Source organism: Streptomyces sp. NPDC003077 (assembly GCF_040611095.1).
GTDB lineage: Bacteria > Actinomycetota > Actinomycetes > Streptomycetales > Streptomycetaceae > Streptomyces.
Window position 1 is genome coordinate 1 of record NZ_JBEXNM010000001.1, and the last position, 211381, is coordinate 211381.

172 protein-coding genes, 3 tRNA genes and 5 pseudogenes are annotated in these 211381 nt (G+C 70.3%); 91 read left to right on the forward strand and 89 right to left on the reverse strand.

The genetic code is table 11. The annotated features are described in order from the left end of the window. Positions 1–966 precede the first annotated feature (966 nt). From ABZX96_RS00005 to ABZX96_RS00020, 4 genes are all read left to right on the forward strand, one after another. Positions 967–1947, forward strand: a complete 981-nt coding sequence (locus ABZX96_RS00005) for an ABC transporter permease (protein ID WP_355535123.1) — start codon at positions 967–969, stop codon at positions 1945–1947. A 57-nt stretch (positions 1948–2004) separates the two neighbouring features. Next, the gene (locus ABZX96_RS00010) at positions 2005–3072 is read left to right on the forward strand and encodes an ABC transporter permease (protein ID WP_355535126.1); all 1068 of its coding nucleotides are present in this window, start codon (positions 2005–2007) and stop codon (positions 3070–3072) included. Between the two features lie 71 nt (positions 3073–3143). Next, positions 3144–5237 carry an ABC transporter ATP-binding protein gene (locus ABZX96_RS00015; protein ID WP_355535839.1) on the forward strand — a complete coding sequence of 698 codons (2094 nt, stop codon included), beginning with the start codon at positions 3144–3146 and terminating at the stop codon, positions 5235–5237. 77 nt (positions 5238–5314) lie between these two features. Beyond that, a complete protein-coding gene (locus tag ABZX96_RS00020) occupies positions 5315–7015 on the forward strand; it encodes an ABC transporter family substrate-binding protein (protein WP_355535129.1) in 1701 nt (566 codons plus the stop codon). Between the two features lie 78 nt (positions 7016–7093). Here the strand turns inward: ABZX96_RS00020 and ABZX96_RS00025 are convergent, their stop codons facing one another. From ABZX96_RS00025 to ABZX96_RS00040, 4 genes are all read right to left on the reverse strand, one after another. After that, positions 7094–8305 carry a PLP-dependent aminotransferase family protein gene (locus ABZX96_RS00025; RefSeq protein ID WP_355535132.1) on the reverse strand — a complete coding sequence of 404 codons (1212 nt, stop codon included), beginning with the start codon at positions 8303–8305 and terminating at the stop codon, positions 7094–7096. Between the two features lie 610 nt (positions 8306–8915). Further along, complete coding sequence (locus ABZX96_RS00030) at positions 8916–9125, reverse strand: DUF397 domain-containing protein (RefSeq protein ID WP_355535135.1); 210 nt, start codon at positions 9123–9125, stop codon at positions 8916–8918. Between the two features lie 492 nt (positions 9126–9617). Continuing rightward, positions 9618–10490 (reverse strand): helix-turn-helix transcriptional regulator, encoded by an 873-nt coding sequence (locus ABZX96_RS00035; RefSeq protein WP_355535138.1) that lies wholly within the window; start codon positions 10488–10490, stop codon positions 9618–9620. A 412-nt stretch (positions 10491–10902) separates the two neighbouring features. Beyond that, positions 10903–11658 carry a GPP34 family phosphoprotein gene (locus ABZX96_RS00040; protein ID WP_355535141.1) on the reverse strand — a complete coding sequence of 252 codons (756 nt, stop codon included), beginning with the start codon at positions 11656–11658 and terminating at the stop codon, positions 10903–10905. Positions 11659–11909: 251 nt separating this feature from the next. Here ABZX96_RS00040 and ABZX96_RS00045 point away from each other — a divergent pair, with 251 nt between their 5' ends. Continuing rightward, positions 11910–14837, forward strand: a complete 2928-nt coding sequence (locus ABZX96_RS00045; protein WP_355535144.1) for a serine hydrolase — start codon at positions 11910–11912, stop codon at positions 14835–14837. 366 nt (positions 14838–15203) lie between these two features. Next, positions 15204–17267 carry an MFS transporter gene (locus tag ABZX96_RS00050; protein ID WP_355535147.1) on the forward strand — a complete coding sequence of 688 codons (2064 nt, stop codon included), beginning with the start codon at positions 15204–15206 and terminating at the stop codon, positions 17265–17267. Positions 17268–17618: 351 nt separating this feature from the next. Here ABZX96_RS00050 and recQ read toward each other — a convergent pair whose 3' ends face one another. The 6 genes from recQ to ABZX96_RS00080 form a co-directional block, all read right to left on the reverse strand. After that, the gene (gene recQ / locus ABZX96_RS00055; protein WP_355535150.1) at positions 17619–19709 is read right to left on the reverse strand and encodes a DNA helicase RecQ; all 2091 of its coding nucleotides are present in this window, start codon (positions 19707–19709) and stop codon (positions 17619–17621) included. 424 nt (positions 19710–20133) lie between these two features. Further along, positions 20134–20206: transfer RNA gene (locus tag ABZX96_RS00060), tRNA-Arg, on the reverse strand. Positions 20207–20664: 458 nt separating this feature from the next. After that, positions 20665–20737 (reverse strand) — tRNA-Arg (locus ABZX96_RS00065). 245 nt (positions 20738–20982) lie between these two features. Further along, positions 20983–22503 (reverse strand): hypothetical protein, encoded by a 1521-nt coding sequence (locus ABZX96_RS00070; protein WP_355535153.1) that lies wholly within the window; start codon positions 22501–22503, stop codon positions 20983–20985. Next, positions 22500–23426: a hypothetical protein gene (locus tag ABZX96_RS00075; protein ID WP_355535156.1), complete on the reverse strand. Its 927-nt coding sequence runs from the start codon at positions 23424–23426 to the stop codon at positions 22500–22502. The genes ABZX96_RS00070 and ABZX96_RS00075 overlap by 4 nt, the downstream gene beginning before the upstream one ends. 226 nt (positions 23427–23652) lie before the next feature. Further along, a complete protein-coding gene (locus ABZX96_RS00080; protein ID WP_355535159.1) occupies positions 23653–24087 on the reverse strand; it encodes a hypothetical protein in 435 nt (144 codons plus the stop codon). Between the two features lie 503 nt (positions 24088–24590). Here ABZX96_RS00080 and ABZX96_RS00085 point away from each other — a divergent pair. Continuing rightward, the gene (locus tag ABZX96_RS00085; RefSeq protein WP_355535162.1) at positions 24591–24992 is read left to right on the forward strand and encodes a helix-turn-helix transcriptional regulator; all 402 of its coding nucleotides are present in this window, start codon (positions 24591–24593) and stop codon (positions 24990–24992) included. Between the two features lie 222 nt (positions 24993–25214). Here ABZX96_RS00085 and ABZX96_RS00090 read toward each other — a convergent pair whose 3' ends face one another. From ABZX96_RS00090 to ABZX96_RS00110, 5 genes are all read right to left on the reverse strand, one after another. After that, on the reverse strand, positions 25215–25820 hold the full coding sequence (locus ABZX96_RS00090) for a hypothetical protein (RefSeq protein WP_355535165.1): 606 nt from the start codon (positions 25818–25820) through the stop codon (positions 25215–25217). Between the two features lie 284 nt (positions 25821–26104). Continuing rightward, the gene (locus ABZX96_RS00095) at positions 26105–28513 is read right to left on the reverse strand and encodes a Mu transposase C-terminal domain-containing protein (RefSeq protein ID WP_355535168.1); all 2409 of its coding nucleotides are present in this window, start codon (positions 28511–28513) and stop codon (positions 26105–26107) included. 1010 nt (positions 28514–29523) lie between these two features. Then, positions 29524–30708, reverse strand: coding sequence for an amidohydrolase family protein (locus ABZX96_RS00100; RefSeq protein ID WP_355535171.1), 1185 nt, complete (start codon positions 30706–30708; stop codon positions 29524–29526). Next, positions 30705–31835 carry an MAB_1171c family putative transporter gene (locus tag ABZX96_RS00105; protein WP_355535174.1) on the reverse strand — a complete coding sequence of 377 codons (1131 nt, stop codon included), beginning with the start codon at positions 31833–31835 and terminating at the stop codon, positions 30705–30707. The genes ABZX96_RS00100 and ABZX96_RS00105 overlap by 4 nt, the downstream gene beginning before the upstream one ends. Before the next feature lie 8 nt (positions 31836–31843). Then, positions 31844–32026, reverse strand: a complete 183-nt coding sequence (locus ABZX96_RS00110) for a hypothetical protein (RefSeq protein WP_355535177.1) — start codon at positions 32024–32026, stop codon at positions 31844–31846. A 3-nt stretch (positions 32027–32029) separates the two neighbouring features. On the opposite strand from ABZX96_RS00110, the gene ABZX96_RS00115 reads away from it, so the two are divergent. Continuing rightward, a complete protein-coding gene (locus ABZX96_RS00115; protein WP_355535180.1) occupies positions 32030–32254 on the forward strand; it encodes a hypothetical protein in 225 nt (74 codons plus the stop codon). A gap of 122 nt (positions 32255–32376) precedes the next feature. Here ABZX96_RS00115 and ABZX96_RS00120 read toward each other — a convergent pair whose 3' ends face one another. Next, the gene (locus ABZX96_RS00120) at positions 32377–32847 is read right to left on the reverse strand and encodes a hypothetical protein (RefSeq protein WP_355535183.1); all 471 of its coding nucleotides are present in this window, start codon (positions 32845–32847) and stop codon (positions 32377–32379) included. A 447-nt stretch (positions 32848–33294) separates the two neighbouring features. Between ABZX96_RS00120 and ABZX96_RS00125 the strand changes: the two genes are divergently transcribed. Next, positions 33295–34320, forward strand: coding sequence for a GNAT family N-acetyltransferase (locus tag ABZX96_RS00125; protein WP_355535186.1), 1026 nt, complete (start codon positions 33295–33297; stop codon positions 34318–34320). Between the two features lie 35 nt (positions 34321–34355). On the opposite strand, the gene ABZX96_RS00130 is transcribed toward ABZX96_RS00125, so the two are convergent. After that, positions 34356–35102: a Clp protease N-terminal domain-containing protein gene (locus ABZX96_RS00130; RefSeq protein ID WP_355535189.1), complete on the reverse strand. Its 747-nt coding sequence runs from the start codon at positions 35100–35102 to the stop codon at positions 34356–34358. A 206-nt stretch (positions 35103–35308) separates the two neighbouring features. Here ABZX96_RS00130 and ABZX96_RS00135 point away from each other — a divergent pair, with 206 nt between their 5' ends. Both ABZX96_RS00135 and ABZX96_RS00140 read left to right on the forward strand, forming a co-directional pair. Next, positions 35309–35959, forward strand: coding sequence for a 2OG-Fe dioxygenase family protein (locus ABZX96_RS00135; RefSeq protein ID WP_355535192.1), 651 nt, complete (start codon positions 35309–35311; stop codon positions 35957–35959). Further along, positions 35956–37032: a pyridoxal phosphate-dependent aminotransferase gene (locus ABZX96_RS00140; protein ID WP_355535195.1), complete on the forward strand. Its 1077-nt coding sequence runs from the start codon at positions 35956–35958 to the stop codon at positions 37030–37032. Before ABZX96_RS00135 ends, ABZX96_RS00140 begins: the two co-directional genes overlap by 4 nt. 254 nt (positions 37033–37286) lie before the next feature. Here ABZX96_RS00140 and ABZX96_RS00145 read toward each other — a convergent pair whose 3' ends face one another. The 5 genes and pseudogenes from ABZX96_RS00145 to ABZX96_RS00165 all read right to left on the reverse strand — a co-directional run bounded on the left by ABZX96_RS00145 (position 37287) and on the right by ABZX96_RS00165 (position 43996). Beyond that, positions 37287–38306: a polyprenyl synthetase family protein gene (locus ABZX96_RS00145; RefSeq protein ID WP_355535198.1), complete on the reverse strand. Its 1020-nt coding sequence runs from the start codon at positions 38304–38306 to the stop codon at positions 37287–37289. Beyond that, positions 38303–39101: pseudogene (locus ABZX96_RS00150) on the reverse strand (terpene synthase family protein). The gene ABZX96_RS00145 and the pseudogene ABZX96_RS00150 overlap by 4 nt, the downstream one beginning before the upstream one ends. 226 nt (positions 39102–39327) lie before the next feature. After that, positions 39328–40698 (reverse strand): cytochrome P450, encoded by a 1371-nt coding sequence (locus ABZX96_RS00155; RefSeq protein ID WP_355535201.1) that lies wholly within the window; start codon positions 40696–40698, stop codon positions 39328–39330. 132 nt (positions 40699–40830) lie between these two features. After that, complete coding sequence (locus ABZX96_RS00160) at positions 40831–42255, reverse strand: cation:proton antiporter (protein WP_355535204.1); 1425 nt, start codon at positions 42253–42255, stop codon at positions 40831–40833. A gap of 307 nt (positions 42256–42562) precedes the next feature. After that, entirely contained in the window at positions 42563–43996 is a 1434-nt protein-coding gene (locus ABZX96_RS00165) for a DHA2 family efflux MFS transporter permease subunit (RefSeq protein WP_355535207.1), read from the reverse strand. 397 nt (positions 43997–44393) lie between these two features. Between ABZX96_RS00165 and ABZX96_RS00170 the strand changes: the two genes are divergently transcribed. From ABZX96_RS00170 to ABZX96_RS00235, 14 genes are all read left to right on the forward strand, one after another. After that, entirely contained in the window at positions 44394–44873 is a 480-nt protein-coding gene (locus ABZX96_RS00170) for a flavin reductase family protein (RefSeq protein ID WP_355535842.1), read from the forward strand. After that, complete coding sequence (locus ABZX96_RS00175) at positions 44870–46009, forward strand: 50S ribosomal protein L11 methyltransferase (RefSeq protein ID WP_355535210.1); 1140 nt, start codon at positions 44870–44872, stop codon at positions 46007–46009. The genes ABZX96_RS00170 and ABZX96_RS00175 overlap by 4 nt, the downstream gene beginning before the upstream one ends. Before the next feature lie 41 nt (positions 46010–46050). After that, a complete protein-coding gene (locus ABZX96_RS00180; protein ID WP_355535213.1) occupies positions 46051–46671 on the forward strand; it encodes an LmbU family transcriptional regulator in 621 nt (206 codons plus the stop codon). A gap of 83 nt (positions 46672–46754) precedes the next feature. Next, positions 46755–46967: an MbtH family NRPS accessory protein gene (locus ABZX96_RS00185; protein ID WP_355535216.1), complete on the forward strand. Its 213-nt coding sequence runs from the start codon at positions 46755–46757 to the stop codon at positions 46965–46967. Between the two features lie 6 nt (positions 46968–46973). Further along, positions 46974–54887, forward strand: coding sequence for an amino acid adenylation domain-containing protein (locus ABZX96_RS00190; protein ID WP_355535219.1), 7914 nt, complete (start codon positions 46974–46976; stop codon positions 54885–54887). Between the two features lie 32 nt (positions 54888–54919). Further along, positions 54920–56224 (forward strand): cupin-like domain-containing protein, encoded by a 1305-nt coding sequence (locus tag ABZX96_RS00195; protein WP_355535222.1) that lies wholly within the window; start codon positions 54920–54922, stop codon positions 56222–56224. Then, positions 56224–56571: a hypothetical protein gene (locus ABZX96_RS00200; protein WP_355535225.1), complete on the forward strand. Its 348-nt coding sequence runs from the start codon at positions 56224–56226 to the stop codon at positions 56569–56571. The genes ABZX96_RS00195 and ABZX96_RS00200 overlap by 1 nt, the downstream gene beginning before the upstream one ends. Next, on the forward strand, positions 56568–58535 hold the full coding sequence (locus ABZX96_RS00205) for an ABC transporter ATP-binding protein (protein ID WP_355535228.1): 1968 nt from the start codon (positions 56568–56570) through the stop codon (positions 58533–58535). Before ABZX96_RS00200 ends, ABZX96_RS00205 begins: the two co-directional genes overlap by 4 nt. Further along, the gene (locus ABZX96_RS00210) at positions 58532–60379 is read left to right on the forward strand and encodes an ABC transporter ATP-binding protein (RefSeq protein ID WP_355535231.1); all 1848 of its coding nucleotides are present in this window, start codon (positions 58532–58534) and stop codon (positions 60377–60379) included. Before ABZX96_RS00205 ends, ABZX96_RS00210 begins: the two co-directional genes overlap by 4 nt. After that, entirely contained in the window at positions 60354–61025 is a 672-nt protein-coding gene (locus ABZX96_RS00215; protein WP_355535234.1) for a tryptophan 2,3-dioxygenase family protein, read from the forward strand. Before ABZX96_RS00210 ends, ABZX96_RS00215 begins: the two co-directional genes overlap by 26 nt. A gap of 17 nt (positions 61026–61042) precedes the next feature. Continuing rightward, positions 61043–62359 (forward strand): condensation domain-containing protein, encoded by a 1317-nt coding sequence (locus tag ABZX96_RS00220; RefSeq protein WP_355535237.1) that lies wholly within the window; start codon positions 61043–61045, stop codon positions 62357–62359. Next, complete coding sequence (locus ABZX96_RS00225) at positions 62343–63113, forward strand: hypothetical protein (protein ID WP_355535240.1); 771 nt, start codon at positions 62343–62345, stop codon at positions 63111–63113. The genes ABZX96_RS00220 and ABZX96_RS00225 overlap by 17 nt, the downstream gene beginning before the upstream one ends. A 2-nt stretch (positions 63114–63115) precedes the next feature. After that, on the forward strand, positions 63116–64801 hold the full coding sequence (locus ABZX96_RS00230) for an AMP-binding protein (protein WP_355535243.1): 1686 nt from the start codon (positions 63116–63118) through the stop codon (positions 64799–64801). After that, positions 64798–65763, forward strand: a complete 966-nt coding sequence (locus tag ABZX96_RS00235; RefSeq protein WP_355535246.1) for a ribonucleotide-diphosphate reductase subunit beta — start codon at positions 64798–64800, stop codon at positions 65761–65763. Before ABZX96_RS00230 ends, ABZX96_RS00235 begins: the two co-directional genes overlap by 4 nt. A 280-nt stretch (positions 65764–66043) precedes the next feature. Here ABZX96_RS00235 and ABZX96_RS00240 read toward each other — a convergent pair whose 3' ends face one another. The 7 genes from ABZX96_RS00240 to ABZX96_RS00270 all read right to left on the reverse strand — a co-directional run bounded on the left by ABZX96_RS00240 (position 66044) and on the right by ABZX96_RS00270 (position 75336). Next, a complete protein-coding gene (locus ABZX96_RS00240; protein ID WP_355535249.1) occupies positions 66044–66961 on the reverse strand; it encodes a TIGR03621 family F420-dependent LLM class oxidoreductase in 918 nt (305 codons plus the stop codon). Next, positions 66958–68163: an amidohydrolase family protein gene (locus ABZX96_RS00245; RefSeq protein WP_355535252.1), complete on the reverse strand. Its 1206-nt coding sequence runs from the start codon at positions 68161–68163 to the stop codon at positions 66958–66960. Before ABZX96_RS00245 ends, ABZX96_RS00240 begins: the two co-directional genes overlap by 4 nt. A gap of 9 nt (positions 68164–68172) precedes the next feature. Next, a complete protein-coding gene (locus tag ABZX96_RS00250) occupies positions 68173–69945 on the reverse strand; it encodes a non-ribosomal peptide synthetase (RefSeq protein WP_355535255.1) in 1773 nt (590 codons plus the stop codon). After that, positions 69942–71555 carry a tryptophan halogenase family protein gene (locus ABZX96_RS00255; RefSeq protein ID WP_355535258.1) on the reverse strand — a complete coding sequence of 538 codons (1614 nt, stop codon included), beginning with the start codon at positions 71553–71555 and terminating at the stop codon, positions 69942–69944. Before ABZX96_RS00255 ends, ABZX96_RS00250 begins: the two co-directional genes overlap by 4 nt. Before the next feature lie 5 nt (positions 71556–71560). Beyond that, the gene (locus ABZX96_RS00260) at positions 71561–72322 is read right to left on the reverse strand and encodes an alpha/beta fold hydrolase (RefSeq protein WP_355535261.1); all 762 of its coding nucleotides are present in this window, start codon (positions 72320–72322) and stop codon (positions 71561–71563) included. After that, positions 72315–74375 carry an MMPL family transporter gene (locus tag ABZX96_RS00265; RefSeq protein ID WP_355535264.1) on the reverse strand — a complete coding sequence of 687 codons (2061 nt, stop codon included), beginning with the start codon at positions 74373–74375 and terminating at the stop codon, positions 72315–72317. Before ABZX96_RS00265 ends, ABZX96_RS00260 begins: the two co-directional genes overlap by 8 nt. A 226-nt stretch (positions 74376–74601) precedes the next feature. Beyond that, complete coding sequence (locus ABZX96_RS00270; RefSeq protein ID WP_355535266.1) at positions 74602–75336, reverse strand: alpha/beta fold hydrolase; 735 nt, start codon at positions 75334–75336, stop codon at positions 74602–74604. Positions 75337–75712: 376 nt separating this feature from the next. Between ABZX96_RS00270 and ABZX96_RS00275 the strand changes: the two genes are divergently transcribed. After that, positions 75713–76786 (forward strand): cytochrome P450, encoded by a 1074-nt coding sequence (locus ABZX96_RS00275; RefSeq protein ID WP_355535269.1) that lies wholly within the window; start codon positions 75713–75715, stop codon positions 76784–76786. Here ABZX96_RS00275 and ABZX96_RS00280 read toward each other — a convergent pair whose 3' ends face one another. The 4 genes from ABZX96_RS00280 to ABZX96_RS00295 form a co-directional block, all read right to left on the reverse strand. Continuing rightward, the gene (locus tag ABZX96_RS00280) at positions 76787–77767 is read right to left on the reverse strand and encodes a heme o synthase (RefSeq protein WP_355535272.1); all 981 of its coding nucleotides are present in this window, start codon (positions 77765–77767) and stop codon (positions 76787–76789) included. It abuts the gene before it with no gap. A gap of 563 nt (positions 77768–78330) precedes the next feature. Beyond that, a complete protein-coding gene (locus ABZX96_RS00285) occupies positions 78331–79098 on the reverse strand; it encodes a hypothetical protein (RefSeq protein ID WP_355535275.1) in 768 nt (255 codons plus the stop codon). A gap of 3 nt (positions 79099–79101) precedes the next feature. Continuing rightward, complete coding sequence (locus ABZX96_RS00290) at positions 79102–81087, reverse strand: hypothetical protein (RefSeq protein WP_355535278.1); 1986 nt, start codon at positions 81085–81087, stop codon at positions 79102–79104. Positions 81088–81170: 83 nt separating this feature from the next. Beyond that, entirely contained in the window at positions 81171–81620 is a 450-nt protein-coding gene (locus ABZX96_RS00295; RefSeq protein ID WP_355535281.1) for a hypothetical protein, read from the reverse strand. Between the two features lie 361 nt (positions 81621–81981). On the opposite strand from ABZX96_RS00295, the gene ABZX96_RS00300 reads away from it, so the two are divergent. Beyond that, positions 81982–82488, forward strand: coding sequence for a hypothetical protein (locus tag ABZX96_RS00300; protein WP_355535284.1), 507 nt, complete (start codon positions 81982–81984; stop codon positions 82486–82488). Positions 82489–82650: 162 nt separating this feature from the next. Here ABZX96_RS00300 and ABZX96_RS00305 read toward each other — a convergent pair whose 3' ends face one another. The 4 genes from ABZX96_RS00305 to ABZX96_RS00320 form a co-directional block, all read right to left on the reverse strand. Further along, complete coding sequence (locus tag ABZX96_RS00305; protein ID WP_355535287.1) at positions 82651–86349, reverse strand: P-loop NTPase fold protein; 3699 nt, start codon at positions 86347–86349, stop codon at positions 82651–82653. A 258-nt stretch (positions 86350–86607) separates the two neighbouring features. Further along, complete coding sequence (locus tag ABZX96_RS00310; RefSeq protein WP_355535290.1) at positions 86608–87156, reverse strand: SLOG family protein; 549 nt, start codon at positions 87154–87156, stop codon at positions 86608–86610. Continuing rightward, positions 87143–87625 (reverse strand): hypothetical protein, encoded by a 483-nt coding sequence (locus tag ABZX96_RS00315; RefSeq protein ID WP_355535293.1) that lies wholly within the window; start codon positions 87623–87625, stop codon positions 87143–87145. The genes ABZX96_RS00310 and ABZX96_RS00315 overlap by 14 nt, the downstream gene beginning before the upstream one ends. A gap of 252 nt (positions 87626–87877) precedes the next feature. Next, positions 87878–88345, reverse strand: coding sequence for a hypothetical protein (locus ABZX96_RS00320; RefSeq protein ID WP_355535296.1), 468 nt, complete (start codon positions 88343–88345; stop codon positions 87878–87880). A gap of 540 nt (positions 88346–88885) precedes the next feature. On the opposite strand from ABZX96_RS00320, the gene ABZX96_RS00325 reads away from it, so the two are divergent. Continuing rightward, entirely contained in the window at positions 88886–89911 is a 1026-nt protein-coding gene (locus tag ABZX96_RS00325) for an alpha/beta hydrolase fold domain-containing protein (protein WP_355535299.1), read from the forward strand. Here the strand turns inward: ABZX96_RS00325 and ABZX96_RS00330 are convergent. After that, on the reverse strand, positions 89895–90296 hold the full coding sequence (locus ABZX96_RS00330) for a hypothetical protein (RefSeq protein ID WP_355535302.1): 402 nt from the start codon (positions 90294–90296) through the stop codon (positions 89895–89897). The two genes, ABZX96_RS00325 and ABZX96_RS00330, sit on opposite strands and share 17 nt — an antisense overlap. Before the next feature lie 260 nt (positions 90297–90556). Between ABZX96_RS00330 and ABZX96_RS00335 the strand changes: the two genes are divergently transcribed. The 3 genes from ABZX96_RS00335 to ABZX96_RS00345 all read left to right on the forward strand — a co-directional run bounded on the left by ABZX96_RS00335 (position 90557) and on the right by ABZX96_RS00345 (position 95006). Continuing rightward, positions 90557–91399: an ABC transporter ATP-binding protein gene (locus ABZX96_RS00335; protein WP_355535305.1), complete on the forward strand. Its 843-nt coding sequence runs from the start codon at positions 90557–90559 to the stop codon at positions 91397–91399. 13 nt (positions 91400–91412) lie between these two features. Beyond that, positions 91413–94214, forward strand: coding sequence for an ABC transporter permease (locus tag ABZX96_RS00340; RefSeq protein WP_355535308.1), 2802 nt, complete (start codon positions 91413–91415; stop codon positions 94212–94214). A gap of 525 nt (positions 94215–94739) precedes the next feature. Beyond that, positions 94740–95006, forward strand: a complete 267-nt coding sequence (locus ABZX96_RS00345) for an MbtH family protein (RefSeq protein ID WP_355535311.1) — start codon at positions 94740–94742, stop codon at positions 95004–95006. A gap of 71 nt (positions 95007–95077) precedes the next feature. Here the strand turns inward: ABZX96_RS00345 and ABZX96_RS00350 are convergent, their stop codons facing one another. Next, entirely contained in the window at positions 95078–95365 is a 288-nt protein-coding gene (locus ABZX96_RS00350; RefSeq protein WP_355535314.1) for a hypothetical protein, read from the reverse strand. A gap of 9 nt (positions 95366–95374) precedes the next feature. After that, complete coding sequence (locus ABZX96_RS00355; RefSeq protein WP_355535317.1) at positions 95375–96793, reverse strand: M6 family metalloprotease domain-containing protein; 1419 nt, start codon at positions 96791–96793, stop codon at positions 95375–95377. Between the two features lie 499 nt (positions 96794–97292). Between ABZX96_RS00355 and ABZX96_RS00360 the strand changes: the two genes are divergently transcribed. Then, on the forward strand, positions 97293–97943 hold the full coding sequence (locus ABZX96_RS00360; RefSeq protein WP_355535320.1) for a TetR/AcrR family transcriptional regulator: 651 nt from the start codon (positions 97293–97295) through the stop codon (positions 97941–97943). A 595-nt stretch (positions 97944–98538) separates the two neighbouring features. After that, positions 98539–100056 (forward strand): MFS transporter, encoded by a 1518-nt coding sequence (locus ABZX96_RS00365; protein ID WP_355535323.1) that lies wholly within the window; start codon positions 98539–98541, stop codon positions 100054–100056. A 401-nt stretch (positions 100057–100457) separates the two neighbouring features. On the opposite strand, the gene ABZX96_RS00370 is transcribed toward ABZX96_RS00365, so the two are convergent. Together ABZX96_RS00370 and ABZX96_RS00375 are read right to left on the reverse strand one after the other, a co-directional pair. After that, positions 100458–100973, reverse strand: coding sequence for a MarR family transcriptional regulator (locus tag ABZX96_RS00370; RefSeq protein ID WP_355535326.1), 516 nt, complete (start codon positions 100971–100973; stop codon positions 100458–100460). 287 nt (positions 100974–101260) lie between these two features. Then, positions 101261–102310, reverse strand: coding sequence for a questin oxidase family protein (locus tag ABZX96_RS00375; RefSeq protein WP_355535329.1), 1050 nt, complete (start codon positions 102308–102310; stop codon positions 101261–101263). A gap of 440 nt (positions 102311–102750) precedes the next feature. On the opposite strand from ABZX96_RS00375, the gene ABZX96_RS00380 reads away from it, so the two are divergent. The 3 genes from ABZX96_RS00380 to ABZX96_RS00390 all read left to right on the forward strand — a co-directional run bounded on the left by ABZX96_RS00380 (position 102751) and on the right by ABZX96_RS00390 (position 105783). After that, positions 102751–103194, forward strand: a complete 444-nt coding sequence (locus ABZX96_RS00380) for a pyridoxamine 5'-phosphate oxidase family protein (protein ID WP_355535845.1) — start codon at positions 102751–102753, stop codon at positions 103192–103194. Positions 103195–103489: 295 nt separating this feature from the next. Next, positions 103490–104077 (forward strand): TetR/AcrR family transcriptional regulator, encoded by a 588-nt coding sequence (locus tag ABZX96_RS00385; RefSeq protein ID WP_355535332.1) that lies wholly within the window; start codon positions 103490–103492, stop codon positions 104075–104077. Positions 104078–104349: 272 nt separating this feature from the next. Next, positions 104350–105783, forward strand: coding sequence for an MFS transporter (locus tag ABZX96_RS00390; protein WP_355535848.1), 1434 nt, complete (start codon positions 104350–104352; stop codon positions 105781–105783). A 180-nt stretch (positions 105784–105963) separates the two neighbouring features. On the opposite strand, the gene ABZX96_RS00395 is transcribed toward ABZX96_RS00390, so the two are convergent. Further along, entirely contained in the window at positions 105964–106467 is a 504-nt protein-coding gene (locus tag ABZX96_RS00395; RefSeq protein ID WP_355535335.1) for a hypothetical protein, read from the reverse strand. 1113 nt (positions 106468–107580) lie between these two features. Between ABZX96_RS00395 and ABZX96_RS00400 the strand changes: the two genes are divergently transcribed. The 5 genes from ABZX96_RS00400 to ABZX96_RS00420 all read left to right on the forward strand — a co-directional run bounded on the left by ABZX96_RS00400 (position 107581) and on the right by ABZX96_RS00420 (position 115227). Next, positions 107581–108582 carry a sigma-70 family RNA polymerase sigma factor gene (locus ABZX96_RS00400; RefSeq protein ID WP_355535338.1) on the forward strand — a complete coding sequence of 334 codons (1002 nt, stop codon included), beginning with the start codon at positions 107581–107583 and terminating at the stop codon, positions 108580–108582. 459 nt (positions 108583–109041) lie between these two features. After that, positions 109042–110556 (forward strand): oligopeptide:H+ symporter, encoded by a 1515-nt coding sequence (locus tag ABZX96_RS00405; RefSeq protein ID WP_355535341.1) that lies wholly within the window; start codon positions 109042–109044, stop codon positions 110554–110556. 527 nt (positions 110557–111083) lie between these two features. Then, a complete protein-coding gene (locus tag ABZX96_RS00410; RefSeq protein WP_355535344.1) occupies positions 111084–111854 on the forward strand; it encodes a DeoR/GlpR family DNA-binding transcription regulator in 771 nt (256 codons plus the stop codon). After that, complete coding sequence (pfkB, locus tag ABZX96_RS00415) at positions 111851–112798, forward strand: 1-phosphofructokinase (protein WP_355535347.1); 948 nt, start codon at positions 111851–111853, stop codon at positions 112796–112798. The genes ABZX96_RS00410 and pfkB overlap by 4 nt, the downstream gene beginning before the upstream one ends. A gap of 263 nt (positions 112799–113061) precedes the next feature. Continuing rightward, positions 113062–115227, forward strand: a complete 2166-nt coding sequence (locus ABZX96_RS00420; RefSeq protein ID WP_355535350.1) for a fructose-specific PTS transporter subunit EIIC — start codon at positions 113062–113064, stop codon at positions 115225–115227. A gap of 364 nt (positions 115228–115591) precedes the next feature. Here ABZX96_RS00420 and ABZX96_RS00425 read toward each other — a convergent pair whose 3' ends face one another. From ABZX96_RS00425 to ABZX96_RS00435, 3 genes are read right to left on the reverse strand one after another with little or no spacing between them, the layout of a single operon-like run. After that, positions 115592–115720, reverse strand: a complete 129-nt coding sequence (locus ABZX96_RS00425) for a hypothetical protein (protein WP_355535353.1) — start codon at positions 115718–115720, stop codon at positions 115592–115594. Between the two features lie 44 nt (positions 115721–115764). Next, positions 115765–115995 (reverse strand): hypothetical protein, encoded by a 231-nt coding sequence (locus ABZX96_RS00430; RefSeq protein WP_355535357.1) that lies wholly within the window; start codon positions 115993–115995, stop codon positions 115765–115767. Continuing rightward, entirely contained in the window at positions 115976–116281 is a 306-nt protein-coding gene (locus ABZX96_RS00435) for a hypothetical protein (RefSeq protein WP_355535360.1), read from the reverse strand. The genes ABZX96_RS00430 and ABZX96_RS00435 overlap by 20 nt, the downstream gene beginning before the upstream one ends. Before the next feature lie 307 nt (positions 116282–116588). On the opposite strand from ABZX96_RS00435, the pseudogene ABZX96_RS00440 reads away from it, so the two are divergent. From ABZX96_RS00440 to ABZX96_RS00450, 3 genes and pseudogenes are all read left to right on the forward strand, one after another. Continuing rightward, a pseudogene (locus tag ABZX96_RS00440) lies at positions 116589–116696 on the forward strand (transcriptional regulator); the annotation flags it as partial. Between the two features lie 111 nt (positions 116697–116807). Continuing rightward, positions 116808–117356 carry a DUF5753 domain-containing protein gene (locus ABZX96_RS00445; RefSeq protein ID WP_355535851.1) on the forward strand — a complete coding sequence of 183 codons (549 nt, stop codon included), beginning with the start codon at positions 116808–116810 and terminating at the stop codon, positions 117354–117356. Then, entirely contained in the window at positions 117353–117568 is a 216-nt protein-coding gene (locus ABZX96_RS00450) for a DUF397 domain-containing protein (RefSeq protein ID WP_355535363.1), read from the forward strand. Before ABZX96_RS00445 ends, ABZX96_RS00450 begins: the two co-directional genes overlap by 4 nt. Positions 117569–117652: 84 nt before the next feature. Here the strand turns inward: ABZX96_RS00450 and ABZX96_RS00455 are convergent, their stop codons facing one another. After that, positions 117653–118048, reverse strand: coding sequence for a cupin domain-containing protein (locus tag ABZX96_RS00455; RefSeq protein ID WP_355535366.1), 396 nt, complete (start codon positions 118046–118048; stop codon positions 117653–117655). A 53-nt stretch (positions 118049–118101) separates the two neighbouring features. Between ABZX96_RS00455 and ABZX96_RS00460 the strand changes: the two genes are divergently transcribed. Then, positions 118102–119214, forward strand: coding sequence for a helix-turn-helix domain-containing protein (locus ABZX96_RS00460; protein WP_355535369.1), 1113 nt, complete (start codon positions 118102–118104; stop codon positions 119212–119214). Between the two features lie 276 nt (positions 119215–119490). Here ABZX96_RS00460 and ABZX96_RS00465 read toward each other — a convergent pair whose 3' ends face one another. Together ABZX96_RS00465 and ABZX96_RS00470 are read right to left on the reverse strand one after the other, a co-directional pair. Continuing rightward, positions 119491–120750: an Ig-like domain-containing protein gene (locus tag ABZX96_RS00465; protein WP_355535854.1), complete on the reverse strand. Its 1260-nt coding sequence runs from the start codon at positions 120748–120750 to the stop codon at positions 119491–119493. A 100-nt stretch (positions 120751–120850) separates the two neighbouring features. Continuing rightward, a complete protein-coding gene (locus ABZX96_RS00470) occupies positions 120851–121981 on the reverse strand; it encodes a CaiB/BaiF CoA-transferase family protein (protein WP_355535857.1) in 1131 nt (376 codons plus the stop codon). A 521-nt stretch (positions 121982–122502) separates the two neighbouring features. On the opposite strand from ABZX96_RS00470, the gene ABZX96_RS00475 reads away from it, so the two are divergent. Both ABZX96_RS00475 and ABZX96_RS00480 read left to right on the forward strand, forming a co-directional pair. Next, on the forward strand, positions 122503–122928 hold the full coding sequence (locus ABZX96_RS00475) for an Hsp20/alpha crystallin family protein (protein WP_355535372.1): 426 nt from the start codon (positions 122503–122505) through the stop codon (positions 122926–122928). Positions 122929–123239: 311 nt separating this feature from the next. Beyond that, positions 123240–123500 (forward strand): hypothetical protein, encoded by a 261-nt coding sequence (locus ABZX96_RS00480; protein WP_355535375.1) that lies wholly within the window; start codon positions 123240–123242, stop codon positions 123498–123500. Between the two features lie 353 nt (positions 123501–123853). Here the strand turns inward: ABZX96_RS00480 and ABZX96_RS00485 are convergent, their stop codons facing one another. The 6 genes and pseudogenes from ABZX96_RS00485 to ABZX96_RS00510 all read right to left on the reverse strand — a co-directional run. Next, complete coding sequence (locus ABZX96_RS00485; RefSeq protein WP_355535378.1) at positions 123854–124492, reverse strand: Yip1 family protein; 639 nt, start codon at positions 124490–124492, stop codon at positions 123854–123856. Between the two features lie 215 nt (positions 124493–124707). Continuing rightward, the gene (locus ABZX96_RS00490; protein WP_355535381.1) at positions 124708–125943 is read right to left on the reverse strand and encodes a P1 family peptidase; all 1236 of its coding nucleotides are present in this window, start codon (positions 125941–125943) and stop codon (positions 124708–124710) included. 122 nt (positions 125944–126065) lie between these two features. Beyond that, positions 126066–126878, reverse strand: a complete 813-nt coding sequence (locus ABZX96_RS00495; protein WP_355535384.1) for a L,D-transpeptidase family protein — start codon at positions 126876–126878, stop codon at positions 126066–126068. A gap of 698 nt (positions 126879–127576) precedes the next feature. Continuing rightward, a complete protein-coding gene (locus ABZX96_RS00500; protein WP_355535387.1) occupies positions 127577–128128 on the reverse strand; it encodes a DUF1697 domain-containing protein in 552 nt (183 codons plus the stop codon). A gap of 289 nt (positions 128129–128417) precedes the next feature. Further along, on the reverse strand, positions 128418–129476 hold the full coding sequence (locus tag ABZX96_RS00505; RefSeq protein WP_355535390.1) for a methyltransferase: 1059 nt from the start codon (positions 129474–129476) through the stop codon (positions 128418–128420). A 380-nt stretch (positions 129477–129856) separates the two neighbouring features. After that, positions 129857–130291: pseudogene (locus tag ABZX96_RS00510) on the reverse strand (MarR family winged helix-turn-helix transcriptional regulator); the annotation flags it as partial. Positions 130292–130641: 350 nt separating this feature from the next. Here ABZX96_RS00510 and ABZX96_RS00515 point away from each other — a divergent pair. Then, the gene (locus ABZX96_RS00515) at positions 130642–131199 is read left to right on the forward strand and encodes a quercetin 2,3-dioxygenase (protein WP_355535393.1); all 558 of its coding nucleotides are present in this window, start codon (positions 130642–130644) and stop codon (positions 131197–131199) included. Next, positions 131196–132131: an alpha/beta hydrolase gene (locus ABZX96_RS00520; RefSeq protein WP_355535396.1), complete on the forward strand. Its 936-nt coding sequence runs from the start codon at positions 131196–131198 to the stop codon at positions 132129–132131. Before ABZX96_RS00515 ends, ABZX96_RS00520 begins: the two co-directional genes overlap by 4 nt. Before the next feature lie 27 nt (positions 132132–132158). Here ABZX96_RS00520 and ABZX96_RS00525 read toward each other — a convergent pair whose 3' ends face one another. Continuing rightward, the gene (locus tag ABZX96_RS00525) at positions 132159–133553 is read right to left on the reverse strand and encodes a hypothetical protein (protein WP_355535399.1); all 1395 of its coding nucleotides are present in this window, start codon (positions 133551–133553) and stop codon (positions 132159–132161) included. A 690-nt stretch (positions 133554–134243) separates the two neighbouring features. Here ABZX96_RS00525 and ABZX96_RS00530 point away from each other — a divergent pair. From ABZX96_RS00530 to ABZX96_RS00565, 8 genes and pseudogenes are all read left to right on the forward strand, one after another. Next, complete coding sequence (locus ABZX96_RS00530; protein WP_355535402.1) at positions 134244–134819, forward strand: AMP-binding protein; 576 nt, start codon at positions 134244–134246, stop codon at positions 134817–134819. Between the two features lie 430 nt (positions 134820–135249). Continuing rightward, the gene (locus ABZX96_RS00535; protein ID WP_355535405.1) at positions 135250–136278 is read left to right on the forward strand and encodes an MFS transporter; all 1029 of its coding nucleotides are present in this window, start codon (positions 135250–135252) and stop codon (positions 136276–136278) included. A 163-nt stretch (positions 136279–136441) separates the two neighbouring features. After that, a complete protein-coding gene (locus ABZX96_RS00540; protein WP_355535408.1) occupies positions 136442–138691 on the forward strand; it encodes a molybdopterin oxidoreductase family protein in 2250 nt (749 codons plus the stop codon). Positions 138692–138849: 158 nt separating this feature from the next. After that, positions 138850–139434 (forward strand): annotated as a pseudogene (locus ABZX96_RS00545) (4Fe-4S dicluster domain-containing protein); the annotation flags it as partial. A 122-nt stretch (positions 139435–139556) separates the two neighbouring features. After that, on the forward strand, positions 139557–140342 hold the full coding sequence (locus ABZX96_RS00550; protein WP_355535411.1) for a Rieske (2Fe-2S) protein: 786 nt from the start codon (positions 139557–139559) through the stop codon (positions 140340–140342). A 166-nt stretch (positions 140343–140508) separates the two neighbouring features. Continuing rightward, positions 140509–140931, forward strand: a complete 423-nt coding sequence (locus tag ABZX96_RS00555; RefSeq protein WP_355535860.1) for a hypothetical protein — start codon at positions 140509–140511, stop codon at positions 140929–140931. A 121-nt stretch (positions 140932–141052) separates the two neighbouring features. Beyond that, a complete protein-coding gene (locus tag ABZX96_RS00560) occupies positions 141053–141580 on the forward strand; it encodes a DinB family protein (protein WP_355535414.1) in 528 nt (175 codons plus the stop codon). A gap of 400 nt (positions 141581–141980) precedes the next feature. Next, positions 141981–142187 carry a hypothetical protein gene (locus tag ABZX96_RS00565; RefSeq protein WP_355535417.1) on the forward strand — a complete coding sequence of 69 codons (207 nt, stop codon included), beginning with the start codon at positions 141981–141983 and terminating at the stop codon, positions 142185–142187. Between the two features lie 129 nt (positions 142188–142316). Here ABZX96_RS00565 and mscL read toward each other — a convergent pair whose 3' ends face one another. The 6 genes from mscL to ABZX96_RS00595 all read right to left on the reverse strand — a co-directional run bounded on the left by mscL (position 142317) and on the right by ABZX96_RS00595 (position 148897). Beyond that, a complete protein-coding gene (gene mscL, locus ABZX96_RS00570; protein ID WP_355535420.1) occupies positions 142317–142832 on the reverse strand; it encodes a large conductance mechanosensitive channel protein MscL in 516 nt (171 codons plus the stop codon). Between the two features lie 249 nt (positions 142833–143081). Then, positions 143082–143408, reverse strand: a complete 327-nt coding sequence (locus ABZX96_RS00575) for a hypothetical protein (protein WP_355535423.1) — start codon at positions 143406–143408, stop codon at positions 143082–143084. 328 nt (positions 143409–143736) lie between these two features. Beyond that, the gene (locus ABZX96_RS00580; RefSeq protein WP_355535425.1) at positions 143737–144591 is read right to left on the reverse strand and encodes an S-methyl-5'-thioadenosine phosphorylase; all 855 of its coding nucleotides are present in this window, start codon (positions 144589–144591) and stop codon (positions 143737–143739) included. A gap of 219 nt (positions 144592–144810) precedes the next feature. Further along, positions 144811–145131 (reverse strand): FmdB family zinc ribbon protein, encoded by a 321-nt coding sequence (locus ABZX96_RS00585; protein ID WP_355535428.1) that lies wholly within the window; start codon positions 145129–145131, stop codon positions 144811–144813. Between the two features lie 67 nt (positions 145132–145198). Continuing rightward, positions 145199–146488, reverse strand: coding sequence for an MFS transporter (locus tag ABZX96_RS00590; RefSeq protein ID WP_355535431.1), 1290 nt, complete (start codon positions 146486–146488; stop codon positions 145199–145201). Positions 146489–147013: 525 nt separating this feature from the next. Continuing rightward, positions 147014–148897 (reverse strand): potassium/proton antiporter, encoded by a 1884-nt coding sequence (locus ABZX96_RS00595; protein WP_355535434.1) that lies wholly within the window; start codon positions 148895–148897, stop codon positions 147014–147016. Positions 148898–149135: 238 nt separating this feature from the next. Between ABZX96_RS00595 and ABZX96_RS00600 the strand changes: the two genes are divergently transcribed. Continuing rightward, positions 149136–152126 carry a penicillin acylase family protein gene (locus ABZX96_RS00600; protein WP_355535437.1) on the forward strand — a complete coding sequence of 997 codons (2991 nt, stop codon included), beginning with the start codon at positions 149136–149138 and terminating at the stop codon, positions 152124–152126. A 324-nt stretch (positions 152127–152450) separates the two neighbouring features. Here the strand turns inward: ABZX96_RS00600 and ABZX96_RS00605 are convergent, their stop codons facing one another. Further along, positions 152451–153077: a 5-formyltetrahydrofolate cyclo-ligase gene (locus tag ABZX96_RS00605; RefSeq protein WP_355535863.1), complete on the reverse strand. Its 627-nt coding sequence runs from the start codon at positions 153075–153077 to the stop codon at positions 152451–152453. Between the two features lie 120 nt (positions 153078–153197). Here ABZX96_RS00605 and galU point away from each other — a divergent pair, with 120 nt between their 5' ends. The 8 genes from galU (at position 153198) to ABZX96_RS00645 (ending at position 160357) form a co-directional block, all read left to right on the forward strand. Further along, positions 153198–154100: a UTP--glucose-1-phosphate uridylyltransferase GalU gene (gene galU / locus ABZX96_RS00610; RefSeq protein ID WP_355535440.1), complete on the forward strand. Its 903-nt coding sequence runs from the start codon at positions 153198–153200 to the stop codon at positions 154098–154100. A 4-nt stretch (positions 154101–154104) separates the two neighbouring features. Next, positions 154105–155421 carry a gephyrin-like molybdotransferase Glp gene (gene glp / locus ABZX96_RS00615; protein ID WP_355535443.1) on the forward strand — a complete coding sequence of 439 codons (1317 nt, stop codon included), beginning with the start codon at positions 154105–154107 and terminating at the stop codon, positions 155419–155421. 194 nt (positions 155422–155615) lie between these two features. Continuing rightward, a complete protein-coding gene (gene moaC / locus ABZX96_RS00620) occupies positions 155616–156098 on the forward strand; it encodes a cyclic pyranopterin monophosphate synthase MoaC (protein ID WP_355535446.1) in 483 nt (160 codons plus the stop codon). Positions 156099–156172: 74 nt separating this feature from the next. Then, positions 156173–156811 carry a MogA/MoaB family molybdenum cofactor biosynthesis protein gene (locus ABZX96_RS00625; RefSeq protein ID WP_355535866.1) on the forward strand — a complete coding sequence of 213 codons (639 nt, stop codon included), beginning with the start codon at positions 156173–156175 and terminating at the stop codon, positions 156809–156811. Continuing rightward, entirely contained in the window at positions 156808–157431 is a 624-nt protein-coding gene (locus ABZX96_RS00630; protein ID WP_355535869.1) for a GNAT family protein, read from the forward strand. The genes ABZX96_RS00625 and ABZX96_RS00630 overlap by 4 nt, the downstream gene beginning before the upstream one ends. 162 nt (positions 157432–157593) lie before the next feature. Further along, positions 157594–158823 carry a gephyrin-like molybdotransferase receptor GlpR gene (glpR, locus tag ABZX96_RS00635; RefSeq protein WP_355535449.1) on the forward strand — a complete coding sequence of 410 codons (1230 nt, stop codon included), beginning with the start codon at positions 157594–157596 and terminating at the stop codon, positions 158821–158823. A 76-nt stretch (positions 158824–158899) separates the two neighbouring features. Continuing rightward, positions 158900–158972, forward strand: a tRNA-Ala gene (locus tag ABZX96_RS00640). Between the two features lie 689 nt (positions 158973–159661). After that, on the forward strand, positions 159662–160357 hold the full coding sequence (locus ABZX96_RS00645) for a response regulator transcription factor (protein WP_355535452.1): 696 nt from the start codon (positions 159662–159664) through the stop codon (positions 160355–160357). Between the two features lie 97 nt (positions 160358–160454). Here the strand turns inward: ABZX96_RS00645 and ABZX96_RS00650 are convergent, their stop codons facing one another. Beyond that, on the reverse strand, positions 160455–162083 hold the full coding sequence (locus ABZX96_RS00650) for an ATP-binding protein (RefSeq protein WP_355535455.1): 1629 nt from the start codon (positions 162081–162083) through the stop codon (positions 160455–160457). A gap of 342 nt (positions 162084–162425) precedes the next feature. Here ABZX96_RS00650 and ABZX96_RS00655 point away from each other — a divergent pair, with 342 nt between their 5' ends. Next, positions 162426–162779, forward strand: a complete 354-nt coding sequence (locus tag ABZX96_RS00655) for an SH3 domain-containing protein (RefSeq protein ID WP_355535458.1) — start codon at positions 162426–162428, stop codon at positions 162777–162779. A gap of 142 nt (positions 162780–162921) precedes the next feature. Here the strand turns inward: ABZX96_RS00655 and ABZX96_RS00660 are convergent, their stop codons facing one another. The 6 genes from ABZX96_RS00660 to ABZX96_RS00685 form a co-directional block, all read right to left on the reverse strand. Further along, positions 162922–164103 (reverse strand): ABC transporter permease, encoded by a 1182-nt coding sequence (locus tag ABZX96_RS00660; RefSeq protein WP_355535872.1) that lies wholly within the window; start codon positions 164101–164103, stop codon positions 162922–162924. Positions 164104–164231: 128 nt separating this feature from the next. After that, complete coding sequence (locus ABZX96_RS00665) at positions 164232–164939, reverse strand: ABC transporter ATP-binding protein (RefSeq protein ID WP_355535461.1); 708 nt, start codon at positions 164937–164939, stop codon at positions 164232–164234. After that, complete coding sequence (locus ABZX96_RS00670; protein ID WP_355535464.1) at positions 164936–166216, reverse strand: peptidoglycan-binding domain-containing protein; 1281 nt, start codon at positions 166214–166216, stop codon at positions 164936–164938. Before ABZX96_RS00670 ends, ABZX96_RS00665 begins: the two co-directional genes overlap by 4 nt. A gap of 2 nt (positions 166217–166218) precedes the next feature. Beyond that, positions 166219–166809: a hypothetical protein gene (locus tag ABZX96_RS00675; RefSeq protein WP_355535466.1), complete on the reverse strand. Its 591-nt coding sequence runs from the start codon at positions 166807–166809 to the stop codon at positions 166219–166221. A gap of 469 nt (positions 166810–167278) precedes the next feature. After that, positions 167279–167638: a hypothetical protein gene (locus ABZX96_RS00680; protein WP_355535469.1), complete on the reverse strand. Its 360-nt coding sequence runs from the start codon at positions 167636–167638 to the stop codon at positions 167279–167281. A gap of 148 nt (positions 167639–167786) precedes the next feature. Next, complete coding sequence (locus ABZX96_RS00685) at positions 167787–167948, reverse strand: hypothetical protein (RefSeq protein WP_355535472.1); 162 nt, start codon at positions 167946–167948, stop codon at positions 167787–167789. A 159-nt stretch (positions 167949–168107) separates the two neighbouring features. On the opposite strand from ABZX96_RS00685, the gene ABZX96_RS00690 reads away from it, so the two are divergent. The 5 genes from ABZX96_RS00690 to ABZX96_RS00710 all read left to right on the forward strand — a co-directional run bounded on the left by ABZX96_RS00690 (position 168108) and on the right by ABZX96_RS00710 (position 172501). Next, complete coding sequence (locus ABZX96_RS00690; RefSeq protein ID WP_355535475.1) at positions 168108–168608, forward strand: hypothetical protein; 501 nt, start codon at positions 168108–168110, stop codon at positions 168606–168608. Between the two features lie 279 nt (positions 168609–168887). Then, positions 168888–169250 carry a YciI family protein gene (locus ABZX96_RS00695; protein WP_355535478.1) on the forward strand — a complete coding sequence of 121 codons (363 nt, stop codon included), beginning with the start codon at positions 168888–168890 and terminating at the stop codon, positions 169248–169250. Between the two features lie 11 nt (positions 169251–169261). Continuing rightward, positions 169262–170632 carry a sigma-70 family RNA polymerase sigma factor gene (locus ABZX96_RS00700; protein WP_355535481.1) on the forward strand — a complete coding sequence of 457 codons (1371 nt, stop codon included), beginning with the start codon at positions 169262–169264 and terminating at the stop codon, positions 170630–170632. A 165-nt stretch (positions 170633–170797) separates the two neighbouring features. Then, positions 170798–171358, forward strand: a complete 561-nt coding sequence (locus ABZX96_RS00705) for a GNAT family protein (protein WP_355535484.1) — start codon at positions 170798–170800, stop codon at positions 171356–171358. A 267-nt stretch (positions 171359–171625) separates the two neighbouring features. Continuing rightward, on the forward strand, positions 171626–172501 hold the full coding sequence (locus tag ABZX96_RS00710) for a putative RNA methyltransferase (protein WP_355535487.1): 876 nt from the start codon (positions 171626–171628) through the stop codon (positions 172499–172501). Between the two features lie 91 nt (positions 172502–172592). Here ABZX96_RS00710 and ABZX96_RS00715 read toward each other — a convergent pair whose 3' ends face one another. After that, a complete protein-coding gene (locus ABZX96_RS00715) occupies positions 172593–172817 on the reverse strand; it encodes a DUF397 domain-containing protein (RefSeq protein WP_355535490.1) in 225 nt (74 codons plus the stop codon). Continuing rightward, positions 172814–173605, reverse strand: a complete 792-nt coding sequence (locus ABZX96_RS00720) for a helix-turn-helix transcriptional regulator (protein ID WP_355535493.1) — start codon at positions 173603–173605, stop codon at positions 172814–172816. The genes ABZX96_RS00715 and ABZX96_RS00720 overlap by 4 nt, the downstream gene beginning before the upstream one ends. Positions 173606–173823: 218 nt before the next feature. Here ABZX96_RS00720 and ABZX96_RS00725 point away from each other — a divergent pair, with 218 nt between their 5' ends. Together ABZX96_RS00725 and ABZX96_RS00730 are read left to right on the forward strand one after the other, a co-directional pair. Further along, positions 173824–174117 carry a hypothetical protein gene (locus tag ABZX96_RS00725; protein WP_355535496.1) on the forward strand — a complete coding sequence of 98 codons (294 nt, stop codon included), beginning with the start codon at positions 173824–173826 and terminating at the stop codon, positions 174115–174117. Then, complete coding sequence (locus ABZX96_RS00730) at positions 174114–174455, forward strand: hypothetical protein (protein WP_355535499.1); 342 nt, start codon at positions 174114–174116, stop codon at positions 174453–174455. Before ABZX96_RS00725 ends, ABZX96_RS00730 begins: the two co-directional genes overlap by 4 nt. An 18-nt stretch (positions 174456–174473) precedes the next feature. Here ABZX96_RS00730 and ABZX96_RS00735 read toward each other — a convergent pair whose 3' ends face one another. From ABZX96_RS00735 to ABZX96_RS00745, 3 genes are all read right to left on the reverse strand, one after another. Beyond that, positions 174474–174668, reverse strand: a complete 195-nt coding sequence (locus ABZX96_RS00735) for a hypothetical protein (RefSeq protein WP_355535502.1) — start codon at positions 174666–174668, stop codon at positions 174474–174476. A 107-nt stretch (positions 174669–174775) separates the two neighbouring features. After that, the gene (locus ABZX96_RS00740) at positions 174776–175573 is read right to left on the reverse strand and encodes an SDR family NAD(P)-dependent oxidoreductase (RefSeq protein ID WP_355535505.1); all 798 of its coding nucleotides are present in this window, start codon (positions 175571–175573) and stop codon (positions 174776–174778) included. A gap of 43 nt (positions 175574–175616) precedes the next feature. Then, a complete protein-coding gene (locus tag ABZX96_RS00745) occupies positions 175617–177077 on the reverse strand; it encodes an MFS transporter (protein WP_355535508.1) in 1461 nt (486 codons plus the stop codon). A gap of 240 nt (positions 177078–177317) precedes the next feature. Between ABZX96_RS00745 and ABZX96_RS00750 the strand changes: the two genes are divergently transcribed. Beyond that, positions 177318–177812, forward strand: a complete 495-nt coding sequence (locus ABZX96_RS00750) for a MarR family transcriptional regulator (protein ID WP_355535511.1) — start codon at positions 177318–177320, stop codon at positions 177810–177812. A gap of 165 nt (positions 177813–177977) precedes the next feature. On the opposite strand, the gene ABZX96_RS00755 is transcribed toward ABZX96_RS00750, so the two are convergent. After that, the gene (locus tag ABZX96_RS00755) at positions 177978–179120 is read right to left on the reverse strand and encodes a LacI family DNA-binding transcriptional regulator (protein WP_355535875.1); all 1143 of its coding nucleotides are present in this window, start codon (positions 179118–179120) and stop codon (positions 177978–177980) included. Between the two features lie 678 nt (positions 179121–179798). Here ABZX96_RS00755 and ABZX96_RS00760 point away from each other — a divergent pair. The 6 genes from ABZX96_RS00760 (at position 179799) to ABZX96_RS00785 (ending at position 190854) form a co-directional block, all read left to right on the forward strand. Beyond that, a complete protein-coding gene (locus ABZX96_RS00760; protein ID WP_355535514.1) occupies positions 179799–181145 on the forward strand; it encodes a sugar ABC transporter substrate-binding protein in 1347 nt (448 codons plus the stop codon). A 100-nt stretch (positions 181146–181245) separates the two neighbouring features. After that, complete coding sequence (locus tag ABZX96_RS00765) at positions 181246–182172, forward strand: sugar ABC transporter permease (RefSeq protein ID WP_355535878.1); 927 nt, start codon at positions 181246–181248, stop codon at positions 182170–182172. A gap of 77 nt (positions 182173–182249) precedes the next feature. Further along, the gene (locus ABZX96_RS00770; protein ID WP_355535517.1) at positions 182250–183062 is read left to right on the forward strand and encodes a carbohydrate ABC transporter permease; all 813 of its coding nucleotides are present in this window, start codon (positions 182250–182252) and stop codon (positions 183060–183062) included. Between the two features lie 209 nt (positions 183063–183271). Next, positions 183272–184627: a glycosyl hydrolase gene (locus ABZX96_RS00775; RefSeq protein ID WP_355535520.1), complete on the forward strand. Its 1356-nt coding sequence runs from the start codon at positions 183272–183274 to the stop codon at positions 184625–184627. A 253-nt stretch (positions 184628–184880) separates the two neighbouring features. Continuing rightward, on the forward strand, positions 184881–187073 hold the full coding sequence (locus tag ABZX96_RS00780; protein WP_355535523.1) for an endo-beta-N-acetylglucosaminidase: 2193 nt from the start codon (positions 184881–184883) through the stop codon (positions 187071–187073). 475 nt (positions 187074–187548) lie between these two features. After that, positions 187549–190854, forward strand: a complete 3306-nt coding sequence (locus ABZX96_RS00785; protein WP_355535526.1) for a glycoside hydrolase family 38 C-terminal domain-containing protein — start codon at positions 187549–187551, stop codon at positions 190852–190854. 188 nt (positions 190855–191042) lie between these two features. Here ABZX96_RS00785 and ABZX96_RS00790 read toward each other — a convergent pair whose 3' ends face one another. From ABZX96_RS00790 to ABZX96_RS00815, 6 genes are all read right to left on the reverse strand, one after another. After that, complete coding sequence (locus ABZX96_RS00790) at positions 191043–192407, reverse strand: glycosyltransferase (RefSeq protein ID WP_355535529.1); 1365 nt, start codon at positions 192405–192407, stop codon at positions 191043–191045. A gap of 5 nt (positions 192408–192412) precedes the next feature. After that, positions 192413–193249, reverse strand: coding sequence for a MerR family transcriptional regulator (locus tag ABZX96_RS00795; protein WP_355535532.1), 837 nt, complete (start codon positions 193247–193249; stop codon positions 192413–192415). A gap of 228 nt (positions 193250–193477) precedes the next feature. Beyond that, the gene (locus ABZX96_RS00800; RefSeq protein ID WP_355535535.1) at positions 193478–193885 is read right to left on the reverse strand and encodes a GntR family transcriptional regulator; all 408 of its coding nucleotides are present in this window, start codon (positions 193883–193885) and stop codon (positions 193478–193480) included. Between the two features lie 172 nt (positions 193886–194057). Further along, the gene (locus ABZX96_RS00805; protein WP_355535538.1) at positions 194058–195065 is read right to left on the reverse strand and encodes an ABC transporter permease subunit; all 1008 of its coding nucleotides are present in this window, start codon (positions 195063–195065) and stop codon (positions 194058–194060) included. Then, complete coding sequence (locus ABZX96_RS00810; protein ID WP_355535541.1) at positions 195062–196006, reverse strand: ABC transporter ATP-binding protein; 945 nt, start codon at positions 196004–196006, stop codon at positions 195062–195064. The genes ABZX96_RS00805 and ABZX96_RS00810 overlap by 4 nt, the downstream gene beginning before the upstream one ends. Positions 196007–196215: 209 nt before the next feature. After that, complete coding sequence (locus ABZX96_RS00815) at positions 196216–196689, reverse strand: GNAT family N-acetyltransferase (RefSeq protein WP_355535544.1); 474 nt, start codon at positions 196687–196689, stop codon at positions 196216–196218. A 397-nt stretch (positions 196690–197086) separates the two neighbouring features. Between ABZX96_RS00815 and ABZX96_RS00820 the strand changes: the two genes are divergently transcribed. Together ABZX96_RS00820 and ABZX96_RS00825 are read left to right on the forward strand one after the other, a co-directional pair. Continuing rightward, entirely contained in the window at positions 197087–197437 is a 351-nt protein-coding gene (locus ABZX96_RS00820) for a peptidase inhibitor family I36 protein (RefSeq protein ID WP_355535547.1), read from the forward strand. Positions 197438–197610: 173 nt separating this feature from the next. Next, on the forward strand, positions 197611–198408 hold the full coding sequence (locus ABZX96_RS00825) for an exodeoxyribonuclease III (RefSeq protein ID WP_355535550.1): 798 nt from the start codon (positions 197611–197613) through the stop codon (positions 198406–198408). Positions 198409–198448: 40 nt separating this feature from the next. On the opposite strand, the gene ABZX96_RS00830 is transcribed toward ABZX96_RS00825, so the two are convergent. Continuing rightward, positions 198449–199180 (reverse strand): hypothetical protein, encoded by a 732-nt coding sequence (locus ABZX96_RS00830; protein ID WP_355535553.1) that lies wholly within the window; start codon positions 199178–199180, stop codon positions 198449–198451. A gap of 333 nt (positions 199181–199513) precedes the next feature. Here ABZX96_RS00830 and ABZX96_RS00835 point away from each other — a divergent pair, with 333 nt between their 5' ends. The 3 genes from ABZX96_RS00835 (at position 199514) to ABZX96_RS00845 (ending at position 201957) form a co-directional block, all read left to right on the forward strand. After that, positions 199514–200860: an ATP-binding protein gene (locus ABZX96_RS00835; RefSeq protein ID WP_355535556.1), complete on the forward strand. Its 1347-nt coding sequence runs from the start codon at positions 199514–199516 to the stop codon at positions 200858–200860. Next, a complete protein-coding gene (locus ABZX96_RS00840) occupies positions 200857–201477 on the forward strand; it encodes an RloB family protein (RefSeq protein WP_355535559.1) in 621 nt (206 codons plus the stop codon). The genes ABZX96_RS00835 and ABZX96_RS00840 overlap by 4 nt, the downstream gene beginning before the upstream one ends. 276 nt (positions 201478–201753) lie before the next feature. Continuing rightward, positions 201754–201957 carry a DUF397 domain-containing protein gene (locus tag ABZX96_RS00845; RefSeq protein ID WP_355535562.1) on the forward strand — a complete coding sequence of 68 codons (204 nt, stop codon included), beginning with the start codon at positions 201754–201756 and terminating at the stop codon, positions 201955–201957. 278 nt (positions 201958–202235) lie between these two features. Here ABZX96_RS00845 and ABZX96_RS00850 read toward each other — a convergent pair whose 3' ends face one another. Beyond that, entirely contained in the window at positions 202236–202433 is a 198-nt protein-coding gene (locus ABZX96_RS00850; RefSeq protein ID WP_355535565.1) for a hypothetical protein, read from the reverse strand. Beyond that, positions 202423–202857 carry an ATP-binding protein gene (locus ABZX96_RS00855; protein ID WP_355535568.1) on the reverse strand — a complete coding sequence of 145 codons (435 nt, stop codon included), beginning with the start codon at positions 202855–202857 and terminating at the stop codon, positions 202423–202425. Before ABZX96_RS00855 ends, ABZX96_RS00850 begins: the two co-directional genes overlap by 11 nt. Positions 202858–203343: 486 nt before the next feature. Here ABZX96_RS00855 and ABZX96_RS00860 point away from each other — a divergent pair, with 486 nt between their 5' ends. The 3 genes and pseudogenes from ABZX96_RS00860 (at position 203344) to ABZX96_RS00870 (ending at position 204798) form a co-directional block, all read left to right on the forward strand. Continuing rightward, a complete protein-coding gene (locus tag ABZX96_RS00860; protein WP_355535571.1) occupies positions 203344–204195 on the forward strand; it encodes a helix-turn-helix transcriptional regulator in 852 nt (283 codons plus the stop codon). A 22-nt stretch (positions 204196–204217) separates the two neighbouring features. Continuing rightward, positions 204218–204418 (forward strand): DUF397 domain-containing protein, encoded by a 201-nt coding sequence (locus tag ABZX96_RS00865; RefSeq protein WP_355535574.1) that lies wholly within the window; start codon positions 204218–204220, stop codon positions 204416–204418. A 177-nt stretch (positions 204419–204595) separates the two neighbouring features. Next, positions 204596–204798, forward strand: a pseudogene (locus ABZX96_RS00870) (DUF397 domain-containing protein). Between the two features lie 126 nt (positions 204799–204924). On the opposite strand, the gene tgmC reads toward ABZX96_RS00870, so the two are convergent. The 4 genes from tgmC to ABZX96_RS00890 form a co-directional block, all read right to left on the reverse strand. Beyond that, positions 204925–206124: an ATP-grasp peptide maturase system methyltransferase gene (gene tgmC / locus ABZX96_RS00875; protein ID WP_355535577.1), complete on the reverse strand. Its 1200-nt coding sequence runs from the start codon at positions 206122–206124 to the stop codon at positions 204925–204927. Next, positions 206102–207100, reverse strand: a complete 999-nt coding sequence (gene tgmB, locus ABZX96_RS00880) for an ATP-grasp ribosomal peptide maturase (RefSeq protein ID WP_355535580.1) — start codon at positions 207098–207100, stop codon at positions 206102–206104. The genes tgmC and tgmB overlap by 23 nt, the downstream gene beginning before the upstream one ends. Before the next feature lie 3 nt (positions 207101–207103). Beyond that, on the reverse strand, positions 207104–207337 hold the full coding sequence (locus ABZX96_RS00885; protein ID WP_355535583.1) for a putative ATP-grasp-modified RiPP: 234 nt from the start codon (positions 207335–207337) through the stop codon (positions 207104–207106). Positions 207338–207638: 301 nt separating this feature from the next. Then, a complete protein-coding gene (locus ABZX96_RS00890) occupies positions 207639–208385 on the reverse strand; it encodes a MerR family transcriptional regulator (protein WP_355535881.1) in 747 nt (248 codons plus the stop codon). Positions 208386–208616: 231 nt separating this feature from the next. Between ABZX96_RS00890 and ABZX96_RS00895 the strand changes: the two genes are divergently transcribed. Then, a complete protein-coding gene (locus ABZX96_RS00895; protein WP_355535884.1) occupies positions 208617–210194 on the forward strand; it encodes an NAD(P)/FAD-dependent oxidoreductase in 1578 nt (525 codons plus the stop codon). Between the two features lie 17 nt (positions 210195–210211). After that, positions 210212–211381 (forward strand): alpha/beta hydrolase (locus tag ABZX96_RS00900; protein WP_355535887.1); only part of this gene is annotated, 1170 nt, incomplete at its 3' end.

The following is a 211381-nucleotide window of genomic DNA, read 5'->3' on the forward strand; positions in this document are numbered from 1 at the left end:
GGCGCGCTCCAGCGGCGCCTCCCCGGGAGGCCGCGTGCCTGCCGGGCATCACACCCGGCCTTCGAACGCCGCGAACGGAAGGCACCTCAGAGGCGGCCTGATCGCGCGTACACCCCCAAGGCGCCCCGGCCGCGTCTCCGTCCCCCGAAGGCGCCCCGCCCCCGCTCGCGCCCCAAGGCGCCCCGGCCGCGTCTCCGTCCCCCGAAGGCGCCCCGCCCCCGCTCGCGCCCCAAGGCGCCCCGGCCGCGTCTCCGTCCTCAAGGCACCCCGGCCGCGTGTCCGCGCCCCAAAGGCGCTCCGGCCCCGCTCGTCCCCCTCAAGGCGCCCCGGCCGCGTTCCTGCCCCCTGAGGCGACGGGCCTCGCTCGCGCCCCCAGACGCCTCAGCCGCGCTTGCGCACCTGAAGGCGCTCGACCCCCGCTTACGCACCCGAAGGCGCCCCGCCCCCACCCCCGCACCCCCAAAACACCCCACCCACCTCCCCACACCCCGACCAACATCAACAATTCCGGCCACTTCCCTCCCCAGTTCCCGCCCCCACCCGTGACCTCCGTCACGTCCGGTTTCCTTCCCGACCTGTCCGCATAGCGGACACTTGGCGCCGCTTCCGCGCCGCGCCTGCAAATCCTTCGCCGAACCCTACTCGGCGGCCGGATATCGATCGCAGGCGTCCGAAATGCCCTTCAAAGAGGGTGCATTCACTTGCTGGTCTCTTGACGATCACATGGTCGACAAAGATGACACCCCCATGCAAGATGTGCCGCAAGCCGTACATCACCGGCCGAAACACATGCCGACTGTCCGCATTCCGAGACGCTGACGCGCGCTCCCGCCCCGGGTGCCGCTCTCCCGACCGCAACGCCGCGACCGAGAACAGCACTTCCAACGGAAGCGGCCCGCCTGCCGGTTCGTCGTCCGACGGAGCACACCGGTGCGGCGGACGAGGGGAGCGAGGGGAACACGCACCATGGGCCGCTACTTGCTGCGCCGACTGGTCAACTACCTGATCCTGGTGATCGTCGCGGCGTCCCTCACGTACTTCCTCGCCGGGTCGAGCCTGAACCCGCGGGCCAAGTTCGAGGGCCGCAACCCCCCGGTCCCCGCGGCCACCATCACCAAGACGCTCGACGACTACAACATGAACCCGGACACCCCCGTGGTGACCCGGTTCGTGCACTGGGCCGACGGCGTGGTGCACGGCGACCTCGGCAAGACGATCGACGGCGACTCCGTGAACGACGACTTCGGCCGCCGGGTCGGCGTCAGCGCCCGTCTGCTGCTGCTCGCCACGATCGTCGGCTCCGCCATCGGCGTGGCCGTCGGCACCTTCGGGGCGATCCGGCAGTACCGGCTCTTCGACCGGTTCTCCACGCTCGCGTCGTTCTTCGTCCTGGCGATGCCCGCCTTCGTCATCGGTGTCGCGCTGAAGATCGGCGCGACGGCGATCAACGGCGGCTCCCAGACGCTGAAGGTGCTCGGCGAGTACGACGCCCAGTTCGAGGGCCAATGGGGATGGGACGCGCTGGTCAACCGCGCCCAGCACATGCTGCTGCCCGCCCTGACGCTGATCCTCATGCAGGTCGCCCTCTACAGCCGCTACCAGCGCAGCGCCATGCTCGACGTCCTGGGCTCCGACTTCCTGCGCACCGCCCGCGCCAAGGGGCTGCCCCGCCGGACCGCCCTGGTCAAGCACGGGTTGCGGACCGCGATCCTGCCGGTCGTCCCGCTGCTGGTCTACAACATCGTGCTGCTGTTCACCGGCGCCACCTTCACCGAGAAGACCTTCGGCTGGCACGGCATGGGTGAGCTGCTGGTCGACTCGATCACCAAGCAGGACATCAACTCGGTCGCCACCGTCGGCCTGTTCACCGCCGTCCTGGTCCTGATCGCCGGCCTGCTCTCCGACCTGCTGTACGCGGCGCTGGATCCGCGCGTACGAGTGCGCTGACGCACCCGTACGCCCCAGCCCGCCACCCCACCCGTCGTTTCCTCTGGAGAACGCGCGATGAGCGTCCAGCAACCCTCCGTGGCCGACCCGGCCCCCGCCCCCGCCGAGCCCGGCACCCCCGAGCGGCCCGCCGCCCGCCGCGGCTCACGGGCGCGCCTGACCGTGCGCCGGTTCGCGCGCAACCGGCTCGCGCTGTTCGGCCTGGCCCTGCTGATCCTGCTCTTCCTCGCCGCCTATGTGGGCCCGCTGCTGACCAAGTGGGACTACAAGACGCACGACTTCCTGAACTTCCTGGCCGGCCCGAGCGCCGACCACTGGTGGGGCACCACCCAAGGCGGCCTCGACCTGTACGCGCTCACCATGCGCGGCCTCCAGAAGTCCCTGGTCATCGGCCTGCTGGTGGGCATCATCTCGACCCTGCTGTCCGCCACGGTGGGCGCCTTCTCCGCCTACTTCGGCGGCTGGGTGGACCGGGTCCTGATGTGGATCGTGGACCTGCTCCTGGTCATGCCCGCGTTCCTGATCATCGCGGTGATGTCCCCGCTGTTCCGCGGGTCGAGCTGGCTGGTGTTCGTCGCGCTGCTCTCCGCCTTCAGCTGGATGATCACCGGGCGGGTGGTGCGGAGCATGACGTTCACGCTCAAGGACCGGGAGTTCGTCAAGGCCGCCAAGTACATGGGCGTCCCGGCCCCCGTGATCATTTTCCGGCACATCCTGCCCAACATGGCGTCGATGCTGATCATCGACGCCGTCATCCAGACCGGTGCGGCCGTCATCGGGGAGAGCGGCCTGTCCTACTTCGGCTTCGGTGTCCAGCCGCCGGACGTCTCCCTGGGCACGGTCATCGCGGACAACACCAACATGGCCTCCACCTACCCCTGGCTGTTCTTCTTCCCGGCCGCCTGCCTCGTCCTGATCGGCCTGTCCATCGCCTTCATCGGCGACGGCCTGCGGGACGCCCTGGACCCGAACGCGGCCGGCGCCAAGGCCCGCGGGAAGCGCCGCAAGCGCTCCCGCCCGGAGTCGGCGGGCCCGGCGCGCACGGTCGCGCCCCAGCCCCGCAACGAGCCCTCCACGGGCGCCCTCGCGCCCGGCACGACCCTGAAGGAAGGCGTCACCCCGTGAGCGAGCGACACGACAACGGACGGCGCCCCGCGGCGACCGGGGACGACACGGCGGCCCGGCCCGTCCTCGAAGTGACCGACCTGCACGTCTCCTTCCCCAGCGAGGCCGGACCCGTCCACGCGGTGCGCGGCGTGAGCTACGCCGTGCGGCCCGGCGAGGTGCTGGGCATCGTGGGCGAGTCGGGCTCGGGCAAGTCGGTGTCCTCGATGGCCGTCCTCGGACTGCTGCCCGACACCGCCGAGGTCAAGGGCTCCGTCAAGCTCGGCGGACGCGAACTGCTCGGACTGCGCGACGCCGAGATGTCCAAGATCCGCGGCAAGGGCATCGGCATGGTCTTCCAGGACCCGCTGTCCGCCCTCACCCCCGTCTACAGCGTCGGCAACCAGATCGTCGAGGCGCTCCGCGTCCACCAGGACCTCGACAAGAAGGCGGCGCGCGCCCGCGCGATCGAGCTGCTCGACGTGGTCGGCATCCCCGACCCGCGGCGGCGCGTGGACGCCTTCCCGCACGAGTTCTCCGGCGGCATGCGGCAGCGCGCGGTGATCGCGATGGCGATCGCCAACGACCCGCAGGTCATCATCGCGGACGAGCCGACCACGGCCCTGGACGTCACCATCCAGGCCCAGGTGCTGGACGTCCTGAAGACCGCCCAGGAGGTCACCGGCGCCGCCATCGTCATGATCACGCACGACCTCGGCGTGATCGCCGGGTTCGCCGACCGCGTGCAGGTGATGTACGCGGGCCGCCCGGTCGAGTCCGGCACCGTAGACGATGTCTACTACGGCCCCCGGATGCCGTACACCATCGGCCTGCTGGGCTCCATCCCCCGCCTGGACGAAACCGAGCGCACGGCGCTGACCCCCGTCCACGGCAACCCGCCGTCCATGTCCGACCTCGCCCCCGGCTGCCCCTTCGCCCCGCGCTGCCCGATCGCGGTGGACCGGTGCCGGGAGAGCGAACCGGAGCTGCTGACGGTGGGCGGGCCGGACGACGAGGGCGGTGCAAAGGCCCGTAAGGAAGCCCCCGGCACGACCGCTCACCCCGTCGCCTGCCACCGCGCCCACGAGATCGGCACCGCCGCCCTGCCCCGGGACGCCGTCTTCCCCGTCCCCGACCTCCCCGCCCCCAGCGCCACCGAACGGCTGCCACGCGCCGAACGCCCCACCGTCCTGGAACTGGACGGCCTGGTGAAGCACTTCCCGCTCACCAAGGGGGCGCTCGTCAAGCGCACCGTCGGCACCGTCCGCGCCGTGGACGGCATCAGCCTGGAGATCCGCGAGGGCGAGACGCTGGGCCTGGTCGGCGAGTCCGGCTGCGGCAAGACCACCACCCTCCTGGAGATCCTGGACCTGCCCAGCGGCCAGGCGGGCACCGTCACCGTCTTCGGCAAGGACATCCGGGGGCTGAGCCGCGCCGACCGCAAGGGCCTGCGGCGCGACATGCAGATCGTCTTCCAGGACCCGATGGCCGCCCTCGACGCCCGTATGCCGGTCGGTGACATCCTGGCCGAGCCCCTGAAGACGCACGGCTGGGCGAAGGACCGGATAGCGGCCCGGGTGCCCGAACTGCTGGAGATGGTCGGCCTCCAGCCGGAGCACGCCGACCGCTACCCGCAGGAGTTCTCCGGCGGCCAGCGCCAGCGCATCTCCATCGCCCGCGCCCTCGCCCTGGAACCGAAGCTCGTCATCCTGGACGAACCGGTCTCCGCCCTCGACGTCTCCATCCAGGCCGGCGTGCTCAACCTCCTGGACGAGCTCAAGACGAAGATGGGCCTGAGCTACCTCTTCGTCGCCCACGACCTGTCCGTGGTCCGGCACATCGCCGACCGCATCGCCGTGATGTACCTCGGCCGGATCGTGGAGTCCGGCGACGCGGACGAGGTCTTCGACGCGCCCTCGCACCCGTACACCCAGGCGCTGCTGTCCGCCGTCCCGCTGCCCGACCCGCGCAAGGAGCGGGCCCGCACCCGCGTCCTGCTCAGCGGCGACCTCCCGAGTCCGGCGGACGTGCCGTCCGGCTGCCGCTTCCACGGCCGCTGCCCCAAGTTCGCCGCCCTGGGGGAGGACGAGCGCACGCGCTGCCGCACGGAGGACCCGGCCGCCCGCGCGCTCGCGGCGGACCACGAGGCCGCCTGCCACTTCCCCGAGGCCGTCCGCGTCATCTGACGCCCCCGGCCCGCCCCACGAACAGCACCCGGCACCACCCACCGCACCCGCCCCACACCGGAAAGGAAGGGACCCCGATGAAGCTCACCAGAGTCCCCCTCGCCCTGATCGCCACCACCGCGGTCGCCTCGCTCACCCTGACCGCCTGCGGCGGCGGCTCGAACGACGACAACGCGGACGCGGCCCCGAAGAACGCGCCCAAGAGCAACGCCCTGGACATCAACAAGACCGACCCGGCGAAGCTCACCCAGGGGGGGACGCTGAACTGGGCGATCGACCAGTTCTCCACCCAGTGGAACGCCCTGGAGATCGACGGCGCCCAGCTCGCGACGGGCTACGTCATGGAATCGCTGATGCCGTCCCTGTGGCACTCGACCGTGACCGGTGAGCAGGTCCCCAACAAGGCGTTCCTCCTCGACGCCGCCAGCAAGACGGACGGCGGCAAGCAGGTCGTCACCTACCACCTCAACCCGAAGGCCAAGTGGTCGGACGGCACCCCGATCACGTACAAGGACCTCGCGGCCAACGTGAAGGCCATGAGCGGCAAGGACAAGGCGTACAAGGTCGGTTCGCCCGCCGGTTACGACCAGGTCGCGTCCGTGGAGAAGGGCAAGGACGACTACGAAGCCGTCATCACCTTCGCCACGCCCTACGCGGACTGGCGCGCCCTCTTCAGCGCCCCCAACAACACGCCGCTGTACCCGGCGAAGTACATGAACGACGCCGAGCAGTTCAACACGGCGTACATCAACAAGGTCCCGGTCACCGCCAACGCCTTCAAGCTCGGCGGCATCGACAAGACCGCGCAGACCATCACCGTGGTCGCCGACCCCAAGTGGTGGGGTGACAAGCCCAAGCTCGACAAGATCGTCTTCCATGCCATGGACGACGCCTCGATGCCCGCCGCGTACGCCAACGGCGAGATCGACTACTTCGAGATCGGCGGTGACGCGTCGGCCTTCAAGCAGGCGTCCGCCGTCAAGACCGGCGAAGTCCGCGAGGCCGGCGGCCCCAACTACCGCCAGCTCACCTTCAACGGCGAGAGCGAGAAGCTCAAGGACGTCAAGGTCCGCCAGGCGCTGTTCAAGGCCACCGACCGCGAGACGCTGGCCAAGTCCGTCCTCAAGGGCCTCAACTGGCCCGCCAAGACGCTCAACAGCCACTTCCTGGTCAACAACCAGAAGGGCTACCAGGACAACTCCGGTGGCCTGGGCACCTTCGACCCGAAGGCCGCGGCCAAGCTGCTGGACGAGGCGGGCTGGAAGCTGGACGGCGCGGTCCGCAAGAAGGACGGCAAGGAGCTGTCCCTGCGCTTCGTGATCCCCTCCGGCGTCCCGGGCTCCAAGACCGAGGGCACCATCCTGACCCAGCTCTACGGCGAGGTGGGCGTCAAGCTCAACGTCGAGACCGTTCCGACGAACGAGTTCTTCGACAAGTACATCACCCCGGGTGACTTCGACATCACCCCGTACAGCCTCATCGGCACGCCGTTCGCGGCCAGCGGCTCGACCAACATCTACGCCAGCAACGGCGGCAACAACACCGCCAACGTCGGCAGCAAGAAGCTGGACGACCTGCTCATGAAGGCGAGCCGGAGCACCGACGAGGCCGAAGCCCTCAAGATCGTGAACGAGGCCGACGCGGAAGCCTGGAAGCTCGCCGGCGTCCTGCCGATCTACCAGCGCCCGGACATCACCGGCGCGAAGAAGACCGTCGCCAACCTGGGCGCCCAGGGCATGTCCGATGTCGTCTACGAGCACATCGGCTTCACCAAGTAACCCACGACGGAACGGATGAGGGCCGGGGCCGCCTCCCTACAGGCGCCCCGGCCCTCACGTGCCCATAAGGTCAGCAGATCAGCCCGCCTGCAGCGCGCCCCCCAGCCTCCGCAGCCCCTCCGCGATCTCCGCGGGCGCGTGCGTGACGAAGGACAGCCGCAGCGCCCCGCGATCGGCCGGCCCGATGAAGAACGGTGCCCCGGGGACGTATGCGACATCGTGCCGCACCGCCTCCGGCAGCAGTGCCGCCGCGTCGTACCCGGGCGGCAGCGCGGCCCAGACGAACATGCCGCCGTCGGGCCGGTTCCACCGCGAGCCCTCGGGGAGCGTCGCGGCGAGCCCGTCCACCAGGGCGTCCCGCCGCTCGCGGTAGGCACCACGCACCAGGTTCAGGTGCGCCTCCAGGTCCGCGACTTCCAGGTAACGGGCGGCGGCGGCTTGGTCGACGGTGGAGGTGTGCAGGTCGGCGGCCTGCTTGGCGATGACGCAGGCGCGTCGCAGCGCGGCCGGGGCGCGCAGCCAGCCGAGCCGCATCCCCGGTGCCATGATCTTGGAGAACGAGCCGAGCAGCACGGTCCGGTCCTCGGCACCCGGGTACGTCGCCACCCACGGCACCGTTTCACCCGCGAATCGCAACTCCCCGTACGGGTCGTCCTCCACGATCCACAGCCCGCGCCGGGCCGCCACCCGCGCGACCTCGGCCCGGCGGTCGGCGGGGAGCGTCCGCCCGGTGGGGTTCTGGAAGGTCGGCACCAGATAGAGCAGCTTGGGCCGCTCCCGCGCGACGATCTCGTCCAGCGCGTCCGGCAGCAGCCCCGCCCCGTCGGTCGGCACCGGCACCACCCGCGCCCCGGCGAACGAGAAGATCTGCAACGCCGCCAGGTAGCAGGGGTCCTCGACCAGGACCACGTCCCCCGGCTCCAGGAGCGCGGTCGCCAGCAGGGACAGCGCCTGCTGCGACCCGGTGGTGACGAGCAGGTCGTCCGGGCCGGTGACGAGCCCGCGCGCGCTCACCCGGGCCGCGACGGCCGCGCGCAGCGCCGGGTCGCCCTCGGTGGGGGAGTACTGGAGGGACCGGCGCGGATCCGCGGTCAGGACGTGTTGATAGGCAGCGGCTATGCCGGGGGCGTCGAACAGCTCCGCGGCGGGCAGGCCACCGGCGAAGGAGATGACCTCCGGCCGCGCGGTCAGCGCCAGGATCTCCCGCACGGGCGAGCCGGCGGTCTGCGCGGCGCGCGCGGCGAGCGCGGGGGTGGGGGCGGTGACGGGCGCCAGAGTGGCGTCCAGCATGGCGGCTCCAATCGCTTGTACGGCCGTGAGGGGCCCGGAAGAGGACAGGGTCGGGGCAACGGTGGGCCCGGAGGGGAACGAGTGCCGGGTCCGGCGGCCCGGAGAGGGACCGGAGCCGGAGGCCCAGAGGGCGGACGACGGGCGGATGGCCGGGGCGTCCGATGGCGGGGCCTGTGGGGCCCGGCGGGGACTGGGCCGCGCGCCAGGTGTGCGGCGCACGCGGACGGTTAACAGCCGTTAGCTGCAAGGGCCACTCAGCCTAGTCGCCACTCCCGCGACGCGCAGAGCTGCCCACATGGTGGGCTACGGGCGGGGCGCTCACGACCGCGTACGGGTGGCCGTCCGGGCTTCCGGGCCGGAGTGGGGCGGGCCGCGCGCGGACGATCGTCCGAGGGCAAGGGGGCCGTGTACGGACCCTCGTCCGAGGGCAGGGCGGGCCCGTACGGATCCTCGTCCGAGGGCAAGGCGGACCGCGTACGGACGACCGTCTGTCGCCTTCCGGATCAGGGCAAGGCCGAGCCCCCTCGGCCGGGACGGCGATCCAGTCGAGAGGGCTCTTGGGTGGTGCTGTTCTTGCTGGTCTTGCGTGAGTCGCGGATTGCGTCCGGCGTCAGTCCAGGTCGTACTCCCCGCCGCTGACGTCCGCCACGAAGGTGCTCCAGGAGGAGCTGTCGAACGTCAGGCGCGGTCCGTTCGGGTCCTTGGAGTCACGAACGGCGACGGCGCTGGTCATCGGGACGGCGATCTCGACGCAAGCGCCGTTGCCACCGGAGTACGAGGACTTCGTCCAGGAAAGCTCGGAATTGGGCTGAATGGCCATGTTCACTCCGACTCGCTCTGAGTTGCCGCGGATTCGGCACCAATGACGCTACGCGCCAACATCACGGAGGAAAGAGTGAGTTCACCCATCCGAATGGCATATTCCTTGATCTCTTCTCAAGGGCGGTAGAGCGGGTGTACGGTGCGGACCCGCTTTCGGAAGCCGGGATTCAGCTCCGTGACCGGGATTCAGTTCCATAAGCCGTGATTCGCGGGATCCAGCTCCATAAGCCGGTATTCAGCCTCACGCACCCGCGGCGCCGCCCGGCGCGCGCACTCGCGCCCCGTCATCCTCACCCGTAATCGCCGCTGACGCACCCGCGTTCGCGCCCGAGTCTCGTTCGGACCCGCCAACTCCTCGGGGCGCAGGGGAACCGCCTATTGGCACGCTCTCCCGACCGGCCCGGTCCCACCCACCCGGCAGACCCGAAACATGCTGCCCCCGGCGGTGGTTGCCGACTGCTCCCCGGCCCGAGTCGTCTCATTCCTCCGCCTACGAACGGTCCCCGCTCCCCGCGTGCCGCTTCGCCGCGGCGGCGATGAACTCCCGGCTCTGCTCGGCACTCAGCGCCTGCGCCCGCAAATGCTCGTACATGATCGTGTACTTGTGCACATCGTTCGTCTTCTCCAGATACAGATCACTGGTGACGCCCTCGATGTAGACCACGCTCGAATCGGCCGCGTCGTCGAACTCCAGGATGGAGAACGGGCCGGACATCCCGGCGTGCGCCCCGGCGTCGTACGGCAGCACCTGCACCGTCACATGCGGCAGTTTGCTCACCTCGACCAAGTGGTCCAACTGCTCCCGCATGATCAAGTGGCTGCCCACCACGCGGCGCAGCGCGCTCTCATCGATCACCACCCACAGCCGCAGCGGGGACTCGGTGCTGTTCACCCGGTCCTGGCGCCGCATCCGCACCTGGATGCGCTTCTCCAACTGGTCCCGGGTGAGCTCCGGGACCGTTCCGGGGATGACCGCCTCCGCGTAGCCCGGGGTCTGGAGCAGGCCCGGCACGAGCAGCGACTCGTACACCCGCAGCGACGCCGCCTCGGTCTCCAGACCGATGTAGACGCTGTACGGGATGTCGCCGAAGGCGTGCCACCAGCCTTGCTGCCGCGAATCCTTGGCCATCTGCATCAGCGACTCGACCACCCGGTGGTCGTCGACCTCGTAGACGCCGCACAGATCGCGGACGTCCCGCTGGCTGATGCTGCGGCGGCCGTTCTCCAGTCGGCTGATCTTCGATTGCGAAACGAGCAGGCGCTCGGCGACCTCTTCGGCCGTCATGCCTTTCTGCTCGCGGAGCTTGCGCAGCTCCTGACCCAGACGGCGACGCCTGACGGTCGGGTTGACATTGGACGCCACGGGACGTGCACCTCCGGTCCGCACTGCTGCTTTCTCCTTTTCAGCAGACTGCCACCGGTGGTCGGGCCCGCGCTGGGAAACGGCCACAGTGGGCGAGCGAGCATGTGCGCGGGGTGGCGGGCCGGCCGTCGTCCGGTACGGCCTGCCCGCCACCCCGCGCTTGAAGCGGCTCCCGAGGGTTCTCGAAGGGTCCCGGGGGTTCTCGAAGGGGCCCGATGGTTTCTCGAAGGTCCCGAGGGGCCTCGACGGTTCCCGAACGGGACGATGGGGACTGTGGTGCGGTGGGTGCGGTGAATCGTCGGAAAGGGTTGCTGTGCGAGGTCGTGCCGTGTGACGCGGTGGACGCGCCGTGGAGGGACGCACGGGCCGGGGATGCTGCGTGGGGTGTCCCGGCCCCGTCGCTCTCGCCGGTTTACCTGGCGCCGACGCGCGCCATGGTGCCGTGCCGCGCCTGAGCCGGTACGCCGGTCGCTTCGGACGCGACCCGGCCCGCCGGTTGGCGGCCCGTGGGGGGCCCGCCGGCCGCCGCGCGCCTGGGCTGCGCCGCGACACCGTTCTGCACGTCCATGACGGCATGCGCGACCAGGCCGCCCATGGGGTCGTGCCGGATCAGATCCCGGAGGCGGGAGCGCGATGAGCGCCCTTCGTTCCCCGGGTAGAGGTGCTTGCCGAGACCGACCGCGTGGGCCAGTGCGGCGAGCGCCGCGGTCCGCGGGTCCGGCGGTACGCCGGTGCGGATCGCGCAGTCCAGCCGGGCCCTGATCTCCCGGCTGATGGCCGTGTCCGTCGCCTGGTAGCGAGTCGTCGGCAGTACCCCGCACATCTGGCCCGCCACGGCATGGACCATGCCGCACCGCTCCAGATGGGTGAGGTACGTCTGGCGCAGCCCCAGACGGGGCCCGCCGATCCAGTGGACGGCGCGCACCGGGCTGCCGCGGCGTCGCAGCAGCTCAAGCGCTGTGTCCAGCGTCGGATCTCCAGTCGGCCGCGGCAGTACCACGGCGATACGATCCCCGTCAGGGGCTATCCGTCCTGCCAGAGCCAGCTCCACTAGCTGGGCCCCGGCCAGACCGAGGTCGAGCGACTGCGGCTGCGCTGTGGTTCCCGTTGCCGGGTCCAAAGCGAGCAGCAGAAGCTCCTCCGGAATTGTTCTGCGGCTCCTGCCCATCCATGCCTCCCCGCGTGGATGAATGACAGGGTGACCCCTCTCACATTCATCTGTCGAGACCGCCTGGCGGGTTTGGCAGGGAACCTACAGGTATGTCGTTCTCGTCTAGCACGTGAGCGGCGCCCTCTGTGGGACGGAGGCGGGTCGCGTCACGCGTGGCGGTGCGGGCGCGCCCCGGGAACACAGGACACTTGGAAGCACTGAGCAAGGCGGCAGCACGACGGATGCCGCGACGTACGAAGGAGACACCGGTGGCGGGCGAGTCCCCCGACAAGTCGGAGCAGAAGCAGTCGTCGGGGGAGACGGCGGAGAACACACGCGATCCGCGGCTCACGGTCTTGCGCGACGGGTCGCGGAAGCCGGAGAAGGCGCGGGAGCCGGAGAAGGCGACGGCGTCGTCCGTGCCGGCGTCCGTGTCGTCGTCGGGCGCCACGGCGTCGTCAGGCGCGTCGGCGTCCGCGTCGGCACCCGGGGCCAAGGCGTCGTCCGGGGCCGGTGCCACGTCCGTTTCCGCGCCGATGAGCGCGCCGGTGAGCGCGTCGGGCCGGGAGCTTGCGGGGAAGCCCGCGACGGCGGATGCCGTGGGCGGGCCGGAGATGGCGGATCAGGCGGGCGAGAAGGACAAGGGGAGCGAGTCCGCCAAGCCTGGTAAGGCGGATATAGGGGACAAGGCCGTGGGCGCGGGCAAGAAGGACGGGGAGCACGTCGCTTCCGGGTCGGCGTCCGCCGGGAGTGCGTCGCGGAAGGCCGCAGCGGGCTCGGACTCCGGGACGAAGAGGGCTTCGGTGCCGAAGCCGGCGTCCGGCGAGTCCGAGGCGTCCGGAGAGCCCGTCACCGCTGGTGAGAAGGGGCGTACGGCTGTCACGGGCGGGACCAAGGCGGACGAGGCCAGGGGCGGGTACGCTCCGGGGAAGACCGCGGACGAGGGCAAGTCCGGGGACGAGGGCAGGGGCAGGGACGAGGACAAGTCCGGGGACCAGGCCGGCAGCGCCGCGACCTCCGACGAGGCCCCCGCGACCGGGGAGCCGAAGGGCGACAAGGCGGGGAAGGCCAAGCCGAAGGCCGTGGACCAGCCGACCGCGGTGTTCGCGGCTCCGGCCGCCGCGCGTGACGGGCGGGCGCCGGTCGATGACGCCACCCGGGCGTTTGCCATTGCCAAGCCGAAATCCGCTGCGTCTGGCACCGCCGCGTCCGCGTCCACGGAGTCGGAGGCCGGGGAGGGACGAGGCTCGGAGCCGAAGGCGGGCGCCTCCAAGGACATTGCTCCGAAGGGAGGCGCTTCGAAGGGGGACGCGCCGAAGGCGGCCGGACAGCCGAAGAAGGACGCCGAGCCCGCTTCCAAGGGCGCTGCTTCCTCCAAGAAGGCCGCTGCGGCCGGCGAGTCCGCGTCCGGCAGCAAGCCCGTATCCGACGACAAGCCCGCGTCGGCGGACGAGACGGCTGGGAACTCGTCCGGCAAGGCCACCAGCGACGCGTCCGGCAAGTCGGCCGGTGCCACCGCGGACAAGACGGCTGGTGGCGGCACCGGCAAGGCGACCGGCACACCCGGGGACAAGTCCCGGGAGGTCGAGTCGGACTCCGAGCGGACCAGCCGGTTCGTCGCGTTGAAGTCCGCCGACGCCCCGCCGATCAAGCCTCCGAAGCCCGTGACCGGCAAGCCGGGCGACACGGCGGCCGGCAAGCCGGGAGCGAAGGGCAAAGCCGACGGGAAGGCCAAGGCCAAGGCCAAGGACGGAGCGAAGGACAGCGCCAAGGACGTCACCAAGGACAGCACCAAGAGCAGGCAGGGGAGCGCCGAGCGGGCGCCGGGGGCGCTGCCCGACGCGCAACCGGCTGCCACCGGCCCGTCCGCTCAGCCCGACGCCGAGCGTACGCAACAGCAACCGTTGCCTCCGCTGGACCTGCTGGCGCAGCTCACCAACACTCCGCCGCCGCCGGAGACCCCGATGCGCACCATCGTGCGCCGGTTCAAGATCTGGACCCCGCTGGTGGTGCTGCTCGGCGTCATCTTCGTCGTCGTCCAGGCGGTCCGTCCGGTGCCCGCTCCGAAGCTGGCACTCGGTGACTCGGCCGCGTACACCTTCAAGGGCAGCAGCTTCACGCCGCCCTTCCCCGACCAGGGTCAGTCCGCGGCGAAGGTCGTGGGCGTGGGCAGCCTGGGCACGTACGGCCCGCAGAAGCCGGTGCCGACCGCCAGCGTCGCCAAGGTGATGACCGCGTATGTGATCCTCAAGGACCACCCCCTCAAGGTCGGCGAGAAGGGCGCGACGATCACCGTCGACGCCCAGGCGGAGGCGGACGCCCAGAAGAAGGACGAGTCGCGGGTGCCCCTGAAGGAGGGGCAGACCTTCACGCAGCAGCAGATGCTCCAGATGCTGATGATTCCCTCCGGGAACAATGCGGCACGGCTGCTGGCCCGGTGGGACGCCAAGTCCGAGGCCGAGTTCGTCAAGAAGATGAACGCCGCGGCCAAGGACCTGGGCATGACGAACACGACGTACACGGACCCCAGCGGTCTGGACGCGGGGACGAAGAGCACCGCGGTCGACCAGCTCAAGCTGGCCGAGGAGGTCATGAAGAACGGGGCCTTCCGCAAGGTCGTCGCGCTGCCGAACCAGGAGATCCCGGGCCTTCCGGAGAAGATCTACAACAACAATGACCTGCTCACGAAGCCGTCGCTGACGGTCCGGGGCATCAAGACCGGTTCGAGCAGCCCCGCGGGCGGCGCGCTGATGTGGGCGTCCTACCGGACCGTGGGCGACAAGGACCAGCTCATCCTGGGCGTCACCATGGACCAGCGCGCCGACAGCACGGACCCCAACGCCCACCTGAAGCTCGCGCTGGAGAACACCGAACCGGTCATCAAGGCCATCCGTGACGAGCTCGTCTCGGACACCGTCCTCAAGAAGGGCCAGGTCGTCGGCTATGTGGACGACGGGCTCGGGGGGCACACGCCCGTGGTCGCCACCAAGGACGTGCGGGCGGTCGGCTGGTCCGGCATGAAGGCGACGATGCGGATGGCCGACGGCGGGAAGGCCGTGCCGCACACGGCGAAGGCCGGCACCGAGGTCGGCGTGCTGACGGTCGGCACCGGGGACGCCGCGGTCAAGGTGCCGGTGGCGCTCCAGAAGGACCTGGCCGAGCCGTCGTTCGGCGCGAAGCTGAAGCGGCTGGGCTGAACCGTCGGCGTCGGCGCGCCCTGGTGGCGCGCCGGTTGCCGGTGGTGCGTTGACGGCCGGTAGCGCGTTGACGGCTGGTGGTGCGTTGGCGGTTTGGGAGACCGGTGGTGCGTCGGCGATTCGTGGTGCGTCGGCGATCGGCGGTGCGTCGGCGGCGGGGAATGACGAGAACGGGGCCGGTTCCTGATCAGGAGATCGGGGGTCGGCCCGTCCCGTTGCCTGGGCGTCTTCTCCCGGACGGGCCGCGCCACGGAGCCGTCCCGTATCCCGCATACGCGTCCGATCCCGGCAGCGCACACGCGTGCTAGCGTCGGCCCACGGTTGGCTGACAGCCATGGGCGGACGGGGAGAAGCACAGTGACCACCGTGGATCCGTCGCGTCCCGACGAACCCGCCGGGCACATACGCGTCCCGGGTCACGACCGGCGCCGCCACCGCCCGTCCGGCGTGTCGAACGCGTCGGACGCGTCGGACGCGACTGGGGCATCGGACGCGCCTGAGGCCTCGGAAGCGTCGGAGGCCAAGGCGTCCGGTTCCGGCCCGGCGAGTCCCGTCCGTCCCTTACAGACGATCAGGCGTGCCGCCACCTGGGCCGTCACCCGGCCGGTTCCCGCCGCGCTGCTCGCGGCGGGTCTCCTGCATCTCCTCTGGGTCCTCTTCCTCTCCCACAGCGGTGGTGATCTGGCTGCGCAGGACGCCTGGGCGGAGTTCGTGGGGCGGCACCCGGATTCCGCCTACAACCTCTCCTGGTACGGCGGGATGCACCCCGTCTCCTACAGCGTCATCGCGCCGTACGTGATGGTCGCCCTCGGCGTGCGGACGACGATGGCGCTCGCCGGTACGGTCTCGGCCGGGCTGCTCGCGCTGATCCTGGTACGCGGTGGGGTGGTGCGGCGGCCCCTGGTGCCGGCGCTGTACGGGGCGGCCGTGCTGACCTGCAACGCGATATCCGGGCGGGTCACCTACGGGCTGGGTCAGATGTTCGCGCTGGCCGCCGTCGCGGTGATCTTCACCTGGCCCGCGCGGTTCCGTACGGCGCGACGCGCGCACCGCCTTCCGAGAGCCGCCGCCGCGGCTGTGTGCGCCGCGCTGGCGACGGCGGCGAGCCCGGTGGCGGGGCTGTTCCTGTGGGTCGTGGCCGGTGCGCTGCTGCTGTCCAAACGGCGGCCCGCCGCGTTCGCGCTGGCCGTGCCGCCGGCGGTGGTGGTCGGGGTGTCCGCCTGGCTGTTCCCCTTCTCGGGGACGCAGCCGATGGGGATCGTCTCCGGGGTGCTGCCGGTGCTCGTCAGCGTCGCGGTGTACGCGCTGTCGCCGCGGGAGTGGCGCACGGTGCGGATCGGCGCCCTCGTGTACGCGGCGGGGGTGCTCCTGACGTGGGCGATCCCGTCGCAGGTGGGGACCAACGTCACGCGGCTCGGCCTGTTCTTCGGCGGCGTCGTGCTGCTCGCCGCCCTGACGCGGGCGCGGCGGTGGTCGGGGCGCTGGGTGGTGACGGCGCTCGCCATGGTGGCGGCGACGATCTGGTCGGGCTACAAGGCCGGCGAGGACATCGTGTACATGCGCCCTGCTGCGGCCTGGGCCCAGGACGTGACGCGGCTGGTCCACGAACTGGGTCGGCAGCGCGACATCGGGCAGGGCCGCGTCGAGGTGGTCCCCGTCCGTAGCCACCGCGAGTCGTCCGCGCTCTCCCCGTACGTCAACCTCGCCCGCGGCTGGAACCGGCAGGCGGACGTGGAGCGCAACCCCCTCTTCTACGACGGGTCGATCACGCCGGACACCTACCGCGCGTGGTTGAACCGGTGGGCGGTGCGCTACGTGGTGCTGCCCTCGGCGGAGGAACCGGATCCGGCGGCCCGCGCCGAGGCGGCGGTGGTGGCCTCCCGCCAGCCGTACCTGACGGAGATCTGGTCGGACGAGAACTGGCGGCTGTACCGGGTCGAGGATCCGGCGCCGCTGGCCGAACCCCCCGCGACCGTCGACCGCACGGACGCGGGCGAGATCACCGTCACGGTGCGGAAACCCGGGCCCGTCCTGATCCGCGTTCCGTACTCGCCCTGGCTGGGCCTCATGGACGCGAAGGGGCACAGCGTCGAACCTCCGCACCCGGGGCCGCACGGCGAGCCCGCGATCAACCGCCACGGCTGCCTGACGAAGGCGGCGCCGGTGGGGGGCGGCGGTACGGGCGGCGCGAGGCCGGGCTCCGGGGGCGGGGGGCCGGCGTCGGCGCGGGACGGGGCGTCGGTGCGGGACGGCGGCCGGGCGCGCCCGGCTGAGTCGCCCGGGTCCCGCCCGAGCGAATACCCGGGCGCCGGGGGACGGGATGCGGTCGACGAGTGGACCGTGCTGCACGCCCCGCGCCCCGGTACGTACCGGCTCGCCTCCCCGTACCGCTTTCCGCGGGGTACCGCGTGCCCCGAGCCCGTGCGCTGACGGTGGCCCCGTGCGTTGACGATGGCCCCGTGCGTTGACGATGGCCCCGTGCGTTGACGGTGACCATGGCCTCGTCACGGGGACACCGCAGGTGCGGTCGGCCTCCTGGCTGGCTCTGCCCGTATGAGGACCGGCTCGTGGTTCCGGGCTCGTGGGTCCGGGCTCGTGGGTCCGGGCTCGTGGGCTCGTGGGCGGGTGGCGGGTGATCTTCGGTACCGGTGAACGCCGGGGGCGTTGTCCTCAATCGCCGGACGGGCTTGATGGGGCCGGCCCGCCGTCCATCAGGCGGCCCGCCGTCCGCCAGGCGGCCCGTACCGGAGCGGGGCGGCCCTCGCCGTCCTCGGGACCGCCTTATCCCTCCTCCTCCGGAGGCCCGTCCACCCCCTCCCAGAAAGGGTCCTCGTCGAAGAAGTCGGCCGGTTCCTCCGGGAACCCGTCCTGTTCCGGCGCCCCCGAAGATTCCCCACCGGAGGCGGAGGAAGCCCCGGAGACGGAGGTGCTGAGGGAACCACCGTCCAACCCTTCCAGCACCCCCAGGATCTGCTGCCCGTACTTCGCCAGCTTGCTCTCGCCGACACCGCCGACAGCGCCGAGTTCGGTGACGTTCGACGGGAGCGCCGTCGCGATCTCCCGCAGTGTCGCGTCGTGGAAGATCACATAAGCGGGAACGCCCTGTTCCTTGGCGGTCCGGCCCCGCCAGGCCCGCAGCGCCTCGAACACCGGCATCGCCTCGGCGGGCAGGTCCACCGGCGCCGCCGCCCGACGTGTCTTCGCCACCTTGGCGGCGGCCCGGGCCGGCTTCTCGGGCTCGCGGCGCATCGGGACCTGACGCCCGCCGCGCAGCACGTCACCACTCGCCTCGGTGAGCACCAGCGTGCCGTAGTCCCCCTCCACGGCCAGCAGCCCCTGCGCGAGCAACTGCCGTACGACTCCGCGCCACTCGGCCTCGCGCAGATCCGCCCCGATGCCGAAGACGCTCAGCTGGTCGTGATCGAACTGGATGACCTTCGCGGTCTTGCGTCCCATCAGGATGTCGATGATCTGCCCGGCCCCGAACTTCTGCTTCCGCTCGCGGTGCAGCCGCACCACCGTCGACAGCAGCTTCTGCGCCGCGACGGTGCCGTCCCAGGTCTGCGGCGGGGACAAGCAGGTGTCGCAGTTCCCGCACGGGCCGCTTTCCTGGCCGAAGTAGGCCAGCAGCCGGACGCGGCGGCACTCCACCGTCTCGCACAGCGCGAGCATCGCGTCCAGGTGCGCCGACAGGCGGCGGCGGTGCGCGTCGTCGCCCTCCGAGCCGTCGATCATCTTCCGCTGCTGCACGACGTCCTGCAGCCCGTACGCCAGCCAGGCCGTCGACGGCAGCCCGTCGCGTCCCGCGCGCCCGGTCTCCTGGTAGTACCCCTCCACCGATTTCGGCAGGTCGAGGTGGGCGACGAAGCGCACGTCGGGCTTGTCGATGCCCATGCCGAACGCGATGGTGGCGACCATGACCAGGCCGTCCTCGCGCAGGAACCGGGCCTGGTGCTCTGCGCGCGTGCGGGCGTCGAGGCCGGCGTGGTACGGCAGGGCGTTGATGCCGTTCCGGACCAGGAACTCCGCGGTCTTCTCCACGGACGCGCGCGAGAGGCAGTACACGATGCCGGCGTCCCCGGCGTGCTCGGTGCGCAGCAGTTCCAGCAACTGCTTCTTCGGGTCGCTCTTCGCCTCGATGCGGTACTGGATGTTCGGCCGGTCGAAGCTGGCCACGAAGTGGCGGGCGTCCGCCATCCGCAACCGGGAGGTGATCTCCTGGTGGGTGGCGTGGGTGGCGGTCGCGGTCAGGGCGATCCGCGGCACCTGGGGCCACCGTTCGTGCAGCATTGACAGCGCCAGGTAATCCGGCCGGAAGTCGTGGCCCCACTGGGCGACGCAGTGCGCTTCGTCGATCGCGAAGAGCGACACCTTGCCGCGGTCCAGCAGGCTCAGCGTCTGCTCCACCCGCAACCGCTCCGGAGCCAGGTACAGCAGATCGAGCTCGCCGGCGAGGAATTCGGCCTCCACCAGCCGCCGCTCTTCGTAATCCTGCGTGGAATTGAGGAACCCGGCCCGCACGCCCAGCGCCCGCAGGGCGTCCACCTGGTCCTGCATCAGGGCGATCAACGGCGAGATCACCACGCCGACACCGGGCCTGACCAGCGCCGGAATCTGGTAGCACAGGGACTTGCCGCCACCGGTCGGCATCAGCACGACCGCGTCCCCGCCGCCGATGACGTGCTCGATGATCTCCTGCTGGCTCCCCCGGAACGCGTCGTAACCGAAGACCCGCCGCAGCACCGGCAGCGCTTCCCCGTCCCCGCCGACCGCCCTCACGGCCCCACCCGCACCGGACTCCACCGGACCCACATCGGGGCCAGGGCCCACCGGCACGTCCGTGCCCACGCTCACGTCCGCTTCCACGCTCATGTCCACACCCACGCCCACGTCCATACCGCCACCACGTCCCCGTCCGTCGTCCTCACCCATGCAGCGTACGAGCTTCGCCACCCCCGCCGCGGAGCCTGTGGATAACCCGGTGGCGAGCCTCACACGCCCGGCGCCATGGGCTCCGATCCGTGCCCACCCCGGGCAGGGATGGCGCCCGGCAGCGGAGCGCGCCCACGCGCCTGAACCGAACCGGGTGACACGACCCCCGGCTAGTGATCCACGATCACGGCACGGGGATCCGATCACGGGCCTCCGACGCGCCGACCGCCCCGAGCGGCTCGACCCGACCGAATTCCCATTCCGTGCGGCAGGGGACCGACGGCCCACCGGATACCGGTGCACAACGCCGACAGCAAACAGCAAAGCCCCCACCCGAACAATTCGGCGGGGGCTTCACATACGGTGCGCTCGGCAGGATTCGAACCTGCAACCTTCTGATCCGTAGTCAGATGCTCTATCCGTTAAGCTACGAGCGCTCGGCTTCCCGACGGTCCTTCTCGTCGGTCGGCGTTGCGACAGCAAGCTTACATGACCCGCGCATCATTTCGATTCGATGATCCGCGAGGCGGCAACGCGAGCTCCGGGCGGATGCGGGCTCCCGACAGCAAAGACGCCCCCGTGGCCCTCCCCTCAAAGCCTCAACCGGGACCGCGCCACAGGCCCCTTCCCCCAGCAGCCCACCGGAACGGGTCGCACTTCCGTCCTCCCGCTTCCCCCAGCCGGCAGGGCCCGGTTCAGCCGCGGGCCGACGAGCGCTGTCGTGGTCACGGCCACCACCACCATCAGTGAGTACAGCGCGCCGTCCAGCAGACCCGGCACCAGCCCCACGCCGAGCATCACATTTCGCGGCGAGTCGGCACCCCTTGATCGTGCAGCGCGCACGAAGGCCCTTCCGCCCATTGGACGGAAGGGCCTCTGGCCAGGCATTTCTCTGTGCCCCCGGCAGGATTCGAACCTGCGACACCCGCTTTAGGAGAGCGGTGCTCTATCCCCTGAGCTACGGAGGCGGGGATCTGTCTGAAAACGTGTCTGAAATTAGTGCCCAAATGATGCGGGCCTCAGACGCGTTCCCAGCAGTGTTGCGGTGGCAGGGCTGGCCTGCAGCTCTGCCACCGCCCACAGTGTAGCGGCTGGCGCTGCGACGGCTGGAAGGTTGGTCATCTTGGCCGCGGGTGGCAGGTCAGATCGGGCGGATGGCCTCGGTGTGGGAGGCTCGGCTCCGGTACGGGCGTCAGCCCTCGGGGTGGTGGGGTCAGGCAGCGAGGCCGAGCGGCTTCTGGCCCAGGGCCCGGGTGATGGAGTTGTTGACCCAGGCGTAGCCGATGTAGATCAGGAGGCCGGCGTTGGCGCCGTAGGCGGGGACTCGTTCGTGCGGGTAGGCCTGGTCGAAGCGGGAGTGGTTCGACTCACTGTCCTGCCGGAATCCCAGAAGTCGGCGACCAGCTGGTGTGGCGGGCGGGATCTGCCTCAGATGTTCGGCCCGGTTGAAGCGCGGCTTTTTGGTAGACGGGTCGATTTCGCGGTCCTCTTTGGTTTCGTCCACGCGGATGCGGAATTCGTGATCACCGCGCGAGCAGGGGATGACGAGGCGGTGGTAGAAGCGGCTCCTATTCTGCTTTCGGTGCTCCAGCTCTTCGACGGAAAGGGGTGCATAGTATGTCTCGCCGTCCACCGTGAAGTGGCGCTCGCAGACCCGCCCCTCGGCGGCATAGAGATCGTGGCCGCACTTGCCGTTTTTGTAGTTCTTTTCGTAACGCTGTAGGGGATGAGGTTTAAGCCCGCCATGTTGGCGGGTGAAAACGACAATTCCATCAGCGATCAGAGGGGCTCGATGGACGCCACGGAGGGCGGTGTCGTATGTGAATGCGCGGATTCCGGGCGCTTTGCTCAGGAGGTGGCGGACGAGACGGACCACGGCGGTGCCTTCGTCTTCCCGCTCAGGGTCGCGCTTTCTCGATTTGGTGCGGACGGATTCCAGGGCCAAGATGACACGACTGTGCGGAGTGCGGGCTACACGAACGGCTAGGGAGAGGAACTTGTTTCCGTAAACCGGCTTCCCTCCACCCTCGGTGGTGTTGCTGGCGTCTGGGTCTACCCGGTGGCGTCGAATTTCTCCCGTTTCCTTGTCCAAGGTTTCGTGCCGGGTGTGTTTGGAGGGCGGTTTAGCAACTGTTGCGTCGCCGTGGAGGACCTGGTCGCGCTCGGGGCGGATCCAGCTTCCGCGTGCCCCTGATTCCGCCATCATGCCCATGTCGAGGGCTTGGCGGATCCACAGTTCCCGGCTTGCGTCACGCACGGCAGCCATGTGTTTTTTGAGGTGGTTCTTGAAGAAGTAGTTCCACTGGCTCAGGCTGGGACCGGTTGGTTTGAGGGAATCTGCTTCTCCTGACCCCCGGTGCTTGCGTACGGCTTCGCGTACCGGATTCCACCAGAGATCGCGTTGGAGATGTCGTGCTGTGCTTCGGGCCGAGCCGAAGACGGAAATTGCGCAGAGGAAGACGAAGTAGATGTAGGGCGGGTATCCCGGCGGGCGTCCGACGCTGCCGGGTTCCCGGGCGGGCAGTGTCTGCCGGACCGCCTCGAACAGGTCGGGATTGCTCAGGAGGTACTCGAACCGCTCGTCGATCGCAAGTGGGGGCGCTTGGGGGCCTGGCTGAGGCGCGGGGTCTGAGGCGGAACCGAAGACGTCGTCGGGGATCGGGCCCACCAGCCAGTCCCCGCCCTTGGTGCTCTTCCCCTTGGTCCGGCGGGAGCGCTTCTTGGCCGTGGTCACGCCACCTCGCCGCCTTCGTCCTCAGGATTCCACCGGTGGCCGGCGAGCGCGGCGGCGGCGTCGAGGGAGGACAGCCCCAGGCGGCGGGCGACCTCGGATAGCTGGCCGGTTTCGTAGAGGAGGGCCCGGGCGACGTAGCGGGTGACGTCCTTGGGTTCGACCCTGCGCTCACGGGTGGCGAGCCCGCTGCGGCGGGCGATGTCGCCGAATCCGGAGCAGACACTGGCCTGCGAGCGGTATGCCGATGAAGCCGTAGTGACCAGGCGTGGCGGCGGCCCTGCTTCCGTGTCGCGCAGGAGGTGGGTGCGGCGCAGCCACAGCATCCGTACTCCCCACTCGTCGAGGTGGCAGCTGCGGCCGCGGGTTCGGGTGGCGCCGTTCGTCCATACCTCGGCTTCGGTGAGGTCAAGGTCGTCCGTTGTCGCGGCGGCGATCTCCGCGGTGTGCAGTCCGGCCAGGAGCAGGGCCAGGAGGGCTGCGTGGCGCGTGGCCGGCATGCCGCGTTCCGCGTGGAAGCGGAGCAACTGCACGTCCTGGTCGGTCAGTTCGGTTCCCCGCTTGCGGGGGTTCCGGGGAATTGGCGGAAGGTCGACGAGCGGGGCCGCTTTGGTCAGGCCGAGGGCCCGTGCCTCTGCGAAGAGCGATTCAAGGGCTGAACGGCGCTGGCGGCGGGTGCCGCCGGCCGGGTTGAGGATAATGCCCCGGTGACGGTCATGTCCTGGCGCATCGATGAAGTACGAGGCGAGCTGGGCGGAGACGTCGTCCAGGTAGGTCACGCCCTGCGCCTCGGCGAAGCGTAGGAGACGTTCGACGATCTGGGTGTAGAGGATGACGGTCTCGAGGCTGAGTTCGCCGCCGGCGGCGCGTTGCCGCCAGACGCGGGCGACGGACAGGAGAGCGTTCTTGATTTTCGTCCTGGCCACGGGCACCTTCCCGTTTCAGGCCGCGCGGACAGGCGCGCGGTGCAGTGTTGCGGCGAAGGGGCGCGCGCCCGCTACCGTGGGCCTTGCCCCTCGCCCTGTGCGAGGGCATGCCGAAGCCCCTCGAGCGCGCGGCTGTGCCGCGCGTACCAGTGGTTGAGGCGGGGGTCCGGCAGTGCCACCCGGCCAGGGGATGCGGCGCTGCCGGACCTGCTGTTCGCGCGACGGCCTACGTCATCGACGGCCCCCTCAGCTTGGCGAGGATCGTGGCCAGCCCGTGGAGGTGACCGTGCAGGGCGACCACGTCCTCGGCGGACAGGCGGGCCAGGTCGGCGAGCAGGATCGGCGGGCTGAGCAGACGGATCAGGTCCTCGTTCGTGGTGTGGGGAGCCGGCGCGTCGGCGTGCGGGCGTGGTGGCGGAATGGGGCTCTCGGGCTTCGCGTTCTCGTCCGGGGGGTCGAGAGACGTGCCGGCTGCTACTGAGTCGGCGGCTGCCGTTCGGGGCTGGGTGTGCGGCTTCGGGATGGCGGTGTTCTCGTTCCAGCGCAGGTAACCGTCGTCCTCGGGGTGCAGCATGCCGACGGCCACCATGAGGTCGACGAGGATTTCCACCTTGCGGCGTCCTGTCTCTGCGACGTTGGAGAGCGTCATCAGTTTGCTCACGAGGCCGATCCTTAGCGCGGGGCCCTGGGCCAGGCGTCTGCTCGCGCACAGGGCGAACCAGGACGTTTTCCACGCCTCGCGCAGCGCCCGGAGGCCCTTCCCCTCGCCTGTCTCCCAGGCTCCGGCCGCTCTTTTCCCTGCTTCGGTAGGCCGATAGACGCTCCGTCCCGGCGCGCTCTCGACGAGCCCGTAAGCGCGCACGAAGGCCAGGACGAGCCCGCAGCGGCGGGCCGGGACTCCGGTGACGCTCTCGAGATCGCGTGCTGTGAAGGGGCCTTTGGCTGCACATGACGCCCGGGTGATCGCCAGATGCTCATGGGCGAGGACCCGGTCCGTCGGAAGGGGCTTTCCCGGCGGCGCGGGGGCATTCCGGCGGGTGTGCGTCACCGCCTGACTCCTTCCTCGCAACGAACGCGGGTGTTGACACTCACAGGCTCTTGCCACTTGAATAGCATCATCCAGGGTGGGGCGCACCTTGTCGGCCGCTCCGTCACACTGTTCACATGCCTGGAGGAAATCGACGTGCCCAGAAGCCGTGCGAATACGTCGTCGACGGCCTTTGGCCGTACGCCGTGATGGATCACCATCTCGGGGCGCAGGTGGCCCAGGCGGTGGCCCGCGCACTCGCGGAGGCCATGGAGCGCCAGAAGATCAGCGCCAACGCGCTGGCCCAGGCGAGTGACGTCAATCGGCAGGTGATCTCCAACGTGCTGGCCGGCTCCGTGTGGCCCGACCTGCTCACCGTGGCCAATTTGGAGGGTGCTCTCGGGGAACCGCTCTGGCCCAATCACCTGGAGTGGCCGAGGGACGAGAGTGGGCGCAAGGTGCAGCCGCAGGCCGAGGGGATCACCCGGCAGCGGGATGGTGGCACGGCGGAAAGCGACGAACGCCGCTCTAGAACGTAATGGGCATTCGGGCATGGCTGTTCGACCCTTCGCGGTTGAGTTGGCCGAACGCCCGGTGCGCGCTACCGGAAGCGGGTAGCGTCGAGGACGGCGACCTGAGGGCGCTGACCGCCGCCGTGTCCAGGCCAGAGGGCTACCAACCAAGAGGCCAGACGCGGCGGCGGTCATTTGCTGTGAAGTTGTAGCTGCGGTTTCGGACTCTCAGGCCACGTCACCTTGGGGTCAAGCGGCCTGCCAGGGGGCCGCGAGCCGGTAGAAGACGTTCTTGCCGTTGCCCTCACGGTTGGTCCTCTCGCTCTTGGCCAACACGCCGCGCTTGCAGAGATTGTCCAGAACGGAGCGGTTTCGGCGTACGGCATCGGCGGGTTCGCCGAGGGCCTCGGTGACTGCCCGAGCGCTCCACTCCCGCCGGCCGTCGGTCGAGATCACCTTCATGATGATCACGGATCGCGCTCCCCCGAGGATGACCCGATTTCCGGGAGGGAGCTGCGTGGCCTCGGGCGTACCGGTTTCGGAATCGGCGGGAGGCATGGGCGATTTCCTTGAGTCGGGGACAACGCGCAGGTGCGAACTGGGCGACTGGGTTCGAGTGGCACGCAGCTGCTGGCCCTCCCGCACGGCCGCACGCAGGGTTTCCAGAACACGGCTGGCCTCGTCCCGATTGCCGCGGGCGAGCTCGAGCTCCACCTCAAGCTCGGCGATCGACTCGCGCAGCCGGCGCAGTTGCTCTTCGTGGGACTCGATGAGCGCGTCGCACTCGCGGAGCATCTGCTCCAGGTCCTGAGCCACCCAGTCCGCCGAGGGCAGGTGGCCTTCGAGCTGACTCATGGGAGCCACAGTAGAGGTGGGTAAGGCAGGTCGTCTGCCCATATGGCAGAGGAGGGCAGACACGATCAGACCCGGTCGGGGATGGCGGGCACACGATCGGTATTGCGCCCAGACAGACCTGCCGCCTCTCCCCGTCACCGAACACAGAGAGCTAGAGGGACACGGCCACATCCCCGATGGTGCACGAATGCAAGGCTTAAGCGTCATCAGCATCCGGGGTTGCTCATCAAACCTGGTCTCTGACGCTGACTGCCATGTCCTGCGGCGTAGTGATGCCCTGCCTTTCACACGGTGATGGAGTCGAAGCCCCGTTCAGTGATCTCCTCACGCCCGGAGAGGATCGCGTCGATGGAGGCAGAGCGAACGAGGTGGGCCAGGGCTCCTGCCCAGCCGCCAGTCCTATGGTGTAGCGCCGGCGCCAGCCGGAGCAGGGAGCCGGGCTGGTGATGGCGCAGGCGGAGGGCCTTGTCGAGGGTATCGACCAGGTGTCCCCAATCCGGACCGTACGGTACAGGGGCTGCCTGCACATGAGCCAGACGTCCCTGACCTGCCTCGTGCGCTGACGCGAACGGGTTCTCTGCGGTGCCCGAGGCGGCATAGATGAAGAGGGCCGGGACCTGGTCGGCCAGGAAACGCAGCGCATCAACGACGCGTGAGGATGTTGGGACTTCGGGGAGGGCGTCGTCCACCAGAACCAGCCCCGTTTCCGATGAGACCAGGGCTTCCTGTAACGCCTCAGAGACGGCGGCTGTGCTTGTCCTGCTTGGGCAAGGAGGGAGGCCGACGAGCTTCCCCAGTCGGAGGAGTGCCGTCCGGTCACTGTCGGCCGGGTGAAGGCGCAGGTAAGCGGCTGGGCCGGACGGAAGACCGGTGAAGGCCGTCTGAGCGAAGTGCCGCCCCAGTTCCTTCAGGGCAGTGGTCTTTCCGCTGCGGGGCGGCCCAGTGATCAACAGCCCCTGCCTGCCTCCTGCGGGAGTCTGGTTCAGCATGGCGAGCCGGGCGCCAAGCAGGAGCACCTCCTGGAGAAACGGTGTGCGAAGGACAGGGAGTTGAGCGTGATAGGACAGCCGCTTCTGGACCGAGGCCAGCTCAAGCGACGACTCGCGAGCGGGGACATACCGCAGAGAACGGTGCGTGATGCCGGTGCTCCCCCAGGCCCGCATGGAGGGCGGTGGCCCCAAGCCGTTCGTGGCCAGGGGCACCTGCAACCAGGCATCCGCACTCGTACGCACCCACACCTGATTCGTGTCGTACGGGTCAAATCGGACTTCAACGCGGCCAGTTGACCGCAAGGAGGCGAGGTTGGCGTGGAAGTAACGGCGCCCTTTGACGAGCACACCCCTCTCCGTCACGTGACGGGTCACGCTGGGCAGAAGGCGCTCCACCGCGTGCCTGCCCAGTGGCAGATGCACCCATCCGAGCCTGGCGACACAGGCCTCGTACGCCGAAGAGGGCGTCGCATGTCGGCGGCGGCCGCCTGTCGCCTGCAGCCCCCACTGGGGCTGGTGTTGCCAGACCGACTCCACCCACTGCTCGGCCCGATCCTGCAACCAGCTGATGAGAGAGACGTCGTCATGGGAGGGGTCCCCTGTGAGAGTCTTCAGCTCCGTGCTGAAGAGGGTGACGAGTCTGCGGGTGATGCGCTCTCCGGCTACCTTGTCCACCGGGCGGCGCCTCTCGATCCGGATGCCTGTGGCGTGGCACTCGTCCAGGAACTCGTGTCCCCGGCGCATCCGCAACCTGTCGAAGACCAGTGACTCAGGCAGGATCAGCGGCACGGCCACGCGCTCATCACCACTCCGATGCGCTCCACGCTGAGCAGGTGGACTGCACAGACGGGCCAGCAGGGTCGGTCCGTCCGCCTCCTCTTGGGACGTGTGCACCATCAAGGTGCAGATCATCCGCGTGAGTTCGTCGACCGCGACCGTCATCCGCACTGATTGAAGAGAACGGCGGGCGAGGTGCGTGGGGAGTGCCAGTTCGAACGTGTCAACGTATACGCGCTCGCCAGGCCGGGAGAGCCTGATTCCGTTCTCGTCGACCACGGTGATCCCGTCTGCACCGCCGTGCTGGTCACGCACCGCTTTCACCAGCCGCTGGAACGTAGACCGTGAGGGCAACGGTACCGCGCCAGTGCCGTATTGCGTGTCCAGCATGCGACCCACGGACCGTCGGTATTCCTCGGCCGACGCGGTATGCCCCCACCGGGCGTCGTCCGTCATGAGCGTCAGCAGCATCTCCAGAACACGTGGGTCCTGGCGTGCGCCCGGAGCCGGCTCGCGCACAGTTCGCCCGTCGACCAGTCCGTCGATCCCTTCCGCCTGGTATCGCTGACGACGGCGCCGCACGGTGCGCGCGGAGACACCGGATACCCCCGCTGCCGTGAGTTCGGCGGCCTTGGCTGCTTCCCTTTCGCTCAGCGAGCGGACTGCGGGATCGTACTCAGCGCGGGGCACGGCATCAGGGGCGGATCCGAGGGGCAGACCGCTGATGACTTCCGTGATGTGCCGTTCCCACCAACGGGCTTGGGCGAAGACTGCCTCGGTCGCTGGCGGGACTGGGACCGAAGGAATACGAGGGCCTCGTGTCAGAACCTCGAAGTCCGTGGACAGGACGAGCTCCGCAACCCTGGGACTGACCATGTTGCCCAGCGGATCTGTCAGTTGGACGAAACCGTGTTCGAAACCGGCCACCACCCAAGCTCGACCCTCGAACCGCACCTGGTCGCCCAGGCCCAGGCGCGGGGGCCACGACCCATCCATAGGCCTTCCTCATGCGTGTCGTACGGTGACGGCAGGCCCACCGCCATGTGCCAACCTTGCCCATAAAACTAAAGAGGATTAAGCAATACGGCGAAAGACTGCCGAGAGAGCTGGATCAAGACGGATGCACAGCGCGCTCGCGAATTCGATGCCTGAGGTGAGGTTGAGGCGACGGGGTACATGCCGAAGGCAGGGCAGAGACTCGTCGGGCACAATCGAGAGGGCTCCCCCAGGTGGGCATACGCTTTCTCTGGCAGCGCGAGCGGTCGGCGACCGCCTGATCGGTGGTGACCGCGCCGAGCACCTTGAGTACGTGGTCCGAGCTCTGGGTCAGCAGGTGGTTGCTGAGCTTGACGCCTTGCCCGGCGCGGCCGTTCCAGACGGTCTCGAAGACGCCGCGCATCCAATCGGGAAGGCGCGCGGGCACACCGTGGCATCCCAGCAGGCGTCGTTGATGCCCTGCCCGGCGATGGGGTGGTTGGTGACGACGGTGTCGAAGGGCCTGTCCCGGCACTGTCTCGACTTGAAGTACCTCGCATGGTGTTGGGCCGTGCCTGAAGTAAAGCGCGAGGCTCGGGACGATGTTGAGGCGACAGGACACGGCGGCGCGTGATCACTTCGCCTCCGCATCCCGACAGCTCCAGCATCTTCAGCCGCTGGTCGACCGACTGGGACCGCCTTTGTCACCGAGTCAGTCCACGGTTGGGCTGCTGCGCGGTTGAGCACGGTGAAGCCGGTCATCCGCCTCTTGGGCTCCCATGTCCACAGCTCGAGTCCTCCTCCAGGCCAGGGCCTACGCGAACATCACCCGTGTCGACATCATCCTCCGGTGGGGGCGGCGTCCGGGACGCGGTCGGAGACCACCGTCATGGTGTGTCATTCGCCGTCCATGAGGGGCTGGGCCTGAACACTGCCCGGTGACAGGCCCCGTCGAGCACCCTTCACTTGGTGACCGAGCGGCCCGCCGTGAAGACATGTTGGATCCGGCGGAGGGCGGCCAATTCGGTCAAGGGGTTGCCATCGATGATGATGAGGTCGGCGCGCATGCCGGGCGCCAAGGCGCCGGTATCGGACAATCCGAGGGCATGGGCGGGGTTGACAGTGGCCATATCGAGGATCTCGGCGTGTTTGAAGCCGAGCGAGGCGAAGAACTCGAGCATGCCGACGTAGTCGTCGAACCGTGCCCCCGGCACGCCGGCGTCTGTGCCGGCGATGAACCGGACACCGGCCTCGCGCATCTCCTGAATGACCTCGATCATCGCCTTTGAGCGTTCGGGCCCCATCTGCTCAAGGAATAGTTTCCAGTCCCCGGAGACGCAGCGGCAGATGGAGATGTCGTTGTCGACGATACGCTGCGTGATCGCTGGGTCGTAGACGATGCCCTCCGCGGTGCGCCAGGAACAGTGCTCAATAGTCTGGACGCCAGCAGCCACACAATGACCAATGGTCTCAGTGCCGTGAGCGTGAGCGGCCACTCGGAGGCCATGGCGTGTCGCTTCCTCGACAATCAGGTGCAGTTGGCGGGGTGTGAACTGCGCCTCCCACATGCGTGGACCGTTCGGGGTGAGCGCGCCGCCAGAGGCCATCACCTTGATCAGGTCGGCTCCGGCTGCCGCGTTGCGGGCAATCTGTGTTCGGATGTCTTCATCCGTGGTCACTTCGCCGCCGAGGAAGCCGCAGTGACCGCCGCGTGATGTCAATGGTGCGGTTGCCGCGACGATACGGGGTCCAACTGTGATCCCGGAGTCGATGGAGGCACGCAACGCCACGGTGAGCCCGTCACGGTCGCCGAGATCGCGTACGGTCGTCACCCCTGCTGCCAGCATCTGCCGGGCACGGTCCGCCATAGCGGTGGACAGCTCATACGGGTTGGCGTCGGCCACTGCGCTGATCAAGTTCGGACCCGCATCGAAGGCGAGGTGGACATGACAGTCCATCATTCCGGGCATCACTGTCGCTCCGGGACACCGCAACCGAGGCACTTGCGTATCCGCTAACGCGTCCAACTGGGTGGCAGGACCGACCGCGGCGATGACGCCGGACTCGACGAGCACGGCGCCGTCGACGATCACCTGGTCCGCAGGCCCGGCGATGACACGATGCGCAGTGATCAGTACCTTGTTCACGATTTCCTCTCGCGTAGGGCGTGGGATACGGCGATGAGTTCACGGGCGTCGGCGCCCAGGTCATTGCTGGCCGGTAACGCGATCCGAGCGGCGGACAACTCGGTATGCGGAGACTCGCTAGTCTGCTTCAGCGCCAGTGCCTTGGTGATGTGCCGAGCGATTTGATCGGCCGGGCCATGGGCGAGATCGGCATCAGGCGCGACACGCGTCACGTAGGGACTAAGGCGCACCAGTCCATCTCGGCATTCGATGAGCCGACGATAGAACCGCTGCTCGTGGGTACGGGGCTGACGGAGACGATCCCAGTTGGAACCGGCTGGTGTCCGGTTGAGCACGAGTTCTGGGTAGGCGGTGGTCAGGGCCGTCCACAGAGGAGTGAGCTCGTGGTACATGCGGCGGTGGTGCACGATCGACCGCAGGCGTGTGATCAACTGAACGCAGGCCGAGTAACAGATTCCAATGAGAACGATTCCCATGGCCCAGTCGGTTATGGACCAGTTCACCGTATTGAACGCCTCGTGCGACCCGGGCTTGTCGATGCGCAGAATCACCAGAATCATCCGGTTGACTGCGGTGATGGTCAGTCCGAGGAGTCCCAGGGCCATGGTGCACAAGCCGAGTCCGAGGTGCCGGGACGCTTTGCGCCCGTAGCGCAGAGCCCAGACCGCGGAGGCTAGGTAGGCGTAGACGAAGTAGGCGTTCCCGATGATGTAGAACGAGGCGATGGTCGGCTCCGCCATGTATGGGGTGCCCAATGAGTGGCCTCGCATCGTCGCAGGTGTGGCGGCCATGGAGATCGCTAGGGCGATCAGGGCACCGGCGAGGAGGCTGGCGTTGGTCCGTACCTGCCGACGATATGAGCCGTTCTTGCCGCGCGCAGAGGAGGTGAAGAACAGGATGAGGGAGAACAGGCCCGACATGTAGATTCCGTTGAACGCCACCTTGCCGACGCCGACGGCCGTGGCGGCGTCGATCGCCCCGTTGACCTCGGGAAGGCTGAGTACTTCTCCGCACAGCAGCATGAGCAAGGAGGCGGCGAGAAAGCGCAGCACCCTGTCGTGGGGCGCGCGTGCCAGGTCGATGCCCTTCCAGAGCACCCCGATGCTCAGCAAGGCGATCAGAGGCACTTGGAACATTACATCCACCCCCACTGGGGGCTCAGTGCGGAGCGCAGCGGACCGAGAGCTGGGTCCTCGGGTGCACGGGGAGTGATGTAGTCGATGATCACCGCCCACTCCTGGATGATCGTCGCTATCAGTTCGGCCTCGCGCTCGTAGTCCTCGGAGTAGCAGGTACGACGAAAGCCTCGTGTGGTCAAGTCGTGAGGGAATTCCGGGCCAAGATCAGGGAGATCGTCGCCTATGTCACCGTCATCCTGGTGATCGGCGAGGATATGGCCTACCTCATGCAGGATGATGTGATCCTGGTGAACGCGGGTGGTTTCCTTCTGATAGAAGATCACCTCTTCGTCCGTACGGGACATCCAGAGTCCGAAAGGGCCTGGGACTGGAAGCGCCCAGGGAATCAGCCGGATGGGTTTGCCTAGATGTTCACCGAGCCTGCGGCACAACTCATCGACGCGCAGGGGAGGTTGGATGTCGAGTTTCCGCAGCAGATGTCTGCAGTGGCGGCGGAGCTCACGTTCGCGTACGACCACGGTTTCCTTTCTCATTCTCCAGGGTCGGGATCGAGGGCGCCGTCCTGGTCGAAGATCTCAATCATCTTCAGTAGTTGCTTGCGCATGGCCGGGGTCATCTCACCCGCTCTCATCGCGATCGCTCGTACCTGATGATCGGCAAGTCGCTGCCGCAGGAACTCGTCCTCGGGATCCTCTTGCGCGACCAGCCACTGCACCGTGATCGGTGGTGTCCCCGACGAGCGGTGGTCGTCGAAGAACTTGGCAAGACCCTCCAGCACGCTCAACGTCGGGTTGGTGTGCGACCCGTTGCGCAACATCGCCAGATAACTCCGGGACAAGGTCGTCGGATGCGACGGGTCAGTGGTGACTGCCTTGGCCACCTCGGCGGTGGAGTACTCGCGTTGCCGGCCGTGCGCGTCGGTCCACCGCACCAACGCGAACAGCGAGTTCAAACGCTCAGCCAATGAGCGCTGCTGTTCCTGGTCCCCCTCTGACTTCATGACCATGCTCCTTGCGCCAGTTCGGCCTGTTGCGCCTTCAGGATGGTACAGCCGTCATTCTGCGGCACTTGTTGGACCACACCTCACTCTGGTTGACCTCGACTGAGGCTAGGTGCCAATATCTTGGACGCTTCGCCAAGAACTCGGCCATGCTTGGTCCGGAGCGTACGCGGTGATCAAGGGCGCGGCTGGGGTCGCCGCGCGTATCTACGCCGTACGCCCAGGTGAGGAGGCGCTTCACATTCGCATGTGCAACTCCATGCTGCCGAGGGCGAAGCCGTAGGCGGGTTCATCCCGCTCCCGGCGCCATTCACCCGTCACACCAGAGGTGCCTGTCCACTGCGAAGCCCCGCTGCGGTGATGGCGCCAGTCAGAAGCCGGACCCTTCACGATTCGTGCCCCCTCGTACGGCCAACCTCCCACGTACAGAACGGCAAGAGGACGACCATGAGTCACGCCCTACGCATGTACACCGGTTCGCAGGCCATGGACTTCCTCGGCGGTCCTTGGCGCGAGCTGTACGCCAGGGATACGGCCGCCACGCCGTTCCAATCGCCGGCCTGGCTCATCGCCTGGGTGCAGCATCTCGCCCCGACGATGACACCCGTCATCCTTGTCGCGACGTCCCCGACGGGAAGACCGCTCGCCGCTCTGGCTCTCGCCCGTCACGAGGATGGAGCCGACACGCGCATCGTCCCGCTCTCGGCGCCGTACGCCGAATGCATCCGGCCCGTGGGCCCGCACGCGGATGACCCCGCTGTCGCGGCGTCGTTCGTGTTCCATCTGATGCTGCTGACCGAGGAGGAGGGCGAGAGCGTCAGCATGACGGACGTCCTCGCCACCAGCGGCTTGGGGCGGTCCCTGAAGCAGATATCCCAGAGTGCCGGGTGGAACCGCGTCGACACCAAGTACGCCCGCGTGCGCCTGCCCTTCGTCTATGCCGCTCTGTCCCGCTCCACCCGGCGGGAGCACCAGCGGAGGCAGCGTGCCTGGGATCGTGCCGCCGCGCAGCAGCGGGTGACGTACGCCCGCACGCACCACCCCCAGGCCCTGTTGGACGCCCATGCCGTCATGGCGGCCCTGCGTGCGCCGCGCTGGTACGACCCCCTGTTCTCCGGGTCGAGACCGGTGTCTGACCTGGATCATTGGAGATCTGTCCTGCGCCGGCTCGACGCGACGAAGACGTTCATCGCGACCCTGGCGGTCGATGACACGGTGGTCGCGGCGCGGCTGTGCCTGACGCGCGGCCGCCACTGCTACTCCCTGGTGCCAGTGACGGATGCCGGGCACCGGCACCTCGCCCCGGACCACGCCCTGCTGCGGTACCTCATTGCGGACCTCGGCCGCAAGGGGTTCACCACGCTGCACCTGGGGCGCACGCCGGGCCCCGAACAGGGCGGAGCGGGGCAGTATCAGCCCGAGTGGGCCTCCACCCTGTCGGTCCTCACCACGCCGCACCTCGTGCCGGCCTGACCGCCCCTGTGCCGGGTCGGCATGAGGTTGCGGCCTCAGCTGCCCTGGGGGGAGACGACGGCCGACCTGCCCTGTACGACGGCCTCTTCGAGGACCTCCAGGGTGATGCCGACCTCGCTCAGTACTGTCGCGGCCAAGCCCCGGCCGATCTGAGCGAGCCCGAGCAGCAGGTGATCGCAGTCGATCAGCGCCGAGGACCCCCCTTGTGTCGCCCGTTCCTCCGCGATGGCGATGGCCTTGCGGGAGAAGGGAGTCCACGCGATGCGTTCCGCCGCCTGAGAGGCCCCCCAGCTGAGCCGGGACTCCACCGCCCGATGGATCTTCTCTGGCGAGGCGCCCACCGCGCGCAGGAGGTGGATTGCCGTGTTCTCAGGGACGTCGTCCTCCTCCGCGGTCAGGCCGTACAACAGGTGCTCTGTTCCGAGGTAGTTGTTGCGGTGCTGCACGGCGGCGCGCTTCATGTGTGTCATGGCCTGTCGCAGGCCCTCGGTCAGCATCTCCGGGGTGTACCGCTTGTGCGGCGCGTGGAAGCGCTGCTGAACCGCCTGCCGGGTGACGCCGAGGGCCGCGCCGATGTCCGCCCAGGAGACGCCGTGCATGCGACAGTGCTCGACGTAGTCCTCCACCAAGTCGTCGGCGAGCGCCTGCAGTTGGCCGGAGATGCCGGCGGCCACCGTCAGTAGCGCAAGCCAGTCGGGCTGGTCCTGCCCGCCGGGGCGGTGGGCTGAGTCACACGTCCGGTCCACTTCGGCGATGAGGTCGTCGAGGTCGGGAAGAGTCATGAGGCAAGTACTCCTTGACAGTTGGAAGTTTGTCAAGCTTGGCTTGCCTCTAACGGGAGCGGGGCTGCGGTTTCCGGCCATGGCGGGAGAGGTGCCGTAGGGGCGGCCGGTGGTCGGCGCGCTCAAATCTTGACCCCTCGGATCGCACTGTGTTCGACTCGGCGAACATCGTCGTTCGGATTCGTCGGGGAATGCGGAGCACATGCATGCGTCTGGCTCTCTTCAATGTGTGCGGAAAGATATCGGACGAGCTTGTCCTGAGCTTCAACAGCCTGCCTCCGGACGAGTATGTGAAGTCACAGACTCCGTTTCGTTTCCGGGCGTTCGGAACCGCTCGGATCGAGAGCGACGAGATTCTCTGGCAGGAGGATTCGACCTTCCTGCAGAGCGAGGATCTGAACGGCTATGCGGGAGGGATCGAACGGCGCTTCGGTCCACTGGGAAAGCCGGTGCGTGAGTTCGCCGAGGAACTGGTCCGCGACCCTGGTGTGCGGAAGCTCATCGGGAGTGACGACTTCGTCATCGGTTGTCACCAGATCCGCATCGTCGCTGGTGACGGGCTGGTTGGTCTGCCCGCTCCGGAAGGTTTCCACCGGGACGGATTCGACGGCATCGCCGTGACCGTGGTCGCCGCCGAGAACGTGAGCGGCGGTATCTCGCTCGTCCGTGAAGGGGATGGAGAGGGTGATGTGCTACTGGACCGGGTGATGGCTCCGGGAGAAACGCTCTACCTCGATGACCGCAGGGTCGTGCACTATGTCAGCCCTATCACCCCGAAATTCCCCGGCGCCACTGCCCACCGGGACGTGGTCGTGGTCACCTTTGACTTGACGAGAGAGAGGGAGTCGAGCGCGTGAGCATATCCGAGTACGCCATCCAGCACTGGCTTTTCGACGAGGCGCAGGGAAGGTACGACATCGACCTTGCGGAAAGCGGCGTGCAGTTCCAGCTCCTTGGCGATCTGGAAATTCAGCCGGAATGGGAGCTCGACTACAGCCTCGACCGCGGCCGGCCGCAGCTGCGGCGCGCGATCGCGGACATGTACGGCGGCGTGGCCGTCTCCGCCGATCACGTCGCCGTGACGCACGGCGCCCAGGAGGCGCTCTACCTGCTGTACCGCACGCTGCTCCGGGCCGGTGACCACGTGGTCACCACCAGCCCCGGCTGGCAGCAGGCCTGGGAGGTGCCCCGGCACATCGGATGCGACGTCACCGTGCTGCCCTGGCCGCCCGGCACCCGCTTCGACATCCAGGCGCTGAAGCGGGCCCTGGGAACGCACACCCGGATGATCATCCTCAACAGCCCGGGGAATCCCTCCGGTTGCGTGCTCGGCCCCGACGACTTCACGGCCGTCATGGAGGTGGCGGCCGAGCGGGGCATCTGGGTGGTCAACGACGAGGAGTACCTGCTGGACTTCGGTGAGTCGGTGGTCCACCGCCACCCCCGGGCCATCTCGGTCTCGGGCCTGTCCAAGGTGTTCGGGATGCCCGCCCTGAGGCTGGGATGGGTGTGCGCCGCCGCCGACGTCGTCGAAGGAGTCGTCAACTACAAGCGCTACACCACGGTCTCGAACTCCCTGGTCTGGGAGCGTACGGCCGAGCTCGTGCTGCGGCGCCGCGCGGAGCACGTCGATCGCTACCGGCGCCTGGTGGAACCCGGTCTGCGGACCCTGCGGGAGTTCGCGAATCGGCACAGCGACACCGTGCGGCTGGTCCCGCCGCAGGGCACCCCCTTCGCCTGGGTGAACACCTTGGCCGCGTCCTCCTCCCGGGACATCGCCGAGCGGCTGCTGGAGCACCACCGGACGCTGGTGATGCCGGCCGAGGTCTTCGGCGCTGAAAAGGCACTCCGCGTCAGCTTCGCACGACCGGCGGAGGTCCTGGAGGAGGGCCTGGAACGACTCGGCAAGGTCCTCGCCGACATCGACTGACTCGTTGGCAGCGCAGGCCGGTGGCCGGGCCGACGCGCGCTTCCCCGTGGTGCCCGACGACCGGGCGTGTCCTGTGAACGGGACCGGAGCGGCGTGACGCTGCCCGGAATCGCGGCCCGGCCGGGCGGTGGCGCGGATGGGCGCTGGAGGCCAGGGAGCCGCCGAGGTGCCCCTTGCTGGTGACCGAGGCCAACGCCTTCGCCCGCGCCGACAGCGTCACGTTTGACGCCGCCGGGAGATGCCGTCGGTCCGACTCACCAGTGGCGTTGAGTGATCACCTCGGCGAGTGACGTGAGCGTCCGGACGCCCTCGGGTTCCGGATCGGCCGCCGCCAGTGCCGCCAGGGCCCTGTCCCGCTGCCGTTGTGCCTCCTGTTCCGCCCAGGCGCGCCCGCCCGCCTGGTCGACCAGACGGGCGGCCTCGCGGATCTCGGTCTCACCGAGCGGCCCGGTCCCCGACAGGTACACCTCGGCAAGCCGCCAGGCCTCGGGCACGTCTGCGCGCAGCGCCGCAACGACCGGCAACGTCTTCTTGCGCCGCCTGAGGTCCGCCCCGACCGGCTTGCCCGAGACCGAGCTGCGGCCCCAGATGCCCAGCAGGTCGTCGACGAGCTGGAAGGCCAGCCCCATGTGGTGTCCGAACCGGCGCAGGGCGTTCGTCTGCCGCGGTGTCGCCCGCGCCGCCAGCCCACCGAGCGCACATGCACTCGACAGCAGCGCTGCCGTCTTCCCGGCGGCCATGGCCAGGCACTCGTCGAGATCGACATCCGTGCGCTGCTCGAAGGCCAGGTCCGCGCTCTGTCCGGCCACCAGGGCCAGCAGCGCGTCGCACAGCTCCCCGAGCATCGTGCGGTCCTCGGCCAGCACCTCCATCGCCACGACCAGCAGTGCGTCTCCCGTCAACACGGCCTGCGCGTCGCCGAACAGGGACCACACCGCCGGGCGTTTGCGGCGCAGCGCGTCCCGGTCCATGAGGTCGTCGTGCACGAGCGAGAAGTTGTGGACCAGCTCGACACCCGCGGCCGCCGGTACCGCCTGTTCCGGATCGGCGCCCATGGCCCGCGCGGAGGCGACGACCAGCGCTCCGCGTATCCCCTTGCCCCAGTCTCCGGTGGCCGGGTTGCCCTCCTGGTCCCGCCAGCCGAAGTGGTACTCCGCCACGGCACGCGTCGGCTCGGGCAGCCGTCGTACGGCCTTGCGCAGGGCCGGTTCCGTCAGCTGCCGGACCTGGGACAGCAGACCCCACACGTCCTGCTCGGCGCTGACGGCGGTCACGGTCGCACGTCCATCAGGTCGGCCTCCAGGTAGCTGCCAGGGTCGCCCTCCGCCGGACCGGGCGCGTAGCGCTGCGTGCGCCGCGACCAGTCGAGGTTGCCGCGCATCCACGACCGCATCCCCGCCAGAGCCGGACGCAGCCACGGCACGTCGTCGGGGTGCTCTCGCAGCAGGCGCTCCTCGGCGGCCAGGAAGACCTCCGTGCGCTGCGCGATCGCGGCGCCCACCGCCTCCAGCGCCTGGCGCTCATCGAGCCGGCGGTGGTGCTCCACGACGTAGACGAGGTTGTGGACCTCGCCCAGGGAACGCTCCTTGGACAGCGAGTGCACGTCGTTGACCCAGCACACGACGTCGCAGGCGGCGTCCAGCGCGGTGCGGAACGTGGGCGCGGTGTAGTCCTCGGCCGGGACCTCCACCCGCTCCACGATCTCGATGAGGTCCATGCACACGTAGATGGCGCCGGTGTGCCGCCGGTTGGCGATGTAGGAGTCCTCGGACGGTACGGCCCCGCATCCGGTTCCCGGCCTCCCAGACGGTGGCCGCGGTCAGGCACTGCTCCAGATGGTCCGCGAACCTCCCGTGCCACGCCGGCGACGCCCGGCTCGCCGTACGGTGCCACAGGTCCGCGAGCGCGTCGGCGGCCGGGGGCAGGGGCGTGCCACGCTCTGCGGACGGATCGTCGAGTATCCGCCGCATCAGGCGGACCGCCTGCGCCATGCGTTCCGGGGAGCGGCCGAAGTCCCCGTCGTCCAGCTGGTCGTCCACCAGGAAGAGCCACGCGAACCACTCGGCCATCAGCTTCAGCGTCTCCGCATCGGCCGTCGGATAGACCAGCGCCGCGAACCAGCCGAAGTCCGCGCGTTCGAAGCGTTCCCGGGCGCGGGTACCGCGCAGGAGGCCGGTGTCCCGCGTCCAGATCGACAGGTGCTTACGGGCTTGTGGGGCGTGCGGGCTGACCGCGAAGGGGAACGGGCAGGCTACGTCGATCACAGCAGCTCCAGTGGAGAGGGGGTGGGGGGCTTCAGCGGCGTACGAGGCGGAGGTGGACCCCGCCGCGCGGGTGCAGCGTGATCAGCGGCTCCGGTTCCACGACGGGCGCACCGTCCGGCAGCAGCAGCCGGTGTCCGCGCGCCACCGTGGCGAGCGCCAGCGTCAGTTCGGTCAGGGCGAAGTGCTTGCCGATGCACACGCGTCGGCCGCTGCCGAAGGGGATGTACGCGTGCTTCGGTCGCGCGGCCACGCGCTCCGGCGCGAAGTTCTCTGGGTCGAACCGATCGGGGTCCGGCCAGAACTCCGGGTGCCGATGCAGCAGATAGCTGTTGAGGAGCACGTTGCTGCCGGACGGAATGCGGTAGCCGGCGATGACGTCCTCTTCGCGCGCGTGCCGCATGGTCTGGTAGGCGGGGGAGTAGATACGCAGCGTCTCGTCGATAACCCTGCGGGTGTAGGTGAGCTGCGGCAGGTCCTCGAACCGCGGGACGCGTCCCGCGAGCACCTGGTCGACCTCGGCGTGCAGGCGCTGCTCTGCCTGCGGATGCCGTGCCAACAGGTAGAACGCCCAGGAGAGGGTGTTGGTCGTGGTTTCGAAGGCGCCGATGCAGAGGTTGAGCACCTCGTGGTGGAGCTGTTCCAGGTCCATTGCGGTGCCGTCGTCGTCCACGCTGTGCAGGAGCAGCGTCAGCAGGTCCGGCCGCTGCGGGTCCGTCTGCCCGGCGCCCTCGCCGCTCAGTCGCTCGCGGATCACGCCGGAGACGAAGTGGTCCATGTCGTCGATGGCGCTGCGCAGCCGACGGCGGCGCGCGGTGGGCCAGCTCAGCGGCGGGAAGGGGAACCGGAAGAACGAGCCGAGCACATTGTTGGCGGCGGCGAAGGCGCGCTCGAAGGCCTGGGCGGCCCGGCTCACGTCGGCGCTGAACAGCGATCGGTTGACGATCCGCAGCGCCAGCTGGCCTATCTCGTCGGTGACGTCCAGGACGTCACCAGCGGAACGCGGGCGGCGCTCCCAGCGCTCCAGCATGTGCACGGTCTCACTCGTCATGTTCTCGGCGAACCCGGCGACCGTGCGCGGGGTGAAATGGGGCGCCATCATGCGCCGCTGGCGGCTCCACTGCTCCTTGTCGGCTATGGAGATCAGGCCGTTGCGGAGCACGGGTCTGACGACCTTGAAGATGGTCGCGTCCTTGTCGTAGCGCTCCTCCCCGTCCACGAGGATGTGCTGGATGTGGTCGGGGTGGTTGGCCAGGACCATGGGGACACCGAGGGGACTGAACCGGAACAGGTCGCCGTGGCGGCGGATGTTCTCGGCCAGGAAGCCCAACTGGTCGCGTTTGAAGGCGAGCGCGCCGCCGAACAGGTTGCGGGCTCCGGCGACGGGAAGTTCTCGCGGTGTCATGAGGCAGCGGCTCCGTGGGGGAAGAGGAGGCGGACGGTGGTCGCGGTGTGCGGGTGGGCGGCGCGGGGATGAACGGTGCGAGGGTGGGCGGCGCGGCGATTCCGCGTCCGCTCGCCGGCCGCTCGTGGCCGGTTATGGCGTCGGCTCCCGTCCCGGTCCGCGCAGTCCGGCCAAGAGCCGTACCCCCGGGCCCGTCATCAGCGTGGTTACCAGGGCGACCAGGGTGAGCATGGCGAACATCTCGCCGTCGATGAGCCGGGCCTCGTGGCCGATGCCCAGCACCACCAGTTCGGTGAGTCCTCGTGCGTTCATCAACAGGCCGAGGGTCGCCGCCTCCCTGCGGCCCATCCCGCACAAGTGGGCGGCCAGGGCGACACCGCCGACCTTGGTGACGATCGCCACGGCCGTCAGCAGACAGGCGACGGCCAGCGTCTCGGTGGTGAGCGGCAGGTCGCCCAGATCCACGGACAGACCGAAGCCCAGGAAGAAGAACGGCAGGAGCAGGTGCGCCATGGTGCCGAGCGAGGGGACGACGGAGGTCTCGGGAGGCAGCGCCGCCGGCCAGGCCAGCCCGAAGAGGAAGGCCCCGATGAGCTGGTGGATTCCGAGCAGGGCCGTGATCCCCGCCGAGCCCGCGATACCGACGACGGCGATCACCAGCACGAACGCGGCCTTCGGTTGCCGGTCGCCGTGGACCAGGTAACGGGCCAGTCCGGCACGGACCGGACCGAGCAGGACGACGGCCGTCAGCAGCGTCAGGAGCACGGGCCGCCACAGCGAGGACAGGTCACCGCCCTGCGCCAGGAGCAGGGTCGCCGTCAGCAGCAGCCAGCAGATGCCGTCACCGATGGCGGCGGAGAAGAGACTGAGGCGTCCCGTGCGCGTTCGGATCAGGTCCAGGTCGGTGAGGATGCGCGCGAGGACCGGGAAGGCGGTGATGCTGAGCGCGCAGCCGACGAAGAGGGCGAACGTGAGACTGTCACCGGCGGCGCCCGCGAACCGCGACGCCAGCGGCAGGGCGATGGCGGTGCCCGCCGCGAACGGCAGCACGAGGGAGGTCAGGGCGATCAGGCCGCCGTCGCGACCGGACCGGTCACGGCTGTTGCGTACGACCTCCTGGCCGACGCCGAACATGAACAGCACGAGGCCGAGTTGGGCCAGCGCGTCGATGCCGGTGACGGCGGCCTGGGGGAAGAGCCAGGCCCGGACGGACGGGGCGAGGCGGTCCAGCACCGTCGGGCCGAGGGTGATGCCCGCCAGGAGTTCGCCGATGACCTGGGGCTGCCCGAGGCGTGCCGCGAGCAGGCCGGCCAGCCGGGCCGCGCCCACCACCACCGCGATGGCGAAGAACAGCGCCGCGGCCGCGTGGTTCTCGGGACTCCCGGCAGCCGCGCGGGCCGGGCGGTCGCCGTGGGAGACCAGGAGCACGGTGGCGGCAAGCAGGGGCAGGACGACCAGCAGTCCGTAACCGAGGGCACGACGGCGGGCAGGGGAAGAACCCCCGCCGTCGCGGGCGGACGACTGGGAGGTGTTCTTCTCGACAGCACGTTGCGTCACATTCACCTCGTCCATGGGAGTCGGAGGGCCAGGAGCGCGCAGCGCTGCAACCAGCCTGGGCAGCCGCGTAGTTGGGAAAGCCGAGCGGGCTCCGCGGCCTTGCCGGACGAAGCGTGAAGGTAGCGAACGGTCCGCTTCCGGGTCCAGGAATGTGCCGTCGGACAGGGCCGTCCGCACATGACGACGCCCACGTCGTCCGATGTGCCGGCGACGTGGGCGTCGATGCGGGAACACCCGCGGGCGAGGGGGGCCGCACGCGGGAACGCGGCAGGCCAGGGGCCTGTGATTCGGTTCCCTCGGGGGTCGGCTAGGCGTTCTCCGGTACGGCGACGGGTGCGGCCGCGCGGCGTTCGGCCGCCGTGAGCAACAGGGTCGGTGCGGTGGCCAGGACCGCCGTGGCGAGGACCCACCAGAAGGTGGTGCCGAAGGCGGAGGCCTGTGCCGTCGCGCTGCTCGCGGAACCGAGTTCGTTCTGCAGGATCACCGCGAACAGGGCCGTGCCCGTGGAGCCGCCCACGCGCTGCAGGATGCCGATCTGGATCGTGGCGTCGTTGACCTTGGCCGGAGGGATGACCCGGTAGGCGGCGGTGGTCGCGGGGATGGCGCACGCCCCGATCCCGAAGCCGCGGAGGACCATGGCCAGCCCCAGGAACCAGTAGGAGGAGTCCGCGTCGATGACCAGGAAGGGGACGGTGGCGACGGTGCTGACGGCGCCGCCGAGGAGGGCCGCCCGTCCGCTGCCCAGTTTGTCCGTCAGCCGGGCGCTGACCATCATCGCGAAACCGGCCCCGATGCCCTGGGGGATCAGCAGCAGGCCCGTGGCCACGGGGTCCTCGCCGCGCACGATCTGGAAGTAGAGCGGCATCAGGATGACCGATCCGAAGACCGCGGAGCCGAGGCAGACGTTGGTCAGCTGGGCCGCCGAGTAGAGCTTGTTGCGGAACAGACGGATGTCGACGAGGGGTTGGGCGGCCCGCAGCGCGTGGAGGGCGAAGAGGGCGATCAGGACCACGCCGACGGCGAGCGAGACGAGCACCTGCGCGGACATCACGCGCGCGGTCGTACCGATCTCGGCGAGACCGTAGGTGAGGGCCGCGAATCCGAGGGACATCAGGAACAGGCCCGGGACGTCGAGCCGCCCGCCCTGCTGCGCGGTGTCCGCCGGAACCAGCCACTGGGCGAGGACGACGGTCAGCACCCCGATCGGCACGTTGATGTAGAAGATCCAGTGCCAGCCCGCGTGTTCGACCAGGAAGCCGCCCAGCACGGGGCCGAACACCGGGGCGAGCAGGGTCGGGATCCCGCTGATGCTCATGACGCGGGCGAGACGCTCGGGACCCGCGAGCCGCACGATGATCATCGTGGCGATCGGCAGCGCGAGACCGCCGGCGGCGCCCTGGAGGGCGCGGAAGGCGATCAACTGCTCGACGTTCTGGGCGAGTCCGCAGGCCAGTGAGGCGACGGTGAAGCCGGCGATGGACAACACGTACACCCGCTTGGCCCCGAAGGTGGCCGCGGCCCAACCGCTCGCCGGGATCACGGCCGCGAGCCCCAGGAGATAGGCCGTGACCAGCCACTGGATCGTGGCCAGCGACGTGTCGAGGTCGTCGGACAGGGAACGCAGGGCGACGTTGACGATCGTCGCGTCGAGGTACGTCATGACCGAGCCGAGCACGGTCACCAGGACGACCCGGCGTAACACGGGCGGGAAACGCAGGGGGGTGGGGGGAGAGGCGTTCATGCGCGATCCGCTTCCTTGCGTGTCGACGGCAAGCAGGACTCGGCAATGTTTGATTGACAAATCGAGTTTGTCAAGGCAGCCTTGCCACTCGGTGTCGGGCTCTTGTTCGGGGTGGGCGACTCTCTGACGTGTCGTCAGATGGGCTTGTGCGCATGTGAGTAGCCGGAATCCGGTCACTTCCCGACAGGGTCGAGCCATTGGTCGGCCGCCTGTGTTTGACGGGTCGACGCGCGGTGTCGAGGGCCCGAGTCGCGAGCGGGCTGTTTCTTCCCACCCAACATCCAGCGTTGCTCTAATCGATTGCCGGTACGGGTCAATTCGAGGACGTGCTCAAGCAACGTGCACGTCGGGGGAGTTCACGGTGATCCAACGGCCTTCTGACGACTTTCGCGTGGGCATGAGGCGCCTGGCCGGCGGGGTCTGCGTGATCAGCGGAAGCACGAAAAGCGGTGAGCCGTGCGGTCTTACGGCAACCGCCGTCTGCTCCCTCACGGCGGACCCTCCGTCGCTCGTCGCGTGCATCAACAAGGACACCCGGCTCGGGGCGGCCGTCCGGACGGCCCCGGCCTTCGCCGTCAACGTATTGTCCGCCCGGCAGCGGCCCGTCGCCGAGGCGTTCGCCGGACTGATCTCGGGAGTATGGGGCGAAGCCCGCTTCTCCTACGGGGAGTGGCGCGAGGAACGGCCGGGTGTGCCCTTGCTCGCGGATTCCCCGGCGAGTTTCGTCTGCGAACTCGACCAGGTCGTCGACCGCTCGACCCATCTTCTGCTGATCGGCCTCGTCGTGGAGGTGCGTCTGGCCCCGCAGGAATCAGACCCGTTGCTCTATGTGGACCGTCAGTTCGTTCAGTCGACTCACAAGGTGGACTCCCCATGATTCCCTGGATCGATGCGTCGGCGACCAGATCGCCCTCCTTCACCTCCGCCCTGCACGGATTGGGTGAAGAACTGGCGGCGCATGGATTCACCTCCGATTCCGCCGCATCACTTCTCGGAGCGGCGGGCGATACGGACCTGTTGCGCAACTCCGCCCTCTACTCCCTCTGGTCACGAGACCGAGCAAACGAACTCTCCGCCGACCCGGCGGGCGTGCTGACGGAACTCTTCGTCAGGAACGGCGAGATCGCGCTCGACCTCTACGAGCGCCGGATCTCCCGTACCCTGCGCTCCGCGTTCGACGCGCTTCAAATCATGCAGGAAACCGGCGGAAAGATAAGCGCCCGTGTCTCCATCTCGCCGCTCGGGTCAGCGTATTACCTCTCGGATCAGTTGTTCGAGTGCCGGGCGGAATTCGACGGGTACCCGGTCATGGCCAAAAAAGCCGAAGGCGCCTTCGACCCGGTGATGCCCCCGCACGCCAGCACCCTGCTTCTGCTGCAGAACACCGCACCCCGCGGAAAACGACTCCTGGACGTGGGCACCGGGTCCGGTGTCCTGGCGCTGCACCGCTCCGACCGCTACGCGTCCGTGGCGGGTATCGACATCGATCCGCGAGCCGTGGCCTACGCCCGCCTGAACGCGCTTCTCGCCGGACGCGAAGCGGCCTTCGAGGTGGGGGACTTCCGCGCGGGACTGGAGGAGTTCGGTCCCGTCGACCACGTCCTGTTCAACGCGCCAGGCCGCGCCCCCGGCCGGCCGGACCCGTCCGGGGACGCTCCCGTCCTCGACGCGTCAGGCCTGGTCAAAGACGTCGTCGGGTGCCTTCCCAAAGCGCTCGCCGCCCCTGGAGGGCTGGCCGAGATCCTCGTCATCGTTCCTGTGCCGCATCGCCTGCCGGGTGCCGAGGACGTGGTGGCGGAGTGGCTTGGCGGCCCCGCCCCGCTCGCCGGAGTGAAGGTGACCGAGGTGGCCGACCCCGCCCTCAGCGTCCCCGCCGACGCCATCGACAGACTCCGCATCCAGCCCGGCTGCCTGCTCGCCGACGACCGCGCGGAAGCGGAGTCCCTGGTGAGGTCCCTCAAGCGGGGGGGTATCCGCAACGTCGCACCGGCCATCGTCTCGATTTCTTCCTGAGCCGGTCTGTTCCATTTACAGCAATGAACGGGGGAATTCCCATGAACGTACGACGCCCCGGTGTCTCTTCGGTGAAGGTCCAGAAGAAACGCACCAGCCTGACCTTTCCACGGGCCGTTCCCCTGGAGGCCTGGATCTCGATCGGTGTCGAAATATTCTCCATCACGGACGCCTCGTCCTGGTGGCTCGGCGACTGGCTCATCTACGGGCAGAACCGGTACCCGGACCGCTACAAACGAGCAATCGAGGCGAGCTCGCTCCACTACAAGACACTGCGGAACTACGCCTGGGTGGCAAGAAGGTTCGACGTGTCCCGTCGACGGGACACGCTGAGCATGCAACACCACGCCGAAGTCGCGGCCCTGACCGAGGAAGAACAGGAGCTGTGGCTCGACCGTGCCGAGCAGGAGGGATGGTCCGTCACCGAACTGCGCCGGAATATCAAGGAAAGCAAGGCGACCGGCGACAGAATCCAGGACGTCACCGCTGCCACCGTCACGCTCAAAGCGCCGGCCGAACGAATGCGGCGCTGGGAACAAGCCGCGAGCAGAGCCGGAACCTCACTCGACGAGTGGATTCAGCGAGTACTCGACAGGGAAGCGGTGGAGCTTCTTCAGCATGGCGATCTCGTCGGTGTCGGTCAACGGCACCTGCCCCTCTGAACCTTGACGCCCGAGAAGGGCCATAAATAGCATCCGCTGTCGCTGGTCACAGCCTACTCCGGCGTGTGGAATGAGGTATCGGGATGATGGGTGCAGACGAATACTCCGTGGTGGTCAACCATGAGGAGCAGTACTCGATCTGGCCAAAGGAAAAGGAATTGCCAACGGGGTGGCGTGAGGCGGGATTCAGTGGTCCGAAGGAGGACTGCCTAGCCCATATCGAAAACGTGTGGACCGACATACGGCCGTTGAGCGTGCGCAAGGCCGTCGCAGCGAACACGGCTCAGGAGGGCTGAGCGGAAATGCCGGATCGGTCTCTGCTCCACGAGTTGGTTTCCGACCAGGCGCGGATTTCTCCCGAATCGGTTGCCGTGGTCTGCGGAACGGAACAGATCAGCTATGGCGAACTCGACGGGCGCGCCAGTCAACTGGCCCGGTTCCTGCGCGAGCGGGGAGCCGGACCGGAAACCGTGGTCGGGCTGTGCCTGGAGCGGGGGATCGACCAGGTGGTGGCTCTGCTCGCCGTCATGAAGGCGGGCGGTGCCTACCTGCCGCTGGACCCGGCGGATCCACCGGACCGCGTGGCCTTCATGCTCGCGGACGCCGGCGCGCCCCTGGTCCTGAGCCGATCCGGCATCACCTCCCCCTGGCCCGACGGTCCGTGGACGGTGGTCGACGTCGACGACACCGCGGACGAGGTCGCGCGGTACTCCGCGGCACCCCTCGACAGCCGCGGCGACGCCGACAACGCCATCTACGTGATCTACACATCAGGATCCACGGGTACCCCCAAGGGCGTCGTCGTCCCGCACCGCGCGGTCGTCAACCTCGCCCGGGCGCAGCGCACGCTGTACCGGCACGGGCCGGGGGAGCGTGTGCTCCAGCTGGCCCCGGTGCGGTTCGACGCCAGCGTCTTCGACTTCTGCCTCGCCCTGTGCAACGGCGGCACCCTGGTCCTGCTGCCGCCGGACACCGTCGGCTCCGGCGGCGACCTGTTGAACGTGCTGGAGAAGTACGAGGTCACCACGGCCGCCGTGCTCTCCGCCGCGCTCCAGTCCATGCCGCGGGCCGAACTGCCGCGGCTCCGGCAGCTGATCTCCGGCGGTGAGGCCGTGCCACCCGAGGTCGCCGACCACTGGGCGAAGGGCCGCGTCTTCGTCAGCGCCTACGGCCCCACCGAGGCCACGGTCATCTGCACCAGCGGCGAGGTATCGCCGCCGGTCCGCGACTACCCGTCGATCGGCGTCGCCCTCCCCGGCACCACCGTCCACGTGCTCGACGCGGACATGCGACCGGTCGCAGCGGGGCAGCGAGGCGAGATCTACGTCGGCGGAGCGGGTGTGGCCCGGGGATACGCCGGCCGCCCGGCCCAGACGGCGGACCGCTTCGTGCCGGACCCCTTCTCCGGCGAACCCGGCGCCCGGCTCTACCGCACCGGGGACTACGGCAGCCGCTCCGAGGACGGCACCATCACCTTCCTCGGCCGCGTGGACGACCAGGTGAAGATCCGGGGTTTCCGAGTCGAACTGGGCGAGGTCGAGGCGCACGTCCTGGCCCACCCGGACGTCCGGGAGGCCGCCGTCACGGCGCGCGAGGACACGCCCGGCGACAAACGGCTGGTCGCCTACGTCGTCGCCGCCGACGGCGCCCTCCCTCAGGCGCGGCTCAGGTCCGACCTGCGCGGCCGGCTGCCCGACTACATGGTGCCCTCCGCGGTCGTGGTCCTCCCCGAACTGCCGAAGACGGCCAGCGGCAAGGTGGACCGGCAGGCACTGCCCCGGCCGAGCGGCTCCCGGGCCGAGGACGCCCTCGCCCCCGTCGCCGCCCGGACACCCGTGCAGGAGACCATCGCCGCCATCTGGGCGGAGGTCCTCGGCGTCGAACGAGTCGGCCTCGACGACGACTTCTACGACCTCGGCGGTCACTCGCTGCTGGCCGCCCAGGTCATGGCCCGGGTACGGGAGGCGTTCGGCGTCGACCTGCAGATCTCCGCGCTGCTCGACGGGCCGGACGTGGACCGGCTCGCTGCACGGGTGGAGTCCGCCCGGGCGGACAGCACGGACGGATCCGGGCTGGGCGAGACGGACGGGCCCGTCCGGTTCTACGACGGTGATCTCGCGCACGAGCGGGAGCTGCCGCTCTCGTTCGACCAGGAACGGCTGTGGTACCTGAGCGAACTCGCCGCCGGACAGCCCTTCTACAACGTGGCGCTCGCCTTCCGCCTGCGCGGAGAACTCGATCTGCCGCGGCTCACCGGGGCACTGGACGACCTGGCCGAGCGGCACGCCGTACTGCGCACGTCGTTCGCCCGCGTCGACGGCGTACCCCGTCAGGTCGTACACCCGGCCGCTCCCGTCTCCCTGGAGACCGTCGACGTCCCCGACCTCGACGCGGCCCGCGAAACCACCAGCACGTGGCTGTTGCGTCCTTTCGACCTGGAGGCGGGACCGCCGGTCCGCTACGGGCTGCTGAGGTCGGCCGGAGGTGAGCACGTCCTGCTGTTCGTGGTGCACCACATCCTCGCCGACGGCTGGTCCATGTCGCTCCTGTGCGAGGAGCTCTCCGCCCTCTATGCGGGAGCCGAACCCGGCCCGCTGGACCTGCAGTTCGCCGACTACGCGCGCTGGCAGCGGGAGCGGCTGGAGAGCGGGGCGCTGGACGGGCAGCGCGCCTACTGGAAGGAGCGCCTCGCCGGGCTCGTCCCGCTGGAGGTGCCCACGGACCACCCGCGTCCCGCGGCGCTCAGCTACGCGGGGAACCGGCTGACGTTCGCGCTGCCCGACGACCTCGTCGAGGAGCTGGAGGCCGTCGCCAAGCGTGCGTCGGCCACGCTCTTCATGGTGCTACTCGCCGCCTTCGACGCGCTGCTCAGCCACTGGTCGGGGCAGCCGGACATCGCCGTCGGAGTCCCGGTGGCGGGCCGGTCACACCGCAGGCTGGAGTCCCTGATGGGCTTCCTCGTCAACACCGTGGTGCTGCGCACCTCCTGCGCCGGCGACCCCACGCTCGCGGAACTGCTGGAGCGCGTGCGGGGCGACGCCCACGCGGCCTTCGACCACCAGGAGCTGCCGTTCGAGAAGCTCGTCGAGGAGCTGGCCCCGGTCCGGGACCTGAGCCGCAACCCGCTCGTCCAGGTGCTCTTCCACGTCGCGGGTGCCCGCGAGGCCGGGGCGGGCGGACTCGACCTGCCCGGCCTGGAGGCCGAGTCGTTCGAGGTGGACGTACTGACCACCCGGCTCGACCTGGAGATGCAGGTGGCGCAGGACGCCTCCGGCGCCTGGTCGGGGCAACTCGTCTACTCCACCGAGCTGTTCGACGAGCCGACCATGCGCCGGCTGTGGGCGCGGTACGTCCGGGTACTCAGGCAGTTCGCTGCCGCACCGCACCTGCCGCTGTCCCGGCTGGACCTGCTGTCCGAGGAGGAGCGGCACGAAGTCGTCTCCGGGTTCAACCGGACCGAGCGAGCGGTCCCCGACCTCCCCCTGCACGAGCTCGTCGCCGCACAGGCCCGGCGTACGCCGGGCCGCGTGGCCGTCGTCCGCGGGGACATCTCGATCAGCTACGCGGAGCTCGACGCCCGCGCCGACCGGCTGGCCTGGACGCTGTACGACCACGGGCTCCGGCCCGACTCCGTGGTGGGAGTGTGCCTCGACCGCGGCATCGACTCGGTAGTCGGCCAGCTCGCCGTCCTCAAGGCGGGCGGCGCCTTCCTCCCGCTGTCCCCGGGCGACCCCGCCGACCGCCTCGCCTACATGATCGATACGGCGGGCGCCTCGCTGGTCGTCTCCTCACCGGACGTCGCCCAGGACTGGGCGGCGCCGACCGGGTGCCGGGTCGTCGACGTGCACGTCGCGGGACAGGAGCGCCCGGGACCGCCGCCCGTCGCGGTCGGCCCCGACCACTGCGCGTACGTCATCTTCACCTCCGGCTCCACGGGCCGGCCCAAGGGAGTCATGGTGCCGCACCGCGGCATCGTCAACATCGCGCTGTCCTCGGCACGCACCTGGGGCGTCGAGAGCGGCACCAAGGTGGGCCAGGCGGTCTCGCCCGTCTTCGACGTGTCGGTGCTCGACGTCTACGTCGCCCTCGTCAGCGGTGCCGAGCTGCACCTGGCGACCGCCGACGACACCTCGGGGCCCGGCCTGGAACGGTTCATCAGGAAGTCCGGCATCGAGATCATCCAGACCGTGCCCGCCCTGTGGTCCGGCCTCGACCCGGACTCCGGCGTGCGGCTGCGCACCCTGGTCATCGGCGGCGAACAGCTGCCGGCGCAGACCCTGCGCCGCTGGACGGGCCGCATAGCCACCGTCCACCACGTCTACGGACTGACCGAGCTGTCGGTCATCTCGACGCAGGCCACGTACCTCCCCGCGGACCTCGGGGACGACGACGGAGCGCTGCCGATCGGCGGCCCCGTCGACAACACCCGGGTCTACCTCCTCGACGACCGGCTCCAGCCGGTCCCCGGCGGAGCCCGGGGCGAGATCTGCGTGGGCGGCATCGGCGTGGCCCGCGGGTACGCCGGGCAGCCCGCGCTGACGGCGGAACGGTTCGTGCCCGACCCGTTCGACGGCCGGCCCGGCGCCCGCCTCTACCGCACGGGCGACTTCGGCCGGTGGACCGCCGACGGTTCGGTGGAGTTCCTGGGGCGTGCCGACGACCAGGTGAAGATCCGCGGCTTCCGCGTGGAACTCGGCGAGATCGAGGCCCAGTTGCTCCGGCACCCCGGAATCCGCGAGACCGCGGTGATCGCCCGGGAGGACACCCCGGGCGACCGGCGCCTGGTCGCCTACGTGGTCCCCGCCGGACCGACCGTCGCCGAGCAGGAACTGCGAACCCACGTCCGCGACCGGCTGCCGCACTACATGGTCCCGTCCGCTTTCGTCACCCTGACGGAGCTGCCGAAGACCACCAGCGGCAAGGCCGACCGGCGCGCCCTGCCCAGGCCCGCGGCACCGTCCGCCGAAACCCCGGCTCCCGCCGGGTCGGTGCGGGCGGTGGTGGCCGGGATCTGGGCCGAGGTGTTGGGTGTGGAGTCGGTGGGGGCGCAGGACAACTTCTTTGATCTGGGCGGGCATTCGTTGCTGGCGGCGCAGGTGGTGTCGCGGCTGCGGGGTGAGTTCGGGGTCGAGTTGGAGTTGTCGGCGTTGCTGGAGAGTCCGACGCTCGAGGAGTTGTCCGACCGTGTCGTGGCGGCTGGTGGCCGGGTGGAGGTTGTTCCGGCCGGGTCGGTGCGGGCGGTGGTGGCCGGGATCTGGGCCGAGGTGTTGGGTGTGGAGTCGGTGGGGGCGCAGGACAACTTCTTTGATCTGGGCGGGCATTCGTTGCTGGCGGCGCAGGTGGTGTCGCGGCTGCGGGGTGAGTTCGGGGTCGAGTTGGAGTTGTCGGCGTTGCTGGAGAGTCCGACGCTCGAGGAGTTGTCCGACCGCGTCGAGGCGGCCGGTGGCCGGGTGGAGAGCGCCGGCCCGGCACGGGTGTTCCACGGCGACCTCGTCGGGCGCACCGACCTGCCGATGTCCTTCGGCCAGGAACGGCTGTGGTTCCTCGGCGAACTCGCGCCCGACCAGCCCTTCTACAACGTCGCCCTCGGCTTCCGGCTGCGCGGCCCCGTGGACGTGGCACGCCTGTCCCGGGCGCTGACCACCGTCGCCGAACGGCACACCGTCCTGCGCACCACGTTCGGCCGCGTCGGCGGAGTGCCGCTCCAGCTGGTGCGCCCCGCTGCCCCGGTCGACGTCCAGGTGGTCGACGTGGCTGACGCCGACGAGGCCCGGGTGCTCGGCGAGCGCTTCGGCCGGGACCTGTTCGACCTCACCGCCGACCACCTCCTGCGCGCCCGCCTGTACCGGGTCGGCGCCGACGACCACGTGCTCGTCATCGCCTCGCACCACATCGCCGCCGACGGCTGGTCCCTGTCGGTGCTGACCGACGAACTCGAGACCCTGTACGCCGGTGGCGCACCCAGGACCCTGGACGTCCAGTTCGCCGACGTCGCCGAGTGGCAGCGCCGCAGGCTGCGCGGTCCCGTCCTGGAGGAGCTGACGTCCTACTGGACGAAGCGGCTCGCCGGTCTGGAGCCGCTGGAGCTGCCCACCGACCGACCGCGGCCTCCCACGCTCAACTACGTCGGCCACCGGCTCGACTTCACCGTGCCGGCCGACGTGATCGCCTCCCTGGAAGGCGTCGCCAAGCGCGGCTCGGCCACCCTGTTCATGGTGTTCCTCGCGGCTTTCGACGCGCTGCTCAGCCGCTGGTCCGGAGCCTCGGACGTGGCCGTGGGCGTACCAGTGGCCGGACGGTCGTACCGCGAACTGGAGGACTTGATCGGCTTCTTCGCCAACTGGCTGGTGCTGCGCACCGACTGCGGCGGCGATCCGACGTACCTCGACCTGCTGGCCCGGGTGCGGGAGAGCGTGCACGACGCCCTCAACCACCAGGAACTGCCCTTCGAGAAACTGGTCGAGGAACTCGCCCCGGTGCGTGACCTGAGCCGCAACCCGCTGGTCCAGGTGCTCTTCCAGGTGGTCCAGCCGACCGACTCCGGCTCGGCCGCCGCCGCTCGGCTCGCCCTGGACGGCCTCGACGTGGACCCCTTCCACTTGGACCTGGTCACCACCCGCGCCGACCTGGAGCTCCACCTCATCGAGGAGGACGAGGGCGACTGGCACGGGCTGGTCGTCTACTCCGCCGACCTCTTCGACGCGGTCACGATGCGCCGCCTGTGGGACCGGTACCTGCTGATCCTCCGGCAGATCGCGTACGACCCCGCGCTGCGCCTGTCCCGCCTCGACCTGCTGACCGGCGAGGAACAGCGCCTGCTCACCGACGGGTTCGGACGCCGAGGCACGGACACGCCCGCGCCGCTCGTGCAGGAACGCGTCGTCGAGCGGGCGCGTTCCGCCCCCGGCGCGCTCGCCGTGGTGGCGGGTGAGGAGAGCCTCACGTACGGCGAGCTCCTCGACCGGGCCGCCGGTCTCGCCGCGACCCTCGTGGACCACGGTGTCGGCCCGGAAACGGTGGTCGGAGTCTGCGCGGAGCCGTCCCCCGACTCCGTCGTCGGCGGGCTGGCGGTACTCCTGGCCGGTGGCGCCGTACTGCCGCTGGACCCCGCCGCCTCCGCGCAGCGGCGCGAGCGGATCATGCGGGAGGCGGGCGCCGGCGTCCTGCTCACCGAAGCCCTCGCCGACGGGGCGACGCCGTGGACGCAGCTCGGCCTGCGGGCCCACGCCGACGGCACACGGCCCCAGGTGACCGTGTCGGCAGAGAGCACTGCGTTCGTCGCCGTGGCACGCGGCGGCACCCGGATGCCGCTGTCGCACCACGCCCTCGCCGCCCGGGTCGCCGGATGCCTCGACGCCCACTCCCTGACACCCGAGGACCGCCTGGGACTGCTTCCGGAGGAGGCGCAAGCCGACTCGGGCGCCCGGCTGTGGGCCGCCCTCGCCGCCGGCGCCACCGTGGTGATCGGCCCGGACCAGACGACCCGCACCGCACAGGGCAACGTCGCCTGGCCGGCCGGCCACGGCGTCACGGTGGCCGTCCTGGACCCGGCGTCGGCCAGGGACCTGTCGTACGGCTCGCGCCCGCAGGACACGACGCCGCGGCTGGTGATCACCCGGGGCGGCCGGCCGGAACCCGGGGCCACCGCCCCGCCCTTCGAGGTGGCCGACGAGTACCGGCCCGACGAGAGCGGACCGGTCTGCGTCAACGGCAGGCTCGTCGGCGACCTGCGGGTCCACGTGCTCGACGAGGAACTGAGGCCTGTACCGATCGGCACCACCGGTCAGGTGCACGTCGCCGGCCCCGGCCTCGCCCACGGCTACGCGGGCCGGGCGTCGAGGACCGCGGCGGCGTTCGTGCCCGACCCGTTCTCCGGCGTTCCCGGCTCCCGGATGCTGGCCACCGGCGACCGCGGCCGCTGGAACAACGACGGCACCCTGACCGTCCTCCCCGCCACTCCCGCCGCCCCCCGGGCCACTGCGGCACGCAACCGGATGCAGGAGGCCGTGGCTGAGGTCTGGGCCGAGGTCCTCGGCCGCGGCTCGGTCGGAATCTACGACGACTTCTACGCCCTCGGCGGCGACGAGGAGCGGGCGGCCGCCATCTCCAGCCGGCTCACCGCCCGGCTCGGACTCCCCATCGAGCCACGCATCGTTCTGGAACGCCGGACCATCGCCGAGTTCACGGCCGACGCGCGCGTCAGGGCCGGGGCCTGAAACGCCGCCGCGCCCCAGGAAGGAAGAACACCGTGCCGAAATTCGAGATCGACGAGATATCCGCAGCCGACGTCGACGGCTTCTGGGAACGCTACGTACTGCCGCGCAGGCCCGTCGTCATCCGCGGGATCTACGCCGACCAGCCCATTGCGGAGGCGGCCACGCTCGACGGGGCACGCCGACTGCTCGGCTCCATGCCGGTCCTGGTCCAGGACGAGTACACCCGCCAGATCGACTACACCCGCAAGGAGGCGACTCAGGCACAGCAGAAGGCCCCCGATCCGGTCCTCAGCACGCTCGCCGAGTACCTGGACGGATACGGCTCCCAGGAGAAGAGCCGCAAGGTGGTCACGGAGTGGGACCTGCCCACGGACCTCCTGCAGAGCTTCACCCTGCCCGAGTTCTGCCGGCCCACGACCCCGCACCACAGCCTGTACCTGCACTCCTTCATCGCCGGTCCGCACAACTGGGCCCACCTGCACTTCGACATGGACCAGCGGCACGTGCTGCTCGCCCAGGTCTTCGGCAGCAAGGGCGTGGCGCTGTTCCCGCCCTCGTCGTCCCCCTGGCTGCACCCCTTCGGGAACTTCGGGTCGATCTCCCTGCAGGTGATGGACCCGGAGGAGCGGCAGAACTTCATCGAGCTCGCCGGCGGCGCCTACGCGGTCATCCACCCGACCGACGCGATCTACATCCCCCCGCTGCTGTGGCACTACCTCGACTACCTGGACCTCGGCGCCTCCTTCAACGTGCGTTTCGGCCGCAACCCCTACAGCAAGTTCCTGTCGGTGGAGAACTTCCTCGCCGACCAGTACCTGCAGGCGGTGGCGGAGCCGTTCGCGGGCATCGCACCGGAGGCGGAGCCGGACGCGGCGCAGCGCGAGGTCCTCGAGCAGGTCATCGAGGCGTTCAACCGGGACTACGACTCGCGGCACGACAAGTACCGCGCGATGCGACAGGTCTTCCGCGACCTGCACGGCAGGCAGGGCCTGACGCCCGAGCTGCCCCTGTTCCTGTTCTCGCTCGACGACGAGACCGACTACTACGACCAGATGCGGCTCAACAACAACTTCCTCTACCGGCCCGGCGTGCGCACCTCGATGGAGGCCATCACGACGCCGGAGCCCCCGGCGACGCCGGCGCAGCTGGCCTCGCTGGACAAGGCCGTCGCCGCCAAGGGATACCCGGGCCCGCTGCTCGACAAGGTGCTGTTCAACAAGTTCGGCCGGACCTCGCTCTCCGACCTCAACCGCGAGGAGGCGTCCCGCCTGCTCGCCTTCCTGCGCTCGCCGTCCGGCGCCGTCCCGGCGGTGGCCATGACCACCCAAGGAGCATGATGCCTTCCATCGGTACCGACGCACTGCGCGCCAGCGTCCGCGAGGTCGTGCTCCGGCTCGCCCCCGACCGGCCGGCACAGGCGACCGCCGAGCTGCTGCTGCGGGAGGACCTCGGCTACGACTCGCTGGCCCTGGCCGAACTGGCCTTCGCCCTGGAGGAGATCTTCCAGCTGCCGCCGCTGCCAGGCGAGGAGACGGCCGAGGTCAACAGCGTGGCCGACCTCGAAGCCCTCGTCACCGGCCTGGCCGAGCGCGGCGGCACGACCTTCGACGAGGAGCGCGTGCGCAAGGAGCTGGCCCGCCTCACCCCGCAGGGCGCACAGGCGGGGGAGCAGGACGTCACGTGAAGAGCACCCATCGGCACAACCGACGGGATCTGATCGGGCTGGCCTGGCAGTCGGGCCGGGGGAGCACGGCCCTGCTGTTCCTCACCATCGTGATCGGCGGCGTCGGACCCGCCGTCTTCATGCTGCTGGTCGGCGTCACGGTCGGCCGGCTGCCGGAGGCGGCACGGCTCGGCTTCGACGACGGGGCCGGCCGGGTCGCCGGCCCCGTCGCCGCCGCCGGTGCGGTCTTCCTGGTCACCCAGGTGGCCGGCAAGATCCGGTTCGCGGTCGGTGAGATCCTGGGGCAGCGGATCGAGATCACGCTGCGGGAGCGGGCCATGCGTGCCTGCTCCATCGACGACGGCCTCGACCACCTCCAGGACGACCGGACCCGTGACGACCTGGCGATCCTGTCGGGGGCGGCCGGCGGGCTGCCGCTGGAGCGCGCGGTGGCGGGCCTCGCCGAGGTCACCTCCGCCCTGGTCGGCGCCGTCGGCCCGCTCCTGCTGCTGATGTTCTTCCACGTCTGGGCCGGCGCCGCGGTGGCGTTGGCCTGGTTCGCGGTACGGATCGTCGCGGGGCGCGAGAACGGCAAGCGGCTGGAACTCCTCTTCGGCCAGGCCCACGTCATGCGCCGCGCCGAGTACTTCCGCAAGCTCGCCGTGCAGGGCGCGGCGGCCAAGGAGATCCGGGTCTTCGGGCTCCGGGACTGGGTGCTGGCCCGTCTGGACCAGGAATGGCTGGCCGCCATCCGGCCCACCTGGCGGCGGCGCCGGCCGAGCGACGCCAAGATCCTGCTGCTCTCCTGCGTCCTCGTCGCGGTCTACGGCCTGGTCTTCTGGCGGCTGGTCGACGACGGGGTGAACGGCGGCCTGGAGACCGGGGCGTTCGCCGTCTTCCTGCAGGCGCTCATCGGTGCCTCCGCGGTATCCGGCGGTACGGCTGCGTTCGGACTGGACGTCGCCCTGGCCCCCGTGTCCGCGGTGCGCCGACTGGAGGAGCGCAAGGCCGCCGCCTCTCGCGGCGCGGCGGCCCGCACGGCGAAGGACCTGACGGTACGGCGCCTAGAGCTGCGGGACGTGACGTTCGCGTACGACAGCAACGGCGGCGCCGCGGTCGGCGCCACGGCCGACGGGACGGACGCCGCGGCGAACGTCGCTACGGAGCGCGGCGAGGCGCGCGGCGAGAGCCGCGATGAGTCGCACCACAAACCGCACGACAAGACCTCCGCCAAGCCGCGCAGCGCCCCGAGGCCCGTCCTCGACGGCGTGTCCTTCAGCGTCGCCGCCGGCGAATCCGTCGCCCTGGTCGGCGAGAACGGCGCGGGCAAAACCACGCTGCTCAAGCTGCTCGCGGGGCTGCTGGAGCCCGTCTCGGGCCGGATTGAGGCCGACGGAGTCGCCCTGCACGAGCTGGGCAGGGCCGACTGGCGGCGGCACCTTGCCATGGTCTTCCAGGACTTCGCCCGGCTTCCGCTCACCGTCGCCGAGAACATCCACGTATTGCGTGCTGACTCCGGCGACGAGCAGACCCGCAAAACGGTGCTGGACTGCCTCGAACGCGTCGGCCTGGGGGAACGGGTGGCGCGGCTGCCCCACGGCATCGACACCGTCCTCGGCGCCCGGCTGCCGGGCGGCGTCGACTTCTCCGGCGGCGAGTGGCAACGCCTGGCCCTGGCCCGCGCGTTCTTCACCCTCCACCAGGGGGCCCGCGTCCTGCTGGTGGACGAACCCACCGCGAGCATCGACCCGTCCGCCGAGACCGAGTTCTTCGACCGGCTCCTCGACGAGACCGAAGGAATGATCCGCATCGTGGTCTCGCACCGCTTCAACACCGTGCGCCGGGTCGACCGGATCGTCGTCCTGGACCGCGGGCGGGTCATCGAGTCCGGCTCGCACGACGACCTCATGCGCCAGGACGGCCTGTACCGGCGGATGTTCCTCGCCCAGGCCGCGCCGTTCACCGAGCAGGGGGGAGTGCGATGAGCGCGGACAGCTGGCGGGGCACGGCGGCCATGGCACGCCTCGCGCTGCGCACCGATCCGGTGCGCGCGGTCGGAGCCGTGGTCATGACCCTCGCCATCTCGGCTCACCCGGTGCTGGTCGCCCTGCTGATCGGCCGGCTCACCGACGCCGTGGTGGACGGCGACGACGGTACGGCCATGACCTGGGGCATGGTCCTCGCCGCCGCCGTCGCGAGCTGGCTGGCCCTGCTCTGGTACACCTTCGGGCTGCGCACGGTCCTGGAGGAACGCGTCAGGCACGCGGTGGAGATGAACATCGCCGCGATGAGCATGGCGCCGTGGAGCATCGCACATCACGAGGATCCCCAGGTCGCCGAGGAACTTGCCCTCGTCGAACGGGACGTCAACCGGCTCGCCCAGGTGATCATCTTCCTGCTGACCCTCATGGGCGCGCTCGGGCAACTGGCCTTCGCGGTGGTCGTCCTCGCAGACGTGCACCCGGCCCTGCTGCTGCTCCCCGTCCTCGGCCTGGTGCCGGTGTGGGCGAGCCGCCGCGGCGACCGGTGGCGGCAGCGTTCCCTCGAGCGTGCCACGCCCGACGACAACCTCGCGCGCGAGATGTACACCGTGATGTGCGGCGCCGGGCACGCGCAGGAGCTGTCGGTGCTCGGCGCGCAGGAGGCCGTACGGGCACGTCACCGTCAGCTCTCCGAGGCCGCCCAGCGCGAGCGGGAGCGCGGAGCCCACCGGTCCTTCCGCGCCCAGGCCGACGCCACCGTCCTGTTCGCAGCCGCCTACGTCGCCGCGGTGGCCGTCGCCGTGCTGGCGGCCGTGGCCGGGAAGGCGGGCGTCGGCGACGTCCTGCTGACCGCGACGCTGGCCGCGCAGGTCACCGGGCAGGTGACCATGGCGACCGACGCGGTGACCCAACTCGTACGCGCCCGGGCCACCGCCGACCGCTACCTGCGGATCGCCGACCTGACCACGGCCGCCGAGGAGGGCGGGCTGGAACTCGGCGACACGGGCGGCGGGCTCCGCCTGCGGGGCGTCACCTTCACCTACCGCGGCGTCGACACCCCCGCCCTGCGGGGTGTCGACCTGGACGTCCCGGGCGGCCGGACCATAGCGGTCGTCGGCGAGAACGGCGCCGGCAAGACCACCCTCGCCAAACTCCTGTGCCGGCTGTACGCCCCGACCGGAGGCACGATCACCTGGCACGGCACCGACCTCGCGGACGTCCGGCCCGATGCCTGGCGGGACGGGGTGTCGGCGGCCTACCAGGACTTCGTCCGGTTCGAGACCGAGGCCGGGCACGTCGTCGGGCTCGGTGACCTGCCGCGCATCGACGACACCGACGTCGTACGCGGCGCCCTGGCCCGGGCCGACGGGCAGGGGCTCGAACAGTCGCTGCGCGACGGCCTGCGCACCCGGCTCGGGCGCTCCCACAGCGACGGCACCGAACTGTCGACCGGCCAGTGGCAGAAGCTGGCGGTGGCCCGCTCCATGATGCGGGAGACCCCCCGCCTGCTCGTCCTCGACGAGCCCACCGCCTCACTCGACGCCGAGACCGAGTACCGGCTGTTCCGGCACTACGCCGAGGCCGCCCGCACCGTCACCGCCGACGGGCGGGGCGTCGTCGTGGTCATCACCCACCGCCTCGGTTCGGTGCGCTTCGCCGACCGCATCGTCGTCATGGCGGGCGGCCGGATCGTCGAGTCGGGTTCCCACGACGAGCTCATGGCGGCCGGCGGCCGGTACGCCGACCTCTACCGGGCGCAGGCCGACGCCTACGCGATCGAAGGACCACCAGCAGCGGACCAGAAGGAGAGCGGTGACAGCGGTGAGCACACCCCCCAACCCCTATGAGGAGTACATCCGGGTCCGAGAGCTGCTCGCACTCCACTCACCCCGCACCGCACTGCCGGGCGAGGACCTGTTCGTGACCGTCCACCAGGTGTCAGAGCTGTGGCTGGCGGCCCTCCTGCGGGAGACCCGCGGGGCCCGGCAGCTGCTGCTGGAGGAGGACACCGCGCAGACCGCGCGCCGGCTGCGCACCGGGCTCGACGTGCTCGCGCAGCTCTCCGGCACGCTCAACACGCTCTGCGGCATGCTGCCCACCGAGTTCGCCGCCTTCCGGCCGGCCCTCGGCCCGGCCTCCGCGGTCCAGTCCCGGCAGTACCACGAGTTCGTCCAGGCCTGCCGGGGCCCGGGCCCGTCCCTGTGGGGGGCCTTCGCCGAACTCGCCGAGCGCCGCGGCGGACTGGCGAAGGTGTACGGCAATCCGGACACCGGCGTCCGCGAGGTCGCCGAGCTGCTGGTCGACCTCGACGACGCGCACTCCGAGTGGATGGGCTTCCACCTGCGGCTGGTGCGCCGCCAGATCGGATCCGCCGACGGCACCGGCGGCGAGTCGGCCGACTATCTGCGCAGCCGGCTGGACGTGCGGCTGTTCCCCGAACTCATCGAGGCCCGGCCGGAGTTCCACCTCGCCGAGGAGGTGCCCAGCCAGTGACCCGGGCCCATGACCTGATGAGCTACGCCACAGGCCGGGCCCTGGCCCCCGCCTCCCACGAGCAGGAGTGGATGCTCTTCCTGGCGCGGATGCGCCGCACCGGCACCTTCAACATGCCGCGCCTGTACGAGATCGGTCCCGAGACATCGGCCGCCGAGGTGAGCGACGCCGTCGCCCGGGTCGTGGCGCGCAGCCCGCTGCTGCGCGTCCGCATCGGACGGGAGGACGGCCGGTTCGTCCAGCGGGTCGAGCAGACCGACGCCACGGGGCAGGCCCGCCCCGAGCTGCTGAGCGGGCCCGACCCGCTGGCGCTGCTGGGCGAGTTCGTCCGGCGGCCCCTCGACCCGCAGGGCGGCCGGGTCTTCGCCAGCGCCCTGGCGCCGCTGCCCGGTGGCGGACACGCCTTCGCCACGGTCGTGCACCACACCGTCGCCGACGCCGTCACCCTCGACGAACTGGAGCGCCGTATCGGGCTGGAGCTCGACGGCAGGGGCGACGAGTACGGCGAACGCGTCGGCTATCTCGACTACGCGGCCTGGCAGCACGACACGTACGGCCCACGGCTGGACGCGCTCGTCGACGAGTCCGTCATCGCCCTGAAGGACGCCCGGCCCAACGAACTGCCTGGCGTCGGGCTGCGCTCGCGGGCTCCCGGGGCCGGGCTCGCCGCCTCCTTCGGTCTCGACTCGGTCGCCGACGACAACCTGCGCGCGCTGCTCACCGAAGAACGGGCCAGTCCCTTCATGGCCGGCCTCGTGGCCCTGTCGATCGCCCTGCGGAGCCTGTCGGGTCAGTCCGCCGCGCTGATCGCCATCGAGGTCTCCACCCGGCGGCTCAGGCCGCTGATGGACACCCTGGGCCCCTTCATCAGCACCGTCCCCGTCGTCCTGGACGCCGAGGACAGCTTCCGCCGGGCGCTGCGCGCCGCCCGGGAGACCACGCTGAGGTCCCTGGAAATGGCCCAGGTCCCCTACCACCGGCTGCTGGCCCGGCCCGAGTTGCGGTCGCTGCGGCGCCGCAGCGAAGCGGCGGTCGACGTGGTGTACCAGACCTTTCACGAGCAGGAGGCACCGGCCGGGGGGCGGCTGCGCCGGATCCCCTACGGCATGGAGGGCGCGGGCTTCACCGCCGACCTGCACATCTCGATGCACGAGTCGCCCGGGCACCGGCGCCTCGGCATCGGTCACTCCCCGCGCGTGCCGTCCGAGACCGTCGCCGAACTCGCGCGGCGTTTCGAACAAGCCCTCTCCCACGGCGTGACCGACCCGGACGCGCCGCTCATCAGACGGTCGACGAACGAAAGAGGCTCCACGCACCATGACAGTGGCGAATGAGGCGGCCCGGACCGCCGAGAACCGTGACACGGGCTCAGCTCTGTGGAAACTCTCCGTCGGTGTCACGGTCGGCGCATTGGCGGGTCTGCTGGTCGGCGGCGTCCTGGGACGCCTGGTGATGTACGGGCTCCGCTTCACCTCCCCCGAGTCGTCCATGGGCAAGACGACCGACGCCAACTCGACGATCGGCGAGTGGAGCCTGAAGACGTTCGGGCTCCTGGAGAGCGGGATCGCCATGGGCGCGCAGGTCGGCGCCCTGTACATCCTGGTGCGCCCGTGGCTGAACACCGGCAACCGTCCGCTGAAGACGTGCGTCTTCGGCGCCACCGCCGGCGGGGTTCTGTTCATCCACCCCGACGGCGTCGACTATTACGCGGTCAAGCCGCTCTGGCTGACCGTCCCGTCGTTCATCCTCCTGGCCGCCGCGTTCGGTTACCTGCTCAGCCTGTGGACCGAACGCGCCATCGCGACGGAGCGGTTCCAGGCCGCGCCCGCCTGGCAGTTGTGGATCCCCGTCGTGCTGTGCGTGCCGGCCGTCCTCCACGTGACCCTGCTGCCGCCGACCGTGCTGCTGGTGGCCGCCGCGCTGCTGGCCACCTTCGCCCGGGGACGGTTGCAGGGCGTGGTGAAGGGCTGGAGCGGCCCGGTGACCAGCTGGATCGGTTCCCGGCTGCTCTTCCTGCTGGGCCTGGCCAACGTCGTACTCATCGTGCGGGCGGTAGCCGAGATAGCGAACAAGAGCCAAGGGAGCTGACCATGCAGGGCAACGACGTGACCGTACCCGGCCTGCTCGACTGGCTGGACGCGCCGCGCGCGGACCGCGGCGTCAACATCCTGGATCCGGCGGGGGAGTGGCAGTACACGCCCTATTCCGACCTCGCCGAGCACACCAAGGCGGCGGCGGCCGCGTTCACCGCCGCCGGCGTACGGCCCGGCGACGTGGTCTCGATCATCCACCGCAACGGCCCCGGGTTCATCACCGCCTTCTTCGGCGCGCTCGCCGCAGGGGCCACACCGTCCCCCGCCGTGCCTCCGGCCCTGTTCCAGGACCGCGCGGCATACGGCCGGCACGTGGGCGCGATCCTCGACGTGGCCGCCCCCCGCGTGGTGGTGCTCGAACCTGAGCTGCTGGACCAGCTCGGCCCGGCACTGCGCGACCTCGGCCACCGCCCGCTGGCCCTGGACGAGACCACCGGAACCCCGGCCGGATCCCCTCCAGCGGACCGTGCGGCGCTGCCGGCCACGGCGCTGCTGCAGTTCACCTCGGGCTCCTCCGCCACCCCAAAGGGCGTCGCCGTCTCGCCGCAGGCCCTCCACGCCCAGATCAGCATCCTCGTCAGGTGGCTGGGCTTCCACTCCGGCAACGCCTGCGGCACCTGGCTGCCCATCCACCACGACATGGGCCTCGTGGGCATGGTGCTGCCGAGCGTGGTGACCCAGTCCAACCTGTGGGTGATGCAGCCCGACCAGTTCATCACCGGTGCGAGCCGGTGGCTGCGGCTGCTCGGCAGCGGCAGGGTGCAGATCACCGCCGTACCGCCGTTCTCCCTCAAGCACATGCTGCGCCGCGTGCGCGACGAGGAGCTGACGGGCTGCGACTTCTCCAAGGTGCGGGTCAACGTGGTCGGCGCCGAACCCATTGACGGTTCGGTGCTGGACGAGTTCACCAGGCGGCTGGCCCCGTTCGGCTGGCCCAGCGGCGCGCTCGTTCCCGCCTACGGACTCGCCGAGGCCGTCCTGGCCGTGTCCGGCAAGGACCTCGACGCGCCCGTCGACCGGGTCCTGGTCGACCGGGGCCGGCTGCGGCTCGGCGAGAAGGTCGTGGTCGACTCCGGCGAGGTCCCGGCGGCCGAGGCCCTGGACCTGCCGGCCAGCGGCTGTGTGCTGCCGGGCGTGACGGTCGAGGTGCGGGACGAGGCGGGAGACCCCGTACCGGACGGCGTGCTCGGCGAGATCGTCGTGGGCGGCGTCTCGCTCGCCGACGGCTACCGCGGACACGAGCCGTGGCCCGGCGAGTTCGTCACCGGGGACGCCGGGTTCTTCTGGAAGGAGCGGCTGTACGTCCTCGGCCGGCTCGGGGACAGCCTCAAGGTGCGCGGCGTCCAGCTGTTCGCCGAGGACGTCGAGAACGCGCTGGGCGGACTTCAGGCCCTGGGGAAGGTCCGCTACTCCGTCGTGCTCGGCAGCCTCGACGGCCGGGACACCGTGGCTGCCCTGGTGGTGAAGAAGCCCGGGGAGTGGAGCGCGGAGGTCTACCGGGCGCTGCGGCGGCAGGCGCGTGGCCTGCGCGTGGTCGTCGCCGCCGTGAACCGCGGGGCCGTTCGCCGTACCTCCAGCGGAAAGCCGAAGCGGCGCGCCATGTTCGAACAGCTCATGACCGGAACGATCGACGGAGTCGTCGTGCACGACTCCGCCAACGACCCCGCCGAGGAGGAGCAGTGACCGTCGACGCACTGGAACAGATGGAGGCCGACGAGGAGCGCGTCATCTCCCCGGCGGAGCTGTTCCGCAAGTGGGAGCAGGGGCAATGGCGGCTGACGGAGCTGCCCATCGCCTCCGACGCCGCCGACTGGGCCGCCATGCGGCCCTACGCGCGCGGTGAACTGGAGTCGATGATCGAGGGGTTCGTGCTTGGCGAGGCCGCCGTCAGCAACACCCTCTCGCCGCTGGCCGACGCCGCGCCCAGCCTGGACGCCCACCAGTACCTGTGCACCCAGATCGCCGACGAGGCGCGGCACACCCGGTTCTTCGCCACCTACCTGCAGGAGATGCGGCGGTCCCGGCCCAGCCACGAGGAGGTCATCGCGGACGCGCTGGCGAGCGCCGGCGACGCGGTGTCGACGATCTTCGACGAGGAGCTGAAGGCCCGCACCGACCACGTCCGCTTCCACCCCGAGGACACCCGCGCCTGGTACGAGGCGGTGACGTACTACCACCTCATGGCGGAGGGCGTCCTGGCCATGTCCGTCCTCGGGGCCATGCTGTCCATGGTCCGCCAGCTACGGGGCAGCCTCCCGGTCCTCCACACCGGTCTGCGCAACGTCATCCGGGACGAGTCGAGGCACATGGCGTTCGGGATGTACGCGGCCAGGGAGGGCGTGCACACCGGTCACGGCGACGCCGTGCTGGCCACGATGATGGAGGCGATCCCCCAGGTCACCATGGCCCTGGTGGCTCCCGAACGGAAGCTCCCCGGAACCACCCTGCCGCCACTGCGCGCCACGATCGGCAAACAGCACGCCCACCGGTACGCCAGCGCCCGCCGCACCCTCCTGCGCCGCATGGAACTGATCGGCCTCCAAGTTCACACCGGCGATGCCGGCCAGGCCTGGGACCTCTCCATGAAGGCGGCCATGACCGAATACGAACGCCGCCACGGCGACCCCCACCCGGCCGGCGAGTGATCCGCGAGTAATCCGAACGACCGTCCCGGCCGGCACCCGCAGGAGCTGTCGGCCGGGGCGGTCGCGGTTTTGGGTGCGAGCCTTGTCGGCGAGCGAGTGGGGTGCTGGCGTTGGGGGCGGGCGGGACCGGTGCCGCGAGGCCTGCGGCCTACGGAGCGCCGCCCGGCGAGCGAATAACCCCGATAGCCGTTCCGGCCGGCATCCGCGAGGGGTGCCGGCCGGAACGGTCCGTGTTTCCGTGCCCGCGTCCCGTCGGTGATTCTGGCCGCGCTGACGGCCGTCAGCAGCCGGACAGGGTGCTGACCAACGGCGCCGCGGCTTCCATGTCGCGGCCCTGGATCACGACGTAGCTGATTCCGAACCGTTCGCGCAGTCCGAGGATCTTGTCCGCCATCTCGGACACGCTGCCGACGAGCACGTTGGGCAGCGTGGCCAGTGTCTCGGGCGGCATGCCCAGCCGCCGACTCAGACCGTCCAGCACGGTGTGCGGTCGGGGGGTGACCCAGAAGATGCCCACGCCGACCTGGAGTTCGAGCTCCGAGAACCGGTCACCGGCGCCCTCGCGCACCCACGCCAGCTTACGTTCCGTCTCCTCCAGCGTGATGTCGTGCACCTGTGCCTCGCCTGCGCGCAGGTTGTGGTGCACGCCGACGATGTCAGCATGGCGGCCGGCCATCCGCAGGATCCGCGGCGAACCGCCGCCCACCAGCAGCGGCACCTTCTCCTGCGCCGGCTCCGGCGCCCCCTCGAACCCCGTCACCCGGTAGTGCTTTCCGGCGAAGACCACCCGGCCGTCGTCCAGCACGCTGCGCAGGATCCGCACGGACTCCTCCAGCCGCTCCACCCGCGTCCCGGCCGGGTCGAAGGGCAGGTCCACGGCCTCGTACTCCTCGCGCATCCAGCCCGCGCCCAGGCCCAGTTCCAGCCGCCCGTCGCTGAGCAGGTCCAGCGTCGCCGCCTCCTGCGCCAGCATGACCGGATGCCGGAAGTCGTTGCACAGCACGAGCGTGCCCAACCGCAGCGTGGACGTGGCGTCGGCTGCGGCCATGAGCGCGGGCATGGGGGCGAGCTGCCCGCCACCGAAGTGGTCGGGCAGCACGAGGGTGGAGAAGCCGAGGCTTTCGGCCCGGCGGGCCGCCTCGACCCACTCGTCCCGTGTTCTCGCCCCGATGAACTGGATTCCGAACCGGAACTTCATGCCGTCCTCGACAAGATGTCGCGCATCCTCCCGCCGAAGAACCGCTCCTCCTTGGCCTTGTCCACCGGCTCCCGCCCCAGCAGCTCGCGGAAGTCGGCGGTGGGCGTCGACGACCCTTCCGGGTGAGGGAAGTCGGAGGAGAAGACCACGCAGTCGTCCAGCTCCTCGATGGCCCGCTGGACCCGGTCACCGGGCTGCGCCACCACGAGAACCTGCCGTCTGAAGTACTCGCTCGGCTTCAGCGGCAGCGACCAGCGGCCAGTGATGTTGCGCAGCACCGGAAGTGTCAGCAGGTAGTCCAGCGCCCGGACCCAGTCCGGCGCCCACCCGGACGCCTGGTACTCCTGAAGCGTCAGGTGGAAGTTGGGGTAGCGCTCGAAGACGCCCGCCGCGATCAGCGCGGCCGACACCATCTGCGGGGTCGCGGCCGAGATGGACGCCAGCACATAGCCGACGTCCTTCAGCTCCGCGCGGCCCGTCTGGTACCACCCCGGCGCCACCTGGGGTCCGCCGAGGAAGCCGAAGTGCAGCACACCGAGCATGCCGAGCTCGTTGGCGGCCGCCCAGATCGGCTCGTAGTCCACGTGCGCGACCGACTTCCCGGCGGGCGGGCGGCCCGGTATCAGGAAGGCCCGGGCACCCAGTTCGCGGGTTCGCCTCAGCTCCGCCACGCACCACTCCACGTTCTCCCACCACAGCAGCGTGGTGGTGAGCAGCCGGTCGGTGTGCCCGCTGACGACGCCGGCCGCCCAGTCGTTGTAGGCCCGGATGACGCGCGGTACGTCCTCGGGCTCCAGGTACTCCGACACCCGGTCGACGGTGACCAGGGCCGACGCGGGGTTGATGATCTGCGCGTGGATCTCGTTCTTGTCCATCCAGGCGAGCCGCTCGGCGGGGAGATAGCCGCCGAAGGGGTACGCCATCCCGCGGAACCGGCTCTCGTTCGCCGCCGCGGCGGCCTCCTTGAGGGTGGCGAAGCCGGCGAAGAAGCTCTGTGACTGCTGGATGGACGCCGTGAGCCGTTCCGCGTCCACGGCGAGCCGGTCGGCGGGTGCCGCGTCCGAGAAGAACGAGAATAGGTCCTGTGTCGACGTCCGGAAGTACCAGCGCGGTTCGATGCGCGCCGCCAACTTCTCGTCCGCCTCCACCAGCCAGTCCGGGGGCTCCTGGAAGTGGCTGTCGACATCGATGATCAGGGTCATGGCGCTCCCTCAGGTGAGGCTCGTGGAGAGTTCGGCGATCGTCGGGTAGTCGAAGATGGCCCGGACGTCGAGATCGACGTCGAGCTCGGTGGCGATCTGCTCGACGATCTCGGTGGCCAGCAGCGAATGCCCGCCCAGATCGAAGAAGTTGTCGTACACGCCGACCGTGTCGAGGTTCAGCACCTCGGCCCAGATCCGCGCGATGGTCTCCTCCCTGGCATTGCGCGGACCCACGAACTCCGTGCCCGTGTCCGGCCGTTCGGTGTGCGGGTCGGGCAGCTTGGCGTGGTCGACCTTGCCGTTGGCGTTCTTCGGGAGGCTGGTGAGCGGGTGGTAGACCGACGGAATCATCCAGTCGGGCAGTGCTGCGCCCAGGTGCTCGCGGAGCTCTCCCTCGGTGGGCTCGTGGCCGGGCGCGGACACGATGTACGCGACGAGCCGCGCGGCCCCGCTGGAGTCCTGGCCGGCCACCACGGCCGTCTCACGGATGAACGGGTGAGCCAGCAGCCGCGTCTCGACCTCGCCGCACTCGACGCGGTAGCCGCGGATTTTCACCTGGCGGTCGGCACGCCCCTCGAACGACAGGGTGCCGTCCGGATTCCAGTGCCCGAGGTCGCCGGTGGCGTACATACGGCTGCCCGGAACGGAGGAGAAGGGGTCCGGGAGGAACTTCTCGGCGGTCAGCGCGGTGCGGTTCAGATAGCCGCGGGCCAGCCCGATGCCGCTGAGGTGGATCTCGCCGGTCTCGCCGGCCGGCACTTGCTCACCCTTGTCGTCGAGGACGTACACCTGGGTGCCGTCGATCGGGGTGCCGAGGACGGGTGCGCCCTCGGCACCCGCGGGGACCGGGCCGGCGGCGCCGATCACGCTGTACTCGGTGGGGCCGTAGTGGTTGTACACCGTGAACGAGACCCCGGCGGGCGGGTGCTGGGCCAGCCGGTCGGAGCCGGTCAGCAGGACGCGCAGCTTCACCTGCTGCGCGTACGGGCTGTCGTAGAGGCGTTCCGCGAGCAGTGGCGGCAGGAACGCCACCGTGATCCCCTGCTCGCCGAGCCAGGCGAGGGTCGCGTCGGGGTCCTGCTTGACCGTCTCCGGCGCGGCGACCAGGGTCGCGCCCCCGGCCAGGGCGCCCCAGGTATCCCAGCAGATGGCGTCGAAGGCGACCCGGGCGAGCAGCGCGTACCGGTCCTCACCGGTGATCCCGTGCGTTCGTACGTTCCACCGCGACAGGTTGACGATGCCCTGGTGCGGGACGAGCACGCCCTTGGGCCGGCCGGTGGAGCCGGAGGTGTAGATGATGTACGCGCACGCCTCGCCGGTCAGCTCGGCAGGCGGCGGGCCCTGCCGCACCGTGGTTGCCGCCTCCTTCTCCGCCTCGCACACGTCCAGGACGCGGGCCGCGGCGTCCTGCGGCCAGTCGGAGGAGACGGCGGGCTCGGAGAGCACCACGCCTGCGCCCGCGTTCTCGATCGTGTAAGCCAGCCGCTCGCCGGGGTCGGTGGGATCCAGGGCCAGGTACGCGCCGCCAGCCTTGAGCACCGCGAGGTAGGACACGATGAGTTCGATGCCGCGCCGCAGGCAGACACCCACCACCGATTCGGGACCGACACCCCGCTCACGGAGCACCCAGGCCAACTGGTCGGCGCGGGCGTTGAGTTCCGCATAGGTCGCACGGTCGTCGCCCGCTTCCACGGCGACGGCGTCGGGCGTGGCCGCGGCCTGGGAGGCCACCAGCTCGTGCAGCAGACGGCCGGCCGATGCGGCGTCCTGGGGGAGGGTCATGACTGCTGATTCCTTTCCGCCATGGTGGTGTCCTTGGAATGCCCCGTGCGCAGGGCTTCCTCGCAGATGTCGATCACGGAGCCCATGAACTTGGCCATCCAGGAGGATTCGCTGACGGTGGGCTCGCGCAGGATTTCGGGATGCTCTTCCAGGAAACGCAGAGCATCGGCCTGAGGAAGGGCGTCCTTGGCCAGCTGGTCATAGCCGGCGGCGCGCCGCTCGTAGGCCTCCCTGGTTTCCCGGGCACCGGTGGCCGCGTGCGGGACCTGCTGGCCGAAGAGCAGGACGTCATGTCCGAAGGCACCGAAATTGACGGTGCCGCCGACGCTCAGGTCGGACGTCGAATAGGTGAGGGCGCCCAGTTCACCGAAACGGGCCACCAGATGCTCGACACTCGAGATGTCGGTACGGCTCCGGCAAGCCCGCCAGAAATCCGTGTCTCGGCGCGTGTTGAAGCGGTAGTGGATGGAAAGGAACCCGCGGATGAAGTCCCAGGTGTCCGCGATGGCCCCGTTCACCGCGTCGGTGGTCTTCGGCGTCAGCCGGCCCCCGCTCTCGGCCAGCGCCATGGACAGCAGCAGCGACTGACGGCAGATGACGAACAGGCCCGTGGATTCCAGTGGTTCGACGAAGCCGTAGGAGTTGCCGATGGCCGCGACATTCCCCTTGACGAACTCGTCGTGCCGGCCGGAGCGGAACCGCACCCTGCGCACCGGCCCGAGGCCGGGGTACACCCGGCGGAACTCCGCCTCGGCGCCCTCGTCCGAGACGAAGTCCGAGGAGTAGACGTAGCCCAGGTGGTCCTCGTCCCGCATCGGGATGGTCCATGCCCAGCCGTTGTCCATGGTCTGCGCACGGGTGTACGGCTTGATGGTCCCGTCGTGCGCGGCCGTACCGAACAGGGCGCTGTCGGTCAGGAGACTGGAGGCGTAGGACAGGAACGGGGAGCCCATCGTCTTCTCCAGGAGCAGCGACTTGAAGCCGGTGCAGTCGATGAAGAAGTCGAACCGGTGGTGCTTGCCCTCCGTGTCGACGACCGACGTGATGAGCCCGTCAGGGCCCTGCTCGACGTCGGTGATGGTGCAGTCGACGTGGGTGATGTTCCTGGCCAGCGCCGTCTCGCGCAGATAGGCGAGGAACCGCTTGTTGTCGATGTGGTAGCCGAAGGGGTACAGCGCCTCCAGCGAGAACGGCGGCTGGGAACCGGACCGGACGACGAGATGACGGTGCTCCGACATGAGCACGGACTCGAGCGTGCAGCGCCGGATGTTCCCGTCGTACTCCTGGGACTCGGCGGCCGTGCCGGTGTCGAACGGGTAGTTGAAGTAGTGGTCCTCGTCCGTGCCGCCCCAGTTGAAGCGAATGCCGAGCTTGTACGTCGGCAGGACCTTCCTGTAGAAGTCCTCGATGTCGAATCCCAGCACTCTGTAGAGGAAGGGCGGGAATTCGGAGGTGGTCGCTTCGCCGACCCCGATCACCGGAATACTCGACGACTCCAGCAGGCTGATCTCGGTGTCCGGAAGATGGGCTCGGAGGGTCAGCGCCGAGAGATATCCGGCACTTCCTCCCCCGACCACACCTATGGAACGTACCGCCTCGGCTTCGGGCATACCGGTCAGGCCTCCTGGGTGATGGGATGCTGGATGAGATGCGCAGCCAGAACATTCAGGATTCCGGCGGCGTTTTGGTGGAGATAGAAATGCCCGCCGCGCATGAGGTGCAGGGAGAACTCGCGGTCCGTGTAGGCGCGCCACCGCTCCAGTTCGGCGGGTCTGACGAAGCGGTCGACGGTGCCGCCGAAGACATGCAGCGGACATTCCAGGGGAGCTTCCTCGGAATGCCGGTAGCTGCTGACCGCGGCGAAGTCGGCGCGCAGCACCGGCAGGATTTCCTTGATCAGGTCGGGCTGTGCTTCGCCGCCGTTAGAAAAAGCGTACGAGAGCCCGTTGAGGAAATCCAGAATCGCCTTGTCCGGAATGCCGTCCAGAGCGCGTGGCTGCAGCGTGTGCGGCGGCGGGAACGAGGAGACGGCTAGGGCGGCGGGCAGGGACCGGGCCAGGCGACGCACCCGCCGGGCCAGTGCGAAGGCGATCAGCGAGCCGGCGCTGTGCCCGAAGAAGGCGTACGGCCTGCCGGCCACGGCCGCCGCCACTGGCTCCTCCGTCGCCGCGAGCGTCGCGTCGAAGTCGGTGAGGAAGGGGTCCCCGGCCCGGTCCTCGCGCCCCGGAAGCTGAACGGCCATCAACTCGAGTCCGCCGGGCAGGGCACGGGCCCAGCGGCGGAACGCCGAGGCGCCGCCGCCGGCGTGCGGAAAGCAGACCACCACCGGGGCGGTCGGCCTTTCGGGCCCGAAACGCACCAGCCGGGCCTCAGACATCGCTGCCTCCTGCCACCGCACCGGTCCGGGAGCGCACGGGCTCGGCGGACCCGGACGCCGCACCAGGGGACGGCCCGGCGGACAGCGCACGCGGCCACCACATCCGGTCCCCGAGGTCCACCAGCAGTGCCGGCATCAGCACCGGTCGCACCACGAACGCGTCCAGCAGCACCCCGAGCGCGACGACGACGGCGACCTCGACCACGCCCACCAGCGGCAGCAGCGCGAGCGCCGCGAACGTGGCGGCGACCACCAGTGCGGCCCCCGTGAGCGCGGGGGCTGTGACGGCGACCGCGCGGTGCACACCGGCCTCCGTGTCGAGGCGGGCGCGCTCTTCCTTCACCCGCGCCAGCAGGAAGACGCCGTGGCCGACGCAGAACGTCATCAGATAGGCCAGGGAGTGCAGCGCGAGCGTTCCGTCCTGGCCGGCGAAGCCGAAAACCGGCCGGTGGGCGGCCACCGACAGGCCCAGCGCCGCGGCGTAGGCCAGGACCACACTCCCGACCAGCACCAGGGGGGCGACGACGGATCGGAACAGCAGGCCGAGCGTCAGCGCCAGGACGAGCAGCAGCAGCGGGATGACGACCGTGCGGTCCCGGGACTCGGCGTTCTCCCTGTCGAGCGCGATGGCGTCCTGGCCGCCGACCAGGGCGTCCGCGCCGGGCACGGCGCGCACTGTGTCCCGCAGGCGCTGCACGGTATCCAGCGCGGCCCGGCCGGCCGGGGGCGATGTCGGCACCGCGGTGATCAGGGTCAGGTCGCCCGCCTGAGCGACCCGGCGGGGCTCGGCCACACCCTTGGTGCCACGCACCGCCGCCAGGGTACGCTCCGCGGCGCCGGACCGCGCAACGACGATCACGGGTGACGTGGTGCCGGCCGGGAATCCCTTCGCGAGCATCCGCTGGCCGGTGACGGCCTGGGGTTCGTGGGCGAACGAGTCGTTCACGCCGAGACCGGTGTGGGAGGCGAGCAGTCCCAGCGACAGCGCGCCGAACACCGCGGTCGTCGTCGCCCAGACCACCCGGGGCCGCTGGCCGATCCGCTGCGAGAGGCGGCCCCAGAAACCCGGTTCCGGTTCCGCCGTGGCTCCGGGACGGGCTATGCGAGGCCAGAAGATCCAGCGCCCGAACACCAGCAGGGCGGCGGGCAGCAGGGTCACCGACACGGCCAGCGCGCACACCACGGCCACCGCGCTGACCGGCCCGAGCCCGCGTGTCGTCTCTAGGTCCGCCGCCACCAGGCACAGCAGGCCGGCGACCACGGCGACCACGCCGGGGAGGACGGCCGCGCCGGCCCGGGGAAGCGCGGCGCGCATCGCCTCGTGCCGGTCGGTGTGTGTGCGCAGTTCCTCCCGGTAACGGGCAATGAGCAGCAGGCCGTACAGGGTCGAGCCGCACAGCGCGAGTACGGTGAGCAGCCCCTGTGACAGCGTCGTGTACGTCAGCCCGGTGGCCTTGCCGAGCAGGTAGACCGTGCCCTCGGCGACCGCCAGGCCGAACGCCGCGACGGCCAGGGTCACCGCCCACAGCAGGGGGCTGCGATGGGCGACGACAAGGACGAGCAGGAGAACCAGCAGTGTGCCGAGGAACAGCGTCATGTTGACGTCGCGCATGATGTCGGCGTTGGCTGTCGTGTAGCCCGCCTGACCCGTCACCGCTACATCCAGCCCGCCGCCGCCCTGGCCGACCACACGCTGGATGGCGCGCACGGAGTCACCGACGTCCGCCGTCTCCTCGAAGCTCAGCTCGGTGCCGGGCACGGGGAGGTCCACGCGGACGACGGCCGTCCTGTCGTCCCGGGCAAAGTCGGCCTCGTGCACCTCGGCCCCCGCGGTGATCCTCCGGTCGACCGCTTGACGGTCGCGGTCGATCCGGGCCCGGTCGGCGTCGGTCAGCGAGGCCGCGCGCTGATAGACGATGAGCGCGGCCATTTTCCTGCTCTGCGGGAAGTTCTGGTATTTCTGGTCGGCTGCGACGGATTCCGCGGAGTCCGGCAGGGTGCTGATGCTGCTGTTCTTCTGCAGCGTGAACATCTTGCTGCCCTGGGATCCCACGAGAAGGAGGATGAATAACCAGGCCACCAGAACAAGCCACTTGGTTCGCCGCCCTGCCGGTATCCCAACGAACCGAGCAACTCTATTCACAGCGATCGCTCCTTCGATTTATCTCACACCGGGGCCGCGCCACCGTAGCTCCGGGGCGGGAGCGGACTCAAGGAATGGTCGGACGCACTGCACGGCGTGCGCGAAGACGTGTCCCGTCGACGGGACACAGCCCTTGTCAAAGCAAAGGCTTGGTGACTTTCTGGAGGATCTCGGACCCGCTGTCGAAGAGATAGAAGTGGTGACCGGGGAAGAGATCAAGTGAGAACTCGGTTTCGGTGAGCTCGGCCCAGCCCTCCAGTTCGCGCGGAGTGGCGAAGGGATCCGTATCGGCCGCGAAGGCGTGGATGGGACAGGACAGCGGTCGCTCGTCGCGGAGCCGATAGCCGCCGGCCAGTGCGAAGTCGGCCCGGAGGATGGGCAGGAACATCTCCAGGAAACCGCGCTGGGAGAGCAGCGTCTGCGGCACGTAGCGCCGCTCCAGCAGGAAGTTCAGCAGTTTGTCGTCCGGCTCCTCGTGCAGCGGGTCCGGTATGCGGACCTGTGGTGACGGGTATCCGGAGACCCCGAGGCAGACCGGGCCGGGAAGGCCCTCCCGGCGGCGGAGCAGGGTCAGTTCGTAGGCCACGAGGGCGCCCACGCTGTGGCCGAAGAAGGCGAAACGGCGGTTCTTGAGAATCTCGGCGAGTCCGGCTGCGGTCTGCGCCACCAGCGTGTCCAGGTCCGGAATAAGGGACTCACGGATGCGCGTCTCTCGGCCGGGAAAGCGCACGGCAAGAATCTCCACCTCCATCGGGGCCACGGTACGCCAGCGTTGATAGGCCGACGGTCCGCTGCCGGCGTGGGGAAAGAGCACGAGAAGGGGTCGGTCCGGGCGTGAGGAGCCGATCCGGGAAACCCATTTGCTGCTCATCCGTCATCTCCTTTGCTGATTCTCGGAGCCGTCGCGGCCCTGCGGGGGGCGACGCCCGGGCGATCCTCTCTCAGACGATGGATACACGGGAGACCCGCAGACGCACCGGACAGCCGTACGTCGGCGCTCTGGCGTGAAAAGACGTCGAGCGAGCACGATGCGTAAGGCGTGCGGGGCGGGTCCGCTGAGCCCGCGTGATCAGGGAGGAATTCTTGTGCTTGGTTTGAAAGCCGTCGATTTCGAGGACCTGGACGAGTTGGACCTGCTGGATCTGAAACTGCATGCGACGGCTGATTTGGGACCTCTCTGGAAGAGGCTCCGACAGGAGGCTCCCGTCTGGTGGCATCGCCCGCGTGGAGGTGTTCCCGGTTTCTGGGTGGTCACCCGGTATGCCGACGTGCTGGGCATCCTCAAGGACCACAGGAGGTTCACGGTCGCTCAGGGCAACATGCTGGGAACCCTCCTGCACGGGGGCGACACCGCCGCCGGCCGGATGGTCGCCGTGTCGGACGGCCGGTGGCACGCAGGCCTGCGGCGGCTGATGCTCTCGGGTATCGGACCCAGGGTGCTCGACCTGGTCAAGGACACGATCGAGACCACGACGCGTGACCTGGTCGGCAGGGCACTGGAGCGGGGCGAATGCGACTTCGCCCGGGATGTCGCGGCGCAGATCCCCCTGACCGCGATCTGCGAACTCCTGGGGGTGCCGCAGCAGGACCGGGCCCGCGTCCTGGAGCTGACGAACCAGGCGATGCTGTCCGGCGGCGCCGAGGAACCCGACGTCGAGATCCGCGTGGCCCGCAGCCGGATCCTGCAGTACTACGCTGGCCTGGCGGCCGTACGCGGCGACGCGCCGGGCAGCGACATGGTCAGCCTCCTGGCCACTAGTGAGGTCGACGGGCGCCGCCTCACGAAGGAGGAGGTTCTCCTCAACTGCTACAACCTCATCGTCGGCGGAGACGAGACAGCGCGGCTCGCCATGAGCGGCGGACTGCTCGCACTGACGGAGAACCCGGAGCAGTGGCAGCGGCTGCGCGCGGATCCCCGCCTGGTCGACCCGGCGGTCGAGGAGATCCTCCGGTGGACCTCGCCAGCCTCGCACATCGGGCGGACCGCCCTGTCCGACGTGACCTTGCACGGTGAGGTGATACGGGCGGGCGATGTGGTGACCGTGTGGAACGTCGCGGCGAACCGCGACGAGCGGGTGTTCTCGGAGCCCGACCGCTTCGACATTGGGCGCTCTCCGAACCGGCACCTCACCTTCGGTCATGGCCTGCACTTCTGCATCGGAGCGGTGCTCGCTCGGCTGGAACTGCGAACGATGCTCCGCGTCATGCGCGAGCAAGTCTCCTCGGTGGAGGTCCGGGGTGAGGTACGGCGCATTGAGTCGAACTTCATCACAGGTGTCAGCAGTCTTCCGGTGACACTCAACAAAGCCGAATCGGCCTGATCACGGCGTGCAAGAGTGGAGAACCGCGTCGACGGCCAGCGCAGCGAAAAGCAGCGTGAGGTAGGCGATGGATCCGTGGAAGAGCGCCATGGTCTGCGGATCCAGGTCTCGTCGCACGGCACGGTGAATGCTGTGTACCTTGACGAGAAAAGTGCCACCCAGAGCGATCGACAGCACGCCATAAATGGGTGTAGTGGGGGCAAGTGGCCATACGGCGACCGAGGAGAGCACCATGAGCCAGCTGTGCACGATGCTCTCGGCCAGGACACGCCGGCTGGAAGCCACTACCGGTAGAACGGGAATGTTGGCCCTGGCGTAGTCGTCCTTGTACTTCATGGCGAGAGCCCAGAAGTGCGGCGGCTGCCAGAAGAAGACGATGAGGAAAAGGCAGAGCGCGGTCCACGACAGGGACCCGGCGACGGTTGCCCAGGCGATCAGCACAGGGGCAGAGCCGCATAGGCCGCCCCACAGCGTGCTCTGCGGTGTCCGCCGCTTCAGCAACAGGCTGTAGACCAGCGCGTAGTAGCCGATTGCGCAGAGGGTGAGCGCCGCGGCGAGGACGTTGGACAAGACGAGGAACAGGCCGACGGACACCGCACCGAGGCACGTTCCGAAAATCAGCGCCGCGCGGGGGCCGACCTGATGACGGGCCAGCGGACGGTTTCTGGTTCTCTCCATCAACTGGTCGATGTCACGGTCGATGAAGCAATTGAACGCACCGGCACTGGCCGCCGCACCGGCTCCGCCCACAACAACGACGAGTAAATCGGAGAGTGAAGGGAGTCCTCGGCTTACCACGAAGAGAGTGGGGACGGCCGAGACTAGCAACAGCTCAACTATGCGCGGCTTGCAGAGAGACAGATAAGCGCCCGCGATGTCCCTGAGGGATGACCGGGTCAGCGGAGCGTCGAGAGGTCCGCTCGTAGCGATGTCGTTGACGTCGGTGATGGTCAGTCTTGTCTCGCTGTTCAGCGTGCTCAATTACGCGGCCGCCTTTCGGACTACGTGGCTCCTTGGAAGGGCCGTTGAGGCGCCACTGAGCATCCAGTAGGCTTTCTCTAGCGTCAAGATGCGAGTGTATCTATGTGGGCCGTTCCCACGTCCGCTGTCCGCCGGTCGCAATCCACGAGTCCGTGTCTCTCGGCGTCTTCATCCTTGGGGTGAGCTACAACGCCATTTCCCAACCGACTTCCAGTGTCCGGCAGAGGCGCAAGTAAGTCAGCAAAGCGGTGCCGAACCGCGGTAGCTTCGTCATCAGATGCTGGGGCAGGGGCGAGCGCGCCTGAACTCAGCGCTGCCGCACGGTCGGGTCGGCGGCGCCATCGTCCGCCGGAAGATGGCCGTGCCGTTGGTACGGCATCTCATCAGGGTGCTTCTCAAGCCGGGTACGCCGCCATGCCGCGTCGAAGGAGAGATTCCCCTGGCTGGCCCCTGCCAGCCGCCACGCACGCCAGCTAGTCCACGGAGCAAGCAGCCACTGCCACACGGATGTCCTCACCGAACCACCACTCCCGCGAGCCCGAGGTGGATGTTCGCCGCCGTCCTCACGATGCACCCGCCGGATCGCCCGCGGCGTGCCCGTTGAGCAGGGACTGCGCCTTCGCGGCGTGGTGTGGTCGCTGGGCGCTGTCCATGCCGGCGGCCAGGAGGGTGAACAGCATCTGCTTTTGGGTGTGGTCGGGGAAGCTGGCGAGGAATTCGCGCAGCACTCCGACGGCTTCGTGCTCGACGGTCCGTTCGTCCTCGGGGCGGTGTTGGGCGAACACCTCCGCGACCGTGTTCACCTTGTCGGCGAGGGCGGGGAGTTGAGACCAATCGGCGTTGTCCCGCTCGATCCATCGCACCAACAGGGCTGCGGGATCGGCCAGTTCCACGGCGAGAGCATCGGTCCTCTGCCGTCGAAGGATGTCGGTCACTGACTGCTGGCGCTGAGCAGCCAGCAGAGCGGTTACGGCGGCCCGGTCGTCCGGCAGCAGATCGAGTGTGAGCTCGGCCGTGAACTCGACGGGAGGGTTGGTCGGCAGTTGACGCAGTCGGGCGAGGTGCTGGCCGCAGACATCCCGCGCCGAGGCGAGGTCCGCCGGGTCGCATCTCTTCGAGACCTCGCCCGCAGCGTCCCTGAGCGTGGTGCGCACTGCCCCTGCGATTTCCTCGACCGGGCCTGGGTAGGGCGGCTCGGTCAGGACCGTGGCCGTGATCCGGGCGGTGAAGCCGATCCCGGGGCATGCGCTGCGCAGCCGGACCTCGAAGCGGGCCAGGCCACGCCGGACCGCTGTACGCGCACGGCGGCGCGACCATCGCGTGGAGGCCATGGGTCAGGCCTCCGCCGAAGCGCGCTCGTGCGTGGCGACCAGGGACGACAGCGCTGGGGGCAGCCGTAGTTCCTTGCGCAGATCGATGACCGCTTCGCCATCGGCGACTCCCGGCTCACCGAAGATGAGGGCTGAGACCGGAGTGGCGTACAGGCGCTCCAGAATGATCTGGTTGAGGAGTTCCGTCATGAGCTCGGTCGGTACGTCTTCCGTCTTGCGCACCTCGGCCCAGGCGGCCAGCAGTTGCCGGCAGTCACCTTCGACCCGAGGGTCGGCCAGGGCCGCGTTCCAACCGTCGACGAGCGCTTCCCTGATGTCCTGCTTCTGCTCGGCCGCGGCCAGCATGACCTGCAGAACGTACGGGTCCACGCGCGGATCAAGCAGCGACAGGAACGCCCGGTGCCCCGCCAAGAGCTTCTTCTCCGTGGCCCACTTGATGACCGTGCTCCACACACGAGGCAACTGGCCCTCGCGGGCAGCGATGTCCCGCAGCGCCGCCTGCGCCGTCCGTACGGCCTCGTCCGGCTCGGGCCGGTCCAGGATGTGACGCAGACGGACGAGGGCCTGGCGCGGGTAGTGCCGGGCGAATTCGCCCTGGCAGACCAGGGCGACGACGGTCGCCACGGCTTCTGAATCGTCCTGAGCCGAGTCCAACAGCAGGCTACGGACTGCGGCGCCCAACGTGGCCGACTCGGCGGCGACCGTCAGGAAGCGGGCGATCAGCGCGCGGTGCCCGGGACTGTCGGCTCCGTTGTCGATCCATGCGTGGACCTTTTGGACGACCCGGACGTCGTTCTCGGCGATGGCCAGCTCGACGAGGAGGTTGCTGATGGCGGCGAGCCGGTCAGCACCTACCGCCTTCTGGGAGGTGATTACGTCCAGCCACTTCAGCAGGTGCGGGTGGAGATCGGCGCGCTGCTGCCAGAGGTGGAGCAGGACGGCTCGGGCGTATCCGGGCTTGTGGTCCAGCGACACGGTCCGCCCGGTGACCTCTGCGCCCATCGCTGTCAGCCGACTGGTCAGATCAGGGCCCGTCAGGATCGTGCGTACGTTCGTCTCCGGGGATTCGCCCAGCAGCGCCCGAGCACCGTCCTGAACCGTCAGGGCGTCCTTGCCGTTGAGGAACAGAGCAGAGATCAGCAAGGCTCGGTCATCCGGGTTGTTCTCGGTCGCAGAGAAGACGTCCCGCACGTCGGTGCGCCATTCCTGGAAGGCGCTCAAGGCTCTCTTGAGGCCCTCTGGGGAGTCTTCTGCGACGGCAAGTTCGGCGGCCAAGTCGGCTGCGTCCGCAGGGCGGCTGCCGTCGGTCAGCTGCTGCGCGGCTTCCTTGGCCAGGCCGGTGTCCGACGCTGTGGCGGACAGCCACGGCAGACGGCCCGGCTGACGGTGCAGGTACTCCAGATGCGACCTGGCAACGCGGAGAGCGGACGGCCGGGCCACGGCACGGACGACGACGCCCGCGACCGCTCCTGAAACTGCCTCAGGCCAGCCGTGTTCGTCGGCGATCACGACGAGGAACGAACCCGAGAACCTCAGCTCCTGCGCGTAACTCACCAGCTGCTGAGCAACCGAGCCGGGATTCTGCCAGGCGCTGATCTCCGCAGCCACGTCCAGCAGATAGCCCGTGCCCGGTTCACTGGGAAGCTCAGCGATGTCCGGGGAGCCGGGCTTCTCCCAGTCGGGCACGATCTCCTGAAGCTTGAGCGACTGCCCCCGGGACACCTCCCACAACGCCTTGATCCCGGCAGCTCGCTTCCCATATCCGGGCGGGCCCGTGACGACCGCCAGACGAGGCCCCTCCCCGGTGAGATGGGCGATGGCTTTCTCCGCGGTCCGCACGGGCTCGTCGCGCACATCCAGCTCCACCCACGCCCGTCGTACGGCGTCGAGATCGGCCTGCGGGATGTGGACCACCGGCAATTGCGGCTTGTCCTTCATCGTGATGGAGCCGGCCGCAATGATGATCTTCGAGTTCTGGTTGCCGCCCACCTTTACCTGGAAACCGGGTGTCGGCGAGGTGACAGGAAGGGGAGGCGGTGGCGGCGGGACGGCCCCCGGGAAGGTCTCCTCGCTCACCGGCTCTGCTCCGGCGCGCGGTAGTGGAAGCCGCCCGAGGCGTTGATGTCGCCGCCCGAGACGACGACCATGCTGTCGGTGTTGTGGTGCACCCTCGTCCGCGCCCCATCGCCGTCGTTTGCACCCTTGACCTGGTCAACCAGGTCCTGAAGCTCCTGCGCTGCATCCGGATGCTTCTGCAGAAACGCTGCCAGCTGGATCATCAGCTCGTTCCGCAGCCGGTCCTCTACCGATCCGCGCTCGCTCTCCGAGCTGTCGACAAGCCGTTGCCGCGCGGAATCGATCAACCGCAGCTCCTGCGCGGCGCTCTCCTCGCCACCCCGCCGGAAGAGCCGGGCCACGCCGACCCGCATGGACTCCCACGTGCTCTTCGCCATCTCGGCGACCAGGGCACCGGCCCCCAAACCCGCGACCTGCATGATGTCCAACGCGTCCCCCATGGTCATGGTCGTTTCCCCTGCTCGGCGGGCGGGCAGGGGGCGGCGGCATATTCGACACATCAGGGTGGATCTCGGCGTGAGAGTCGGCAATCGAAAGTATTTGCCACATACCGGAATGAGTAACTGCCAAGCAGACAGATCCGGCCGGTTCGGATTCGAGGCGCGCAGTGCTGTGCTGAGCAAGCCTCCGTAAACCCCAGGATGGGCCGCGGTTCAGTTTTCAGCTACGGCGCAACTTGGCCAAGCGCCACTTTGAGTAATTGTCCGGAAGTAGGGCGAGCTGGTGTGAGCAGAGTGAGCGCGGTATACGCACGATGACGGAGGGACTGCCCTCGGCATCGACCAGGACGGCCTGGTCCGATGACTGATGGGCATCGCTTACCACCGGCGTGACTGTCGGCACGCTTCGGCTCTGGAAAGCCGGCGTGGTGTGCACCAGGCCGGAAGCCCGCCGCAGCAGCAGGATGAGTGCATGCAAGTTCCTCAGATTGGAAGCGGCCGGCCTGCCTGGCAGGTGCTGGATCGACTCCGTGCCGTCGGGCCGGGCTGGCATCTCCTGCTCCTGCGACTGCACGAGCAGATCGTCACCGTCGATCCGGGCTACCGAATCGATGACCTGAAGGAAAAGCTCAGCGCGGTCCGCGTCCGCATCTCCGGTGCCGCCATGCCTCCCGATATACGGGGCCTGGTCCTTTCAGCTGAGGTTCGGTCCGCGACGATCTGCGAGTTCTGTGGGCATCCTGGACGCCGTCGGCGGCGAGGGGACGCCGAATTCGGATGGACCCAAGCGGTGTGTGACAGCTGCCACACCGCATGGTCGGATCACTCCATCGTGATCGTCAACGGAGTGGCCCGGCACCGGCCGACGCCGTGAGGCAGCTGCTCGCAGTGGCCGAGCCTTCCTCCCTGCAGCCCGGCTGGAGGAGCTTGCGCTGGCGCGCCGGGTCGAGGAGTCGCTGCGATGTACCGGACGGGGTGGTCGAATCCCGCCCGGCTGTACGGTGCGGCCTCAGGGGTGGCTGCCTCCGTCGGCCCGTTAGTCGTCGTTGCTGCGGCTGATGCGACGCGTTCTCAGCAGACCGGTGCGCTCGGTGCGGTAGCCGACGGCCGTCAGTGCCTTGATGCCGCGCTCTTCGAGGCTGCGCCACTTCTTGCCGCTGGCTTCGACGGCCTCGCGCACGGCCTTACCCATCCCCTTGGGGACGGACTCGATCAGCTGAGGCAGATACTGGATGGCGAGTTCGGCGGATCCCTGGTTGCCCTCGAGCATGGGCAGGAGGATCGTCTGGATCAATTCGCGGCGGGCGGCTGGGTTCGTGACGTGCGCGGCCCGCCACAGGTCGAGAACGGCGCGGCGGTCGGGATTCCTTGAGGCGCGGGCGTACCGCTCGATCAGCAGTTCGGCCGTAAGGGCGTCCGGAAGCGATGGCCATCCGGCCGAGGTCAGCATCTGCGCCGGCAGTCGAGTGCCCGGGCCTGCCAGCAGATCTCTCCAGAAGCCGGCCTGGTCCTGCGCGGGCAGAGCAGCCAGCCGTGACGCCACTGCCTGAAGCAACGCAGCGTCGGCTTGCATCGGCGACAGTTGCCGCAGGCTTGCCGAGACGGCCTTGAACAGATCCGATGCCGAAGACTGTTCGAGCGCGATCCACGCGGCCAGTGTTTCGCCGGCGTACTCAGGACGGCGTCTGGCGTAGTCGGCCATGTCGGCCGCCGTCGGCAGCGGCTGAAGACCGTCCCTGTCGACGCCGCCGGTCACCAGCAGGTGGCGAGCCCGGACCTGCAGGCGGGTGTGCTCATTCCCGGGCAGCCAGCCGCCCTCATCAAGTGCCGTTACCAGAGCGCGGGCTTCCTCGGGGGCCAACGGAGCAGGACCAGGAGAACTCAGGTCACGCAGGCAGTCGTTCACGAGGGACTCGATGTAGGTCACGATCGTGCTGTCGTCGGAAACGAGGAGGCTCTCCCCGTCGGCGAGCAACTCGGCGACATTTGCCGCCTGATGGCGGACAAAGGCCGCACGCTGCAGTAGCCCGCTGTTCTCCAGTGGCCGAAGCGCGTCGAGCAGCCGCAGTTGGTCCTCGGCTTCCTCGTCGGTCGAGGGTCGGGACAGCGAAGGCAGGACGAAAGGAGTGATGTGCGGATGCCGGCCCGGAGGCTGGTCGTCGAAGAGCCTCATGAAGCTGTCCGCGGCGCGGCCGATCTCCTCGGGTTTTGGACTGCTGTCGGGCTTGCTGGCCAGTGACCATAGCTTCTTCAGCGGAGTGTCGAACTCGACGGTCCTTTCGGCGATGGATGATCGCGGATCCAGCAGACCCAGCCACGTCGGCCAGTGGTTGATCGAACGTTGGTGGACGCTGGACAGCACCGCCCGGGCCAAGGCGGTTTCCCGCACTACGGGGATATCGTTCGCGTTCCGTTCCACGATGTCCCGGCCCGATTTGCTGTCCAACGCCAGCAGCAGTCCTACTACGGCGTGTGCCGCTTCGGGACATTCCTGGCACCAGTGCTCCAGAAGCTTCTCCAGCCTCCGCAACGCCTCGTCGGGAGATGCCGGCTCTGTAGGCGCAGCCGGCGGTACAGCTGTCGGCTGGCCTTGCGCTTTCGTCCATTCTTCGTGCGTCTCGATCAGCGCCCGCAGTTCCTTGGCGATGTGGGGCCCGACCTGCTCCATGAGGATTGCTGCTTGAGAAGAGGAGAGTTCCGCAAGCATGTCAGCCATGTCCTCCTTCTCTCCCAGCAGATGATGCGACACCAGCTGTTGCACGAGTCCGGGGTCTGCTGCGAGGGCTGGCTCGACCTGGCGCATCACCATGGCGGCTGTGGCGGAGTTGTCTCGGACGGCAGAGTGCTGCAGGACGATCGTGCGCATCTCGACTGCCGCCGGACAGTCGCTTGCCACTGCCAGCCGCCAGCATCCGGGCAGTACCTCGTCCGGCAGTGCGTGCGGGGAATTCGTCAGGATCGGGGTGAGTGTCTCGACCGCGGTGTCCGCCGTGCCGTCCAGGGAGACAGCTGTGTCACCGCAGACGGCCAGGACGGCATGGGCAACGTTCTCCTCCTCCAGACCGATCGCGTCCCGTGCCTGCTGTAGGAGTAGAGCCAGCGCGGCAGAGCGGTCCTCGGCCGGAAGACCGCCGACGGAGGAGAGCACCGCGTCCAAATCGGCGTTCTGGGCCTGCTGCTCCAATGTCTCGGCCACAGTGGCAGGCAGTTGGAACACGCTGCCGCTGGTCTCCATGAAGATCAGATCACGGCCCGGGCCCAGCACGTTCCGTGTCTTCTTGAGATAGGCCACCAGTTGCTGGCCGTGGTGCTTTCGGACGTCGGCCGCCTTCTTGTCCTCGTCCTCGTTCTCGTGCTCGTCAAGGTCTTCAGGGTTACTGAGATGCTGGTCGACGGGTGCGTCGAGGTTCGCGTAGCGGCGGGCGGCGTCCTTGACCTGCTCGCTCACGGGGAAGCCCAGATCGGCCTCGGGGTTGGCACCCAGCGCCAGTACGAAGGCGCACAGCCGGTGGTCGAGCAGCAGATCCCTGGCGAACAGCGGGAACTCCATCCGAAGGCAGACCAGTTTGGCGATCTCCTCCACCCGCGTGGCGGGGTCAATCTCCAACAGCCCGTCCGCAGCCCGCCGCTGAGCCAGCCGGTACGTCAGGACGAATGTGTTCAGCAGCGCCTTGACCCGGCGGGGACTGCGCACATGCGAGGGCACGAGAATGCTCACCACAAGGTTGACGTCCACTGCCGCCCACACGCCACCCCGCCCACGAACCAAATCGGCGGAGAAGCTGGTCACCTTCGACACCAGCAGCGGAGGGAGACTGAGCTGGTACTGGAACACCTTGTCCAGGTAGCCGCTTCCGCTGCTGTAGTACGGGTTGACGGCATCCTGGGGCGTGGCCTGTTCCAGAGCACGCGTGAGTGCCTCTTCCAAAACCTGCTGGTCGGCGGCGACGACGAAGACGCAGCGGTCAGCTCCCAGGAACGTGCGCAGGGCGTCCAGCGTCGCCACGACATCGGAGGGCTTACAGCGGTCCAGTTCATCGACGAAGACAACGAGCCGTTCTACGCGGGAGTGCGTGACGAGGTCGGCGAAGAGCCTTTCGAACTGCTCGTCACTGTCGGCTGCCTCCGTCTTGTGCTCGCGCGTGAGGGTCCGCGAGACCAGGACCATCAGAGACGTCAACAGGGCCGCTGGCGCGATACCCGCCTTCAGTGCTCCAGCCAGCATGTTGGCGAACGTCGGTCGGAAGGCCCCTCCGTGCAACCAGGCAAAGAGCGCCATCGTAACGGCGAAGAAGGCGACAACAGCGCCGAACATCCAGCCGAACATCTTCAGCAGGCGCCATACTGCGCCCCGCTCGAACTGAAGCTTCACGGCGACCCGTCCGCCATAGAGTTCGTCGTGGAACTTCGCGTCCTTGATCCCCAGGGCGGTGGCGACCGCGATGATGAAGTTCCTGCGCAGCGGGTTTTCCGCGTACTTGAAGGCGTCGAACCGCACAAAGCGCACGTCCCGTTGCTTCTCCAGCAGCCCCTTCCGGAGATTTGCTACGCCTGACTTGCCGCTGCCCCAAGGCCCCCATACGGCGATGTTGGTCGGCGTGGGGACGGACAGCACCACGTCGTACAGCTGCTCAGCGATGTGGCTGTGAGCCAGCCGGTCACCCTGGGTGTTGTCGGCCTCGCGGCCCCGGATCAGGTCGTCCGGCTCTATACGGCTGCTGTCCCCTTGTGCCACTGCTGCCCCGCTCTCGGGCTTGTGCCCACGTCCCCCTGAAGTGCGCGGTCTGTACCGGTACTTCACCTGGGTAACACGATAAACGGCACCACCGACAACGGGTCGTTCCAGCGTTCAGATGTCTGCTTGGCAGCACACGGCGGGCCTTTGGCCCCAGATGTCGTCGACGTTGGCTCGACCAGTTGTGACTGGCCACTGCCAAGGATCGTCGAGGGACCTTGTCCCCCGTGTCCCTGGGGCGGGACCTGTCAGCGTCCCTTATTCAGTCCCGCTGGCATCGTCGTCACCTTGAACTGCGAGCCGTGCCTGCCGGGCCACATCGAGTTCGTCACGCACACGGCCCCTGCGCCATTCAGGGAACTCTGCCAGCAGCAGCCACCTTCCGACATCGGGGTCCGGCCCGGTCACAAGCCAGGTGGGAACATCGATCAGCAGACCGCGCAGACACATGTCCGACGTGCCACCGGACCGGGGGCCCAGGCGAGCATGGAAGGCGATGATCAGCTGTGGGTGCTCCCGCAAGAGCATCCGGGTGTTCCGCTCGGGCCCGGCCGAGCGCCAGGTCCTCGGGTTCGCGCGTCGTGCGGCCTGCCAGTCCACCGGGTGACAGCGATGGCGGTCATCACCGAGTCCGTTCCGTTCGCACCAGACGTGCGCCGCCCAGTCCGCACCTGACGCGGCGCCGTCGATCACGACGAGCCGATCTCCGTGACGCGCCTCCAGGCGGTCCAACACCGCGACGACCGTGCCGGGCCAGGCCCACCACCGGTCGCCGCACACCAGTACGCGGGGATCAGCCAGTTCCATGCGGGTCCCCGTCCTCCCCGGCCTCGATATCGGCCGGCGTCTCCTGAACTGCTTCGTCGTGCGGCGTGAAGGACGAGGAGTCGGTCTTCCGCGCCTCACATTCCGCAATCGCGAGAGCGTCTTCGAGTCCCCTCAGTTCCCGCTCGCTGATCAGTGAGGCAATGGGCCCGGTGACGTCGGTGAAGACGATGCGCGTTCCGGAATTGGAGATCCTTCGGAAAAGGTCTCCGAGTGACGTGGGCAGTCGCGAAACGGGAACGTGGTCCGGGACGCTCGGCGGTGAATCCAGCCAAGCGCAGGTGTGGAGCATGAAATTCAACGCGCATCCCTGACGGGCTGCTTCCGTGGAACGATCGCGAGCCAATGCTTCTTTGATCGCCTGGCTCAAGAATTCCTCTGTGCTCTTTCCCGATGCTTTGGCCCAGGCGCGGATTCGCCTCTTCACTCCAGGTGCGAAGGGGATGCTCATCCGTAGCATCCCGTCCGCGCCTGGGAAGAAAGTGCACAGCACGTCAATGGGAAGGGAGTCCTGGAGTCGTCTCCATACCTGCCTGATGGCACGCTCCTCGTCTCGTGCAGATACGAGAACTGCGATGCTCTTTCCATCGGGTGACGATGCCATTGGCATGCCGCTGACCTGTCGCGCTGCTTTTAGCTCGACTCCGCGTACGGTCCGAGTCAGGATGATCTCGATTGCGTGCAGAGGCACAGGAACTCCAGATCAGTAGAGCGAGATGGGGCCGTCGGGAAGCCAACCTTCCACGTATCCGGCGACCAGAAGAGCTACGCCTTCAGGGGATACGTCACGATGGCGATTCTTGAGCTCGCCGATTTTCCACCGGGCGTGTGACGGAGACATTGTTTGAAACGAGTCCGACTCTTCCGCGCTGATCCGCACAACGTAAACCTGGGAAACGGTTTGCTGGTCATGTTCCCAGCAGTCCGACTCCCGTGTTTCGTGAACGCCGTAGAGGGATCCGAAGCGAGGGTTCCTGATGTGAAATCGCTCGGCGAGATGCTGAGTGGCTCCGTCCTTGAAACCTGTGCCGGCGGCGAGCAGCGTCTGTGGAACTGTCCAGCCGCCGCAGCACCCGCCGCACAGCATTAGGCGATCTTGGTCATCCAGGAGCAGGAGGAGGACGCGGCGGTCGACTACCGACGGGGCTGACGGAGCGTGGGAGGTTGCCATCAGGTCCAGGCTGTCGCCTGGCTACTCAAGTAGCAATCCGAATGCCGTCCCTCGGGTGACAGGTTCACTCGGGTAGTGCCAGATGTGCGCCACAGGCCGCGGCCTGCCCTCATCGGCGTGCACGCGTCGCACTGAATCCGGGCGTCGCACTGCACCCTGCGCACGCGCTATGAGCTGCGAAAACGCTGAAACGGCGTTTGAGATTCGAGGCTGTCGCGTTTTGGGGCGTCGCACGCCACCCGGTCTGACCTGCGGCGACGGAATTTTCCACACATCCCACGGAGGCGTGGGCAGGCCGATGAGACCTTGGCCACCGCGGACAGTGTAACGGGTGGCGTGCGCCCCGTACCGAGGGTCGGATATGGACTGCTCCTGTGCCGGGCCGGTGACAGGCGGTGCGAGTGGGGCCCGGCTCGCTGGATCGGTGCGGGATGAGCAGCGGGTGTGTTCAGGAGATGGGCGATCGGTGTGATGGTGTCGGCAGGCTTGGCCGCCGGAATGCGCTGGTTCTGCGCGCTGATTGAGGACGAGGTGACCGACATGACGGACAACGATGCGGTGCGGCGGGAAACCGTGGTGCTGAACGGCTTCGAGGGGACGCTGACCAGCCCGTCGTCCCGTGCGGAGGCGGCGCCCGCAGTGGTGTTCCTGCATCCGTTCGGCGCCTGGGACCGCACGGGGCTGTTGACGGACGAGGTGACGGCCAACGGGACCGTCCGGCTCTTCGACGATCTGGCGGCGGCCTGTGCCGCGCGCGGGGCCATAGCGTTTGGCTATGACAGCAGATTCGTCACGGAATCGCTCAACGACGGTGCGGGATCGGCCCGGCTGACCTTTACGGGCATGGTCGAGGACGCGGTGGCGGCGGTGAAGTGGCTCAGCGCGCACGAGGAGGTCGATCCCGCCCGCGTGTCACTGCTCGGGATCTCCATGGGGACCGAGGTCGCCCTCGCGGCGGCAGAGGAACTCGACGCCCCCCACCAGCTGATCCTGGTGGCCCCCGTGGCGGAGAACTACGCGGTACGCCGCCGGTGGATGAACCTCCAGCGGCACCAGGAATGGCTCGTGTCCGCTGGATACATCGACGCCGACGGGAACGTCGACCTGTCGGCGGCGGCGCGTGACACCTCGGGGCGCAGCGGCTGGTGGGACGACTTCGACCTCGATGACCGCCTGGGCAGCCGGGTGCCGGCCGAGCGGCTATGGGCGCACCTCACCGCCGCGTACGACGAAGCCACCCACCGGGCGCTGCACCAGGGCGACGAGTCCGGCCCGGCCTCCTTCTGGCAGGACTGGTCCGCGCAGCCGCACGCCTACCAGCGGGCGGCCCGCGTGCCGGGCCCGCTGTCCCTCCACGTCGGGGACGACGACTGGACCACTCCGCCGCGCCAGGCATGGCTGGTGCACCACGCCGCTACCGCACACGGGGTCGCGTCGTCCCTGCGCGGCTACCCCGGGCTGGGACACCTGATGTCCCGCCCGCACGCCGACGGCACCCGCACCTACGGGCCCTTCGCCCCTGAGGTCGTCGAGGCCCTCGTGCGCGACGTCACCGGTATCGCATGACGGGCCGATCTGCGCCCGGGGGTGACGAAGCCGCGTCCGGGTTCGCGCGGACCTGTTGCCGGGCCAGGCCGATGGGCGGGGGGAGCGCCACCAGTTGGGCCTGCGCGCCGTCGTGCAGGTCGCTTTCGATACGGCGGAGTTCGGCGCTGTGCGCCTCGACCGCGACGCCGATGAACAGCGGGCGGGTGTCCTGCCAGGAGCGGCGTAACCGGGCGGTGAGGGTGTCCGTGGGCGGCTGCCGGTGGCTTTCATGGCACCTTCCTGGTGGCTTCCGGGGGGAGGTTCCTGGGGCTTCTGTGGGGACCTTCCTGGTGGCGTCCGTGGGCAGATAGGCAACGGCTTCCACGGTTGGCCCCCAGGTGGCGACGGCTCGTCTTGTCGTCATGGTGCGCGGGGGTGGTGGCGGTGACGGTGCGGAGCGCCGTGGCTTCGCGTCGGCGGTGAGGAAGGTGGGGCGAACCCCCGGATCAGGGTGGTGGTAGCTGAACCCCTAGTGGGGGGTGGGCTCTCTTGTTGCCCATGAGTCCCTTCCGTAGCGTTCCGGAGGGCGTGCGGGAGGGTGATGGATGCCTTCGCGTGGATGCCTTGGGACAGGTGAGCGTGACGCGGGTGCGTACGGGAACGGGGACGGGGACAGGCGTGGGGATGGGCGGGGCAGGCGTGGGTGGGGCGCGTACGGAGGACGGTGGTGCCTCCTGGACGAGTGGGGTGCGGCGGCAGTGGGCCGGGGGAGGGGTGGCCCAGGAAGTCGTGCCCGCCCTGGAGTTGGACGCGGTGGTGCGCCGGTACCGGCGGGAGGGGGGAGCGTTCCACGCGCTGGACGGGGTGAGCGTGCGGGTGGCGCCGGGGCGGTTCCTGGCGGTCATGGGGCGGTCCGGGTCCGGCAAGACGACCTTCCTCCAGTGCGCGGCCGGGCTTGACCGGCCCACCTCGGGGGCGGTGCGGATCGCCGGGACCGAACTGTCGCGGTTGCGGGAGGCGGAGCTGACCCGGTTGCGGCGCGAACGCGTCGGATTCGTGTTCCAGTCGCTCAATCTCGTTCCGTCGCTGAACGTGTGGGAGAACGCCGCGCTGCCGCTGCTGCTGGGCGGCGCGAGACCCGACGACCCTTCGGTGCGCGCCAGGGCGCTGGACATGCTGCACGCGGTCGGGCTGGCCGACCGCGCGGCCGACTCGCCCGCGCGGCTGTCCGGCGGGCAGCGCCAACGGGTCGCGGTCGCCCGCGCTTTGATCACCGACCCGGAGGTGATCTTCGCGGACGAGCCGACCGGCGCGCTCGACCCGGTGACGGCCGCGGACGTGCTCTCGCTGCTGCGCGGGGCGGTGGACCGCGCGGGCCACACGGTCGTCATGGTCACGCACGACCCGGTGGCCGCCTCATGGGCGGACGAGGCGCTCTTCCTGGAGGCCGGAAAAGTGGTCGGCCATATGGAACGCCCGCAAGCCGCGTCTGTATCAGAGGCGTTCGCGCGCCTTGGGGAGCGGTGAGTCCGAGGTGTCGGTGAAGAGGGTGACGGTGGCGAAGGGCTCCCGGAGGGCCACTGACGGCCGTCGGGTGGCGGGTTTCCTGGCCGCGCGGTCGATACGGCTGCACCGCAAGGCGTGGACGGCGGTGTTCGCGGCGCTGGCGCTGACCTCGTTGATGCTGGGCGCCTTCGGGACGGCCGTCACCTCGGTGGCGCTCGGGCACGCGGCGGTGGAACGGTACGCCGCGACCGCCGCGGTGATCGCCGGCGACCAGCGGACGCGCCATACGTCCATGCCGTGGGGCTCCGAACCGCGTACGGAGACCGCCGCGCTCACCGAGCGGGTACGGGTGCCGCGTTCGGCACTGCCCCGGATCGAGGCGGTGCCCGGGGTACGGGCGGCCGTGGCGGATGACGCGTTCCCGGTGGAGCTGGGGAAGGGCCCGGCGGTGGGGACGGGCGCCGAGGCCGCTTCGGACGAGGCTCGGCCCACCTACGGCCACCCCTGGTCCGCCGCCGCGCTGGCGCCCTTCACCCTGCGGGCCGGGCGCGCGCCGAGTGGTCCCGGTGACGTGGTCCTCGACGGCGGGACGGCCGCGCGTCTCGGCGTCCGGGTCGGGGACGCGGTACGGGTACGGGCGTCGGGCGTCCCGGAGACGTACCGCGTGTCCGGGATCGCCGCTCCGGAAGGGCAGGATGCCGCTCCAGTAGGGGAGGACGGCGCTCCTGAAGGGCGGGGTGGTTCTTCTGAAGGCAGGGCCGGCGCTCCGGATGGTCAGGCCCCCGGCGAAGGACTGGCGCACCAAGAAGCGGTGTTCTTCAGCGACCAGCGGGCCCGGCACCTGGCGGGGCACCCCGACACCGTGGACGCCATCGGCGTGCTCGCCGCCCCCGGCGTCTCCGACGACGAGCTCTACCCGCGGCTGCGCGCGGCGCTGGACGGCGACCGTCCGGTCCGCAGCGTCGCTGCGGAGCACCGCAGCGAGGAGGACAACACCACCCTGCGCGTGCTGACCGGGAACGGGCGCGGCGAACCGGAGTTCCTGGAGGCGACGCCCGGCCGCAGCGACCTGTTGGAGGTGCTGGGCTCGCTGATCGGGGTCGTCGTCATGGTGGCCGGGCTCGTGGTGGCCTCCACGGTCGCGCAGGCGACCCGGCAGCGTGCCCGGGACCTGGCGCTGCTGCGGGCGGTGGGCGCCACGCCGCGGCAGGTGCGGTCCATGGTGGGCCGGGAGAGCGTACGGGTGGCCGCCGTGGCGGCGCTGTGCGGTGCGCTGGGGGCGGTGCCGGGGTACTGGCTGCTGGCCGGCGTGCTGCGGGGTGGCGGGGCGGTGCCGGACGGGCTGGTGCTGCCGTCGCCGGTGTGGATGTTCGCGGCACCGGTCGTCACCGCCGCGTTGACGGTGCTGGTCGCCCGGCTGGCCGCCGCAGCGACCGCCCGGCGGGCCGCCTCGGTGAGCCCCGCACGGGCGATGGGCGAGGCGAACGAGGCGCCGGGGCGGCCGGGACGCGGCCGGACCGTCACGGGCCTGGTGCTGCTGACGCTCGGCATCAGCGCGTCCGGCACGGCGGCCCTCCAGTCCGGTCAACTGGCGGCCATGGCGGCGAGCAGCGCCGTCCTCGTCCTGGTGATCGCCTGCGCGGTGCTCGGCCCCTGGATCGCGCGCGGCGGCGTACACGTCCTCAGCCGCCTCACACGCCGACGGGGCGGAGCCGGCGGCTACCTGGCGGCTGCCGCCGCGCGGGCCGACGTCCACGGCCTCGCCGCCGCCATCACGCCGATCGTGCTCGTCGTCGCCTTCATCGGCGTACAGCTCTCGGCCGGGGCGACGGCGGAGCGGCATGCCACCGCGCAGAGCGGGCAGGCGCTCCGCGCGCCGCTGACGGTCTCCGCGTCCGGACCCGGCATCCCCGAGGAGGCGCTGCACCGCATACGGGCGGTCCCGGGCGTGGCGATGGCCTCCGGGGTGCTGCGCAGCACGGTCGTGCTCGCCGACAAGGAAGCGGGCGACCCGAGGCTGGAACGGCTGCCGGTCCTGGCCACCGACCCGGCCGCGCTGCCGCGCACGCTCGACCCGGGCGCCGTGACGGGCGACCTGCGCGCCCTGAGGGCGGACACGGTCGCGGTGGGACGGGACCGCGCGCAGTCGCTCGACCTGAAGGTGGGGTCGCGGGTCCGGCTGCGGTACGGGGACGGCGTGGAGGCGACCCTGAAGGTGGCCGCTGTCTACGAGCGCGCACAGGCGCTCGGCGACTTCCTCTTCGCCCCCGGCGCGTTGGCGCCCCATATGGCCGTGCCCCGGCCCGTCCAAACACTGATCGCCCTCCAACCGGGTGCCGACGTCGGAGGGGTGCGGGACGCGGTGAAGCGAGTGATCGCGGACGTCGCGCCGGGTGCCGAGGTCGTGGCGCACCCGGCGGCCGGACACCTGCGGGACGGGGCGCGGGACGAGCGGCAGGGCCTGGGGCAGGTCGTCACGGTGCTCGCGGTGGGCGTCATCGGTGGGTACACCGTCATCGCCGTCCTCAGCACGCTGTCCCTCATCATGGTCGGCCGCCGCCCGGAACTCGTCCTCCTCCGGACGGTCGGTGCCGGACGGCGGCAACTCCGCCGAATGCTGTGCGCCGAAGCCACCACCGTCATCCTGACCGGGCTGCTGGTGGGAACGGTAACGGCCCTTCTCCCCCTCACCGCCTTCGCCGTGGCCGTGATCGGCGCACCCCCTTGGATGCCGTTGGCCCAGGTGTGTGCCGTGGTGGGTGTGGTGGCGGTGACGGGCCTGGCGGGGTATCTGCTGCCGGTGAGGGCGGTGTTGCGGGGGAGGGGCCAGGCCTGATGCGGGGGCGGGGCCGGGCTTGATGTCCGGTCGGGGTCCTGAGGGGCGTTGGGTTGTCGGTGGTCCCTGAGGGGGCTCTGGGGCGACCGTGGTCCTGAGGGTGCGCCGGTTCGCTCGTGGTCCTGAGGGTGCGCCGGGTCGTTCGTGAACCTGAGGGGGCGCCGGGTCGCTCGTGACCCTGAGGGTGCGTCGGGTCGTCGGTGGTCCTGAGGGATTGCCGGTTCGCTCGCGGCCCTGAGGGTGCGTCGGATCGTCGCCTTGCCGCAGGAGACGTGTCCGTCGGGCCGGGGCGGGCGTTGGCCTACGAAGAGAGGCCGCGGCGATCGGGTGGCGGCCACCGGCCGAGGAGGTACCGGCATGCGGGACGACGCGGGATCGCGAGCGGAACGGGGCGGCGAGGGGCGGGGCGTCCGAGTGGGCGGGGGGCCAGGGCCGCGGGGGAGCGAGGGGCCGGGAGGGAGCGAGGGGAAGCCGAAGAGCGACCAGCCCGGCCCGGCCTCGCCCCCTCACGACGACACCGACCCGGTGTCCCATCCCTTCGCGAACGACGAGAACGACTACCTGGTGCTCGTCAACGACGAAGGCCGTCACTCGCTGTGGCCCGGGTTCGCCGAGGTGCCGGCCGGATGGCGGGTCGTCTTCGGGCCGACGGGGCGTGTGGCGTGCGCGGACTTCGTCACGGACAACTGGACGGATATGAGTCCGCGACGACTGGCCGGCCAAGACCGGGCGTTGGACGATCAACCCGGACCGTTGATCGACCCACCGCGGTCGGCGGCCGACTGCTCCTGATCACGGACCGGCCACTTCCGACAACGGATCGGCCGGTCCCCGTGACCGGCCGACCGGCCCCGTCACCTTTTTCACGGCCCTGAAACGGGGCCCCTGGTCTCCGGCCCGCACGGCGGTAACAGCTCCCGTCGGCGATGGCGAGCGATGCCGAACGGCCCGGCGGCGATGCCGAACGGCCCGGCGGTGACGCCGAAGGGCACGGCGGTGATCCCGAACGGCCCGGCGGTGACGCCGAAGGGCACGGCGGTGATCCCGAACGGCACGGCGGTGTTGCCGAACGGCCCGGCGGACCAGCCAGCCCCGTGCCCGGCCCGCACAGGGGCAGGACAGCCGCCCCCGTCGGCGATACGGAAGGCCACGCCTCCCGCTCAGTCCTTCGGCTTTCCCGGCACTCGCGCGGCCCGCACGCGCACGCGGTAGTTGTCGTGCGCGTCCCGGCCCAGGACCGTGACGGCCGCGCCGCTCTCCCGGTCCGTGAACCGCTGGCCGGGCAGGAACTGGGCGTCGCTCAGCTCCGTGTCGACGTTCTCGTCCGAGGCGTAGCACCCCCGGCTGCGCGGTGTGGCGTCCACCGTACGGATCGGGCCGCGCCCCGAGGGGACGTCGGTGCGCACCCAAGTGATCAGCACACCCGCTCGGCAGACCGACGGGTCCAGACGCCCGCGCTCGCGTGCCTCCAAAACGAAGGCGGCGCGGGCGGACACCGGAATCACCACGATCTTGGTGCCGTCGGCGCTGCGGGTGGGGGTGAGGGTGTGCTCGGTGACGGCACCGGGGCGCGCCGCGCATTCCACCTGCCCGGGGCGCAGCCAGCCCAGCTTCCACTTGTGCCAGCCGAGGAAGTCGTTGTCGGGCCCCCAGTCCTCGTCCATCGGGTCCCAGTGGCCGACCGGCGGCGGTGCCTTGCGGCCGTCGGTGAAGTAGAGGTCGGGCAGGCCGAAGGTGTGGGCGTTCTCGTGGTTGAGCGCGCGGAAGGCGCTCTCGCCCGTCTGGCGGCTCCACATGAACGAGACGTTGCTCAGGGGCACCCCGTCCTTCGTCCGCAGGCCCAGATTGCCCCCGCTGAAGCTGCCGGAGAGCACGGTACGGGTCGCGGGCGGGCCGGCGTTGGGGGTGGCCAGGACGTTGACGACGTCGTAGTCACGGAAGTCGACCTCGTCGTCCACCGCGCTCACCAGGTCCCGCGACAAGGCGTAGTAGCCGGTGTCGGTGCCGGGGACGAAGCTGGCGCCGCGCTTGATCCCGTAGGAGGCGAACGACCGGGGCATGCGGATCCACTTCAGGCGGGGTGTCGAGCGGTAGTCGAGCCTGCCGTACGAACTGGCGCGGAAGAATTCGGCGGTGGCCGGGAAGAACTCGCCGTAACGGGCCTCGGGCGTGAGCGGCGCGCGGACGTCCGGGAAGTCGATGAGCAGCGTCAGGGCCCGCACCGTGCCGCTGGACCTGGCGTACCCCTTCGGCGTGGCCGCCGCCTCGCTCGCGCCCGCGCGCAATCCGGACAGTGCGCAGGGGCCGGACGGGCGCGCGGCGGAGGCAGGGGACGCGGACGAGGCAGGGGTCGCGGACGAGGGAGAGGCTGCCGACGGGGTGGGGGCGGCCGGAACGCCGCCCTTGCCGACTTGCGCGACGGGGGCGGCCCCCAGCGGGATGGCGGCGGCCGGGGGCGCGGCGGAAGGGGAAGGGACGGCGGCGGACGCGCGCGTGGGCGCGGGGTCCAGGACGAGCGTGACGGCCAGGGCGGCCGTGGCGGCTGCGGTGGCCGCGAGGGCGGCGGGTGTCACCTTCATGGTGATCACCTTGGGTCGCTCTCTGATCGTTTGCGCGCGGGGTTGGACCATACGGGCGGCGGGGCGGACGAGCGGGGGACGGCCGTGTGGGTGGTTCGGGGGAGAAAGCCGGGCGGGCTGTCGCGTGGGGCCCGAGTGCATCGCGTTGTGACGCAGGACACGTCGATCGGGGAAATAGCCGGGGACCGGCTCCCCGTTTCAACAGAGGTCCGAGCGAAACGGGGACTCGCTCCCCGGCTTGTTCGGAGCACGCAAGCGCATAAGCACAACCGAATAGACCGATGGGTCGATACCGATTCCGACCCCGATTCCGACCCGATTCCGACCCCGACCCCCGATCCCGTGGATCGACGGGCCGACGGATCGGCGGATCGGTGGATGGCGGATCGGTGGATCGACTCCGATCGCTGTCCCTGACCCCACGGGTGGTCAGGGATGGACGGATCGACGACCCCGGCCGAAAGCCCGGACCAGAAGGACCAGAGAGGAGCGCCCCGTTATGACCGCCACCGACGCGAAGGCCGTCCGGCCCCAGCACCGGCTGCGTGCCGACGCCGTGCGCAACAGGGAGCGGATTGTCACGGCGGCGCGTGAAGCGATGGTCGTGTACGGGCCCGAGGTCGCGTTCGAAGAAATCGCTCGACGGGCGGGCGTCGGCAATGCGACGCTTTACCGTCACTTCGCGGACCGTTCGGAGTTGATCCACCACATCACTCTGTCCGTCATGACCCGAATCGCGGATCAGGCCGAAACCGTCCTCGCCGAGGAGCCCGACGCTTTCCAGGCGCTGAGGCGTTTCGCCCATGCCGCGGTGGAGGAACGGGTCGGCGCGTTGTGCCCGTTGCTGACGGACGAGGTGTCTTTCGACCATCCGGAACTGCGGGACGCCCGGGAGCGTTTGGAAAGGGCCGTCGCCGCTTTGATGGACGCGGCGCACGCCGGCGGCCGGCTGCGGCCCGATGTCGCCGTCGGTGACCTGATGGTCGCGCTCTCGCAGCTCACCCGGCCGTTGCCGGGGAGCGGGTGCGCCGACTTCGACAGGTTCGTCCACCGGCATCTGCAGCTCTTCCTGGACGGGTTGCAGGCGCCCGCGCGGTCCGAACTCCCAGGTGCCGCGGTGACCTTGCAAGACCTGAAACACCACGCGTGACGCCACCCGGATTACGCGTCGCGCGCATTACCGTGCCGCGCGAACGCGGGTGCGGTGAACGCGGGGTGGCGTGCGGGGAACTCCCGTACGCCGCCTGAGATACGGCATGGTGCCGCGCGGGGAAACGCCGGGCGCGCCGTGCACACAACCACATACGTCCCTTGTCCGCCCTGTATTGACTCCGCTTTCCCTCCTTACCGTCCCGCTTCTCCGGATCGGCGCTCGGCCGGATCGGTGACCCCGGACCGGCGCTTTCCGGATCGGTGGTTGCCGAACCGGTGGTTCCCGGTTCGGTGGTTTCCGGTTCGGCGCTTTCCGGTTCGGCGCTTTCCGGCGGTGGCACAACGTCGTGCCCCGTTGTTTCCGCGTCGGATGCGCACGCCGTCGATATGCGCGTCATGTATGGCATGTACGTCATGCGTGTCACGCACGTCGACGGCCGAGTGCCCGCCGTAGTTGTCCGCTGTCGTAACCGTTCGCCCGTCGGCGTGGCTGTCCGCTGTCGTCTTTCGCGGGCGGCTTCCCGCTTCGCCTTCTTCCCGCACGTCCGATTTCCCAGCTGTTCGCTCTTCGCTCCCCCTAGGTGGCTTCCCCCATGCCTGAAACGGCCAAGTACGTCGACCCACGGCGCTGGAAAGCGCTCATATTCATCGCGCTGGCGCAGTTGATGGTCGTCCTCGACGCGACGATCGTGAATATCGCGCTGCCCTCCGCCCAGGCCGATCTCGGCATCTCCGACACCAACCGGCAATGGGTGATCACCGCGTACGCCCTCGCCTTCGGTGGTCTGCTGCTCTTCGGTGGCCGGATCGCCGACCTTTGGGGCCGTAAGCGCACGTTCCTGATCGGACTGATCGGCTTCGCGCTCGCTTCAGCGCTCGGTGGTGCCGCCGCCAATCAGGGCATTCTGCTCGGCGCCCGTGCCCTCCAGGGCGTCTTCGGCGCGCTGCTGGCGCCCTCCGCGCTGTCGCTCCTCGCGGTGACCTTCACCGAGGCCCGGGAGCGGGCGAAGGCGTTCGGCGTCTTCGGCGCCATCGCCGGCGGTGGCGGTGCCGTGGGCCTGGTCCTCGGCGGCGTGCTGACCGAGTACATGAACTGGCGCTGGACCTTCTTCGTCAACATCCCGTTCGCGGTGATCGCGGCGGCCGGCGCGATCTTCGTCATTCGTGAGCCCGCGGAGAGCCGCAACCCCGCGCGGCTGGACATCCCCGGCGTCATCCTGGCCACCCTGGGCCTGGTCGCGTTGGTGTACGGGTTCACCCGTGCGGAGACGGACGGTTGGGGGGCCGGCATGACCATCGGCCTGTTCGTGGCGACGGTGGTGCTGCTCGGCGCGTTCGTCCTGGTCGAGAGCAAGGTGAAGTCCCCGCTGCTGCCGCTGCGCGTGATCACCGACCGGAACCGGGGCGGTGTCTACGCCTCGCTGGGGCTGGCCGTGATCGGCATGTTCGGTCTCTTCCTGTTCCTGACCTACTACCTTCAGGTCGTCAAGGGCTACACCCCGGTCACGACCGGTCTGGCCTTCCTCCCGATGACCGCAGGCATGATCACCGGCTCGACCCAGATCGGCGCCCGGCTGATGACCCGCGTGCGGCCCCGCCTGCTGATGGCCCCCGGCTTCGTGGTCGCCGCCGGCGCCATGCTGATGCTGACGCAGATCGACCTGGACACCTCCTACCCGGCGCTGATCCTGCCCGCCTTCCTGCTCCTCGGGCTCGGTATGGGTACGGCGTTCATGCCGGCCATGTCCCTGGCCACGCACGGCGTCCAGCCGCAGGACGCCGGCGTCGCGTCCGCCATGATCAACACCTCGCAGCAGGTGGGCGGCGCGATCGGCACCGCCCTGCTGAACACCATCGCGGCCAGCGCCACCACCGCGTACGCCACCTCGCACGCGGCCGGTGCCCGCTCCCTGGACGCCCTCAAGCTCCAGTCGCTGGTGCACGGCTACACCACCGCCATCTGGTGGGCGGTCGGCATCCTCCTGCTGTCCGCGCTGATCGCGTTCACCTTCATCACGACCGGGCACCAGGGCGGCGGCCGGACCGCCGCGAGCTCCGGCGACGGCGAGGACGCGGCCGAGGAGATCAAGGTGCCGGTGATGGCGCACTGACGAGGCGGCGACTGCCGGGACCGGCAAGGGCGGCCCTGTAGGGGGCGCGCTCTTACCGGCGGACCTGGGGGACGCCGGTCTTCTTAAGGGAGCGTGGTCCCGTCTCCTCTTAAGGGAGCGTGGTCCCGTCCTCGTACGGAATGTGGTCCCCGGTGGCGCGAGCCGCTGGGGACCACTGCGTGTGCTGAGGGATCGGCCGCCCCTGAGGGCCTCGTCGCGTCGGCCGCGTCCGAGTGCGTTTGTCGCCGATCGGCTTCCCGGGCGGGGTGACGAGTCCCGGGTGGGGTGACGAGCCGACGAAATGTCGACGATCGGGCGTCAACGGCCGCGCTGTCCGCTCGCTCCGGTCTTTCCGGTCTTTCGCAGGCAGGTCTCTCCGGGCTTTCGCCGCGCGGTTGCTCTCACCGGAGCCAGGGAAGGTCGGCACCCTTCGGCTGCAGGCCCTCGGCCATGACTTGGCAGATCGTGGCCAGTTGATCGACCTGTTCGTCCGTGAGCCGGTCGAAGAGGGCGCCCCGTACGGCGGCGACGTGGCCGGGCGCGGCCTTCTCCAGGATGCGCATCCCGTCGTCGGTCAGGATGGCGTTCTGGCCGCGCTTGTCGGACGAGCATTCCTCGCGGCGGACCCAGCCGTTCTTCTCCAAGCGGGCGATGGCGTGGGAGAGACGGGACCGGGTGATCTTGGCCTGTTCGGCCAGCACGGTCATCCGCATCCGGCGCCGGGGGGCGCGGGAGAGCAGGACCAGCAGCCCGTAATAGAGATGCGGCATACCGGCGTCACGCTGCAACTGGCGGTCCAAATGGTCCTCCAGAAGCATGGTGGCCTGCATGTAGGCCAGCCAGGCGCGCTGCTCCCGGTCGGTGAGCCAGCGCGGTTCGCCCAGCTCGCACGACTCACCGGCGAATTCGTTGCTCATGCCATCCACTGTCCCATCAGTCGCCGGTTTTCTTGCACTCGTAAGAAGCTCGCTGCGTTCTCGCACACACGGATGGTGACGCGTACGGAAGATGACGCACACAAATGGTGACGTACGCGGACGGACGGTGGGGTGCGCGCACAGAAAGTGGTGAGCGGACGGACGGTGGGGTGCCCGCACGGAAAGTGGTGCGTGCGGACGAACAGTGACGGGCCCAGGCGCGCGGTAGTGCGCGGTCCCGGGCCCCCGCACGGGCCCGGGACCGCCGGCACCTCCCGAGGGGGAGATCAGAATTCGGACGGGATCAGCTCCGTCGAGCGCAGGCCGGCGGCGAGCGCCCGGTCGTCCCCGTCCTCCGTCCAGGACGCCACGTCCAGCGCGGTGTCCGTCAGCTTGATGACGTGCTCGTCGCCGTGTGCGGCGGCCCGCTCGAAGACCTCCTCCGGGGTGAGCGACCCCGTGTCCGGCGACGGCTGCGCCTCCGCCGGGGAGAAGGCGGCGACGAGGGCCGCGCTGGCCGTCCACGCCGCGGTGAGCGACGGTACCCACAGCTCGCGCGGCAGGGCGGGCAGCGTGCGCAGGACGGCGTTGGGCGCCGTGGCCGAATGGACGAGCAGCACCCCGTGGCCGTGGCCGTACCCCACATAACGGTGGACCGTGGCCCGGACCAGCGCCGTGAGCTGGTCGCGCGCGGCCTCCGGATCGTCCGGACCGTTCAGCGCGTCGGCGGCCTCCTGCCAGCCCGCCGTGTCGGGGAGCTGCGCCACTCTGGCGAGCACCCCGCCCTGCTGGTCGGGGACGCGCGGCAGCGCGGCCAGCGCCGCGTCGGGGGAGGCGGCGCCCCTGGGGCTCACGGACACCGGGAGGGTGGTGTGGCGGGCGGCCCAGTAGCCGATGGCGTGCGCGAGCTCCGCGACGCGCGGCGCCTCCTCGCCCTCCTCCAGGAGGGTGCGAACGGCGTGACCGACGCGGATGACCGGGTGCGTCGCCGCCCCCGCGATGCCCGGCAGCAGCCGCGGCCACCATTCGGCCAGCACCTCACGCCAGGGACGCTCGGCGATCGCGTGCGTGAAGTAGGTGGTCCAGTCGGTGACCCGGTTTCGGTCGCCCAGGGCCTCGTGCCAGTTCTCGTCCGTGATGCGGGCCTGCGGGCTCGGGACGTCTTCCAGCTTGGTCTCGTACCGGTCGAGCCAGCGGTGCACGGTCCGGGCCTGGCCGTGCCGGACCAGGGCCTCGACGGCCATGGGGCCGTGGTTGCTCAGAAACCCCTGGAATTCGGGGCCGGACGTGTGCAAACGCTCCAACGCTTCGTCGAGGGTTCCACTCGTGATGTCCATGACCCGAGGCTAGGGCGGGGGCGGTTGGGGCGTAACGGGCCTGGGCCCTACACCGCTGGTCGTACGGCCGATGGGGGTGGAGGAGGACTGAAGACCGAGGGGGAGGGGCGCTGGGCGGGAGTGGGGCCGCCGGGGCTGGAGCTGAGGGCCGGGGCGCCGGCTGCCGGGACCGAGGGCCGAGGGCCGGGAACCAGTGTGGAATCCCGACAGGAGGTGTCGTCTATCGGTTCCATTCTGGGCTCATGGCGACGAGCGAGAGCAAGAACGCGGCGCAGGAGTCGACGACGCGGGAGCCGACGGTGCAGGCGGTGCAGGTGGGGGAGGCGGTGCAGGCGGTGCAGGTGTCGGACGTGGCCGAGGTGCCGGATGTGGCTGAGGCTGCCGCAGGGGGCGTCCGGTGGGAGGACTTCCGTGTCGCGGCCCCCGAGTTGGCGCGCCGGGTGGAGGAACGGTTCGGCGCGTATCGGCACCACGTCCTCGGAACGCTGCGGAAGGACGGGTCACCGCGACTGAGCGGGCTGGAGGCGGACTTCCGCTTCGGTGAACTGTGGCTCGGCATGATGGTCAACTCACGCAAGGCGCAGGACTTGCACCGCGACCCACGTTTCGCCTTGCACGGCAACCCCGGACCGGACGCGGAGATGGCGGGCGGCGACGTGCGCGTCACCGGCCGCGCCGTGGAGATCACCGACCCGGAGGTGATCACCCGGTACACGGCGACGGCCCGTCCGCCCGAGCCGTTCCACCTCTTCCGGGCCGAGGTGACGGAAGTGGTGCGGGTGTACGTCGACGACCCGCACATCGTCATCGAAAGCTGGCGCCCTGGCACTCCCGTCCGCACCTTGCGCCGGGGGAACGGGGCTGAGCCGGTCGAGGAGGGCTGAGCCGGTTTAGGGCGGCTGAGCTGGGGGTGGTTGTAGACGCTGTCTACCGTTCGAGGTAGACGGTGTCTACTTGCCCGGCCGGTGCCTCTCCTCGCGGCCGTAGGCAACGTCTATCGCGAACCGGTAGAACACTGTCTACCGTTCAGCGTAGACGGCGTCTACTCGTCCGGCCGGTTCCTCCGCTCACGGAGCGTAGACAGCGTCTACCCGAAACAGTAGACAGTGCCTACTCGTCCACATGCGCAGTGGTCGCGACCGGTAGACACTGTCTACGCCCACCTGGTAGACAGTGTCTATGACCGACCAAGAAGCCGATCTGCGTACTCGACTGATCGATGCGGGTGTCGACCTGCTGGAGCAGGAAGGGATCCAGGCGCTGGCCCTGCGGGAGATCGCCCGTAGGGCGGGGGTCTCCCACGGAGCGCCGCGGCGCCACTTCCCGACCCACCTCTCCCTGCTGTCCGCCATCGCGGGCAGGGGGTTCGGCGACCTGACCGCTCAAGTCGCCGACGCGCTCGGCAAGGAGCAGGGAGCCGGCCCCAGGGCGCAGCTCATGGCCGTCAGCCGGGTCTACCTCGGCTTCGCGCGGGACCGCCGTGGCATGTTCGAGCTGATGTTCCGGCACGACCTGCTGGAGAGCAATCACCTCGGGTTGCGCGAGACGACGCTGCCGCTGTTCAACATTGTCGTCGACCTGGTTGCCCGGGCCCGGCCGCAGCGGGACGTGACGCCCTCGGTGGTGGCGGGCGCCCTGTGGGCGAACCTGCACGGCATCGCCCAGTTGTGGGGCTGGGGCAGCCTCCAACTGGCGGCGCAGACCGACGACGTCGAACCGCTGCTGCGCGCCGCACTGGACGCGCACCTCGGCCCGGAGAAACGGTGAACGGCGATCCCCGCCCCTCCGGGCTCGGCAGCCGTCAGCTCGAAGTCCCCGCACCCGACGGTGACGAGTCCGCGCCTCCGCCGCGCTCGGCGGCCTCCCCGACCCCGCCGCCTTTCCCCGCGGCCAAGCCCTCCTCGGCCGCGTCCACCGCGACAACCGAACTCTCCCCACTCTCCCCACCCTCCCCGCCCAACAACGGTGACGACCCAGCACCCGCCCCCGTCAGCCGCCACCACCGCTTACTCACGCTCGTCAGCAGCATCGTCGGAGCGGTGATCGTCGCCCTGGACGGCACCGTGCTGACCGTCGCGCAACCCACCCTGCAGCGGGACCTGAACGCCACGTTCGTGCAGGTCCAGTGGACGAGTACGGGTTATCTCATCGCCGTGGCGAGCCTGCTCGTCTTCGCGGGGCGCCTCGGCGACCGGTACGGCCACCAGCGGGTCTTCGCCCTCGGCATCCTCGGCTTCGGCGCCACCTCGGCGGGGATCGGGTTCGCGCCCGGCGTCGGCTGGGTGATCGGTCTGCGCGTCGCCCAAGGGGTGTTCGGCGCCTTGCTGCAACCGGCCACCCTCGGAATGCTGCGTGCCGCGTATCCGCCCGACCGGCTCGGCATGCCCATCGCCCTGCGCACCAGCGCCATCGGCTTGGCGGCTGCCGCCGGCCCGGTGGTGGGCGGGGCGCTCGCCGCCCACCTCGGCTGGCGCGCCGTCTTCTTCCTCAACGTCGCACCGGCACTGCTGATCGGCGTGGCCGCGCTGGTCGTACGGGGCCCGGTGCGCGGGCCGGTCGCGTCCGTCCGGCTGGACCTGCCCGGCGCGGGCCTCCTCGCGGCGGCCCTGGTGTGCGTGGTCCACACGCTGACCGGGATGTCGGGGGAGGGCTGGACGGTGGCGAGCGCGTTCGGGCTGGCCGCCTCGGTTGCCTGCGGGGCCGCGTTCGCGCGGCACATCCGCCGCGCCGCTCACCCGCTCGTACCGGCGGACGTACTACGGTCGGCGACCGTTCTCTCGGCGCTGGGGCTCCTCGTGTCGGCCTCGGCCGCCATGTTCGGGACCCTCTTCGTCGGCACTTACTTCTTGCAGGACGTGCTCGGGCTCGACCCGCTCCAGAGCGGTCTGAGGGCGCTGCCCCTGGCCGTGATGATGGTGCTCGGCGCGCCGGTCTCCGCCGTACTGCTGCGCCGGTACGGCCCCCGCCGGACGGCCGCAGGCGGGGCGCTGCTCGTCGTCCTCGGCGTCGCGCTCTTCTCCCGGCTCGACGAGGCCTCGTCCTCAGTGGTGATCAGCGGGTGTTTCTTCTTGTTGGGTGGCGGTTTCGGTGCGGTCATGGTCACCGCGACGGCCGTTGTCGTGCGCCACGTGTCCGCCGAGAACGCCGGTGTGGCCGGCGGTCTCCAGCAGACCGCCATGAACATCGGTCCGACGCTGGGCGTCGCCGCGGCGACCATGCTGATGGCCCTCATGACACACGATTCCGTCGCCAACGGTCCACGGGGCGACGGGGCGCGCTGGGCGAGCGCGTCCTTCGTCGCCGGGATGGGGCCCACGCTGGCGGTGCTCGGGGCCGTTGCCCTCGCCGGCGCCCTACTGGCGGCCAAGCTGCCACGACCGGCCACTACGTCGCCACCGGACGGCCATCAGGAGCTGTCGGGCACCCATCACGAGTCGTCGGGCACCCATCAGGAGCCGTCGGGCACCCGTTAGGAGCTGTCGGGCACCCGTTAGGAGTCGTCGGACGGCCATCAGGGGGAGGCGGAGGACCTTGAAGGAGCCCGAGGCCCATAGCCCCGAGGCTCCTTCAAGGCGCCTCGGCTCAAGGTGGCAAGGCGTCTCGACCCAAGGTGGCGCGCCCCGACTCAAGGTGATTCCTCGACGCCCCCGCCATCAGAAGGCCGCGGGCATGTGGCCCCGGCCCCGGACCACCGGCGTCCGCTGGTTGGCGCGGCGGGTCCAACGGCGGGTGTGGGGCTCGGGGACCCGCAGGTTGCGGAAGAGGTACAGGGACACCACGAACATCGCGGCGCCCAGCATGGCCCCCACGGCCATGCAACGCAGGATGGACGGCCCCGTCACGCTGTACATGAAGCCCGTGGTCACGCCGAACACGGCCCCGTACAGCAGCGCCCGCTGCTCGTTGATCAGAAACCGCTGGACGCCGATCACGAGCAGCCCCAGGGCGAGGCTGACGACGAAGGAGATCAGCCCGAGGATCCCCGCCCGGCCGAGCGAGTCGCCACTCGTGCGGTCGACGAAGATCATGTAGGCGCCGTAGACGAACGCCGCCGTCGCCACGAGTCCGGCGGCGGTGGTCATGCTGCGCGGGCGGTTGGGCGCGGTGGCCGCGGTGGCGCCGCGGTCGGCGGCGTGCCGGCGAGGTGATGTCTGCATGGCGGACTCCTCTTCTGTCCCCCTGTGCTCCGCTTTCTCTTTACGGGGTACCCGCGGGGTGCTTCCGACGGGCTCCTCCTTACGAGTAGCCCGCTCGCCCCGGACCGCAATCCACGCCCGGACCGCAATCCGAGCCGGACCCTGAAACGCGCCCGGACCGCAATCCGAGCCGGACCCTGAAACGCGCCCGGAGCGCACTCCGTATCCAGGCCGCGTCCCCATGGCGGGCCGCGTCCCCAAGGAGAGCCGCGTCCCAAGGAGAGCCGCGTCCCCCAAGGAGGGCACGCCCCCCTTCACCCGACACCCACCCACAGCTCCCGGCAACCGGAGCCACCGGCCCGCCCCGCGCGGAACCGAAGCCCGCAGCCCCGCCCCGACCGACCCGAGACGCCCTGGCCCCGGCCCGTACACCGCCGCCCGCCGCCCTACGAGCAACCAGAACAGCCCCTCAGCCGTCTTCACCGTCGGAAGCGCGGCCGAGGGGCCGCGGACGGCCGTGCGGGCGTCACGGCCGTACGACAGGCCCGGAGCCGGGCGCGTTACGAGTACGACCAGGCCCCGGCCCCGCGCACGACGGGCCGGAACGGAGCCTGCGCGCGGCCGGTCCGGCCGGTCCGGGACAGGTGCGGGCCGGGCGCGGAACAGACGATGTTCCGAGCCAAGATCCGCAACAGGGTCGGTGAGGGGTCGGTGCGGGGCCGCCGCGGATCCGGCGCATCACCGGCGCGGGCCGGCGGTCGCGGGCCGGGAATGGGCTCGTCAGGAGTGACGTACGGGAACGGGGGTGAAGGACGCTATGAGGGACGCGGAGGGCATCCAGCCGGGCGTATCGGGTGTGACGGGCGTCTCGTGGGTGCGGGTACCAGAGGGACGGGAGAGGGAGCTGAAGTCCGTTCCGGGACCGTCCTGACCTGGTCTTTCCTGCAGCCTGCCAGTGACTGACCGCGCTGTGTGAGGGGGCAGGGTACTGCATCGCCGCAAAAAAGGTCGCACGGCGTGGGAATTCTGTCCGGATTCCGGCCGTTGTTTCCTACGCACGGGGTACTCGGGTCACGTACTCGACACCCCGCCGCCACCATCCCGCGACCGACTCATCGCAAAGGGAGCATACGCATGGCAACCCGTGCCGTCGCCCGTCGTCAGGCCACCAACAGCGGTGCTGACGGGGCCAGCAGTGTTCGCGCCACAGGCGGGGAGATCGCCGATCGCGACCTGGTCGGCATGTACCTGGACGAGATCGCGCGTACTCCCCTGCTCGACGCCGCCAAGGAAGTCGAGCTGTCCCAGACCATCGAAGCGGGCGTCTACGCCCGGCAGATCCTCGACGGCCTCGTCGAGGACGGCAACGCCGCCGGCGCCACCCGCGAGGAGCTGGAGGCCCTGGTCGCAGAGAGCGACCGTGCCAAGGACGTCTTCATCCGCTCCAACCTGCGGTTGGTCGTCGCGGTGGCCCGCCGTTACCCGCGCAGCGGCCTGCCCCTGCTGGACCTGATCCAGGAGGGCAACGCGGGCCTGGTGCGCGCGGTGGAGAAGTTCGACTACGCCAAGGGCTTCAAGTTCTCCACGTACGCCACGTGGTGGATCCGTCAGGCCATCACCCGTTCCATCGCGGACCAGTCGCGCACCATCAGGCTGCCCGTCCACCTGGTGGAGGAGCTCGGCCGAATACGTCGTGTGCAGCGTGAGTTCAACCGTGAGAACGGGCGCGACCCGGAGCCGGCGGAGGTCGCCGCGGAGCTGGGTTCCACTCCCGAGCGGGTCACGGACGTCCTGGACTGGGCGCGCGACCCCGTCAGCCTGAACATGTCGGTGGACGACGAGGGCGACACCCAGTTCGGTGACCTGCTGGAGGACACCTCCGCCGCCTCGCCGGAGCAGTCGGTGCTGACGCTGCTGCGCAGTGAGGAACTGGAAGACCTCATCGACCGCCTCGACCAGCGCACCGCGTCGATCATCAAGGCCCGTTACGGCATCGAGGACGGCCGGGAGCGCACGCTCACCGAGGTCGGCAAGCAGCACGGACTGACCCGCGAGCGCATCCGGCAGATCGAGAAGCACGCGCTGCTGGAGCTGAAGCGGATGGCTCACGACACGGGCTTCGACGCGGCGGCGTGAGGCGCTTCCGGGGGTGAAGCGCGCCTGGGCGTGATGCGCGCCCGGGTGCGAGGCGCGCGCGGCCGTGAGGTGCGCGCCAGGGTGAAGCAGTACCCGGGCGTGAGGAGCACCCGTCACCCCGGGTGAAGAACGGAGCGGCACGGTCAGCGGAGACCGGACCGCGAGAGAAGTGGGCGGCGCGCCGACGTCGCCCCACCCCAGAGCCGGGCCCCGGCGCCACTCCCCCCTGGCGCCGGGGCCCTTTCCTATGCCCTTCGCCGGTCCTTCGCCCGCAGGCACGTCATCTGCCCCTCGCCCGTCCTTCACCCATGGGCAGGTCTCCGCTCACCGCCGCCCGTGCGCGCGAGTCATCCCCATTCAGGCCTTAGGGCCTTCCGTTTCAGGACCAATGCCGCGCGGAGGGGCGATCGCGTCCCGGTCCAATGGACGGGGTATACCCGTTCGAAGAAAGACGCGATCATGACCGCACCTCTGACGAAGGCGAGCGGTCCGCCGCTCTCACCGAGCGCGCTCCCACCCGGCGGCAAGACGTTCCTGGGGCATCCTCGCGGTCTGGCCACGCTCTTCATGACGGAGATGTGGGAGCGGTTCAGCTTCGTCGGGATGCGCGCCCTTCTGGTGCTGTACCTGGTGGCCCCCGCCTCTGACGGCGGCCTCGGGTTCGACGCCGCCACCGGTGCCGCGATCTTCTCCGTCTACAACGCCATGGTCTACCTGCTGGCGCTGCCCGGCGGCTGGGTCGCCGACCGCCTCTGGGGCGCACGCAAGGCCGTCGCCATCGGCGGCTGCGCCATGGTGGTGGGCCACTTCCTGCTCGCGCTGCCCGGTACCGCGACGTTCTTCATCGGACTGGCGGCGATCGCGCTGGGCGCCGGGATCATGAAGTCCAACGTCTCCACGATGGTCGGCCAGCTCTACCCCGACCGCACCGACCCGCGCCGGGACAGCGGCTTCACGATCTTCTACATGGGGATCAACCTCGGCGGTTTCATCGCCCCCTTGATCATCGGCACGGTCGGCCAGGTCGTCGACTGGCACCTGGGCTTCGCGCTCGCAGGCATCGGCATGACTCTGGGCGTGACGCAGTACCTCCTGGGCGGCAAGTACCTCAGCCCGGAGGGCTCCGTCGTCAACGCGCCGCTGAGCAAGGCCGAGCGCACCCGCCTGCTGCGCCGTGGCGCGCTCTGGGTCGCCGCGGCGGCGGTGCTGTACGGCGTACTCGGGGCGACCGGGTCGCTCGGCGTGGGCTGGGCGCTGTGGCCGCTGACGCTGGCCGGGCTGGCGCTGCCGGTCGCGTGCTTCGCGCGCATCAAGCGGGACAAGGACCTGGACGCGGCGGAGCAGGCCAAGATGAGCGGCTTCATCTGGATCTTCGTCGCCGCCGCGGCCTTCTTCATGATCTACGACCAGGCCGGCTCCGTCCTGAACCTGTTCGCGTCCGACCACACCAGGAACGCGATCCTCGGGGTGTCCTTCCCGACGAGCTGGTTCCAGTCCATGAACCCGGTCTTCGTCATGGCGCTCGCGCCGCTGGTGGCGATGGTCTGGCAGCGGCTGGGGCGGCGGAACCCGAGCGTGCCGGTCAAGTTCGCCATGGCCCTGGCCGCCATCGCCTTCTCGTTCTTCGTGATGGTGCTCGCCCAGGCCGCCGCGTCCGGCGATACGAAGGTCACGCCCCTGTGGCTGGCCTCGGTCTACCTGATCCACGCGGTCGCGGAACTGTGCCTGGCCCCGGTCGGCCTCTCCGCCACCACGAAGCTCGCGCCGCGCAAGTACACGAGCCAGATGATGGGCATCTGGTGCCTGGCGGTCACGGCCGGCGACTGCGTCGCCGCGGTGATCCAGCAGGCGATGGGCGACGCGACCGGTGGCGGCGCGTACTTCGCCCTCCAGGCGACGCTGGCCCTCCTGGCGGGCATCGGCGTCTTCGCCTTCCGCAAGCGCATCGGCGGGCTGATGGGAAACGTCCGGTGACCTGACGGGCACCCTCAACCTCGCCCCGGCTCCCGGCCTCGCTTCCGCCCCTGCCCCGTACGGACTGACCGTACGGGGCAGGGGCGCGTCCGGATCCGTACGAGACATTCGTACGAGGCAGTGGTGCACGGGTCCGTACGAGGCGGCGGCGCGTCCGAATACGTACGAGGCGGCGGCGCATTCGGGTCTGTACGGGGCAGAGGTGCAGTCGAGACACGCGCACCGACAGATGTCCGTTCATGTCTGCCGCTACGCCCGTTTCTGTTTACTTTCCCGAGACTCGGCCGTACTCTGACGCCAAAGCCACAGACTCGGGCATCGGCCTTGGCCGTTCCCGTTCGTCGTGACGGTTCTCTGTCCCGTAGCGATGGCTGTTTCGTAGCGGTGGCTGTCCCGTAGGGATGGCTGTTTCGTAGCGACGGCCATCTCGTAGGGACGACCCCCCACCGGCGGGACGAGCCCCACGGCACCACCCGCGTCATCCCCCACCCCACTTCACCCCACCCCGAACGGAAGCCACCCCACCCATGTACGCACCGGAACGGCAACAGGAGATCCTCCGCCTCGCCCGTGAGAGCGGGCGGGTCGACGTGCTCTCCCTGGCCGAGGAGTTCCAGGTCACCGCGGAGACGGTGCGGCGGGACCTGAAGGCGCTGGACCGTGCCGGTCTGGTGCGGCGGGTGCACGGCGGCGCCATCCCGGCCGGACGGCTGGACTTCGAGCCGGACCTCGCCGAGCGCGACACCGTCGCCGACGACGAGAAACGGCGCATCGCGCGGGCCGCGCTCGGCGAACTGCCCACCGGTTCGCCGTCCGGCAGCGTCATCCTCGACGCGGGCACCACCACCGCCCGCCTGGCCGCCGAGCTGCCGGTGGAGTCCGACCTCACCGTCGTCACGCACGGCCTGCCGGTCGCGGCCCGGCTGGCCGACCACCCCGGCCTCACGCTGCACCTGGTGGGCGGCCGTATCCGGCACCGCACCCGGGCCGCCGTGGACGACTGGGCGCTGCGCGCCTACCGGGAGATCCACGCGGACGTGCTCTTCCTAGGGACCAACGGCTTCTCGCTCCACAGCGGCCTGACCACGCCCGACCTCGCCGAGGCGGCCGTCAAACGGGCGGTGATCGCCGCCGCGCGCCGGGTCGTGCTGCTCGCCGACTCGTCCAAGTTCGGGCAGGAGCACTTCGCCCGCTTCGGCGACCTTTCGGACGTCGACCTGCTCATCACCGACACCGGGCTCAGCCCCCAGGACGCCCTCGCCATCGAGAACGCCGGCACGGAGGTCGTCCGCGCATGATCCTCACCGTCACCCCCAACCCCAGCCTGGACCGCACCTACGAGGTCCCCGGACTGGCACGCGGCGCCGTACTGCGGGCCGGCACCGAACGGATCGACCCGGGCGGCAAGGGCGTCAACGTCTCACGGGCGGTCGCGGCGGCCGGACACCGCACCCTGGCCGTGCTGCCTCTGGGTGGCCCGGCGGGCGCGGCGCTGGCCGGGCTGCTGGGCACGGAGGGCATCGAGGTCGCGGGCGTGCCGGTGGCCGGGCAGACCCGTTCGAACGTGTCCGTCGTGGAACCGGACGGCACGCTGACGAAGATCAACGCGGCCGGTCCGGAACTCTCCCCGGCCGAGTCCGAAGCGCTCCTGGAGGCCGTACGGAGCCACTCGGCCGACGCGGCGTGGATCGCCTGCTGCGGCAGCCTGCCGCGCGGCCTCGCCCCCGAGTGGTACGCCGAACTCGTCGCCCGCGCCCACCGCGCCGGCACCCGCGTCGCCCTGGACACCTCGGGCCCGTCCCTGACGGCGGCCCTGCGTGCCCGCCCGGACGTGGTCAAGCCCAACGCGGAGGAACTGTCCCAGGCGGTGGGCCGCCCGCTCGCCACGGTCGGGGACGCCCTGAAGGCCGCCGAGGAACTGCGTTCTCTGGGCGCCCGGGCGGTGCTGGCCTCCCTCGGCGCGGACGGGCAACTGCTCGTCGACGCCTCGGGCGCGCACTTCGCCACCGCTCCGGTCACCTCCGTCCGCAGCAACGTCGGCGCCGGCGACGCCTCGCTCGCCGGTTTCCTGACCGTCGGCGGCCGGGGCGCGGACGCGCTCGCCTCGGCGGTGGCCCACGGCGCGGCGGCCGTCCAACTGCCGGGCAGCCTGATGCCGACACCGTCCGACCTGGTGCCGTCCGCCGTGACGGTCTTCGCCTCCGTCCCGGTGGACCGGCCGCTGACGGAGCCGGTGCCGTGACGACCTCCCGGCGCGCGACCCGGCGCGTGACCCGACACCGGACCACCCACGGGCCCGCCGCACGCCCCACCGGCCCGGTTCGCCGCGCCACAAGCGCCAACCAGCCCCCGCCCCCACGGCCATAAGCCTCACGGCCACGCACCCCAAAGCCATAGGGCCACGCACCCGAAAGCCATAGGGCCCACCCCGCACACCCCTGGCCGACGGGCCACCCATCACCGGACAGTCACCCGCCACCGGCGGGTTCAGCAAGGGAGCCCGCGATGAGTGAGCTGATCACCGCGGAACTGGTCGATCTCGACCTGTCCGCCACGACGAAGGAAGCGGCCGTCAGGTCGCTGGCCGAGCGGATGGTCGCGCTCGGCCGCGTCACCGACCTGGCGGGCTTCCTCGCCGACGTCGCCGCCCGCGAGGCCCAGATGCCGACCGGCCTCGACGGCGGCATCGGCATCCCGCACTGCCGCAGCGCCCACGTCACCGAGCCGACGCTGGCCTTCGGACGCAGCACCCCGGGCATCGACTTCGGCGCGGCGGACGGCCCGGCCGACCTGATCTTCCTGATCGCCGCCCCGACCGGCGGCGATGCCGACCACCTCTCGATCCTCTCCGCCCTCGCCCGCCACCTGATGGACGAGTCCTTCACCTCCGCCCTGCGCTCGGCGACCGCACCGGAGCTCGCGGCGGCACTCATACGGGGAGAGGACGCGGCAGCGCCTGCGGAAAGCGCCGACGCGGCAACGCCTCCAGGGAACGAGGAGACGGCAGCGCCTCCAGAAAGCGTCGGGAAGGCGACGCCCCCAGAGAGCGACGAGACGGCGCCGAACCCGCGGAACGACGACACCGCGACGGGCCCTCAGGACGGCACCACCACATCGGACGGGCAAGACGGCACCACCACCCCGGCTTCGCACAGCGACAACCCCACGGCCCCGACCACCGTCAACGAAGCACCCCTCACCATCATCGCCGTAACCTCCTGCCCCACCGGCATCGCGCACACCTATATGGCAGCCGAAGCACTGGAGAAGGCGGGCCGCGCGGCGGGCGTCGAGGTGATCGTCGAAACCCAGGGCTCGGCCGGTTTCAAACGGCTGGACCCGAAGGTGATCGCCGCCGCCGACGGCGTGATCCTCGCGCACGACGTCGAGGTGCGGGAACGCGCCCGGTTCGCCGGGAAGCCCACCGTGGACGTGGGCGTCAAGGCGGGCATCAACCGCCCCGCCGAACTCATCGCAGAGGTCCGCCGCAAGGCCGAACGCGGCGACACCACCGCCTCCGCCACCGCGGCCCCCATGGACGAGGACGCCGCACCCGGCGACGGCTTCGCCACCCGCCTGCGCGCCTGGCTCATGACGGGCGTCAGCTACATGGTCCCGTTCGTCGCCGCCGGCGGCCTGCTCATCGCCCTCGCCTTCGCGATCGGCGGCTACCGCGTCGACAAGGCGCCCTCCGTCGCCGAGCACTTCCTCTGGACGGAGTCCGCGAGTTGGGCGGCCCTGCTCTTCCAGGTCGGCAGCATCGCCTTCGGCTTCCTCGTCCCCGTACTGGCCGGCTACATCGCGTACGGGATGGCCGACCGACCCGGCCTCGTCCCCGGATTCGTGGGCGGCTCGATCGCGCTCACCGTCAACGCCGGGTTCCTCGGCGGCCTGGTCGCGGGACTCCTCGCGGGCGCCGTGGCAGGCGCGGTGCAACGGATCGCCGTCCCGGCCGCATTGCGCGGCATCATGCCGGTCGTGGTGATCCCGCTGGTGTCGTCCGCGGTGGTCGGCTTCCTCATGTTCCTCGTGGTCGGCAAACCGATCGCCGCCCTCCAAAAGGCCCTCACCGACTGGCTCTCCGGCCTCTCCGGCACCAACGCCGTCGTCCTGGGCATCGTCCTCGGCCTCATGATGACGTTCGACCTGGGCGGCCCGCTCAACAAGGTGGCCTACGCGTTCGCCGTCGGCGGCCTGGCCAGCCCCAACGAGGGCAGCCTGAAGGTCATGGCCGCGGCGATGGCCGCCGGAATGGTCCCGCCGCTGGCCATGGCCCTGGCGACGACGGTCCGCGGCCGGCTCTTCACCAAGACGGAACGCGAGAACGGCAAGGCCGCCTGGGTCCTGGGCTTCTCCTTCATCAGCGAGGGCGCCATCCCCTTCGCCGCCGCCGACCCCCTCCGCGTCATCCCCTCCGCCATGGCCGGCGGAGCCGTCACCGGCGCCCTCTCCATGACCTTCGGCTGCACCCTGCGAGCCCCGCACGGCGGCATCTTCGTCGTTCCTTTGATCGGTCAGCCGCTGCTCTACCTGGTGGCCATCGCGGCGGGGACGGTGGTGACGGCGGGGATGGTGGTCGTGCTGAAGGGAACGCGAGGGCGCACCGCCGATCGAACGGAGCCGGTACGCCAGGAAGAGACGGACGCGAATTCCGTCCCGGCCGGGGTCTGATCTCCGCGGGGTGGGGGCACGGCACCGGCCCGTGGCCCCACCCCTTTTCGCGTCCCTTTTCCCGCGCACGGGTGGCGGTGATGATGCCCAGGACGACCGGACACCCCGTGGGTATTTCGCAACCCCGCCCATGCGTTACGGGGGTAACACACGAACGGGGCGGTATCGGAAGTCTCAGTGCGGCTTGTTGCTGTTCTCTCGTACGCAGTCGAGACAGACCCAGCCCTTACGCGCGATCAGTTGGGTCCGTTCCTTCGGATGCTTGCCGCACCAAGTCGACGGTCCCGCGCGGTTCGGGAGATTCCACTTGATCAACAGGCCGATCATGAATTTGTTGCTCGGAGGCTCATCGCCATAGGGCAACTCATCCTTTTTCCTCGTCATCGCCGTTGTCCGATACGGTCTCGTCCGGCTGTTCGTTTTCGTCAGCGGGACTTACGATTTCGTTGTCGTACAGGTTGTACCCGTTGACGTGATCGGCGCCGTTGCTCATCCTGTGTTCCTTTCTCCTCTGCGCGGAGGGTTGGCTCGCGCGGTTCATCGCGTCCGCCTGGCCCTGTGCGTCGTGGCGCGTACATGCGCACGGATTTCCACCGGGGTCAAGGGACGTACCTGATCGGCACCCGCACGCCACACGCGGCCCCCCACCAGCGTGGCCATGAGCACGACGGAGCCGATGCGGCGGACGACCTTGCCTTTGTGGTCGGTGGTCGTGTCGACCGCGAGTTCTCCGACTGCGGGCGCGCCCTCATGCGTCCGGTCGGTCATGCCGTTCGGCTCCCTTCGTAATCAGTACGGCGAGGGTGCGCACGATGTCCGCGCGGGCCGATCCGAGCCGTACGAGCGGGCAGCCGGAGGCGGTGGCGGGGAAGTCGATGGCCACGGAGGGCAGCACGATCCCCGCGCGGAACAGGGCGGCTTGCAGCTCCGTGATGGCCTGTACCGCGTGCGCGAACGGCTCCTTGTCAACGGGCGCGGACGGGGGCGCGGGGACAGGGCCGATCGCCGCTAGCAGTCGGCGAATGGTGTCGGTTCCGATGGGGGTGATGATCACGGCCGGGCGTCCGTGCTCAGTAGTTCCGGCCTGTGCGGTGATGGGAAATCCACGAACGGCAAGAGCCGTTTGCAGTTCATCAGCCAGGTCGGCCCCATGGGGCTCGTGCGCGTGTGGTTCATTTGTCATACCGGTTAGGCCCTCCGGTCAACATCGTTGTGTGTGACCAAAGTTGCCGCGTCCGCCCTAGGATGAGAACACGAAATTCTCTCGCGCCTGAGGTGAGAAAACGGGAGACGCAGCCGTGGCCAGACCTGGAAACGCAACAACCCCCGCCCGTTCGAATCGGCACCTTTTCGGCCATAGGATGCGGGTCACCCGTGAGGGGCAGGGCTGGAGCCTTGACGTCCTATCGACCAAGGTCCCCTTCAGTCGGGCTACGTTGTCCCGCGTCGAAAACGCAGAGACGCCAATCCCCAAAGAGCTGCCCGCGTACCTTGACGAACTCTTCGAGACGGGAACGCTTTTCGCAGAGCTGTACGCCCTGGCGCACCAGGAGGCGCACCCACCGCAATACAGGCCACGGATGGATCTGGAGCCCCGCGCCCGCCTGATTGCCGAGTACGCGGGGCAGGTCGTGCCTGGTCTCGTGCAGACGGAGGATTACGCCCGTGCGCTCTTCCGCGCGCACGATCCCTTGGCCCCGCCGGAGGTCATAGAGGAGAAGGTGGCCCTTCGGATGGAGCGTCAGGTGATTCTCGGTGCCGACCCGCCGCCTCAACTGGACTTGATCCTGGACGAGGCGGTACTTCGTCGGCCGATCGGCGGGCCCCGTGGGATGTGCGAGCAGTTGGAACGCCTGGTAGCTCTCGTGGAAAACCCCGCCTGTGTGGTTCAGGTGATCCCCTTCGCTCACGGGGAACACGCCTTTCTCGGCGGGGCGCTGACACTGCTGACACTGGACGACGGCACATGTGTCGCCTACGAGGAGAGCATCGATACAGGGCAACTGATCGAAGAGAACAAGGAAGTAGCGAGTCGTTACCGGGCATACGATCGGATGAGGGCGGCAGCCCTTTCCCCACGGCAGTCAGCGTTGTTTATCAAGCAAATTATGGAGGGTATCGCCACATGAGCACCAGCCTTGACCCCTCTCGCACGGTGTGGGTGAAGTCCAGCTACAGCAATGGCGGAGGCGGCAACTGTGTGGAGTGGTCCCCTGCTACAGCCGCCGCCGGCGACCTCGTTCCCGTACGTGACAGCAAGCGCCCGGATGGCCCGGTGCTCGCATTCCCGTCCACCGTGTTCGCCGAATTCGTCAACGCAGTGAAGGAAGGGCGGATTTAGCCCTTCCCCAGCCCCCGCCGTCCCTGTCGACCAGGACCGGCGGGGGCTCTTGCGTGTCAAGGCATCGGACGAAGCCCCAAACCCTCACATATCCAGCGCATGCCCCGTCGTGGCGTCCACATGCTCCGGGACCTCGTCATGACGATCACCGACCGTCGGCGTCCCCGTCGGCTCGAACATGAGGATCGCGGCGCCCTTGGGGGCGTGGGGCTTGTGCTCCGTGCCACGCGGGACGGTGAAGACGGAGCCCCGGGGGAGGTGGACCGTGCGTTCGCCCGTGGGTTCGCGGAGGGAGATGAACAGTTCGCCCTCCAGGACGAGGAAGAACTCGTCGGTGTCGTCGTGGGCGTGCCAGAGGTGTTCGCCCTCGACCTTGGCGACGCGGACGTCGTAGTCGTTGACGCGGGTGACGATGCGGGGGCTCCACAGGGCGTCGAAGGAGGCCAGGGCTTCGTTGAGGGCGATGGGGTCGTGGTTCATGTGGGGAATCCTCGGCCGTCGGGCACGGTCGGCGTGAGTGCTAGGAATTGCATATGTCGCAAGGTTCCTCTCACGCCGTTTCTGCGGCGGGCCTCCATCGGGTCGTCGTGATCGTGGACGAGAACTCCAATCCCTTCGAGCTCGGCTGCGCGAGCGAGGTCTTCGGCCTGCGCCGTCCCGAGATCGGCCGTGAGCTGTTGTACGACTTCCGCCTCTGTTCGCCCGAGCCGCGCACGGTGATGCGGGACGGTTTCTTCACCCTCACGGGAGTGGCCGGGCTGGAGGCGGCCGACTCGGCGGACACCGTGATCGTCCCCAATCGGCCCGACGTGGACGTGCCGCGCCGCCCGGCCGTGCTGGATGCCCTGCGGCGGGCGCACGCGCGCGGGGCGCGGCTCGTCGGGTTCTGCAGTGGCGCGTTCACCCTCGCCGAGGCCGGGGTTCTCGACGGGCGCCGGGCGACCGCGCACTGGCAGTGGGCGGACGCCTTCCGGGCCCGCTTCCCCGCCGTCCGGCTCGAAGAGGATGTGCTGTTCGTCGACGACGGGGACATCCTCACCGCGGCGGGCAGCGCGGCGGCGCTCGACCTCGGGCTCTACATCGTCCACCGGGACCACGGCGCGGAGATCGCCAACGCCGTCAGCCGACGGCTGGTCTTCGCCGCGCACCGGGACGGTGGGCAGCGGCAGTTCATCGAGCGTCCGGTGCCCGACATTCCGGACGAGTCCCTGGCGCCCGTCCTGGCCTGGGCGCAGGAGCGGCTGCACGAGCCGCTGACGGTGTCCGACCTGGCCGAGCGCGCCGCGGTCAGCCCGGCGACGCTGCACCGTCGCTTCCGGGCGCAGATGGGCACGACCCCACTGGCGTGGCTCACCCGGGAACGCGTCTCCTTGGCGTGCCGTCTGATCGAGCGGGGCGAGGCGCGCTTCGAGGTGGTGGCGCGGAGCAGTGGGCTGGGCACCGCGGCCAACCTGCGCGCCGTGCTGCGCCGCGAGACGGGGCTCGCACCCTCGGCGTACCGCCGCCGGTTCGGGCCCGGGGTGGCCGTGCCGTCCGCTTCGGCAGTGTCGTCCACACGGGCTGCGGCTTCCATACCGGCTGTGCCGTCTCCACCGACCGTGCCGTCCGCGTCGGCGGCTGTGCCGTCCACACCGGCTCAGGGCTGAGGCCCCGGGTGCGCGCTCGGCAAAGAGCCGGGGGCCGGGTCACGCCACGAGGGTGCGCCCGGCCCCCGGCTGGAGACCGAAGGCCGACGGGGCCGGGTCACGCCGCGAGAGCGTGCCCCGACCCCGACGGGAGACCGCCTTCGGGCCCGACAGCCGAAGGCCGAAGGCTGAAGCCCCCGGGCTCGGACCCGACAGTCGAAGGCTGAAGCCCCGGCCGAAGGCCGAAGCCCCGGGCCCGGGCCACGCCATGCGCGCGCCCGGCCCCCCACAGGACACTCAGACCGCGCTGCCCGCCTGCCACTTGTCCCAGGACATGTTCCAGCCGTTGAGGCCGTTGTCCGGGGCGATGGTCTTGTCGGCGGAGTTCTTCACCCAGACCACGTCGCCGATGAGCGAGTTGTCGTAGAACCACTTGCCGGGGGTGTCGCCCTGGGCGCCCTTGACGTCCTGGAGGCCGACGCAGCCGTGGCTGGTGCCCACCCGGCCGTAGATCGAGGGGCTGCCCCAGTAGTTGCCGTGGATGAAGGTGCCGGAGGTGGACAGCCGCATCGCGTGCGGAACGTCCTTGATGTCGTACTCGCCGCCGAAGCCGACCGTGGAGCCGTTCATCCGGGTCTGGATGAACTTCTCCGAAATGACCATCTTGCCGTTGTAAGTCGGGTTCTGTGCGCTACCGCCGGAAATCGGTATCTTCTTGAGGACCTTGCCGTCCCGCTCGACGGTCATCATCTGGGTGTTCATGTCCACCGTGGACACCTGGGCGCGCCCGATGGTGAAGGTGACCGTCTTGGACTGGACGCCGAAGACGCCGTTGGCGCCCTCCACGCCGTCCAGGTCGATCTTCATGGTGACCTTCGAGCCGGCCTTCCAGTAGTCCTCGGGCCGGAAGTCCAGGCGCTGGCCGTGGAACCAGTGGCCCACCACCTTCTGACCGCTGCTGGAGGTCACGGTGATGTGGGACTGGACGTCCTTCTTCTTGGTGATCGGCTTGTCGAAGGTGAAGGAGACCGGCATGCCGACGCCGACCGTGGTGCCGTTGTCGGGCGTGTAGGTGCCGATGAAGCTGTTCGCCGAGGAAACGGTGCTGAACGAGGCGTTCTCGGTGGCCGCGCGGTTCTTGTCGTCCTTGGCGTTCGCCACGATCTTGTACTTCGTGCCGCGCTCCAGCTGGGCGTCCGGCTTCCACGAGGTGCCGTCGGCGGCTATGGAGCCCTTGACGACGGCGCCGTTGTCGGCCTGGGTCATCGTCACGCTGGTCAGCTTGCCGCCGGTGACCTTGACGCCGGTGTCGTTGATGCTGGCGTCCGTCGCGCCGTCCTTCGCCGAGACCGTGATCTTCGCGTCGGACGCGTCCTTCGCGGCGGCGGCGTCCGCGCCGGCCTGGCCGCCCTTCCCCTTGTCCGCGCCACCGGCCGAGGCGTCGCCGCCGCAGGCCGACAGGACGAGCGCGCCGGCGGCCAGTAGCGAAGCCGCCGCAAGACCGCGTCGCAGCCGGCGCTGGCTGCGGGACCGAACGGGCTCGATGTTGTCCGGCATTGTCACGAGCTGCTCCATACAAGGGTGTTGTGGGCCAGTGCTGGTGAACAGCGCCTAACGGCCTGATTTGGTTGCCGGTCGGACGCTGTTGTGACCAAGGTCACACGAGGGGTGGAAGGGGGCTGTGCGCCGGGCCGGACAGCCAGGCGCGCAAGAGCGCCCCGTGTTCGTCCAGGCGCGGGGGTGCGACGGGTTCGGCGACCGGTGTCACGGACAGCCGCAGGGGACCGCGCACTTGTGGTACGCGCCCCTCGCCGACCGGCACGACCGGATCCAATCCCAGCCGCTCCGCCAACTTTACGGCTTCACTCAGAGTGTTCACCGGGCCACCTGGCACTGAGGCTGCGGCCAGCCGCTCGGACCAGCCGCGCGGGGTGTCGGCGGCCAGCAGCGCCTCCAGCTCCTTGACCAGTTCGTCCCGGTTTCGCACCCGGTCCTGATTGCGGGCGAACCGTTCGTCGTCCGCCAGTTCCGGCGCGCCCAGCACGCCCACGAACGCCCGGAACTGCCGGTCGTTGCCGACGGCCACCGCCAGCGGCTGCCCGTCCCGGCAGGCCAGCGTCTCGTAGGGGGCGATGCTGGGGTGGCGGTTGCCCATCGGGACCGGGTCGCGGCCGGTGGCCAGCCGGCCCGAGAGCTGGTTGACGAGCGAGCCGAGCAGCGAGGAGAGCAGGTTGACCTCGACGTGCTGCCCCTGTCCGGTGCGGTCGCGGTGCCGCAGGGCGGCCAGGATGCCGGTGGTCGCGTCCTTCGCGGTCAGGACGTCGACGAGCGCGACGCCCGCCTTCAGCGGCGGGCCGTCGGCCTCCCCGGTGACGCTCATCAGGCCGCCGGCCGCCTGGACGACGAAGTCGTAACCGGGCAGGCGGCGCGCCTCCTCGGTGGCGGTGCCGAAGCCGGTGATGGAGCAGTGGACGAGTCCCGGGTTGGCGGCGAGGGTCGCGCCGGGGTCGAGGCCGTACTTGGCGGCGGCGCCGGGGCGGAAGTTCTCGATCAGGATGTCCGCGCGCCGGGCCAGCTCGCGCGCCGCAGCGGCGTCGTCCGGGTCGGCCAGGTCCAGGGCGAGGCCGCGCTTGTTCCGGTTCGCGGCGTCGAAGTAGGTGGCCGTCCCGTCCTTGGCGAACGGCGGCCCCCAGGCTCGGGTGTCGTCCCCGCCGCCCGGCCGCTCGACCTTGACCACGTCGGCCCCGAGGTCGGCGAGCGTGACGGCGGCCAGCGGACCGGCCAGCACCCGGCTGAAGTCGGCGACGAGGAGACCGTCGAGGGGGCCTTTGAGGGGGGCTTTGAGGGGGGCTTCGAGAGGGTGAGGGGTGGTGGGCGTGTGGGGGTGGGGTTCGGGGTGGCCTTCCGGCTGGTCTTCCGGCAGGTCTTCCGGCTGGTGGGGGAGGGGTGGCTGCGGCACGGGTGGGCTCCTCGCGGTGGTGGGGCGGGGGGCGTGCTTCCTGGTGGTGAGGGCGGGGGACGTGCTCCCTGGTGGTGAGGGGCGGGGCGGGGACAGAGCGGTCGGCGGAAGGAGGTGTGGTTGTCATGCTCGTGGACGATCTTCGGCGGAGGGAAGGGCGCGGAATCGGCCCGTTGGGGCGCGTCCGCTCCTTGGGCGACGCGCACCTGCTCCCCCAACGCCCCACCTCACCTGCGTCTTCGGCCCTGGCCGGACAAAGTGAGTCGGGGCTTGTCAACTTTCTTTCGTCGCGCTATACCAGAAGCCGAGGAGCATCGCACCCAGTGCCCAGCGGAAGGAGATGACCGGTGATGCTCATGCGTACCGACCCGTTCCGGGAGTTCGACCGCCTCGCGCAGCAGATGTTCGGCACGGCCGCCCGTCCGGCGGCGATGCAGATGGACGCCTATCGCTCGGGCGACGTCTTCGTGGTCCACTTCGACATCCCCGGCGCCGAGCCGGAGAGCATCGACCTCGACGTCGAGCGCAACGTGCTGACCGTCCGTGCCGAGCGCCATTCCTCCGCCCCCGAGGGCGCCGAACTGATCGCGGCCGAGCGCCCCACCGGCAAGTACAGCCGGCAGCTCTTCCTCGGAGACACGCTCGACACCGAGCGCATCGACGCCTCGTACGAGAACGGGGTGCTCACGCTGCGCATCCCGGTGGCCGAGCAGGCCAAGCCGCGCAAGATCGAGATCTCGGGCGGCAGCAGCCCGCGTAAGCAGATCTCCGGCTGAGGCCGACCGATCTCGGACACCGCGTCAGAACATCGCGACAGAACACCGTGTCAGAACACCGTGGCGGGCGTGGGGATCCGCGCCCGCCGCAAACGCCCTGTCGCTCCCCTTCTCGGGACGCGGTCCACCCGGGTCTCGGGACGCGGTTCCTCCGGGGGTCGGAATGCGGTTCCGCCGGGGCTCGGTTCCTCCGGGCCCCGGGACGAGGTTCACTCGGGCCTCTGTCCGAAACCGGGCAGTGTGGTGTCTACTGAGGCTGCTTCGTCCGTACCAATCAGCCGTCGGCGCCAACGCTCCGTCTGGAGGACCGCATGATCCCCTCTGCCACGACCCTCCAGCACATCGGTCTCGGCATCCTCGCCGTCGCCACCGTCGCCTGGTTCGTCGGCCTGGTCCGGGTGCTCCGGCGGGATCGCTTCGAGCTGACGGTGTGGCGCGGCTCGCAGCGGCTGCTGCGCTCGGTGCCGCGCCAGGCGGGGCCCGCGGGACCGCCGTCGGAGTGCGTGGAACTGACCGCCGCCGAGCGCGAGGCCTTCGCCCGGCTCGTACGGCAGCTCACCGGGCGCGGCTGAGCGGCCCGACGAACGGACGCCGGCGGCCGGGGCGGATCAACGGCGGCGTGGCCTGGCGGACGGGCGGACGCTCGCCATCGGGCCGGGGTGGGTCAACGGCGGCGCGGTCCGGTGGACGGGCGCCCACGACCGGACCGGGCGGACGGCACGCGAGCTGCGGGTGACTTCGGCTCAACGGGCGGGGCGTGGCGGGTGGCTTCGGCTGCACGGGCTGGCGGACAGATGCCCGCGACCGGACCGGGCGGACGGCGCGGAGCCGCAGGTGACTTCGGCTCAAGGGGCGGCTCGGCGGGCGGTCTCGGCTCAACGGGCGGGGCCCTGCGAGCGGTCTCGGCCCTGCGGGCGGTCTCGGCTCAGTGGGCCGGACCCAGCCTCAGCAGCGTCAGCGCGGCCAGCATCTGGATCGTCACCGCCGCGGCGGCCTTGTGCGTCGGCAGGTGGTGCTGGCCCCGTACGAGCAGGATGGCCAGCGCGTAACCGAAGCCCCACGTCGCCCACGTCGCGGCCTGGACGAGCGTCGAATCCGTCGGAAGCCACGTGGCGATGGCCAGCCGCGGCAGATCCGTCACCCAGAACACGACGATGAACAGGCTGACCGTCGGCGAGAACCTGCCGTTGCCCCCCAGAATGCGGGCGATGGCCTGCGTCACCGCGCCGAGAACCAGGCTGGCGATCAGCACGCCGGCGATCGCCAGGCCCGCCAGCGCCAGCGCCGGGCGCTGGGCCACCGCCCACTGCGCCTGAATGTCCCGCGCCGTCAGCGCCCCGAGGGCGCCGCTGACGACGCACAACATCACCGCCGCGCTCCACGCGCCCCGGTCCCGCGCCTCGTCCAGCACCTCCACCGGCCGGTGCCAGAGCCCCAGGATCAGCCGGTGCCACCACAGTCGGCGGCGCCGGGGCGACGGCTGCGCGGGCGGTTGGCCGGACCGGTTCGGCCTGTTCGGCTGGTTCGGCTGGACGAGGGTGGGCGGCGGAGGGGACGCGGACATACGTGCCGTTTTACCATCGGGCGCCTTGGGGCGACATGGTGCCGTTGGACGTTCGTGGGGCGTGGGCCGATCTCTGTGCGCGGCGCTCCTTCAGGGGCGTTCGCCGTTCTTCAGGGAGGCGCGCGCCGCGCCCTGAGGGACGGTGGTCGAACGGCCTGTTCCTCAGAGGCGCCGATTGGGCACCGCACGACAATCCTGACGCTCGGTCAGCACCCTTATGCGGGTCGCTCGTACAGATCCCGGTACGCCGGGAACACGCCACCCGGCCCGTCCACGCTCTCCGCCGCCAGGGCGGCCTTGACGACCGCGCGGGTCAGGACGTCCGCTCCGGCCGCCAGGATGTCGTTCAGCACACCGGCCTCCGCGTGCACGCCGAACGCCGCGGCACCGGCCGGCTGCTCCGCGACGAGCGGGCGGGCGCAGGTGGCCAGCGTGAACACCGTGTCGCCGTCCGAGAGCAGGTGGACGGGGCGGACGGCGCGGGCCAGCCCGTCGTGCGCGGTGCCCGCGAGTTTCTGGGCTTGGGCGCGGGTGAGGGTGGCGTCGGTCGCGACCACGGCGAGGGTGGTGTTCAGCGGCGGCCGGACGGAGGCGGCGTTGCGCCGCTTCGACTCCTCCCGGGCGGCGGTAAGGCGCCGCTGGGCGGCATCGTGGAGGGCGGGGGACGGCAGAGGCCGGGTGGCAGGAATCTTGCGGTCCGCCTGATAGGAGGGACGATCCGCGTCATAGGAGGGGCGATCCGCCCCATAGGAGACGTCGGAGACCGTGTCTCCGTAAGGCGGCGCGTAAGGAAGGGCGGAAACTGCCACCTCCTCCCCGTACAGGGCTCCCGTACGGGGATCGAAGACCGAGCCCACCGCGTTGACGGCGGCCAGGGCGGCGACCGTCACCCCCGAGGGCAGCACGATGCTCGCCGTACCGATGCCGCCTTTCAGGCCACCCGCCACCGCTCCCGTACCGGCGCCGACGTTCCCCTGGGCCACAGGGGAGCCGCCCGGCGAGCGTGCCGCGTCGGCGACCGCCGCGCGGCCCAGGGCGGCGTCCGGGCGGGCCCGCCAGTCGCCGCCGCGGCCGAGGTCGAAGAGCGCCGCCGCCGGAACGACGGGCACCACCTGCGCCGGGTCCGGCCCGACGCGGAAGCCGCGGCCCTCGTCCTCCAGCCAGGCCATGACGCCCGACGCGGCGTCCAGCCCGAAGGCGCTGCCGCCCGTCAGAACGACGGCCTCCACCCGCTGGACGAGGTTGCGCGGGTCCAGGGCGTCGGTCTCGCGGGTGCCCGGCCCGCCACCCCGGACGTCGACGGCCGCGATCGCCCCGCCCTCAGGGGCGAGGACGACGGTCGTGCCGGTGAGATACCCGCCGTCCGTCCGCTGCGCGTGCCCGACGCGCACCCCCGCCACGTCGGTCAGGGCGTCCAGCGGGCCGGTACGAGGGGTGGTCTGTCGCGTCATCGGGCCATTCCAGCAGGCCGACTTCCGGGCCGACACAGCGGGCCGACTCAACGGGTTGCCTGGTCCGGCTGTCCCGTCCGGCTGGCCCCGGCCGTCCCGTCCGGCTGTCCCGTCCGGTCGTCTCAGCGGCCCATCGGGCCCATGACGATCACCGGGTGCTGGGCCGGGTCCAAGGTCCGCAGCAGTTCCCGCATCGCCTCCGGCTTGAGGCTCACGCACCCTTGGGTGGGGCCGTCGTGGTCGACGTGCAGCCAGACGCCGCCGCCCTTGGCCTCACCCTCGGGGCGCCGCGGGTCCAGGGGGGAGGAGCCCGGTACGCGGTTGTAGTCGATCGCGATGACGTAGTCGAACGCCGGGCCGAGGGGCTCCCCCTCGATGCCGGTGCCGCGCGCCACGAAGTGGTCGTTGCGGTCGTACGAGAGCTTCGTGCCCTCGGGGGCGGGCAGCTTGCCCCCCGCGTCGGTGAGCGTGAAGACGCCTTCGGGGGAGCGCAGGTCGCCGTAGTGGTGATCCTTCGTCCAGCCCCGGGCGGCGTTGTGGGCGGGCCAGGTGGCGCCCGGCTGCCAGTCCTGGGAGCCCTCGGCGCGGGTGTAGAGGACGACCGTGGAGTCGTGGGAGTCGGGACCCTGGCCCGTGACGACGAGCACCTGACGGGAATCCGCGGGTATCTGCCGCCGGTACTCCGTGCTGAGCCCCGGGATGGCGCGGGCGGCCCGGGTGTGCGTCTGGGCGATGGGCGCGTTGGGCGTGTCGGGGGCGGAGGCTCCTGGTGGGGCGTCCTTCGCCTGCGGCGCGTCCTGGTCCGTGCCGGCCGCCGGCCACGCCCACAGCGCCGTGCCCACCAGCGTCATCAGCGCGAGTCCGCCGACGGTCTTGCTGCGCAGCGACAGACGCATGCGGTTACGGGCAGTGGCATCAGCGTGGCGGGCGGCCATGTCGTGGCGTCTCCTCGTCCGTCGGGTCGGTCGGCTCGGTCGGCTCGTCCGACGGGTCGGCCGTCGGCTGGTCCGGCGGCGGGTGTCCGTCGGGTCGGTCGGCGTCGAGCGACCACCGTTTGAGCTGCCTCGCGGGCATAAAACGGGCAATCTCACACTACCGTGTCCACCGTTCGGTCCGGCACTGACCTCGGAATTCCGTGCGGCGCGGCCAACGTCCCGGCGGCACAGGACTTTAGTCCCGGCGGTTCAGGCGGCACCGGGCGGCTTGCCAGTCGCACCGGACGTGCAGAGCCCGTCCGCGTACGCCGGGGTCCACCGGCGCACGGTGACGACCTCGGTGCGCGTGGACGAGCGGCCGGGCGCGTGCGAACGGCCGACCGCGCGTGCGTCGGCACTCTCCGTGCACGCGCCGACGAGCTCTGTATGCGCCCCAACGTCCTTTTGGGCACGCGCCGACGGTCTTATGGGTGCGCACCAACGTCCTTTCGGGCACGCGCCAGCGTCCTTATCGGCGCGCATTGGCGTCCTGATGCGTACGCGCCGATGTCCTCCTAGGCGCGCATCGGCGTCCTGATGCGTACGCGTCGACGTCCTCCTGGGCACGCATCGGCGTCCTTATGGGCGCGCGTGAGTGTCCTCCTGGGCGCACAGTGACGAGTTCCCCCGCCTGCGCACGGTGGATCGCCCGGTGTGGATCAGGCGCTGGTCAACTCCACCAACTTGCGCACGGTGTTCCAATTGCGGGTCGTGGCGATGACGCCCTCGCCCGGCGATATCCGCGTCAGGACCTCGGCGAGCTTGGAGCGTCCCAGCCCGTCCGGCGTATACAGGTACAACGCCCGGTCGCCCAGCCGGAACTCCTCGGGCGCGTGCGCCACCGCGTCGATGGACGCGTACCGGGAGGCCGTGACCGGCGCGGAGAAGTACATGAGGTGCAGTTGCCGGCCTTCGAGCGAGGCCGCCGGGAACGGGCAGGCGTCCGCCGTGGCCTTCAGGTACGCGTGATCGCGCACCAGTACGTCGACGGTGAAGCCGAAGTGCTCCGCGATGGCCTGTCGCAGTCGGGCCGCGAGCGCGTCCTCGTCGTCCGGCGCGGTGGTGAAGACGGCGTTGCCGCTCTGAAGGTGCGTGCGCACGTCGCCGAGGCCGAGTCCGGTGAGCAGGGTGCGGAGTTCGGCCATCGGTACCTTCTTGTGGCCGCTCACGTTGATGCCGCGTAGGAGCGCCGCGTACGCCGTCGTCGTCATGTCCACACCTTATGTGGGTGTGTACGTGGCGTGTGCTGCTCATGTTGCGTGTGTGGCGAGCGGCGGCGGACGTCGTCTCGGGGCGTCTTGCGGGTGGCCGCGTAGCTGGTCACGAAGGCCGCCGGGGAGCGATCCGCCGCCGCATCAGGTGCACGGATGTATCAGAGGCACGGATGTGCCAGGTGCGCGGACGCGTCAGAGGCATGGATGTGTCAGGTGCACGGACGCGTCACGTCGGGAGCGCGGGAACGCGGGAGCGTGGGAACGCAGGAGCGTCAAGCCGTAGGCGTTACTTGGCGATGGCCTCGGTGACCGACGTCCACGTGGCCGTCGGCAGGGAGCGGACGAACTCGAAGCCCGAGTCCCGGAACAGTCCCTCGAACTCCTCCGCCGTCCGCTCCCGTCCGGTCAGCACCGTGAGCATCGTGACGTCCACGTTCTTGCCGGGAGCCGGGTCGTCGCCCGGCGGGATGATGGCGTCCACGACGAGCAGCCGCTTGCCGGGCTCCATGGCGGCGCGACACGCCCGCAGGATGCGCAGACAGTGCTCGTCGTCCCAGTTGTGCAGGGTGTGCTTGATGACGTAGATGTCGCCTCCCGCCGGGACGGCCGAGAAGAAGTCGCCGCCCTCGACGCGCCAGCGGCCCGCGAGTTCCGGGTGATCGAGAATGTGCTGATCCACCGTCGACTGCTGATCGAAAAGGACGCCGGAGAGACCGGGATTGCGCAGCAGGATGGTGCGCAGGAGGCCGCCGCGACCGCCGCCGACGTCCACGATCGTGCCGCTCGCCGGGAACTCGTACACGTCCGCCACCGCGTCGTCCATCGCCCCGGCGAACGACTCCATGCCGGCGTCGAACAGGTCGCTGAGGTCGGGGTGTTCCTGGAGATAGGTGAAGAACGGCATGCCGAAGACGCGGTCGAAGGCGGGGCGGCCGGTGCGCACCGTCTCCTCAAGGTCGGCCGACGGCTTGCGGAAGAGTTCGTGCGCCAGCAGCAGCGCGCCGTCCCGCAGCGAGCCGGGAACGTCGGACCGCAGCAGCTCGGCCGGGGGCGTCAGGGCGTACGAACCCGGCTCGCTCTCGTGGAAGATGCCGCGGGCGGCCAGGAAACGCAGCACCCGGCGCAGGGAGAGGGCGTCCGTGTCCGTCCGGCGGGCCAGCTCCTCGATGGCCAGCGGGCCGTCCGCGAGGTGGTCGGCGACGCGCAGGGAGGCGGCGGTGCGGATCGCGGCAGAGGCGAGGTGTCCCACGATGACGTCGTAGACGAGGGCCACATGGGCGTGGGATTCCTCGGACGGCGTGCTCGGGGTGGAGCTGGTGGGGGCCGTGGTGCCGGTGGGTTCCAAGGTCTTCCTCCTGAAAGCGACTTGGCCATGCCGGGAAGGCCCCGGGGAGTCGTTCCGGGGCCTGCCGTTCGACCAACCGTGTCACTCTGGACACACCTTGTCACCAGGGCCACAGGCGGAATGGCGAGATCCAACTCCCCCTAGAGGGCAAGCGGTTTCGGCCCTGATTCGTGAGCGGACGGGGCTCCGGGGAGCGGTTCCCGAGCGGACGGGGCGACGGAGCCCGATTCCCTCGCGGGCGGACCGACGGAGCCCAATTCCCGAGCACACGGGGCAGCGGAGCCCGACTCCCGAGCACGCGGGGCAGCGGAGCCCGACTCCCGAGCACGCGGGGCAGCGGAGCCCGGTTCTTGAGCGCACGGGGCTGTGGAGGGGGCGGGCGACGGGGAAGGCGGGCGGCCCCATGGCGTCTCCAGCGCCGTCCGCAAGGCGTCCACCGCCTCCCGGCCGATCCGCTCGGCGAGCTGTTCCTCCAGTCGCTCCAAGATGGCGGCGGCCTGGCGGTGCGCGCGTTGCCCTTCCCGGGTGCGCCGGATCAGCCGCTTCCGGGCGGAGGTGGGGTCGGGGGCCTGTTCGAGCAGGCCGGCGGCGACCAGGCCGTGTACGGCCTGGTGCGCGGTCTGCCGGGTGACGCCCATGCGGCGGGCCAGCTCGGAGACGGTGGTGCCCTGGTCGTCCAGTACGGCGAAGAGCTGGGCCTGTGTCGGGGACACCGGCGTGGCCCCGGCCGCCTCCAGGGCCGCGAGCAGGCCGTCCTCGAACCAGCGACGGGCGCCCGCGAGCAGCTGAGGGAGGTTGTGACGGGTGGGTCGCATGGGTTCCTCACGAGAGGCGGTGGGGGCGGTGGGGACGGGTTCGCGGCGGTGGCTTGCTCGACGGTCCGGTCGCGCGGCGGCGGCGGTGGCTTGCTTGGCGGAGGCGAGTCCGCGGTGGGGACGGGGTCGTGGTGGGGACGGGGTCGCGGTTCTGGCCTTGGTGGGGGTGGGCTTGCGGTTCCGGCTTGGTGGGGGGATCGGGCTCGCGGTGGTGACGGGCTCGGCGGGGACGGGCTCGCGGCCGTGCGGCTTGCTCGTCGGATCGGGGCCGTTGCCGCGGCTTGCTCGTCGGCATCCTGGCATGTCAGGCTACCTGACATTCGTGGCGGAGGTCGATCCGAGGAGGACGCATGACCATCGAGTACGCCACCCGCTACCGGCGGGCTTCACGCATTCCCGCCGAGCCGGGCAAGCCCTACTTCATAGAGAAGGGCGAGGGGGACCGGGCCCACCTGTTCGGCGACCTGATCACCGTCTACGCGGGCGGCGAGCAGACCGAGAACACGTTCAACTTCTTTACGGTCGAGGGCCCCAAGGGCGACACCATCCCGGCCCACCTGCACACCGACACCCACGAGGTCTTCTACGTCACCGCCGGCGCGGTCCGGCTGTTCGTCGAGGACACCGAGGGCGAGCAGCGGGAGAAACTGCTCACCCCCGGCGACTTCGGCTTCGTACCCAAGAACTGCCGGCACGCCTACCGCATGGAGCGGCACCACAGCCAGGTCGTCGGCGTCGCGGCCGGGCCCGGCGGCACCTTCGAGCGGTTCTTCGAGAACCTCGGCGCGCCCACCGAGCGGATGGGCCTGCCCACCGAGCCCGTCGTTCCGGAACCCCACACGTTCGCGAGCGTCCCCGAGCGCTACGACGTGCGGTTCCTCCCCGACCACCAGTGGGAGACCCGATGACGGCGCCCGAGCCCTCGGTGCGGGACGTGATCGGCGCGCCCCACCCCGACCACGCCCCGCTCCCGCCCGCCGCGCCCAGAGAACCCGGTGTACGCGAACTGCGCGGCGTCCCGTACGGCCTCGTCGAGGGCGGCCGTCCGCTGGAACTGGACCTGTGGCTGCCGAACGCCGACCAGCCGCACCAGCCGGAGCCCGTTCCACTGGTGCTCTTCGTACACGGTGGTGCCTGGCGCAGGGGGCGGCGCAACGACATGGGGCTGGGCACGCGCTCCTGGAACCCGGGGCCGTTCGCGCGCCTCGCCGCGGCCGGTTTCGCGGTGGCCGGTGTCGACTACCGGCTCAGCGGCGAGGCCACCTTCCCCGCCCCGCTCGACGACCTGCGGGCCGCGCTGCGCTGGCTCACCCTGCGGTCGGCGGAACTCGGCATCGACACCGGGCGGACGGTGGTGTGGGGCGAGTCCGCAGGCGGGCACCTCGCCTCGCTCCTCGCCCTGACGCCCTCTACCTCTACGCCGTCGCCGCTCGGCGCCCTGACGCCCGCCACGCCGTCGCCGCTCGGCGTCGTCACCTGGTACGCGCCGAGCGACCTGACCACCGCGCGCGGGCACTTCACCCCGGAAGACCCCGCGTCCTTCGAGGCCCTGATGCTCGGCGCGGCCCCGGCGGCCGTCCCGGAACGCGCCCGCGCGGCAAGCCCCGTCGCCCAAGCCCACGCCGACGCGCCCCCGTTCCTGCTCATGCACGGCGACGAGGACTCGATGGTGCCCTGCTCCCACAGCGAAGCCCTGGCCGAGGCGCTGGAGAAGGCCGGGGCGCCGGTCGAGCTGCGGCGGGTGGCGGGCGCCGACCACGGCTGGTACGGGCTGCCCGAAGCGCGGGTCGAGGAGATCTTCAGCCACTCCTTGGCCTTCGTCCGTCGGGTCACGGCCTGAGAGGACGGGGCTCCGAGGGCAGGGCCGTCACAGGCGGCCTGGCTGGGGATCGTCCACCTGAGGCGGTGCGGCTTCCGTGGCGGCGTGCGTACGGTCGGTGGCGGGAGTGCGGCCGACAGCACGCGCCCGGTCGGTGGCGCGCCCGTGGGCCGGTGGGCGGGGGCGGGGGTGCGCGTTGGCCCGGACGATGTCGCGCAGGTTGTCGCTGCGGCGGCGGACTTCCTGGGCGAGGGAGTGGAAGTCGGCGAGTTGGGGGCCGGTGCCGCCGGTTTCCGGGGCGCCTGCGGGTTCTGTGCCGGGCCCTGTCGCGTCTGCGTTGGGTTCGCTGACAGAGGTGGCCGTCGTCCCGTCAGTGCTGTCTGTGCTGTTCGTGCTGTGCGCGCTGCCTGTGCTGTGCGCGCTGCCTGTGCTGTGTGCACTGTCTGTGCCTTCTGTGCCGGTGGGGTCTGTGTTCCGGCAGGTGCGGCAGCGGCCGTCGACGAGGGTGGAGAGGCGGGCGGGGTCGCGGCACGCGGCGCACTCGGTCAGGGGATCGGGAGCGGCCGGGCCGGCCGCGTCCTGCTGGGGACGGGGAGCCGGGGCGGGTGCGGGCGGGAGCTTGTCGGTCAGGCGGCGGCGGGCGATGGCGCCGGGGGAGTGGACCTGGGCGGGCAGCCCGGCGGTCAGCGCCGTGGTGAGCTGCGGACGGGTGAGGCCGCGCGCCAGCCACTGCCCGGCCAGGGCCTCCAACTGGGCGCATTCGGTGGCCGAGAGGATCATGCGGGGATCGGCGGTGCCGAGTGCGGCCAGCGCCTCGTACGCCTCCGAACGTCCCGCACGACCTCGCGGACGAGGCCCTGGCCCTGGCCCTGGCCCTGGCCCTGGCCCCGGTCCCGGTTCCGGCTCGGGCTTGTGCTCCGGCTCGGGCTCTGGCGGCTCGTGCTCGGTGGGTGTGGCGGGGTCGGGGGGAGGGGGCTCCGGGGCCGGTGTTTCGGCGGTGGGGAGTGGTGCGGAGGGGACGTCGTCAGCGAGTGGCGTGGGGGTGGGGGCGTCGGCTGTGTCCCCCGTCAGGAAGCCGTCCCACCACTGCTGCGTGCGCGCCGTGCGCGAGAAGTAGGTGCGGAAGACCCACTGGGTGCGCCCTTCCGCGACCAGTTCGCGCTTGCGTCGTAGGTGGCCGTCGGCGTCGAGCCGCGTCAGGGCGGTGCGGACGGCCTGCTGGCCGTAGCGGGGCTGGACGGCGGCGAGGGTTTTGACGTCGATGCGCGAACCGTCCGGGAGCCGGTCGATGTAGTGCGCGAGATACGCCTCGCGCTCCGGCAGATGGGCGAAGTCGCCACGTCGGGAAGGGGCTTGACCTGGGGCGGAGCGCTTTCCGAAGCCGGGGGCGGCGCGGGGATGTGCGGGGGCGCAGGGGGCGGCGCTAAGGTCGAAGTAAGCCACGGGATTTTCTTTTCTGTAAGGGTTGGATCTTGGTGGCCAGACCCCGGTGGATGTTGAGGACATCACCGGGGTCGCTTTATGCCGCTGGGAACGCTAGGGGCGCGTTACGCAGCGGCGCAACTCGGTCACGGATTGTCGCCCGAACGGGTTGGGGGAGGGCGGGTGGGTGGGTGGTTGCCCACCCACCCCTTCCACAGACAAGGGGCTCGAATCTCGACACCCGAACCCCGAAGCTCGGGTGTCGGGCGGGTAGTTGAGTGGGGTCGGCGGGGGTTTCTGGCGGGTGGTCGTGGCGTCCCGGGGCGTCGGCGTCCTGGGGTGAGGTCCGGCCCGACGCTCGACGCCCGAAGCTCGGGTTTCGGGCGTCGGGTGCCTCGTTGGCGGCGGTGCGGGCCGGACGACGCGAGCGGAACTGACCCGTGCGGGGTACAGCGGGCATCTCACGGCGGTTGTGTCGGACGGGTGAAGGTCGCGGAAGTGGGGATGACGGGGGCCGCGAAGGGGAAGAGTGATCGGCGCCGTGCGAACAGTGGTGCCAACGGGCGGGGGAACGGGCCGAGTTAGGCGCGGTCCGAGGAGCCGGGAGCGTCGCGGGGTGGGGGCGGGGAGCGGTCCGGAAGGGGCTCCGTACAGCGGACGTTGAGCAAATGTTGATCGATGATCTCCAGGCTGCTCCGTATGTTGCGCCGTGTGATCTCAGAGCATGTCGATACCGCCCAGGAACCTGCGGCCTCCCGCATCGCCCTCAGTTGGGCGGGCGAACCCGGACGCCTTGAGGAACTCACCCACGGCATGCTCCTGGGGCAGGCCGACCGCGCCGCCGCCGCGCTGACCCGCCTCGGGGTGCGGGCCGGTGACCGGGTGGCGGTGCACCTCCCGCTCGTACCCGAGTCGGTGATCGTGACGCTGGCCTGCGGGCACCTGGATGCCGTGCGCACCACGTTGCCGGTCGGCGCCCCCGCGCATGAACTGGCGTCGCGGGTGGCGGAGGCGGGCGCGCGGGTGGTGATCACCGCTGACGCCGGGTTCTGGGACGGGGCGGTGCGTCCGGTGAAGGCGGTACTGGACCGGGCGCTGCGGTCCCGGGAGTACCGGGCGGGGGCGCGATGGGCTGCGGGTTCCGGGGGGCCTGGGGGCTCCGGGGGTTCTGGGGCTGACGACCTGCCGGGGGTGCGGGCCGTGCTGGTCGTGAACCGTTCCGCCCGGCCGGTGGGCTGGACGCCGGGACGGGATCAGTGGTGGCACGAGGCCTTGGAAGCCGAGTGAGGCGGACCGTTTCTGCGGCGGGGGCGCGGGGTCTCCGTCGATCGGCGCGGACTCTCTTTCATCCGGCGCGGGCTCTCCGTCGTTGGGCGCGGACTCTCTTTCGTTCGGCGCGGACTCTCCTTCGTTCACCGCAGGTCCCCTTTCGTTCACCGCAGGCTCCCTTTCGTCCAGTGCGGGCGTCCTTTCGGTCGGGGTGGGCTCTCTTTCGTTCGGCGTAGGCATGCCTTCGTCCGGCGCGAGCTGCCCTTCGCCCAGTAGAGGGACAAAGCCGGGCTTATCCGTACGGAAGCCCTACGGTGGCCCCGTGCCCGAGCCAGCAGACGCCTTGCCTACGGACGCCTTGCCCGCAGATGCCCTGCCCGCAGATGTCCTGCCTGCCGCGTCGCCCTCCGCTCCGATCCCCGCGCCCGAGACGCCACGCACCCGGGGCGTGACACGTACGAGGCCGCCGGCGGTGGGGCCATCGGCGGTGGCGTTCGTCGTGGCGGTGCTGCTGATCCTGGCCATCGTTCTCGGAAGCCGGGGGCTGCGGAATTTCGACTCGGCGCTCATTCCGTATGCCGCCGCGACCGTCTTCCTCGCCTTCGGGGTGGGCTACCGCTATGCGGCGTGGGTGAGGACCCCGGCGTCCTGGCGGCTGTTCGTGCAGGGGTGGCGCAGTCTGTTCTCCCGGGAGAACTTCCGTAAGGCGCCGACCGCGTTGCCCCGCATGGCCGCCACGTATCTCGGCTTCCAGAAGTTCCTGGGCGCGCGCTCGCACGCCCGCTGGGTCGCACACCAACTGATCTTTTGGGGCTGCTTGCTGGCCGTTCTGATCACGTTTCCGCTCACCTGGGGATGGTTCACGTTCACTTCGGCCAGCGGATCAGGGCCCGGGTACGAGGTGCGGCTGTGGGGCCTGAAGGTGTTCGGGTTCGACTCGGCGGGCTTCCTCGGGTGGGTGATGTACCACGGGCTGGACCTGGCGGCGGTGCTGGTGATCCCGGGGGCGGCGTACTTCCTGTGGCGGCGGATGCGCGACCGGGGCGCGATCACCGGGCAGCGGTTCGCCTACGACCTCGTACCGCTGGTCGCGTTGATCGTCGTCTCCGTCACCGGACTGCTGCTGACCTTCTCGGCGGTCTTCCTGCGCGGTGGGGGGTACGAGTTCCTGGCGGTGCTGCACATGGTGTCGGTGATCTTCACGCTGGTGTACGTCCCGTTCGGGAAGTTCTTCCACATCGTGCAGCGTCCGGCGGCGGTCGGCATGCGCCTGTTCAAGTACACCGGTCGGGGGGACGCCTTCCCCTGCCGCCGCTGCGGAGCGCCGATCGACACCGGCCCGTACGTGGAGAACCTGCGCGGCACCATGCGGGACCTGGACCTCGGCTTCGACGCCTGGGCGGAGTGGTGCCCGCGTTGCAAACGTGTCCTGCGCGGCGGGGCTTACCTGTCGCGGGTGAAGCGGGGGTATCGGTGAGGGGGTGGGTGGCCTGCGGGGGCGCGGTGACGCGCGTGTGCCGAGAGATGCGCGGGTTGCGGGTGATGTGTGCGCGTCGGGGGACACGTAGGTGTCGGGTGATGTGCGAGCGCCGGGGGACGCGTAGATGGCGGCTGGCGTGCACTTCGTTCGGGATGGCGCGATGAGGCCCCCCGTCGAACCCGCCATCGCCCCGCCCGGGACCGGCGACTTCCGCAGCGCGGGCGGCGTCTCCGCCGACGGCTGGCGCGCCGACCAGGCCGGCGAGCGGCTCGTCCCCACCCACTGCTGCTTCTGCGGCGTGCAGTGCGGCATGTACCTGCGGGTCGACCGCCGGGGCAAGGTCTTCGGGCTGGAGCCGCGCAACCACGACATCAACCGGATGCGGCTGTGCCCCAAGGGCATCAACGCGTACCAGCAGGTCAACCACCCCGACCGGCTCACCGCACCGCTCGTCCGCAGAACCCGTGACGAGCCGTTCCGCGAGGCGAGCTGGGAGGAGGCGCTGGACCTGATCGTCGAGGAGATCCGGCGCGTCCAGCAGGCGTACGGGGCTGACGCCTTCGGGGTGCTCGGTGGCGCGTCCCTGTTCACGGAGAAGACGTACCTGGTGGGGAAGTTCGCGCGGGTCGCCCTCAAGACGCGGCACGTCGACTACAACGGGCGGCTGTGCATGGTCAGCGCCGCCACCGCCAACAAGCTGGCGTTCGGCATCGACCGGGCGGGCAACCCGTTCTCCGACATGCTCCTCAGCGACTGCCTGCTGTTCGCGGGCGCGAACGTCGGCGAGTGCTTCCCCGTCATGACGCAGTACGTCTGGGCGGGGCGGGACCGCGGCGCCAAAGTGATCGTCGTCGACCCGCGCGAGACGCCCGTCGCGCGCACGGCCGACCTGCACGTCCGAGTGCGGCCCGGTACGGACGCGGCGTTCTTCAACGCCGTCCTGCACGTCGTCATCCGGGAGGGGCTGACGGACGACGCGTATCTTGCCGCGCACGCGACCGGCTGGAACGAGGTCGAGCGGACCGTACGGGACTATCCGCCGGAGCGGGCGGCGGAGATCTGCGGGGTGTCCGTGGCGGAGATCGAGCTGACCGCGCGGTGGTTCGGCGGCGCTCAGCGGGCGATGGCCTGGCACGCGCGGGGCATCGAGCACCACAGCCAGGGCGTCGACAACTGTCTGTCGATCATCAACCTGTGCGTGGCCACCGGCAATCTCGGCCGTCCCGGCGCCGGTTACGGCACGCTGACCGGCCAGGGCAACGGGCAGGGCGGCCGGGAACACGGCCAGAAGTCCGACCTTCTCCCCGGGGGACGCTCCATCCTCGACCCCGAACACCGGCGGCAGATCTGCCGCATCTGGGGCGTCGCTGAATCGGAACTGCCCACCGCCGGAACGTCGATGGTGGAAATGGTCCACCAAATGCGTCGCGGCGAACTCCGCGGACTCCTCGGAATCTGCAACAACCCCTTCGTCTCGCTCCCCGACCTCCGCGCCGTCAGGGAAGGCTACGATTCCCTCGATTTTCACGTGCAACTGGACTTCTTCCTCTCCGAGACCGCCGCGAACGCGCACGTCGTCCTCCCGGTCACCGTCTGGGCCGAGGACGAGGGCGTCATGGCCAACGCCGAGGCCCGCGTCGTCAAACACAACAAGGCACAGGAACCACCGCCCGGCGTGCGGACGGACACCTGGGTGCTGTGCGAACTGGCCCGGCGACTCGGAGTGGGCGACAAGTTCGCCTTCGACGGCTCGCGCGAGGTCTTCGACGAACTGCGGGCCGCCACCGCCGGCACCGTCATCGACTACTCCGGCATCACCTACGAGCGGCTGGAGGAAACCGGCGGCCTCGCCTGGCCCTGCCCCGCCCCGGACCACCCCGGCACGCCCCGGCTCTTCGAGGACGGCCGGACGTACCACCCCGACGGCAAGGCGCATCTCCAAGCGGTCGAATGGCGCCCGCCCGCGGACCCTTATTCGGACCAGTTCCCGCTCTCCCTCACCACCGGCCGCACCGTCGCCCACTTCCTGTCCGGCAACCAGACGCGGCGGCTGGGCGGCCTGGTCGAACAGACGCCGCGGCCGTGGGTTGAGTTGCACCCGGCGCACGGTTTTCGCACGGGGGAGCCGGTGCGGGTGGTGACCCGGCGCGGCAGCGCGGTCTTCCCCGCGCTGGTGCTGGAGTCCATCAGGCCGGACACCGTCTTCGTGCCGTACCACTGGCCGGTCCCGACGGCCGCCAACGAGCTGACGATCGACGCGCTGGATCCCCGTTCCAAGATCCCTGAGTACAAGGTGTGCGCGGCTCGTGTGGAGGCCGCGGGGGAGGCGGATGAGGTGCCGGGGCCGCCGGTGGTGCGGGGAGGGGGCGGGTTCGGCGGTTCGGAGCACAGGCGGGGCGGCTTCGAGTGACAGGTGGGGCGGTTCTCAAGTGACAGACGAGATGGTTCTCAAGTGACAGGTGGGGCGGTTCCCAAGTGACGGGGAGGCGGTTCTCAAGTGACAGACGAGACGGTTCCTAAGTGAAGGTGAGGCGGTTCTCAAGTGACGGGTGAGGCAGGTGGTTGCGCATGATGGGCCGGACGATCTTCATCGACCCGGGGCGGTGCATCGGCTGCCAGGCATGCGTCGCCGGCTGCCGTGAATGCGACTCGCACCGCGGCAAGTCACTGATCCACCTCGACTACCCGGACGAGGGCGGCTCGGTCGCCTCCCTCCCCACCGTCTGCATGCACTGCTCGGACCCCGTCGCCCCGTGCGCCGAGGTCTGCCCGGCCGAAGCCATCCTCGTCACCCCGGACGGCGTCGTGCAGGAGGCCGACACCACGCGCTGCATCGGCTGCGCGAACTGCGTCAACGCCTGCCCCTTCGGCGTACCGAAGATCGACCTCGAAGCGAAGCTCCAATACAAGTGCAACCTCTGCTACGACCGCACCGCTCACGGCCTCGCCCCCATGTGCGCGACGGTCTGCCCGACCGGCGCCCTCTTCTACGGCACGTACGAGGAACTGCGGGCCGAACGGCCGGGGGTGGAGGTCGCCGACTCGTTCACCTTCGGCGACGCGGTCGTGGAGACGGGGGTCGCGATGGTGGTGCCGGCCGAGAAGGTCCGGTGGCCGGTGCCTGGGGGGCTGCCGATCGTGGGGGTGAACGGGGGGCCTTCCGGGGGCGGGGCGTTGGCGGCAGGCGGGGCGTCTCCTGGGGCCGGGGTTGTTCCTACGAGAGGTGAGTCTCGTGCGGGCGGCGGTGGCAAGTCGTCGGAGAAGGGCGGCGCGCGGTGAGTACGACGGGGCAGGCCGGTGGCGGAGCGCCACCGGACCGGACACCGACCGGTTCGACCGCGTCACCGGAGCGATGGGCGGAGGGAACCGCCCTCCGGAAGGAACTCGAAGAGGCACGCGAACAACGGGCCCTCCAGGACGAGGCCGCCCTACACGACCGCCTCGCCGCCGACTCGCTGACCACCCGCCGTGACTACCTGCGCATCGTGACGACGGTCTCCGGGGGACTGGCGGTGAGCGGACTCGCGGTCGCGGCGGGCGTGCTGCCCCGCCACGGCGAGGGCTCCGCGCCGCCCAAACGCGTCGCCGCCCACATCCCCGCCGGCCGTTCCGTCGCCTTCCGCTACCCGGGAGCCGAGGACCGGGCGGTGGCGATCCGCCTCTCGGACGGTTCCCTGGTCGGTTACTCCGCCGTCTGCACCCATCTCGCCTGCGCCGTGCTGTGGCGGCGCGACCGCGGCATGGAAGGGGAGCTGTACTGCCCGTGCCACGAGGGCGCCTTCGACGCCCGCACCGGCGAGGTCGCCGGCGGCCCACCGCCGCGCGGGCTGCCCAAGGTGATCCTCTACGAACGGGATGACGGCAGCATCTGGGCCATCGGCACCGCCCGCTCGGGCGAAAGCGAGGAAGAGGGCATGTGCCGCCAACTCCTCGCCGACGACCCGAAGATCGCCGAGGAAGTCGGTTGCCCGGGAGCCGAGCCCGGACACGGCGACGACGAGGTCACGGAAGACGCTTTGGAACGCCGACGCACGGCGGAGGGCACGAGCAGCCGTGGCTGAGGGAGCGAAGGAGCCGGAGGGGGCTGGGTATCGGGAGGAGCGGAGTGACCGGGAGGGCTTGAGGGGTGCGGGGGAGTCGGGGGGATCGGAGGGCCAGGGGAGTTCAGAGGGTTCGGGTTTCCCGGAGGGGCCGGAGGGGCCGGAGGGGCCGGAGAGCCCGGAGAACCTGGGTGTCCCGGGGGGCCCACCCCCCTCCCCCCCACCCCCCACCCCGCCCCACTCCCCTCCTCCTCCTCCTCCACCACCGCCCCCCTACCACCCCGGCAGCGTCGAGCCTCGGTTGAACCGGCCGGTGGCCGAGCGCTACCCGCAGATCCGTGCGACCAGCGGTTACGCCGATCCGCGGGTCCGCAGCACCGGTCCGGGGCCGGGCGCGGGTGCCGATCACGAGCCGGAGCGTTCCGCGAAGCTGTCCGCACGACTGGCTCTGGTGATGTCCGTGGTCATCGGCCAGCTCTGGGCGTTGACCGTCGAAGTGAACGCCTGGATGCAGGGCCACACCGACACGGCCTGGTGGTGCACGGCCTTTCTGGTCCTCTCCTTCCTCGTCGTGCTCGGGCTGTGGGCGATCGACAAGCGCGACCGTTAAGTCACTCGTGGTGGTCTTGGCGTCAATCGCTCGACCGCGGTCCCAGGCGCATTTCCTGTTCCTTTCCTACGCGCTACCGCCCACCTACCGCTTGTCAGTGCCCTGTGTGAGGGTGACGAGCATGGCTACGACACCAGATGGACGTCCCATACCGCTCCCGCGCGCCGATGAACGCTCGATGCTGGAGAGCTGGCTGGAGTTCCACCGAGCCACGCTGGCCCTCAAATGCCGGGGACTTGATGATCAACAGATCCGCCTCACCTCCGTCGAGCCGTCGTCGATGACGTTGCTGGGGCTGGTCCAGCACATGGCCGAGGTCGAACGCAACTGGTTCCAGCGGGTTTTCGCCGGACTGGATGTGCCGACGGTGGACAAGGAAGCGCAGGACTTCGGGTTCGGGCTCGTCTCGGAGCGCGGTATCGAGGAGGCGCTGACCACGTGGCGCGCGGAGATCGCCCGGGGCCGAGAACTGATCGCCACCGCCTCGCTGGACGACACCGGCCGGCTCTCGGAGGAGAACGCCGCGGCGCTCGGGGCTCCCGAGGTCTCGCTGCGCTGGATCCTGATCCACATGATCGAGGAGTACGCCCGCCACAACGGCCACGCGGACCTGCTCAGGGAGCGCATCGACGGCGTCACCGGGACCTGAGCCCCGACCGGGCGGACCGCGGCTCCATAAGCGGCCCCGTCGCGCCCGCCGCCCGGTATCACCGCGCCGCCGGGCACTCCTGCTCGCAGGTGATCGAGCTGTCGCATCCCCCGCTCGTTCCTGTCGCGGCCGGTGCGTCCGGCGGGACGCGCGTTCTGTGGTGGCCGTGCGGCACAGCGGGGGTGGGCCAGAAGCCGACCGCCCCGGAAACGGCATCGTCCAGGCCCGAAGAGGCAGTGGCCAGCCCCGAAGTAGAACCGTCCAGCCCCGAAGTGGAACCGTCCAGCCCCGAAGTGGAACCGTCCAGCCCCGAAGTGGAACCGTCCAGCTCCGAAGCGGCACCGGCCGACGGGCTCCGGCCCGGCGGCCGGTCGCACCGGGTCCGCCGTACTCTGAGGGAGTGAGCACCATTTCCGAATCCGGGCCCGAAACCGCGCCCACGCCGCGCCCCGCTCCGAAGCCCGCCGCGCTGATCTTTGACGATCCGCTGGACCAGCAGTCCTCCGACGACACGGACCGCGGCTGGGGCGAGCGTCCGTCGAGCAGCGGCGACAGTGCCGCTGACCTGGCGCGGTTCCTGGACGAGAAGCCGCCGCACCACATCTGACAGCCGCGTCGGGCCTGGCCCGGACGCCGGTCGGCGTACTGCACAGGGCACTGACATCCGACGCGTCCGGCGCCGCCGCCATGGGCCCGGCACCGGTACCAGCCGCCCCCTGTGCCGAACCGGTCCGCGCTACGGGCGTGGCCCGGATGCCTTCGGGGCCGGCGCGCTGGAGTTCCGCTCCGCGGCCGAGGCGCCGCGCTGGGCGACCAAGGCGTCGCGGATCTGGGTCAGCAATTCCAGCTCGGTCGGTTCCACGGTCGGTTCCGCGGCCGTTTCCAACAGGGCCTTCTTGGCCTGCTGGCGCGCCTTCCACTTGTTCATCGGCAGGATCATGAGGAAGTACACGACGGCCGCGGTGATCAGGAACGTGAGCGCCGCGCTGAGCACCGAGCCCCACAGGATGTAGATCCCGTCGGTGTACTCGCCCGTTTTCGGGTTGATCGGGCAGGTCGTGAGACATGCCTTGTAGTGGTCCAGGTTCTGTGAGCCGAGGGCGCCGACGATCGGGTTGATGACGCCCTTGACCACGGCATTGACGATATTGGTGAACGCCGCTCCGACGACCACCGCCACCGCGAGTTCGATCACGTTGCCGCGCATCAGGAATTCCCTGAATCCCGCGAGGACGCCCGTTTCCTTGCTCACCTGCAAGCCTCTTTCCACGCTCTTTGACGACAGTGCTATCAATCGCACCAAAACTGTCGTCAGTGCGGGCGGCCGATGTCCAATCGGCTGACACGGACCAGTGAGGGGCCAGTGCGCCAGTGCGGATTGCCACATGGGAGGCGGTGGGGAGAGGGGAATGCGCGGGGGAATTCCGGGTAGCGGGATGGGCTTCGGCGGGCGGAACCGTGGAGGGTTTTCCAGCCGGGCGGGTGGTGGTCTCGCGCATGGCTAGCTCACCTCCGGGGCCGCCGGCCCGGACGTCGCCGGGTCCGTGTCCGCCAGTGGTGCGGAATTCGGCAGCGGGCAGGCGATCGTGCTCGCCGCGCGCTCCGCGCCGCGTGGCGCCCCGGCGGCCAGTGCGGCGGCCGTCACCACCAGCCCCGCCGCCATCGCGTGACGCCGCCGCCGTACGGCCCGCCGCAGCCGGTGACGGCCGCGGCGGGCCCGTAGCGGGGAGAAGCCCGGGACCTCGTACGACGGGGGGTCGGACAGGCGCGGGCCCCCGGTGGCGCCGGCCAGGAGGGCGGGACGTTCGGCGAACGTGCTGCGAGTCATGGGGATCACCGCCTGACGGTGCGGAAGCGGAAGGTGCTTCGGACGGTTCCCACCGTGCCCGATCCCGCGGCCGGCCCGCTCCGGCCTGTGCGTTACCCACTGGTTGTGGATAACTTCCTCACCCGTCGGTGTGCTGGGGGCTGGCTTGTCCCGCTGAGATAAGCGGATCCGGCTTACCGCAGCGAAACACCCCCTGCGACAGCGAAACACCCAAGCCCCGCCATGACAGAGATCTAGGCCAACCTCTGCCTACAGCAGCGAGCCATGCCAACCTCGGCCTGCGGCGGCGAGCTACCCCAACCCCTCCGGCAGCGAGCCCCCCCACCCCCTACGGCAGCGAGATCCCCAGCTCCCACCCATCGTGTGCGTGGGTGCACAGGCAGTCCCGGGTCTCCGTCTTCGGGAGGCCCGCGACCGCGTCGAAGAGGACCTCGCGCAGCCGGCTCAGGTTCTGGCCGAAGACCTGGAGCACTTCCTCGTGCGAGACGCCCTCGCCGGTCTCGGTGCCCGCGTCGAGGTCGGTGACCAGCGCCAGCGAGGTGTAGCACAGGCCCAGTTCGCGGGCCAGCACCGCTTCGGGGTGCCCGGTCATGCCGACCACGGACCAGCCTTGCGCCGCGTGCCACCGCGACTCCGCGCGAGTCGAGAAGCGGGGACCCTCGATGACGACGAGCGTTCCGCCGTCCACCGGCTCCCAGTCGCGGCCCCGCGCGGCGGCCACCGCCACCTTCCGCCCTTCGGGGCAGTACGGGTCGGCGAACGTCAGGTGCACCACGTTCGGAACGCTGACCTCCCCGGTCGTGGAACCGGGCCGCGGCACCGGCTCCCCGTCGAAGTAGGTCTGTATGCGGGACTTGGTGCGGTCCACGAGCTGGTCCGGCACCAGCAGGGTCCCCGGCCCGTATTCGGGGCGCAGACCGCCCACCGCGCACGGTGCGAGCACCTGCCGGACGCCGAGCGAGCGCAACGCCCACAGGTTGGCCCGGTAGTTGATGCGGTGCGGGGGCAGGTGGTGCTTGCGTCCGTGCCGGGGCAGGAAGGCCACCCGACGGCCGGCCACCTCGCCGAGGAAGAGGGAATCACTGGGGCTGCCATAGGGGGTCTCCACCGTGACTTCCGTCACGTCCTCAAGGAAGGAGTAGAACCCGGACCCGCCGATCACGCCGATTTCCGCGTCAGTCATGGCGATCACACTAACGGCCGCACTCCACGGCGGACCGGTCGCGGCCGTGCGCAGCACGACCCCTTGCCGTCACCGAGCCCGAAGAACCCGCCGCCCACAACACCGGACGCGCCACCGCCCACAACACGGGACACGTCTCCACCGACAACGCCGAGGACCCCGCCGTCGGCAACGGCGGGGTCCTCGGGGCCCGGCATCGGAACGCCGGTAAAGCTGGAATCAGGCGGCCGTACCGCTGCTCGCGGTGGTGCTCGACGCCGTGCTGCTGCTCGACTTCTTCTCCGAGCTCCCGGTGGACGTCGACGAGGACGAGCCCGAGGACGACGACGAGGAGCTGGAGGCGGGGGTGCTGCTGGACGACGAGCCGCGGCTGTCGTTGCGGTAGAACCCGGAGCCCTTGAAGACGATGCCGACCGCGGAGAACACCTTCTTCAGGCGTCCGTGGCAGCTCGGGCACTCGGTGAGCGCGTCGTCGGTGAACTTCTGCACCGCCTCAAGGCCCTCGCCGCACTCGGTGCACTGGTACTGGTAGGTCGGCACTGTCTTCCTCCTGGCACTCTCACTCAATGAGTGCTAACGATGCTCCATAGTGCAGTATTCCGGCCCGTCAGTCCACCGCGACGGGAGTACGGTGACCGACCCCACGCTCCGGCTCGCCCTGGGAGGCGGTGTCCACCACCAGGCTCGCGGAGTGCGGCACCAGCCGTCCCCGCAGCATCAGCAGCACCACCAGCGCCAGCGCCGTGGCGCCCAGCGGCACCAGGAAACCGGAGCTCGGACCGAACGCGTCCGTCAGCCGTCCGGCCGTGGCCGACGCGGCGGCCTGGCCCAGGGCGACGGCCCCGGTGAGCCAGGTGAACGCCTCGGTCCGGGCCGAGGCCGGCACCAGGGACTCCACCAGCGTGTAGCCGGTGATCAGGGCCGGAGCGATGCACAGGCCGACCAGCAGGCCGACGCCACCCAGCACCGGCACCGCGGTCGCGGCCCACAGGGGAGTGGTGGCCAGCGCCAGCGCGGCGTAGCCGACCAGCAGCCGGCGCCGCGGGCCGACCTTCCAGGCGATGGCGCCGCAGACGATGCCCGAGAGCATGTTTCCGCACGCGAAGACGCCGTACAGGATGCCGTTGATTCCCGGCTGCCCGATCTCCTGGGTGAAGGCCGTCAGGGAGACCTGCATGCCGCCGAAGACCATGCCGATTCCGAGGAAGCCCACGATCAGCACCCGCACGCCGGAGACGGACAGGGCCGAGGTCCGCGCCCCGCCGTTGGCCTTCACGGCCTCCACCGGCGGCTGGCTGCGCCGCTGCGCGGCGAAGAGCAGGCCGCCGATCAGCGTCAGCGCGGCCTCGGTGATCAGTCCGGCGGCCGGGTGGATGCTCGTGCACAGGGCGGTCGCCAGGACCGGGCCGATGACGAAGGTGAACTCGTCCGTCACCGACTCGAACGCCGCGGCCGTCGGCATCAGGGGCGTACCGCCCAGCCGCGCCGCCCACCGGGCCCGCACCATGGGGCCGACCTGCGGCGTCGACACACCACTGGGCACGGCGACCAGCAGCAGCGCCCACAGGGGCGCGTGCGCCAGCGCGAGCGTGATCAGCGCGGTGACGGAGATGGCGTGCACCAGCACCCCGGGGACGAGGACGGCGCGCTGCCCGAAGCGGTCGGCGAGCTTGCCGGTCTGCGGGGCGAACAGGGCCATCGAGACGCCGGTGACCGCCGAGACGATGCCGGCTGTGCCGTACGAGCCGGAGGTGTGTTCGACGAGCAGGACGATGCCAATGGTCAGCATCGCGAAGGGCTGCCGGGCCAGGAAGCCGGGCAGAAGGAACGTCCACGCACCGGGTGTGCGCAGCAATTGTCCGTAACCGGGACGGGTGTCCTTGACCGCGGATGCCACGGCCGAGCCTTTCTTCCCGCCTGGTAGCGCGCTCCGCGGCAAGGGGCGGTGAGCGCGCCGAGAGCTGTCCTCTCGCGCAGGACCGAGTGATACCGCGTGGTCCGCACCAAAGCCGGGAAGTGGCTGCGTGGGGCCGGATGCCGCGGCCGCCGAGCGGTCGCGCCAGCTCTGCGTCAGGCAGAGTTGGTTCAATGATGTGCCCGTTCATAGTACAGGCACATCTGTGCGAAGCACCGGGGTCGGCCATCGCCGCTCTTCGCTCCGTCCGCGCAGGTCAGCGGGGGGCTGGGCGGGTGTCCGGCGCGGGTGCCGAGGTGACGGAAAGCCGCGAGAGGGCTGCGGAAGAGCTGTCGAGCGGGCAGGGGCGGAAGGACTGGAAGGCCGCAAGGCCGGAAGGGCCGGAAGGGCCGGAAGGGCCGGAAGGGCCGGAAAGGTCGGTGGGCGGCTCGGCCGGCCGATCGATCTGGTCCGTCAGCCGATCGATCCGCACCGGATGGAGCCGCCCACCTCTACTCGAATATTCAACTATTCGACCCTTTGACCGCGATTGACCCGTTCGTCCGCAGTCTGGTCATCCTTGCGCTTGCCCAGCGACGGCACCCCGCTCCGCCGAGGAAGCGGCGCGGCCTGGCCGGATTCCGAGCGCGAGCCGGGTTCCGTACGCGAGCCGGGCTCCGCACGTACACCGCGCTCCGCGCGCGGCCCGGATGCCGAGCGCGACCCGGTCCCCATGCCTCCCCCCGGCGCCGCACGCCCCGAGCCACTGCCCCCCGAAACACCTCCCGGTGCAACGCTCCCCTCCGAAGGGCTGCCCTTCGAAGCGCTCCCCAGCGCAGTAACGCCCCCCGCAGCAGGACCGCCGACCCCCGGACCGCCCCCCTCGGAGCGCTCCCGGCCGCGTCCGCCCGCCGTCCCGCCGGGGCGCCGCCCCGCACGGGCCCGCCGGCCACCGGTCCGTCCGCCGTCCCGGCCCTCCGGGCCCGGCCGCGGATGGAGCCAGCCGGCCAGCTTGCCGCCCTCGGAGACGGCCTGGAGGCGGCGCTCCGCGGCCTCGCGCACCGGGTCGGTGGCGACGACGAGCAGGTCGTCGCCGCGCCGCAGCACGGTCGTCGGGGCCGGTACGAAGCTCTTGCCGTCCCGTACGACGAGGGTGACCGCCGATCCGGCCGGCATCCGCAGCTCGCCGATCTCCACGCCGTGCATGCGGGACGACGGCCCTATCGACGTGGACAGCAGGTGGCCGCGCAGCCGCTCCAGGGGCGCGGACTCGATGCCGAGGTCGGCCGCCTCCTCGCCCTCGCCCAGCCGCAGGCGCCGGGCCAGCCAGGGCAGCGTCGGCCCCTGGATGAGGGTGTAGACGACCACCAGCACGAAGACGATGTTGAAGACCCGCTCGCTCCCGGGCACCTGGCCCACCATCGGGATGGTGGCGAGCACGATCGGTACGGCGCCGCGCAGCCCGGCCCAGGACAGCAGCGTCTTCTCCCGCCAGGGCACCCGGAAGGGCAGCAGCCCCAGGAAGACCGAGGCGGGTCGGGCGACGACGGTCAGCACGAGGCCGATGATCAGCGCGGGCCAGATGTCGTCACCCAGGTTGTGCGGCGTGACGAGCAGGCCCAGCAGGACGAACATGCCGATCTGGCCGATCCAGCCCAGTCCCTCGGCGAACCCGCGGGTGGCCGCGGCGTGCGGCAGTTTGCTGTTCCCCAGGATCAGCGCCGCCAGGTAGACGGCGAGGAAGCCGGAGCCGTGCGCCATCGCGCCGGCCGCGTACGCGGAGACGGCGATGGCCATGACGGCGATCGGGTACAGGCCGGAGGCGGGCAGGGCGACGTGGCGCATCGCGAACGCGCCGAGCCACCCCAGTGCCAGGCCGATGGCGGCGCCGATCGCCAGCTCCAGGGCGATCTCGCCGATCAGGACGTACCAGTGGTCGACCGGTCCCGCCGTGGAGAACGCGACGACGAGGATGACCACGGGGGCGTCGTTGAAGCCGGACTCGGCCTCCAGGACACCGGTCAGCCGGTTCGGCAGCGGGACGCTGCGCAGCACCGAGAAGACCGCCGCCGCGTCGGTGGACGAGACCACCGCGCCGACCAGCAGCGCCTGGCGCCACTCCAGACCCACGAGGTAGTGCGCACCCGCCGCGGTGACCCCCACGCTCACCGCGACGCCGAGTGTCGAGAGCAGCGCGGCTCGGGGCAGCGCCGGTTTGATCTCCTTCCACTTCGTGCCGAGGCCGCCCTCGGCGAGTATCACGACGAGCGCGGCGTAGCCGAGGATCTGCGTCAGCCCGGCGTTGTCGAAGACGACGCCGCCGAGCCCGTCCTGCCCTATGGCGATGCCTATGCCCAGGTAGATGAGAAGGCTGGGCAGCCCGCTGCGGGAGGAGACGCGTACCGCCGCCACCGCGACGAGCAGGACGAGCGAGCAGATCAGCAGGAGTTCGTTGAGGCGGTCGACAGTCAGGAGCTGGTCCTTCCTCGTGTGGGTCCGGGCGTTAATCCTTACCGTATCTAGTTACTGAGACTAACAATTTACCATTACTTGACGGTCCCCCGTGCCCCCACGACACCGCGTAGTAGTGCCCGCGGCGGTGCGCCTATGGTTGCTCCAGCACTCCCACCCTGCCCCTCGAAGGACAGAGATGCCCGCCAACAAGTCCGGCCCCGCACCGAAAAAGAAGAAGAAAGGGCGGCGTGGCCGCCTCGCAGCGACCGCGATCGTGCTCCTGCTCGTGGCGGGCATCGGCTATGGCTCCTACTGGGGCGTCAGCACCGTCCGCGCGTCGTACCCGCAGACCACCGGCTCCCTGAAGCTGCCCGGTCTGACGAACCCGGTCGAGGTCGTGCGCGACGGCAACGGGGTCCCGCAGATCTACGCCGACACCGACGAGGACCTCTTCCGCGCCCAGGGCTTCGTCCAGGCCCAGGACCGCTTCTGGGAGATGGACGTGCGGCGCCACATGACGTCCGGCCGCCTCTCGGAGATGTTCGGCAAGAGCCAGGTCGACACCGACGCCTTCCTGCGCACGCTCGGCTGGCGCGAGGTGGCGCAGCGGGAGTACGACACCAAGCTCGCGCCGAGCACCAAGAAGTACCTCCAGGCGTATGCGGACGGTGTCAACGCGTACCTGAAGGAGCACGAGGGCGCCGCGCTCTCCCTGGAGTACGCCGCGCTGGACTTCCAGAACGACTACAAGCCCGAGAAGTGGACGCCGGTCGACTCGGTCGCCTGGCTGAAGGCCATGGCCTGGGACCTGCGCGGCAACCTTCAGGACGAGATCGACCGCTCCCTGATGACGAGCCGGTTCACGCCCGAGCAGATCGCGCAGCTCTACCCCGAGTACCCGTACAAGCGGAACAAGCCGATCGTCGAGGGCGGCAAGGTCAACCAGCTCACGAAGGAATTCGATCCCAAGGCGACGTCGACGGGAAGCAACCCGGCCACCGGGAACCTCTCCTCCGCCGGCCGCGGATTGCAGTCCCAGCTGACCGCACTGTCCAAGACGCTGGACGAGATCCCGGCGCTGCTCGGCCCCAACGGCAACGGCATCGGCTCCAACTCCTGGGTCGTCTCCGGTGACCACACCACCACCGGCAAGCCGCTGCTGGCCAACGACCCGCACCTGGCGCCCCAGATGCCCTCGCTCTGGTACCAGATGGGCCTGCACTGCCGCACCACCAGCGCCAAGTGCAACTACGACGTGGCGGGCTTCACCTTCTCCGGCATGCCCGGCGTGATCATCGGTCACAACCAGGACATCTCCTGGGGCATGACCAACCTGGGCGCGGACGTCACCGACCTGTACCTGGAGAAGATCACCGCCGACGGATACCTCTTCGACGGGCGGATGCACCCGTTCAAGACCCGCAAGGAGACCATCAAGGTCGCCGGCGGCCCGAGCCGCGAGATCACCGTGCGCGCCACCAACAACGGCCCGCTGGTCTCCGACCGCAACGACGAGCTGTCCAAGGTGGGCAAGGAGGCGCCGGTCGGCAACTCCGCGCCGGACCGCGGCGACGGCTACGGGATCTCGCTGCGCTGGACCGCGCTGGACCCGGGCAAGTCCATGGACGCGGTCTTCGAGCTGAACCGGGCCAAGGACTTCTCCGAGTTCCGCAAGGCCGCCGCGCACTTCGAGGTGCCCTCGCAGAACCTGATCTACGCCGACACCAAGGGCCACATCGGCTACCAGGCCCCGGGCCGCATCCCGATCCGCGGCGAGGGCGCCGGGACGGGCGGCAACGGCACGGGGAGCACCAACGGCACGGGGGGTACGAACGGGGCCGGTGGCACGAACGGCACGGGTGGCGCGAACGGCACCGGTGGCCTCAACGGCACGGGCGGTACGAACGGCAGCAGCGGCCTCAACGGCACCGGCGGCACCAGCGGCCTCAACGGCACCACTGGGGCCAACGGGACCGGCGGCCTGCCCAACGCCAACACCGCGACCGACACCACCGTCAGGCAGGGCACGCTCACCGTCCCCTCCGACGGCACCTATCCCGTCCCCGGCTGGGACAAGCGCTACCAGTGGAAGGACTACATCCCGCAGTCCGAGCTCCCCTGGGAGCTGGACCCGGCGCGCGGCTACATCGTCACCGCCAACCAGGCCGTCATCGACCAGGACAAGTACCCCTACCTGCTGACCAAGGACTGGGGCTACGGCGCCCGCAGCCAGCGGATCAACGACCTCATCCAGTCGAAGATCAAGGACGGCGGCAAGATCTCGACGGACGACATGGCGTCCATGCAGCTCGACAACAGCAGTGAGATCGCCAAGCTGCTGACCCCGTACCTGCTGAAGATCGACATCAAGGACCCCTACGTCCGCGAGGCGCAGCGCCTCCTGGAGGGCTGGGACTACACCCAGGAGCCCGACTCCGCCGCCGCGGCCTACTTCAACGGCGTCTGGCGCAACACCCTCAAGCTCGCCTTCGGCAACAAGATGCCCAAGGAGCTGCGCGTCGAGGGCCAGTGCCTGGCCGTCCGCCCGGCGAACGACTCCGGCCCGGTGGACGACCGGAACAAGCTGGTCCGCGAGTGCGGCGAGCGGGCCCCCGACTCCGCGGAGCCCAACGGCGGCGACCGCTGGTTCGAGGTCGTGCGGAAGATCCTGAAGGACCCGAAGAACGAGTGGTGGACCACCGAGGACCGGCCCGGCCGCCCCGGCGACAAGAACCGCGACCAGCTCCTGGCACACGCCATGAAGGACGCCCGCTACGAGCTGACCAGCAAGCTGGGCAAGAACATCGACACCTGGAGCTGGGGCCGCCTGCACCAGATGTACCTGAAGAACCAGACGCTGGGTAAGGAGGGCCCCGGCATCCTCCAGGGCCTGTTCAACCGCGGCCCGTGGAACCTCGGCGGCGGCGAGGCGGCCGTGGACGCCACCGGCTGGAACGCGGCCGGCGGCTACCAGGTCACCTGGGTCCCCTCCATGCGGATGGTCGTCAACCTCGCCGACCTGGACAAGTCCCGGTGGATCAACCTCACGGGCGCGTCGGGCCACGCCTACAGCGCGCACTACGACGACCAGACGGACAAGTGGGCCAAGGGCGAACTGCTGCCGTGGTCCTTCAGTCAGAAGGCCGTCAAGGCCGCCGGAAAGGACACGCTGACGCTGTCGCCGTGATCCCCGCACACGCCGGATGGTGACGGGCCCGCATCTCCTGGGAACGGGAGGTGCGGGCCCGTTGGCGTGTGTTCTGGGGGTGGGCCTGTTGTGGTGCGTCCTGAGGGAGGGCGCCCGTCGGCGTGCGTCTCTTCAGGGCGGGCGCGTTGGCGCGTGTCTCTTCAGGGCGGGCCCATTGGCGTGCGTCCTGAGGGTGCGCGGATCCGGTGGCGTGCGCCTTGAGGAGGCCCGGTTCCGTCGGCGTACGTCCTGGCGACGCGCGGGCCCGTCGGCGTACGAAGACGCGTCACGCCTCAGGGAACGACGCGACGACGGCGTCCGCCCCTATCCCTCGACCTCCTCCACGCCCCCGAACCTCCGCACCCCCGACGGCGTCACCGCCGCCCGCACCGGGCGGTCGTGCGGTTCGGCCGGGACCTCGTCCACCACCTCGTCGTCGTACAGCAGCACCACCAGCGCCGGACGGGCTTCCGCGGCCTCCAGACGGGCCAGGACGCGGTCGTAGGAACCGCCGCCGCGCCCCAGCCGCAGGCCGCGCCGGTCGACCGCCAGGCCGGGCAGCAGCACCGCGTCCGCCCCGGTGACGGCCGCGCGGCCCAGCCGGGGCCCGGAGGGCTCCAGCAGGCCGCGGCCGGCCCGTACCAGCGCGTCGGGGCCCTCGTAGGCGGCCCAGTCCAGGTCGTTGTCGGGGCGCAGGACGGGCAGCAGGACGCGCGTCCCTGTGGCGCGCAGGCGCTCCAACAGGGTCCGCGTCGAGGGCTCGCGCCCTATGGACACGTAGGCCGCGACCGTCCGCGCGCCCGCCAGGTCCGGCAGCGCGGTCGCCCGCGTGGCCAGCGCCTCGCCCGCCGCCGCCACCTCGTCACCGGTCAGCGCGGCCCGCGCGGCCAGCAGCCGGCGCCGCAGCGCGCTCTTGCCGGCGTCCGGTGCGGTGACCGGGATTCCCGGCATCCGTGCGCCCGACTGTCCGTGGTCGTCCATCTGGTTGGCACTCCTGATCCCCGCGGACCGTTTCCTGATCGTCGAAGGTCCCGCGTTCGATGCCCGGAAGGGGCGGTTATGGTTTCCGGCATGACTCACTCGCGTACTCGGATCAGCAAGGCTGTCATCCCGGCAGCCGGCCTGGGCACCCGCTTCCTGCCGGCCACCAAAGCCACGCCCAAGGAGATGCTGCCGGTCGTCGACAAGCCCGCCATCCAGTACGTGGTGGAGGAGGCGGTCACGGCCGGCCTCTCCGATGTCCTCATGATCACCGGTCGGAACAAGCGGCCCCTGGAAGACCACTTCGACCGCAACTACGAGCTGGAGCAGGCGCTCGTCCTCAAGGGGGACGAGGAGCGGCTGGCGAAGGTCCAGGAGTCCAGCGACCTGGCCACCATGCACTACGTCCGCCAGGGCGACCCCAAGGGCCTGGGCCACGCCGTCCTGTGCGCCGCGCCGCACGTCGGCGACCAGCCGTTCGCCGTCCTGCTCGGCGACGACCTGATCGACCCCCGCGACCCGCTGCTCCAGCGCATGGTCGAGGTGCAGGAGCAGTACGGCGGCTCCGTCATCGCCCTGATGGAGGTCGATCCGGCGCAGATCCACCTGTACGGCTGCGCCGCCGCCGCGCCGACCGGGGACGACGATGTCGTCCAGGTCTCCGACCTGGTGGAGAAGCCGGCCGCGACCGACGCGCCCAGCAACCTGGCCATCATCGGCCGCTACGTCCTGGACCCCGCCGTCTTCGACGTGCTGCGCAAGACCGAGCCCGGCCGGGGCGGCGAGATCCAGCTCACCGACGCCCTCCAGACGCTCGCCGCCGACCCCTCCCTCGGTGGCCCGGTGCACGGCGTGGTCTTCAAGGGGCGCCGCTATGACACCGGTGACCGTGGCGACTACCTCCGTGCCATTGTCAGACTGGCATGCGAACGTGAAGACCTGGGACCGGACTTCCGGGCCTGGCTGCGCAGTTACGTCAGCGAGGAGATGTAGGGCTTTGAGCGGCAGCACCGACCAGATCACCCACCAGGACCGCGTCTGGTCGGTGGCCGACCACCTCGACGACATCCTCTCCAAGGTCCACCCGCTGGAGCCCATCGACCTGCAACTGCCGGAGGCCCAGGGCTGCGTCCTGGTGGAGGACATCGCCGTCCCCGCCGCCCTGCCGCCGTTCGACAACAGCTCCATGGACGGGTACGCGGTCCGGATCGCCGACGTGGCCGACGCCACGGACACCTACCCGGCCGTCCTCACCGTCGTCGGGGACATCGCGGCGGGCAGCGGCGCCGCGCCCGCCGTCCGCCCCGGCGAGGCGGCCCGCATCATGACCGGCGCGCCGCTGCCGCCCGGCGCCGAGGCCGTCGTCCCGGTGGAGTGGACGGACGGCGGGACGGGCGCGGGCCCGGCCGCCGGGATGCTCGCCCACAGCGCCGCGCCGCAGGCCGCCGGCGGCGAGGTCCGGGTGTACCGCCCCGTGGCGGCCCGGCAGCACGTCCGGGCGCGCGGCAGCGACGTCCAGGCCGGCGAGCTGGCCCTGCGGGCGGGGACGGTGCTGGGCCCGGCGCAGATCGGGCTGCTGGCCGCGATCGGGCGGGGCACGGTCACGGTCCGCCCCCGGCCGCGCGTGGTCGTCCTGTCCACCGGCAGCGAGCTGGTCCAGCCCGCCGAGCCGCTCGGTCCGGGCCAGATCCACGACTCCAACAGCTTCATGCTCACCGCCGCCGCCCGGGAGGCCGGGGCCATCGCGTACCGGGTCGGCGCGGTGGCCGACGACGCGCTGTCCCTGCGCGCGACCCTGGAGGACCAGCTCATCCGCGCCGACCTCCTGGTGACCAGCGGCGGGGTCAGCGTCGGTGCCTACGACGTGGTCAAGGAGACGCTCGCCGACCTCTCCGCCGAGGACGGCACGGTTTCCTTCCGCAAACTGGCCATGCAGCCGGGCAAGCCGCAGGGCTTCGGCCTCATCGGCCCGGACCGCACGCCGCTCCTGGCGCTGCCCGGCAACCCGGTCAGTTCCTACGTCTCCTTCGAGCTCTTCGTCCGCCCCGCCATCCGCGCCCTGATGGGCCTGCCGGACGTCCACCGGCACACCACCCGCGCGGTGTGCGCGGACGCCGTCACCGGCTCCCCCGAGGGGAAGCGGCAGTTCCTGCGCGGCTTCCACGACCGGGACACCGGCGAGGTCACCCCGGTCGGCGGCGCCGGCTCCCACCTCATCAAGGCGCTCGCACACGCGAACGCGCTGATCGTCATCCCGGAGGACACCACCGAGGTCGCCGCGGGGGCCGAGGTGGACGTGGTGCTGCTGGGGTAGTACGGGACGGCGGGGGCTCCTGGGGACGTGGGCTCCTTGGGGGCTCGGGCTCCCGGGCCCTTGTGTGGTGGGGACGCGAACTCCCGGGGCCCTCGGGGGCTGGTCTGTCGTCGCCCTTCGGACGCCGCCTCATCGCCGCGGGCCGCTGCGGGTACCGTGTCGTGGCACAGACGGCAAGGTCCGGACGGAGAACGATGAGCAGCGGCCAGCAACACCTCACGCACCTCGACGCGGCCGGCGCGGCCCGCATGGTCGACGTGTCCGGCAAGGACGTCACCCACCGCACCGCGACGGCGAGCGGCCGGGTCCTGGTCTCGCCCGCGGTCGTCGCCCTGCTGCGGGGCGAGGGCCTGCCCAAGGGGGACGCCCTGGCCACCGCCCGCATCGCCGGGATCATGGGCGCCAAGCGCACCCCGGACCTCATTCCGCTGTGCCACCCCTTGGACGTCTCCGGCGTCACCGTGGACCTTTCCGTCGCCGACGACGCCGTCGAGATCCGCGCCACCGTGAAGACCACCGGCCGCACCGGCGTGGAGATGGAGGCCCTGACCGCCGTCTCCGTCGCCGCGCTGACCGTGGTGGACATGGTCAAGGCCGTCGACAAGGCGGCCGTCCTGACCGACATACGGGTCGAGGAGAAGACCGGCGGCAAGTCCGGCGACTGGAGCCGCGCGTGAGCGCCCCGCACGCTGACGCCCCTCGCGCCGACGGCCCCCGCGCCGAGGCCCCCCGCTTCGGCGCCCCCCGCGCCCTGGTCGTCACCGCCTCCAACCGGGCGGCGGCCGGTGTCTACCCCGACCGCGGCGGCCCGCTGATCGCCGAGGGCCTGGCCGCCCTGGGGTTCGCGGTGGACGGCCCCCGGGTCGTCCCGGACGGCGACCCCGTCGAGGCCGCCCTGCGCGAGGCGGTCCGGACCGGCTACGACGTCGTCCTCACCACCGGCGGCACGGGCATCTCGCCCACCGACCGCACCCCCGAGGCCACCCGCCGGGTCGTCGACTACGAGGTCCCCGGCATCCCCGAGGCGATCCGCGCCGCCGGGCGCGCGAAGGTGGCCACCGCCGCGCTGTCCCGGGGCCTGGCCGGGGTCGCGGGCCGCACGCTGATCGTCAACCTCCCCGGCTCGACCGGCGGCGTCCGCGACGGCTTGGCCGTCCTCGCCGACCTGCTGCCGCACGCCGTGGACCAGCTCCGGGGCGGCGACCACGCGCAGGCCCCGGCGTCCGGGCACACGTCCGGCCACGCCGCCGATGCGTCCGGCCACGCCGCCCCCGTGGACCGGGCCGCCGCGCACACCACCGGCTCCGAAGGCGGCCCGCCCGGCGCACCGCCCAATGAGGACGTGCCCGGTAAGGACGTGCCCCCCAGCCCCTCGGGGAGCCCCCGCTGAACGCCCCCTGGCCCGTCGTACTGGCGGACGGCGACACCGCCCTTCGCCCCATAAAGCTGCGCGACCAGCGGGCCTGGCGCGAGGTCAACCGCCGCAACCGCGACTGGCTGCGCCCGTGGGAGGCCACGATCCCGCCGCCCCCGCCGGGCGTCCCCGTCCCGCACCGCCCCACCTACCGCCAGATGGTCCGCCACCTGCGCGCCGAGGCGCACGCGGGCCGGATGCTCCCCTTCGTGGTGGAACACCGGGGACAGCTCTCCGGCCAGCTGACGGTCGCGGGCATCACCTGGGGCTCGATGTGTTCCGGCCATATCGGTTACTGGGTGGACGAGGCGGTGGCGGGCCGCGGCGTCATCCCGACCGCCGTCGCGCTCGCCGTCGACCACTGCTTCCGCACGGTCGGACTGCACCGCATCGAGGTGTGCATCCGCCCGGAGAACGGCCCCAGCCGCCGCGTCGTGGAGAAACTCGGCTTCCGCGAGGAGGGCCTGCGCCCCCGCTACCTGCACATCGACGGCGCCTGGCGCGACCACCTGGTGTACGCGCTGACCGCGGAGGAGGTCCCCGAGGGCCTGCTCAATCGCTGGCACCGGGAAAAGCCCAGCGCACCCCACAAATGAAATGTATGTTCGAAACGCGTTCGGAATCGTTCACGAATTGACCACATTCGCAGGCTACTGATCTCAACAATCACAAAAAAAGTTCGAGATATCAGCCAGATCGTGCGACACACCGGCCCAATTGGCGGATGGCCCCCGGCAAACCCCTCTACGGTGTGAGGCGTGAGCAGCAGCGGCCTCATCTACGCAGTCATCGTCGGGGCCTGGGCCGCCTACTTGGTGCCGATGTGGCTCCGCAGGCAGGACGAGCTCAACGAGGCCCGGCCGACGGAGCGCTTCAGCACCGCCATCCGCCTCCTGTCCGGACGGGCGGCGATGGAGCGCCGCTACGCCAAGGGGCAGACGCGCGCGGGCCGCGCCACCGACGATGCGGGCGTCACGACGGACCCGGACGCCACGGCCGACGCGGCCGACGTCCGGTCCTCCGGCACACCCGCCTCCGGCCCCGCGCCGGCCGTTCCCCTCGCGGACGGGGGTGAGGCGGTCTCCGGTCGCCTGGCGCCCGAGGAGGCGCCGGTCGAGCACTCTGCGGGAGGCGGCCTGGCCGGCCACTTGGCGGACGGTGGCCCGTCCGGGCGCGCTGCGGACGGTGGCCCGGTCGGACGCAACGCGGAAGGCGGCCCGACCGGCCCGTCCGACCGTTCCGCCGCCAAGCCCCGCCCGCCCGTCAGGCGCCCGGCCGCCGACCGCATCCGGCGCGCCAAGGTCCTGGCGCGCCGCCGCCGCACCATCACGGTCCTCTTCCTGGCCTTCACCCTCGGCACGATCGCCGCGGCCGTCGGCGGCATCGCCTTCCTGTGGGCCCCCGGCATCCCCGCCGTCCTCCTGAGCGCTTACATCGTCTACCTGCGCGCCCAGGAACGCCGCCGCTTCACCTTCGTCATGGACCAGCGCCAGGCCGAGGCCGCCGCCCAGCGGCTCCGCGAGAGCCGCACCCGCTCCCAGCCCGCGGACCCGGCCGCCCCGCCGACCGCCGAGCTCCCGCCCGAGCCCGCCGCCGACCCCGCCCCGGAGCCGGTACGGCCGCCCCGTCCCGCCCGCCCGGAGCCGTCCTCCCAGGCCGCCGGCCGCCGCGCGCTGGTCGAGCAGACCGACCACGCCGAGTGGGTCGACCAGCAGCGCGAACGGGAACGGGGCGGCGCCCCCGGCGCCGGCTGGGATCCGGTCCCCGTCCCGCTGCCCACCTACGTCACGGCCCCGGTCGCCCCGCGCGCCACCAGCCACATCGACCTCGACGCCGACGACGCCTGGAGCTCCGCCCGCTCCAGCCCCGCCGCCGACCCCACCCAGCAGCCCCGCGACCGCTCCACCACGGGCCGCCGCAACCGCGGACGCACACCTCTGTTCGACCAGTACGCCGACGAGGACCGCCCGCGCGCCGCCAACGAGTGACCCATCCCACGCTGACCAGCAGGGACGACGATTTTTGAGCACCGCTTCCGGGATGCTAGAGTTTCACTCGTCGCAAGGGCCTGTGGCGCAGCTGGTAGCGCACCTCGTTCGCAACGAGGGGGTCAGGGGTTCGAATCCCCTCAGGTCCACAGCCGACTGTTCTTGAGTTAGCTCGGGAGCGGTTGACGAGATCCCGTCCGATCGAAAGATCGGGCGGGATCTTCGTCGTTTCGGGGGGCATTCAATGCCTGTTCGGGGTGGTGGATGCTCGGGCGGGCCGTGGCATGGTCGGCGCGGGTGCGGCGATCCGTCGGCTTGATCGCGGTCTGAGGCGGGCCGGAGGCGGTCGGTCGTGGGGGTGAGGCGGTGGCCGAGTCGGCGTGGGGGGATCTGGAAGTTCTCCGGCGAGCAGCCGGTGTGGGCGCGATCCGCGGCGCAGGTACCTGTTGGCAGCCGAAGTTCGGTCGGGTGCTTCAGTGCGGTGAGCGCGTTCTCGCCCGTACGGACGGTCGTCCGACGAGGGCTCTGTCAGCGGCGCCGTGGATGATCAGGCGCATGACACCCGCCGCCTGCGGCTGTCCTCCGCCGCCCGACTGGCCACCGTCGGCCGCCCGCCGAAGCTGACGGCCGGACATGAAGCTTCGAGGCCGGCGGCGGCCTTCTTCGTGCCCGCTGCCGGGGTTGCCGACCCAACCTCCCATCAGGTTGGAAACAGCTCACGGTAACGTTTTTCGGGAATTCCGCCGGGAGAAGGGCGAAGGGCGACCGGCGGCCGAAATGCTCGGCCGGTTCTGTATTACGGTGCTGGAAATCGCAGGATCTCGTTGGGGGAGAAGCGTTGAGCGCGCGGATTTTGGTCGCTGAGGATGACGGGAAACAGTCTCGGCTGATCCGGATCTACCTGGAACGGGAGGGCAATGCGGTGCAGGTCGTGGCCGACGGTCGCGCCGCTTTGGAGAAGGCGCGGTCGATCCGGCCGGATCTGATCGTGCTTGACGTGATGCTGCCGTACGTCGACGGACTCGACGTGTGCCGCATCCTGAGAACCGAGCCGGGCACCGCCGACGTCCCCATCCTGCTGCTCACCGCCCGCACGACCGAGGAGGACATGCTCCTCGGGCTCGACCTCGGCGCGGACGACTACCTCACCAAGCCTTACAGCCCGCGCGAACTGACCGCGCGGGTACGGGCGCTGCTGCGGCGGGCCAGGAAGTCGGCGTCGGCAGGGACGACGCTGCTGCGGGTCGGCGAGTTGGAGCTGGACACCGCGCGGTTCGAGGCCCGGGTCGCGGGCCGCCCGGTGACGCTGACGGCGAAGGAGTTCTCCATCCTGGAGTCGCTGGCCCGCGAGCCCGGGCGGGTCTTCACCCGGGCACAGATCATCGAGCGGGTCTTCGGCTTCGACCAGGACGTGCTGGAGCGGACGGTCGACGCGCACGTGATGAACCTGCGGCGGAAGCTGGAGGCGCCGGGAAGCCCGAGGCTGCTGGAGACGGTGTACGGACGGGGTTACCGGCTCGCGGAGCGAACCTGAGCGGTTCCGGGGCGCCGCGCGCGGTTTCGGAGCCCGGGGAGAACGGTTTCGGCGTCCCGGGACGTGCACGGCTTCAGGGCGCCGGGACCTGAGTGGTTCAAAGGGGCGGGGCCGGGCGCGCGCCCAGGGTGATGGTGAACGTCGTGCCCACCCCGACGGTGCTCGCCACGTCGATGGTGCCCCGGTGGTCGGTCACGATCTGCCGGGCGATCGACAGGCCGAGGCCGCTGCCGCCTGTCGCCCGCCCCCGTGACGCGTCCGCCCGCCAGAAGCGGTCGAAGAGGTGCGGCAGGTGCTCCGCCGGTATCCCCTTGCCGGTGTCCCGCACCTCGACGACGGCCAGCTCGCCGTGCGGGACGAGGGCCAGGGTCACGCGCCCGCCGGACGGCGTGGCGCGCAGCGCGTTGCCGACGAGGTTGCCGACGACCTGGCGGAGCCGGTCCGCGTCGGCGGTCACGTACACCGGGTGCGGGGCCTCCACCTCCAGCGTCACGCCCGCCGCCCCGGCGTGGGCGCGGTACGCGGTGCGGGTGGATTCGAGGAGATCTCGCAGGTTGACCTCGGAGCGGTGGTACGTGAGCGCGCCGACCTCGGCGAGCGCGAGGTCATGGAGGTCGTCCACGATCCGCTGCTGGAGCAGCGCCTCCTCGTGGAGCGAGTCGAGCAGTTCGGGCGTCGGCTCGACGACCCCGTCCCGCAGGGCCTCCAGGTAGCCACGCAGGTTGGCGAGCGGAGTGCGCAGCTCGTGCGCGATGTCGCCGGTGAGACGGCGCTGGCGGTCCTCACCGGCCTGGATGGAGTCCGCCATGCGGTTGAACGCTCTGCCGAGGTGGGCGATCTCGTCCCGCCCGGTGACCGGAACGCGCCGTTCCAGATCCCCCTCGCCGAGCCCCTCGGCGGCGAGCGTCATGGCCCGCACGGGCCGCAGCACGGCCCGGCTCAGCAGCAGCGCCCCGAGGATCGCGGCGAGCGCGACCCCGACGGCTACGGCGATGGTGGGGGCGGCGGCGATCGTGGGCGGGGACTCGTCCTGGTATCCGAAGCGCACTTCGAGACGGGCCGGGGCGACGGAGGCGGTGCGCTCGTTGAAGACGCGTTGGAGGCAGGGGACGAGCGGCTGGTCGGCCTCGCACACCTTGACCGCGGCCAGATCCAGGGCTCGCTGAGGATCGCGGTCGGGCCGCGGCTCCACGCACTGGGCCGGACGGCTCTCGACGGTGACCACGGGGATGCCCGTGCGGTTGGTTCGGACCGTCGTCTCCGCCCCCGCCCGGGTCAGGCATGCCGCGTCGGCCGCCGCCGCACGGTATGCGGCGATCGCCACCGCGGTCAGCTTCTCGACCGTGCTCGGCATCAGGCCCCGGTCGAATCGCAGCACCGGGCGCGGGTCGACCACAATCGGGGGCTGACTGCCCGGCGGTCGCGGCTCGCGGCCCGCGAGGGTGTCGGAGTCGGCGAGCGGGACGCCGGTCTCCGTGGCGACCAGGACGCGCTGCCCGGTGTCCTTCGACAGCGCGCCGACCACCGGTGCGAAACCCTCCCAGGTGCCGTGCGCGAAGCCGTACGCGCGCAGCTCGCCGATGACCTGGGAGACCTCCTTCTGGCCGGCCGCGACGGCCTCCTGTACCTGTCGGTTGGCCTGCCGCAGGGTGAGCCAGGCGGTGGCGGCGGTGGCGGTCACGGCAATCAGCATCAGCACACCGAGCACCCGAAGCCGGAAGCTCATCGCGCCCCTCCCGTCACGGACTTCGGGACATGTGCGCTCACCAGGGCTCCTTCGATGGGGTTTCCCGAGTCGCGGGACAGCCGTCGGGCTGCGGGGAGGGTTCCACAGGGGTGTGGAATCGGTCAACGAACCTCAGGAGTGACGCATTTTCACTCGACTCACTCCAGGCCAATCACCCGAGGAAACTGGCCAGTCGGCGGCGGAATTATTTCTTCAGAATCACCGCCAGATGACCGTTGTCACGGCAGTCGCATTCGGATTGGTGCGATGGCCGCCGCATTTCCCCTGGGCGCCGTCAGGCGCCTGGGCACAGCGTCGACGAACGACATCAATGGGGGATTCATGATGAAGCTTCGACTCGCGGCAATTCTTCCCGCCGTCGCGATGGCCGCCCTGGCCGTCCCGATGGCCACCGCCACCCCGGCCGCCGCGCACGCCAACTGCGGCACCGGCGCCTCGGACAAGGACGGCGGTTCGTGGGGCAAGTGGGCCGACGGCGCGAACCAGCGCAGCGGCTCCAGCACCGGCTGCGGCATCAACGGCGTGGCCTACTCCACCCACAGGCTGGACTACCACTGCTACACGGTGGGCAACGACGGCTACAGCTGGACCTACCTGCGCAACGACTCGACCGGCGTCACCGGCTGGGTCCGTGACGACCTGCTGAGCAACGGTGGCAGCTACACCCCGTGCTGATGCCGCGCGAGCGCTGAGCACGTTGCGATAAGAGCACATCAGGGGCGGTCTCCCATGAGGCCGCCCCTGCCTCGTACGGAATGCCCGGCGACGGCTCGTACACGCGGTGCGGGTTGCGGCCCCGCCCCGAACGCTGTTCGGCTCATGTGCCGGACAGCGCCTCTGTCGGTGACAGCCGGCTCGCCCGGACGGCCGGGTACAGACCGGCGATCATGCCGATGAGCAGCGTCGAGCCGACGCCGGCCGCGCTCGCCCAGACGGGGACGACCGTCGGCCAGTCCCGGCTGAAGGCGTACCCGGCCGTGATCAGCGTTCCGAGCACGGTTCCGGCGAGGCCGCCGATCAGCGACAGCAGCAGGGACTCCGTCACGAACTGGGTGCGGATCTGGCCCTTCGTCGCCCCTAGGGCCCGGCGCAGACCGATCTCCGGCCGGCGTTCCAGGACCGAGATGACCATGGTGTTGCCGACGCCGACCCCGCCGACCAGGAGCGCGACGCCGCCGAGGCCGAGCAGCAGCCCGGTGAGTGCCGACCGGGTCGCCTCGCGGGCCGCGAGCGCGTCGGAGGGCCGGGAGATCCGCACCTCGCCGGGCTTGGCGGGATTGGCCGTGGCCGGGAGCACCGCCCGAACCGACGCGACCTGGCTGTCCTCCGCCCGGACGTAGATCGTCGACGGATGCCCGTCGAAGCGGAGGTACGTCCTGGCCGCGGGCCAGCCGACCAGCGCGGCGCTGTCGAGTTCCGGCGCGAGCGGCACCCGGTCCAGGACGCCCACCAGCGAGAACCATCGGCTGCCCAGCCAGACCCGGGTGCCCGGGGTGTACACGTCGAGCCGCTGGGCGGCGGTCGCGCCGAGCACGACGGCCGGGTACTCCTCCGTCGCGGAGTCCAGCCAGCGGCCCTTGCCGACGTGACCGCCGACGGCCGGGAGCAGGCCGGGGCCGGCCGCCAGGACGTCGAGGGAGCCGGTGCGGCCGACGGCGATGCGGTCGTTGCGGTAGACGTGCACCCCTGTCGACCCAGTGGCGGCGACCTGCTGCACGGGTGGGACCCGCCTGATCATCGCCACGGACTCCACGGGGAGCTTGGCCTCGGTGCCGTCGAGGGTCTCTCCCGGGGCGACCCGCAGCAGGTTCGTGCCCAGTGCGTCCAGCCGACGGTCCACCTCCGCCTGTCCGGAGCCCGAGATCCCGACCACCGCGATCATGGCGGCGACGCCGATGGCGATGCCGAGGGCGGACAGGAATACCCGCAGCGGGCGGGTCCGCAGGCCGGTTCCGCCGAGCCGGATGACGTCCGCGGGGCCGAGCCGGGCGGCGCGCAGACCGGCCCGCGGCTGGGCCGGTTCCCGGGCCCCGTCCGCCGGGAACCCGGGCGGCAGCGCCCGGATCCGGACGGTCTCGGGCTCCGCCTCCGGGCCGTCCTGCCGGGAGGAGCCGGTCGTGTGGTCCGTCACCGGGGCGCCCCGATCGTCGTGCTCCGCGCGGTGTCGGCGACCAGGCGGCCGTCACGCATTTCGATGCGGCGTGGCAGCCCGGCGGCGATCTCACGGTCGTGGGTGATGACGACGACGGTCGTGCCCGCGGCGTTCAGCTCGCGCAGCAGGGTCAGCACCGCCGCGCCCGACGCCGAGTCGAGGTTGCCGGTCGGCTCGTCCGCCAGCAGCACCGGCGGTTCGCCGACCACGGCGCGGGCCACGGCGACGCGCTGGCGCTCGCCGCCGGAGAGCTGATGCGGGAGGTGGTGGACGCGGTGGCTGAGCCCGACCCGTTCCAGGGCGGCCGACGCCTTGGCCCGGCGGCGGCGCATGGGCAGGCCCGCGTAGAGCAGTCCGTCCGCGACCGAGTCCAGTACGGGGACGCCCACGGCCAGGTGGAACTGCTGGAAGACGAAGCCGATCCGGGTGGCCCGCAGGGCGGAGACCTCCCGGTCCGACAGGCTCGCGACGTCGTGGCCGTCGACGAGGACCCGGCCCGAGGACGGCCGGTCGAGACTGCCCATGAGGTTGAGCATGCTCGACTTGCCCGAGCCGGAGGGGCCGACGATCGCGACCAGTTCGCCCCGCCCGATGCGCAGGCTCACGTTCCGCACGGCGGCCACGCCGCCCGGATAGGTCTTGGAGACCGCGTCGAACTCCACAACCGTCGTCGCGTCGCTCACTCGGGGATCCTCACCTTCATGCCCTCGCGGACCGCGGCGCCACTGACCTCGACGTTGCCGTCTGCGAACAGCCCGGTCCGCACGGCGACGAATCGGCCGTCCGCGGTCTCCAGGCCGTGCCCGCCCTCGGCGAGGGCGACGAGCGCGGAGACGGGGACGGTCAGCACGTTCCTGACCTCCTTGCCCACGTACTCGACCGTGACGGGTCCGCTCTCCAACCGGCCGACGGCCCTCTGGTCCTCGATGGTGACGGTCACGGGGATCGTGGCGGGCCGGGCCGTCCCGCCGCCCTCGCCTCCGCCCCCCTCGGGCGCGGTCGCCTGCTTGCCGATCGCCGCCACCCTGCCCTGTACGCGGTTTCCGTTGGGCAGCCTGACCGTGACGCGTGCGTCACGCACGGCCCAAGCGGACTCTGCCGCGGAGGCGTTGACGGTCACCTTGCGAGTGGTTCCGGTGTAGGTGAGGGTGTTCTCCCCGACGGTGGAGCCGAGCCGAGTGCCGGGCTGACCGATCCGTACCTTGCCCGCGGAGTAGATGACGTCGCCCACGTCGACCGTGCCGGTCTGGGCCACACCGAGCGACTTCTGCCAACGCTTGACGGCGGCGGCCGTGAGGTTCGTGAACTTCTCGTCCACGGTGAAGCCGGTGTAGCCCAGGGCGGCGAGGTTCGTCTCGAACTGCATGACGTCCATGCCCTTCAGCTCGCGCGGCGCCCGGGGGGAGCCGGGGCCCCTATCGGTTCCGGCTCCCCCTGGCGCCGCCGACTTGGAGGGGGTCGGGGACGTGCCGGCCCCTCCTGCGTCTTTCTGCTGCTGCTCGTCCGGGTTCCGCTCGTCCGGACCCTGCTCGTTCTCCTGGGCCGTCAGCCCCAGGGACCGGTACATCGGCAGGCTCCCGTACATCAGGATCACCGGCCGGTCGTCGACCCGGAGCAGCTCGTCGCCGCGCTCGACCGTGGTGCCCGTCTCGGGCAGCCAGGTCACGGTTCCCTGTGCCTTCACGGGCAGCGGAAGCTCCGTTCCGTAACCCAACTGGCCTTCCAGCGACGTGCGTTCGCTCAGCGTCGCCCGGGTCACCGAGACGACGGAGCCGGATCGCGGCGGGGCGCTCGGATCTCCGTCATCCCCGCCGCCGAGTCCGAGCGCGCCGACCACGGCGACCGCCGCCACCACGACGACGGCGGAGGCGATCAGCGCCGTACGCCGACCCCGCCGGCCGCGCGGGGGCGTGGGCGTCCTTCGGGGCTCGTCATCGATGTGCGTCACCGTCTCGGTCATCGTCAGCCCTTGCCCGCCGGCGGGTTGGTCGGATCGCCGATGATGGGGGCGCAGACGCGCATCGCCCGCTGCGCACCGGCCGAACTCTGATCCCACTCCGGTTCACCGGAGTTGCTGCCGCCGCCGTAGCCGTCGGGGCCCGGGTCGGGGAAGTCCTGGGCGCCGTTCTTCTGCATGCACTCGGCGTATTCGCGCTTGGTCTTGATCTGCTCGGGGGTGAGCTTGGGCCGGTTGGCCGCCTCGACGCTCTCGGGGACGGCGGGCTTCTTCGCGGAGCACTTCTTCGACGCACCGACGAACTTGGGGTCCTTCTTGAGGGCGAGACCCTGCCCGGAGAGGTCGACCTGCCCGGTCTCGTCCGGGTCGGGGACGTCGATGCCGTTGTCGCGCATGCACTTCACCCACTCGCGCTGGCCCTTCACGTACACGGCCAGTTCGTCCTCTGCGCCACCCCCGTTCGCCTTCTCCGAGGCGGACTTGTCGGCACCGCCCGCCGAGGGGACCTTCGCACCGCCGTCATCACCGCCGCAGCCGGTCAGCGCGAAGGCCAGAACCGATGCCATCGCGGCCAGTAACACCCGCTTCGTCCTCATGGGCTCTCCCACTCCTCCTGTCCCGCTCGGCCGCAGATGCGGCAGACAGGGCGACGGTAGGCCGGAAACCATGAAGAACTTTTGAAGAACCTGTCACGCGATCATGTGGCCCTTCAGCGCTTCGGGCCGGGAAGGGGGGCGATCCGCTGTCGCTTCGGTCCTGGTGTGGGGCCTGCCGACCTGCTGGCGCGGCAATTGGCGGACGGGGGTCACAAAAAGCCTCAACCGTACGACCGGCCACGCTGTGCCCGGATCTTTGCGTTGAGGGTGGTGTTCGGGGCGGTGTCCGCATGTGGATGGCGCGAGGAATGGGGTCGCACCGAGATGTGGCGGTGGTCCGTGGCATGGGCGGCATGCCGCGTCGCCTGCGACCGGGTGGGCGGGCGTCGGGTGTGCGCGTTCTGCAACCGTGTTCCGCGTTCTTCAACGGCGTGGAGGAATTCCCTCGCGGGCCGGAGGGGCGAGTGGCTCACTCGTCCAGCGATGACGGCCAGGGGTAGCCGTACGCTTCGGCGCACTCGCGATAGCCGCCGCAGACGACAGCGTTCTCCAGGGGGTGTGGGCGATGGACGGCGGCGAGGATGCGGTCGGCCTGGACCTCCGGGCTCTCCGCGGTCACTCCGAACCCCTTCATCAACTGGATGAAAGGATGCGCGCTCTCACGAGGAACGTGCAGAGAGACCAAGACCTGTTCGGGGTCTGAGTCCCATACCGAGACCCAGAACGGATCGCTGTCCCACGCGGCGAGGGGGTTCGGCAGGACGAACAACTTCTCATGCACCAAGTCCGCGACGTCCCATGCCCGCGAAGGCCGCTCTGCCAGAGCCACGGCTCCCCCTCATTCGTTCCCGTGTGGTTCGGTCCGCACAGTCCCCGACATACACGAGCCGTGGGCATGAGCACGATCACCGCAGCCTACTGGGCCGTTACGGCGATGTTCATCCGGGATGTCACTGGCTTATCGCTTTTGCGCCTCGTCAGTCGAAATACACGATCAGGTGGACGCCCTCGCCGCCGAAGCGTCCGGACAGGGCCTGGGTCTTCATGACGGCGAAGACGTGTTTTCGGCCGGTCTCCGGTCCTGTGGCGTCTCGTCGGTGAATTCCCGGTATTCCAGCTGTACGGAGCCCGCCGTCCATGTCTCGAAGGGTGCGTCGACCGGGCTTTTGCCCACCGGAGGGGTGCCCAGTTGGTCCACGCCATCTGGTGACCAGTTGGATGGGGCGGCATACCGGTCGGTGTGGGGGCGGGGCTTCGGTTGGTGGGGCCCCGCTGGGGATGGGCGAAGGGTGGCGGGCATGGGTGAGTCTTGGGGCGCGTTCTTCGGCGGGGTGGAGCCTCGGTGGGTCGAGGTGGGTGAGCATCCGGGGTGGGATGCGGCGTTGGCGCTGGTCAACCGGGATGTGGGGGTGACGCTGCCGGAGGAGGAGCCGTTGCGGCTGGTGGCTCTGCCGGGGTACGAGGAGGGGGCTCCGGAGAGCGTTTATGTGGCGTTGGCCAATGGTGAGTGGCACGGGAACGCCTTGGAGCCTGGGGCCGAGGAGGAGCCTCGGTCCGCGCTGGCGGCGGTCGCGGAGGCGGCGCAGGACACCGTGACCGAGCGGTTGTGGCGGGCGTGGCCGGTGTGTGACGAGCATCGGCTCGGGACGCATGTGAGGGAGGAGGACGGGCGTGTGGTGTGGTGGTGCGCCGGGGAGCGGCGGGCGGGGCCGGGGCATGTGGTGGCGGGGGTGGGGGAGCTGACGGGGGTTGGGGGCGCCGGTGGAAGGCGGGCGCGGCGGAAGCGGCGTAAGAGGTAGGGGTGCCTTTTTGCGGCGGTAGCCGGTGTTTGGGGCGCGTGGGGCGCGTAGGGCGAGTGGGGCGTGTCGGCGCGCGGGCGTCCTCGGCTTCGGGCTTGTGGGGAGTGTCCGAGGTGGGGGAAAGGTCAGGGGAAACCCCGATGACCAGAGTGATCGGGGCTGGGACGATTTTTTTCGAAGAAGTTGTCGGGGGATGTCGAGTGGGCGGGCTCTGTTCCGACTGAGGGGTGAGCGGGGCGCCGGAGGGGTGTCCTGCGAGACGGGACGGAAGGGTTCTCGATGAAGTTTCTGATGATGATCTACGGCAACCAGGAGAAGTGGGAGTCCTTCCCGGCCGAGGAGTGGCCCGAGGCCATCGCCCGGCAGGACGCGTTCAACGCCAAGTACCGGGAGAGCGGGGAGCTGCTGGGTGCCTACGGCCTCGGGGACGCGGTGACCGCGCGGCTGGTGAGCCGTAAGGACGGGGCGCCGGTGGTGACGGACGGGCCGTACCTGGAGACCAAGGAGTACATGGCCAGCTTCTACCTGCTGGACTGCGAGAACGAGGAGCGGGCGCGGGAGATCGCCGCGGACATGCCGAACGCCGACCGGGAGCCGGTCGAGCTGTGGCCGATCCTGCACGAGGCGCCGGGTTCGGCGTGAGTGAGTGCGGCGTGAGCGAGTTCGGCATGAGCGAGTCGCTGGTGGGTGCTCGTGCCGGGTTCCCGGGGGAGGGCACGCCACCGGGTGCCCGTGCCTCGTCTCTTGTGCCGGGGACGCCGGGTGCCGGGGTCGCCGCGCCGCCAAACGCCCCCGTCGAGGACCTGCTGCGCGAGCTGGCGCCGCAGGTCCTCGGCGTGCTCGTGCGGCGCTACGGGCAGTTCGAGGCGTGTGAGGACGCGGTGCAGGAGGCGCTGCTCGCCGCCGCGTCGCGCTGGCCGGGCGAGGGCAGGCCGGAGAACCCGCGTGCCTGGCTCGTCACCGTGGCCGCCCGCAGGCTGGTGGACCAGGTGCGGGCCGAGCAGGCGCGGCGGCACCGGGAGGAGCGGGCCGCCCTGGCCACCCCGCAGGCGGAACTGGTCGGGCCGGCCGCCGACGCGCGGCCGGACGCGGACCGGGACGACTCCCTGACGCTGTTCTTCCTGTGCTGCCACCCCGCGCTGTCCGGCCCGAGCCGCGTCGCGCTGACGCTGCGCGCGGTCGGCGGGCTGACCACCGCGCAGATAGCCGCCGCGTTCCTCGTCCCGGAGGCGACCATGGCGCAGCGGATCAGCCGCGCCAAGCAGAGCATCCGGGCGGCCGGGGCGACCTTCCGTATGCCGGAGGGTGAGGAGCGGTCCGAGAGGCTGGCCGCTGTCCTGCACGTGCTGTACCTGGTCTTCAACGAGGGGTACACGGCCACGGACGGTGCCGAGTTGACCGTGCCGATGCTGTCGGAGGAGGCCATTCGGCTCGTCCGTATGCTGCATCGTCTGCTGCCCGACGACGGCGAGGTGGCCGGGTTGCTGGCGTTGATGCTGCTCACCGACGCGCGTCGCCCGGCGCGCACCGGCCCCGGCGGTGATCTGGTGCCGCTGGACGAGCAGGACCGGGGGAGGTGGGATCGCGGCCTCATCGAGGAGGGCGTCGGGCTGCTCGGCCGGTTCCTGCCGAGGGGGAAGGTGGGGCCGTACCAGTTGCAGGCCGCCATCGCCGCCGTGCACGCCGAGGCCGGGCGCGCGGACGATACCGACTGGCCGCAGATTCTTGCCCTGTACGACCTGCTGGAACAGGTCGAGCCGAGCCCGGTGGTCGCCCTCAACCGCGCGGTCGCCGTCGCCATGGTGCACGGTCCGGCGGTCGCGCTGGACCTGCTCGCCGAGCTGGAGGCGGACCGGCGAATGGCGCGCCACCACCGGCTACACGCGGCGCGGGCGCACTTCCTGGAGATGGCCGGGGAGTACGAGCGCGCGGCCGATGCCTATCGGGAGGCCGCGAGGCGGGCGATGAGTGTGCCGGAGCGGCGGTATCTGACGGGGCGGGTGGTGCGGCTGGGGGAGGGGTGAAGTCGGGTGCCGGCAGGGGGGCGGCGTGTGAGGTTGATTGCGCGGAGGCGTGGAATCCGTTCGCGAGCATCCGGCCGTGAGAAGATTTTTCGGCCGTGTGTGCGAGTGGCGCCAAGTGTGCGAGTGATGCGCCGTGAGTGCGAGTGACGATCGTGGAGGCCGATGATGTTCGCGATATCCCTGGGTGACGACGGTGCCGAGCTGCGTCCGCTCGAACCGTGGCAGGCCGAGGAGTTCTGGGCCCACATGGAACGGGGACGCGAGTTCATCGGGCGGTACATCGGGCTGGCCGACAGGGTGGCGGACGTGGAGGGGGCCCGTTCCTACCTCCGGACGTACGCGGAGAAGGCCGCCGCCGACGCCGGACGGATCTACGGCATCTGGACGGACGGCAAGCTGGTCGGCGGCGTGCTCTTCCGGACCATGGACGTCGAGCAGGGCGTCGCCGAGGCGGGCTGCTGGCTGGAGCCGGCGGCGGTGGGCAAGGGCCTGGTGACTCGCGCCGCGCGCGTGATCATCGACTGGGCCGTCGAAGAGCGGGGCATCCACCGCGTGGAGTGGCGGGCCTCGGCGGCCAACGAGTCCAGCATCGCCGTGGCGCGGCGGCTGGGGATGACGAAGGACGGCGTGCTGCGCGAGAGCTTCCTGTACCGGGGGACGCGGCACGACATCGAGATCTGGTCGGTGCTGGCGCCGGAGTGGCGGGCGGGCAAGCAGGCGGCCTGACGCCTCCGGGCGGAGCGGCCCTGACCAGCGGTGTGACCTGCGCCGCGTCCGGCTTGACGGAAATGCGCCGGATCTATTGGATCAGTGCGGGTCGTTCCGCAGGGCCGGGCCGAACCGTTCAATGGCGCGCCTTCGGCCCGTAAGCGGCGGGCCGTGACCGCCCGGACGCCGCACGCGGCGGCATCCGGGGTACCCGGGAAGGCGCGGCCACCGCGCACACCGTCCGCCGTACCACCCCGCAGCCGCCCCGCTGCCCGAGGAACCACCATGTCCCACACACCACCGGCCGCCGCCGACGCCCCCTGGACCCGGCAGTTGGAGGTGCTGAGCTGCCCGCTGTGCGGCGAACGGCTCACCCTGGCGGACCGGGCGCTGCGCTGCCCCGCCCGGCACGCGTTCGACGTCGCCAAACAGGGCTACGTCGGGCTGCTGACGGGGAACATGCGGGCCGGCAGCGCTGACACCGCCGCCATGGTCCAGGCCCGGACGGACTTCCTGGAAGGCGGCCACTACGCACCGCTGGCCCGGACGCTGGCCGAGGTGGCGTCGGGGGCCTGCCCGCCGGACGGGAACGTGCTGGACGCGGGGACCGGTACGGGGTACTACCTCGCCGCCGTGCTGGACGCCCTCCCGCAAGCCGCCGGGCTCGGGCTGGACGTCTCCAAGTTCGCCCTGCGACGGGCCGCCCGCGCCCACACCCGCGCCTGCGCCGCCACCTGGGATCTCTGGCAGCCGCTGCCCGTCCGCACCGGGTCGGTGGACCTGGTGCTGAACGTCTTCGCGCCCCGGAACGGCGCCGAGTTCCGGCGGGTGCTGCGCCCCGGCGGCGCGCTGGTGGTGGCCACCCCGGCCGCCGCGCACCTGAAGGAACTGCGGGACGCGCTGGGCCTGGGCATGTTGTCCGTCGACGCGGCCAAGGACGAGCGGCTGCACCGGACGCTGGACGAGCACTTCCGGCGCGAGCGGGCCGAGGCGTGCGCGTACGAGGTCGAGCTGGGGGCGGAGGACGTGGTGAACGTGGTGGGCATGGGGCCGTCGGCGCACCATGTGGATGGAGAGGAGCTCCGGCGGCGGGTGGACGCGCTGGGGCTTCCTTTGCGGGTGGGGGTGTCGTTTTTGGTGTCGGTTTATCGGCCGAGGTGAGGTCGGGCCGAGGTGAGGCCGGGACGGCCATGACGTGACAGCGGTCCCGCCGTTTGGCGGGGACCGCATGATTTTCGGGGTGCCGGTGGGGTCAGGCGTGCAGTTCTCCGGACCGTACGGCGGTGACGAAGGACGCCCATGCGCGGGGGGCGAAGAGGAGTGCCGGGCCGTGGGGGGTTTTGGAGTCGCGGACGGGGATGGCGCCGGTGACGTATGTGTCCAGCACCTCGACACAGGTGCCTGCATCGGAAGCGCTGTAGGACGACGTGCGCCAGCCACCCAGTAAGGCAGCGTCCGGGATGGTGTGCTCAGTCATTGGTGTCCGAAGTCCTTTGCTGTCGAACTCAGGAGGACGAGCGACTCCTTCAGCGGCAGCGCGTCGCTCAGCGCCAGAGCGTAGGCGTCCCGAAGCTGGTCGACAACGCTCGGTGTGTCATGGACCGTTCCGGTGAGCACGCCCTCGGAGTAGGCGATGGGCGGTTGGTCTTCGAAACGCATGAGGGACAACGTGCTTTGCAGCAACGGATGGTGGCCAACGCTGAACGGCAGTACGTGCACACGAACACGTCCGGATTGGCCGAGGTCGGCAAGGTGCGTCAGCTGCTCGGCCATGATGCCCGGCCCACCGATGGGGCGACGCAGAATGGCTTCATCGAGGAGCGCGCATACTACAGGCATCTTTGGGTCGGCGAGGACCTTTGACCGCCCGAGGCGTGTGACAACTGCTCTGTCACATTCTTTTTCACTCCGAGGAGGGAACGCGGAGCCCAGCACCGCACGCGCGTACCTTTCTGTCTGCAAAATGCCAGGGACAAAGGACAGCGCGAATTCGTGAATGGCGATCGCCTGTTGTTCGAGGTTCCGCGCCGTTTCGAAGTAGTCGGCGACCACGACACCGTCATCTGGCAGGAAGCTGCTCAGCACATCCCCGGTGTTCAGGACCTTGTCCAGGCGTCGAGCGTCTTCTTTGGACGGAAGTCGGCGACCCGCCTCGATGTGCGCGATGTGCGAACGGGACATGCGTGCCGCGTCCGCCAATTCCTGTTGTGTCATTCCGGCGGCCTCTCGCTGGGCTCTGAGCCAACTGCCGTAGGTCGTACTCATTGTCGACTCCCGTGTGACGAAGGCTTTGTCACATGCTGACCCCTGGCGAGCGTAGCGAGCGGCGTCTCAATCTGTGAGTGGAGCGCTACACAACGCGGTTGGCGGGATTTCGAGCTGCCGACGTGTAGACCGGCCGGGTGGTTGGTCGTGTGGCGAGGACCCTTGTGGCCTGCGAGGACGGGTCGGGGGTGCGGTAATCGACCAACGGAGTTGACGACGTGCTGGATTGGTTCGCTCGTATTTTCGGCCCGCTGTTGTGGCTGTTGTGGCCGCCTTTGGGGCGGCATCGTTCGTTCGGTACGGAATTCCGTCTGCTGACGGTGACCGAGCCCAATGCGCCGGAGTTCCCGGAGCCGTCCGGTTCCCATTGGGCACCTCCGTACCGGGGCGAGGACAGCCCACTCGTCCGCCCGTACTTCGTCGCTTACGAGAAACAGGACGCGGCGCGACGGGCGCAGTGGCTTGCCGCGTACGGGTTCGTAGCCGAGCCGGGCACGGAGGTGTTCGTATGAACGGGCAGCCGATGTCCGAGGGCTTGCGGTTGCTCCCGTGGTGCGGGACGGATGACAAGCCCTGCTATCTCCTGGGGGAGGGGTCCGGGTACGTGTCGCGCGTCGCCGATCACATCGAGCACGTACAGCTCGATATGGCCGACGAACTCCTCGATCACGCGGGAGACATGATCGTCGACTCGGGCGTCACCTCCGATCAGCTCCGCTACCTCGCGGTCTGTCTCGCCGAGGCGTTGCGGGACGTGCGGCGGATCGCCGAGAGCAGGGGAGCGCGGCTTACCGCGATTCGTTTGGGGTCGGAGGCCGTGCCTCCCACCCCGCACGGCCGGGAGGAATGACGGTCACGCGGTCGGCTCTCAGTGCTGTGCCGTGCTATCCGGGCTGACGCTCACCGAGACCGGCGCGCTGGGACCGGGCTGGGTGGGGGACTCCAGCCATCCCGGGATCGGCTCGTCAGGTGAAGCGAACGTCCACCAGACGTACAGCGCCACCGCGGTCAGAAGGACGGCGACCACGACGAGGCATGACAGTGCTGATCTGCGGTTCTTCACGCCGGGTTCTCGTTCCGTCGGGTTCCGTCATGGCTATGCGGCCAGGCTAGAGGGCGCCCCACCCAGGGCACCCCACCCCCAGGGCACCCCACCCCCAGGCGCGCGGCCTACCCCGGCAGCATCGCCCGCCGTCCCGGCGCCGCCGAGGACTGCATGGTCATCCCGCCGTCCACGACGAGGAGTTGCCCGGTGAGGTAGCGGGACTCGTCGGAGGCGAGGAAGACCATGGTGTGGCCGATGTCGTCTGGGGTGCCCAGGTAGGGGAGGGCGTTGCCCTGCTTCAGGGCTTCGATGACGTCGGTGGGGAGGTTGTTCGCCAGGGCGGGGGTCATGACGGCGCCGGGGGCGATGGCGTTGCAGCGCACGTTCTGGGGGCCGTACTGGGTGGCGATCGACTTCGTGAGGCTGACCACCGCGGCTTTGACGGCTCCGTAGGAGGTTTGCAGGACGTCCCCGACGAGGGCGGCCACGGAGGCGGTGTTGATGATGGAACCGCCGCCGGCGCGGATCATGTGGGGTATGGCGTGCCGGGTGCCCAGGAGGGTGCTGCGCACGTTGAGGGTGACGGCCCGGTCGAACTCGTCCAGGTCCATGCGGAGCAGGTCGAGGTCCGTGCGCGGATTGGTGCCGCCGACGTGGTTGCAGAGGATGTGCAAGGCGCCGAACTCGTCGGTGGCCGCGTTGATCATGTCGGCGATCGAGCCCTCGTCGGTGACGTCCACGGTGACGGGGAGCGCCCGGCCGCCCGCCGCCTCGATGAGCGCGGCGGTCTCCTCAGCGGCTGGGGAGTTGTGGTCGGCGACGACGACGCGGGCGCCTTCCCGGCTCATCAGTTGGGCGGCGGACCGTCCGATGCCGCTGCCCGCGCCGGTGATGACGGCGACCTTGTCTTTGAGGCGTGCCATGTCGGTGTCCTTCGGTGCGTTCGTGGGGGATTCAGGGGGGTGTTCAGTGGTGTTCGGTGGCGGGCCGGGAGGCTTCGGGGGAGGAGGGGCCGGCGTTCGACTGCGCGGCGGTGCGGGGTACGCGCGGGATGACGAGGGTGAGGAGGATGCCGACGACCGCGGCGAGCAGCGCGACGACGTAGGTCATGCGGAAGCCGTGTTCGGTCGGCACCTCGACGGGGCCGAGCCGCGTGGTCATGTTCGCCAGGATGGCGGCCATCACCGCGCTGGAGGTGGAGGTGCCGATGGAGCGCATGAGCGCGTTGACGCCGTTCGCGGAGGCCGTCTCCGTCACGGGGACGGCGCCCGTGATCAGGGCGGGCATCGCGGCGTAGGCGATGCCGACACCACCGCTGACGACCATCGAAGTGACGACGATCTGCCACAGCTCGGACATCATCATCAGCCCCACGCCGTAGCCGGCGCCGATGACCGCGACGCCGATCAGGAGCGTGGCGCGGGCGCCGTGCCGGGCGGTGATGCGGGCGGAGACGGGGGACAGGGCCATCATCACCAGGCCGCCCGGCGCGAGGGCGAGGCCCGCCGCGAGGGTGGACTGACCGAGGCCGTAACCGGTGGCCTCCGGCGACTGGAGGAGCTGCGGCAGGGTCAGCGACATCGCGTACATGGCGAAGCCGACCAGGATGGAGGCCAGGTTGGTGAACAGGACGGGGCGGCGCACGGTGACCCGGAGGTCCACCAGCGGGTGGACCGTGCGCGTCTCGTAGGCCGCCCAGAGCACCAGGACGACGACGCCGCCCGCGAGCAGTCCGAGGGTGGTGCCGCTCGTCCAGCCCCAGTCGCCGCCCTTGGTGATCGGCAGCAGCAGGGCCACCAGGCCGGCGGCGAGGCCGATCGCGCCGGGGAAGTCGAACCGGCCGGGTGCCCGGCTGGGGGACGCGGGCAGCGCGGCGGCCATCAGCACCAGGCAGAGCAGTCCCAGTCCGGCGGCGAGCCAGAACAGGACGTGCCAGTGGGCGTACTGGACGATGGCGGCGGAGAGCGGCAGGCCGATGGCGCCGCCGACCCCCAGGCTCGCGCTGACCAGGGACACGGCGCCGCCGACGCGCTCGGTGGGCAACGCGTCGCGCAGGACGCTGATGCCGACCGGGATCACACCGGTGGCCAGCCCTTGCAGCACCCGTCCGATGATCACCGGGACCAGCGTTTCGGACACGGCGCACAGTACGGAGCCCGCGACCAGGGCGACGAGGCTGCCGATCAGGACTCCGCGCTTGCCGTACATGTCGCCGAGGCGCCCGGAGATGGGGGTGACCACGGCCGCCGCGAGGAGCGTTGCGGTGATCACCCAGGAGGCGTCGGACGGTTCGGCGCTCAGCAGCCGCGGCAGCATCGGGATGATCGGGACGACGAGCGTCTGCATGAGCGAGACCACGACGCCGCTCAGCGCGATCACGGCGGTGATCGTTCCCGGTCTCGCCGTGCGGGGGGATGTGGCTGGCAAGGGGGCTCCTTGAACGGGGGCGGGTCGGCCGGGGGTGGATCGGCCGGGGTGGGGGTGTGAAGTCGAGCGGGTGCCGAGCGGGTGCTTCGGGAGGGGCGGTGGCGCGGCACTCCATGGCCACCATGGATGAGATGTGCACGATACACATGGTGTGCATCGTGCACAATCGTTGGCGGGTCCGTGCCCGGGTGGGCGTGCGTGATGATGAGAGGGAACCGACGGTGGAAGAGGACGAAGGACATGAGCGAGCACGAGCGCCGGCTGAGCGATCTGGAGCGGGAGCTGACCTTGCTGTCCCGGCATTTCGTCGCCGCGCGCGGCCCCCGTATCGGTCAGAGCCTGGAACGCTCGGCCTACGTCCTGCTCACCCGGCTGGAGGTCGGTGAACCGCTCACCCTCAAGGAACTGGCGCACACCTTCCAGGTCGACGTCTCCACCATCAACCGCCAGGTCAGCGCCATGCTCCGGAACGGTCTGGTGGAGCGCATCCCCGATCCGGACGGGGGCATGGCCCGCAAGTTCCGCCCCACCGCCCTCGGCCTGGAACGCCTGGAGGCCGATCGCGCCATCAGCCGCGCCGGGACCACGCGCCTCATCAAGGCGACGGGGTGGACGGAGGAGCGCACCGAGCAGTTCGTCGGCCTGCTGGTCGAGCTGAATCAGAGCATCGAGCAGTTGGAGGGGCTGACGTGGTCCCGTACGGGGCGGGGGGAGACGCCCGGAGCGGCGGGCTGATCTCGCGGTACGGGTGGGGGCGGTTGGGGGCTGGTTACCCCGGGGCGATTCGGGCTGATTTGGGGCCGGGGTCTCTAGGCTGACCTGGCCTTTTTGGCTTGTCAGAGGCTTCGAGGTGGTCCGGGGCCTTTGGCCCAGCCCACGCCCTGTGGGCTGGCCCGTCCCTCACTCGGCCCCCACCCGCCCCGTGCTCTCCCGCACCACCAGCCGTGGCAGTTCCGCCTGTACCTGGCGGGTCGGGGCGCCGTCCAGGAGGGCGAGGAGTTCTTCGGCGGCGAGGCGGCCGAAGCGGGGGGTGTCGCGGGCCAGGGAGGTCAGGCGGGGGTGGGTGACGCGGCAGAGGGCGGAGTCGTCCCAGGCGACGAGGGAGAGGGCGGCGGGGACGGGGACGCCGCGTTCGGCGGCCACGGAGGCGCCGGCCACGGCCATGACGTCGTTGTCGTAGATGATCGCGGTGGGCGGGGCGGTCGCGTCGAGGAGACGGCGGGTGGCTGCGGCGCCTTCGGTGTCGGAGTAGTCGGTGGGGACGGAGCGGACCTGGGCGGGGTCCAGGCCGAGGCGGTCGGCCTCGGTACGAAGGGCGCGTACGCGGCGTTCGGTGTGGGCGAGGCCGGGCAGGCCCGCGATGTGGACGATGCGGCGGTGTCCGAGCGCGTACAGGTGGTCGACGATGGAGCGCATCGCGGCGGCGTCGTCGGCCCAGACGGTGGAGAGCCAGGGGGGCGCGGCGGCGTCGGGGTCTTCTGCGTCCTCCGCGCCTTCACGGGCTTCGTCGGCGGACGGGCCTTCTGTTTCCGGGCCCTCGGGCGGGCCTTCCGTTCCAGGCCCTCCGGTGGGGTCGGCGGCAACCGGTTCCGCGCTCAGGGCGCCGATGACGACGGCCGGGAGGCCGAGGGTGGTGAGGAGGGTGGGGCGGGGGTCTTCGGTGCGGGGGTCGACGACGAGGACGCCGTCCACCCGGCGTTCGGCCCACCAGCGGCGGTAGGTCGCGCACTCGGTGGCGAGGTCTTCGACCACCTGGAAGAGCAGGGCGGTGTGGTGGGTGGAGAGGGCTTCCTGGATGCCGGAGACCAGTTGGAGGAAGAAGGATTCGACGCCGAGGGTGCGGGCGGGGCGGGCCAGGACGAGTCCGACGCAGCCGGCGCGTTCGCCGGACAGGGCGCGGGCGGCGCTGTTGGGCTGCCAGCCCAGTTCGGCGGCGACCTGGTGGACGCGGGCCCGGGTGCCCTCCGAGACGCCCGTCCGGCCGTTGAGGGCGAAGGAGACGGCGGAGGGGGAGACGCCGGCGCGTTCGGCGATGTCCTTCATGGTGGGGCGGCGGCGTGGGGGTGGGGGCTGCTGTCGTGGGGTGGGGGCGGGGCGGCCCTGCTGGGTGGGGATGGGCCGGGCCCGGGGCGGGTCCGTCGCGGTGGTGTCGGGGCGGCCCTCCGGGGTGGGCGCCGGACGCGCAGGGGGTGTCGGAGTCGGGGGCGTCGGGGCGGGGCGCTGCCTGGGGTTCTGCAAGGGCCGGGTCTCCTCGTACGGGTGGCGGGGAACGCGGCGCGGGTGGTGGCCAGTTGCCCCGGAAATCCGCATGCTAAACCGCATTAGTGGAGTTGGTTGCGCCTTTGCTGGGGAGGGTCGGGAGTTCGCCGGGGTGGGGCTTCCGCGCTCCCTCGTTATCGAATCGAGATGTGTGGTGCCGGGTCGTTCGGCTTTAGCGCATTAGCCCAGGTGACGGGGCATTGCGGGTGGGTTTTCTCGTGGCTTGGGGGCGCGGGGGAACGGGGTTGGGAAACCCGTACGAAGGTTTTCTGGGCGCAAGTGCATTGACGGTGTAACGGCGTTACGACAACGCTGGCGTCGCCGCCCCCGCAGCGCGGTCGGCGCGTACACCCCCGTGCGCCGACCGCGCTGTACGACGTATTTCCCCTGTCCTGTGGCCAGTTGCTCCCCACCCGTCGTTTCCGTGTGTTCCTGCCGTTGTTCCTGCCGAAGGGGCCCCGCATGACGCGCAAGAAGCTGACCCGGCTCTCCCTCGCCACCGCCGTCGTGGGCGCCCTGTTATCGGCCACCGCGGCGTGCGGGATCAGCGGGACGGAGGACGCCGCCGAGAGCGGCCGGCAACCGGAGAGGACCGGCGAGGTGGCCGGGGAGATCTCCTTCCGCACGCTGCAGCTCAAGCCGATGTTCACGGCGTACGTGCGGGGCGTCATCGACGCGTTCGAGAAGAAGTACCCGAAGGTGACGGTGAAGTGGGAGGACGTGCCGGGCGAGGGCTACAACGAGAAGCTGGTCGCCGACGCGCAGGCGGGGGCGCTGCCCGACGTGGTGAACCTCAACACCGACTCGTTCCAACTGCTCGGTGACCGGGGGATGCTGGCGGACGTCGCCCGGCTCGATCCCGAGGTGGCCACGCAGTACGTGCCGGGGGCCTGGGAGCAGTACAAGCTGCCGGGTAAGGGAGACGGTGTCTACGCGTACCCCTGGTACGTCACCCCCGAGATCCTGACGTACAACACGGAGCTGTTCGCGAGGGCCGGGCTCGACCCGGACCGGCCGCCCACGACGGTGGAACGGTTCTTCGACTACGCGGAGCGGATCGCCGAGCGGTCCGGTGGCGCGTACTACGCCTTCATGGCCGACCCCAAGGGGCGGCTGCCCGGCGACTGGCAGAAGATGGGCGTCCCGCTGCTCAACGCCGAGAAGGACGCATTCACCTTCGACACCCCCAAGGCCGCCGAGTGGGTGGCGCGGATGAAGGAGCTGTACGACAAGGGCGCGATGCCCAAGGAGTCGCTGACCAAGGCCGACGATCTCGCGCAGCTCTACGGGGCGGGGAAGCTGGTGTTCGGGCCGGGTTCGCCGGGCGTCATCAAGGACGTGCGGCGCAACGCCCCGGACGCGTACCGGAAGACCCGGGTCGAGAAGGCGATCACCGGGACGCTCGGGCACATCGGGATCTACACGCAGTCGCTGGGCGTGCGGAAGGACACGAAGTTCCCGGACGCGGCAGCGGAGTTCGCGAAGTGGGTGACCAACGGGCCCAACCAGGTGGCGTTCGCCAAGCGGGTGACGATCTACCCGTCCCATGCGAAGGGGCTGCGTGACCCGTACTTCTCGGACCGGGGTGACGGCAAGGACCCGGAGACGGTGGCGCGGGCCGTGGGCGCGGAGGAGCTGAAGACCGCGCGGCTGGACGCCAACACGCCCGTGGAGTGGACCACGCAGATCGGGGACGCGGTGGTCCGGGAGGTCCAGAAGGCCATCAAGGGCGAGCAGGACGCCCGGACGGCGGTGCGCGCCGCCCAGGAGGCGGCGAACGAGATCCTGGCCCGGCAGCGGAAGCGGTGAGGGCGTCGTCATGTCGTCGTCGTTGCCTGGAAGTGCGGTGGGCGTCAGGCCGGTGACGGCCGAAGGGGACGCGTCGGGGGCGCCGGAGGACGCCGTACGGATGTCGCCGCACGTCCGTAGGAGTGGCCGGAGGACGGATCGCGAGACCGGGTTTCCGCATCGGCGCTGGTGGGCGCCGTATCTGTTCCTGCTGCCGGGTTTGGTGATGGTGGCGCTGTTCAGCCTGTGGCCGTTCGTGAACACCGTGGTGCTGTCGCTGACGGACGCCCGGATTTTGACCGGCGGCCGGTTCGTGGGGCTCGACAACTACGGGCGGGCGCTGGGCGACCCCGACTTCTGGGCGGCGGCCCGCAACAGTGTGCTGTACCTGGTGGTCGTCGTGCCGTGCCTGGTCGTGCTGCCGCTGGCGCTGGCGGTGCTCGTACAGAAGAAGATCCCCGGGATCGGGTTCTTCCGGTCCGCGTTCTACACGCCGGTGATCGCGTCGGCGGTGGTCGTGGGGCTGATCTGGCAGTGGGTGCTGCGCAGTGACGGACTGGTCAACACGGTCTTCGAGAAGCTCGGTGTGCTGTCCGGGCCGGTGCCGTTCCTGACGGACTCCACGCTGCTGCTGGTCTCCGCGATGATCGTCACCATCTGGAAGGGCCTGGGGTACTACATGGTCTTCTACCTGGCCGCCCTGGGGAACGTTCCCTCGTCGCTGTACGAGGCCGCGGCGCTGGACGGGGCGGGGGCGGTGCGGCGGTTCGTCAGCATCACCGTGCCCTCGGTGAAGCCGATGATGCTGCTGGTGGGGACGCTGTCGGCGATCTCCGCGCTGCGGGTGTTCACGGAGATCTACATCCTGGGCGGCGAGAGCGGGGGGCCGGGCGGTGGGGCGCGCACGCTGCCGTTCCTGATCCGGCAGGTGGGGCTCGGGTTCGCGGGGGAGACCGGGTATGCCGCCGCGGTGTCGCTGCTGCTGTTCCTGCTGACGCTGGTGTTCAGCCTGGTGGGGCATCGGCTGACGAGGGGGGATGAGCGGTGAGCGGGACCGGCTTGCGTGCCTCCGCGTCCGTTCGCCGAGCGAAGGACGGATGGGGGCGCGGGCGGGGGCGCGGGCGGGTGGTCGCCGGGCTGGCCGGGCGGTACCTGACGTTGTGCCTGGTGCTGGTGGTGATGCTCGGGCCGATCGTGTGGCAGTTCCTGACGTCGATCAAGGGGCGCGGCGAGAACGTCTACGCGGGCCTGCTGCCGTCCGCGCCGACGCTGGACAACTTCGCGCGGGTCGCCGAGTCCTTCCCGCTGCTCCAGTACGTCGGGAACACGCTGGTCGTGGCGGTGCTGGCGGTCGGCTCGAACTGCGTGTTCGCGGCGATGGGCGGGTACGCGCTGTCGCGGGCGGGGTGGCCGGGGCGCCGGGTGGTGTTCACGGTCCTGGTGGCGACGCTGATGTTCCCGTTCGAATCCGTGATGATCTCGATGTTCCTCACGGTGCGGTCGATGGGGCTGGTGGACACGCTCGTCGGCGTGTGGCTGCCGGGCGCGGTCTCCGTCCTCAACTTGATGATCATGCGGGCGGCGTTCCTGGCCGTGCCCCGGGAGATCGAGGAGGCGGCCGTCCTGGACGGCGCCAACGAGTGGCAGCGCTTCACCCGGGTGTTCGTCCCGGCGGCGCGCGGGGCGCTCGCGGTGGTCTGCCTGACGAGCTTCATGGGCGCCTGGGACGACTTCCTGTGGCCGCTGATCGTGCTCACCAACAGCGAGCACTACACCCTGCAACTCGGCCTGAAGACGCTGGCCGGCGCCACCACCGTCAACGACCAGCGGATCGTCGCGGCGGGGGCGATGGCGGCGCTGCTGCCGATGATGGCGCTGTTCTTCGCGCTTCAGCGGTTCTTCTTCAAGGGGGTGGGGGAGGGGGCGATCAAGACGTGAGGGGAGGGGAGGGGCGGTGCGCAGGGGGGCCGGTTCGCCGGGTGCGGTTCCTCATAGGAGGGCCGCCTTTTCGTCCCGTGAGGCCCGCCCTTCCGCTGCGTGCGGCCCGCGTCTTTCGCTCTGTACGACCTGCTCCTTCGCTCCACACGGCACCTCCCTTCGCTTCGTACGGCACATCCCGACGAGACCGATCAGGAGCCCGCGCCACTATGACGACGTCCTCCGGACCGCACGCCGCCTCGCCCGCCCCGCCCGCGTCCCTCACCGACCCGGACGCGGTGCCGCGGCTGGGCGCCAACTACACGCCCAGCCGCGGCTGGTTCCACCACTGGCTGGACTTCGACCTGGACGACGTGCGCCGGGACTTCGACTCGCTGGCGGAACTCGGGCTCGACCACCTGCGGGTCTTCGCCCTCTGGCCGGTCTTCCAGCCCAACCGTTCCCTCGTCCGGCCGCGTGCCGTCGAGCAACTGGGCCGGCTCGTGGACGCGGCGGCCGAGCGCGGGCTCGGCGTGGCGGTGGACGCGCTCCAAGGGCACCTGTCCAGCTTCGACTTCGTCCCGGCGTGGCTGCGGACGTGGCACCGGCGGAACCTGTTCACCGACCCGGAGGCCATCGAGGGACAGGCCCGCTACCTGGGCGAGCTGGCCGGAGCCCTCGCAGACCGGCCCAACTTCCTCGGTATGACGCTCGGCAACGAGGTGAACCAGTTCTCCGGCGCCCCGCATCCCGACCCGGACCGGTGCACCCCCAAGGAGGCCGGGGACTGGCTGACGCGGTTGCTTGAGGTGTGCGAGCGGGCCGCGCCCGGCCGGACGCACACGCACAGCGAGTACGACGCGGTGTGGTTCCGGGACGATCACCCCTTCACGCCCGCGCACGCCGCCCGCCTCGGACCCGTCACCACCATCCACGCGTGGGTCTTCAACGGCACCGCGCAGCGCCACGGCCGCACCGGCGCCGCCACCGTCCACCACGCCGAATACCTCGTCGAGCTCTCCAAGGCGTGGGCCCGCGACCCGCGCCGCCCGGTCTGGCTCCAGGAAGTCGGCGCCCCGGCCCCGCTGATCCCCGCCGAGCACGCCGCCGAGTTCACCGAGGCGACCATCGACAATGCCCTGACCTGCGAAGGGCTCACCGCGATCACGTGGTGGTGCTCGCACGATGTCTCCCGCGAGCTGGCCGACTTCCCGGAGCTGGAGTACGGGCTCGGGCTGCTCACCGCCGAGCGGGAGGTCAAGCCGGCGGGGAGGGCGATGGCGCGTGCGGCGGAGCGGCTGCGTGCCGAGCGGGCGGGGGCTCATCGAACTCGTACTGATCATGGGCGTACCGATCCGCCGCGGCCCCTCCGGCGCCGTACCGCGCTCGTTCTGGACGCGGGGGACGAGGAGACCGCGCCGCGGCGCTCGGTCTGCGCCCCGGGCGGCGCCTTCTTCGAGGCGTGGGCCCGGCTGGCGGCGGGCGGCACGCGGGCGGCGGTGGTGCTGGAGCGGTACGCGGACGACGCGGAGCACCTGGCCGGACGGGGGATCGAGGAGGTGGTGCGGCCCAGCGACGTGACGTGAGCGCCGTCGGTGAGCCCGTCCCGTCCAGTTCCCCCAACCCCTTCCGTCCCCGGCTTTCCCACCTCGTCCCAGCGATTCCCATTCCCATCCGCCGCGATCCCGCCCTTCCCGCGCCAGTCGTCCCCGTCCCCGTCCGCTCGTCCCCGCGCGTCCCAGCCTGTCCCCGCCCGTCCCCGTCCGCTCGTCCCCGCCCGTCCCCACGCGTCCCACCCTGTCCCCGCCCGTCCCCGTTCGACCGACCCCGAGGAGCCCCATGTCCCCCGCTCAGCAGCGCCCCGGCGTCTCCCGCCGGGCCGTCGTCGCCCAGGCCGCCGCCACCGCGGCCGTCCTCCCGCTGGCCTCGGCCGGGATCGCCCGCGCCGACGCGCAGGACAGCCACGACAGACAGGCGCCCGGAGAGACATCGGAGAAGGCCCCCACGCCCTCCCTCCAGCCCTACGCCTCGTACTGGTTCCCCGAGACGTTCCCCGAGGGACGCGAGCCCGATCCGGGCGCCGTATGGCGCAGCCTGAAGACCTGGCGTCCCCAGGACGACCCCGACCTCCCGTACAACACGGCCACCGTGCCGCTCGCCGCGCGCTTCACGCCCGTCCCGGCCAACGGCACCGCCCGCGCGGACCAGGCGCGGATCTCGGCGCTGGTCTCCTTCGCGGGCACCGCCGCCAACCCCTCCCAGGGCGCCCCCAAGGCGGACTACTACGCCCTCACCCAATGGGCCTACCTCGACGAACTCGTCTTCTGGGGCGGCTCCTCCGGCGAGGGCATCATCCTCGCCCCCAACGCGCCCGTCGTGGACGCGGCGCACCGCAACGGCGTCCGCGTCCTGGGGAACGTCTTCCTGCCGCCGACCGCGTACGGCGGCGATCTGAAGTGGACGCGGGAGCTGGTCCAGAAGGACGCCCGGGGCCGCTTCCCGATCGCCGACAAGATGATCCAGGTGGCCCGTACGTACGGGTTCGACGGCTGGTTCCTGAACGCGGAGACCAGCGGCGGGGACGCGGCGCTGGCGCGGCAGTTCGCGGACTTCGTGGCGGCGCTGCGGCAGGGCGCGCCGGAGCTGCGGATCACCTGGTACGACTCGATGACCGCGGACGGCTGGGTGAACTGGCAGGGCGCGCTCAACGACCGGAACGCGCTGTTCTTCCAGCGGGGCACCGAGAAGCAGGCCGACACCTTCTTCGTCGACTTCCGGTGGAGCGCGTCCCGGCTGGCGTCGTCGGCCGCCTACGCCCGGCGGCTGGGCCGTTCGCCCTACGAGCTGTGGGCGGGCCTGGACGTGGAGGCCAACGGGTGGGGCACGCGGGTCGACTGGGACGCGTTCGTGCCGGACGGCCGGGACCACGTCGTCTCGTACGGGCTGTACCGGCCCGAGTGGACGCGGCGGAACGGGGAGGCACCGGGGGCGTTCCACGCCCGCGACGACCAGTTCTGGGGCGGCGCGAACACCGATCCGGCCGCGCCCGCCGGGCCCGGCTCCTGGCGCCCGGCGGCCCGGCAGGTCGCCGACCGGTCCACCGTCACGTCCGTCCCGTTCGCCTCCGCCTTCAACACCGGTCACGGGACGGGGTGGTACGAGGACGGCGTACGGACCGGCGAGGGGGAATGGCAGCACCTGGCGCTCCAGGACCGGCTGCCGGGCCGCCGGTGGTCGGTGCGGACGGGGACGGCGGGAGCGCCGCGCCCCCGGGTCGGGTTCGACTTCGCGGACGCGTGGCGGGGCGGGAGCAGCCTGCTGGTGGAGGGGGAGATGGGGCGGGCGGCGGGTTCCGCGCAGGACGCCGCGGCCGGTCCCGTGACCCTCGACCTCTTCCAGACCCGCCTGCCGCTCGGCCCGGAGACCGTCGCCGAACTCGTCCACCGCGTGGACCCGGGCTCCCCGCCCGTCACCGTCGAACTCGCCGTCGCCCTGGCCGAACCGGCGAAGGCCAGTGCCGCGCCCGCCTACCGCCACCTCACGGCCCGCACCGTGCGGGCGGCGGACGGCTGGGCGAAGACCGTCGTGCGACTCGGCCCGCTCGCGGGTGGCGGAGGCCGGGCCGCCACCGTCCACGGGCTCGGCGTCCGGCTGGTCGCCCCGGAAGGCGGGACCGCCCGCTGGCGGCTCGGCTCGCTGGCCGTCCGCGAGGGCGCGGCCGAGGAGCAGGCGCCCGCCGCGCCGAGCACCCTGAAGGTTGCCGCCTCGCGCGTCACCGGGGACGGCGTGGCCGAGCTCCGCCTCACCTGGCAGCCCCCGGCCCGGCGGGCGGGCGCCGCCCTACGCCACTACGAGGTGCACCAGGTCCTGCCGGGCGGCGGGCGGCGTTTCCTCGGCGGTACGTGCGGCACGGCGCTGTACGTACCGGGGCTGCGCCGGACGGCCGGGGAGGCGTCCACGCGGCTGGAGGTCCGGGCCGTGGGCGAGCTCTACACGGCTTCGGTGCCGGCGGCGGCCGTGTTCGGGTGGTGATTTCCGGCAATGCACCTGTAAGCAGACGCCGCGTGTCCGGTGACGACGGTGACGGGCCCGGGCACCCGGTGGCCACCCCGTTCCCGTCCCCATTCCCGTCCCTGGCCTCGTCCCCGTCCCCGTCCCCGTCCCCGTCCTCGTCCCGGCCCCCGTCCCCGTCCCCGTCCTCGTCCCGGCCCCCGTCCCCGTCCTCGTCCCGGCCCCCGTCCCCGTCCTCGTCCCGGCCCCCGTCCCCGTCTCCGTCCCCGTCCCGACGCCGATAACCCGAGCGAGCCCCCCGCCGACTCCGACCGCCGACTCCGACCGCCGACGTCGACCGCCGGCTTCGACCGCCGACGTCGACCGCCGACTCCGACCGCCGACGTCGACCGCTGGCTTCGACCGCCGACATCGACCGCCGACTCCGACCACCCACTTCGACCACCGAGGCCCCGCCACCGAGCCACCCCCCTACACACCCCCCGGAGCAGCCCCCATGCACGACGACCGCAGCATCGTCGAACACCGCCTACGCCGCACCCTCCGCGAACGCGTCCGCCCCGCCGTCCGCGCCCGCTCCGTCCCGCTCTCCGTCGAACGCTGGGACGCGCCCGGCGAACCCGTCCCCGTCGCCGAGGGCCTGGCCGCCCCCTACCGCCCCGCCAAGCAGGACGAGGCGTGGGGACCGGCCTGGGGCACCACCTGGTTCCGGGTGACCGGGCAGGTGCCGGCCGAGTGGGCGGGCCGGACCGTCGAGGCCGTGCTCGACCTGGGGTTCGACCGCAAGATGCCCGGCTTCCAGTGCGAGGGCCTGGTCTACCGGGCGGACGGCGGCACCGTAAAGGCGCTCAAGGCGCTCAACCCGTACAACGACTGGGTGCGGATCACCGACGGCGCGCGGGGCGGCGAGGAGGTGGAACTCTTCGTCGAGGCGGCGGCCAACCCGATCATCACCGACCACGCGCCCACCTACGAGGGCGACCGGCTCACCGCGAGCGACCGCCCGCTGTACCGGCTGGAGCGCATGGACCTGGCCGTCTTCGAGACGGAGGTGTGGGAACTCGTCCAGGACCTGGAGGTGCTGGAGGCCCTGATGGCGGAGCTGGCCGTCACCGACGCCCGCCGCCACACCGTCCTGCGGGCCGTCGAGAGAGCTCTCGACGCGCTGGACGTGACGGACGTCCCCGGGACCGCCGCGCGCGCCCGCGCCTGCCTGACGGACGTGCTCGCCGCGCCCGCGCACCACTCCGCGCACCGGCTCAGCGCGGTCGGGCACGCGCACATCGACTCGGCCTGGCTGTGGCCGCTGCGCGAGACGGTGCGCAAGGTGGCGCGGACGGCGTCCAACGTGACCGGGCTGATGGACGACCACCCGGAGTTCGTCTTCGCCATGTCGCAGGCGCAGCAGCTCGCCTGGATCAAGGAGCACCGGCCCGAGGTGTACGCGCGGGTCAAGGAGAAGGTGGCGGCCGGGCAGTTCGTGCCGGTCGGCGGGATGTGGGTGGAGTCGGACACCAACATGGTCGGCGGGGAGGCGATGGCCCGGCAGTTCGTCTACGGGAAACGTTTCTTCCTGGACGAGTTCGGGATCGAGACGAAGGAGGTGTGGCTGCCGGACTCCTTCGGGTACACGGCCGCGCTGCCGCAGATCGTCCGGCTGTCGGGCTCCCGGTGGTTCCTGACGCAGAAGATCTCCTGGAGCCAGACGAACAAGTTCCCGCACCACACCTTCTGGTGGGAGGGCATCGACGGCACCCGCGTCTTCACCCACTTCCCGCCCGTGGACACCTACAACTCCGACCTCGGCGGCGCCCAGCTCGCCCACGCGGCCCGCAACTACCAGGAGAAGGGCCGCGGATCCTGCTCCCTGGTGCCCTTCGGCTGGGGCGACGGGGGCGGCGGGCCGACCCGCGAGATGCTGGCCCGCGCCGCGCGGCTGCGGGACCTGGAGGGTTCGCCGCGGGTCGCGATCGAGCGGCCGTCGGCCTTCTTCGAGAAGGCGCACGCGGAGTACGAGGACGCGCCGGTGTGGGTCGGCGAGCTCTACTTGGAGCTGCACCGCGGCACGTACACCTCGCAGGCCAAGACCAAGCAGGGCAACCGGCACAGCGAGTCGCTGCTGCGGGAGGCCGAGCTGTGGGCGGCCACCGCCGCCGTCCGCGTCCCCGGGTACGCGTATCCGTACGAAGAACTGGAGCGGCTGTGGAAAACGGTGCTGCTCCACCAGTTCCACGACATCCTCCCCGGCACGTCCATCGCCTGGGTGCACCGCGAGGCCCGCGAGACCTACGCCCGGGTGCGGACGGAACTGACGGCGATCATCGAGGCGGCGCAGCGGGCGCTGGCGGGGGAGGGGGACCGCGAGCTGGTCTTCAACGGGGCTCCGCACGCCCGGCGCGGTGTTCCGGCGGGGGGCGCGGAGGTGGTCCCGGCGCACTCGGAGAGCACTCCGGTCACGGTCACCGAGCGCCCGGCCGGCGGCTGGTCGCTGGACAACGGCCGACTGTGGGTGGAGATCGACGGCCGCGGACTGGTGGTCTCCGCGTACGACATCGAGGCGGGCCGGGAAGCCCTCGCCCCCGGCGCGGCGGGCAACCTCCTCCAGACCCACCCGGACCTGCCGAACATGTGGGACGCCTGGGACATCGACGCCTTCTACCGCCACAACGTCACCGACCTGACGGACGTGAGCGAGCTGTCCCTCACCGCGTCGGGTGGCGAGGAGGGCCAGGTGCGGGTGACCCGCTCCTTCGGCGCCTCGTCCGTCACCCAGACGCTGACGCTGCGGGCCGGGTCGAAGACCCTGGACATCGACACCGACGTGGACTGGCGGGAGTCCGAGACGTTGCTGAAGGCCGCGTTCCCGCTGGACGTGAAGGCGGAACGGTCTGCGGCCGAGACGCAGTTCGGCCACGTGTACCGCGCCACGCACACCAACACCTCGTGGGAGTCCGCCAAGTTCGAGATCTGCGCGCACCGCTGGATCCAGGTCGAGGAACCGGGCTGGGGCGTCGCGGTGGTCAACGACTCCACGTACGGGCACGACGTCACCCGCGACATCCGCCCGGACGGCGGCCAGACCACCACCGTCCGCCTCTCCCTCCTGCGCGCCCCCCGCTACCCGGACCCGGAGACCGACCAGGGCCACCACCACCTGCGCTACGCGCTCGTCCCCGGCGCGGGGGTGGGCGACGCGGTTCGCGAGGGCTACCGGATCAACCTCCCGGAACGCACGGTGCGCGGCGCGGGCGAACCGGTCGCCCCGCTGGTGACCGTCGACAACGACGCGGTGGTCGTGGCCGCCGTCAAACTCGCCGACGACCGCAGCGGCGACGTGGTCGTGCGCCTCTACGAGTCCCGGGGCGGCCGGGCGACGGCCACGCTGGGGGTCTCGTTCCCGGTGGCGACGGCGGTGGAGACGGATCTGCTGGAGCGGGGGTGGGGGGAGACCGGGGAGGAGCAGCACGGAGCGGAGGCGCCCCTCCCGCTGCCTGGTGTGTCGGGTGGGAAGGCTTACGGGCCGGCTGTTGGTGGTGTGTCGGGTGGGGAGGCTTACGGGCCGACCGTCGGTGGTGTGCCTGCTGGCGAGCCGTACGCGTCCGCTGCCGGTGGCGTGTTCGGTGGTGAGGCGTACGGGCCGCAGGAGACGGCAGGGGCGAACGGGGCCACCGGGGTGAATGCTTCGCGGCTCCGTCCTTCCGCCGCCGTGGTGTACGACGCCACGATGGGCGGACAGGTGCGACTGTCCCTTCGCCCCTTCCAAATCGTCACCGTCCGGCTCTCCGCGGCGGCCGGCGGGTAAGAGACCGGGTGCGGGCGGCGCGGCTCCCCTCCATCTCCGCGCCGCCCGCACCCTTCGGGCGCCCTTCGCGCCGCGCGCACCCTTGGGGCTACCTCCGCATCGCCCGCACTCTTGGGGCTACCTCTGCGCCGCCCGCACTCTTGGGGCTACCTCCGTGCCGCCCGCGCCCTTGGGGCTACGGGTGCGGCCTATAGGGTGCTCGGCCCCCCGTCACCAGCCCTCAGCCGTTCGACCGCCTTCACCGCCTCCCCCGCGCCGTCCTCCGCCGCCATGCGGCGGGCGGCGTCGGCGGCCCGTTCGCGCAGGCCCGGGTCCCTCACGGCCCGGCCGATCGCCTCGGCGAGGCGGGCCCCGGCGCCCGCGGAGGTCAGCTCCCGGAAGGGCAGCGGCGCGGTCGCGGCGCCCAGCGCCGCCAGCCTGCCGGCCCAGAACGGCTGATCCGCCAGAACCGGCACCGGGACGGCGGGCACCCCCGCCCGCAGCCCCGCCGCCGCGGTGCCCGCCCCGGCGTGGTGCACCACCGCGGCCATCCGGGGAAAGAGCAGGGCGTGCGGCACCTCGCCGATCGTCAGGATGTCGTCCCCGGCGTCCGGCCCGGCCAGCCCCGCCCAGCCGGATTGCAGCACCCCGCGCACCCCGGCCCGCCGCAGCGCCCGCACCACCACCTCGGCCACCTGCTCCCCGCGCCCGGCCGCCATGCTGCCGAAGCCGACGAAGACGGGCGGCGGTCCGGCGGCCAGGAAGTCCTCCACCTCGGGCGGCAGCCGGTCCTCCGATGCCACGTACGGCCACCAGTTGCCGACCACCTCCAGCCCCGGCCGCCAGTCGGCGGGCCGCGGCAGCACCGCCCGGCTGAACCCGTGCAGCACCGGCCACCGGGCCGCCTCCTGGCGCGCCCGCACCGCCCGCGACGTGGCGGCCGGCAACCCCAACTCGTCCCGCAACCGGCGCACCGCCCCCGCATACAGGCGATCCACCACGCGCAGCGACAGGCGGCCCGCGACCCGGTTGCCCCAGCGGCCCAGCGAGCGGGCCCCGCCGACGACGGGGGCGAAGTCCCCGGTGGGCGCGGTCGGCTGGAGGTACGTCCCCAGGCTGGGGACGCCCAGCGCCTCGGCGACGTGCCACCCGAGCGGGGCGGTGGTGGCGGACAGCAGCAACAGGTCAGCGCCCGGCGAGGCGGCCTCGGCGATCCCGAGGCCCAGCTCCTGGACGAAGGCGGCGGCGCGGCGCATAAGGGCGCGTTGGCTGTCCAGGGCGGTGCCGCCTTTGGACGACGCGGACGATGCGGACGACGCGGACGATGCGGGGCCGGACGAGCGCGATGCGGGCGCCCCGGTCGCCTCCGGCCCACCCGGGTCGGTCGCCCCCGCCCGCGGATCGGCCGGCAGCCTCCGGAACTCCAACCCGGCGCCCTCCACCAACCCGGCGAAGGAATCATGCGTGGCCAGCGCCACCGTGTACCCGGCCTCGCGCAGCCGCGCGCCGAGCCCGGTGAAGGGGGCCACGTCCCCGTACGAACCCGCCGCCGCGATCAGGATCGTCGTCGTCATCAGGATCAGGACTCCGTACGAGGCTGGGCGGACCGGCACGACTGGGATGGCGGGGACGGCTGGGACGGCCGGTCCGCGTGGCGGACGGCGTTGGCGTGCACCGCCGTCCGCAGGTAGGGGGCCAGGCCCGGCCGCTGCTCCGAGGGCGGGACCACCAGGGCGAAGGCGCGCGGGTCGGTCGCGAAGTCGTCGGCGATCCGGCCGTGCATGTCGGTGGGGCAGGGCGCGAACCAGCGGGTGATGTGCCGCCGGTGCTCCTCGGCCAGGTCCATGGCCCGGTCGCCGTCGGCCGGCGCGCCCTCGTCGAAAGCGGTGGTCAGCCGGTGCCGCCACGCGGCGGCCTCCGCCATGATCCGCGCCCAGTCCTCCTTGGTGTGCGCGGCGGCGCGCGCCATGGCCTGCTGGTGGCCCCCGCTGTCCTGCCATTTCAGGTGGGCGGCGGTGGCGTAACTGAGGTCGAAGGTCACCTCGCCGAAGACCTCGAACCGTTCCTCGGGGGTCAGTTCCACCCCGGTCCGCTGCACCTCCATGGCCCGCTCGGCCACTTTCACCAGCCGGTGCAGCTTGTCGATCTGCTCCTTCAGGAGACGGTGCCGGGCCCGCAACTGGTCCAGGGCGTTGGCCTGCGGGTCCTCCAGGATGGCGGCGATCTCCTCCAGCGAGAAACCCAGCTCACGGTAGAAGAGGATCTGCTGAAGGCGCGCGAGGTCGGCGTCGCCGTAGAGGCGGTAACCGGCCGCGCTGCGGGCGCTCGGCGAGAGCAGCCCGGTCTTGTCGTAGTGGTGCAGCGTCCGCACCGTGACCCCCGCGAAGCCGGAAACCTGCCCGACCGAGTACTCCATGGAACCGCCAACCGCCTCTCACCGTGCCGACGCCGACCGCGCGGCCTCCCACTGAACGGGCCGCGCGCCCCCGTACGCCCTCGTCCGCGTACGGGGAAAGGCTGAGGCCTGACGTGGGGTGAGGGTCAACCGGGGGCCGCGCGCACGAAAGGGACGGGCGCCTACACACGAGGAGAAGACGGGCGCCCGCACACGCAAAAGGGGCAGGCCGCGAAGGCCTGCCCCTCCTCACGTCCCCGGTTCAGCTCCCGGGTACTTCTCCTCCAGCACCGCGTTCACCAGCGCCCGCACGTCCTCCCGGTCCAGGCCCTGCGCGCGTGCACGGTCCATCCAGCCGCGCAGGTCCTCGCGCAGGGGACCGTCCGCAGCGGACTCGGGCCGGGCCAGCGACCGGCTCACGAAGGTGCCCAGGCCCGGGCGGGGCTCGACCAGCCCCTCGCGCTCCAGCTCCCGGTATGCCTTGAGCGTGGTGTTCGGGTTGACCTTCGTGGTGGCGGCGACCTGCGCGGCCGTGGGCAGCCGGTCGCCCTCCACGAGGATCCCGAGCCGCAGTGCCTGCTGTACCTGCTGGACGATCTGCAGGTAGGTGGCGACGCCGCTGCGCCGATCGATGCGGAACTCGACCACGCTCACCACCTTTCCGCCGGAGCCGTTCCCGGAGCCGTCCCTGTGGGCGTCCCCGTGGCCGTCCCTGTGGCGCGGCCTGTCGGCTCGATGATCGGGCCACCGGTACGGGGTGTCAAAGCACCTTTCATGCCGGAAGCTCCCCTTCCGCACGGACTCCCGTACGGGAACCCGTCCTTTGCGCTCAGAGGGGCCGCCGGCGGGTGCGCCACACGATGAGGCCGATCAGCACCGCCGTGGCCGCGAGCATGAACCCCGCGCCGATCCACTGCATCCCCGCCATCTGGTCGAAGGAGAGGTAGTCCACGACACGGTTGACGATGCCCTTCTGGGCGTAGCAGGCGTCCGGGTTGGTCTCGTTCACGCAGGTGCCGATGCCGAAGAGACGGCCGTCGGCGGTGGCGACCCACTGGTCCATCTGGACATCGGTCGCGGGCATGTCGGGGAAGTCGCCGTTGAGCGGGTAGGACAGGTGGCGCAGGGGCGCCAGCGACTTCTGGATCATGCTCCACGCCATGCTGACGATGTTCGCGGCGACGAAGGTGATGGCCATCGCGGGCAGCGTCCGCCGCAGCACCACACCGCTGCCGATACCGAGAACGGTCAGCAGCAGGCTCAGCGCGACCGGCATCGGTCCCGTCGCGTCGAAAAGGTCGCTCTCCAGCCAGTTCCCGTTGCTCACCAGGGCGCGGGCGGGCATCCACAGCCACGTGAACGTGACGCTCAGCAGCGTGGTGCACGCCAGCAGCACCAGCAGCGGCAGCCCCAGCTTGACGGCGATCCAGCGGCCCCGGTCGGCGGACTGCGTGGTGGCGAGCTTGACCGTCCCGTGCTCCTGCTCGTGCGCGATCAGCGGGGCACCGAGGAAGACGGCGGCGACGAACGGGAAGTAGGTCAACAGGGTGGTGGCACCACGGAAGAACGGCGCGTACTCCTCGTCGAACTTCGTGAGCACGTCGGAACCCGGCCTGGACGACCTTCCGACCTGGTGCGTGTCCAGGAAGTCCATGAGTCCGAACCGCTGGTACACGAAGTACGCGCAGGCCACGACCGTGACCACGATGGCGGTCCACAGGGCGGCCCGGTGCCGCCGCCAGACCAGCCAGGTCATGCCGTGCAGCACCCCGCGCCGGGTGCCCGATGCCGATGCGCCGGAGCCCGGCGCCGTACGAGTGGGTGTCAGGGCGCTCACGCCGCCACCTCCCGGGAGTCGTCCGAGCCGTCCGAGCCGTCCATCCGCGCCTCGTCCGCGATCAGCGGCGGCGCCTGCGGGGAACGGAGGTAGGCCAGCAGCACTTCCTCCAGGGTCGGCTCGTGCGTCTCCCAGTCGGCGGGCAGCCCGCCCCCGCCCCGGACCAGTGCGGTGAACTGCCGCCCGGTCACGCGGGACTCGACGACGGTGTGCGCGCGGGTCAGGCCCTCGGGGACTCCTGCCCCCACCGCCACGCCGGTGACCAGCGTGTGCGCGGGCACCAGCGCGTCGGTCGGCCCGGCCATCCGCACCTGCCCCTCGGCCAGGACGACCAGGTAGTCACACATCTCCTCCATCTCGGAGAGCATGTGGGACGACATCAGGACGGTCGTGCCGTGCTCGGCGGCCTCCGCCATCAGCAGCCCGGACAGTTCGTGCCGGGCCAGCGGGTCCAGGTCGGCCATCGGCTCGTCCAGCAGCAGCAGGTCCGGCCGCTTGCCGAAGGCGAGCGCGAAGGCGACGCGGGTGCGCTGGCCGCCGGAGAGGGTGCCGATCCGGGCCGTCATCGGGACGTTCCCGGCCCGCACGATGCGTTCGGCCGCCGCCTGGTCCCAGCGGGGGTTGAGCTCGCGGCCCATCCGCAGCGTCTCCGCCACGGTGAACCGCGTGTACAGGGGTTTGTCCTGCGCGAGGAAGGCGATGTGCTGGAGCACGGCCGGGTCGGTGACGGGCACGCCGAAGATCCGCAGCGTTCCGGCCGACGGCTCCACGAGGCGGGTGGCCGTCCCCAGAAACGTGCTCTTGCCCGCGCCGTTCGGCCCCACCAGGGCACAGATGCGACCGGCCGGCAGCCGGAAGGAACAGTCCCGCAGGGCCCAGCCGCGGCGGTACCGCTTCCCCAGGCCGGATGCCTCGATGGCCCATGAGCTCGGGTGGGTCATCGGTCACCACCCCCCTTTCACTACTTCCACTAGTTCATTAGTGGAATGAGTATGGGGAGCGTTCCGGATCACTGTCAAACGGCCGGGGGAGGCGGCCGGGGCGGTCGGGACGGCCGTACGGACGGCGAGCACCGGCCGTACGCACGACAACGGCCGGCCTCCACGCGGGAGACCGGCCGGGACAGGAACGTGTACGGGGGCGCGGGACCTCAGACCAGCGACTTCGCCATGCAATGACTCGTCTCGTACTCCCGGTACAGGCCGAACTTCTCCACCGGCACGTATCCGGACGAGGTGTAGAGCGCGATGGCTTCGGGCTGCTTGGTGCCGGTCTCCAGCACCATCCGCGTCCGGCCCGCGGCCCGCGCGTCCGCCTCCAGCTCGGCGAGTATCCGCCGGGCCAGCCCGCGTCCGCGCGCCTGGGCCACCACGAACATCCGCTTTATCTCAGCGTCGCCGTCCGCGTACCCCTCGTCGTTCTTCTCCTGGCTGCGCCAGCCGCCGGTGGCGAGGGGGCGGCCGTCCTCGTACGCGATCAGGTAGCGGCCGTGGGGCGGTGCGAACATCTGCGGGTCGAGCGGTGTCAGGTCGCCCTCGCCGTAGCGGCGTGCGTACTCCTGCTGCACCAGTGCGTCGAGGGCGACCGCGTCTGGGTCGTCGTAGCGGGCGGAACGGATCTCCATCCGGGGAATCGTACGGGTGAGCGGATGGGGGAGGGGCGGGAAGGAGAGGGTGTGGTTCGCCACAGGGAGGGGTGCGGTTCGCCACATGGAAGGGCGTGGTTTGCCGTGGCGCGGCCCGCTCGGCAAGGGATTTCCGGCCGATCGCCGGGTACGTAAATGCGCAGGCCCGACAATCATAAGTCACACCATCGGGCGCCGCGTTTGCCAATTCCGGGCACATGGAAAGAAATAAATCGATTCCTTCAATTGGTGTATCGTTTTTCTCTCCTGGTACGCCGTTTCGACGGATGATCCTTACGGGTGTTCATCCTTATTCTTATTGCTCTATCGAATTCCTCTTCCTAACGTCGTGAGTGAGCCCCGGCAGGGGAGTTCACGTGATTCCGAGGAGGAACACATGAAGGCGGTACGTATCGCCATGGCCGTTTCGGTCGCGGCCATGACGCTGCTCATTCCATCGGCGACGGCCAGCGCGGACGACGGGGACACCGGCGCCTCCGGCGCGCTGTGTCCGAAGAACACGGTCTGCTTCTGGCAGGAGTCCGACCCGTCGGGGCCGCCGGACTACAAGTACTACAACCCCCAGAACCACACCTGCGACAACGTCCCCGGCGGATACGCCCGCGTCGTCCAGAACAACACGCCCAAGTCCTGGACCTTCTACAACGAGCCCAACTGCAACGGCAACGGCCAGGTCCTCGACCCGGGACACAAGGAAAACCTGGGGACGGTGAATTCCTGGAAGTAATCCCGGCGGACTTCCCGGTTTGAGCCCACTTCGGCCGCGACCCTTTCCAAGAAGGGTCGCGGCCGAAGTGCGTCCGCGAACGGCGCAACGACTGGCCAAAGGACGGGCGAATAGCCCCCGGGCGTCCGCGTCACGTAGGCTTCCCTGTCGCCGCTGTGATTGGGGAGTTCGTTTTGCTGACCGTGACGACCGTGAACGTGAATGGGCTGCGGGCCGCGGCCAAGAAGGGCTTCCTGCCCTGGCTGGCGGCGACCGGCGCCGACGTCGTCTGCCTCCAGGAAGTACGGGCCGAACCCGAGCAGCTCTCCGAAGAGGTCCGCGCCCCCGCCGGCTGGCACACCGTCCACGCCCCGGCCGCCGCCAAGGGCCGCGCGGGCGTCGCCCTCTACACGCGGCGCGAGCCGGAGCGCGTCCAGGTCGGCTTCGGCTGCGCGGAATTCGAGGACTCCGGCCGCTACGTCGAGATCGACCTGCCGGGCGTCACCGTCGCCAGCCTCTACCTGCCCTCCGGCGAGGTCGGCACCGAGCGCCAGGACGAGAAGGAACGCTTCATGGCCGCCTTCCTCCCGTACCTGATCGAACTCCGCGACCGGGCCGCCGCCTCCGGCCGCGAGGTCCTGGTGTGCGGCGACTGGAACATCGCCCACCAGGAAGCCGACCTCAAGAACTGGAAGGCCAACCAGAAGAAGGCCGGCTTCCTCCCCGAGGAACGCGCCTGGCTGACCCGCGTCTACGACGAGGCCCGTTACGTAGACGTGGTCCGCGCTCTGCACCCGGACGTCGCGGGCCCGTACTCCTGGTGGTCCTACCGCGGCAAGGCCTTCGACACCGACGCCGGCTGGCGCATCGACCTCGCCGTCGCGACCGAGGGCCTGGCCCGCCGCGCGGTGAAGGCCGAGGTGGAGCGCGCCGCCTCGTACGACCAGCGGTGGAGCGATCACGCGCCGGTCACGGTGACGTTCGAGCGGTGAGGGCGGGGGCGGCGGTCACCGGATGGCGCGAGCCCGAGCGTCAGCCATGCGAGCCGTCGGATGCCGACGGTGTGCCGTCCGTCAGCCACGGCCACGACGTCGGGGGCGGGCCGAAGGCGCGGCGGCCGGCCCTCACCGTCAGAGTGGCCATGGCGGCGTTGGCGCCACCACCGATCACGGCGCCGATACCGAACGGCGCCACTCGACCAAGAACGATGATTCCCTGCTTGGTGCCGTATTTCACGACGAAGTTCTTCCCCAAGACCTTGTTGATCTGACGCAACGTCTCGACAGGCACTTTGGCGACGATCTGCCGCCCCCAGTGCTGCCCCGTACGCTCGGCGATCTTGGTGATGGTGGTGGAGCCGGACCCGCCGAGCATGATGCCCATCACGATCGTTCGGCGGCGCTCGACCTCGGCGAGGGAGACGCCGTGGACGTCGGCGACCGAGAGCGCGAAGAGGGTGGTCAGCTCAAGGGACGAGAGAGTCTCGCCCGCCGACAGCGCCAGTGCGACTCCCGTCCCCACGCCCGGCGCGGCTGCGGCTCCTCCCACTGCGGCACCCGACCCGGCCAAGGCGCTGACATACATCCGCTCCAGATTGCGGATCACCTGCGCCGGTGACGCCTCCGGGTTCCGCTGGCGGGCCCGGGCGATGTTCTTGCGCACCAGTGGGCTCTGGACATTGATCGCCTTGTCCAGGAGAGCGAGGACACGCCCCCCGTGCCCGGCTTCTTCCGGCTCCGCTCCGTCGTGGGCACCTATAGCCATGCTGCGCACTCCTTAGGTCGTCACATCCGAGCGGAGTCTTTCACTGGATCAGCCGAGCGGATCTTGCGGGGGATGGATCAGGGCGCCGGCAGCAAGTGGGAGGGCGGCAGGGGTGGTTGGCGCGTCACTCGCGGCGCCGACCTCCGCGGGGAGCGGGACGCCGCCGAGCGGCTGATCAACAAGCTGAAGGTTGACGGAGCATCGCCGCTCGCTATGACAAGAGCCCTGCAGGCTGCCTCGCCGGGCCACCCAGTAGGAAGATGCGCTCGCGGTGGGGCTGCACCCGGCGTACCGTTTGGTGAGCAAACAGGGCGGTAATCGTCCTAGGGCTGGATGAAACTGCACCTAGCCGGTGAGGTAGCCATGCTTCTCAGGTTCCGCGTCACGAACCACAAGTCCATCCGTGACACCACAGAACTCGTGTTCACCAAGTCAAGCTTCGAGGGAGTGCGCCCCAAGGATGGCGACTGGGGCTCGGTCACCAACCGAGTCGTCGGCGTTTTCGGGCCCAACGCGTCAGGGAAGACGACGCTTCTGGACGCAGTTGATTTCGCCGTAAAGGCCATCAGTAATTCCGCCAGGTGGAGTGAGCGGGAATCCTTCCCCTACGCGCCCTTCCTGCTCGACAAGGACTCCAGGGGGGAAACTTCCGCATACGAGTTCGACTTTACCGTCGAGGGGACGCGTCACGTATACGGATTCGAAAGCGACTCCCACGGGATCGCCTCCGAGTGGCTCCACTCGTTTCCTGAAGGGCGCCGTCGTCTCCTCTTCGAGAGGAACGGCCCGGAAGCGGAGGATGTGACGTTCAGCAGGAGCCTCAAGGGGGAAAACGTGCGAATCTCCCGCCTGATGGGGCGCTATAACTTGTATCTCTCCACGGCAAGCATGGCCAACCACGCCTACTTGCGGAGGATTCACCATTACCTGACCAGGCACTTGCCATACGCCGCATTCTCCGAGTACTACAAGCAGAGCCGAATCATGTCGGTCAAGAGATGGATAGAGGACAAGGGGGCTCTGCAGCAAGCGCAAAGTCTGCTGCGATTCGCTGATCTGGGGATCTGCCGTCTCTCGTTGGAGGAAGTCGAAATCGACGAGAAGACGCAGTCAAGCATGCGCAGGACCATGAGAGCTCTTCTGGACGATGAGGATGACGAAGAGAAGTTCTTCGCCAACTTCCTCGAAGAGCAGAGGAAGGTAATCAACTTCTGGCATCACGGGGCATCCCCCGAAGATTCTCACAATCTCGGATTGAGTGACGAGAGCAGCGGCACGGTCGCCTGGCTTTCCCTAGCTTTGCCTGCCCTGCGAGAGATCAAGTATGGCGGCGTACTGCTCGTGGACGAGCTCGATTCCAGCCTGCACCCCAGGCTCGCATCGGCACTCATCGCCATGTTCAAGTCCCCGGACATCAACCCGCTGGGGGCCCAGCTCGTGTTCACCTCACACGACACTTCCCTGATGAGCCACCTGTCGGGTGATGGCCTGGACAGGGAGGAGATGTGGTTCGCCGAGAAGTCTCCCGAGGGGGTCACTGAGATTTATCCCCTGACGGACTTCCCCGTCAAAAAGGACCACAACGTGGAACGCCGGTATCTCGGCGGGAGGTATGGGGCAGTCCCCACTCTCGCTTGGGAGGAATTGCTTGCGTCTCTACAGGTAGAGGATCAAGCGTGAGTCGGCGACAGTTACGTGGCGCGCAGAAGATTTCGAAATCGAAGGGCAAGAGGTCCGAGCATGTAAAGATCCTCATTGCCGCCGAAGGCGTTAACACGGAGCCGCAGTATTTCGAAAAATTCTCCGCGCTGATAAGAGCCAAGGCCGTTCGAGTGGTCAGCGTCAAGCCGGTCGGTGTCGGCCGAGATCCCTTGAGCGTGGTGAGCGAGGCCAAACGGCTCCGCAACCTCGAAAACAAACACGGTGACCCCTTTGATGCCGTCTGGTGCGTAGTCGATGTGGATGAGCACGCCAACCTGGAGAGAACGTGCGTTGAAGCCCGGCGTTCGAGTATCGAGATGGCCGTCAGTTCGCCGTGCTTCGAAATTTGGCTACTCTGGCATTTCGAGAACCGTGCCGCATGGATTGACGCCGCCACGCTTTCCAGGATTCTACGTAAGCAAGGATTCTCTGGGAAGAGCATTCCGGATGGGTTCCCATACAACAAGTACCAGGAAGCCATGGCTCGCGCCTTCAAGTGTGAACCTGTCAAAGCCCAGCATGCGCCACCAAATCCGCATAGCTCAGTCACTGAGCTGATCTCGGCGTTACTCAAAGCGTATGGCCGCCAGGCGTGACGGTGTCGTATCCGTCAGGAGAGCGCGGCTGAGGCCTCTCGGTTACTGCCAAAGCCTCCCTCGTCGCAGGATCGGCCCGCCGGCAACGGGTATTGGGCGCGCAGCGACGTGTAGCAGGGCGGCGGGCTGCTCGTCCTCGGTCCGGCAGAAAGGCCGCGAGGTCCCGACCGGGGAACGGCCGGCACCGGCACTATGGAAGTGGCCACGCACCGCCCCGGCGTCGCGTGGCCGTGGTTCCCGGAAGGTGAAGTGACGTTCACTGGAGGTAGGTGCGAAATGGTCAGGACCACCCCTGATGGCGCGGTATGGCGCAAGAGCAGCTACAGCGGGGCAGGGGGCGACTGTGTCGAGGTCGCTGACGATCTTTTCGGAGGAATTTGGGTGCGCGACAGCAAGGGCCCGGATGGCAACGTGCTGGCTTTCAGTTCTGGCGACTGGCACTTCTTCCTTCGCCATGTGAAGGACGGCGCCCCCTGCTGAGGGGGAAGGCCGCGTGAAGACGAGGGTGGTGTGCCGCGTCTGAGCCACCGTTATGCGCAGTTGACTGCGTTGACTGCGTTGACTGCGTTGGCTCGAAGGTCGGCGGGAGTTGTCGTGATCCACGGCCTCCTTCCCGCGAAAGATGGCGGCACATGGGTTGGTGATGGCCGACGCGTCCAAAACCCCGTCCTACTGCGTGCGGGGCCCGGATGCGCCGGCCATCGGTATCGGCATGCTGACGTTCACCCGCCGCACTGGCAGCGTGTGGGGCGCGTCCTTCAGCAGCGGTTTACGTACAGCACGCGGGCCGGATGCACGCGCCAGGACGGGGCCGCCATGAAGAGGAGGAGCAGGGCCGGTCCGCCGGTTGCGAATCGCTCCGAGCGGACCGCACGAACCTGGTGCCAGTGACCGTGTACGCGTACCCGGTCACCGCACACCACGTAGAGGGCGAACAGCAGCTCGTCACCTGCCACTTCGGCCACCGGGTACCGATGGCGCGGACAGCTCCGCCCAGACCTGCTTGCCGATTCCGCGTCGGTCGCAGACTGCCCACCGGTCGGCGAGGACGCTGACGAGGAGGAGGCCGCGCCCGCTCTCGCGGGTGGGGTCTTCAGGGAGCAACTGCGGGCGTTCGTACGCCGCGTCGTGGACCTCGATGCGTACGCCGCAGTCGGTGCGTACGTAGCGGGTTTCGATTTCTCGGCCCGGGGCCGTGCGTGCGTGGCAGATGGCGTTGGTGAGGAGTTCGGAGACCACGAGGAGGGCGTCGTCCTCGATCCGCCCCAGGCCCCATTCGGCGAGGGCCTTGCTCAGCTCCGCGCGCGCCTTGCGGACGCAGCCGGGGTGGCGGTTCCAGCGCAGCACGACCGGGCTGTTGTGATCGAGCGGTGGGGTCATCAGGCGGCCACCCTCATGCCGTGGATCACGCGCGGCCCCACGTCGATGCCCCAGGTGGCGAGCCAGAGTGCCTGTCGCCGTCGGCGTTGCAGGCGGCGTTTCCTGGTGGAAGTGGTAGGGGTCATTGCTCGCTGCGGCTGGTCGGTTTGTGGGTGGAGCACCGGCGTCTCGCACCGGTGCAGGCTGGGCGGCGAAGAAAGCAATCGCAGCACCAGAACGAGGATTCGATGGATAGTCTTTGGCACGTTGACGCTCCTGGACAGCGTTGACCATGCCCCCGGGCCGGTCGCACGGTCGCGGGGGTCTTTCGTTTATTGGACTCCGGCCACTAATCACTGGCGTGCGTAACGGAATTGGCACGCACGGTGACCGCGTCAGCTACAGTCCTCCCTGTCAGAGCTGCCCGCAAGCTACTCGATGGAAATTCCTCCATGATCTTTTTTGAGCGCCGGAGTTTCCTGGTGGCCTGGTTCAAAGGGGGTACGTATGGTCGATTCAAGGCCAACTGTTCGGCGTCGCCGACTGGCGACGATACTGATCAAGTACCGAGAAGAAGCAGGAAAGTCGATCGATGATGCCGCCGCGCGGATCGGGTGTCATCGGACAAAAATCAACCGCATCGAAAACGCGAGGCTTGGCATTTCGGTTGGCGAATTGCGGGACCTGATGGGCTTCTATGGCGTCGGAGACGCCGAACTCGTCGAAGAGATGATTTCTTTGGCGCGCCAAGGAAGGGCCCCGGGGTGGGTGCGGCGGGCCAGCAAGGCGCGCCCCTCGTACTCCGACCTCATTGGGTACGAGGAGACGACCAACTACATCCGGTCGTACGAACAGACGCTGATCACCGGGCTGTTGCAAACGCCGGAGTATGCACGAGCGGTGATCAACGCGGCTCAGGCGGCATTGGAGGATGATGAGGTCGAAGCGCTGGTCACGGCGCGCATGGAGCGGCAGAAATTCCTGGGTGGTCACAAGTCCCCCCGGCTCCACGTGATCCAAGGGGAGGCGGCCCTACGCCTTCAGGTGGGCGGTCCCGAGGTCATGGGGCAGCAGCTCGACCATCTGGCCTTCATTGCACTGCGGCCATGGATCGATCTCCAGATCATCCCCGACCGGGCGGGTGCGCACGCTGGCCTCTACGGCTCGTTCGTGATCTATGGGTTTCCGCACCCCGCGTTCTCGGATGTCGTCTGCGTGGAGCACCGAACGGGCACGCTATACATGGAGACACCAGAGGAGATCGAGGAGTATACGTTGGTCTTCGATTCGCTCCGGTCCATCGCCCTGAGCCCAAGCGACAGTTTGGATCTGGTCGCTGAGATCCGCAAAGGTCTGTAACGAGCATCGGAGGTATTCCGCAATGCGCATTCTCGCTCGTGATCAAGTGTGGTCTAAGAGCAGTTACAGCGGAGCGGGAGGTAACTGTGTCGAGGTCGCACACGGCGTCTGTGAAGGCGTCTCGGTGCGGGACAGCAAAGCACCGGAGGGTGATGTGCTGGTTTTCCGTTCCGGGAACTGGGAGGACTTTCTTCGTGGCGTGAAGAGCGGTTCCCTTTTCTGAGAGGGATGTGTGAGGAAGAGGGGGATTCCGTACGGCGAAATGGCTGGGGCCCGGGTGATTTCGGGCCCCAGCCCATTTGTTCTTGCGTCTTCGAACCCTTCCTACTCGGACGTCGTCTGTGTGGAGCGCCGAACGGGCACGCTGTACTGTGAAACGACGGTTGGAGGTAATCGCGAAATGTTCATATCTGATTCCGGTCACGTGGTGTGGACCAAGAGCAGTTACAGCGGTACAGGAGGTAACTGCGTCGAGTTCGCGGGCAGCCCTACCGGGCGCGTTTTCGTGCGCGACAGCAAATCCCCGGAGGGCGAGGTGCTGACCTTCGGTTCCGGGGGTGGCGGAATTTCATTCGTCAGGTGAAGGCGGATCGCCTGTCCTGAGATGGTCCGCTGCGCAAAGAGAAACAACTTGCCACAAGAGAGATGGGGCCCCGGTGCGATGCCAGGGCCCAGGCCTTCTTCTTTGTTGTGCGCAGGTGAGTCCCCACATCGGGCGGGTTTGCCCGGTCAGGGCCTGGGCAGTGGCAGGTCAGGCAGTTTTGGGTGCCGCAGGTGTTGCCCGCCGCCGTCCACGTGCAGGGTGAACGCCTGTGGCCCGGGCGCGTCCGCCGCTTCGTAGGCGTCCAGAACCTGCTCGATCCGCTCCCAGAGCTTTACCGGGCCGCTCTCGCGTACGGCCCATCCGTCGTCATCGGGGGTGAGGGTGGCGACGGAGCCGGTGACTACGTCGAGCAGGTACATGGCGTCGCCGTCGGTGGTCATTTGGGCGTTCGGTACGGCACTTTGGGCGAGGAAACGCAGGTGAAAAGCCTGTTCGGTTCCAGCAGTGATCCGGTCGGGGCTGCGCCGGGCTGTGCGCGGCGATTCGGGCAACCCCGCAGACCAGTGGATGGGAGTGCCGAAGGCCGGCGCCGCGTGGCCGCGCGCGGACATGAAGGAGACCGTGCCGGGCAGCAGGGGGCCGGAGGCAGTGCCGTCCTCGGCGACGGTGAGCAGGACGCGGGCGTAGCCGTAGAGCCAGCCCGAGAGGGTGAGGAGGATCTTTCCGCCTGGCCGGGTCTGGGCGATGAGGGCGGGCGGAACGGCCCGGAAGGAACAGGCGGCCACGATCCGGTCGAAGGCCGCCTCGGGCCAGTAGCCGTACAGCCCGTCCGCCACCGCGAGGCTGGGTGTGTAACCGCAGCCGTGTAGCGCTCCGGCGGCCTCTTCCAGCCGGTGTGGGTCGACCTCGATCGAGGTGACGTCGGCGGAGCCGAGGCGTTCGCAGGCGAGCGCTGTCGAGTAGCCGGTTCCGGTGCCGATCTCCAGCACGGTGTGGCCCTCGTGCACGTCCGCGTCGTCCCACATCCGGACGACGAGAGAGGGCAGCGTGGAGGAGGAGGTGGGCGCACCTCCGTGCCGGACGGTGGGTCGCTTCCAGTCGGGCTCGACGCCGTCGAACTGCGTGATGAGGGTGGTGTCGGAGTACGCGGCGGCCAGCCAGCGGTCGTGGTCGAGTGTGGCGGTGACCGGTTCCCACACCGTGAGCCCGTGCTCGTCGCGCTCGGCGGCGGGGAGGTAGAAGCCGGGCACGAACCGGTGCCGGGGCACTGTCTCGACCGCCTTCCGCCAGGCCGGGTCGCCGAGGACGCTGTTCTCGGCGAGGGCCCGCACCATTGCTTCGCGCAGCCGCGCCGCGTCGGTCTCAAGGTCGGCGGGCGTCGTCATGGCCTGCCGCCTCCTTCCTGCTCAGGATGTCGGCGAATGCGGTGGTAATCGTTGGTGCGTCGGGAAGCCAGCCCCATTGACCACTCGGATTGCATTCGATCGCGGTCCAGTGGTCTGGATCGTCCCCGTCTCCCGTCAGGGCGAAGTCGAAGCAGCCGAAGACCAGGCTGAACGAGGCCAGGTAGCGATGTAGTGCGGCCTCCACGGGCGCGGGGACGGTGATGGGCGCATGGATCAACTTGTCCCAGTCGCCCTGGCGCCAGTCCAGTGCACCGTCCGCGGTGGTGATCTGCTGTGCGAAGACCTTCCGGCCGACCACGGTCACTCGCGCGTCACCGGTCTTGGGCACCTCGGCCTGGAACAGGTGCGCGGTCACCGCCAGGGAGTCGTCGAAGGTGTCCGCGTCCACACGCTGGGTCCAGATCGCCCCAGTGTGGCCGTCCTCGGCAGGGGGCAGCCCTCGGAAGGTTTTGTAGATGATGCGCTCATGCTCGGCGGCGAATCTCCGCGCCGCGTTGATGTCGTTGGTGATCAATGTCGGTGGGATGAGAAGGCCGAGCTGCGCGAAACGCTGGAGCTGCGCGGGCTTGAAGTCCGCCCGGGTCACCGCGCCCGGGTGATTGACGTACAGAGCGCCGGGCAGGTGGTTCAGAACACCCCCGAGACCGTGCCGTGCTTCGGCGACCGCGAAGTCACGCTGCTGCTGGGGAAGGGACGCGAACAGGGCGGCGTAAGGGGTGGGGCGGCGGTAGTACACCGCCGACACCTCCTCCAACCCCATCTCCCGGCTCGCCGTACGCAGCCGCCCGCCCCACGCCGGGCTGTCCGGACCGATACGGAACCCGAAGCCCAGCGACGGCCCGATGTCGGCGAGATCGATCCGGACGACGGGCACCTCGCGCTCGATCAGTGCCTCGATGACCCGGTCCGCGGTGACGTCTTCCAGCGCCGTGACTACCAGGACGGTTGCGGCCATCGGTCAGTCGGGCACGTAGTCGGTGGTGTGGTCGTCCTGTGTCTGCTCTTGAGGGCCCTGTCCGTCCCCGCCGCCTGAAAGCGATGCCGTGCCGGTCACCGACGAGGTGCCGTGCTTGCCCAGCTCCACGACCTGTCCAGCGGCGTCGGTGTAGCGGGCGGTCTGCGTGGCTCCGTCCAGCACCACGTGCGCGTACATGGGCGGGCTGACCGGCAGCCGGTCGGTCACCAGACGCATCGCCCATGGTGACCGAGCGATTGGTGGCTTCATATAGCCATTCCTCCTCTGTCGCTCCACGGAAGCTGAGCAGCTTCCGCCCTGCGCTGGGAGCCCAAACGGAATGGGCCCCACCAAGGAGTGAAGTGGGCAGGAGGCGTGGCCGACACCGTGTACAAGGGGCGCACCGGTGCAGCTCTGCGCGAAAGCCGACACCGGGACGTGGGAACCGGGCTCTGTTGTGCTGCCCGCGCACGGGCTTACCGCCCGGCCTGTGGCGGTGTGTGCTCCTAGCTGCGGCTTTCGCGTCGACCGGGTGCGGTCACACGGTGGGAGCCTCCCCCTCGCCCCCGCCACCCCCCAGCCAGGCCTCCAGTTCCGCTCGTACCCGCCGATCCATGGCCATCGACAACTCCGCCTCCACCACGTTCTTCGTGATGGGGCGCAGTTTCTCTATCGTCTCGGTGATCGCGGCGATCTCTTCGGACGTGGGGGGCTGGCCTTCGGCGACGCGGTGGAGGGTGTCGGCGAAGACGTGGGTGCGGACGAGAGTGGTGAAGAGTTCGGCCATGGCTTCGACGTGGGTGCGGACTTCGCGGCCGGCGGCGAGGACGGCGGCGAGGGGGACGCCGGTGGCGACGAGTTCGGTGGAGGCGTCCAGGAGGCGGCGGCTGACGTGGACGAACTCGTCGCCGTCGACGGCGAGGTAGCCGATGTCGAGGGAGGCGGCGAGGTTTTCGGCGGTGACGTCGCCGCTGAAGTGGTCGGCCAGTTCCTCGGGGGTGAGGCGGACCGGGGTCTCCTCGGACCAGGGGCTGATCAGGGGGCTTTCCAGGCCGAGGACTTCGCCGACGTCGCGGCCGTTGTCGAAGGCGGTGAGGAGTTCGGCGATGCCGCCCAGGGTGTGGCCGCGTTCGAGGAGGGCCGCGATGGTGCGCAGGCGGGCGAGGTGGTGGTCGTTGTACCAGGCGATGCGGCCCTCGCGGCGGGGCGGCGGGATGAGTTTGCGTTCGCGGTAGAAGCGCAGGGTGCGGACGGTGATGCCGGCCGCTTCGGCGAGTTCGGCCATGCGGAACTCGCGTGGGGGCGCGGGCTCGGGGCGCTCGCCGCGCTCGGTGTCGTCCGCGTTTCGGTTTTCGGCCACGCGTTCACCCTATGTCGGTGGTGGGAGGCCGGGTCGGGGTGCGACCGGCGGTAACTTCCCGGTGTCCGCCCCCTACCGCTCGGTACGGAGCTGTCCTACGCTCCGATCGTGCCAGTGATTGCTGGCACGATCGAGTCGAACTCGGGAGGCGGCGGCATGGCCGAGCGCGAACACGAGCGCGAACGCGAGGACGTACGTGAGCACGTACGGGTGGCGGTGATCGGGTCGGGATTCGGTGGTCTGGGGGCGGCCGTGCGGCTGCGCCGCGAGGGAATCACCGACTTCGTGGTGCTGGAGCGGGCCGGCGCGGTCGGCGGCACCTGGCGGGACAACGACTATCCGGGGTGCGCGTGCGACGTTCCCTCGCACCTGTACTCGTTCTCGTTCGCGCCCAACCCCGAGTGGCCGCGCAACTTTTCCGGGCAGGCTCACATCCGCGCCTATCTGGAGCGGGTCACCGACACCTTCGGGCTCCGGCCGCATCTGCGCTTCGACTCCGAGGTGCTGGGGATGCGGTGGAACGGGGAGGCGCTGCATTGGGAGATCTCGACGGCGAGTGGGGCGCTGACCGCTGATGTGGTCGTGTCGGCGACCGGGCCGTTGTCCGATCCGAAGATTCCCGACGTGCCGGGGCTGGACGGCTTCCCCGGGAAGGTTTTTCACTCCTCGCGTTGGGATCACGGCTACGACCTGCGCGGCAAGCGCGTCGCCATGATCGGGACGGGGGCCTCGGCGATACAGATCGTGCCGTCCATACAGCCGGTCGTGGGGCGGCTGGCCCTCTTCCAGCGCACCCCGGCCTGGGTGCTGCCGCGGGCGGACCGGCGCATCACCGGTGCGGAGCGCTGGCTGCACACCAAGGTCCCGGCCACCCGCACCATGCGCCGTGGACTGCTGTGGGGGATACGGGAGTTGCAGGTCAGCGCGTTCACCAAGCGGCCGAAGGAACTGGGGCTGATCGAGTTCCTGGCCAAGGGGCACATCCGCAAGGCCATAAAGGACCCGATGCTGCGGGCCAAGCTCACGCCCGACTACCGCATCGGGTGCAAGCGCATCCTGCTGTCGAACGACTACTATCCGGCGCTCGCGCAGCCCAATGTGGACGTGGTCGCGGCGGGGTTGAAGGAGGTCCGGGGGAACGTTCTCGTCGGGAGTGACGGGAGTGAGACCGAGGCGGACGCGATCGTCTTCGGGACCGGGTTCCACGTCACGGACATGCCGATCGCGCGGCGCGTCACCGGTGTGCACGGCACGACGCTGGCGGAGGAGTGGAAGGACGGGATGGAGGCGCTGCGCGGCGCGAGCGCGGCCGGGTTCCCGAACTTCCTGACGATCATCGGGCCCAATACCGGACTTGGGAACAGTTCGATGATTCTGATCATCGAGTCGCAGCTGAACTACATGGCTGATTTTGTTCGTCAATTGGACACGTTGGGCGGTGGCGGGAAGATCGCGTTGGATGCCCGTCCGTCCGCTGTGCACGCCTGGTCGCACGGTGTTCAGCGGCGCATGGAGCGGACCGTGTGGAACACCGGCTGTGACAGTTGGTACCTGGACGCCAACGGGCGCAACACCACCGTGTGGCCGGGGACGACGGCCGAGTTCCGCAAGGTGACTCGGCGGATCGACCTCGCCGAGTACGAGGTGCTGCGCCCGCCGCACCGTACGGAGGGGCGGCGTGGCGCGACGGTCGTGGGGGCGGGAGCGGGAGTGGGAACGGGGGCGGCGGTATGACGCGCCGTCCCGGGCACATGACGGCCGGGCCGTACGCGCCTCCGGCCCCCGATCGCGAGCTCACCGTCACGTCGGCGGACGGGGCCACGCTGCACGCCCGCGTCCACCTGCCGCCGTCGGTCGGTGCTCCGTCCTCCCCGCCCACCGTCGTCCTCTCGCACGGCTGGACTTGTTCGACGGCCTTCTGGGCGCCCGTCGTCCGTGACCTGGCCGCCGACCACAAGGTGGTGCTGTACGACCAGCGCGGCCACGGACGCTCGCCGGCCGCCGTCCCCGAGGGGCACAGCACCACGGCGCTCGCGGACGACCTCGTGGCCGTCCTCGACGCCACCCTGGAACCGGGCGAACGGGCCGTCCTCGTCGGGCACTCCATGGGCGGCATGACGCTGATGGCCGCCGCTGAGCGTCCGCAGGTGCGCGAACGGGCCGCCGCCGTCCTGCTGTGCAGCACCGGAAGCGCCGACCTGGCCGCCGAGGCGCGCGTCATCCCCCTGCGTTCGTGGGGTGCCCGCAGGGTTGCGCACAAGGCGCTGCTGAGCTCGCGCGCGCCCCTCGGGCCGGTCACGCCGGTGACCAAGCGGCTGCTCAAGTACGCCACGATGGGCCCGCACGCGACGCCCGAGCAGGTGGAGGCGTGCGCCCGGATCGTGCACGCCTGTCCGGTGGGCGTACGGGCCAGGTGGGGCCATGTGCTCGGCTCGCTCGACCTCACCGGGGGAGCCGCCCGCCTCGACGTGCCCACCGCCGTCATCGCGGGCACCGCGGACCGCCTGACCCCGATCGTCCTCGCCCGCCGCCTGGCCTCGGTGCTGCCCCAATTCCTCGGGCTCACCGAACTGCCCGGGGCCGGGCACATGACCCCCATGGAGGAGCCGGACGCGGTGGTGCGCCGGATCCGGGAGCTCGTACGGGATCACCTGCTCGGGGGCGGGGAACGGGATCACCTGCTCGGGGGTGGGGAGCGGGGGGCTGCTGCTGGCGGTTCCGAAGATCGCGCGGCGCGTCCCGGAGACCGCCGTTCCCGGACGGCCGTCCCGGAGAAGGGCCAGGAGACACCCCAGGAAGCCGTCCCGGAGAAGGGCCGCCAGACGTCCCAGGAAGCCGTCCCGGAGAAGGGCCGCCAGACGTCCCAGGAAGCCGTCCCGGAGAAGGGCCGCCAGACGTCCCAGGAAGCCGTCCCGGAGAAG

Coding starts and splice junctions, on each gene's coding strand:
- ABZX96_RS00180 (WP_355535213.1), top strand. CDS start 46,051: ATGAACGTACGACGCCCCGGTGTCTCTTCGGTGAAGGTCCAGAAGAAA.
- ABZX96_RS00420 (WP_355535350.1), top strand. CDS start 113,062: ATGAGTGAGCTGATCACCGCGGAACTGGTCGATCTCGACCTGTCCGCC.
- ABZX96_RS00520 (WP_355535396.1), top strand. CDS start 131,196: ATGACGGCGCCCGAGCCCTCGGTGCGGGACGTGATCGGCGCGCCCCAC.
- ABZX96_RS00225 (WP_355535240.1), top strand. CDS start 62,343: ATGACAGTGGCGAATGAGGCGGCCCGGACCGCCGAGAACCGTGACACG.
- recQ (WP_355535150.1), bottom strand. CDS start 19,709: ATGAGCGTGGAAGCGGACGTGAGCGTGGGCACGGACGTGCCGGTGGGC.
- ABZX96_RS00515 (WP_355535393.1), top strand. CDS start 130,642: ATGACCATCGAGTACGCCACCCGCTACCGGCGGGCTTCACGCATTCCC.
- ABZX96_RS00500 (WP_355535387.1), bottom strand. CDS start 128,128: ATGACGACGACGGCGTACGCGGCGCTCCTACGCGGCATCAACGTGAGC.
- ABZX96_RS00240 (WP_355535249.1), bottom strand. CDS start 66,961: ATGAAGTTCCGGTTCGGAATCCAGTTCATCGGGGCGAGAACACGGGAC.
- ABZX96_RS00310 (WP_355535290.1), bottom strand. CDS start 87,156: ATGGAACTGGCTGATCCCCGCGTACTGGTGTGCGGCGACCGGTGGTGG.
- ABZX96_RS00370 (WP_355535326.1), bottom strand. CDS start 100,973: ATGAGCAACGAATTCGCCGGTGAGTCGTGCGAGCTGGGCGAACCGCGC.
- tgmB (WP_355535580.1), bottom strand. CDS start 207,100: ATGGCCGCAACCGTCCTGGTAGTCACGGCGCTGGAAGACGTCACCGCG.
- ABZX96_RS00655 (WP_355535458.1), top strand. CDS start 162,426: ATGATGAAGCTTCGACTCGCGGCAATTCTTCCCGCCGTCGCGATGGCC.
- ABZX96_RS00455 (WP_355535366.1), bottom strand. CDS start 118,048: ATGAACCACGACCCCATCGCCCTCAACGAAGCCCTGGCCTCCTTCGAC.
- ABZX96_RS00325 (WP_355535299.1), top strand. CDS start 88,886: ATGACGGACAACGATGCGGTGCGGCGGGAAACCGTGGTGCTGAACGGC.
- ABZX96_RS00425 (WP_355535353.1), bottom strand. CDS start 115,720: ATGAGCAACGGCGCCGATCACGTCAACGGGTACAACCTGTACGACAAC.
- ABZX96_RS00170 (WP_355535842.1), top strand. CDS start 44,394: ATGAGGCGCCTGGCCGGCGGGGTCTGCGTGATCAGCGGAAGCACGAAA.
- ABZX96_RS00445 (WP_355535851.1), top strand. CDS start 116,808: ATGGATCTGGAGCCCCGCGCCCGCCTGATTGCCGAGTACGCGGGGCAG.
- ABZX96_RS00125 (WP_355535186.1), top strand. CDS start 33,295: ATGAGTCACGCCCTACGCATGTACACCGGTTCGCAGGCCATGGACTTC.
- ABZX96_RS00155 (WP_355535201.1), bottom strand. CDS start 40,698: ATGACACCGCGAGAACTTCCCGTCGCCGGAGCCCGCAACCTGTTCGGC.
- ABZX96_RS00855 (WP_355535568.1), bottom strand. CDS start 202,857: ATGACCCCACCGCTCGATCACAACAGCCCGGTCGTGCTGCGCTGGAAC.
- ABZX96_RS00760 (WP_355535514.1), top strand. CDS start 179,799: ATGACGCGCAAGAAGCTGACCCGGCTCTCCCTCGCCACCGCCGTCGTG.
- ABZX96_RS00885 (WP_355535583.1), bottom strand. CDS start 207,337: ATGCGTCTGGTGACCGACCGGCTGCCGGTCAGCCCGCCCATGTACGCG.
- ABZX96_RS00245 (WP_355535252.1), bottom strand. CDS start 68,163: ATGACCCTGATCATCGATGTCGACAGCCACTTCCAGGAGCCCCCGGAC.
- ABZX96_RS00165 (WP_355535207.1), bottom strand. CDS start 43,996: ATGAACGCCTCTCCCCCCACCCCCCTGCGTTTCCCGCCCGTGTTACGC.
- ABZX96_RS00810 (WP_355535541.1), bottom strand. CDS start 196,006: ATGACCCACCCGAGCTCATGGGCCATCGAGGCATCCGGCCTGGGGAAG.
- ABZX96_RS00285 (WP_355535275.1), bottom strand. CDS start 79,098: ATGGCCTCCACGCGATGGTCGCGCCGCCGTGCGCGTACAGCGGTCCGG.
- ABZX96_RS00790 (WP_355535529.1), bottom strand. CDS start 192,407: ATGACGACGACGATCCTGATCGCGGCGGCGGGTTCGTACGGGGACGTG.
- ABZX96_RS00315 (WP_355535293.1), bottom strand. CDS start 87,625: ATGAGCATCCCCTTCGCACCTGGAGTGAAGAGGCGAATCCGCGCCTGG.
- ABZX96_RS00400 (WP_355535338.1), top strand. CDS start 107,581: ATGGCAACCCGTGCCGTCGCCCGTCGTCAGGCCACCAACAGCGGTGCT.
- ABZX96_RS00230 (WP_355535243.1), top strand. CDS start 63,116: ATGCAGGGCAACGACGTGACCGTACCCGGCCTGCTCGACTGGCTGGAC.
- ABZX96_RS00395 (WP_355535335.1), bottom strand. CDS start 106,467: ATGCAGACATCACCTCGCCGGCACGCCGCCGACCGCGGCGCCACCGCG.
- ABZX96_RS00300 (WP_355535284.1), top strand. CDS start 81,982: ATGGGCATCGCTTACCACCGGCGTGACTGTCGGCACGCTTCGGCTCTG.
- ABZX96_RS00730 (WP_355535499.1), top strand. CDS start 174,114: ATGAACGGGCAGCCGATGTCCGAGGGCTTGCGGTTGCTCCCGTGGTGC.
- ABZX96_RS00650 (WP_355535455.1), bottom strand. CDS start 162,083: ATGAGCTTCCGGCTTCGGGTGCTCGGTGTGCTGATGCTGATTGCCGTG.
- ABZX96_RS00755 (WP_355535875.1), bottom strand. CDS start 179,120: ATGAAGGACATCGCCGAACGCGCCGGCGTCTCCCCCTCCGCCGTCTCC.
- ABZX96_RS00480 (WP_355535375.1), top strand. CDS start 123,240: ATGATCCCCTCTGCCACGACCCTCCAGCACATCGGTCTCGGCATCCTC.
- ABZX96_RS00135 (WP_355535192.1), top strand. CDS start 35,309: ATGCGTCTGGCTCTCTTCAATGTGTGCGGAAAGATATCGGACGAGCTT.
- ABZX96_RS00005 (WP_355535123.1), top strand. CDS start 967: ATGGGCCGCTACTTGCTGCGCCGACTGGTCAACTACCTGATCCTGGTG.
- ABZX96_RS00695 (WP_355535478.1), top strand. CDS start 168,888: ATGAAGTTTCTGATGATGATCTACGGCAACCAGGAGAAGTGGGAGTCC.
- ABZX96_RS00890 (WP_355535881.1), bottom strand. CDS start 208,385: ATGGCCGAACTCGCCGAAGCGGCCGGCATCACCGTCCGCACCCTGCGC.
- ABZX96_RS00250 (WP_355535255.1), bottom strand. CDS start 69,945: ATGACCCTCCCCCAGGACGCCGCATCGGCCGGCCGTCTGCTGCACGAG.
- ABZX96_RS00040 (WP_355535141.1), bottom strand. CDS start 11,658: ATGGGCAGGAGCCGCAGAACAATTCCGGAGGAGCTTCTGCTGCTCGCT.
- ABZX96_RS00820 (WP_355535547.1), top strand. CDS start 197,087: ATGAAGGCGGTACGTATCGCCATGGCCGTTTCGGTCGCGGCCATGACG.
- ABZX96_RS00540 (WP_355535408.1), top strand. CDS start 136,442: ATGAGGCCCCCCGTCGAACCCGCCATCGCCCCGCCCGGGACCGGCGAC.
- ABZX96_RS00785 (WP_355535526.1), top strand. CDS start 187,549: ATGCACGACGACCGCAGCATCGTCGAACACCGCCTACGCCGCACCCTC.
- ABZX96_RS00450 (WP_355535363.1), top strand. CDS start 117,353: ATGAGCACCAGCCTTGACCCCTCTCGCACGGTGTGGGTGAAGTCCAGC.
- ABZX96_RS00175 (WP_355535210.1), top strand. CDS start 44,870: ATGATTCCCTGGATCGATGCGTCGGCGACCAGATCGCCCTCCTTCACC.
- ABZX96_RS00365 (WP_355535323.1), top strand. CDS start 98,539: ATGCCTGAAACGGCCAAGTACGTCGACCCACGGCGCTGGAAAGCGCTC.
- ABZX96_RS00685 (WP_355535472.1), bottom strand. CDS start 167,948: ATGGACGGCGGGCTCCGTACAGCTGGAATACCGGGAATTCACCGACGA.
- ABZX96_RS00330 (WP_355535302.1), bottom strand. CDS start 90,296: ATGACGACAAGACGAGCCGTCGCCACCTGGGGGCCAACCGTGGAAGCC.
- ABZX96_RS00780 (WP_355535523.1), top strand. CDS start 184,881: ATGTCCCCCGCTCAGCAGCGCCCCGGCGTCTCCCGCCGGGCCGTCGTC.
- ABZX96_RS00360 (WP_355535320.1), top strand. CDS start 97,293: ATGACCGCCACCGACGCGAAGGCCGTCCGGCCCCAGCACCGGCTGCGT.
- ABZX96_RS00210 (WP_355535231.1), top strand. CDS start 58,532: ATGAGCGCGGACAGCTGGCGGGGCACGGCGGCCATGGCACGCCTCGCG.
- ABZX96_RS00020 (WP_355535129.1), top strand. CDS start 5,315: ATGAAGCTCACCAGAGTCCCCCTCGCCCTGATCGCCACCACCGCGGTC.
- ABZX96_RS00255 (WP_355535258.1), bottom strand. CDS start 71,555: ATGCCCGAAGCCGAGGCGGTACGTTCCATAGGTGTGGTCGGGGGAGGA.
- ABZX96_RS00090 (WP_355535165.1), bottom strand. CDS start 25,820: ATGAGTCAGCTCGAAGGCCACCTGCCCTCGGCGGACTGGGTGGCTCAG.
- ABZX96_RS00010 (WP_355535126.1), top strand. CDS start 2,005: ATGAGCGTCCAGCAACCCTCCGTGGCCGACCCGGCCCCCGCCCCCGCC.
- ABZX96_RS00715 (WP_355535490.1), bottom strand. CDS start 172,817: ATGACTGAGCACACCATCCCGGACGCTGCCTTACTGGGTGGCTGGCGC.
- ABZX96_RS00670 (WP_355535464.1), bottom strand. CDS start 166,216: ATGACCGAGACGGTGACGCACATCGATGACGAGCCCCGAAGGACGCCC.
- galU (WP_355535440.1), top strand. CDS start 153,198: ATGACTCACTCGCGTACTCGGATCAGCAAGGCTGTCATCCCGGCAGCC.
- ABZX96_RS00085 (WP_355535162.1), top strand. CDS start 24,591: ATGCCTGGAGGAAATCGACGTGCCCAGAAGCCGTGCGAATACGTCGTC.
- ABZX96_RS00460 (WP_355535369.1), top strand. CDS start 118,102: ATGTCGCAAGGTTCCTCTCACGCCGTTTCTGCGGCGGGCCTCCATCGG.
- ABZX96_RS00410 (WP_355535344.1), top strand. CDS start 111,084: ATGTACGCACCGGAACGGCAACAGGAGATCCTCCGCCTCGCCCGTGAG.
- ABZX96_RS00720 (WP_355535493.1), bottom strand. CDS start 173,605: ATGAGTACGACCTACGGCAGTTGGCTCAGAGCCCAGCGAGAGGCCGCC.
- ABZX96_RS00740 (WP_355535505.1), bottom strand. CDS start 175,573: ATGGCACGCCTCAAAGACAAGGTCGCCGTCATCACCGGCGCGGGCAGC.
- ABZX96_RS00030 (WP_355535135.1), bottom strand. CDS start 9,125: ATGGCCATTCAGCCCAATTCCGAGCTTTCCTGGACGAAGTCCTCGTAC.
- ABZX96_RS00765 (WP_355535878.1), top strand. CDS start 181,246: ATGTCGCCGCACGTCCGTAGGAGTGGCCGGAGGACGGATCGCGAGACC.
- tgmC (WP_355535577.1), bottom strand. CDS start 206,124: ATGACGACGCCCGCCGACCTTGAGACCGACGCGGCGCGGCTGCGCGAA.
- ABZX96_RS00865 (WP_355535574.1), top strand. CDS start 204,218: ATGCGCATTCTCGCTCGTGATCAAGTGTGGTCTAAGAGCAGTTACAGC.
- ABZX96_RS00220 (WP_355535237.1), top strand. CDS start 61,043: ATGAGCTACGCCACAGGCCGGGCCCTGGCCCCCGCCTCCCACGAGCAG.
- ABZX96_RS00385 (WP_355535332.1), top strand. CDS start 103,490: ATGACCGACCAAGAAGCCGATCTGCGTACTCGACTGATCGATGCGGGT.
- ABZX96_RS00675 (WP_355535466.1), bottom strand. CDS start 166,809: ATGAGGACGAAGCGGGTGTTACTGGCCGCGATGGCATCGGTTCTGGCC.
- ABZX96_RS00575 (WP_355535423.1), bottom strand. CDS start 143,408: ATGACTCGCAGCACGTTCGCCGAACGTCCCGCCCTCCTGGCCGGCGCC.
- ABZX96_RS00580 (WP_355535425.1), bottom strand. CDS start 144,591: ATGACTGACGCGGAAATCGGCGTGATCGGCGGGTCCGGGTTCTACTCC.
- ABZX96_RS00690 (WP_355535475.1), top strand. CDS start 168,108: ATGGGTGAGTCTTGGGGCGCGTTCTTCGGCGGGGTGGAGCCTCGGTGG.
- ABZX96_RS00750 (WP_355535511.1), top strand. CDS start 177,318: ATGAGCGAGCACGAGCGCCGGCTGAGCGATCTGGAGCGGGAGCTGACC.
- pfkB (WP_355535347.1), top strand. CDS start 111,851: ATGATCCTCACCGTCACCCCCAACCCCAGCCTGGACCGCACCTACGAG.
- ABZX96_RS00710 (WP_355535487.1), top strand. CDS start 171,626: ATGTCCCACACACCACCGGCCGCCGCCGACGCCCCCTGGACCCGGCAG.
- moaC (WP_355535446.1), top strand. CDS start 155,616: ATGAGCAGCGGCCAGCAACACCTCACGCACCTCGACGCGGCCGGCGCG.
- ABZX96_RS00320 (WP_355535296.1), bottom strand. CDS start 88,345: ATGGCAACCTCCCACGCTCCGTCAGCCCCGTCGGTAGTCGACCGCCGC.
- ABZX96_RS00815 (WP_355535544.1), bottom strand. CDS start 196,689: ATGGAGATCCGTTCCGCCCGCTACGACGACCCAGACGCGGTCGCCCTC.
- ABZX96_RS00465 (WP_355535854.1), bottom strand. CDS start 120,750: ATGCCGGACAACATCGAGCCCGTTCGGTCCCGCAGCCAGCGCCGGCTG.
- ABZX96_RS00405 (WP_355535341.1), top strand. CDS start 109,042: ATGACCGCACCTCTGACGAAGGCGAGCGGTCCGCCGCTCTCACCGAGC.
- ABZX96_RS00335 (WP_355535305.1), top strand. CDS start 90,557: ATGGGCGGGGCAGGCGTGGGTGGGGCGCGTACGGAGGACGGTGGTGCC.
- ABZX96_RS00775 (WP_355535520.1), top strand. CDS start 183,272: ATGACGACGTCCTCCGGACCGCACGCCGCCTCGCCCGCCCCGCCCGCG.
- ABZX96_RS00475 (WP_355535372.1), top strand. CDS start 122,503: ATGCTCATGCGTACCGACCCGTTCCGGGAGTTCGACCGCCTCGCGCAG.
- ABZX96_RS00295 (WP_355535281.1), bottom strand. CDS start 81,620: ATGACCATGGGGGACGCGTTGGACATCATGCAGGTCGCGGGTTTGGGG.
- ABZX96_RS00485 (WP_355535378.1), bottom strand. CDS start 124,492: ATGTCCGCGTCCCCTCCGCCGCCCACCCTCGTCCAGCCGAACCAGCCG.
- ABZX96_RS00260 (WP_355535261.1), bottom strand. CDS start 72,322: ATGTCTGAGGCCCGGCTGGTGCGTTTCGGGCCCGAAAGGCCGACCGCC.
- ABZX96_RS00185 (WP_355535216.1), top strand. CDS start 46,755: ATGATGGGTGCAGACGAATACTCCGTGGTGGTCAACCATGAGGAGCAG.
- ABZX96_RS00600 (WP_355535437.1), top strand. CDS start 149,136: ATGCCCGCCAACAAGTCCGGCCCCGCACCGAAAAAGAAGAAGAAAGGG.
- ABZX96_RS00490 (WP_355535381.1), bottom strand. CDS start 125,943: ATGACGCGACAGACCACCCCTCGTACCGGCCCGCTGGACGCCCTGACC.
- ABZX96_RS00830 (WP_355535553.1), bottom strand. CDS start 199,180: ATGGCTATAGGTGCCCACGACGGAGCGGAGCCGGAAGAAGCCGGGCAC.
- ABZX96_RS00845 (WP_355535562.1), top strand. CDS start 201,754: ATGGTCAGGACCACCCCTGATGGCGCGGTATGGCGCAAGAGCAGCTAC.
- ABZX96_RS00835 (WP_355535556.1), top strand. CDS start 199,514: ATGAAACTGCACCTAGCCGGTGAGGTAGCCATGCTTCTCAGGTTCCGC.
- ABZX96_RS00270 (WP_355535266.1), bottom strand. CDS start 75,336: ATGAGCAGCAAATGGGTTTCCCGGATCGGCTCCTCACGCCCGGACCGA.
- ABZX96_RS00860 (WP_355535571.1), top strand. CDS start 203,344: ATGGTCGATTCAAGGCCAACTGTTCGGCGTCGCCGACTGGCGACGATA.
- ABZX96_RS00025 (WP_355535132.1), bottom strand. CDS start 8,305: ATGCTGGACGCCACTCTGGCGCCCGTCACCGCCCCCACCCCCGCGCTC.
- ABZX96_RS00355 (WP_355535317.1), bottom strand. CDS start 96,793: ATGAAGGTGACACCCGCCGCCCTCGCGGCCACCGCAGCCGCCACGGCC.
- ABZX96_RS00705 (WP_355535484.1), top strand. CDS start 170,798: ATGTTCGCGATATCCCTGGGTGACGACGGTGCCGAGCTGCGTCCGCTC.
- ABZX96_RS00190 (WP_355535219.1), top strand. CDS start 46,974: ATGCCGGATCGGTCTCTGCTCCACGAGTTGGTTTCCGACCAGGCGCGG.
- ABZX96_RS00375 (WP_355535329.1), bottom strand. CDS start 102,310: ATGGACATCACGAGTGGAACCCTCGACGAAGCGTTGGAGCGTTTGCAC.
- ABZX96_RS00795 (WP_355535532.1), bottom strand. CDS start 193,249: ATGGAGTACTCGGTCGGGCAGGTTTCCGGCTTCGCGGGGGTCACGGTG.
- ABZX96_RS00605 (WP_355535863.1), bottom strand. CDS start 153,077: ATGCCGGGAATCCCGGTCACCGCACCGGACGCCGGCAAGAGCGCGCTG.
- ABZX96_RS00130 (WP_355535189.1), bottom strand. CDS start 35,102: ATGACTCTTCCCGACCTCGACGACCTCATCGCCGAAGTGGACCGGACG.
- ABZX96_RS00560 (WP_355535414.1), top strand. CDS start 141,053: ATGGCTACGACACCAGATGGACGTCCCATACCGCTCCCGCGCGCCGAT.
- ABZX96_RS00200 (WP_355535225.1), top strand. CDS start 56,224: ATGCCTTCCATCGGTACCGACGCACTGCGCGCCAGCGTCCGCGAGGTC.
- ABZX96_RS00120 (WP_355535183.1), bottom strand. CDS start 32,847: ATGAAGTCAGAGGGGGACCAGGAACAGCAGCGCTCATTGGCTGAGCGT.
- ABZX96_RS00430 (WP_355535357.1), bottom strand. CDS start 115,995: ATGACCGACCGGACGCATGAGGGCGCGCCCGCAGTCGGAGAACTCGCG.
- ABZX96_RS00495 (WP_355535384.1), bottom strand. CDS start 126,878: ATGGCCGCCCGCCACGCTGATGCCACTGCCCGTAACCGCATGCGTCTG.
- ABZX96_RS00895 (WP_355535884.1), top strand. CDS start 208,617: ATGGCCGAGCGCGAACACGAGCGCGAACGCGAGGACGTACGTGAGCAC.